The 228,897-nt window shown below is 56.5% G+C and carries 207 protein-coding genes, 14 pseudogenes and 3 riboswitches (2 of these 224 cut by a window edge); of the genes and pseudogenes, 109 read left to right on the forward strand and 112 right to left on the reverse strand.

What is annotated here, in order from left to right; genetic code table 11:
* From CWM58_RS03385 to CWM58_RS03400, 4 genes are all read right to left on the reverse strand, one after another.
* Window positions 1–46, reverse strand: partial view of an efflux RND transporter permease subunit gene (locus tag CWM58_RS03385; RefSeq protein ID WP_100680220.1) — the 5' portion only. It extends 3,029 nt beyond the left edge of the window; 46 of the gene's 3,075 nt are visible here — the first part of the coding sequence; its start codon is at window positions 44–46; its stop codon lies beyond the left edge, outside the window.
* Window positions 43–1,191 carry an efflux RND transporter periplasmic adaptor subunit gene (locus tag CWM58_RS03390; protein ID WP_100680221.1) on the reverse strand — a complete coding sequence of 383 codons (1,149 nt, stop codon included), beginning with the start codon at window positions 1,189–1,191 and terminating at the stop codon, window positions 43–45. Before CWM58_RS03390 ends, CWM58_RS03385 begins: the two co-directional genes overlap by 4 nt.
* A 78-nt stretch (window positions 1,192–1,269) precedes the next feature.
* Window positions 1,270–2,466, reverse strand: coding sequence for a sensor histidine kinase (locus CWM58_RS03395; protein WP_044649965.1), 1,197 nt, complete (start codon window positions 2,464–2,466; stop codon window positions 1,270–1,272).
* A complete protein-coding gene (locus CWM58_RS03400) occupies window positions 2,463–3,158 on the reverse strand; it encodes a response regulator (RefSeq protein ID WP_012968226.1) in 696 nt (231 codons plus the stop codon). The genes CWM58_RS03395 and CWM58_RS03400 overlap by 4 nt, the downstream gene beginning before the upstream one ends.
* A 124-nt stretch (window positions 3,159–3,282) precedes the next feature.
* Here CWM58_RS03400 and CWM58_RS03405 point away from each other — a divergent pair, with 124 nt between their 5' ends.
* From CWM58_RS03405 to gap, 3 genes are all read left to right on the forward strand, one after another.
* Window positions 3,283–4,068 carry a MipA/OmpV family protein gene (locus CWM58_RS03405; RefSeq protein ID WP_100680222.1) on the forward strand — a complete coding sequence of 262 codons (786 nt, stop codon included), beginning with the start codon at window positions 3,283–3,285 and terminating at the stop codon, window positions 4,066–4,068.
* Window positions 4,069–4,267: 199 nt separating this feature from the next.
* Window positions 4,268–5,248 carry a GlxA family transcriptional regulator gene (locus CWM58_RS03410; RefSeq protein WP_012541721.1) on the forward strand — a complete coding sequence of 327 codons (981 nt, stop codon included), beginning with the start codon at window positions 4,268–4,270 and terminating at the stop codon, window positions 5,246–5,248.
* A gap of 77 nt (window positions 5,249–5,325) precedes the next feature.
* Window positions 5,326–6,336 (forward strand): type I glyceraldehyde-3-phosphate dehydrogenase, encoded by a 1,011-nt coding sequence (gene gap / locus CWM58_RS03415; protein ID WP_046881457.1) that lies wholly within the window; start codon window positions 5,326–5,328, stop codon window positions 6,334–6,336.
* Between the two features lie 139 nt (window positions 6,337–6,475).
* Here the strand turns inward: gap and CWM58_RS03420 are convergent, their stop codons facing one another.
* From CWM58_RS03420 to CWM58_RS03430, 3 genes are all read right to left on the reverse strand, one after another.
* Window positions 6,476–7,684 (reverse strand): MFS transporter, encoded by a 1,209-nt coding sequence (locus tag CWM58_RS03420; protein WP_100680223.1) that lies wholly within the window; start codon window positions 7,682–7,684, stop codon window positions 6,476–6,478.
* A 142-nt stretch (window positions 7,685–7,826) separates the two neighbouring features.
* A complete protein-coding gene (locus tag CWM58_RS03425; RefSeq protein WP_227520697.1) occupies window positions 7,827–9,002 on the reverse strand; it encodes an NAD(P)-dependent alcohol dehydrogenase in 1,176 nt (391 codons plus the stop codon).
* 418 nt (window positions 9,003–9,420) lie between these two features.
* Window positions 9,421–10,578 carry an iron-containing alcohol dehydrogenase gene (locus tag CWM58_RS03430; RefSeq protein ID WP_100680225.1) on the reverse strand — a complete coding sequence of 386 codons (1,158 nt, stop codon included), beginning with the start codon at window positions 10,576–10,578 and terminating at the stop codon, window positions 9,421–9,423.
* A 185-nt stretch (window positions 10,579–10,763) separates the two neighbouring features.
* On the opposite strand from CWM58_RS03430, the gene CWM58_RS03435 reads away from it, so the two are divergent.
* Complete coding sequence (locus tag CWM58_RS03435; protein WP_100680226.1) at window positions 10,764–11,657, forward strand: LysR family transcriptional regulator; 894 nt, start codon at window positions 10,764–10,766, stop codon at window positions 11,655–11,657.
* 17 nt (window positions 11,658–11,674) lie between these two features.
* Here CWM58_RS03435 and CWM58_RS03440 read toward each other — a convergent pair whose 3' ends face one another.
* Window positions 11,675–12,589, reverse strand: a complete 915-nt coding sequence (locus tag CWM58_RS03440; protein ID WP_016161032.1) for an AraC family transcriptional regulator — start codon at window positions 12,587–12,589, stop codon at window positions 11,675–11,677.
* A 264-nt stretch (window positions 12,590–12,853) separates the two neighbouring features.
* Here CWM58_RS03440 and CWM58_RS03445 point away from each other — a divergent pair.
* A pseudogene (locus CWM58_RS03445) lies at window positions 12,854–13,861 on the forward strand (iron-containing alcohol dehydrogenase); the annotation flags it as partial.
* Here the strand turns inward: CWM58_RS03445 and CWM58_RS29135 are convergent.
* A pseudogene (locus CWM58_RS29135) lies at window positions 13,811–13,993 on the reverse strand (hypothetical protein); the annotation flags it as partial. The pseudogenes CWM58_RS03445 and CWM58_RS29135 overlap by 51 nt on opposite strands.
* Window positions 13,994–14,022: 29 nt before the next feature.
* Here CWM58_RS29135 and CWM58_RS03450 point away from each other — a divergent pair.
* From CWM58_RS03450 to CWM58_RS03465, 4 genes are all read left to right on the forward strand, one after another.
* Window positions 14,023–15,120 carry an alpha/beta hydrolase gene (locus tag CWM58_RS03450; RefSeq protein ID WP_032691186.1) on the forward strand — a complete coding sequence of 366 codons (1,098 nt, stop codon included), beginning with the start codon at window positions 14,023–14,025 and terminating at the stop codon, window positions 15,118–15,120.
* Between the two features lie 106 nt (window positions 15,121–15,226).
* Window positions 15,227–15,484 (forward strand): hypothetical protein, encoded by a 258-nt coding sequence (locus tag CWM58_RS03455; protein ID WP_100680228.1) that lies wholly within the window; start codon window positions 15,227–15,229, stop codon window positions 15,482–15,484.
* A 126-nt stretch (window positions 15,485–15,610) separates the two neighbouring features.
* A complete protein-coding gene (locus CWM58_RS03460; RefSeq protein WP_100680571.1) occupies window positions 15,611–15,982 on the forward strand; it encodes a DUF2255 family protein in 372 nt (123 codons plus the stop codon).
* 82 nt (window positions 15,983–16,064) lie between these two features.
* Window positions 16,065–16,667, forward strand: coding sequence for an NAD(P)H-dependent oxidoreductase (locus CWM58_RS03465; protein ID WP_100680229.1), 603 nt, complete (start codon window positions 16,065–16,067; stop codon window positions 16,665–16,667).
* 16 nt (window positions 16,668–16,683) lie between these two features.
* Here the strand turns inward: CWM58_RS03465 and CWM58_RS29140 are convergent.
* The 4 genes and pseudogenes from CWM58_RS29140 to CWM58_RS03485 all read right to left on the reverse strand — a co-directional run.
* Window positions 16,684–16,848, reverse strand: a pseudogene (locus CWM58_RS29140) (IS3 family transposase); the annotation flags it as partial.
* 177 nt (window positions 16,849–17,025) lie between these two features.
* Window positions 17,026–17,247 (reverse strand): annotated as a pseudogene (locus tag CWM58_RS03470) (alpha/beta hydrolase); the annotation flags it as partial.
* Window positions 17,248–17,741: 494 nt separating this feature from the next.
* Window positions 17,742–18,110: a winged helix-turn-helix transcriptional regulator gene (locus tag CWM58_RS03480; RefSeq protein ID WP_100680231.1), complete on the reverse strand. Its 369-nt coding sequence runs from the start codon at window positions 18,108–18,110 to the stop codon at window positions 17,742–17,744.
* Between the two features lie 85 nt (window positions 18,111–18,195).
* A complete protein-coding gene (locus tag CWM58_RS03485; protein WP_100680232.1) occupies window positions 18,196–20,157 on the reverse strand; it encodes an FUSC family protein in 1,962 nt (653 codons plus the stop codon).
* Between the two features lie 254 nt (window positions 20,158–20,411).
* On the opposite strand from CWM58_RS03485, the gene CWM58_RS03490 reads away from it, so the two are divergent.
* The 3 genes from CWM58_RS03490 (at window position 20,412) to CWM58_RS03500 (ending at window position 23,255) form a co-directional block, all read left to right on the forward strand.
* Entirely contained in the window at window positions 20,412–21,326 is a 915-nt protein-coding gene (locus CWM58_RS03490; RefSeq protein WP_100680233.1) for a LysR substrate-binding domain-containing protein, read from the forward strand.
* Between the two features lie 364 nt (window positions 21,327–21,690).
* The gene (locus CWM58_RS03495; RefSeq protein WP_100680234.1) at window positions 21,691–22,275 is read left to right on the forward strand and encodes an NAD(P)H-dependent oxidoreductase; all 585 of its coding nucleotides are present in this window, start codon (window positions 21,691–21,693) and stop codon (window positions 22,273–22,275) included.
* A gap of 233 nt (window positions 22,276–22,508) precedes the next feature.
* A complete protein-coding gene (locus tag CWM58_RS03500; protein WP_100680572.1) occupies window positions 22,509–23,255 on the forward strand; it encodes a glucose 1-dehydrogenase in 747 nt (248 codons plus the stop codon).
* Window positions 23,256–23,555: 300 nt separating this feature from the next.
* Here CWM58_RS03500 and CWM58_RS03505 read toward each other — a convergent pair.
* From CWM58_RS03505 to CWM58_RS29455, 3 pseudogenes are all read right to left on the reverse strand, one after another.
* Window positions 23,556–23,642 (reverse strand): annotated as a pseudogene (locus tag CWM58_RS03505) (DUF305 domain-containing protein); the annotation flags it as partial.
* Window positions 23,643–24,013: 371 nt separating this feature from the next.
* Window positions 24,014–24,193: pseudogene (locus tag CWM58_RS03510) on the reverse strand (hypothetical protein); the annotation flags it as partial.
* Window positions 24,190–25,723: pseudogene (locus CWM58_RS29455) on the reverse strand (tyrosine-type recombinase/integrase). The pseudogenes CWM58_RS03510 and CWM58_RS29455, both read right to left, overlap by 4 nt.
* Window positions 25,724–25,871: 148 nt before the next feature.
* Here CWM58_RS29455 and CWM58_RS29150 point away from each other — a divergent pair.
* The 4 genes and pseudogenes from CWM58_RS29150 to CWM58_RS03550 form a co-directional block, all read left to right on the forward strand.
* A pseudogene (locus CWM58_RS29150) lies at window positions 25,872–26,135 on the forward strand (ISNCY family transposase); the annotation flags it as partial.
* Window positions 26,136–26,529: 394 nt separating this feature from the next.
* Entirely contained in the window at window positions 26,530–26,985 is a 456-nt protein-coding gene (locus CWM58_RS03540; protein ID WP_008804876.1) for a MarR family winged helix-turn-helix transcriptional regulator, read from the forward strand.
* Window positions 26,986–27,000: 15 nt separating this feature from the next.
* Complete coding sequence (locus CWM58_RS03545) at window positions 27,001–28,179, forward strand: efflux RND transporter periplasmic adaptor subunit (protein WP_206056621.1); 1,179 nt, start codon at window positions 27,001–27,003, stop codon at window positions 28,177–28,179.
* 10 nt (window positions 28,180–28,189) lie between these two features.
* Entirely contained in the window at window positions 28,190–29,728 is a 1,539-nt protein-coding gene (locus tag CWM58_RS03550; protein ID WP_061154586.1) for a DHA2 family efflux MFS transporter permease subunit, read from the forward strand.
* A gap of 185 nt (window positions 29,729–29,913) precedes the next feature.
* On the opposite strand, the gene CWM58_RS03555 is transcribed toward CWM58_RS03550, so the two are convergent.
* The 6 genes from CWM58_RS03555 to CWM58_RS03580 form a co-directional block, all read right to left on the reverse strand.
* Window positions 29,914–31,587 carry a dipeptide ABC transporter ATP-binding protein gene (locus tag CWM58_RS03555; protein ID WP_100680238.1) on the reverse strand — a complete coding sequence of 558 codons (1,674 nt, stop codon included), beginning with the start codon at window positions 31,585–31,587 and terminating at the stop codon, window positions 29,914–29,916.
* Window positions 31,584–32,447, reverse strand: a complete 864-nt coding sequence (locus tag CWM58_RS03560; RefSeq protein WP_077264152.1) for an ABC transporter permease — start codon at window positions 32,445–32,447, stop codon at window positions 31,584–31,586. The genes CWM58_RS03555 and CWM58_RS03560 overlap by 4 nt, the downstream gene beginning before the upstream one ends.
* Window positions 32,440–33,402 (reverse strand): ABC transporter permease, encoded by a 963-nt coding sequence (locus tag CWM58_RS03565; protein WP_087731645.1) that lies wholly within the window; start codon window positions 33,400–33,402, stop codon window positions 32,440–32,442. Before CWM58_RS03565 ends, CWM58_RS03560 begins: the two co-directional genes overlap by 8 nt.
* On the reverse strand, window positions 33,380–34,990 hold the full coding sequence (locus tag CWM58_RS03570; RefSeq protein ID WP_100680239.1) for an ABC transporter substrate-binding protein: 1,611 nt from the start codon (window positions 34,988–34,990) through the stop codon (window positions 33,380–33,382). Before CWM58_RS03570 ends, CWM58_RS03565 begins: the two co-directional genes overlap by 23 nt.
* A 377-nt stretch (window positions 34,991–35,367) precedes the next feature.
* The gene (locus CWM58_RS03575) at window positions 35,368–36,012 is read right to left on the reverse strand and encodes a TenA family protein (RefSeq protein WP_100680240.1); all 645 of its coding nucleotides are present in this window, start codon (window positions 36,010–36,012) and stop codon (window positions 35,368–35,370) included.
* Window positions 36,012–36,857, reverse strand: coding sequence for a BtpA/SgcQ family protein (locus CWM58_RS03580; RefSeq protein ID WP_100680241.1), 846 nt, complete (start codon window positions 36,855–36,857; stop codon window positions 36,012–36,014). The genes CWM58_RS03575 and CWM58_RS03580 overlap by 1 nt, the downstream gene beginning before the upstream one ends.
* 26 nt (window positions 36,858–36,883) lie before the next feature.
* Between CWM58_RS03580 and CWM58_RS03585 the strand changes: the two genes are divergently transcribed.
* Window positions 36,884–37,756 (forward strand): PfkB family carbohydrate kinase, encoded by an 873-nt coding sequence (locus CWM58_RS03585; RefSeq protein ID WP_023297625.1) that lies wholly within the window; start codon window positions 36,884–36,886, stop codon window positions 37,754–37,756.
* Window position 37,757: 1 nt separating this feature from the next.
* Here the strand turns inward: CWM58_RS03585 and CWM58_RS03590 are convergent, their stop codons facing one another.
* On the reverse strand, window positions 37,758–38,711 hold the full coding sequence (locus tag CWM58_RS03590; RefSeq protein WP_100680242.1) for a substrate-binding domain-containing protein: 954 nt from the start codon (window positions 38,709–38,711) through the stop codon (window positions 37,758–37,760).
* Window positions 38,712–39,056: 345 nt separating this feature from the next.
* Here CWM58_RS03590 and CWM58_RS03595 point away from each other — a divergent pair, with 345 nt between their 5' ends.
* The 7 genes from CWM58_RS03595 to tolA all read left to right on the forward strand — a co-directional run bounded on the left by CWM58_RS03595 (window position 39,057) and on the right by tolA (window position 45,761).
* Entirely contained in the window at window positions 39,057–40,079 is a 1,023-nt protein-coding gene (locus CWM58_RS03595) for a LacI family DNA-binding transcriptional regulator (protein ID WP_004190069.1), read from the forward strand.
* A gap of 380 nt (window positions 40,080–40,459) precedes the next feature.
* Entirely contained in the window at window positions 40,460–41,206 is a 747-nt protein-coding gene (locus CWM58_RS03600; protein WP_004198552.1) for an ATP-binding cassette domain-containing protein, read from the forward strand.
* 18 nt (window positions 41,207–41,224) lie between these two features.
* The gene (locus CWM58_RS03605) at window positions 41,225–42,226 is read left to right on the forward strand and encodes an ABC transporter permease (protein WP_016161045.1); all 1,002 of its coding nucleotides are present in this window, start codon (window positions 41,225–41,227) and stop codon (window positions 42,224–42,226) included.
* A gap of 3 nt (window positions 42,227–42,229) precedes the next feature.
* Complete coding sequence (locus tag CWM58_RS03610) at window positions 42,230–43,309, forward strand: phosphotriesterase (RefSeq protein ID WP_100680243.1); 1,080 nt, start codon at window positions 42,230–42,232, stop codon at window positions 43,307–43,309.
* Between the two features lie 14 nt (window positions 43,310–43,323).
* A complete protein-coding gene (locus CWM58_RS03615; protein ID WP_100680244.1) occupies window positions 43,324–44,079 on the forward strand; it encodes a glutamine amidotransferase in 756 nt (251 codons plus the stop codon).
* Window positions 44,079–45,221 (forward strand): M20 family metallopeptidase, encoded by a 1,143-nt coding sequence (locus tag CWM58_RS03620; protein ID WP_100680245.1) that lies wholly within the window; start codon window positions 44,079–44,081, stop codon window positions 45,219–45,221. The genes CWM58_RS03615 and CWM58_RS03620 overlap by 1 nt, the downstream gene beginning before the upstream one ends.
* A 111-nt stretch (window positions 45,222–45,332) precedes the next feature.
* The gene (gene tolA, locus CWM58_RS03625) at window positions 45,333–45,761 is read left to right on the forward strand and encodes a cell envelope integrity protein TolA (protein ID WP_061154573.1); all 429 of its coding nucleotides are present in this window, start codon (window positions 45,333–45,335) and stop codon (window positions 45,759–45,761) included.
* 104 nt (window positions 45,762–45,865) lie between these two features.
* Here the strand turns inward: tolA and ahlK are convergent, their stop codons facing one another.
* Window positions 45,866–46,660, reverse strand: coding sequence for an N-acyl homoserine lactonase AhlK (ahlK, locus tag CWM58_RS03630; protein WP_165785710.1), 795 nt, complete (start codon window positions 46,658–46,660; stop codon window positions 45,866–45,868).
* A 159-nt stretch (window positions 46,661–46,819) separates the two neighbouring features.
* Here ahlK and CWM58_RS03635 point away from each other — a divergent pair, with 159 nt between their 5' ends.
* The gene (locus tag CWM58_RS03635) at window positions 46,820–47,707 is read left to right on the forward strand and encodes a LysR family transcriptional regulator (protein WP_100680246.1); all 888 of its coding nucleotides are present in this window, start codon (window positions 46,820–46,822) and stop codon (window positions 47,705–47,707) included.
* Between the two features lie 41 nt (window positions 47,708–47,748).
* Here the strand turns inward: CWM58_RS03635 and CWM58_RS03640 are convergent, their stop codons facing one another.
* Window positions 47,749–48,651 carry a LysR family transcriptional regulator gene (locus CWM58_RS03640; protein WP_100680247.1) on the reverse strand — a complete coding sequence of 301 codons (903 nt, stop codon included), beginning with the start codon at window positions 48,649–48,651 and terminating at the stop codon, window positions 47,749–47,751.
* 103 nt (window positions 48,652–48,754) lie between these two features.
* Between CWM58_RS03640 and CWM58_RS03645 the strand changes: the two genes are divergently transcribed.
* Window positions 48,755–49,963: an MFS transporter gene (locus CWM58_RS03645; protein WP_100680248.1), complete on the forward strand. Its 1,209-nt coding sequence runs from the start codon at window positions 48,755–48,757 to the stop codon at window positions 49,961–49,963.
* Window positions 49,964–50,025: 62 nt separating this feature from the next.
* Here CWM58_RS03645 and CWM58_RS03650 read toward each other — a convergent pair whose 3' ends face one another.
* From CWM58_RS03650 to CWM58_RS03665, 5 genes and pseudogenes are all read right to left on the reverse strand, one after another.
* Complete coding sequence (locus CWM58_RS03650; protein WP_061154568.1) at window positions 50,026–50,646, reverse strand: LysE family translocator; 621 nt, start codon at window positions 50,644–50,646, stop codon at window positions 50,026–50,028.
* A 185-nt stretch (window positions 50,647–50,831) separates the two neighbouring features.
* Window positions 50,832–51,023: pseudogene (locus CWM58_RS03655) on the reverse strand (PTS fructose transporter subunit IIC); the annotation flags it as partial.
* An 11-nt stretch (window positions 51,024–51,034) separates the two neighbouring features.
* Complete coding sequence (locus CWM58_RS28075; protein WP_129671014.1) at window positions 51,035–51,454, reverse strand: hypothetical protein; 420 nt, start codon at window positions 51,452–51,454, stop codon at window positions 51,035–51,037.
* A gap of 2 nt (window positions 51,455–51,456) precedes the next feature.
* On the reverse strand, window positions 51,457–52,623 hold the full coding sequence (locus CWM58_RS03660; protein ID WP_100680575.1) for a hypothetical protein: 1,167 nt from the start codon (window positions 52,621–52,623) through the stop codon (window positions 51,457–51,459).
* A 177-nt stretch (window positions 52,624–52,800) separates the two neighbouring features.
* Window positions 52,801–53,721 carry a LysR family transcriptional regulator gene (locus CWM58_RS03665; protein ID WP_100680249.1) on the reverse strand — a complete coding sequence of 307 codons (921 nt, stop codon included), beginning with the start codon at window positions 53,719–53,721 and terminating at the stop codon, window positions 52,801–52,803.
* A 104-nt stretch (window positions 53,722–53,825) separates the two neighbouring features.
* On the opposite strand from CWM58_RS03665, the gene CWM58_RS03670 reads away from it, so the two are divergent.
* Together CWM58_RS03670 and CWM58_RS03675 are read left to right on the forward strand one after the other, a co-directional pair.
* Window positions 53,826–54,491, forward strand: a complete 666-nt coding sequence (locus tag CWM58_RS03670) for an SDR family NAD(P)-dependent oxidoreductase (RefSeq protein WP_100680250.1) — start codon at window positions 53,826–53,828, stop codon at window positions 54,489–54,491.
* Between the two features lie 124 nt (window positions 54,492–54,615).
* A complete protein-coding gene (locus CWM58_RS03675) occupies window positions 54,616–55,254 on the forward strand; it encodes a hypothetical protein (RefSeq protein ID WP_100680251.1) in 639 nt (212 codons plus the stop codon).
* 42 nt (window positions 55,255–55,296) lie between these two features.
* Here the strand turns inward: CWM58_RS03675 and atzF are convergent, their stop codons facing one another.
* From atzF to CWM58_RS03710, 7 genes are all read right to left on the reverse strand, one after another.
* Window positions 55,297–57,093: an allophanate hydrolase gene (atzF, locus tag CWM58_RS03680; RefSeq protein ID WP_100680252.1), complete on the reverse strand. Its 1,797-nt coding sequence runs from the start codon at window positions 57,091–57,093 to the stop codon at window positions 55,297–55,299.
* A complete protein-coding gene (uca, locus tag CWM58_RS03685) occupies window positions 57,090–60,695 on the reverse strand; it encodes an urea carboxylase (RefSeq protein WP_100680253.1) in 3,606 nt (1,201 codons plus the stop codon). The genes atzF and uca overlap by 4 nt, the downstream gene beginning before the upstream one ends.
* Window positions 60,696–60,861: 166 nt before the next feature.
* Window positions 60,862–61,497 (reverse strand): urea amidolyase associated protein UAAP2, encoded by a 636-nt coding sequence (locus CWM58_RS03690; protein ID WP_100680254.1) that lies wholly within the window; start codon window positions 61,495–61,497, stop codon window positions 60,862–60,864.
* Window positions 61,498–61,507: 10 nt separating this feature from the next.
* Entirely contained in the window at window positions 61,508–62,236 is a 729-nt protein-coding gene (locus CWM58_RS03695; RefSeq protein WP_100680255.1) for an urea amidolyase associated protein UAAP1, read from the reverse strand.
* Window positions 62,237–62,240: 4 nt separating this feature from the next.
* Complete coding sequence (locus tag CWM58_RS03700) at window positions 62,241–63,017, reverse strand: ABC transporter ATP-binding protein (RefSeq protein WP_012541697.1); 777 nt, start codon at window positions 63,015–63,017, stop codon at window positions 62,241–62,243.
* Entirely contained in the window at window positions 63,014–63,829 is an 816-nt protein-coding gene (locus CWM58_RS03705; RefSeq protein ID WP_023297641.1) for an ABC transporter permease, read from the reverse strand. Before CWM58_RS03705 ends, CWM58_RS03700 begins: the two co-directional genes overlap by 4 nt.
* A 24-nt stretch (window positions 63,830–63,853) precedes the next feature.
* Window positions 63,854–64,912 carry a putative urea ABC transporter substrate-binding protein gene (locus CWM58_RS03710; protein ID WP_100680256.1) on the reverse strand — a complete coding sequence of 353 codons (1,059 nt, stop codon included), beginning with the start codon at window positions 64,910–64,912 and terminating at the stop codon, window positions 63,854–63,856.
* Between the two features lie 56 nt (window positions 64,913–64,968).
* A riboswitch (guanidine-I (ykkC/yxkD leader) is annotated at window positions 64,969–65,067 on the reverse strand.
* 488 nt (window positions 65,068–65,555) lie between these two features.
* Here CWM58_RS03710 and oxlT point away from each other — a divergent pair.
* Window positions 65,556–66,812, forward strand: coding sequence for an oxalate/formate MFS antiporter (gene oxlT / locus CWM58_RS03715; protein ID WP_100680257.1), 1,257 nt, complete (start codon window positions 65,556–65,558; stop codon window positions 66,810–66,812).
* Window positions 66,813–66,849: 37 nt separating this feature from the next.
* Here oxlT and CWM58_RS03720 read toward each other — a convergent pair.
* Window positions 66,850–66,930: pseudogene (locus CWM58_RS03720) on the reverse strand (N-acetyltransferase); the annotation flags it as partial.
* A 159-nt stretch (window positions 66,931–67,089) separates the two neighbouring features.
* Here CWM58_RS03720 and CWM58_RS03725 point away from each other — a divergent pair.
* The gene (locus CWM58_RS03725; protein WP_165785676.1) at window positions 67,090–69,345 is read left to right on the forward strand and encodes a M23 family peptidase; all 2,256 of its coding nucleotides are present in this window, start codon (window positions 67,090–67,092) and stop codon (window positions 69,343–69,345) included.
* Complete coding sequence (locus CWM58_RS03730) at window positions 69,342–70,013, forward strand: hypothetical protein (protein WP_227520700.1); 672 nt, start codon at window positions 69,342–69,344, stop codon at window positions 70,011–70,013. The genes CWM58_RS03725 and CWM58_RS03730 overlap by 4 nt, the downstream gene beginning before the upstream one ends.
* A gap of 16 nt (window positions 70,014–70,029) precedes the next feature.
* Here the strand turns inward: CWM58_RS03730 and CWM58_RS03735 are convergent, their stop codons facing one another.
* Both CWM58_RS03735 and CWM58_RS03740 read right to left on the reverse strand, forming a co-directional pair.
* The gene (locus CWM58_RS03735; RefSeq protein WP_165785677.1) at window positions 70,030–70,608 is read right to left on the reverse strand and encodes a GNAT family N-acetyltransferase; all 579 of its coding nucleotides are present in this window, start codon (window positions 70,606–70,608) and stop codon (window positions 70,030–70,032) included.
* 30 nt (window positions 70,609–70,638) lie between these two features.
* A complete protein-coding gene (locus CWM58_RS03740; protein ID WP_032735635.1) occupies window positions 70,639–71,241 on the reverse strand; it encodes an HAD-IB family hydrolase in 603 nt (200 codons plus the stop codon).
* 154 nt (window positions 71,242–71,395) lie between these two features.
* Between CWM58_RS03740 and CWM58_RS03745 the strand changes: the two genes are divergently transcribed.
* On the forward strand, window positions 71,396–71,974 hold the full coding sequence (locus CWM58_RS03745) for a TetR/AcrR family transcriptional regulator (RefSeq protein ID WP_100680260.1): 579 nt from the start codon (window positions 71,396–71,398) through the stop codon (window positions 71,972–71,974).
* Here the strand turns inward: CWM58_RS03745 and CWM58_RS03750 are convergent.
* The gene (locus CWM58_RS03750) at window positions 71,950–73,050 is read right to left on the reverse strand and encodes an iron-containing redox enzyme family protein (RefSeq protein ID WP_100680261.1); all 1,101 of its coding nucleotides are present in this window, start codon (window positions 73,048–73,050) and stop codon (window positions 71,950–71,952) included. The genes CWM58_RS03745 and CWM58_RS03750 overlap by 25 nt on opposite strands.
* Window positions 73,051–73,252: 202 nt before the next feature.
* Between CWM58_RS03750 and CWM58_RS03755 the strand changes: the two genes are divergently transcribed.
* Entirely contained in the window at window positions 73,253–74,167 is a 915-nt protein-coding gene (locus CWM58_RS03755; protein WP_061154550.1) for a DMT family transporter, read from the forward strand.
* A 40-nt stretch (window positions 74,168–74,207) separates the two neighbouring features.
* On the opposite strand, the gene CWM58_RS03760 is transcribed toward CWM58_RS03755, so the two are convergent.
* Window positions 74,208–75,440 (reverse strand): MFS transporter, encoded by a 1,233-nt coding sequence (locus CWM58_RS03760; RefSeq protein ID WP_074385820.1) that lies wholly within the window; start codon window positions 75,438–75,440, stop codon window positions 74,208–74,210.
* A gap of 276 nt (window positions 75,441–75,716) precedes the next feature.
* Here CWM58_RS03760 and CWM58_RS03765 point away from each other — a divergent pair, with 276 nt between their 5' ends.
* Both CWM58_RS03765 and CWM58_RS03770 read left to right on the forward strand, forming a co-directional pair.
* On the forward strand, window positions 75,717–77,324 hold the full coding sequence (locus tag CWM58_RS03765; protein ID WP_100680262.1) for an FAD-NAD(P)-binding protein: 1,608 nt from the start codon (window positions 75,717–75,719) through the stop codon (window positions 77,322–77,324).
* 107 nt (window positions 77,325–77,431) lie between these two features.
* Entirely contained in the window at window positions 77,432–78,532 is a 1,101-nt protein-coding gene (locus CWM58_RS03770; protein WP_100680263.1) for an NADH:flavin oxidoreductase/NADH oxidase, read from the forward strand.
* Between the two features lie 233 nt (window positions 78,533–78,765).
* Here CWM58_RS03770 and CWM58_RS03775 read toward each other — a convergent pair whose 3' ends face one another.
* Both CWM58_RS03775 and CWM58_RS03780 read right to left on the reverse strand, forming a co-directional pair.
* Window positions 78,766–79,254 (reverse strand): E3 ubiquitin--protein ligase, encoded by a 489-nt coding sequence (locus tag CWM58_RS03775; protein WP_165785678.1) that lies wholly within the window; start codon window positions 79,252–79,254, stop codon window positions 78,766–78,768.
* An 88-nt stretch (window positions 79,255–79,342) separates the two neighbouring features.
* Window positions 79,343–80,248 carry a LysR family transcriptional regulator gene (locus CWM58_RS03780; RefSeq protein ID WP_165784149.1) on the reverse strand — a complete coding sequence of 302 codons (906 nt, stop codon included), beginning with the start codon at window positions 80,246–80,248 and terminating at the stop codon, window positions 79,343–79,345.
* Between the two features lie 174 nt (window positions 80,249–80,422).
* Here CWM58_RS03780 and CWM58_RS03785 point away from each other — a divergent pair, with 174 nt between their 5' ends.
* Window positions 80,423–81,400, forward strand: coding sequence for an NAD(P)H-dependent flavin oxidoreductase (locus tag CWM58_RS03785; protein WP_100680265.1), 978 nt, complete (start codon window positions 80,423–80,425; stop codon window positions 81,398–81,400).
* 32 nt (window positions 81,401–81,432) lie between these two features.
* Here the strand turns inward: CWM58_RS03785 and hpxK are convergent, their stop codons facing one another.
* From hpxK to hpxU, 7 genes are all read right to left on the reverse strand, one after another.
* Window positions 81,433–82,692, reverse strand: coding sequence for an allantoate amidohydrolase (hpxK, locus tag CWM58_RS03790; RefSeq protein WP_100680266.1), 1,260 nt, complete (start codon window positions 82,690–82,692; stop codon window positions 81,433–81,435).
* Window positions 82,689–83,930, reverse strand: a complete 1,242-nt coding sequence (locus tag CWM58_RS03795; protein ID WP_100680267.1) for a pyridoxal-phosphate-dependent aminotransferase family protein — start codon at window positions 83,928–83,930, stop codon at window positions 82,689–82,691. Before CWM58_RS03795 ends, hpxK begins: the two co-directional genes overlap by 4 nt.
* Before the next feature lie 15 nt (window positions 83,931–83,945).
* The gene (locus CWM58_RS03800) at window positions 83,946–84,683 is read right to left on the reverse strand and encodes an amino acid ABC transporter ATP-binding protein (RefSeq protein ID WP_100680268.1); all 738 of its coding nucleotides are present in this window, start codon (window positions 84,681–84,683) and stop codon (window positions 83,946–83,948) included.
* A complete protein-coding gene (locus CWM58_RS03805) occupies window positions 84,664–85,320 on the reverse strand; it encodes an amino acid ABC transporter permease (protein WP_004179948.1) in 657 nt (218 codons plus the stop codon). The genes CWM58_RS03800 and CWM58_RS03805 overlap by 20 nt, the downstream gene beginning before the upstream one ends.
* Window positions 85,320–85,985 (reverse strand): amino acid ABC transporter permease, encoded by a 666-nt coding sequence (locus tag CWM58_RS03810; protein WP_100680269.1) that lies wholly within the window; start codon window positions 85,983–85,985, stop codon window positions 85,320–85,322. Before CWM58_RS03810 ends, CWM58_RS03805 begins: the two co-directional genes overlap by 1 nt.
* A gap of 9 nt (window positions 85,986–85,994) precedes the next feature.
* Window positions 85,995–86,780, reverse strand: coding sequence for a transporter substrate-binding domain-containing protein (locus CWM58_RS03815; protein WP_032754423.1), 786 nt, complete (start codon window positions 86,778–86,780; stop codon window positions 85,995–85,997).
* A 214-nt stretch (window positions 86,781–86,994) separates the two neighbouring features.
* Window positions 86,995–87,834 carry a MurR/RpiR family transcriptional regulator HpxU gene (hpxU, locus tag CWM58_RS03820; RefSeq protein ID WP_008804829.1) on the reverse strand — a complete coding sequence of 280 codons (840 nt, stop codon included), beginning with the start codon at window positions 87,832–87,834 and terminating at the stop codon, window positions 86,995–86,997.
* A gap of 179 nt (window positions 87,835–88,013) precedes the next feature.
* Between hpxU and hpxW the strand changes: the two genes are divergently transcribed.
* The 10 genes and pseudogenes from hpxW (at window position 88,014) to fabF (ending at window position 96,693) form a co-directional block, all read left to right on the forward strand.
* Complete coding sequence (gene hpxW / locus CWM58_RS03825) at window positions 88,014–89,600, forward strand: oxamate amidohydrolase (protein ID WP_100680270.1); 1,587 nt, start codon at window positions 88,014–88,016, stop codon at window positions 89,598–89,600.
* Between the two features lie 10 nt (window positions 89,601–89,610).
* Window positions 89,611–89,796, forward strand: a complete 186-nt coding sequence (gene hpxX, locus CWM58_RS03830) for an oxalurate catabolism protein HpxX (RefSeq protein WP_004179955.1) — start codon at window positions 89,611–89,613, stop codon at window positions 89,794–89,796.
* Window positions 89,793–91,190: an AtzE family amidohydrolase gene (locus CWM58_RS03835; RefSeq protein WP_100680271.1), complete on the forward strand. Its 1,398-nt coding sequence runs from the start codon at window positions 89,793–89,795 to the stop codon at window positions 91,188–91,190. Before hpxX ends, CWM58_RS03835 begins: the two co-directional genes overlap by 4 nt.
* Window positions 91,187–91,573 carry an oxalurate catabolism protein HpxZ gene (hpxZ, locus tag CWM58_RS03840; protein ID WP_002905421.1) on the forward strand — a complete coding sequence of 129 codons (387 nt, stop codon included), beginning with the start codon at window positions 91,187–91,189 and terminating at the stop codon, window positions 91,571–91,573. Before CWM58_RS03835 ends, hpxZ begins: the two co-directional genes overlap by 4 nt.
* Window positions 91,574–91,659: 86 nt before the next feature.
* Window positions 91,660–92,082 (forward strand): GNAT family N-acetyltransferase, encoded by a 423-nt coding sequence (locus tag CWM58_RS03845; protein WP_061154538.1) that lies wholly within the window; start codon window positions 91,660–91,662, stop codon window positions 92,080–92,082.
* Between the two features lie 78 nt (window positions 92,083–92,160).
* Window positions 92,161–92,259: pseudogene (locus CWM58_RS29160) on the forward strand (hypothetical protein); the annotation flags it as partial.
* Window positions 92,256–92,813 carry a winged helix-turn-helix transcriptional regulator gene (locus CWM58_RS03850; RefSeq protein ID WP_100680272.1) on the forward strand — a complete coding sequence of 186 codons (558 nt, stop codon included), beginning with the start codon at window positions 92,256–92,258 and terminating at the stop codon, window positions 92,811–92,813. The pseudogene CWM58_RS29160 and the gene CWM58_RS03850, both read left to right, overlap by 4 nt.
* Window positions 92,797–93,840, forward strand: coding sequence for an HlyD family secretion protein (locus tag CWM58_RS03855; RefSeq protein ID WP_100680273.1), 1,044 nt, complete (start codon window positions 92,797–92,799; stop codon window positions 93,838–93,840). Before CWM58_RS03850 ends, CWM58_RS03855 begins: the two co-directional genes overlap by 17 nt.
* A complete protein-coding gene (locus CWM58_RS03860; protein ID WP_100680274.1) occupies window positions 93,837–95,399 on the forward strand; it encodes a DHA2 family efflux MFS transporter permease subunit in 1,563 nt (520 codons plus the stop codon). The genes CWM58_RS03855 and CWM58_RS03860 overlap by 4 nt, the downstream gene beginning before the upstream one ends.
* A gap of 19 nt (window positions 95,400–95,418) precedes the next feature.
* Complete coding sequence (gene fabF, locus CWM58_RS03865; protein WP_100680275.1) at window positions 95,419–96,693, forward strand: beta-ketoacyl-ACP synthase II; 1,275 nt, start codon at window positions 95,419–95,421, stop codon at window positions 96,691–96,693.
* Window positions 96,694–96,756: 63 nt separating this feature from the next.
* Here fabF and CWM58_RS03870 read toward each other — a convergent pair whose 3' ends face one another.
* Both CWM58_RS03870 and CWM58_RS03875 read right to left on the reverse strand, forming a co-directional pair.
* Complete coding sequence (locus CWM58_RS03870) at window positions 96,757–97,065, reverse strand: YciI family protein (RefSeq protein ID WP_100680276.1); 309 nt, start codon at window positions 97,063–97,065, stop codon at window positions 96,757–96,759.
* Window positions 97,066–97,187: 122 nt separating this feature from the next.
* Complete coding sequence (locus tag CWM58_RS03875) at window positions 97,188–97,916, reverse strand: alpha/beta hydrolase (RefSeq protein WP_100680277.1); 729 nt, start codon at window positions 97,914–97,916, stop codon at window positions 97,188–97,190.
* 124 nt (window positions 97,917–98,040) lie between these two features.
* Between CWM58_RS03875 and CWM58_RS03880 the strand changes: the two genes are divergently transcribed.
* Both CWM58_RS03880 and CWM58_RS03885 read left to right on the forward strand, forming a co-directional pair.
* On the forward strand, window positions 98,041–99,141 hold the full coding sequence (locus tag CWM58_RS03880) for a GlxA family transcriptional regulator (protein WP_100680278.1): 1,101 nt from the start codon (window positions 98,041–98,043) through the stop codon (window positions 99,139–99,141).
* A gap of 101 nt (window positions 99,142–99,242) precedes the next feature.
* Complete coding sequence (locus tag CWM58_RS03885; protein ID WP_100680279.1) at window positions 99,243–99,557, forward strand: PTS sugar transporter subunit IIB; 315 nt, start codon at window positions 99,243–99,245, stop codon at window positions 99,555–99,557.
* Window positions 99,558–99,605: 48 nt separating this feature from the next.
* On the opposite strand, the gene gstA is transcribed toward CWM58_RS03885, so the two are convergent.
* On the reverse strand, window positions 99,606–100,220 hold the full coding sequence (gstA, locus tag CWM58_RS03890; RefSeq protein WP_100680280.1) for a glutathione transferase GstA: 615 nt from the start codon (window positions 100,218–100,220) through the stop codon (window positions 99,606–99,608).
* A gap of 129 nt (window positions 100,221–100,349) precedes the next feature.
* Here gstA and CWM58_RS03895 point away from each other — a divergent pair, with 129 nt between their 5' ends.
* The 4 genes from CWM58_RS03895 to CWM58_RS03910 all read left to right on the forward strand — a co-directional run bounded on the left by CWM58_RS03895 (window position 100,350) and on the right by CWM58_RS03910 (window position 103,547).
* The gene (locus CWM58_RS03895) at window positions 100,350–101,225 is read left to right on the forward strand and encodes a LysR family transcriptional regulator (protein WP_100680281.1); all 876 of its coding nucleotides are present in this window, start codon (window positions 100,350–100,352) and stop codon (window positions 101,223–101,225) included.
* A 264-nt stretch (window positions 101,226–101,489) separates the two neighbouring features.
* Entirely contained in the window at window positions 101,490–102,179 is a 690-nt protein-coding gene (locus tag CWM58_RS03900) for a helix-turn-helix transcriptional regulator (protein WP_100680282.1), read from the forward strand.
* Window positions 102,180–102,249: 70 nt separating this feature from the next.
* Window positions 102,250–102,996 carry an SDR family NAD(P)-dependent oxidoreductase gene (locus CWM58_RS03905; protein WP_021462587.1) on the forward strand — a complete coding sequence of 249 codons (747 nt, stop codon included), beginning with the start codon at window positions 102,250–102,252 and terminating at the stop codon, window positions 102,994–102,996.
* Between the two features lie 323 nt (window positions 102,997–103,319).
* Window positions 103,320–103,547, forward strand: a complete 228-nt coding sequence (locus CWM58_RS03910; RefSeq protein WP_012542191.1) for a DUF1737 domain-containing protein — start codon at window positions 103,320–103,322, stop codon at window positions 103,545–103,547.
* 446 nt (window positions 103,548–103,993) lie between these two features.
* Here CWM58_RS03910 and CWM58_RS03915 read toward each other — a convergent pair whose 3' ends face one another.
* The 3 genes from CWM58_RS03915 to CWM58_RS03925 form a co-directional block, all read right to left on the reverse strand.
* Window positions 103,994–105,757: an EAL domain-containing protein gene (locus CWM58_RS03915; protein ID WP_100680283.1), complete on the reverse strand. Its 1,764-nt coding sequence runs from the start codon at window positions 105,755–105,757 to the stop codon at window positions 103,994–103,996.
* Window positions 105,758–106,100: 343 nt separating this feature from the next.
* On the reverse strand, window positions 106,101–106,592 hold the full coding sequence (locus CWM58_RS03920; RefSeq protein WP_100680284.1) for a DMT family transporter: 492 nt from the start codon (window positions 106,590–106,592) through the stop codon (window positions 106,101–106,103).
* A gap of 9 nt (window positions 106,593–106,601) precedes the next feature.
* Window positions 106,602–107,036, reverse strand: coding sequence for a DMT family transporter (locus CWM58_RS03925; protein WP_061154525.1), 435 nt, complete (start codon window positions 107,034–107,036; stop codon window positions 106,602–106,604).
* A 99-nt stretch (window positions 107,037–107,135) separates the two neighbouring features.
* On the opposite strand from CWM58_RS03925, the gene CWM58_RS03930 reads away from it, so the two are divergent.
* The 5 genes from CWM58_RS03930 (at window position 107,136) to CWM58_RS03950 (ending at window position 112,787) form a co-directional block, all read left to right on the forward strand.
* The gene (locus CWM58_RS03930) at window positions 107,136–108,071 is read left to right on the forward strand and encodes a LysR family transcriptional regulator (RefSeq protein WP_061154524.1); all 936 of its coding nucleotides are present in this window, start codon (window positions 107,136–107,138) and stop codon (window positions 108,069–108,071) included.
* Window positions 108,072–108,626: 555 nt separating this feature from the next.
* Entirely contained in the window at window positions 108,627–109,652 is a 1,026-nt protein-coding gene (locus tag CWM58_RS03935) for an amino acid ABC transporter substrate-binding protein (RefSeq protein WP_100680285.1), read from the forward strand.
* A 70-nt stretch (window positions 109,653–109,722) separates the two neighbouring features.
* Window positions 109,723–110,901 carry an amino acid ABC transporter permease gene (locus tag CWM58_RS03940; RefSeq protein ID WP_100675557.1) on the forward strand — a complete coding sequence of 393 codons (1,179 nt, stop codon included), beginning with the start codon at window positions 109,723–109,725 and terminating at the stop codon, window positions 110,899–110,901.
* 15 nt (window positions 110,902–110,916) lie between these two features.
* Window positions 110,917–112,017: an amino acid ABC transporter permease gene (locus tag CWM58_RS03945; RefSeq protein WP_074385793.1), complete on the forward strand. Its 1,101-nt coding sequence runs from the start codon at window positions 110,917–110,919 to the stop codon at window positions 112,015–112,017.
* An 8-nt stretch (window positions 112,018–112,025) separates the two neighbouring features.
* Window positions 112,026–112,787 (forward strand): amino acid ABC transporter ATP-binding protein, encoded by a 762-nt coding sequence (locus tag CWM58_RS03950; RefSeq protein ID WP_061154520.1) that lies wholly within the window; start codon window positions 112,026–112,028, stop codon window positions 112,785–112,787.
* A gap of 60 nt (window positions 112,788–112,847) precedes the next feature.
* Here the strand turns inward: CWM58_RS03950 and CWM58_RS03955 are convergent, their stop codons facing one another.
* The 8 genes and pseudogenes from CWM58_RS03955 to CWM58_RS03990 form a co-directional block, all read right to left on the reverse strand.
* Window positions 112,848–113,729, reverse strand: a complete 882-nt coding sequence (locus CWM58_RS03955; protein ID WP_100680286.1) for a transglutaminase family protein — start codon at window positions 113,727–113,729, stop codon at window positions 112,848–112,850.
* The gene (locus CWM58_RS03960) at window positions 113,726–116,272 is read right to left on the reverse strand and encodes a circularly permuted type 2 ATP-grasp protein (protein WP_100680287.1); all 2,547 of its coding nucleotides are present in this window, start codon (window positions 116,270–116,272) and stop codon (window positions 113,726–113,728) included. The genes CWM58_RS03955 and CWM58_RS03960 overlap by 4 nt, the downstream gene beginning before the upstream one ends.
* A gap of 24 nt (window positions 116,273–116,296) precedes the next feature.
* Complete coding sequence (locus tag CWM58_RS03965) at window positions 116,297–119,641, reverse strand: DUF2126 domain-containing protein (protein WP_100680288.1); 3,345 nt, start codon at window positions 119,639–119,641, stop codon at window positions 116,297–116,299.
* Entirely contained in the window at window positions 119,638–120,582 is a 945-nt protein-coding gene (locus CWM58_RS03970) for an alpha-E domain-containing protein (protein ID WP_061156364.1), read from the reverse strand. Before CWM58_RS03970 ends, CWM58_RS03965 begins: the two co-directional genes overlap by 4 nt.
* 5 nt (window positions 120,583–120,587) lie before the next feature.
* Window positions 120,588–122,039, reverse strand: a complete 1,452-nt coding sequence (locus tag CWM58_RS03975; protein ID WP_061156363.1) for a circularly permuted type 2 ATP-grasp protein — start codon at window positions 122,037–122,039, stop codon at window positions 120,588–120,590.
* Between the two features lie 615 nt (window positions 122,040–122,654).
* A pseudogene (locus tag CWM58_RS29165) lies at window positions 122,655–122,768 on the reverse strand (TetR family transcriptional regulator); the annotation flags it as partial.
* A gap of 103 nt (window positions 122,769–122,871) precedes the next feature.
* Window positions 122,872–123,096, reverse strand: coding sequence for a hypothetical protein (locus tag CWM58_RS03985; protein WP_071839073.1), 225 nt, complete (start codon window positions 123,094–123,096; stop codon window positions 122,872–122,874).
* A 248-nt stretch (window positions 123,097–123,344) separates the two neighbouring features.
* Window positions 123,345–123,881, reverse strand: coding sequence for a dihydrofolate reductase family protein (locus tag CWM58_RS03990; RefSeq protein WP_100680290.1), 537 nt, complete (start codon window positions 123,879–123,881; stop codon window positions 123,345–123,347).
* 165 nt (window positions 123,882–124,046) lie between these two features.
* Here CWM58_RS03990 and CWM58_RS03995 point away from each other — a divergent pair, with 165 nt between their 5' ends.
* The 4 genes from CWM58_RS03995 to CWM58_RS04010 all read left to right on the forward strand — a co-directional run bounded on the left by CWM58_RS03995 (window position 124,047) and on the right by CWM58_RS04010 (window position 129,729).
* A complete protein-coding gene (locus CWM58_RS03995) occupies window positions 124,047–124,628 on the forward strand; it encodes a hypothetical protein (RefSeq protein ID WP_206056623.1) in 582 nt (193 codons plus the stop codon).
* Between the two features lie 614 nt (window positions 124,629–125,242).
* Window positions 125,243–126,304: a M15 family metallopeptidase gene (locus CWM58_RS04000; RefSeq protein WP_100680291.1), complete on the forward strand. Its 1,062-nt coding sequence runs from the start codon at window positions 125,243–125,245 to the stop codon at window positions 126,302–126,304.
* Between the two features lie 442 nt (window positions 126,305–126,746).
* Window positions 126,747–128,510: an alpha/beta hydrolase gene (locus CWM58_RS04005; protein WP_133122409.1), complete on the forward strand. Its 1,764-nt coding sequence runs from the start codon at window positions 126,747–126,749 to the stop codon at window positions 128,508–128,510.
* Between the two features lie 40 nt (window positions 128,511–128,550).
* A complete protein-coding gene (locus CWM58_RS04010) occupies window positions 128,551–129,729 on the forward strand; it encodes a hypothetical protein (RefSeq protein WP_100680293.1) in 1,179 nt (392 codons plus the stop codon).
* Between the two features lie 288 nt (window positions 129,730–130,017).
* Here CWM58_RS04010 and puuE read toward each other — a convergent pair whose 3' ends face one another.
* The 3 genes and pseudogenes from puuE to CWM58_RS04025 all read right to left on the reverse strand — a co-directional run bounded on the left by puuE (window position 130,018) and on the right by CWM58_RS04025 (window position 132,422).
* On the reverse strand, window positions 130,018–130,950 hold the full coding sequence (gene puuE, locus CWM58_RS04015) for an allantoinase PuuE (RefSeq protein ID WP_047666595.1): 933 nt from the start codon (window positions 130,948–130,950) through the stop codon (window positions 130,018–130,020).
* Window positions 130,838–131,706, reverse strand: a pseudogene (locus CWM58_RS04020) (aspartate/glutamate racemase family protein); the annotation flags it as partial. The gene puuE and the pseudogene CWM58_RS04020, both read right to left, overlap by 113 nt.
* Window positions 131,706–132,422: a GntR family transcriptional regulator gene (locus CWM58_RS04025; protein WP_002905523.1), complete on the reverse strand. Its 717-nt coding sequence runs from the start codon at window positions 132,420–132,422 to the stop codon at window positions 131,706–131,708. The gene CWM58_RS04025 and the pseudogene CWM58_RS04020, both read right to left, overlap by 1 nt.
* A 144-nt stretch (window positions 132,423–132,566) precedes the next feature.
* On the opposite strand from CWM58_RS04025, the gene CWM58_RS04030 reads away from it, so the two are divergent.
* Window positions 132,567–134,063 (forward strand): NCS1 family nucleobase:cation symporter-1, encoded by a 1,497-nt coding sequence (locus tag CWM58_RS04030; RefSeq protein ID WP_100680294.1) that lies wholly within the window; start codon window positions 132,567–132,569, stop codon window positions 134,061–134,063.
* 101 nt (window positions 134,064–134,164) lie between these two features.
* The gene (guaD, locus tag CWM58_RS04035) at window positions 134,165–135,475 is read left to right on the forward strand and encodes a guanine deaminase (protein ID WP_100680295.1); all 1,311 of its coding nucleotides are present in this window, start codon (window positions 134,165–134,167) and stop codon (window positions 135,473–135,475) included.
* A 108-nt stretch (window positions 135,476–135,583) separates the two neighbouring features.
* On the opposite strand, the gene CWM58_RS04040 is transcribed toward guaD, so the two are convergent.
* Both CWM58_RS04040 and CWM58_RS04045 read right to left on the reverse strand, forming a co-directional pair.
* The gene (locus CWM58_RS04040; protein ID WP_074385782.1) at window positions 135,584–136,525 is read right to left on the reverse strand and encodes a hypothetical protein; all 942 of its coding nucleotides are present in this window, start codon (window positions 136,523–136,525) and stop codon (window positions 135,584–135,586) included.
* Window positions 136,526–136,649: 124 nt separating this feature from the next.
* Window positions 136,650–137,906 (reverse strand): sensor domain-containing diguanylate cyclase, encoded by a 1,257-nt coding sequence (locus CWM58_RS04045; protein ID WP_100680296.1) that lies wholly within the window; start codon window positions 137,904–137,906, stop codon window positions 136,650–136,652.
* Between the two features lie 399 nt (window positions 137,907–138,305).
* Between CWM58_RS04045 and CWM58_RS04050 the strand changes: the two genes are divergently transcribed.
* From CWM58_RS04050 to CWM58_RS04060, 3 genes are all read left to right on the forward strand, one after another.
* Window positions 138,306–139,346, forward strand: a complete 1,041-nt coding sequence (locus CWM58_RS04050; protein WP_061154506.1) for a LacI family DNA-binding transcriptional regulator — start codon at window positions 138,306–138,308, stop codon at window positions 139,344–139,346.
* 191 nt (window positions 139,347–139,537) lie between these two features.
* A complete protein-coding gene (locus tag CWM58_RS04055; RefSeq protein WP_022065965.1) occupies window positions 139,538–140,461 on the forward strand; it encodes a TIM barrel protein in 924 nt (307 codons plus the stop codon).
* 13 nt (window positions 140,462–140,474) lie between these two features.
* Window positions 140,475–141,647, forward strand: a complete 1,173-nt coding sequence (locus CWM58_RS04060; protein WP_100680297.1) for a Gfo/Idh/MocA family protein — start codon at window positions 140,475–140,477, stop codon at window positions 141,645–141,647.
* 37 nt (window positions 141,648–141,684) lie between these two features.
* Here the strand turns inward: CWM58_RS04060 and CWM58_RS04065 are convergent, their stop codons facing one another.
* From CWM58_RS04065 to CWM58_RS04075, 3 genes and pseudogenes are all read right to left on the reverse strand, one after another.
* On the reverse strand, window positions 141,685–142,791 hold the full coding sequence (locus CWM58_RS04065) for a DUF4056 domain-containing protein (RefSeq protein WP_100680298.1): 1,107 nt from the start codon (window positions 142,789–142,791) through the stop codon (window positions 141,685–141,687).
* A 65-nt stretch (window positions 142,792–142,856) separates the two neighbouring features.
* Window positions 142,857–143,801 carry a hypothetical protein gene (locus CWM58_RS04070; protein WP_012541648.1) on the reverse strand — a complete coding sequence of 315 codons (945 nt, stop codon included), beginning with the start codon at window positions 143,799–143,801 and terminating at the stop codon, window positions 142,857–142,859.
* A gap of 18 nt (window positions 143,802–143,819) precedes the next feature.
* Window positions 143,820–144,089: pseudogene (locus CWM58_RS04075) on the reverse strand (glyceraldehyde-3-phosphate dehydrogenase); the annotation flags it as partial.
* 301 nt (window positions 144,090–144,390) lie between these two features.
* A riboswitch (TPP riboswitch) is annotated at window positions 144,391–144,492 on the forward strand.
* 68 nt (window positions 144,493–144,560) lie between these two features.
* Between CWM58_RS04075 and tenA the strand changes: the two are divergent.
* The 7 genes from tenA to CWM58_RS04110 all read left to right on the forward strand — a co-directional run bounded on the left by tenA (window position 144,561) and on the right by CWM58_RS04110 (window position 151,960).
* Window positions 144,561–145,256, forward strand: coding sequence for a thiaminase II (gene tenA, locus CWM58_RS04080; RefSeq protein ID WP_100680299.1), 696 nt, complete (start codon window positions 144,561–144,563; stop codon window positions 145,254–145,256).
* The gene (locus CWM58_RS04085; RefSeq protein WP_100680300.1) at window positions 145,253–145,981 is read left to right on the forward strand and encodes an ABC transporter ATP-binding protein; all 729 of its coding nucleotides are present in this window, start codon (window positions 145,253–145,255) and stop codon (window positions 145,979–145,981) included. The genes tenA and CWM58_RS04085 overlap by 4 nt, the downstream gene beginning before the upstream one ends.
* Entirely contained in the window at window positions 145,978–146,718 is a 741-nt protein-coding gene (locus CWM58_RS04090; RefSeq protein ID WP_100680301.1) for an ABC transporter permease, read from the forward strand. Before CWM58_RS04085 ends, CWM58_RS04090 begins: the two co-directional genes overlap by 4 nt.
* Before the next feature lie 24 nt (window positions 146,719–146,742).
* A complete protein-coding gene (locus CWM58_RS04095; RefSeq protein ID WP_100680302.1) occupies window positions 146,743–147,678 on the forward strand; it encodes an ABC transporter substrate-binding protein in 936 nt (311 codons plus the stop codon).
* A 306-nt stretch (window positions 147,679–147,984) separates the two neighbouring features.
* The gene (locus CWM58_RS04100) at window positions 147,985–149,370 is read left to right on the forward strand and encodes a diaminobutyrate--2-oxoglutarate transaminase (protein ID WP_008804788.1); all 1,386 of its coding nucleotides are present in this window, start codon (window positions 147,985–147,987) and stop codon (window positions 149,368–149,370) included.
* Between the two features lie 9 nt (window positions 149,371–149,379).
* Window positions 149,380–150,861: a pyridoxal phosphate-dependent decarboxylase family protein gene (locus CWM58_RS04105; RefSeq protein ID WP_162493254.1), complete on the forward strand. Its 1,482-nt coding sequence runs from the start codon at window positions 149,380–149,382 to the stop codon at window positions 150,859–150,861.
* Window positions 150,862–151,066: 205 nt separating this feature from the next.
* Window positions 151,067–151,960, forward strand: coding sequence for a LysR substrate-binding domain-containing protein (locus CWM58_RS04110; protein ID WP_100680303.1), 894 nt, complete (start codon window positions 151,067–151,069; stop codon window positions 151,958–151,960).
* A gap of 779 nt (window positions 151,961–152,739) precedes the next feature.
* On the opposite strand, the gene CWM58_RS04115 is transcribed toward CWM58_RS04110, so the two are convergent.
* The 4 genes from CWM58_RS04115 to CWM58_RS04130 form a co-directional block, all read right to left on the reverse strand.
* A complete protein-coding gene (locus CWM58_RS04115) occupies window positions 152,740–153,930 on the reverse strand; it encodes a cytochrome c biogenesis protein DipZ (protein ID WP_100680304.1) in 1,191 nt (396 codons plus the stop codon).
* 102 nt (window positions 153,931–154,032) lie between these two features.
* Window positions 154,033–155,376: a sensor histidine kinase gene (locus CWM58_RS04120; RefSeq protein ID WP_100680305.1), complete on the reverse strand. Its 1,344-nt coding sequence runs from the start codon at window positions 155,374–155,376 to the stop codon at window positions 154,033–154,035.
* The gene (locus tag CWM58_RS04125; RefSeq protein ID WP_064156624.1) at window positions 155,373–156,113 is read right to left on the reverse strand and encodes a response regulator; all 741 of its coding nucleotides are present in this window, start codon (window positions 156,111–156,113) and stop codon (window positions 155,373–155,375) included. Before CWM58_RS04125 ends, CWM58_RS04120 begins: the two co-directional genes overlap by 4 nt.
* An 86-nt stretch (window positions 156,114–156,199) precedes the next feature.
* Window positions 156,200–157,192, reverse strand: a complete 993-nt coding sequence (locus CWM58_RS04130; RefSeq protein WP_100680306.1) for an alpha/beta fold hydrolase — start codon at window positions 157,190–157,192, stop codon at window positions 156,200–156,202.
* Between the two features lie 244 nt (window positions 157,193–157,436).
* Between CWM58_RS04130 and CWM58_RS04135 the strand changes: the two genes are divergently transcribed.
* The 7 genes from CWM58_RS04135 (at window position 157,437) to pqqF (ending at window position 164,089) form a co-directional block, all read left to right on the forward strand.
* Entirely contained in the window at window positions 157,437–158,456 is a 1,020-nt protein-coding gene (locus CWM58_RS04135) for a dipeptidase (RefSeq protein ID WP_100680307.1), read from the forward strand.
* Between the two features lie 136 nt (window positions 158,457–158,592).
* Window positions 158,593–158,664: a pyrroloquinoline quinone precursor peptide PqqA gene (gene pqqA, locus CWM58_RS04140; protein WP_002905689.1), complete on the forward strand. Its 72-nt coding sequence runs from the start codon at window positions 158,593–158,595 to the stop codon at window positions 158,662–158,664.
* Window positions 158,665–158,718: 54 nt separating this feature from the next.
* Window positions 158,719–159,645 (forward strand): pyrroloquinoline quinone biosynthesis protein PqqB, encoded by a 927-nt coding sequence (gene pqqB / locus CWM58_RS04145; protein ID WP_100680308.1) that lies wholly within the window; start codon window positions 158,719–158,721, stop codon window positions 159,643–159,645.
* Window positions 159,639–160,394: a pyrroloquinoline-quinone synthase PqqC gene (gene pqqC / locus CWM58_RS04150; RefSeq protein ID WP_100680309.1), complete on the forward strand. Its 756-nt coding sequence runs from the start codon at window positions 159,639–159,641 to the stop codon at window positions 160,392–160,394. Before pqqB ends, pqqC begins: the two co-directional genes overlap by 7 nt.
* 2 nt (window positions 160,395–160,396) lie before the next feature.
* Window positions 160,397–160,675 carry a pyrroloquinoline quinone biosynthesis peptide chaperone PqqD gene (pqqD, locus tag CWM58_RS04155; RefSeq protein ID WP_008804779.1) on the forward strand — a complete coding sequence of 93 codons (279 nt, stop codon included), beginning with the start codon at window positions 160,397–160,399 and terminating at the stop codon, window positions 160,673–160,675.
* The gene (gene pqqE / locus CWM58_RS04160; protein WP_012968140.1) at window positions 160,662–161,804 is read left to right on the forward strand and encodes a pyrroloquinoline quinone biosynthesis protein PqqE; all 1,143 of its coding nucleotides are present in this window, start codon (window positions 160,662–160,664) and stop codon (window positions 161,802–161,804) included. Before pqqD ends, pqqE begins: the two co-directional genes overlap by 14 nt.
* The gene (gene pqqF, locus CWM58_RS29000) at window positions 161,804–164,089 is read left to right on the forward strand and encodes a pyrroloquinoline quinone biosynthesis protein PqqF (RefSeq protein ID WP_100680310.1); all 2,286 of its coding nucleotides are present in this window, start codon (window positions 161,804–161,806) and stop codon (window positions 164,087–164,089) included. Before pqqE ends, pqqF begins: the two co-directional genes overlap by 1 nt.
* Here the strand turns inward: pqqF and CWM58_RS04170 are convergent.
* From CWM58_RS04170 to CWM58_RS04180, 3 genes are all read right to left on the reverse strand, one after another.
* Window positions 164,073–164,822: a glutamine amidotransferase gene (locus CWM58_RS04170; protein ID WP_100680311.1), complete on the reverse strand. Its 750-nt coding sequence runs from the start codon at window positions 164,820–164,822 to the stop codon at window positions 164,073–164,075. The genes pqqF and CWM58_RS04170 overlap by 17 nt on opposite strands.
* A 111-nt stretch (window positions 164,823–164,933) precedes the next feature.
* Window positions 164,934–166,844: a penicillin-binding protein 2 gene (mrdA, locus tag CWM58_RS04175; RefSeq protein ID WP_165785679.1), complete on the reverse strand. Its 1,911-nt coding sequence runs from the start codon at window positions 166,842–166,844 to the stop codon at window positions 164,934–164,936.
* Window positions 166,845–167,065: 221 nt separating this feature from the next.
* Complete coding sequence (locus CWM58_RS04180; RefSeq protein ID WP_100680313.1) at window positions 167,066–167,698, reverse strand: LysE family translocator; 633 nt, start codon at window positions 167,696–167,698, stop codon at window positions 167,066–167,068.
* 17 nt (window positions 167,699–167,715) lie between these two features.
* A riboswitch (ZMP/ZTP riboswitch) is annotated at window positions 167,716–167,795 on the reverse strand.
* A 342-nt stretch (window positions 167,796–168,137) separates the two neighbouring features.
* Here CWM58_RS04180 and katG point away from each other — a divergent pair.
* Window positions 168,138–170,315 (forward strand): catalase/peroxidase HPI, encoded by a 2,178-nt coding sequence (gene katG, locus CWM58_RS04185; protein ID WP_100680314.1) that lies wholly within the window; start codon window positions 168,138–168,140, stop codon window positions 170,313–170,315.
* Window positions 170,316–170,350: 35 nt separating this feature from the next.
* Here katG and zapE read toward each other — a convergent pair whose 3' ends face one another.
* Window positions 170,351–171,412, reverse strand: coding sequence for a cell division protein ZapE (gene zapE / locus CWM58_RS04190; RefSeq protein WP_100680315.1), 1,062 nt, complete (start codon window positions 171,410–171,412; stop codon window positions 170,351–170,353).
* A gap of 262 nt (window positions 171,413–171,674) precedes the next feature.
* Between zapE and CWM58_RS04195 the strand changes: the two genes are divergently transcribed.
* On the forward strand, window positions 171,675–173,081 hold the full coding sequence (locus tag CWM58_RS04195) for an MFS transporter (protein ID WP_100680316.1): 1,407 nt from the start codon (window positions 171,675–171,677) through the stop codon (window positions 173,079–173,081).
* Between the two features lie 21 nt (window positions 173,082–173,102).
* On the opposite strand, the gene CWM58_RS04200 is transcribed toward CWM58_RS04195, so the two are convergent.
* The 4 genes from CWM58_RS04200 to CWM58_RS04215 form a co-directional block, all read right to left on the reverse strand.
* Window positions 173,103–173,984, reverse strand: a complete 882-nt coding sequence (locus CWM58_RS04200) for a LysR family transcriptional regulator (protein ID WP_061154484.1) — start codon at window positions 173,982–173,984, stop codon at window positions 173,103–173,105.
* Window positions 173,985–174,133: 149 nt separating this feature from the next.
* A complete protein-coding gene (locus tag CWM58_RS04205; protein ID WP_100680317.1) occupies window positions 174,134–176,434 on the reverse strand; it encodes an FdhF/YdeP family oxidoreductase in 2,301 nt (766 codons plus the stop codon).
* Window positions 176,435–176,755: 321 nt separating this feature from the next.
* Complete coding sequence (locus CWM58_RS04210; protein WP_008804769.1) at window positions 176,756–177,673, reverse strand: bestrophin family protein; 918 nt, start codon at window positions 177,671–177,673, stop codon at window positions 176,756–176,758.
* 243 nt (window positions 177,674–177,916) lie between these two features.
* Window positions 177,917–178,870, reverse strand: a complete 954-nt coding sequence (locus CWM58_RS04215) for a cation diffusion facilitator family transporter (protein WP_100680318.1) — start codon at window positions 178,868–178,870, stop codon at window positions 177,917–177,919.
* A gap of 220 nt (window positions 178,871–179,090) precedes the next feature.
* Here CWM58_RS04215 and CWM58_RS04225 point away from each other — a divergent pair, with 220 nt between their 5' ends.
* Window positions 179,091–179,777, forward strand: coding sequence for an ABC transporter substrate-binding protein (locus tag CWM58_RS04225; RefSeq protein ID WP_100680319.1), 687 nt, complete (start codon window positions 179,091–179,093; stop codon window positions 179,775–179,777).
* Between the two features lie 3 nt (window positions 179,778–179,780).
* Here CWM58_RS04225 and CWM58_RS04230 read toward each other — a convergent pair whose 3' ends face one another.
* From CWM58_RS04230 to CWM58_RS04240, 4 genes are all read right to left on the reverse strand, one after another.
* Window positions 179,781–180,650, reverse strand: a complete 870-nt coding sequence (locus tag CWM58_RS04230; RefSeq protein WP_012541625.1) for an oxygenase MpaB family protein — start codon at window positions 180,648–180,650, stop codon at window positions 179,781–179,783.
* Between the two features lie 103 nt (window positions 180,651–180,753).
* Window positions 180,754–181,185 (reverse strand): OsmC family protein, encoded by a 432-nt coding sequence (locus CWM58_RS04235; RefSeq protein ID WP_100680320.1) that lies wholly within the window; start codon window positions 181,183–181,185, stop codon window positions 180,754–180,756.
* Window positions 181,186–181,298: 113 nt separating this feature from the next.
* Entirely contained in the window at window positions 181,299–181,445 is a 147-nt protein-coding gene (locus tag CWM58_RS28350; RefSeq protein ID WP_165785680.1) for a hypothetical protein, read from the reverse strand.
* A gap of 15 nt (window positions 181,446–181,460) precedes the next feature.
* Window positions 181,461–181,865, reverse strand: a complete 405-nt coding sequence (locus CWM58_RS04240) for a YdeI family stress tolerance OB fold protein (protein WP_100680321.1) — start codon at window positions 181,863–181,865, stop codon at window positions 181,461–181,463.
* 145 nt (window positions 181,866–182,010) lie between these two features.
* Here CWM58_RS04240 and CWM58_RS04245 point away from each other — a divergent pair, with 145 nt between their 5' ends.
* From CWM58_RS04245 to CWM58_RS04255, 3 genes are all read left to right on the forward strand, one after another.
* Window positions 182,011–182,514, forward strand: coding sequence for a hypothetical protein (locus tag CWM58_RS04245; RefSeq protein ID WP_023297676.1), 504 nt, complete (start codon window positions 182,011–182,013; stop codon window positions 182,512–182,514).
* An 8-nt stretch (window positions 182,515–182,522) separates the two neighbouring features.
* On the forward strand, window positions 182,523–182,969 hold the full coding sequence (locus tag CWM58_RS04250; RefSeq protein WP_008804762.1) for a DUF421 domain-containing protein: 447 nt from the start codon (window positions 182,523–182,525) through the stop codon (window positions 182,967–182,969).
* A 314-nt stretch (window positions 182,970–183,283) separates the two neighbouring features.
* Window positions 183,284–184,279, forward strand: a complete 996-nt coding sequence (locus CWM58_RS04255) for an SDR family oxidoreductase (protein WP_012968128.1) — start codon at window positions 183,284–183,286, stop codon at window positions 184,277–184,279.
* Here the strand turns inward: CWM58_RS04255 and CWM58_RS04260 are convergent.
* From CWM58_RS04260 to CWM58_RS04280, 5 genes are all read right to left on the reverse strand, one after another.
* Window positions 184,276–185,901 carry an alpha-amylase family protein gene (locus CWM58_RS04260; RefSeq protein ID WP_100680322.1) on the reverse strand — a complete coding sequence of 542 codons (1,626 nt, stop codon included), beginning with the start codon at window positions 185,899–185,901 and terminating at the stop codon, window positions 184,276–184,278. The two genes, CWM58_RS04255 and CWM58_RS04260, sit on opposite strands and share 4 nt — an antisense overlap.
* Before the next feature lie 54 nt (window positions 185,902–185,955).
* Window positions 185,956–186,138, reverse strand: a complete 183-nt coding sequence (locus tag CWM58_RS29170) for a hypothetical protein (RefSeq protein WP_012968126.1) — start codon at window positions 186,136–186,138, stop codon at window positions 185,956–185,958.
* A 17-nt stretch (window positions 186,139–186,155) separates the two neighbouring features.
* Window positions 186,156–186,662 (reverse strand): ferritin-like domain-containing protein, encoded by a 507-nt coding sequence (locus CWM58_RS04270; protein WP_100680323.1) that lies wholly within the window; start codon window positions 186,660–186,662, stop codon window positions 186,156–186,158.
* 23 nt (window positions 186,663–186,685) lie between these two features.
* Entirely contained in the window at window positions 186,686–186,901 is a 216-nt protein-coding gene (locus CWM58_RS04275; RefSeq protein ID WP_100680324.1) for a hypothetical protein, read from the reverse strand.
* Between the two features lie 203 nt (window positions 186,902–187,104).
* The gene (locus CWM58_RS04280) at window positions 187,105–187,290 is read right to left on the reverse strand and encodes a general stress protein (protein WP_008804757.1); all 186 of its coding nucleotides are present in this window, start codon (window positions 187,288–187,290) and stop codon (window positions 187,105–187,107) included.
* 656 nt (window positions 187,291–187,946) lie between these two features.
* Between CWM58_RS04280 and CWM58_RS04285 the strand changes: the two genes are divergently transcribed.
* Window positions 187,947–188,861, forward strand: a complete 915-nt coding sequence (locus CWM58_RS04285) for an SDR family oxidoreductase (RefSeq protein WP_023289828.1) — start codon at window positions 187,947–187,949, stop codon at window positions 188,859–188,861.
* Window positions 188,862–189,027: 166 nt separating this feature from the next.
* Window positions 189,028–189,273 (forward strand): DUF2543 family protein, encoded by a 246-nt coding sequence (locus tag CWM58_RS04290; protein ID WP_100680325.1) that lies wholly within the window; start codon window positions 189,028–189,030, stop codon window positions 189,271–189,273.
* Window positions 189,274–189,339: 66 nt separating this feature from the next.
* On the opposite strand, the gene CWM58_RS04295 is transcribed toward CWM58_RS04290, so the two are convergent.
* On the reverse strand, window positions 189,340–190,233 hold the full coding sequence (locus tag CWM58_RS04295) for a LysR family transcriptional regulator (RefSeq protein ID WP_012968123.1): 894 nt from the start codon (window positions 190,231–190,233) through the stop codon (window positions 189,340–189,342).
* Window positions 190,234–190,347: 114 nt separating this feature from the next.
* Between CWM58_RS04295 and CWM58_RS04300 the strand changes: the two genes are divergently transcribed.
* Both CWM58_RS04300 and sra read left to right on the forward strand, forming a co-directional pair.
* Complete coding sequence (locus tag CWM58_RS04300; RefSeq protein ID WP_100680326.1) at window positions 190,348–191,199, forward strand: Vmh family MBL fold metallo-hydrolase; 852 nt, start codon at window positions 190,348–190,350, stop codon at window positions 191,197–191,199.
* A gap of 177 nt (window positions 191,200–191,376) precedes the next feature.
* Window positions 191,377–191,517, forward strand: a complete 141-nt coding sequence (gene sra, locus CWM58_RS04305; protein ID WP_012541615.1) for a stationary-phase-induced ribosome-associated protein — start codon at window positions 191,377–191,379, stop codon at window positions 191,515–191,517.
* Here sra and CWM58_RS28355 read toward each other — a convergent pair.
* Window positions 191,514–191,642 carry a hypothetical protein gene (locus tag CWM58_RS28355; protein WP_046619973.1) on the reverse strand — a complete coding sequence of 43 codons (129 nt, stop codon included), beginning with the start codon at window positions 191,640–191,642 and terminating at the stop codon, window positions 191,514–191,516. The two genes, sra and CWM58_RS28355, sit on opposite strands and share 4 nt — an antisense overlap.
* Before the next feature lie 55 nt (window positions 191,643–191,697).
* Between CWM58_RS28355 and CWM58_RS04310 the strand changes: the two genes are divergently transcribed.
* From CWM58_RS04310 to CWM58_RS04330, 5 genes are all read left to right on the forward strand, one after another.
* Entirely contained in the window at window positions 191,698–193,395 is a 1,698-nt protein-coding gene (locus CWM58_RS04310; protein ID WP_008804752.1) for an NAD-dependent malic enzyme, read from the forward strand.
* A gap of 183 nt (window positions 193,396–193,578) precedes the next feature.
* Window positions 193,579–194,286 (forward strand): glycosyl transferase, encoded by a 708-nt coding sequence (locus tag CWM58_RS04315; RefSeq protein WP_100680327.1) that lies wholly within the window; start codon window positions 193,579–193,581, stop codon window positions 194,284–194,286.
* Window positions 194,287–194,976: a hypothetical protein gene (locus tag CWM58_RS04320; protein ID WP_100680328.1), complete on the forward strand. Its 690-nt coding sequence runs from the start codon at window positions 194,287–194,289 to the stop codon at window positions 194,974–194,976. It abuts the gene before it with no gap.
* A gap of 56 nt (window positions 194,977–195,032) precedes the next feature.
* Window positions 195,033–195,728 (forward strand): hypothetical protein, encoded by a 696-nt coding sequence (locus tag CWM58_RS04325; protein ID WP_100680329.1) that lies wholly within the window; start codon window positions 195,033–195,035, stop codon window positions 195,726–195,728.
* A gap of 311 nt (window positions 195,729–196,039) precedes the next feature.
* Entirely contained in the window at window positions 196,040–197,758 is a 1,719-nt protein-coding gene (locus tag CWM58_RS04330; protein ID WP_100680330.1) for an ABC-F family ATP-binding cassette domain-containing protein, read from the forward strand.
* A 34-nt stretch (window positions 197,759–197,792) separates the two neighbouring features.
* On the opposite strand, the gene CWM58_RS29525 is transcribed toward CWM58_RS04330, so the two are convergent.
* Both CWM58_RS29525 and CWM58_RS04340 read right to left on the reverse strand, forming a co-directional pair.
* Complete coding sequence (locus tag CWM58_RS29525) at window positions 197,793–198,746, reverse strand: helix-turn-helix domain-containing GNAT family N-acetyltransferase (protein WP_100680331.1); 954 nt, start codon at window positions 198,744–198,746, stop codon at window positions 197,793–197,795.
* A gap of 167 nt (window positions 198,747–198,913) precedes the next feature.
* Window positions 198,914–199,513 (reverse strand): inorganic diphosphatase, encoded by a 600-nt coding sequence (locus CWM58_RS04340; RefSeq protein ID WP_012968118.1) that lies wholly within the window; start codon window positions 199,511–199,513, stop codon window positions 198,914–198,916.
* 253 nt (window positions 199,514–199,766) lie between these two features.
* Between CWM58_RS04340 and adhP the strand changes: the two genes are divergently transcribed.
* The 7 genes from adhP (at window position 199,767) to CWM58_RS04375 (ending at window position 208,057) form a co-directional block, all read left to right on the forward strand.
* Complete coding sequence (gene adhP / locus CWM58_RS04345) at window positions 199,767–200,777, forward strand: alcohol dehydrogenase AdhP (RefSeq protein WP_060875756.1); 1,011 nt, start codon at window positions 199,767–199,769, stop codon at window positions 200,775–200,777.
* Window positions 200,778–200,934: 157 nt separating this feature from the next.
* Complete coding sequence (locus CWM58_RS04350) at window positions 200,935–202,557, forward strand: TIGR04028 family ABC transporter substrate-binding protein (protein ID WP_100680332.1); 1,623 nt, start codon at window positions 200,935–200,937, stop codon at window positions 202,555–202,557.
* Between the two features lie 10 nt (window positions 202,558–202,567).
* Window positions 202,568–203,512, forward strand: a complete 945-nt coding sequence (locus CWM58_RS04355; RefSeq protein ID WP_008804745.1) for an ABC transporter permease — start codon at window positions 202,568–202,570, stop codon at window positions 203,510–203,512.
* Entirely contained in the window at window positions 203,509–204,357 is an 849-nt protein-coding gene (locus CWM58_RS04360) for an ABC transporter permease (protein ID WP_100680333.1), read from the forward strand. The genes CWM58_RS04355 and CWM58_RS04360 overlap by 4 nt, the downstream gene beginning before the upstream one ends.
* Complete coding sequence (locus CWM58_RS04365) at window positions 204,354–205,970, forward strand: dipeptide ABC transporter ATP-binding protein (RefSeq protein WP_100680334.1); 1,617 nt, start codon at window positions 204,354–204,356, stop codon at window positions 205,968–205,970. Before CWM58_RS04360 ends, CWM58_RS04365 begins: the two co-directional genes overlap by 4 nt.
* Window positions 205,970–206,956, forward strand: a complete 987-nt coding sequence (locus tag CWM58_RS04370; protein ID WP_004891666.1) for a putative FMN-dependent luciferase-like monooxygenase — start codon at window positions 205,970–205,972, stop codon at window positions 206,954–206,956. Before CWM58_RS04365 ends, CWM58_RS04370 begins: the two co-directional genes overlap by 1 nt.
* 9 nt (window positions 206,957–206,965) lie before the next feature.
* Entirely contained in the window at window positions 206,966–208,057 is a 1,092-nt protein-coding gene (locus tag CWM58_RS04375) for an alkylhydroperoxidase domain protein (RefSeq protein WP_100680335.1), read from the forward strand.
* Between the two features lie 6 nt (window positions 208,058–208,063).
* On the opposite strand, the gene araJ is transcribed toward CWM58_RS04375, so the two are convergent.
* On the reverse strand, window positions 208,064–209,218 hold the full coding sequence (araJ, locus tag CWM58_RS04380; protein WP_032730466.1) for an MFS transporter AraJ: 1,155 nt from the start codon (window positions 209,216–209,218) through the stop codon (window positions 208,064–208,066).
* A 278-nt stretch (window positions 209,219–209,496) separates the two neighbouring features.
* On the opposite strand from araJ, the gene CWM58_RS04385 reads away from it, so the two are divergent.
* The 4 genes from CWM58_RS04385 to CWM58_RS04400 all read left to right on the forward strand — a co-directional run bounded on the left by CWM58_RS04385 (window position 209,497) and on the right by CWM58_RS04400 (window position 211,529).
* A complete protein-coding gene (locus CWM58_RS04385; RefSeq protein ID WP_012968112.1) occupies window positions 209,497–209,934 on the forward strand; it encodes a VOC family protein in 438 nt (145 codons plus the stop codon).
* 86 nt (window positions 209,935–210,020) lie between these two features.
* Complete coding sequence (gene ppk2 / locus CWM58_RS04390; RefSeq protein WP_012541603.1) at window positions 210,021–210,839, forward strand: polyphosphate kinase 2; 819 nt, start codon at window positions 210,021–210,023, stop codon at window positions 210,837–210,839.
* Between the two features lie 178 nt (window positions 210,840–211,017).
* Complete coding sequence (locus CWM58_RS04395) at window positions 211,018–211,206, forward strand: hypothetical protein (RefSeq protein WP_100680336.1); 189 nt, start codon at window positions 211,018–211,020, stop codon at window positions 211,204–211,206.
* Window positions 211,206–211,529, forward strand: a complete 324-nt coding sequence (locus tag CWM58_RS04400) for a CcdB family protein (protein WP_100680337.1) — start codon at window positions 211,206–211,208, stop codon at window positions 211,527–211,529. The genes CWM58_RS04395 and CWM58_RS04400 overlap by 1 nt, the downstream gene beginning before the upstream one ends.
* Before the next feature lie 43 nt (window positions 211,530–211,572).
* On the opposite strand, the gene fdnI is transcribed toward CWM58_RS04400, so the two are convergent.
* The 3 genes from fdnI to fdnG are packed head-to-tail and all read right to left on the reverse strand — an operon-like array spanning window position 211,573 to window position 216,162.
* On the reverse strand, window positions 211,573–212,229 hold the full coding sequence (fdnI, locus tag CWM58_RS04405) for a formate dehydrogenase-N subunit gamma (protein ID WP_032740518.1): 657 nt from the start codon (window positions 212,227–212,229) through the stop codon (window positions 211,573–211,575).
* The gene (fdxH, locus tag CWM58_RS04410; protein ID WP_100680338.1) at window positions 212,222–213,103 is read right to left on the reverse strand and encodes a formate dehydrogenase subunit beta; all 882 of its coding nucleotides are present in this window, start codon (window positions 213,101–213,103) and stop codon (window positions 212,222–212,224) included. The genes fdnI and fdxH overlap by 8 nt, the downstream gene beginning before the upstream one ends.
* An 11-nt stretch (window positions 213,104–213,114) precedes the next feature.
* Window positions 213,115–216,162 (reverse strand): formate dehydrogenase-N subunit alpha, encoded by a 3,048-nt coding sequence (gene fdnG / locus CWM58_RS04415; RefSeq protein ID WP_100680339.1) that lies wholly within the window; start codon window positions 216,160–216,162, stop codon window positions 213,115–213,117.
* Window positions 216,163–216,387: 225 nt separating this feature from the next.
* On the opposite strand from fdnG, the gene yddG reads away from it, so the two are divergent.
* Window positions 216,388–217,266, forward strand: coding sequence for an aromatic amino acid DMT transporter YddG (yddG, locus tag CWM58_RS04420; protein ID WP_100680340.1), 879 nt, complete (start codon window positions 216,388–216,390; stop codon window positions 217,264–217,266).
* Here yddG and CWM58_RS04425 read toward each other — a convergent pair.
* The 7 genes from CWM58_RS04425 to CWM58_RS04455 all read right to left on the reverse strand — a co-directional run bounded on the left by CWM58_RS04425 (window position 217,263) and on the right by CWM58_RS04455 (window position 223,511).
* On the reverse strand, window positions 217,263–218,036 hold the full coding sequence (locus CWM58_RS04425) for a 1,6-dihydroxycyclohexa-2,4-diene-1-carboxylate dehydrogenase (RefSeq protein WP_100680341.1): 774 nt from the start codon (window positions 218,034–218,036) through the stop codon (window positions 217,263–217,265). The two genes, yddG and CWM58_RS04425, sit on opposite strands and share 4 nt — an antisense overlap.
* A gap of 9 nt (window positions 218,037–218,045) precedes the next feature.
* Complete coding sequence (benC, locus tag CWM58_RS04430) at window positions 218,046–219,062, reverse strand: benzoate 1,2-dioxygenase electron transfer component BenC (RefSeq protein WP_100680342.1); 1,017 nt, start codon at window positions 219,060–219,062, stop codon at window positions 218,046–218,048.
* A 9-nt stretch (window positions 219,063–219,071) separates the two neighbouring features.
* On the reverse strand, window positions 219,072–219,557 hold the full coding sequence (gene benB, locus CWM58_RS04435) for a benzoate 1,2-dioxygenase small subunit (RefSeq protein WP_061154458.1): 486 nt from the start codon (window positions 219,555–219,557) through the stop codon (window positions 219,072–219,074).
* The gene (locus CWM58_RS04440) at window positions 219,557–220,939 is read right to left on the reverse strand and encodes a Rieske 2Fe-2S domain-containing protein (protein ID WP_100680343.1); all 1,383 of its coding nucleotides are present in this window, start codon (window positions 220,937–220,939) and stop codon (window positions 219,557–219,559) included. Before CWM58_RS04440 ends, benB begins: the two co-directional genes overlap by 1 nt.
* Before the next feature lie 109 nt (window positions 220,940–221,048).
* Window positions 221,049–221,975 (reverse strand): catechol 1,2-dioxygenase, encoded by a 927-nt coding sequence (gene catA, locus CWM58_RS04445; protein ID WP_061154456.1) that lies wholly within the window; start codon window positions 221,973–221,975, stop codon window positions 221,049–221,051.
* Window positions 221,976–222,044: 69 nt separating this feature from the next.
* Complete coding sequence (catC, locus tag CWM58_RS04450; RefSeq protein ID WP_061154455.1) at window positions 222,045–222,335, reverse strand: muconolactone Delta-isomerase; 291 nt, start codon at window positions 222,333–222,335, stop codon at window positions 222,045–222,047.
* A 12-nt stretch (window positions 222,336–222,347) separates the two neighbouring features.
* On the reverse strand, window positions 222,348–223,511 hold the full coding sequence (locus tag CWM58_RS04455; RefSeq protein WP_162677453.1) for a muconate cycloisomerase family protein: 1,164 nt from the start codon (window positions 223,509–223,511) through the stop codon (window positions 222,348–222,350).
* Window positions 223,512–223,682: 171 nt separating this feature from the next.
* On the opposite strand from CWM58_RS04455, the gene CWM58_RS04460 reads away from it, so the two are divergent.
* Window positions 223,683–224,519 (forward strand): IclR family transcriptional regulator C-terminal domain-containing protein, encoded by an 837-nt coding sequence (locus CWM58_RS04460; protein WP_165785681.1) that lies wholly within the window; start codon window positions 223,683–223,685, stop codon window positions 224,517–224,519.
* On the opposite strand, the gene kmrA is transcribed toward CWM58_RS04460, so the two are convergent.
* On the reverse strand, window positions 224,514–226,013 hold the full coding sequence (gene kmrA / locus CWM58_RS04465) for an efflux MFS transporter KmrA (protein WP_100680345.1): 1,500 nt from the start codon (window positions 226,011–226,013) through the stop codon (window positions 224,514–224,516). The genes CWM58_RS04460 and kmrA overlap by 6 nt on opposite strands.
* 123 nt (window positions 226,014–226,136) lie before the next feature.
* Here kmrA and CWM58_RS04470 point away from each other — a divergent pair, with 123 nt between their 5' ends.
* Window positions 226,137–226,712: a TetR family transcriptional regulator gene (locus CWM58_RS04470; RefSeq protein WP_100680346.1), complete on the forward strand. Its 576-nt coding sequence runs from the start codon at window positions 226,137–226,139 to the stop codon at window positions 226,710–226,712.
* Between the two features lie 189 nt (window positions 226,713–226,901).
* Here CWM58_RS04470 and nhoA read toward each other — a convergent pair whose 3' ends face one another.
* Entirely contained in the window at window positions 226,902–227,747 is an 846-nt protein-coding gene (nhoA, locus tag CWM58_RS04475) for an N-hydroxyarylamine O-acetyltransferase (RefSeq protein ID WP_074385721.1), read from the reverse strand.
* Between the two features lie 76 nt (window positions 227,748–227,823).
* On the reverse strand, window positions 227,824–228,897 hold the 3' portion of the coding sequence (locus tag CWM58_RS04480) for an ABC transporter permease (protein WP_100680347.1). It continues 582 nt past the right edge of the window; the window shows 1,074 of its 1,656 coding nt (coding positions 583–1,656); its start codon lies off the right edge, out of view; the stop codon is at window positions 227,824–227,826.

Below are 228,897 nucleotides of genomic sequence, written 5' to 3' on the forward strand. Positions count from 1 at the left end.
GCGCCCAGGAGGACAGGTTAAATTTCTCATTCAATACGGGTTTCATGATTCGCACTCCCCGGCAATCACCGGCTCGCCGGAGCGTAATTTACTCACGCCGGCGGTAATCACCCGGTCGCCTGGTTCAAGGCCGCCGGAGATAATGACCGTGGTGGCGGTATAGTATGCTGGTACCACCACGCGAAGCTGCGCCTGCGACTGTGGGTTAATCACATAAACCGCCGGTTTGTCGTCGACGCGGCTCAGCGCTGAAGCGGGAAGGGCGTATCCATGCGGACCCGTTGCGGGTAACGTAACGGTGACGCTGGCGCCCAGCGCCATTGCCAGCGGTGGGTTTTGCAGGGTCGCCCTGACGCGCCATGTGCGGGTCTGAGGATCGGCCTGCGGGCTAATATCTCTTACCGCGGCGGACGCTTGCACCGACGGGTCGCTGAGGAGGGAAACTCGCAAGCCAGCCTGTTCCTGTGGCGGGATCGCCTCGGGTTTAGCGATATCAAACACCACATCGCGGGCTTCACCGGTCGCCAGCGTCAATACCGACTGACCACCATTGACCACCTGACCCGCAGAGGCGCTTACTTCGGTGATCACGCCGCTTCGCGGCGCAATCAGACGCGTCCAGCCAAGGCTTTCCCGGGCATTACGCAACGCGGACTCGCTGTTTTTTAAACGCGCGCGGGCGACAAGCCAGTCTGCGCGGGCGGTATCGAGCTGCGTGCGGGCAATCGCGCCTGTTGGCATAAGCTTTTGCATTCGGTTGACGTTAAGTGCAGCAACCTGAGCAGAGGCTTTGGCTCCTTCATAATCAGCCTGTGCGCCATCGAGCTGATTCTGACTGGTTGTATTTTCAAGCGTGGCCAGCAGTTGCCCTGCATTGACCCGATCGCCAATATCGACGCTACGCGTCACTATCCGGCCGCCGGTACGAAAGCTCAGAATCGTTTCATCGTGCGCATGGATCTCTCCGGTTCTTTCCTGCGCGGGAAGGGTTTGCGCTGAGCCAACAACAACGTAGCGCACCGTTCGCACAGGATCAGTCGTATTACCCTGGTTGTCCCCGCATCCGGGCAGCAGAAAAATCACTACCGAAAGAATGGTCAGGGGGAGAAAGTGCAGCCAGGAAAGGGTGCGCGCCACGTCGTACAAATGGTGCAGACTGTGGCGGAGGGAGAGTAAAAATTCATCTGACATAACGCCGCTCCATAAAGGTGATGGCGTTATTAAATGCGCGCTTAGTCGAGAAAGATTCGACGTTTCGTCAAGGTATTATCAAGAGCCGCTATTTTCCATCTCAGACGACGTCCAGGGTAACAAAAGGGTGACTGCGAGTCCGCCGGTTTCAGGTAACGACGCGCTGATACTGCCACCATGGGCCTGACAAATCGCGCGAGCGATCGACAAACCGAGACCGCTGCCGCCGGAGTGGCGGGCACGCGACTGCTCCTCCCGGCTAAAACGGTTGAACATTTCCGGCAGGAACTGGGAGGATACCCCCGGGCCGTCATCGCGAAATTCGAGGCAATATTGCCCGCTGGCGTAGTGCAGCGTGACATCAAGATGGCCGCCATCACGCCCGTAACGGAGGGCATTTTCCATAAGAATGGTGAAAACCTGGCCCATACGGAACGTATCGCCTTTGAAGGGACACGCCTGAGAATGATGAAGCCTGATTGTAAAACGATGTGCATCAGCCTGGGGCATGATCCATGTCGCCCGTTCCTTAAGCAGCTCATCCAGACGAAAGGGTTCGTTTTCCAGCACCAAATTCCCGGCATCAGACAGCGAGAGCAGATGAAGTTCATCGGTCAGGCGATTCAGGTGCTGAAGCTGTTTCATTACCATGGCCAGTTGTTCCGGGCTGGCATCAAACACGCCATCCAGCATGCCCTGCAAACGTCCGATAGCGGCAGTCAGGGGGGAGCGAAGTTCATGCGCCATGGCCACATGAGAGGTACGTAACTCTTTTTCATAGCGGGCCAGTTTTCCCGTCATGGCATTAAAGTCGCTGGCAAAGCTGACCATTTCAGCCGGCGCATTCCTGATGAGCTCAGCCTGGCGGCCAAATTGCCCTTCGGCGACGTCCTTTGCCGCATCACGCAGTCGGCTGAATTGCAGCGCCAGTGGCCTGGCATATCGCAATCCCATCACCACAATAAAAGGGATCATGACCAGGACCAGTAACGCCACGGTGACCCAGTCCGCCGAGGCGATGGATGGGGTTGAATAACTCAACCCCCACCAGGTATCGACGATTTGATGGAAGCGCGCCGGGTTCGCCTGCGGGTTCTGGCTGAGCGCAAGAAACTCTTGTCGGACCGATGCCGGCATTCTGCCTATGTTCCAGTAATTCTGCACCGCATAACGTAGCCACATACAGGTCGCAATGACAATTACGCTTCCGATGGCCAGCGCTAATATACGTGCGCAAATCCAGCGCCACAGGGAGGAGTAGCGGGTTTTTGTCATGGTTGTCTGAACCTGTAGCCTACGCCGCGAACGTTAACCAGCACGCCGGAAATACCCGCCGCCTCGAGTTTTTTACGCAGGTTATAAATATGGGTATCCACCACGCGCTCCAGGGCTTCACTTTCCGGCAAACAGTGCTCAAGTAAATGCTGGCGGGAAAAAGGACGTGAAGGAGAGCGCATAAGCGTGGTCAGTAGTGAAAATTCGGTTGGGGTCAGATCCAACGTGCGCGGTGTGGTGTCCCCGTCGACAATGCTCGCCACGATGGCCGTAACATTCACTTCAAGCGATTGCCAGCGAAGGATCTCTTCCTTTGTTTCTGTTTGATTGCTGCGGCGCAGTACCGCCTGCACCCGAGCCACAACTTCTCCCGGATGGTAAGGCTTAACAACATAATCATCAGCGCCATAGCGCAAGGCGCCAATACGATCGGGTGTATCTCCCATGGCGGTGACCATGATCACCGGAACATCATTTTTACGGCGCAGGCCAGCCAGGACTTCGGTGCCGTTAAGCCCCGGAAGCATCACATCCAGCAGGATCAGATCGGGTTTCCACCGGTGCGCCATATCCAGCCCGGAAAGACCGTCTCCGGTAATGACGACATCGTAATTTTCACGGCGTAAGTAGGCTTCGAGCACGCCAGCCGCATCGGCGTCATCTTCAATAATCAGCACTCTTCTGGACAACATCCATTCACCTTGACCGTTTCTTAACACTATCCCGACGATTCATTGATTTTGCCAAATCATACTGCGCCAACATTTTGTGGCGGCTCCTGCCTCAGGAGAAGCCGGCGTCTGTGAGGAGAACAGTATGATAGCGATAAAAAAAGCCCTGTATATGACCGTACCGCTTTTGACGGCCATGACATCCTGCGTACAAGCAAATGATGACACTTTCTCCGGCACCTTCACCATTGGGCTGGGAGGCCACTACACTCCGCGATATTCAGGTTCAGACAAGCAGGTATGGCAGGTGGTTCCTGTACTTCAGGGGCGTAACGGCGCATTTTTTATTGATACGCAGAAAGGGGTGGGATATGACCTGCAGAACGCCAGCGGCTGGTACTTCGAACATACGCTGGGATACGATCTGGGAAGGGCGGATAAAAACGCCAGCTGGCGGGCAGGGGCAAATAATCTGAAAGGGATGGGAGACATTGACGTCTCCCTGAACACGGCCCTTGCCGTCGGCTGGCAGGCGCTTTCGTGGCTCAGCGTTGAAGGTAAAGCGACGCTGCCTTTAACGGACAGCCAGGGGGTAAGCTACCGGGCATCCTTGACGTTGCTCCCTGTACAAACTGACCATGACACGGTCGCCTTTCAGACGGCGGCCCTGTTTGGCGACAACCGTTACCTGAATACCTGGTATGGGGTGGATCCGCAGCAGAGCCAGCGCTCAGGTTATAGCCGCTATTCAGCACCGGGGGGATTTTATGGCATAGACAACAGTCTGACCTGGAGTCACCAGTTTGATGCCCACTGGGGCACGCTCCTGAGCGCTGACTATACCTGGCTTGGGGAGCATGCAAATGAGAGCCCGATCGTGTTACGACGTAACGAGGCGGCACTGACAGCAGCTGTCATCTGGACATTTTAGGGCGGAGAAAGCGCGGCGTGCGGTTTGTCGGGAAAGGATCACATTGAGAGCGGCAGGTGATGGAAGGAGCCATATCCAAACCACTCTTTCCGAGCCTTCAGATTTTTACATCCATCAGAACCCAGTGCTTTCGACAGTAAAATTTATTCTTTGAGTTTGTCGTGTTGACTTATTCTGTAAAAAGATTACTTTTCATGACATGAAAAAGATACTTATTATTGTACCCGATGGCGGCATGCTGTTTGAATCCGCCGGTATTGCTGACATTTTGATGCAGGCCAACCGCCTGCACCCGGAAGGTGCCCGGGAAATCTGCTACCAGGTCAAGCTAGCGACAACTCAACCGCATCAGGTTATCCATGGTCAGTCCGGTTTAAATCTTCTGGCCGATCATCGCCTGCATGAGATTGACCCGCGTGAACCCCGCGATACCATCATGATTACCGGCAGAGGTCAAAACCCGCAGGAAGGGATGGCGGTGGTTGACTGGCTGCGCCTTGCCGCTCCCCATGCCCGCCGCATAGCCTCCATTTGCGGCGGTGCGATGCTGCTGGCGCAAACCGGACTGCTGGACGGCAGACGGGCCACTACCCACTGGAAACTGCTGGAAACCATGCAGGCGGAATTCCCGCAGGTCCGCGTCGAGGGCGGGCCGCTCTATATTCAGGACGAACATATCTGGACCTCTGGCGGGGTCAGTTCCGGCTTTGATCTTACGCTGGCGCTGGTTGAAGAAGATTACGGCTTCAGCCTGGCGCGCGATATTGCCCAGGACTTCGTCATGTATCTGCGTCGCCCCGGAGGCCAGCTACAGTTTAGCCGCTATAACCTGCAGCAGACCACCTCCCAGGGCCCGATTAACGATCTGCTGGCGTGGTTGCTCGAAAACCTCACCGCCGACCTCAGCGTAGATAAGCTGGCGGAAAAAGTCGCCATGAGTCCGCGAAATTTCACCCGCGTCTTTACCCGGGAAACCGGCGCTTCCCCGGCGCGCTACGTCGCGGAAGCCCGCCTGGCCGCCGCACGGCAGCGTTTGGAGCAGACTAACGAGACGCTGGATCGTATCGCCGAGCAAACGGGATTTGGCAGCAGCATTAACCTGCGACGATTGTTTGAAAAACAGCTTAACCTCACTCCAGGTGAATATCGTCAACGATTTCACTGCCGTAAAATGGCGTAAAGTGATCCTTTTTTGTCATTTACGCCACAACCTATCCGTCCTAATCTGACTCCAGAGATATAGATAAGGAGTCAATTATGGTAAAGGTCGGTATTAACGGTTTTGGCCGTATCGGACGCAATGTACTGCGCGCAGCACTGGATAATCCGGATATTCAAATTGTGGCAATCAACGATTTGACGGACAGCAAAACGCTGGCGCATCTGCTGAAATATGACTCGCTGCTCGGTAAGCTGGATGCAGAGGTCACCGCTGGTGAAGGGGGGCTTGTTGTTGATGGTAAACCCATTACCGTATTCAGTGAACGCAACCCGGCGAGTATTCCGTGGCGTCAGCGTGAAGTCGACATTGTTATTGAGGCTACAGGATTATTCACTGACCGTGAAAAGGCGGCTGTACATATCCACAGCGGTGGTGCGAAGCGCGTGATTATCTCTGCCCCTGGTAAAAACGATGATTTAACCATTGTGATGGGCGTTAATGAGAGTCTCTACTCCCCGGATAAACACTACGTGATAAGCAACGGAAGCTGCACCACCAATGGTCTTGCACCTGCTGCGCAGGTCCTGCACCAGCATTTCGGTATTAAACATGGTCTGATGAACACCACCCATGCCTACACCAACAGCCAGGCGCTGCACGATCAGCCGGAAAAAGATCTGCGCGGGGCTCGCGCCGCAGCATTGTCGATTGTTCCTTACTCCAGCGGCGCAGCGAAGGCTCTGGGTAAAGTTATTCCTGAGCTGGATGGCCGTTTAACGGGCTACTCGCTACGCGTCCCTGTGCCGGTGGTGTCCATTGTTGACCTGACCGTCACGCTTGAGCGAGATGTGACGGTCGAAGAGGTGAACAATGCTTTTCGCGAAGCTGCCGCAACGGGACCTTTGAAAGGGATCCTGGGTTATAGCGATGAACCGCTCGTCTCCAGCGATTACCAGGGAGACCCACGCTCGTCGATTATCGACGGCCTATCAACGCTGGTGATTGGCGGTAATATGGTCAAAATTCTGGCGTGGTACGACAATGAATGGGGATTCTCTAATCGTCTCGTTGACCTGGCATTGATGATGGCAAAGCGTGAAAGCTAATATTCATAGATTAAACATAACAAATCTATTTGACCGCGATATAAAAGCATAAATGCCCGAGAGAGCATTTATGCTTTCGGTGAAGAACGGAGTTGCGATATGTTGTGGCCAGGTGCTCCCTAGGAGGCTAAGCGACGATTCATACAGGTACTGTTCTTAGCTTTGAGGTCCACAGAGTCAATATCGCTGAGAAAATAAGTATTCCTGCACTCAACGCAAATGTACTTTGAAAACCAAACTGATCAAACAAAATCCCGCCCACTGTAGACCCCAGTGCGATTGAAAACTGAACTGTTGCTACCATAAGACCGCCCCCTGATTCTGTATCTGACGCAGTGGCACTGGCAACCCAGCTCCACCATCCTACCGGTGCAGCTGTTGATAACACGCCCCAAAGTCCCAACAAAACACAGACGGTAGGAATATTGTTACCCATAGGGATCAGGATTACAGCGACTGAAGCCATGACAAGTGGTATCCCAACCAGTGTCTGATAAAGGCGATTTTTGATCACAAACCCAATTGCTGTCGTTCCGGCAAGTCCAGCTACCCCAATCAGTAACAATATTAGCGTTACTGCATCAGAATTAACTTTCGTGACATTCTCCAGAAACGGTCGGATGTAGGTAAACAGAGTAAACTGCCCCATGAAAAAGATACCGGCGGCACACATACCAACCGCGACATTCTTTTTTCGTAAAAGCGAGGTAACAGATGACCCGGTTTTACCAGATTTGCCGGGCTCCATAGAAGGAAGGCTTATCCATTGCCATACAAACGTAATTATTGCGACAGGTACTAAACACAGAAAAGCTCCACGCCAGCTTATGGCAGCCGTAAGATAACTTCCAAGTGGGGCTGCCACTACGGTTGCCAGGGCGTTTCCTCCATTGAACACGGCCAGGGCACGCGGTACCTTACTAATGTGCACCAGTCTTACTGCTGTAGCGACTGACATTGACCAGAATCCTCCAATGACAACACCAATCATAGCTCTCCCCAGCATATAGATAAGATAATTGGGGGCGAGTGCGACTAACACGGCAGATAATCCCATCAGAGCTGTCAACGCCAGTAAAAGAAACTTTCTGTTCAGTGTTCCGGCTAGTCTGCGTATGCTAAGACTTGTAAATACGGCAAAAACACCTGAGATTGTCATTCCCTGACCAGCTGTACCTTCCGTTATCCCTAAATCATGGGCAAGTGGAGTTAACAGACTGACAGGCATGAACTCTGAAGCGATCAGAGCAAACACGCAGAGTGAAATAGCGAATACACCATTCCAGTTAGAATTATCTGAAGTATCATTCAAATATGTTTGTTCTATTTTTGAATGCTTTTTTGTCATCGTCAGTACCTTTAAAACGGGCATTGAAAAAAACGGGACCACCGGCCCCAAAAAGAGGGTTAAAATTAAAAAGAGAGGATTAATATGAACATCACAACGTCAATGGACTTATGAATCTGGAAAGTGTTACATATTCCTGATATCACATCGTCGACGCATCTATAACATAGCGATATCGGGCTTTCTTATTAAACACGTTATCCCATGCTTCATTAATTTGCTCTGCCTTGATTATCTGGATGGTGGGTAATATTTTATTTTCAGAACAGTAATTTACAACTTCCTGAGTTTCTTTCATGCCGCCAATCATTGACGCATTGAAATTAACTCTTGATGCTGCAAGACCAAGCGCATTGAGTGTAATCTGAAAACCTTCTGGCATGCCGACCTGGGTGAAAGTTCCGTATGGCTTCACAACTGATGCGTAGGCTGCGACGTCGAACTGATAAGGGATCGTGGAAATCATATAATCCAGACTTCCCTGATAAGCCTTCAATTTGTCAGAACTATCGACCACAATTACTTCTTTGGCCCCGAAGGAAAGAATATCGTCAACTTTCGATGGCGTAGTTGTGAATGCATATACCTCCGCTCCTTTAGACACGGTAAGCTTTATGGCCATATGGCCCAGACCACCAATTCCGGCCACTCCAACTTTCATTCCCTTGACGATACCAGCCTTCATGAGCGGTGAATAAGTGGTAATGCCTGCACAAAGCAAGGGTGCAGCTTCCTGGAAGGTAATGTTTTCAGGAATATGGACAGCAAAATGATCGCGCACCACGATGTTTGTGGAATAGCCTCCCTGTGAAATTCCCGTGGGAGAATCGCTTTCAGGGAAACCATAAGTGAAGACAGTAGCTGGACTGTATTGCTCCGTGTTCTCAAGCTGCATCAGCTCTGAGTCTGGAAGAGTGCTGTTGACCATACATCCAACGCCTGCTCGATCACCGATCTTGAACCGGGTGACATTCTTTCCAACCGCCGCCACAATGCCTACGATTTCATGTCCTGGAACCTGAGGATATTTTTGGACCCCCCAGTGTCCTTTCATCTGATGGATATCAGAGTGGCAAATACTTGCATATTTAGTCTCAATCAAAATATCGTTGTCACCAACTGCTCTGCGTTCAAAGGACCAGGGCGAGAGTTTTCCGGAAGTGTCAAACGCTGCATAACCGCGAGTTCTCACTCTGGAACCATTTACATCAGCGGCAAGTGAACCAATTGGACTGCTCAGCAACACACCGGCTCCTATGACAACCCCAGAACGAACAACAAATTCGCGACGAGTCAGATTTTTTTCTTCATCCATCATTACACTCCTGCTCATATTTTTGACCGGGTTTGCTTTCCGCTTCGGAAAGGAAGCCGAATGTATGCTAATAATGGTTAATCCCGGCAAGTTAAATTTTCCTGGAGGCCAGGAAAACGCCAGCGTACTTTCAGATAAATTCATCTGTTAAGTGAGCAGATAACAATTTACAGGCTTGAGGTAACATAAAATACACAAATACTTCAAATTACTTGCCTGATCCTCTGAGGATTGCATTGGTAGATCAAGTCTGTGGTGCGGTGACAATGAAGGTACAGTCTTTCGCTAATACGGAAATGAGTCGGGCATCTGACTCTACTTCTCTTCTCAATGCAGATAATAAATTGATTATTATGATACTGCGGTATTCCAGCTCACCACCGTCATAGATTTAGCCTGCGAAAATCGCAGGCTATACTTATTAAAGCGCCATCTTCAATAAGGCCTCAGCCTCTCTGGCCGTAATTTTTCCATGCTCACCCAAGGCAATGTGACCATGTTCTTTTAACTTACGAATAACTTCTGCAATGGCTTCATCCCCTAAATCATAATCAGAGAGTCTGGTTTTAACCCCCAGTTGTTCAAAAAAAGCGACCGTGGAATTGATAGCCTCATCGGCCATTTTTTCGGTATCAGATGCGGGAATATTCCAGACCCGAGCACCGTACTGAGCCAGCTTCTCAGATTTTTCATTTTTGCAGTAGCGCCACAGGGCAGGCATCACAATCGCCAGAGTGCGGGCGTGGTCAATGCCATACAAGGCTGTAATTTCCTGACCAATCAAGTGAGAAGCCCAGTCTGTCGGTACACCGGCACTTAACATCCCATTCAGGGCCATTGTAGCCGCCCACATGATATTCGCTCTGGCGTCGTAGTCTTGAGGATTTTTAAGGGCTGTCGGGCCTTCTTCTTTCAGCGTATTGAGCAATCCTTCCGCCAGGCGGTCCTGCACCTTCGCGTTTACCGGGTAAGTGATATATTGTTCAAGTATATGGACAAAGGCATCCACAACCCCGTTTGCGGTTTGTCTCTCAGGCAGAGTGTAGGTAATTTCCGGTTCAAGCACGGAGAACTGCGGCATAACGCACGGAGATGCAAAAAAAAGTTTATCCTGCGTGGTGGCACGATTAATCACAGCCGTGTTATTCATCTCGGACCCCGTCGCTGCAAGCGTCAGTACGCATCCAAAAGGCAAAGCCTGTTTCACTACGCTGCCATAGCTGGTGATAATTTCCCACGGATCATTTTCATAAAGAGCGGCCGCGGCGATGAATTTTGTACCATCGATGACTGAACCACCGCCAACGGCCAGGAGAAAATCAATTTTTTCCACTTTGACAATCTCGACCGCTTTCATCAGGGTTTCGTAATGTGGATTGGGTTCAACCCCACCAAATTCAAAAACAAGGGTGTTTTTAAGGGATCCTTTTACGCGTTGCAGAATGCCGTGTTTTATTACGCTGCCTCCGCCATAGACGATCATGACCTTTTTATCCTGCGGGACTTCCTGCGCAAGTGCAGGGATTTGGTCATGCCCAAACAGAATTTTTACCGGGTTGTGATAGATGAAATCTTGCATAACTGTTACCTCAGGATCAGAGCCACAAACGCGTTATCAGTGTGATGACACGCTCACTATTGATGATGTGAAGGTAACATTTGATATAAAATTTATTAATCAGCATTTATTTCACTTACTTGTGAAAAATATTTGATAATTAATCATTGGCTGGTACGCTGGCTTCTCCCTTGGAGGAGGCGAGTGTGGATGAACTGAAAGTTTTTTTAAGCGTGGCCAGACTCAAGAGCTTTACTAAAGCGGCAGCAGAGATCGGTGTGACGCCCTCAGCTGTCAGCCATACAGTAAAATCCCTGGAAGAAAGGCTTGGGATCAGGTTGCTGGCCAGAACCACCCGCAGTATCTCCACCACAGAAGCGGGTGAAAGGCTGAGCAACGAAATTGGCCCCTTGATGGAGCAGGTTGATGACGCAATTAGTCGGCTGAGTGAGCTTCGTGAAAAGCCCACTGGCATCATTCGCCTTACGGGTTCAGATGATGTTATCCAGTACCTGATCCGCCCGGTGCTGCCTGACTTCCTGAGCCGCTACCCTGACATTCAGATTGAAATCGGAATTGATTATGGATTTACCGACATCGTTGATCAGCGTTTTGACGCGGGGATCCGCCCCGGAGATGCGCTGAATAATGATATGATTGCCGTTAAAATCAGCCAGGACTGGCGGCAATTGATTGTTGCAGCACCGGATTATTTTCAACGCTATGGGAAGCCTAAAAAACCGCAGGATCTTTTGAATCACAACTGCATCAATGTCCGGTATTCCGACACGAGTGGTTTGTATGCCTGGGAATTCGAGAAGGAAGACCAGAAGTTCAGCCTGAAGGTGAAGGGGCAATATATTGCGAACAGCACGGTACATCAGCTTGATGCCGCTCTTGATGGCCTGGGCGTAGCCTGCCTTCCAGAATATGTTGCGGATGAATATATCAGAAACGGCAGGTTGATGGCGGTCCTGACCGAGTGGTGCCCCTGGTTTGAGGGCTACCACATCTTTTATCCTCACCGCCGACAGGATTCTCCCGCCTTTATGGCTTTCCTGCAAGTTTTGCGCAACCGGTACAATAACAGGATAAGGTAAAATACATGACGATAATACTAAAGCTTACCAGCTGACTTTCTCAGCACGGTTATATCCCTCTTGGGTGATTCCCCGAACATCCGCGTATATTCCCGGCTGAAATGGGACAGGCTTTCGTAACCGACAGCATAGGCTGCTGTGGTGACATCGTAATGTTCATTCAGCATCAGTCGCCTGGCTTCATTAAGGCGCAGCCATTTCTGATACCGTAGTGGGCTCATTCCCGCAAGCTGCCTGAAGTGTTGGTGGAAAGAGGGTGTGCTCATTTGCACCCGACTTGCCAGTTCTTCTACGCGTAAAGGTGATGCAATATTGGTCTTTAACCAGTCAATAGCTTTACCGATACGGTAGCCATGGCCGTCTACTGCTGCAATCTGTCTGAGATGATCTGACTGATCGCTCATCAAAAGCCGGTAATGTATCTCCCTTTGAATCAGCGGCCCGAGAACAGGAATGGCTTCAGGCTCGTCAAGCAAAGAAAGCAGACGGCAGAAAGGCTCCAGCAAAACATCAGTAATAGTTCCTATACCGACACCCGTTCCCGCGTCTCGTTTTTTAACCGGCGGCAGGCTTCCCTGTGCAATTAATTCCATCAGCACGCGCTGGTCAAGTTTATAGGCTACGCCCACGCAGGGACGGGATGTCGAAGCCTGTAATACTTCCGAGCTGGCTGGCAGGTCAAGAGAGGTGATCAGGAATTTTTCCGCATTGTATTCGTAAGGTTCACCACCAACCCACATGATCTTCGCGCCATCGGCTACCAGAACGATACTGGGAGGGACCAGGCAGCTTACCGGAGGAGCGGGTTCGTTTCGGCGGAACAATTCGAGACCTTCTACGGCTGTAGGGAAATCACCGGTACCGGGTGTGCGCTGAGCTATATCGACCGAAAGTTCACCCAGTAGTTTTTCAACCGACTTGTCAGAAATCATTCTGTAATGCCTCACATTTGTTACGTCTTTTGACGTTAACAACTTAGCAGCTATGAAAATTGAAATACACGCTTTGAGATCAGGTTCAGAGGATCAGGCAAATAATGCAGAGTATTTTAATAACACCTTTCATTAAAGACACTCAAAATAACAACACTGAAATGAGGCAGTGTCCTGTAAGTCAGGGTTCACCGCGAGCAAATTTAAACCGTTCAGGTTAAAGCCATTTTTAACTGCCAGACAGGTTATCCGGAGGAGACATACGTGAAAGAGTTTACTTTCTACAACCCAACCCGAATCGAATTCGGTTCCGGAAAAGAAGATACTATCGGTGCACACATTGCCAGTGCTGGCGCACGTAAAGTCCTGCTGTGTTACGGAAGCGAACGTATTAAACGAGAGGGCCTGTTCGCTACGGTCAGCCAGAATCTTGCCAATAACGGCATCGAGTATATAGAACTTGGCGGTATCGTAAGTAACCCGGTGATATCCAAAGTCCGTGAAGGGGTGGAACTGGCGAAACACCATAACGTGGACGCTATCCTGAGCGTTGGCGGCGGCTCCGTACTTGACAGTGCTAAGGCTATTGCGGCCGGTGCACATTATAATGGTGACGTCTGGGATTTATTCGCTGGTAAAGGCGAGCTTTCCTCTGCTTTACCTTTGTTTGCCATTCTGACCCTGGCCGCAACGGGAAGCGAAATGAACCCGTATGCCGTTGTCACCAATGAAGAAACACATGAAAAATTATCGATCGGTAACGACTACACGCGTCCGGTGGTATCCGTACTGAGTCCGGCACTGATGGCGGGCGTCTCCCGCGATTACCTCGTCTATTCTGCCGCTGATATCATTTCACACCTTATCGAAGTGTACTTCACCGCAACCGTTCAGCCTGCAATTCAGTCGCGACTGGTTGAAGCACTCCTAAATACGGTAATTGAAACCACACAAACGCTCATCGCCAGTCCGGATGATGAGGCTGCGCGTGGGGAATTTGCCTGGGCTGCAACCCTTGCTCAAAACGGTTTGATCCTGTCAGGCTGTGCCGGATTTAGTTATCCGAATCATGCAATCGAGCACTCTTTATCCGCACTTTTCAACGTTCCGCATGGGGCAGGGTTGTCCGTTGTTATGCCCGCCTGGATGAAATGGTACAAAAACCGAAATACACCGCAGTTTGAGCGTTTCGCAAAATATGTGTTCGGACTCAGTTCGGCAGACGACGGCATCGCAGCGCTTGAGAAGTGGTTTGAAGAAATTGGTACGCCAACACGTCTTGAACAGCTGAACATCAGGGAAGCAGATCTGCCCGCTATCGTTGAGAACGTCCAGATCAATGTCAAAGCGTTTGGTATCGCCAGTGATTACCCGCCGGAAGTTGTAACTGAAATACTCATGCATGCTGTCTGAAACATATCCCTCAATATCCAATGAAAGGTTTTAATATCATGACGCTAAAATCTTCAACGCGCTTTTTTAATGGCGCACTCCTTGCCGGGGCGATGGCTCTGATTTCAACAGAAGCTGCAGTCGCCCAGCCTGCACCAGGCACAGCAGATTCTTCAGTCCGTCTGGTTCAGACGTGGGATAAAACTTTCCCAAGGAGCGAAAAAGTGGATCATCAAAAAGTTACTTTTAAGAACCGTTACGGCATTACGCTGGCCGCTGATGTATATCTTCCTAAAGATCGCGGGAACAAGAAGCTTGCTGCGCTTGTGATTTCCGGGCCATTTGGCGCGGTAAAAGAGCAGGCTTCAGGTCTTTATGCTCAGACCCTGGCAGAGCGCGGATTCGTGACGCTGGCATTTGATCCGTCTTATACCGGTGAAAGCAGTGGTGAACCCCGCAATATTGCTTCACCTGATATCAATACCGAAGACTTTATGGCCGCAGTCGATTTCATTGGACTGCAACCTTATGTGGATCGTGAACGTATCGGTGTCATCGGTATCTGCGGCATGGGTGGGATTGCCCTGAACGCTGTTGCCGTGGATAAACGCGTAAAAGCGGTCGTTGCCAGCACCATGTATGATATGAGCCGCGTGATGTCGAAAGGATACAATGACAGCGTAACGCCGGAGCAACGCGAGCAGGCGCTGGAGAAGATGAGCCTCCAGCGCTGGGAAGATGCGGCAAACGGTAAACCTGCATACCAGCCAGCCTATAATAAACTGAAGGGCGGTGAAGCACAGTTCCTCGTGGACTATGCGGACTATTACATGACCAAACGCGGCTATCATCCCCGAGCCGTCAACTCTGGTAACTCATGGTCTGTGACAACGCCGATGGCCTTCATGAATTTCCCGCTCATGACCTATATTAAGGAAATTTCTCCGCGCCCGATCCTGTTCATCCATGGTGAAAAAGCGCATTCGCTTTACTTCTCCAAAACGGCTTATGAAGCTGCAAATCAACCAAAAGAGCTTCTGATTGTTAAAGATGCCACACATGTCGATTTATATGATCGTATGGATAAGATCCCATTCGATAACATCACTGCATTTTTCAACAAAAATCTTAATAAGTAAGCCATAGCACCGTCCGGTGTTTTCAGATGCAGTGTCTGTGCGACAAAGGACAGACACTGCTCTTTTAGCATGGGGTGTTGGGTATTCCCCCTAAAGAGCGTGCCGAATGGATACTAAACAAACGTTTTCACTTAGCTATGATGACCTGACCGGCGAATGCGTGAAGATGATAAAAGAACTTCAGATAAACGCAGACAGTCTTGATGGTATTGGTTTTGCGCTCGAACAGGCAAAAATACGGGCAGTGCTGGCACTCTGGAGTCGACTGGCAACCGCAGGAAAGGCATGCCAACTCAGTTTTATTATGGACCGCCAATATATTATTCAGTTGATAGCCGGTAATACCGTCGCTGAGATGCATTAATCCTAATTCAAATAACAGCCACTCTGCTGTTACTGGTGAAGCAGGCTCTAATTTCTCATGCAACATTAATTTATCGAGTTAATGGTGCAAGAGAAAAAAACAGCCGATATGAAAAAGGAGAGGTTTATGTTCTGGAACTCTGAAGTATTAACAAGAATAGATGCGGCCGATGACCTTAAAATCGCTCCGTATCATCCCGATATGAATACGACCGGTACGCCGACATGGATTTGGGAAGTGAAGGTGGGTAACCGACTTTTCGTCCGAGCCTATAGTGGTACCCGTTCAAAATGGTATCAGGCTGCATTGTCCCAGCAGGCGGGTAAGATACTGGCTATTGGACAGGAGTTCGACGTCCTGTTCGCAAAACCATCAGACCCTGAGCTTGAAAGTAAAATAGATCAGGCTTACCAGAAAAAGTACTCCGGCAGCAGCTATGTTTCCGCAATGACAGGGACACGCGCCAGAGCGGCCACGATTGAGATTTTACCTTCGTGATTTCCTGTCAAAGTGATACTGCGTGTTCTGTGAGGCAAGATCTGCCTGTTTAACTTTAATTTCCCTGAAACTGGAGGCAAGTATGAAACCACTCTTTCCAGGCCTGCCTGTTAAAATGCTGGCGCTTTTTCTGCTGGTCTTAGTGATCCCCTTAAAAGCTGCCATCAGTAAAGAGAAAAGCCATATAAGGACGCTTGTAATCGTTTCTCATCCGTATCCGGAGCGGTCCGTTATGATTAAAGGGCTACAGCAGGCGGCTGAGAGCGTAGATGGAGTCACTGTTCGTAACCTTGAAACGCTCTATGGTTTCGATACGCGCAAGATAAACGGTGATGAGGAGAGGCGTATCACACGCCAGAATGACAGGATAGTGTTTATCTTTCCCACTCACTGGTTCAATATCACCCCAATGATGAAAGCGTATATGAATGACACATGGGGTAGCGTTGGCCCGGATTTATGGAAGGGTAAGGAAATTCTTATTGTTACTACTGCTGCCGGTGATGACTCAACATACGGAAAAAATGGCAGAACAGGTACCGAGCTTGCCGATGTTTTCACCCCCATGAAAGCCAGTGCATTACATGCGGGCATGACATGGCTCCCGCCACTTGTTTTTCAGGGGGTGAGAACCAGCCAGCTGCCTGAATACCAGCGCCAGCTGATTGAACGCCTGACAAAGTAGGAATCCGCCTTCACAGAAGGCGGCTCTTATACTGGAGACTGGTATAGTGGCTGTCTTTGACGCTATGGAGCAACACTCCTGTTGGCTTACCCCGAAGCTCCCAGGCCATCTGCAACGCTTTGACCGTGAGTGCTGAGCCCGGCGACGTCGACATGGCCCAGCACACAGGTTTACGGGCGAACTATGTGAATCATTTGTAGGGGAGGGCATATGTACTCCCGATGCAAAGCGTCCATGCTCGCTCAGCGGAGTACTGAACCTCTATAAGGAAATGAGCGTGTTGAACAAGAAATTCCTTTCCCTGATACAGGATGTGGCCGGTTGCAACCATATGTCTCCTGCAGAGGCGGTAGATGGATTACAGGTTAGCTTTGAAAAAAGCTTCCAGTTTATCAAACGGGATTTTTTCCGGATTATCGTGCAGGTCAACATGTTCGGCATCAGGTACAATGAGCAGCTCTTTAGGATTACTGGCGGCTTCGTAAACGTCCTGAGAATTATAAAGCGAGTGCGCATTTTCACCTGCAACCAGCATGATCGGACGCGGGGTAATATCTAAGACCATGAAGTAAGTTAACAATCAACACGATTTAACTTATGTTGAGTAAAAACTTGGTTCATGGAAAATTCTGTGACTACTTTATTGTTTTGTCAAAAGTTTTAATTTTCTATGAGTAATTCACTTCATGAACTAAAACTATGTAGTTAGCTTTAGCTGACAGTAATCTTCCTTGTACGTTCATTTCTCAGTGTACTAAAGAACGATTTGGCCACCCTGTTATCCCAGCGGTTGCCACGCCGCCCCGTGCTCGGTGGCCTGGTTTTTGGCCCGGCACACTGCCATTTCTGCCGGAGCGGACCAGGCGCCTGGTGGGCTACGATAACGAAAGACGCGCTTCCCTGACGACGTCTATCAGTGTGTTCATTACGTAGATCGGCAAACCGCGCCAGTGCGCCAGACACATCGCTGGAAATGATGGGTTTCAGGCGGGCTTTAACCTAACCTGACATGATTAAATATTGTCACCTGCATAACTCCTCTGATGGTGGCATAGTAATTAAAAAATACTCTGTTCAGGATGAGCGAGTGCTGAAACTTTGTACCCATTCTGTTACCGATTTTAGAATAACCGCGAGCTCATTCCCCTCTGAAGACAAGCTGTAAAAAGCCTTATTACGTTCCGTTTCATTAAATTCTCTACAGATAAGTCCATCTTCTTCAAGCTCATGTAGCGTCTTTATCAACATCCGGTCCGTAATGTTGTGAAGATGCCTTTTTAACTGAGAAAACCGTAGTTCACCTTGCATGAGTACAATAATTGTTTTAACCCCCCATTTACTGGTGATATGGTTAAAAATAGTCTGGGCCTGGCATCCACTTAGTATTTCATTTTTACTGCTTAATGGCGACTTCCCTGCGGCTGTTTTGCCCGTTTCTTCCATAATCTTCCACCCAAACTATTTCATTAATGCTCTATCTACATATGCTTAGTTGTGACTTCCCGACGTAGGGATTCTTTCGGCTGCTTTATGATCCCGGCTTCACAAAAGCATGATGGTAGGTTTCTGTAAGATAAACGAGTCTGTCTACGCTTTCGGATACTTCCCGGGAAGCCTTAACCTTCACGAGCATTTGCTGATATGTACGAAGCCTCGCCAAATACATATTAAGCTTCTCTTTTCTTTTTTCATTATTACTGGCGTATTTCACCTCATCGGCTGCGCTTCGGAGCTCTCGATATGGCATATTTAGAGCGGGATTATCCGGGAGTTGTGCATTGGCAAGGTGATTGTGGCCGACAATCAACCCAAGCGACATTCTGAGCTTGTCTAAATCTCCCGGATGAAGAGACTGCAGCAGGCTCAAATGCTGATAAAGGGCAGGCAGGTGTGTTTTACTTTGCCTGCGGTTTGCAGGGTTTAGTGATGTGGTTATTGAATAAATCAATGTATTCATAATTTTTTGGGTGGTTCGGGACTGAGACCGATCGGGGATCAGCAGAATAACCGCGAACGCGAAGAGACTACCCACTATCTGTCCTAACACATTATCAGTGAATGTATTAATGTTGAAAACCATTGGATTCGCTATTGTTACCGCATTCAGAATGCCTGCAAAGGCTCCCATGGTTCCTAGCTGTCTGCGCTGAAGAAAAATTCCGCTTATGAAAGCAACCAGTCCAAGCATAATGCAAAGCAGAATCAGACTCTGCTGCGTCGAGGGGATAACGACCGTATAAAGTAGAAAAGATATTGGCGCGGCAACCGTCATGCCGTAGACAAAATCTTTGGCTACGGCAATGGGGTTAGGCGAACGCATTGCAAGCGCCGTCACGACCCCAAGTAAAATCATGCAACTGCTACCTGACGTCCAGCCGCTATACAGCCATAAAAATGCGGCTGTCCCCGTCGCAATGAAGGTTCGCAGACCGTTCACGCGGGCAGAATGTGATTCCAGAGAACGTTCCGGCGACGGTTGGACTGCTGAGAGGATTTTTTCTTCGATGGATGATGGTCTTAAATTGCCCTTAAAACACTTCAGCAGTAAAAAAAACTCTCCAGCATTTCTGCTCCATTCAGCCTGGGAGGATAATCGACTGTTAACCGAAAGCATGGCAAGCCTGTAGCGGAAATCTCGCAGGTAGCGCAAAGAGGATTCAACATCGCCAGGTGCGTCCTGAAGCAGTGAGTCAATATCTGTATTGATATTACCGGTGTTCATTTTGCGGGCCAGAAAAATATCCAGAGAAAGGGTGAGCAACGTCAGAGAACGTATGTGGATAGCGGTTAGACGCCGCGAGGCAAGTTCCCAATGCCCGGCTTCCATTTTCAGGTTAACCACCATTGACTTTAGGGCTGCAGATCTGCGAAGGATCTCGAGCATTTTTTTGTCGAGCGCTTTTTGATCCGTAGATGTTGCTGCAAGCGCCATAAGCTGGCACTGAAGCGTAATAAGGGTCTCAGCCTCGTGTTCAACAATATGTTTAATAGATTTAGGTGAAAAAATGACGTCAGCCAGAAGGGCACAGAAAATTCCCAGCACAATTTCACTGCATCTTTCAATTGCGTATACCGGAGCCAGTGTCATGTTATTACTGGCATAAACAGTGACGAGTACGGTTAGCGCTGTATAGCTTGCAGTGGCCATTGCGCTGGTATTTTCAATTCGCACCAGCGTGGACACCCAGACACAGAATCCGGCCCAGGCGCATGCCGTAAGCAAAAGCAGGGATGGTGTGCGGGCAAAAAGGATGATCAATATTAGCGCTGCACTGCTTCCTATAAAAGTGCCAATGATACGCAGAATTCCCCGGAGACGAAGGGCTCCGGCATAAGGATCCCCGCCAGCTGAAAACGCCGAGCCGCCGGCAACGATGCCGGCGGTCATGATCGCCCATCGAGGCATTTCGAGATTAAAATAAAAACCAATGACCAGCGCTGAAACCAATGCAAATGCCAGTTTCACGGGGAAACGTAGATATTCAAACATGCTTTTTCCTGGAAAGATAATGCACTCAGTACTTTACAACAATGACCAACATGGTGTTGACTTCATAGATGGCGTCTGCTCTTTTCTTGCAAGACGACTAACATCGAGAGCAAGCAGAAATGCACAGTGACTGTTCTTCCGCTAAGTTGTACAGAAAGTAATTTAGACATATAAATGAAGACATTAATAATAACCTGTGCAGTGAATGAGTCACACAGGGCTCCGCCTAATAGAGTTTTAAAAAAGAGTAAACAATGCAGACACTCCGAAGCATGATGATATTTGTACAGGTAGCCGAATCAGGTTCGTTTACAAAGGCCGCCCAACAGCTTGACCTTAGCGTGCCTTCAGTAAGTGTGGTTGTATCCAAACTGGAAGAGGAATTGCGTGTTAAGTTACTCAACAGGTCGACTCGCAGTCTCGCACTCACAGAAGCAGGGAAAGTGTTCTACCGGGGATGCTGTAGAACGCTTGATGAGGCAAGGCAGACTCATGAAAATATGTTTGCCTTCAATGAACGTCCCTCGGGAGTGCTGCGAATAGGGTGTTCACCCAGCATGGCACACTATGTCATTACGCACATCAGCGCTCAGTTACTGGAAAGGTTTCCCGGTCTTAGTGTAAACCTGGTAACAGCGAGCCCCGCGCCCGACCTTATTTCCCATGGGCTAGACCTGATACTCCGGTTTGGAGAAATAGAGGACTCAGGACTTTATACTCGCAAGGTTGGCAGTATGCCGATGGTTGTGTGCGCGGCCGTAAGTTATCTGAATAAAATGGGCAGACCTGTTCATCCAGATGATATTGAGAAGTTTGACTGGCTTGAGTATGACATCCAGCCGGATAATACCTGTAACCTGACTTCGCGGGATGGCAGTCAGATACGCATCCGTGCCAGAGGTCGCTACATAACAAATGATTCGCTGGCACTAATCGACTGGCTGCGCGCTGGTCGGGGAATCGCCTTCGTGCCGATGATCTGGGTCATAAAAGATATCGCTCAAGGTAACGTTGAGGTCCTGTTCAGCGATTTCAGGACAGAGAGTAGGTCAATTTTTGCACTCCACACATCACGCGACAATATGCCTCTTAAGGTGAAAGCCTGTATTGAGGAACTGACAGAGTTTTTAACTAAAAGCGCAGATGACTGTGCGCATTATCTCAGATAGTCAGTTTTATTCTTTCCGGGATATCAGGATGCAACGTTAACCATCCTGATAATGATTTTCTGGTAAGTACAAAATATCGACTACATTTTAGGCAAAGATATCATTTTGTGTTAGGGGGTATTATGTAAAACGAAATTTATTAATTATTAAAACTCTTTTAGCTTTTAATAAAGAATGTAATCCCGACTGTAATTAAGTATAAGTATGCGCCTAACTCCATGATAAATAAAGTTATTATACAGGTAGGCCTGTGAGTTAAGGTTAACAACCAAGGATTAGGTTATTCATTTTATGGCACGCGATGTTAAATAAAGATAAAAAAAAGAGGTAACATATCGTTTTTATATCAAATGAGAATAGTTCTATGTGTAACGTATTAATTATAGATGGTGGCAAGAGTTTTTCGCACTCAGGAGGGGAATTAAACCATTCCATGACTTCTCTCGCTAAGGAGCATCTCACGAAAATGGGCCACCATGTATCAGTCACACTGGCTGATAGTGAATATAACGTCGAAACCGAAATTGATAAATTTATCAGCAGCGACACTATCATTTGGCAAATGCCGGGATGGTGGATGGGTGCTCCGTGGACGGTAAAACGCTACATGGATGAGGTTTTTACAGGTGGTCATGGTGTGTTTTATGAAAACGACGGGCGAACACGTCATGACCTCTCTAAAAAATATGGCTCAGGTGGGTTGTTGAAGAATAAAAAATATATGCTCTCACTTACCTGGAATGCACCTCTGGAGGCTTTTAATGATCCAGAACAGTTCTTTGGTGGTGTTGGCGTAGATGGTGTTTATCTGCATTTTCATAAGGCGAATGAATTCATTGGTCTGCAAGCTATGCCAACATTTATTGCAAATGATGTTGTGAAAAGTCCTGATATCGAAAATGACATGATACGATTCAAAAAACATCTGACTGATTGCTTCGGGTCATGATAGAAACCCTCTGTCTGTCACAATAACCAAAAAGCAGTTTATTGCTGCGGATCGTTCATACTGAATCAGTCGAACTGGTGTTATTTAGCTGTGCCATATTGATTTTCAATAAGCACCAAATAACTAGCCGCCAGAGTATACAGGTTTTTGCAGAATCGGGGCGACGCGATTTTAGGCTCTTTGTGGCTGTCGTGCTCACCTCGATTCTCTTTCGAATTAGGAGAAAAATTAAAATGCCGAAACTAGCAAACAAAGTCGCCATCGTGACCGGCGCATCCAAAGGTATTGGCGCCGGTATCGCCAGGAAACTGGCTGAGGAAGGTGCTGCTGTAGTCGTCAATTACGTCTCGGATAAAGCTGGCGCCGAAGCCATCGTCAATCTCATCGTCGCCCATGGGGGTAAGGCCATTGCTGTACGTAGTGATGTCACCAGCTCTGATCAGTCCCGGGAACTTGTCGATGCGGCAATTACCGCATTCGGACGTCTCGACATCCTCGTTAACAACTCTGGAGTCTATGCTTTTGCCGCAATCGAGGACGTCACAGAGGAGCATTATCGCCGGCTCTTCGACGTTAACGTGCTGGGTACGCTATTATCGACGAATGCCGCTGTGCCACACCTTGGCGCTGGAGCAAGCATCATCAACATCTCATCAACGGCCACAGACGTACGCGGGCCAAACAGTGCTGTCTATACGGGTACAAAAGGTGCGGTGAACGCCATCACTGGCGTTCTGGCCAGAGAACTCGCTCCCCGGGGAATCAGGGTGAATGCTGTCAGCCCTGGCTACATAGTCACGGAGGGAACGTGCACGGCTGGGATCACTGGCTCTGAGATTGAATCGAGTTTTGTTGCTCAAACTCCACTTGGTCGTCCCGGTCAGCCCGATGATGTAGCTGAAGTCGTTGCCTTTTTGGCTTCTGAAGAAGCTCGATGGGTTACAGGGGAAGTTATTAGGGCGAGCGGCGGCATCTCCTGAGGTGAAGCTCATGTATGGTTATGAACCATAGCATTGGTTTCATAAGATCTAACGTCGGCGGAGCGTAACTGAGTAAAACTTTCGTTGCCCTTCACCGCTGCGGATATGGGGGGCTGATGCTGCTGGCCGCCCTCGATGCGAGACTTCCGGGACTGCTGGCGACACGGGAAATTGAGGGGGGGGCAGGAGGAGGGCGGTGACGTCCCGGGTGTAGGGGCGAATTTGAGTGCCTCCTGTCTGTGTATGAAAGCTGCGAGCTGGCTGCTTGCCACGGTAACTTAATGAGCTAACAGTAAAACTCCCCTCATCAAACGCGTCCTCAGCCATTGCGATTCCCCCTTCGAGGTATGCGACCATACCTTTCGCAAAGGCCTTGTCGGGATCGGATTAGTCATCTTATCCGCACAGAGTCAGAATCGGACATTGTTAAATAGGCTAAGTCGATCAATATGCTCGAGAGAAAGCTTGCTTCTATATGAGCCTGTCCCAAACCGAAGAGACAACCGTTCAATGCGACAGGGGAAAGTTCTTTTTCAAGTCGAGTCACCAGTGTCTCAATCAGAGACGTTGCTGCATCTGGAATATGAACAGAAACATAGCTTACAAAGCTGCTCAGGCTGTCATCGTTGACAGTAAGTGCGGTACTAATGGCCGCATGTGACGGTGTTTGCAATAAATGCGTATGACAGAGTTCAAAAAGCGTCTTTGAACGGAGTTGATGAAGTCCTTTTAGCTGACCATCCACTGGTGTGGAAACCAGAGACACACTTAAACCCCATCTTATTTTTGCCATTGCCACGTAACCAACCACTTCCATTGCTGCCGCAGACCCAGACAGGATCATCCCATGACTGCTCGAAGTCTGCTGCCAGATGCTGTTCAAACCAGCTTTGCTGCTCGGTGATAAAGGCGTAAAACTGCGCAAAATGTTTTTTCATCGCACACCGCCTTTTTCCTGATGAAAGCTGCAACGAGCAATCACGGATTGAATTTCAAATTGTGTGGTTTCATGGACGGAAATAAGTGGATTGCGGGCGTTACCAACACTGTCTGAAATGGAAATCAATTCATCGACTTCTTTTACTACACTCTCCAGCACCGCCTGATGGTCACCATCAGAAAAGGGGCGGAAATACAGGCAACCGTAGCAGCAGCGTACTTCACTGAACGGGCATTTGCCATCATCTCTGGAGCAACCACCAATCCCATCATGCAACTGATCACCGACTATGCCGACCACTCGCTGGTCTTGCCATTTCGTTGAAGAAGTCAGTTCACCAGTCAACATCATAGCCACCATGTTTTGCCATACAGGATTGATACCTAATGCTTTGGCTCGAATCAGTGCCAATGCAGGCGTCGCCAGAATGTAATACTTGGCAACAGTAAGGGAGCTATGCCCCAGAATATGCGCAATCTCCTCGGCGCTGACCCCTTGCATAGCCAGTGAATGCCCCACGTTGTGGCGCAAGTCGGTCGGGGTAATGGTTGGCAAAGCCGCTTCGCCACGTGCTACGGCTGCCTGATAATCTGGCGGACTGAAACAGAGGATGGCCTGGTTAATTGCCCTGGACACATTAAACGGTGCAGAGTGACTAAATTCAAATAGCTTGCCATCAGGTTTTAGTCGCGCTCGCTCGATATAGTGCCTAATTAACGCGCCGATTTCAGCTGGAATCGCCAAAAAAAGACGTTCAGTCGTTACGTGCCGCTGTTTGGCGTAAGGAAGGAGTAGCTATATCGTATTAACCCGGTTTCGGAGTTTCGGGTATCAATACGTAAATCTTTTACCGCCAGCTTAGCCAGTTGTACCGGTCGGGCACCGGTGACATACGTCAGTCCCAGAATTACTGCATCTCGAATGGTGTTCAGACTGTAGTTTTCGCCATACCGAATCGCCATAGCCATTTCAAACAAGCCTTTACTGATCATGTTTTTTCGAGGGGATCCAGAACATGATCAATTTCCTGATAGATTCCCCAGTCATGGGAGTGCGGGCGAGGGATGAATTCGAGATCTTCATAATCTTCGAGGGTAAAACCAGGGAATGCTTCGGTACAGAGGATTTTTAGGCCGAAAATGATAAAGTAGAAATATTGAGGTTTAATTTCCTGAGTTTCGAGGTAATCTTTCAACACCGTAAAAGTGAAAGCAGATTTGGTTATGCAATGATCAGTTGCCAGAGACCACGCATGGAGTACCCTAGGAACCTGAGCTGGACACTTGGCAGATGCATAATGGAAGCAAATATATTTGATTATTTGGTTGCTGATTTTATCCTGACAAAAGTGGGCATAGCAGCGGCTCCCTGAAAAATCGAATACCCAACTGTCACTTGTTGAGTTGATATATTTGCCATCAAAATTATCTGCCGATTTAAGATAAATACTGGCTGGTATATTAACTTTTAAAATACTCTCAAATAACGTTTTGCAAGAAGAAGATAGAGTGATAGGTAAATGTATGATTAATCGTATTCTGTGGGCGGTTATGAACTAAATGAACGACGGACTAAATTTAACATAATATACATTATGCGCACTCATATTGTGGTGGCTAAGTTGTAAGGTTTTCTCCTGAATAAGTTACTCGAAGATTCAGCATCGATAGATTCTGATGACGGCTCATGCGGCGGAGTTTTTTGCTTTGGATAAAGTTAATCGACTCAAAGTTATTAGGACGTTATCGATCGGCGTCTGACTACACTTGATGGCCACACAGCGCCTGAGCATATCGAACCGCCAGTGCCGATGCCTTCTGTCGCGTTACCGTGAATCTGGCCCGCTTGGTATGGCTAGCCGTCGTCGTTGAAAACCCAGCAATAACCAACTACCTGATGGTCTTGCCCGGTACGCACTCAATATTATCCGCTTGAGATATCTGACAGACACTGCCGACGGTTGTTGGAGCGCTATCGTGAACATGGGCCGCTTTCACTTGTTAACCGTCGTCTTGGCCAGCCCGGCAACCGGCAACTGTGCGTACTATCCGCGAACATTACGCTGATTTTGGTCCGACAGTACGCCAGCTGATGACGCAGACTGGTTTATGGATCCCTGGCAAGTTACGGCCGCGCGTACATCAACCACGCCTGCGTCGGGCCTGTACCACAGAGCGCATCCAGATTGATGCCTGCGGGCATCACGGGTTCGAGTGATCGTAATACGCTCATCGCCCTCCTCCATTTGTCAATATGTGTGCTTTCTGTTGACCTAATTTGACAATTGGTGACCAGGCAGTAATTATCATGTTAATTACTGACCAGGCAGCTATCATGAATACCCCAATCGACTCTTCCCATAAAAACCTGCATCTGGGTTTGCTGTTCCATCTGGCAAACCAGTTTAAGGACCTGCTTATCGGCCATTACTTTGCCGACAGCGGCATTACCGCGCCGCAATTTAAGGTATTGATTAATATCTTTAAAGGTAACACCAGCCCGGCAGAAATCTGCAAGAGCCTGCAGATGGATACCGGGGCAATGAGCCGTATGGTTGCACGTATGGTGAAGAACGACCTGGTCGAGCGCCGCCCGAATCCGCACGACAAGCGCCAGGTGATCCTGGCCCTGACGGCAAAAGGTCAGACGCTGTGCAATACGTTTCAGAATGAAGCACTGAATACCATCCTCGCGGACTTAACGGCGCGTCTGACGCCCGAAGAATCCCGGCAGCTCGCAGATATTCTTATCAAAATGCTGCCCGATGAATTCACGGCCCCCCATCGCTAATTAAGGTCACCGGTTATGTCTATGGAAAATAACGCGCCTCCCTCGGACAAGCGCCCAGGCAAGCGTACAAGAAACTTCGCCATTTTATTACTGATCCTGATCCTCGCGGCAGGAGGCTGTCTGGCCTGGTATCTGCTTTACGCCCGCTATTACGAGAGCACCGACGATGCTTACGTCAACGGAAATCAGGTCACCCTGACACCGCAAATCACCGGTACCGTGACTCAGGTGACCGTGGATGAAGGCGATTATGTCGAAAAAGGCCAGCCCCTGGTTCTGCTGGACCCAAGCGATACCGCCATCGCCCTGCAGCAGGCTGAAGCCAATCTCGCCAGCACAGTGCGTCAGGTGCGTGGTCTCTACAGCACTGCCGACAACTACCGTGCACAAGTTGCTGCCAAAAAAGTAGCCCTGCAAACAGCGAAAAGTGACTACGTGCGCCGGGAAAAAATTGTCAGTTCCGGCGCCATTGCGGTGGAAGATCTGGCGCACTACCGTGATGCCGTGACCAGCGCGCAAAGCGATTTACTGGCTGCCGAGCAAGCGCTCAAAACCAATCAGGCGATGGTTGATGACACCGTAGTGGATAACCATCCTGAAGTCAAAACCGCCATTGCGACGCTGCGCCAACGCTATCTCGATAACTCCCGCAGCACCATTGTTGCGCCCGTCAGTGGTTACGTCGCTAAACGTGCTGTGCAGCTCGGGATGCGTGTCACCTCCGGCACCACGCTGCTTGCCATCGTGCCGCTGAATGAAGTGTGGGTGGATGCCAACTTTAAAGAGAGCCAAATGCAGGACATGCGCATTGGGCAAAAGGTGGAGCTGAATGCGGATCTCTATGGCGATAACGTGAAATATCACGGCACCATCGAAAGTCTCGGCATTGGTACCGGTAGCGCATTCTCACTGTTGCCAGCCCAGAACGCCAGCGGCAACTGGATCAAAATCGTCCAACGCCTGCCGGTACGCATCACGCTTGATCCACATGACATGCAGAAGCATCCGCTGCGTGTGGGTCTGTCGATGAACGCTGAGGTGGATATCCGCAATCAGGGTGGTCATCTTCTGCCACAAAAAACCGTCGAACAGCCGCGATTCCGTACCGATGTGTATGAAACGCCAATGGAAGCAGCCGATAAACTGGTGGCGAAAATCCTTCATGACAACACCAGCACTGTAGCCCAGCGCTAAGAGAGAATCTATGTCAGAGCCGAAGGCAGCCTTTACGCCCCCCAGCCTGTTCCTGGCGACGCTTGCCCTGTCGCTGGCGACCTTTATGCAGGTACTGGACTCCACCATCGCCAACGTGGCGCTGCCGACTATCTCCGGCAACCTGGGCGTTAGCGCCGATCAGGGGACATGGGTTATCACCTCTTTTGCGGTGTGTAACGCTATTGCTCTACCGTTGACAGGCTGGTTTACCCGCCGATTCGGGCAGCTGCGGTTGTTTATCGCCTCGGTGATGTTCTTTACCCTGACGTCGTTTCTGTGCGGCTTCGCCCACAGCATGACGGAGCTCATCATCTTCCGTGCGCTGCAGGGTTTTTTCGCCGGGCCGATGTTCCCGATGTGTCAGACGCTGTTGCTGGTTATCTTCCCGCCGATGAAACGCAGCATGGCGCTGGCGCTGCTGTCGATGGTGACCGTGGTGGCGCCTATCGTGGGACCTATCACCGGCGGCTGGCTTACCGATAACTACTCCTGGCCGTGGATCTTCTACATCAACGTGCCGATTGGGATTTTCGCCTCCATCGTGGTCTGGTCGCAGCTGCGCATGCGTGAAGAAACAACGCAGTCATCGCCTGTCGACTATATTGGCATCGCGCTGTTGGTGCTTGGTGTGGGCCTGCTGCAGGTGGTGCTGGATAAGGGCAACGACGAAGACTGGTTCTCTTCTACGCCCATTATCGTGATGTCTATTGTCTCGGCGATCAGCCTGATTTGCTTTGTGATGTGGGAGCTGGACGAACGTCACCCGATTGTGAACCTGCGTCTGTTCAAAGACCGCAACTTCGCCATCGGCACGTTGGCGCTGATGCTGGGCTATGCCGCGTTCTTTGCCATCAATATTATTCTGCCGCAGTGGTTGCAGACCCAGATGGGCTACACGGCTATCTGGGCCGGTCTCGCCGCTGCGCCGATGGGCTTCTTACCACTGGTGCTGACGCCGGTCATCGGACGTTACGCCACCAAAGTGGATTTGCGAATTTTATGCTCAGTGTCATTCCTGACAATGGGGGCATCCTGTCTGATGCGCGCGCAGTTCAATACTGACGTGGATTTCCGCACCATCGCCAGCGTGCAGATGTTTATGGGGATTGGCGTGGCCTTCTTCTTCATGCCGCTGACCACCATTGTGCTGTCGAATCTGCACGGTAACGAAGTGGCGGAAGGTTCAGGACTGGCCACGTTCTTTCGCGTACTCGGCGGCTCCTTTGCCTCATCGTTAACCACATGGATCTGGCAGCGCCGTGAAGTTTTCCACCACGCGAATCTGACCGAGAGCGTGACACAGTACAACCCGGCGGCTATGGATTACGTCAATAAGATGGGTGGCCCGACGCAGCAGCATCTTGCGATGATTGACCAGGTGGTTACCCAGCAGGCCTACATGATGTCGACAATCGACTATTTTTGGGTGCTCGGCTGGGGCTTTATGGCGCTGATTATCATCATCTGGTTCACCCGCCCGCCGTTCGTGAAATCGGGTATGCCAGGCGCCCCCGCAACAGGTCACTAAACTGAAATTCACACAGGCAAACTTCGCTGAACGAGCACTGCGTACGGATGGCACTATCGAGCGCCGGGCCAGTGCCTCTTCCCTGCCCTTTATCACGTAAGACCGCCTGGAACGGGCTCTGGAGATGATAAGAGTGTTGAATAACATTGACCCCATTTCTGATAACGGTGTTTGACGTTTACTGCTCAGTTATTTCGCAGCGGCGTCTGCCCAACAGCTGATAACAATTGTCGAGTCCACGGGTGGCGTGGCGCTCGAAAAATTTGATCCACACTGCCGCTTTCGACTACCTCGCCATCTTTCATCACCGCAATACGATGACTCATATGCTGCACCACGCCCAGATCATGAGAGATAAACAGCATTGACAGATGCAAACGGCGTTGCAGCGCTACCAGCAAATCCAATACTTGCGCCTGGGTGGTGACATCCAGCGCCGACACCGGCTCGTCGCAAATCAGAATATCCGGCTCGCAGGCCAGGGCCTGGGCAATGGCGATACGTTGCAGCTGCCCACCGGAAAGCGTGGCCGGACGTCGTGTCAGCAGATCGGGACTTAAACCAACCAGCGCCAGCAACGCCTGCGCACGTGACAACCGGTCCGCGGCTGTGAGCGTCGTATGCAGGCGCAGAGGCTGTTGCAGCAATTGCGCCACGTTATATTGCGGATTAAATGAACCCAGCGGATCCTGCACAATCGTCTGGATTCGTGCCCGCAACGGCTGACGCTGACGTTCTGTCAGCCTGCTCCATGGTTGCCCTGCGAGAAGGATCTCTCCCTGTTGCGGTGCCTGCAGCGCCAGCGCCAGTTTGCCTAGCGTGGTCTTGCCGCTACCGGATTCGCCCACAATGCCCAGCGTTTCGCCCTGCGCGACCTCTAACGTCACCTGATTGACGGCCTGCAAGCGACGGCCATCCGGCAGAACATACGCCAGTGATACGTTATCGGCAGCCAGCACGGGTGTGGTGCTGTCGGTACTGATGTTCTCCCGCACTACCGTTTGACCCAACGGATCGTTTCCTGTTAACCACTTCCCACGCGTACCGGCAGAGGGAATGGCCGCCAGCAGACGGCGGGTATAAGGGTGTTGCGGCGCATGCAGCACCTGCCGCACGCTGCCGCTCTCCACCGCTTTGCCCTGCCGCATCACCACCACACGGTCGGCAATATCCGCCACTACCGACAAATCATGGGTGATCAGCAGCACGCCATGCCCGGCATCCGCCAGGGCCCTGAATACATTCAAAACTTGTTTTTGTACGGTGGCATCCAGTGCGGTAGTCGGTTCATCGGCAATGAGTAATCGCGGCCCCGCCGCCAGCGCCGATACGATGAGCGCACGTTGGCGCAGGCCACCGGAGAGTTCATGTGCGTACTGCGCCATCCGGTTATGCGGATCGGGGATGCCGGTTTGCGTTAACAGCTCCGCCACGCGTTCGCGAACTGCCGCCCCCCGTTCCAGGCGGTGCGTCAACAACGGCTCCGCGACTTCCTGACCAATCCGGCGCAGCGGGTCAAGCGAGGTCAGTGCATCCTGCAAAACAAAACCAATTTCGCGCCCGCGTAGTTGCTGCCAACGGCGGGCATCGCACGCCAGTAAATTCTGCGACAGGCCATCGTGCCCCTGCAATATCAGGGACTCGGCGCGAACAGCCGCTCCGGCCCCCGCCAGCCCGACTAATGTCCGGGCCGTGACGGATTTACCCGAACCGGACTCGCCCACCAAAGCCAGGACTTCACCGGCATGCACGTCAAACGATAAGGCGTTAACCGCCTCAATCACCCCCTGCGACGAGGGGAAGCTGACGCTCAGTTGCGCCACCTGTAACAGCGGTTGCTGGAAGGTCTCTGTAGTCATGCGATCCCGCCTTTGGCAATAAGGGTTTGAACACGTCGGCCCAGCAGCGTAATGGCAATCACCGACAGCGCGACAACGCTGGCGGGCAGCAGGCTGACCCACGGGGCGCTATCGAGAAAATTACGTCCCTCAGAGAGCAATGCGCCCCACTCCGCCGTCGGCGGAGTCACCCCAAGTCCAAGGAAACTGAGGGCCGAGGCGGATAATATGGAATAGCCTATCCCCACCGTTGCCAGTACCAGCAGCGGGCGCAGCGTATTGGGCACAATATGGCGCAAAATAATCACCATTGGCGGCTCACCCAGCGCCACCGCATGCTGCACATACCCCGATAACCTGACCTGCAACACTTGCGCGCGCACCAGCCTGGCATAGCCAGCAATGCCGGCCAGTCCGACCGCCAGCAGGGTATTCTCTGGCCCACGCCCCAACACCGTGATAGCCAGCAGCGCCAAGAGCAAATCGGGGAACGCCAGCATAATGTCCAGTAGCCGCACGAGTAACTGCCGTACCGCCCTGGGCGCAAGACCTGCCAGTGTCCCCAGCACAATACCGCCCGCACTGGCAATCAGGGTCGCGCCGACCCCAATGCTCAGCGACAGCGAGGTGCCATACACCACGCGGGTAAACACATCACGCCCCAACTGGTCAGTACCGAACCAGTGTCTGAGGTCTGGCGGTTGCAAAATCGCGCTGAAATCCATCTGTTCGGGGGTATACGGTGTGAATAGCGATGGAAAAAACACCGCCACCACGAGCAGTAGCACCAGTAACAACGGAATGCTGGTACCCGGCGCCAGCCACGGGTTACGATAGCGCCCCCTGTCGCGGCGGGCCACCCGCAGTAAAAGATCACTCATCAGCATGCCCTCGCAGACGTAGACGGGGATCGATCAGTAAATAAAGGGCATCAATCAGCAGGTTAATCACCACAAACAACAGCGCAGAGAACATCACCACCCCCAGCACCAGGGGCATGTCGCGGTTCTCAATCGCACCGAGAGTGATTTGTCCCAGTCCCGCCCGGCCAAACACCGTTTCGGTCAGAATTGAGCCGCCTAATACGCTGGCCAGCAGCGTCCCCGTCAGCGTCGACACCGCCAGCGAGGCATGGCGCAACGCATGCCGTAAGCGCAGCGCAGTTTCACTCACCCCTCGCGTACGCACGGTCATGGCGAACGGCTGCGAAAGCGCCTCCTCCAGCCCATCACGCAGCACCTGGCTGAGTGTCGCAGCCAGCGGCAGGCTGAGCGTCACCACCGGCAGCACAAGGGCGATCCAGCCATCGTTACCGGTCACCGGAAACCATTGCAGTTTGAAACTGAAGATGCTCAACAACACGATACCGATCCAGTACACCGGTGTGCTAAGCAGCATCAGCTCCAACCCGGCAAGCAGAGACCGCAGACGCGGATGACGTCCGGCTGTCAGTAATGCGTTAAATACCGCCAGTACCAGCGCCAGTGCCAGGGCGCTGACGGCCAGCGGCACCGTCTCTTTCAACGCTGCGCTAATCACCTGCACAACAGGCTGGCGATACTGGTAACTCACGCCAAGGTTGCCCGTCAGCGCCTCGCCACAGTAGCGCAAATATTGCCACCACAGTGGCTTATCCAGGCCGAACTGGCGGGTCAGCGTCTCGCGAAAACTATCATCCACAACGCTGTTGGCGCTGCCTATCAGAATCGCCACAGGATCGCCGGGGATCAGTTTTACCGCAACAAACGTCAGCGTTGCCGCGCCCCACAGCACGGCGAAAATGGTCAGCAGGCGCTTGCCTGCTGCCAGCAGCTTAGCGTTGGATCCAGACATCATAGAAATTCGGCTTCGCGTTCGTGGCCCAGCTAATGCCCTGCACCTGTTTGGCTTTCCCTAACTGATATGCCGGGATGTAAATTGGCACCGCCCAGGCCTGATCGATAATCTGCTGCTGGATGGCATAGTAGATGCGTTTACGCTCGGCTTCGCTGGCACCGACAGCGGTTTCCAGTTGGCTATCCAGCGCTTTAACGCGGCTGAAGTTGTTCCCCTTCGGCGGAATATAGTTGGAGTGGAAAACGGTACGCAGGATATCCGGCTCCGGGCGAACAAAATAGTTCGATATAATGTCGTACTGGTTAGCCGCCGTGCGGCTGCTGAGAATGCCTGAATCCACCGGATCGAGTTTCAGTTCAAAACCGGCTTGTTTTACCTGGTATTGAATTGCCTGGAACAGCGTCACGTCAGCGGCTTCGACATCGTTTGAAGAGTAGGTAAATTGCACAGTAAGGCGTTTACCCTCCTTTACCCGGTAGCCTTCGCTATCGGTTTGTTGCCAGCCGGCTTCATCCAGAAGACGGCGGGCTTTTTGCAGATCAAACCCCCACTGGCTGGCAATGGCCGGATCGTAATCCAGCGTAGCGGGTCCAAGAATATTGTCGGCAGGTTTCAGGATGCCAAAGAACGCGGCTTTAACGGCAGTGGTGCGATCGATGGCGCTCTGGAAGGCCTGCCGCACTTTCAGGTCGCTGAAGATCCCTGTGTCGCTATTCAAATAAAGGACGCGTGGAACGCCGGGGTTTTCCCTGGTGATCACATCCAGCTTCGGGTTATTTTTTACCTGCGCATAATTCACTGGCGGAATGGCATCGATCACCTGTACCTGCCCGCTATTCAGCGCGCCAAGCCGCACCGCTGACTCCGGCAGGTACTTAAATTCGATCTTATCCAGCCATGCCGGACCTTTGTGGGTGGCATAGCCCGGGCCCCAGTTGTAATCGGCGCGCTTGCTGAGTTTACTCCCGCTGCCTTTGACAAACGATTCGAGGATATAGGGACCGGAACCGACCACGGTATTGCTGGTATTCGCCGTTTTCTGCAGATAAGTCGGTGACTGAATACCGAGATACGGCAAGCTCAGCCCCTGCAACAGCGGTGCGAAAGGCGTTTTATAGCGGATCACCACGGTGTACTCATCTGGCGTAGTGATCGCGTCAATCGGCCCCAACAACGATTTGGAGTAACTGGAGGTGGTTTTCGGATCGAGTATGCGTTCAAAGTTATATTTTACCGCCGCAGCATCCAGTTTCGTGCCATCACTAAAAGTCACATCCTTACGAAGATGGAAGGTGTATTCGCGGTTATTGTTTTTAATTTCCCAGCGTTCCGCCAGCCATGGAGTAAAGCTGTTATCTTCCGCCTGGCCGACCAGAGAATCCACCACGTTACGCGTAACCAGAGCGGTGACGGAATAAGCGGTAATAGAGGGGTCAATAATCGGGGTATCGCTGCCCAGAGCGACCGTCAGCACACCCCCCGCGACAGGTTTATCCTGCGCGAGAGCGGTGAAGCTGGCAGTAAGCGTTAGCGCGGAAAGCAGACTGATGCGCAATAAACTGTTCTGTGAATAAATGCTTCGTTTCATCCCTTATCCTTGGCCTGGTTTTTGTTAAATATCTTGCAATTAAAGTCCATTGTAGGGGGAGAGCCGCCGTCGAGTAACGATGGATAATTTATATCTATTTCTGAAAATAGCTTTTGCTTCAGGGGGAAGAAAAGAAAAAAGAGAACCCCGAGCTACAGGCTCCCAATAAAATAATGGAAACTCTCTTCCGCCATTATTTATCTCAAAAGAGTCAGAAGGCAGCTAAATTAACCCTCCGACTTTATTAAGATAAAAATGTGAAATAAGAATAGGCATTAACAGTGATGGTCAGTTTCGCCAACAAGACGCAGAACGTCGAGATATAACCCGTGTTCAGGAGGCGCCGCTTCCGGCGCCCCCTGTGATTCACCTCGCGGCTACTCCTCGTACGCCGCGTGATGGAAATCAATTTCCCACTGCAGCACCTCGCCGTAAAGCGCCGATAACGCCTGCTTTTCGTCTTCACTCAGCGCCATGGCGCAGCGGTCGAGTTCGTTCTTTAGCCAGAGAGCCTGCTGATAAAATTCGTCCTCCGCGTGCATTTCCACCCAGCGTCGTAAATCAGCATCGCTCTGATGATGTTCGCTCGCCCGTCGGCACCAGCAAGAGTACATCCACTCCGCACCGAACATCAGGGTCACGATCTGCTCATAGCTGCCCTCGCGGGCGGTCCGCAGCATACCGTCGCGAAAGCGCCGTACCCCGGGCAAATCATCCGGGTACTCAGCGGGTTCGATCTGCCGCGCTGACAACACCTGTTCAAACCACGCGATCTGTATATCAACCAGGGCATTCAGCACGCCAATCAGCCAGCGCTGCTGATGAATACCCGGCGCTTTGCTGACCCCGAGGGCAAATATCGCGATTGCCGTCGCGACAAAGTTGCCCTCAAACACCAGATAGCGGTTGAAGACGGCTGTCGGCAGACGATCCTGTTCGATATCAGTCACAAACGGGTGCTGCTGCATCGCCTGCCACGCCGGTTGATGTTCGCGCAGCAGGCGTTCGCTAAACGTTTTCATTAAGCTTCCTCCAGCGCGGCCTGCGCGACCGACATAAAATGCTTCACCCGGGCCAGCTCAACATCGTTCCACCAGACGCCATCGACCTTCATTGTACTGGCCACAATGACCCCCTGAGTCCGCCCGAGGATCTGCTTCACGTTAGCCGGCGTCAGCCCGGAACCCACCAGGAGTGGTAGCTCCGTCGCCGCGCGTATCTCGTCAATTTCCCCCATCGTGGCGCTATCGCCCGTACGCTGACCGGTGGCGATCACCGCGTCAGCCTCGAAGAAATCGACATCGCGCGTCAGCTCCTGAATCGAACGATCGGCGACAATGGCATGGCTACCGTGCTTAACGTGGCTATCGGCAAAAACGCGAATATGTTCAGCGCGCAGCATACTGCGGTAGCGCAGCGCCTTAGCGGCCGCCCCTTCAATAAATCCTTCGTTGGCGATATAGGCGTTGGCCCACTGGTTTACGCGGACGAAATCGGCGCCTCCCGCCAGGGCGATCGCCATTGCCGGGATCGCCGCGTTAGCGAGGACGTTAATACCCAGCGGCACAGCAAAACGCTCACGAACTTTCTCGGTAATGACCGCCATCAGCGCTGAGGTTTCATGGCCGATGTCCTCAGGTTTAGAGAAAGGAATATCGCCATGGTTTTCAATAATCAGACCATGAACACCACCTGAAATATAATTTTCAGCATCGCGAAGTGCACGTTCAACAATATCAGAGACTGATTTTCCTCGATATTTTGGCGCGCCAGGGAATGGGTCACAATGAATAACGCCAATAACAGCCTTGCTTCGTGAAAAAATAGCTTGTATTGCATTCGTTTTTTCTGCTGAGATAGCAACCATCTTATCCATCCTGTTAAGGGAACACTATGCGTGTTTACGTTACTGGTAATATTACCGTAGATGAAACCTGGTCCATTCCGGATATACCGAAAAAAGGGGCTTCCATTCACGGCGTTAAAGTTTCGCAGGATATCGGCGGTAAAGGCGCGAACCAGGCGATTATATTATCCCGCTGCGGAATAGAGACGCGTTTAATTGCCGCCACGGGAAATGACAGCAACGGCGCGTGGATCCGCCAACAGATAAAAAATGAACCACTGACGCTACTACCCGACGGCCATTTCAATCAACATAGCGATACCTCGATTATTTTAAATAGCGCTGATGGCGACAACGCCATTATTACCACTACGGCGGCTGCCGATACATTCAGCCTGGATGAAATTATTCCGCATATGGCGGATGCCGTCGCTGGCGATATTCTGCTACAGCAGGGCAATTTCTCCCTCGATAAAACGCGGGCGCTGTTCCAGTACGCCAGAAGCCGCGGCATGACGACGGTATTCAACCCCTCACCTGTCAATCCTGACTTTTGCCATCTGTGGCCGCTCATCGACATCGCGGTGGTCAATGAATCCGAGGCCGAGCTGCTCCAGCCATACGGGGTGAAAACCTTAGTGATTACCCAGGGCGCCGCAGGCGCCTGGCTGGTCCAGGAGGGCCAGCGTCAGTTTTGTCCCGCCGTGCCCGCCGAGGCGCTTGACACTACCGGCGCGGGCGACACGTTCCTCGCCGTCATGCTGGCCTCCGCCCTGCTGCGCGGCGTCGCGCCGGATGCGCTGGCGCTGGCGCACGCCAGTCGCGCTGCCGCCATTACCGTTAGCCGCCGGGGGACGCTCAGCGCGTTTCCCGGCAGCCGTGAGCTCGCCGCCCTGTTAACCACGGACGGGGCGCGCTGACCTACTTAAACAGCGGACGGTATGAATCGACGTTCGCTTTGGTCACCACCGTCGCCGGAACCAGAATGGTTTTCTGCACGGTTTTACCCGACGTGATGCTGTTCAGCGCATTCAGGGCTTCGGCGCCCATCTTTTCCGGGTCCTGCTGCAGTACGGCGGTGACGTAGCCGCCGTCAATACCGGAAATCGCCTTCGCCGTCAGATCCCAGCCAAAGACTTTAATATCCTTCTGCCGTCCCTGGTTTTCTACGGCGGCGATAGCGCCGAGCAGCGCGGGTTCGCCGGTGGCATAAATCGCTGTCAGATCCGGGTTACCGGTGATCAGGTTTTCCGCCGCGGTCATCGCTTTATCCTGCACGTTCTGCCCGTCGACCACGTTAGCGATAGTAATCTTCGGATTGCTTTTCAGCGTCTCTTCGAACCCTTTCTGCCGCTGGTTCTGAATGGCCGAATTCAGCGCACCGACAATACCCAGTCGCGCCTGGCCGCCCATCTCTTTCTGCACGTAGTCCACGAAGTATTGACCAATAATTCTGCCGCCTTCAATATTATCAACGCCGACCTGAGCTGCCTGTGGCCCGGCCGGTAATACGGCATCAATCGCAATCACCGGAATGTTTGCGGCGGCAGCTTCTTTAACCGCTGGCATGATCCCGTTAACGTCGATAGCAGCAACCAGAATGCCTTTAACGCCTTGCTGAATATAGTTTTCTATCGCGTCGTTTTGCGCCACGGGATTATCGTTAGAGTTAAAAATAACTAAATCCTTGCCACTGGCTTTGGCCGCATCCTGTGCGCCTTTATTCATCAGATTAAAGAACAGCGCCTGTTGGTTGATTTGTACCAGCGCATAAGTCGGACCGGCAGCGCTGGCGGCAGAAATAAAACTCATTGATGCCAGCATGGTCGTGGCGACAGCAAGTAAACGCAGTTTTCCGGTGTGAAATAACATCATCAGTATCCTCGTCGGGAATAGTTGATAGCCAGCAGAGTTCCGCGCCGCATGCGAACGCAGAAGGATTATTTTTTTGGCGGGCAAATATCGTCTATATCGCCAGAACAATCATTGAACGTTCGGCGGATACCTGCTTAATGTCATCCCGGCAACCGGTCCGTGTCGGTGCGCGACTGGAATAACTTAAACGGGGTTGGGAATGACTTCCCGGATGATGCGGTAAACTGCCTATACAATTCTCTTCTGATTAAAATTTGTCAAGCATTTATTTTTGGTGATTGTTCGCAGAGAAATTGCTGTATCCACCGCGCTTAACTATGTTACAGATAGCCGATTCTGGCAGAAATGGCGCAGGAAATGAGTATAAAACGCGTATTGTTATCCGATGTGGCAAAGCTGGCCGGGCTGTCGAAGGCGACCCTGTCGCGCTATATGAACAACAGTATTGTGCTGCCACAGGACACCATCGACCGCATCGAAACCGCCATTCGCGAACTGGACTATCGCGGCAATAGCCTGGCACGCCGTCTTAGCAAAGGCGGCAGCGAAACGCTTGGCCTGGTGCTTCCCGATATTACCAACCCCTTCTTTGCCGAACTGGCCGACGCTGCCGAAGAGGCCGCTTCTGCCAGCGGCTACAGCCTGGTGCTGTGTATCACCCGCAACAACCCGGAAAAAGAGTGCCAGTTCATTCGCTGGCTGGATACCTGCCAGGTCGACGGTCTGCTGTTCACCACCAACCGCCCCGATAATGGCCTGCTGCGTAAGGAGGTCCAGCGACACGAACGCATTGTCCTGCTGGATGAAGATATTCCCGGCAGTAAGGTACCGAAAGTGTTTGCCGATAACGTCCAGGGCGGGCGGATCGCCACCGAAAAACTGATCGCCGCCGGGCATCGCCATATCGCTTTCGTCGGTGGCCCGGACAAGCTGATGAGCGTCCGCGAGCGCTATCAGGGCTTTTGCACCGCGATGGAGCAAGCGGGCCTGAGCTGGCCGCCCGAATGGGTGATGTATGGCGACTACCAGCGCGAGTTTGGCCAGCAGGCGCTGCGGTACCTGTTCAGCCAACCGGTTCGCCCTACCGCCGTCTTCGCCGCCAGCGACTATCTGGTGCTCGGTCTGCTCGACGGCTTGCGCGCCAGCGGGCTCCAGGCGCCGGAAGCGCTTTCGTTAGTCGGCTTCGATGACGCCAATTACGCCGATTTTACCCAGCCGCGGATCTCCACTATCCGTCAGCCTGCCCGCGAACTGGGCCGCACCGCGGTGAACATCATGATGCGCCTGCTAAACGACGATCCGGATATCCCTGCGGAAACCCGCCTGCCGGTTGAATGGATTGGCCGCGACTCGATCAAGATCTGTTAAGCCCGTCCCAAAATGGCGCAAAAGCGCCCGCTTTTGGCGCAAAAAACGATCAATTAACAATTTATTCACTATAATCAGTAAACCGGTTTACCGGATTGTATTCAATTAAGTGTATTGAATACATAAGGTTAAGTTACAGGGCTGCTGTGTGGTTCCTGCCCTGGCACGGATGCTGCAATGTTCTTACTGGCGAACAAATATCTTACATAGCGTTTGTCCTGACTGCACTGGCGAGTGCTCTATTCCGCAGGTAAACCGGTTTACTAGATTGTAAACCGTGTCGGGTAGAGTCCCTCCCGCAGGATGGCGAACATTTTCCCGGCCACAGCGATGGGAGTTATCAGATGCAGCAGCCACAAACTACCCCGCCAAGGGTGGAGATGATCAATATCACCAAGACCTACGGGTCGATACGCTCATTGCGCGGAGTCAACCTTGAGCTGGCCCCGGGCGAAGTGCTGGGCTTAGTGGGCGATAACGGCGCGGGGAAATCCACCCTGACCAAAGTGCTCTCTGGCGCGGTGATCCCCTCCAGCGGCACGATTCGTATCGACGGTGAACAGCAGCAGTTTACTAATCCGGCCGATTCGCGCCGTTGCCATATCGAGATGGTCTACCAGGATCTGTCGCTCTGCGACACGGTCGATGTCGCGGGCAATCTGTTTATGGGCCGTGAGCCAATGAAATCGGTCCTCGGCATCCCCTTTCTCGACGAGGCCAAAATGCACGCCGATGCCAGAGAGATGCTTAAAGGGCTCGGGATCTCCATTCCGGATACTCGCCTGCTGGTGCGAAATCTCTCCGGCGGCCAGCGCCAGGCTATTGCCATCGCCCGCGCCGCGGCCTTTGACCCGAAAGTGCTGATTATGGATGAACCCACCGCCGCACTGGCCGTCGCGGAAGTTGAAGCGGTTCTTGAGCTCATTCGCCGCGTTTCCGCTCGTGGGGTGAGCGTGATTCTGATTACCCACCGCCTGCAGGACCTGTTCCTGGTCTGTGACCGGATCATGGTGATGTATGAAGGTACTAACGTCGCCGACAGACGGGTGTCCGACACCAGCCTGAGCGATATCGTTAACCTGATTGTGGGCGAAAAATTCACCGCCCGCTCTGCGGCAGCACATTGAGGTAACAGGATGAGTATCATGAACTTAAGCAGCTCACGCATGATCCAGCATTCGCTGCCGCGCCGCCTGCTGCATAACCACTCAGGCGTGGTCAGCATCGCGCTCTTTTTCGTCTTCTGCTGCGTGGTGTTTTCGCTGATCACCAGCAACTTTCTCACCGGCACCAACTGGCTCAACATTATCCGTCAGAGCGCCCCGCTGCTGATCGTCGCAACGGCAATGACCCTGGTCATTACCACCGGCGGTATCGATCTGTCGGTGGGCTCCACCCTGGCGCTGGTCGGCGCACTCTCCGCTATCGCGCTGAATAACTGGGGGCTGCCGTGGCCGGTGGTCCTGCTTGGCGGCCTGCTGCTCGGCGGATTCGTTGGCGCCATCAACGGCTTCTTTATTGCCTATGAAGGCATTCCGGCGTTTATCGTCACGCTCGCCACCCTGGCCGTGGTTCGCGGCATCGCGCTGCTGGTCACCCAGGGCTACTCGATTCCGGTGCCGGCTGACAGCCTGTTTACCTTTATCGGACGCGCGTGGGTAGTTGGTATCCCTATGCCCGCGCTGATCGGCATGATGATTCTGGTGATCGGGCATATCGTTCTCAACCATATGCGCTTTGGCCGCTACGTGACCGCTATCGGCGCCAACGCCGAAGGCGCGCGACGCAGCGGTATTAACACCAAAGCGGTGACCATGAAGGTCTATATCATCAGCGGAATGGCCGCCGCGCTGGCGGGGATGATCATTACCGCACGCCTCGGCAGCGGCTCCTCCAACCAGGGCGAAGGCTTTGAACTGCAGGTCATTGCTGCCGTTGTGCTTGGCAGCACCAGTCTGTTTGGCGGCTTCGGGACTATTATTGGCACGCTGCTGGGCGCGCTGTCGATTGCGGTCATTCAGAACGGGCTGATCCTGTCGCATATTTCGCCGTTTTACACCCAGATAGCCACCGGCACCATTATCCTCCTGGCTATCTGGCTGAACACCCGCATTCTCAACCCGACGCGCTCCGCGGCAAAAGGATAGCAGATGAAAGGATCAATTTTTCGCCATCCCTCCCCGCTGCCGCTCGGCGTCAGCAGCGGTTACGTGATGACTGTGCTTGGCCCGCTGCCGATTAACGAAATGGGCGTTACCCTGATGCATGAGCATATTCTGCTGGATGCCTCCGGCAAATGGGTACCGCCCTGCTGCTGCAGCGATCGCCATCTTGCCGAAATGCCGGTGAAAATGGAAAACCTTGGCGAACTGTCGCTCAACCCGCTGATGAGCCGCGATAACTGTCAGCTGTTTGATGTTGACGTTGCGATTGACGAGCTGACTAAATATCGCGCCCTTGGCGGAGAAACGGTGGTCGACCCGACCAATATCGGCATTGGCCGCGATCCGAAAGCGCTAGCACGCATTGCGCGTCTGACCGGTCTGAACATCATTATGGGTACCGGACTCTATCTGGAGCCTTCGCACCCCGAGTGGGTAAAAATCAGCAGCGTCGAACAACTGACCGAGCAGCTGATTTACGATCTTGGCGGTGCGGAGGAGAAACCGGAGGTGCTCGCCGGACTTATCGGCGAAATCGGTATCTCCAGCCGCTTTACGCCGGATGAGGAGAAATCCCTGCGCGCTGCGGGTCGGGCCAGCGCCGCGACCGGCGTGCCGATCGAGGTCCATCTGCCTGGCTGGGAGCGGCTGGGTCATCGGGTGCTGGATATTCTCGAGCAGGAAGGCGCCGATTTACGCCATACCGTGCTGTGCCATATGAATCCCAGCTTTGCCGATAAGCGCTACCAGCGCGAACTGGCGCAGCGCGGGGCGTTTCTTGAGTACGACATGATCGGCATGAGCTATTACTACGCCGACGAATCGGCGCAGTCGCCCTCCGACGAGGAGAATGCCCGCGCGATCCGCGAGCTGATTGACGACGGCTATATCCAGCAAATTCTGCTGTCGCAGGACGTCTTCCTGAAAACCATGCTTACCCGCTACGGCGGCCACGGTTACGGCTACATACTCAAGCATTTTGTTCCGCGTCTGCGGCGCCACGGCATCAGCGGCGAACAACTTGAAACCTTAATGATTGGAAACCCCCAGCGGGTCTTTGGCGGATAAAAGGAAACGTCATCATGCAGAAAAAAATCTTACTGGTCGGTGAGTCCTGGACCAGCACGTCAACGCACGTTAAAGGCTTCGACCAGTTTGCCACCGCCACCTGGCACACCGGCGCAACGGACTTTCTGGCCGCGCTCGCCGACAGTCCCTATGCCATTACCTATATGACCGCCCACGCGGCGGCGACCGACTTTCCGCTGACGCTGGACGCGCTGCAGGAGTGGGATGCGATTATTCTTTCGGACATTGGCGCCAATACGCTGCTGCTGCATCCGGACACCTGGCTGAAGAGCCGCCGAACCGCCAACCGTTTAACGCTCCTGCATGATTACGTGGCTGACGGGGGAGCGCTGATGATGATCGGCGGCTATTACAGCTTCCAGGGAATCAACGGTGGTGCGCGCTACCGCCATACCGCGGTGGAGAAAGTGCTGCCGGTACGCTGCCTGGCCTGGGACGATCGCATTGAAACCCCGGAAGGCTGCTATGCCGAAGTGACGGAGTCTCACCCCCTGTTTAACGATATTCCGGGCGAATGGCCGTGGCTGCTGGGCTATAACGAAGTTGAAATGCACCCGGAAGGCAAACTGCTGGCGACCGTGGCCGGTACCGGTCATCCGCTGCTGGCTGTTCGCGAATATCAGCAGGGTCGCTCGCTGGTGTGGACCAGCGACATGTCAGCGCACTGGCTGCCGGAAGAGTTTGCCAAATGGCCCGGCTATCGCCAGCTGTGGATTAACTGCCTCGACTGGCTGACGGAACGCCGCTGATGACCGCGACCCTTGAGCTCGCCCGGCAGCTGCTGGGCTTTAACACCATCAACCCGCCGGGCAGCGAAGCCGATTGCATGCGGTTCTTCGCCGACTGGCTTGACGATAGCGGTTTTGAGGTTTCGCTGTCGTCGTTCGGCGAGGGACGCAGCAACCTTATCGCCAGCCTGCCCGGGGCGAAGACCGGCAAACTGTTGGCCTTTACCGGCCATCTGGATACCGTCCCGCTGGGAAATGCCCGCTGGCAGTACGATCCTTTTGGCTCGCAGATGGAAGATGGGCGTCTTTATGGCCGCGGATCCAGCGATATGAAAGCGGCGATAGCGGCGTTTGCCGTCGCCTGCGTTCATCAGCGGGAAGCGATCCTCGCCGGACGCGGCGCGGTATTGCTGATAACTGGCGGAGAAGAGACCGGTTGCGACGGCGCGCGGGCGCTGATCGCCTCCGCGACATTGCCGGAGGTGGGCGCGCTGATCGTCGGTGAGCCCACCGCCAACTATCCGGTTATCGGCCATAAAGGCGCGCTCTGGCTGCGCTGCGAAACGCGGGGGAAAACCGCCCACGGCGCGATGCCGGAGCTGGGGATCAATGCTATCTATCTTGCGGCGGATGCGCTGGGTAAGATTCAGCATTTTTCGCCAGGCGAGCCGCATCCGCTAATGAAGCAACCCACCCTCAACGTCGGACGCATAGAAGGCGGACTCAATATTAATTCCGTACCGGACCGCACGCGTTTTGATGTCGATATCCGCAGCGCGCCCAATTTACAGCACGCAACTATCCGGGAGCGCTTGACGACGCTGCTTGGCGAAAGCGTCACCGTCTCCACGCTGGTCGACCTGCCCGCCGTCCTGAGCCGGGAGGATCACGCGTGGATAAAGCAGGTTTACCAACGCTGTCAGCCGCTGCACGCTAAGCCGATTGCGCCGCGCGTGGTGCCCTACTTTACCGACGCCTCGCTGCTGCTGCCTGCATTGGGCGATCCGCCCTGTATTATTCTCGGCCCCGGCGAGCCGTCGATGGCGCATCAAACCGACGAGTACTGCCTGCTCAGCCGACTGGCGGAGGCCGAACAACTATACGGTGACATTATTCGCGACTGGATGGCATCACCACCCGCGACGAAAGTAAAAAATGAGTGACACTGTCACTGAAAACGTGTGCCATGCAATCAGCGTTTGAATAATATCGCGGAATAACAGAGGATAACCGCCTCGTACACGACGGTACTACCACCAGCAAGGAGGCTTACCATGACCGTGAAGATCAACGCGGTGCTCGTTTGCACCCTCTCTTTACTCCTTTCCGCCTGCTCGGGTCGTGCTTCTGCGCCGGACAGCGCCGAAGACGCTAAAATATCGGCGGAAGTGGATAAGATGCTTCGCGATTATCAAACGGGTTCCGATACTTCACCCCAGGCCAATGCCTCACGCTATCTGGCGCGGATCCAGGCGGCTATCTTCGCTAACATAGACCAGCCGGCCTCCTGGCAAGGGCAAAAATGCTCGGTGCGCTTTACGCTACAGCGTGACGGGACAGTGCAGGATCCAACGGTCGAGAGCGGCGATCGGCCATTCTGCGCGCAGGTGATGTCCGCGCTGAAAAAAGCCAACATCCCGCCCGCGCCGGACGAAAAAACCTATCAAACATTCAGTCATGTCGTGCTGGACGTGAAGCCCTGAGCTTGCCCGCAGAAATGGCCCCGGCCATCACCAGGGCCATTTCGAACAAGATAAGCTGACAGCCCTGCTTAACAGACGCTTTTTGGCGATCAGCGTGGAATGATTCAATAGTAACAGGCTGGAGCAAGCCTGTTTTTTTTCCATTCTTCAGGATCGTGGCCGGGTATGAATACTGCATGATATCGCTCGGTAAGCTGACGCAGCTTTCGCACTGACTGAGCGACATCAGTAGCTGACGTCATTAGCCCCGGGAGCGCCTTTTCATGGTAATGATCTAGGGTATAAGCCGCATCAATCGCTAGCGTAAAATTTGTACCACCGGGTAAGCGGATAAGAAAAGATTGATGGCCCGGTGAATGCCCTGGGGTGAAAATACACTGCAGCGTGCCATCACCGTAAAGGTCATAGTGATCATCGGACAACCCGTTAAGAAAAAGCCAGTTAAGTTGGGGACGATCGAAATCACGTCGGCAATAGGCTCCCGAAGTAAACCAGTCAGGAGCAAAGGCATATTCATACTCTTGCTTCTGAACAACATGCGTAGCATGGGGGAAGCGACCAATTGCTCCCGTATGATCAGAGTGCAAATGGGACAGGACCACATAGCGGATATCCTCAGGGGCAATGCCAATCCTCTTAAGTTGTTCCAAGCAACCCTGTTCTTCTGACATCACCGGTTTAAACTGCTCTACAGCACTTCCCCAATAACCACTGGGATCTTTCAATCCTTCGACAGCCAGACCGCCGTCAATCAGCGTAAAACCATCCGGATGGGTCAGCAGAAACCAGGGGACAGGGATCTCATAATGCTCTCCCACACCTTGATTCATCCGGATATGCTGATATCGACAATGCTGTGTTCCTGACTGGAACATAAAAAGCTTTATCTCTGACATGATTATTTTCCACCAATAAATCAATAAAATAGATTGAAATTTAGCCTGACTCAGCCTTGAGTCTGGATTTTTCATCATTTCGCAGGAAAGCAGTAGATGCCTGCTCCCACTTACATTTATCGGTAAAGCCAATATAATTGGTGAATGGATCTCTTCTCAGCAATGCGCATATTTATCAGGGTGGTTGAACGGGGCAGCATGTCGGCTGCAGCCCGCGATCTCGGCATTGGCCAGCCCGCCGTGAGTGAAAGAATAGAAAAACTGGAAGCACATCTTGGGACACGTTTGCTTAGGCGCAACACGCGTAACATGTCTCTAACGCACAGCGGTAACGTGTTTTATGAGCGAAGCAAAACGGCCATTCAGGCGGCAGAGCATGCTCTTTCTGTGAATGAGGAAAATCAGGGGCTGCAAGGCAAAATCCGTATTGCCGCGCCCTATTCCGCTGGAGAAAGCCTGCTGATGCCTGCATTGTTGCAGCTTCAGAACGAGCATCCGGAGCTGCAGGTCGATGTTATTTTTAACGACCGCGTCATCGATCCCGTCACCGAGGGGGTCGATTTATCACTGAGGTTAGGTGATGTCTCCGAAGGCTTTTTTGTCGCACGTCCGCTTGGCACCGTGCGCAGAGTGTTACTGGCCTCTCCCGCTCTGCTGGCGAAAATGGGTCATCCTGACACGCCGGATGCGCTGACAGATTATCCATTTGCTGCTGTTTCTGGCGTATTCGCCAGTAATCGCATTCAATTGATCGCTTCCGAAGATCAACTCATTAATGTTCCCGTCAATATTCAATTTCAGTCCACGCACTGGCGCAGTGTCCTCACCTGGTTATTAGCGGGACATGCCATTGGTGTTTTGCAAAGTCCGGTTTGCAGAAAAGAAATGGAACACGGCGCGCTCATCCCCCTCTTAAGCCACTATCCTATCCCGCCTTTTAGTGCCTGGTTGCTCCATCCACCGGCTGGGATGATGTCGTATGAAACGCGTATTTGTGCCCCTCTGCTGGAGGGGTATCTCAAAGGTTTGTTGCTTGAGCCGGCCGGCTGAATGGAACAGCGCCTCCCTGGCGCGCTGAAGATGGCCTCTTGTTAACGATTCAATCTCTGATGCATGAAATCAATAAGCGCTCTTGTTTTTGCCGGCAAGTAACGCCGATCTGAATACAGGGCGAACAATTGCAAGGGGGCTGCCGATTGTTCAAATTCAATCTCGATTAACCGCCCATCATCAATATAGGGTTGGCAGGCTTGTTTCGATAGGATGGCAAAACCGACACCTGAGATGGCCGCTCGCCCTGCCATCTCTCCGCTGTTGACCCGATAACGACCGTTAACCTTGATCGTCTCGAATCCGCCCTTTTTATTCACAAACTGCCAGGGAGCACCTTTAAGCGCATTCACCGTTGTAATACAGGGTAATTCTTCAAATTGCTGTATACGAGAAGGCGTGCCATAACGCTGGATGACGGAGGGGGCCGCAACGATGGTGCAAGGGATCGTCACCAGATGACGGGCGATGTAGTCACTGTCATCCATCTGACCACGGCTAACAATGACAGCTAAATCCAGATCATCTCGCAGGGATTCATAACCCGACAAATTTGTGACGCAACTTATCTCCAGGTCCGGATGCTGACAGGCGAAATCAGCAACAACAGAGCCCAGCAATACAGGTCCGATTTCATTGGGAATACAGATACGTAATGGCCCCTTCAATTGCATTTGTCGCAACGTTAATTCGGTTTCAGTTTGCTCAAGTGCTTCCAGTAATGGCTTCGCCCGGGTATAGAGTAGATGCCCCGCCTGTGTGAGTTTCATATGTCGGGTGCTGCGTTCAATGAGCTGAAGATTCAGTTTGTCTTCTAACTGAGAAATGCAACGGCTCACATTTGATGTCGGCATTTCCAGGGCTTTCGATGCCCCCACAAAACTGTCTCTTTCCACCACAGCAATGAAGATTTTCAGCGCATTAAAGTCCAGGACTGGCCGCATCAACTATCCCACATATGATAATAATGAGTGCCATTTTTACCATCTAATCGACAAGTTTGATAGCAGTTAAGCTAGGATATCTTTCATCCACAGGTCGCTTGCTATGCCACTGGTCACCACAACATTTAATCAAAAGACGCTCATTCGGATTGCTATGGTAATCGCTTTTGTCCAGTTTATTAATGCGCTGGAATATATGATGTTCAGCCCTGTTTTTACATTTATGGCTGCTGATTTCGCTGTTCCCGTCACCTTCTCAGGCTATGTATCCGGTATGTACACATCTGGAGCCGTCCTGTCAGGAATTATCGCCTTTTACTGGGTTGATCGTTGCAATAAGAAGCATTTTTTAATCGCTAATATGGTACTGCTAGCCATGGCGACACTGTTGACGACATTGACCACCCGTTTTCCTCTTCTTCTTACATTGCGCTTCTTAGCAGGACTGGTTGGAGGTACGACAATGGCTGTGGGGATCACTATTTTGATAAACCACACACCGGCTGACTTGCGCGGAAAAATGTTGGCGACGGTGATTGCGTCATTTTCGATGGTCAGCATTGTGGGGATGCCCGCTGTACTATTTTTGTGTACTCATTACGGTTGGCATGTCGCGTTGTGGTTAATCTGCACACTGTGTTGGTTGGCATTGCCACTGATCGTCTTCATCATTCCTCAGGATCCCGTCACTTTCGACACATCCCACGCGCTGCCCCTCGATGTAGATACTTTACTGTTTGCTTCCGGTAATGCGCTGGTACAGTTTAGTCCAATGCTGATCATTCCTGTCCTGGCGCCATTAATGACGCAGCTGTTGGGGGCTTCTCAAGGTCTGCTGCCCTGGTTGTTCTTCGGCGGGGGTCTGGCAGGGTATCTGTCTACCAGAATGACAGGTGCATTAACCTCTCGTTTTTCTGCTTTGAGTTTGGCGACCGGGTCAACCCTCGTTTTTATCCTGAGCTTGCTGATCCCCCTGCTGGGCTATCCGCATCCGGCGCTATTTATTACGTTATTTCTCGGCGCAGCTTACAGTCGTCTGGTGTCATCGTCGGCGGTGACGATTCAGTTTCCTGATAACAACCAACGAGCGGGATTCTCTTCATTACAGACATCCATGATGTATCTGATGACGACTGCCGCATTTTTCCTGTCTGCTTTTCTGTTACCTGACCATCGTATGGCGCTACAAAATATGGACACGCTGTTGGCGGTATGTGCAATTACCGCATCAGGAACCCCAGTTATTGTCATCGTTTTGCAAAAGAAACTGGCTAAGCGTACGTTCGTGCGCGATCGTTTCATCACTAAGTAGTATACCCTCCGCGGGTTGCTCATTTTTAAACGAAAAAAACAGGGGCATACGCCCCTGCGTGGCTACCGCCGGCTCAGGGCCAGCTTCGCGGCAAACAACAGAAACAGGCAGCCGGTTGTCCGGTCCATCCATTTCACCACGGCTGGTTTTTTCAGGATGCCGGCGGCATAGCGAGTGGCAGTAATCAGCGTTAATGACCACAGCGTCCCAATCAATACATGGATGGTGACAAGGAGAAAGGTCCAGCTGATGGGTGAATGCCCGGCGGGGATAAACTGGGGCAAAAACGAAACGTAGAAGACACCCATTTTGGGATTAAGCGCATTCCCCAACATCCCACGCAGGAACCAGTTACTTGTGGAATTGGATTCGGCCGGGTGGGTGTTAAATTGCTGGCGTGGGCGCAGGAGCAACTGGATGCCCAGCCAACAAAGGTATCCTGCTCCGCACCATTTCAATAAGGTATAAGCCAATTCAGAAACCGCCAGTAGCGCACCTAAACCAAAGGCCACCAGCGCGCCCCAGATAAAGCATCCAAGATCAATGCCTAACGCGGCATGCAAGGCTTTGCGTCCACCTTCAGCGGTCGCCGTGCGGAGAATAAGAGCAGTATCAAGACCTGGCGTCAGGGTAAGCAGTGTGGCAGCGAGGGTGTAAGCAAGAAGTGAATCAGTGACGAGCATTTCCTGTCTCCGAAAGAGACAAGGCTACTGAAGCGTTCACATTTTTGCAACAACAATGTTCACCCTGCTCCACTTTTACCCAGGCGTCTACCTGACGCAACTCAGCCCATAACTGAGGACCACTCGGTTATGGGCTGAGTTGCAGGACTAGCTCAACGCCATTGATAAAATAATACAGGGGTAAGTTAGCTCACTTTAATATCATCAAGGTCGATATCCTCTTCTTCGTGATCATGAGTAACCATCACATCACGCGGAATATCTTTTTTGATGACAGCATAAACCGTGGCGGTAACAACAATATTCACCAGCAGGGCCATAATGCCAGCCATCGGGTGTGACATGGTGGGGATCATCAGTACCCCACTAAAATAAACTGCTCTCTTCATCAGGGCTTAACCACGTTCAGCAGATAGCCTTTACTGAAATAGCTTGCTGGAGCTATCATGCTTCCATACATTCCACCATTAATAGTTATTTTTATGGGGCCAGGTTTGGTTGCGACACCATAGACTTCAACACAATTATGATCTGTAGTATCCGTTGTGGCCTTTGTAATTACCGATTCAGGCAATTTACAATTACGTAAAGAAATACCTGCATCATCGGGAACAACACTCCCTACTTTTCTTTGCGGCCCACCAATAACGCGCCCGCCCAGAATCTTAATTTTAAAAAAATACGGCTTCCCTACTAGTGCTTCTGTTAATGCCTCATTACCTGGGATATACTCAGCGTTTGGGCTTAATAACTTGCAGCCAGAAATAGACAGAAGAAATAAGATTAGCAAAGAACGTATGCATATCATAACTATACCAGTGGTTTAAAAACCACCCCCCCAAAGAATCGACGAATGAAGAAAGATAAATCTTTTCGAGACTTAATTTGTTGTGACACATCTCCCCATGAGAAAAGATTTAATCCTACAAAACCGTCATTCCCTTGGGTCACAGGTCCATTCCAGACAATCCAGTGGGTGGGATAGGTTGTATGCTCGAACATACTATCTCTTAATAAACTATCGTTGATAAGGGTAACAACTTTATAACCTTTATTAATATATTCATTTAAGTCACGAATCCCTTGAATACCTGCTTGTGTGATTCCTACATTACTGAACACCCTTTCATAACCTGCTTTTTCAAACCATGTCGTCAGAGTTGGCCACATGGTGATCCCTGCTACTGGAGAATCGAGAGTATCGAAGCTCAGCACTGCATTCTCTGAATCCCTCAGACCAGCCAGCGTCATCCAGTCAAGGCCAGAGATATTGTCATAAAAATGACCCGAGGGATGGCGACATCCCTCACCTGGCTCTATCTCAAGTTCACCGATTTTGGTTTTCCCATATCGCCACAGTTCCCTGGCGGCCTGGGCATATACATCAGGACGGTCTTGTTGCAGACAGTAAAAGAATGCAGCAGGACCGCACACGCTCGCTCCTGATTGAGAAGGATATGAGAGACTGTAGAATCTGTCCTGAATTTCTGCTTCTATCTTCTTTTTTTCAAACGGATCTTGTGGTGAACCTATGGGATACTCTTGTGCAATAAATGGACGTTCCGGGATAGTGATTCTTATCTCCTTTGTTTCCCCACCCTCGCTTGCAGGTTTCATTGTTCCTTTTGTCTCAAAATAACAGAGGTTCTCTCGCTTTACCGGAGACCAGGCGTTACCTGATGCAAAGGCTTCAAGTGTGTACATTTTGGTGAATGGAACGGGGGTCACACAGACCGTATGCAACATGGTTTTGCGGTAAAGATTCATTTCCATAATATAAATTGTCGAGAGTGACTCATCTATATTTCCGGTCATATGAGTTTGTGTTTCATAAGTTCCAGGAAACGGCTGCTGTTTCACATCTACCAGGAGATATTTATTCCTGTGAGAGTCCATACGATAAATACAGAGGTCATAAAGCAAAGAATCAGTCGGGACATTAGAGTTTATTCGGGTACTAAGCTGGTAAACCGTCATCATTAATCCCTCAATGTTTAAGTGGCTATCCTTGCCGGCATCATACAACAATCACACCTAACCCACATCACCCGTTATTGATCACTCTGTTCAACACTTGAAGGCGCGGGAGTGATGATGTCAATCTGCAAAGGATCTTTATCTGACAGCGTCTGCCATGAGGTGTCCTCCCCCCGTTTATCGCTTCAACTCGTCCTGCCACAGCGGGGATGACGCCAGCTGCTGGCATACCGCGTCGATAAATACTCGGGTCTTGGCGGGAACCAGCGTGCCGGGAGGCATCAGGGCATAAACGCTAACCCGCGCCGCGCTGCGCCAGTCGGGCAGCACGCGGACCAGTTCCCCGCACTGCACCGCCTGATTAACCATCCATCCCGGCAGCAGTGCGATCCCGGTTGCGCGAATGACCGCCGTCAGCAACGCTTCACTGATATTGGTGGTGAGGGGGCCAGCTGGCGTCACCTGGATATGCTCCCGACCATTCTCGAGGATCCAGTAGGGCCAGTCCGGATGGTGGGTAAAGCCGAGACACCGATGGACTGCCAGTTGCTCAGGATGAGTTGGTTCACCGTAGCATTGCAGATAGGCCGGCGAAGCAATCAGCTGGCTGCGAAATGCCCCCAGCTCGCGCCCGGTTAAGGTACTGTCCCGCACGTTTCCCAGGCGGATCACCGCATCAAACCCCTCCGCGACAATATCGACCCGTCGATCGAGAAAATGGGCATCAAGGCGAATATCCGGATACGCCTGCAGGAAATCAGGAAACATCGGGGCAATCAGCTCCCGGCCAAAGGTCACCGGCAGCGAGACCCGCAACGTTCCCTGCGGGGTGGCAGCAAAATCCCCGACTTCCCGGCTGGCGGCGCTGAGCTCATCCAGCGCCGTGCGGGCGCGCTGCAAAAACCAGGTTCCGGCTTCAGTCAGCGTTACGCTGCGGGTGGTACGCACCAACAACCGGACGCCCAGTTTTTTTTCAAGGTGGCTGACCCGGCGGGAAATCACCGATGCATCCCGCTCCAGCCTGAGGCTGGCCCCGATAAAACTCCCTGCCTCAGCCACACAGACAAACGCCATCAGCTCATCAAATTCATCGAACATGATTCCTGCACCCTGCACATTAATCATTTGCAAAGAAGGATGATTATCAGCGATCTGTTCGGCTATTAACATAGCGGCTCTTCAACTTACAGTGAGAGAAGCCTATGAAAACGTTTTTGAGTATTGGGTCCGGTCCTGGGATGGGAATGGCGACGGCCTCACGGTTTGCCGGTGAGGGATTCAGGGTGATGCTGTCCTCTCGCAATAAAAGCAATGTGGCTGCGCAGGCCGACCAGCTGAGAGCGGCAGGATTTGCCGCGGAAGGCCGCGTGGCGGACGCCAGCGATATCACCAGTATCGTGGATCTCATTCGCGAGGTAGAGGTGGAAACCGGCGGCGTGGATGTGCTGCATTTCAACGCCGCGGCCATGCATGACGGTAATCTGGAGACCCAGTCGGTGGCAGGCTTCATCGAGGATCTCACCACCAATATTGGCGCGGTATATGCCGCCATCAAAGCGGTCTCTCCGCGGATGGCCGCGCGTGGAGAAGGCGCGATCCTGCTGACTGGCGGGATGTTTGCCACTCAGCCCCACCCGGAGTATCTGACGCTGAGCGTCGGCAAAGCCGGGCTGCTTAATCTGACGCATGGCCTTTTCCCGGTATTGAAAACGCAAAATATTCATCTTTCCATCGTGACGGTGGGGGCCTACGTCACGCCGGGCTCCGCCGAAGCCCGGGAGATTGCCGATCTGTTCTGGCAGCAATACCGCCAGCCATCAGCGCAATGGACAGCGGAAGCGTTTTATCCCGCCCCACACCATCAGTAACCTTCCCCGGCCGTCGCCCGGCGTCCGGGAGCCATCGCCCGGACGTGCGGAAAAAACGTCATCCATCGCTTGCTTTCCCTGTCACCTCGGATCAGGATACGACGATATTCATGGAGGCTATGTGATGAAATATTTTATCGGTATGGCGGTGACGTTATTGTTGAGCACGCCGGTGCTGGCGGCGGGCGAGCTTGAGATTAACCAGTCTCCCCTGACGCTGGTGCTGAGCGACCAGAATCAGGCACGGGTCTCTTCCTGTGCCGATTTCATTGCGCTGCGTAAAGCGGGAGAGACCGTCGATGCGCTGCCCGGGCTTTCCGACCCGGATGGCCGCGCGGCGGAAGCGGCGTTATTCTCCTGCTGGCTACAGGCCTACACCATCGATCACACGTTATTCCCCACTGCCGCGCCGAAACCAACCCTGGCTGACGTGGTTCAGCACTTTCCTGCCAGCGCGGCGTTTATCGTCAGCGATGACGAAAAGCAGGACGTTGCCAAAAACTTTGTAGGGAAAACCATCGCCGACTATACCCCGGACCTGAAAGCCAGGGACGATCGTCTGGAATCAGCGGCCAGCGCCAGCGGTTATGTGCTGGATGAGTATTATGCGTTTACCGATAAGCAAGGGCATCAGCTCAACATTGTCGCTCTGGTGGGCTACGCCATCGGCGGCACGGCGAGCGTAAAAAGCTACTATCGCATCGATGACACGCACGCCCGCGTCTGGAGCGTCACCCAGCTCGATGAGAACAGCCCGCTGTAAGCAAGGGTTCCCTCTGCGGCGATACCGCAGAGGATTTTCCGTTTACCTGGCCAGCCACTGACGCCAGCCGCCCCAGGCGGTGATCTCCGTGGCATCTCCCAGCCCGGCGGCTTCGCAGATAAAACCCGTCACCCAGCGGCCATCGGCCAGCTCAACCTGTCCCAGCCCCAGCGGCGCGGGAATAGCGGCCAGCAGTGACCCCACCTCGGCGCTGGGTATCTCCCACACTTCCACCGCTATCGCGGCCCCGTCGCGCTCGTCACGCACCATCGCCGGGCGCTTGCCATCCGCGAGGGCGTACAAACGATAGCGTGGCGCGCTGTGGGTCGCCTGCAGCAACCGGCCGCCCCGCGTCAGCAATTGACCGTTTAACGGCAGACCGGCCAGATGCGCCCCGCATACCGCCAGGGCCATCCGATCATGGCCCGCGGGGTGCGCAGGCGGCGGGCTCTCCAGCCGCGCGCCGCCAGCCAGAGGCAGCCGCTCCGCGCGCTGGAAGGCGTCGGCCAGGCTCAGCAAATACTGATCGGTAAACGCCCGGCCAAACAGCGTGACGCCGGAGGGCAATCCGTCAGGCATAAACCCGCACGGCACACTCACCGCCGCATAGTCCAGCAGGTTCATAAAGTTGGTGTAGTAGCCCAGATCGGCGTTGCGGGCGATGGGCTCCGCCGCCAGCTCGTCGAGCGTCACCGGGCGCGGAAAGGTTGGCGTCAGCACGCAGTCCAGCGTATCAAGGATGGCATCGCACTGCGCTTTATAACCCTGCAGCTGATACATCGCCTTAAAGGTCGCCGTCGCGTCGATATCAGGCGCTTTCGCCAGCACGTCGCGAATCACCGGCAGGACGGCATCCGGCTGCTGTTCAATCAGCGGCCCTGCCACCGCATAGCGTTCAGCAACCCACGGTCCGTCATACAGCAGGCGGGCGGCGGCCAGAAGTGGCGCGAAATCGATCGCTACCGGCACGCCGCCGAGCGCCGTCAGCCGCTGCACGGCCTGGGCGAACAGCGCTTCGCTGGCGCGGCAACCGAGGAAGTTCAGCGCCTGCGGGACGCCAAAGCGAAACCCGGCGGACGGCCTGCCAAAGGCCTGCCGGCTGTTCCACTGAGGATTGCGGCGGCTGTAGCTATCCTGCGGATCGGTCCGGGCAACCAGCGCCAACAGCTGGCTGGCCTCGTCGGCGGTAGCGCTGAAAAAGGTCACACAGTCCAGCGTGCGACAGGCAGGGACGACCCCGGCGGTGGAGATCAACCCTTTCGTCGCTTTCAGCCCCACCAGGTTATTCAGCCCGGCCGGAACGCGACCGCTGCCAGCGGTGTCGGTCCCCAGCGCGAAGCTGGCGACACCCAGGGCTACCGCCAGCGCGGAGCCGGCGCTGGAGCCACCGGAGGGGTAATCCGGGTGATACGCGTTGCGGCAACGTCCGTACGGCGAACGGGTTCCGTTCAGGCCGGTGGCAAACTGATCGAGATTGGTTTTGCCCACCGGCACCGCTCCCAGCGCAATCAGCTGCGCGACAATGGTCGCGCTTTGCGTCGGTCGGTATGCAAACGCCGGGCAGGCAGCGGTCGTGAGGATCTCCGCAAGGTCAATATTATCTTTGATCGCGAACGGCACGCCATACAGCGGGAGCGTCTCTGGCGAATGGCCTTCCAGCGCCGTGAGAAACGGCGCCTGCTCCGCTTCGCTCAGGAGATGGATAAACAGATTAAATTCGGGATTCAGCGCTTCCGCCCGCTGGCGGATCGCCGCCAACAGCGCCCGCGGGGTGGTGTTGCCGTTACGATAGTTCGCCGCCAGGGTCGCCAGGCGTAAATCAAACGTCTGCTGCATCATGCCTTCTCCTCAATAATCACTGCCACCCGTTGCCCGGCACGCACCGCGCTGCCTGGCTGCACATTGACCTGCTGAACCCTGCCATCGCACGGCGCCAGCAGCGGGATCTCCATTTTCATCGACTCAAGCACCACCAGCACATCACCGGCGCGCACCAGACGACCGGCCTCGGTCTGTACCTGCCACAAATTACCGGATACCGGGCTTTCCACCCCCTGCTCGCCCGGCTGCAGCGGCGCATCGCCCGCTTCTTCTGCCGCGCTCTCCTGACTGTCGAAATGGGCCTGGCCGCTGGCGATCCAGCGATCGCGTTCGGCGTTAAACGCCCGCTGCTGATGGTCGCGAAATGCGTCAATGCTCTGCGCCTCGCGAGCGAGAAACTGCTGGTATTCCGCCAGCCGCAGCGTGCTGTGTTCGATGCGCAGCGGATAGCGACCGAGCGGGAAATCGCGGCGAATCTCCAGCAGTTCTTCCGCCGAAACCGGATAGAAACGCAGCTGGTCGAAAAAGCGCAGCAGCCAAGGCTTGCCGGCAAAATCGGCCACCTCGTGATAGCGATTCCACATCTGCAGAGTGCGGCCGACAAACTGATAGCCGCCCGGGCCTTCCATGCCGTAGACGCACAGATACGCCCCGCCGATGCCCACCGAGTTTTCCGCCGTCCAGGTTCGCGCCGGGTTGTACTTGGTGGTGACCAGCCGATGGCGCGGATCAAGAGGCGTGGCCACCGGCGCGCCGAGATAGACATCGCCGAGGCCCATCACCAGATAGCTGGCGTCAAACACCGTGTTCCATACGGCCTGCTCATCCGGCAGATCGTTTATCCGGCGAATAAACTCGAGGTTGCTTGGGCACCACGGGGCGTCCGGGCGGACGGTGGTCATATATTTGTCGATCGCCTTGCGGCAGGCCGGATCGTCCCAGGAAAGCGGGAGATGCACGACCCGCGTTGGAACCTGCAGATCGTCGCTGATGCAGACCGTGGTCCACTCCCCGCTGACCCACGCCAGCAGGGTCTCCAGCGCCAGCGTTTCCGGCTGGAAATGCAGCTGCAGCGAGCGGATCCCCGGCGTGATATCGATGATCCCTTCCCGGGCTTGCCCTTCAAGGGCCTGCATCAGGGCATGGATGCGAAAACGCAGCACCAGATCCAGCTCCGCCTCACCGGCCTCCAGCAGCAGATGGGTATCGCCGGAGAGGCGCGCCACCAGACGTTTGTCGGCGTCACCGCAGGTCATCACCACCGGCGAGGTGAGCGGCACAGGCTGCCAGGCAACGTCCTGCGCCTGCAGGGTCGCCAGCTCCGCGCGACGACCTGCCGCCAGCCGCCGGGCGGTGGGGACGTCCACCGCCACAAAGCGCACTTTATCCCCCGCCTTAAGCTGGCCCAGTTGCCAGAGATCGGCTTCGATAACCGTGACCGGGCAGACGAAGCCTCCGAGGCTTGGGCCGTCCGGCCCGAGGATCACCGGCATATCGCCGGTAAAATCCACGGCCCCCACGGCATAGGGGTTGTCATGAATATTCGACGGATGCAGCCCGGCTTCGCCGCCGCTGTCACGGGTCCAGACCGGCTTAGGCCCGATCAGGCGCACGCCGGTGCGGCTGGAGTTAAAATGCACTTCCCAGTCGGTGGCAAAAAAGGTCGCCATATACGCCGGGGCAAAGAACTCCGGTGCGCCGTGGGGACCATAAATCACCCGCAGCGTACGGACGTCCGTCAGCGCGGTGCGCAGCCCTGCGGGAAGCGCTGCGCCTTCCCCTGTCTCAGCCAAAGGCGCAAGATGCAGTACGTCGCCAGCGCGTAGCGCCCGTCCGCCGTGGCCGCCAAACTGACCGAGGGTAAAGGTGCTTTTACTGCCCAGGTACTCCGGCACCTGAATACCGCCGCGCAGGCAGAGATAGCTTCTGACGCCTGGTCCGTTTATTGCCCCCAGCCTGAGGGTCGCCCCCGCCGGAATAGTGAATACGCAGTTCATGTCCTGCCCGGCGCCATCGAGCGTGACGGCCAGCGGCGCGCCGCAGACCGCCGCCTGTACGGCGGTATTAAATTTCAGGGTGGGTCCGCTAAGGGTGATCTCCAGCGCGGCGTCGCCTTCGGCATTGCCCAGCAGACGGTTGCCCAGGCGCAGCGCCCGGTCATCCATCGGGCCCGAGGGCGGTACACCCACCGCCCAGTACCCCAGACGTCCCGGATAGTCCTGGACGCTGGTCTGGGTGCCAGCGCTCAGAACCTCCACGGTATCCGCCCGGTAGCGCAACTGCTCCAGGCAGCGGGTCCAGGGTTCTCCGGCGGTAAACGGCGCAAAGCCGAGGATCTGCTGCAGGTACAGGCGGTTGGTTTCGACGCCATACAGGCGGGTCTCCGCCAGGGCCTGCGCCAGGCCGGCGATCGCCTCATCGCGGCTGGGGCGCCAGACGATAGCTTTCGCCAGCAGCGGGTCGAAAAACGGCGGCACTTCACAGCCGGCTTCCACCCAGCGGTCGATGCGCAGGGTGGCGCCGTCCGCTGGCGGAAACCAGACGTCGGTTAACAGTCCAGGCGAAGGCTGAAACTGGCGGCCAGGATCTTCGGCGTAAATTCGCGCCTGAATAGCATGGCCCCGGGGCTGTAGCCCGGCGGCCAGCTCGCTCAGCGGCGGTAAATCCCCTGCGGCCAGGGCGATCATCCAGCGCACCAGGTCCACGCCCCACACCTGCTCCGTAACGCCGTGCTCCACCTGCAGGCGGGTATTGACCTCAAGGAAATAGAAGCGCTGCGCCGCACTGTCGTAGACAAACTCCACCGTCCCGGCGCTACGGTAGTTCACCGCTTTCCCGAGGGCAATGGCCGCGCTACACAGCGCCTGCGCCATCCCTTCCGGCAGATTCGGCGCCGGGGTCTCTTCAATCACTTTCTGGTTACGCCGCTGCAGCGAGCAGTCGCGCACGCCGAGGGCGATAACCTCCCCCTCACCGTCGCCGAAGATCTGCACCTCCAGGTGACGGGCGCGTTCGATATATTTTTCGAGAAACACCCCGGCGTCGCTGAAGTTGTTTTGCCCCAGCCGCTGCACCGTGGCAAAGGCCTCGCTCAGTTCGCGGGCGTCGCGGCAGACGCGCATGCCAATCCCCCCGCCGCCCGCCGTGCTCTTGAGCATCACCGGGTAGCCCACCGCCTCAGCCGCCTGGCAGGCTTCCTCGCTGTCGGCCAGCAGTTCACTGCCCTCCAGCAGCGGCACGCCCTCCGCCTTCGCCAGCCCGCGAGCGGTATGTTTCAGGCCGAAGGTACGCAGCTGTTGCGGGGTCGGGCCAACAAACGCCAGTCCCGCCGCCTCACAGGCTTCGGCGAAGGCGGCGTTTTCCGACAGAAAGCCGTAGCCGGGATGGATGGCGCGGGCGCCGCTCCGCAGCGCGGCGGCAATGATCTTCTCTACCACCAGATAAGTTTGCGCTGCCGGGCCCTCGCCAAGGCTGAGCGCTTCATCCGCTTCGCGGACGTGCAGACTGCTCAGGTCGGCTTCGGCGTAAACGGCAACCCCCTTCACCTGCATGGCGCGCAGGGTACGTAAAATGCGGCAGGCTATCGCCCCGCGGTTGGCAATCAGTAAGGTATCAAACATAAGCGGAACTCACAGCGTAGCGGGTCGTCCCGCAACAATTCGTCTTTCCCTGAGGTCGTCCCCGGGGGAACCGGCGCTTAAACGTGGCGCATCGGTGTGTGATTCAGGCGGTCGGCGCGAACGGCGAACAGCCGAAAGGCCAGCAAACGCCAGCGCTGCCAGCGGGTCAGTTCCATACCAGCACCTCGGCGGGGGTCGGGTTCCAGCCGTTGCAGGGATTGTTGAGCTGCGGACAGTTGGAGATCAGCACCATGGCGTTACACTCCGCGCGCAGTTCAACGTATTTTCCCGCCGCCGAGATGCCATCCGCGAAGGTCAGACCGCCCTCCGGCGTCACCGGCACGTTCATAAAGAAGTTAATGTTGGCGCCGATATCGCGCTTATGCAGGCGGCCATCGTGCTGACAGGCGCAGAGAAAATTGTCCCGGCAGCTGTGCATATAGCGCTTGTCGAGGGCGTAGCGCACAGTGTTGCTCTCCTGGGCGCAGGCGCCGCCGAGGGTATCGTGCCGCCCGCAGGTATCAGCCACGATGGTCATCAGCGGATGACCAAGGTTGGAATAGAGCACGCTGCCGGCGGTCAGGTAGGCGTTCCCCTGGCGGCGCAGCGTGCGCTGCGCATCGTAGCGCTCGCGCGGGTTGTCGGCGTTGTAAAACAGGGTATCAATCGCCTGATTACCTTCGAGATCGAGCAGGCGCAGGGTCTGCCCTTTTTTAACCTCAAACAGCCAGGGTTCCCCGGCCGGGATCACATGGCGATAGACGGCCTCTTCCGGGCGTCGGGTACTGATGATAACGGTCATGAACGCCTCCTTACAGGGCAAAAAGTTGGGTGTTGCGGAACGCGCGCTGATTCTCATCGCGGGTCAGGAGCGCCTGGGTGGCCGCGTCCTCATCGTCGGCCTGATACCAGCTCAGCTGCACCGGACGGGGCGCATATTCTGTGGCCGGATCCTGGGGATGCGGCAGCGCGGTGAGCACCAGCAGGACGTCCATCGGGGCAAACAGCTCAACGTAATCCCCGGCGCGACTGTTGCCGGCAACAAACTGGAAACGGCCCTCGTCATCGACGGTGACTTTGCTGAAGAAGTTGACCACCATCAGCAGATCTTCCAGGCCGAGATCCCATTTGCCCATCTCCACCAGCAGGTTATCGACGCCGTTGCGGTAGAAGCCATTACGTAATTCCTGGTAGCGTCCGGCGCCATATTTGTCGTGTGTCTCTTCGGCGTTAAGGACCCCGCCGAACGGATCGTGCCAGCCGCAGCTGTCGGCGACGATCCCGGCCAGCACCCGGCCCATATCGGAGTAGAAACAGTGTCCAGCGGTCAGGCGCGCGGTATGCTGGCCCTTGAGGGTATCCGGCAGGTTCAGACGCTCACTTTTCTCATGGGGGTTGAGCATCATCATGCTGACGTTCGCCCCGCCGTCGATATCGGTCAGGCGCAGGATCTGCCCTTTGCGCAAAATCAGCGAGGTGTGCGCCCCGCCGGGAAGCCGCTCTTCGCGCAGGCTGGGAGTGGCGTGAAAAAGTACGGTCATCAATTTATCTCCTTAATGCGTAAACGTTGGTGTCGCTACCGGTGGCCAGCTGCGCCATCCGCGCCTCATTGAGCGGGATATCGTAGGTAATGCGCGCTCCCCAGGCGTTAGGCGCCTGCGGATCGATGCGCACTTTGTCGAACACCAGCAGCCGGGTGCCCAGGTTGAAGCCTTCGGCCAGGTCGTGGGTGACCATAAACACCGTCATGCGCGTTTCGCTCCACAGCTGGAGCAGCAGCGCATGCATATCTTTGCGAATGCCGGGATCCAGCGCGCCGAAGGGCTCATCGAGCAGCAGCACCCGCGGCTGCATCACGAACGCCTGGGCGATGGCCAGCCGCTGTTGCATCCCCCCGGACAACTGCGCCGGATATTTATCCAGAGCGTGCCCCAGCCCCACTTTCTCCAGCATGTGCTGGGCCTGTTGCCGGGCCTCGCGTTTTCTGCCGCCAAACAGGCGCCCCAGCAGCGGGGACGCCGGCAGCTCCAGGCCGATGGCGACGTTATCCAGCACGTTGAGATGCGGAAACACCGAATAGCGCTGGAAGACCACGCCGCGGCTGCGATCCGGCTCTGCCGCCAGCGGCTGGCCATCGAGCAGGATGTCGCCACGGGTCGGTTTTTCCTGACCGAGCAGCAGGCGTAAAAAGGTCGATTTACCACAACCGGACGCGCCGACCATCGAGCAAAACTCGCCCTCTTTCACCTGCAGATTGATGCGCTCCAGCACCACGTGGTCGCCGTACTCCTGCCAGATGTTTTTGATGTCGATAAAACTCATCCCCGGCCTCCTTCCGCCCACGGGAAACAGGCTTTGTGCAGCTGGCGCAGCGCCAGATCCATCAGCCATGCCAGCAACGTGATCCAGATGACATAGGGAATAATCACGTCCATCGCCATATAGCGCCGCACCAGGAAAATGCGGTACCCCAGCCCGGCGGTAGCGGAGATGGCCTCGGCGGAGATCAAGAACAGCCATGCTGAGCCCAGCAGCAGGCGCAGAGAGGTGATCAGCCGCGACAGCAGCTGGGGAAGCACCACCCGCAGCACCAGGGTCCAGCTATTAGCGCCGAGGGTCTGCGCCTTAATAAACAGCTCCGCCGGGATCTCCTTCGCCCGCTGCTCCAGGTCGCGCGCCAGCATTGGCGTAATGCCGATGACGATCAGCATCACTTTCGACAGCTCATCCAGGCCGAAGACGATAAACAGCACCGGCAGGATCGCCAGCGGCGGGATCATTGACACCACCGTCAGCAGTGGCGACAGCGCCGCACGGTACATCGGGAAGACGCCGGCGGCGATGCCGATACCGAGGCCGATCAGCGACGAGACGGCCAGGCCCGTCAACAGACGGCTCAGGCTGATCAGCGTATCGGCCCACAGCAGATACTCACCGCTGCGTTTGTCCGGGGTGAACGCCATCCGGTCAATGGCTGCCACCATCTGCGACAGGCCTGGCAGCAACTTGTCCTGCGGATTGGCTTCCAGCCGCACCGCCGATCCAATAAACCAGGCGGCGATCAGCACGACAAAAGGCAGCAGCATCAGCGTCAGGCGCATCCCCTTTTGGGGATAACGGTTAATGTGGCGCATGGCGTGGTCTCCCGGCAGTAATCATTACAGTTGGCCCGCGGCGGCCAGCTTCAGGTAGCTGTCGTCAAAGCGCAGTTTGCGGTTGGCGGCATCGCCGAGAGTGACATTTCCCGGGAAGGTCATGCCGATAAAGTCCGCGCTCTGCGCCCCTTCACCCAGCAGGCCTTTATCGAACGAGAACTGCGCCACTCGCTGCATCGTTTTCGCCAGTTCCGGCGAGGAGATAAACGCCAGGGTGTCGGCAGGCGTCCAGAACAGATGGGTTGTTTTCAGCTGTGCCTGGTAGCCGGCAAGATCGGTGCCGGAGTCGGCGGCCATGGCGCTCAACGCCTGGGTATCCCCGGCCTTCATTTTGGCCATCATTTCAAACCAGGCGCCGGTCAGGGCTTTGCCCAGCGCGGGGTTATCTTTCAGGGTCTGGGTATTCACCACCATCATGTCGATAAGCTCGCCGGGCACCTGCGAGGAGCTAAACACTTCGCTGGTTTGCGGGGTCTTTTTGATAACTGACAGCTGTGGATTCCAGGCCACCGCCGCCCGCACGCCGCTGGTGCCGAAGGCCGAGACGATATCGGCATCGGAGGTATTCACCACCTTGACGTCTTTTTCCTGCAGCCCGGCTTTTTCCAGGCCGCGCACCAGCAGATAGTGGGATACCGACAGCTCCGGGAGATACACCGACATCCCTTTCAGGTCGCTGAGCTTTTTATCCGTCCCCTTCAGGACCACCCCGTCGTTACCGTCGGAGTAGCTGCCGGTGATCAGCGCCGTGCTGTCGACACCGCCCGCCGCCGGGATCGTCAACGCGTCCATGTTGGTCATCGTGCAGCCGTCAAACTGCCCGGCGGTGTACTGGTTGATGGATTCGATGTAATCGTTGAGCTGGACGATATTGATCTTGATGCCGTATTTGCTGGCCCATTTATCAATGATCTTTTCGTTACTGATGGTTCCCCAGGGCATCCAGCCGGCGTAGATGGTCCAGCAGACGTTGAACTCTTTTTTGACGGCGGCAAACGACGGGACGCTGGTCAGCAGCGTCAGCGACAGGACAAGTGAGCGGAGGAGCGGCGATGTTTTCATGGTGGACCTCTGGTTAGCACGAGAAACGGAGCAGCGCGACACCCAACGGTGCTGCTGTCTCCCGGGCTTTTATCCCGCCGTGTAACCTCGCCGAGGTCGCCAGCTCTCGGACCAGACGTTCACCGCGGTGAACCGGAACCCTAGCCAGCTATTGTGTGATCTGAATTGTCTGTTGCGCTGCTTTCTGCCGATGTTCTTGCAAGCACCATGCCAGAAGCCAGAGGCCGCTCACAGCCGCGTTTCGCCGCCAGCGGACGCATCGATTCCCAAAAATGGGGAGTGATGTTGGGGCATTGCATGGCTTTGGTGCAGGAAAACGCAGAGCGCATGCGCCGACATTCTGCGGATTTGCCACGAGCGTTTCCCACGCACCGCGATGACCCATTTGCACCGCCTCAGTGCCGCCCATTCACCACGTTGCATCCCGTCAGTTACCACCTCATCACATTAACTTGCTGAATATAAATGATTATTTGATGTGGCACGTTTAATGCTCTGCGCTTGTATACCGCGATGTGGACAAGATCGTATGCCGTATGGCCACAACACGTCGTCACTCTGCGGTCGCCACCTTCCCCTTTCCGTGAGGCATCCAGGGTGGATGCGTTTCACGGAAACCTGCTAACTGAAAACGGAGAACAACATGACGACACTCAGTGAACCGTTGGTTACCCCGAAATATGGCAAATGGCGCCAGCTGGTGCTGGGCTTGATCTGTATGGCCGCCATTTCCAGTCCGCAATATGTCTGGACGCTGTTGACAAAACCCCTGGCCGCCAAGCTTGGCGTGGGTCTGCCAGAATTGCAGGTCACCTTCTCCCTGCTGATCATCCTGCAGACCTTCTTTTCCCCGTTTCAGGGGCGGTTAGTGGAAAAATTTGGTCCACGGCGGCTGATCGCTATTGGCACGGTGATGGCGGGAATGAGCTGGGTGCTTTCCGCGCAGGTGAACGGCCTGGCAACGCTCTGGCTGGTTTATGGCTGCATGGGCGGGCTCGGGACCGGGATCGTCTACATCGGCGTTGTCGGCCTGATGGTCAAATGGTTCCCACAGCAGCGGGGGTTTGCCGCCGGCGCGGTGGCGGCGGGCTACGGGATGGGGGCCATCATAACCACCTTCCCCATCTCCCTGTCGCTGACCACTAACGGCCTCGAACACACGATGACGACTTTCGGGATCCTTTTCGCCCTCGTCGGCTTCCTCGCCAGTCAGGGGCTGAAGCTGCCGCCGCCCGCTGTCTCCCAACCCATCAGTCAGACGGTGGCGCAGAGCAGCAGATCGTTTACTTCCCGGGAAATGCTGCGCCAGCCGCTGTTCTGGCTGATGTTCGCCATGATGGCGATGATGTCGACTTCCGGGCTGATGGTCACTTCGCAGATGGCGGTGTTCGCCGAGGATTTCGGCATTAGCCAGGCGGTGGTATTTGGCATGGCGGCGCTGCCGCTGGCGTTAACGATAGACCGCTTCACCAACGGCTTAACCCGGCCGCTGTTTGGTTTTATTTCCGACCGCTTCGGCCGCGAGCAAACCATGTTTATCGCCTTTGCGCTGGAAGGCGTGGCGATGATGCTCTGGCTGGCGTGCCGGGAAGATCCGCTGCTGTTTGTCCTGCTCTCCGGGGTGGTGTTCTTTGGCTGGGGGGAGATCTTCTCCCTCTTCCCGTCGACACTCACCGATACGTTCGGCAGCGAGCATGCCGCCACCAACTATGGCTGGTTGTATATTTCTCAGGGCATCGGGTCAATCTTCGGCGGCCCGCTGGCGGCACTGCTCTATCAGTACACCCACGGCTGGCATGTCGTCTTCAGCTGCGCGATTGGCCTTGATTTTGTCACCGCCGCCCTCGCGCTGTGGGTGCTAAAACCGTGGCGCGCGCGCTTTATCCGCCAGCATAGCTAACTGCAGCGCTGACAGAAGTGACGGCTCGCCCGTCACTTCACTGATATTCGCTGCGCAGCAGCGCGTACAGATACTCATCGCCCCACTCGCCTTTAAAAAAGATATTCTGCCGGTAATATTATTTCCGTTCTCAGGTAATGAAAATCATAGAGTTGATAACGTCAGCTAATAAATTCATTCAAGTGAATTTTTTATTTAACAACGCACAGTACTTAATTAAATAAAATTGCGCTATTCTGTACTTTTATAGCCTCAACAAAGCAGACAGGGAGTCAGCATGATAATAAGCCCGCCATTTATACGTCCCCGGAATGAAGGAGAATGTGATGCATCATGGGTGGAAAGAATGATGCCCACTGATTTAAACCGGGGTTTTCCTGTAAACAGATCCGCGTCATGGCATGGCGGTGTACATGTTCTCCACACCGACAATCCTGATGAAGGTTATAATCGCATCGAATTTGTACGCGCGATTGCAGATGGAGAAGTTGTCTCTTTCAGGGCGCCATCAAACACAGAAAGACGGGATGCATTTCCGCTGAATATTAATGGCAGAACTGATGATGGGTATGTTCTGTTAAAGCATAAAACCGAGATCGGGGAAAGTTGTAGCGTCTTGTATTACTCCCTGTATATGCACCTCAGAGACCGACTGAATCCCGCAATAAGGGAGGGAGGCAGAGTCTGGCGCAAGGATCGCATAGGACAGAATGGGATGGTGGATGAAAATAATGCCTTTCACTTTCAGATTTTCTGTGACAATGAAAACATGTTGAAACTAACCGGACGCATGCTACCCGAACTGGATGTCACCCGCGATGGCAGAACCGATACGGTTTATGGTGATATTCATTTTTATCTGCCTGCTGGGACTCGGTTTTACGAATCTGTAGCTGACGCAGCCTCAGCAGATACCGACCGCCTAAATCTCGTTCATACCAGTGCCGAACCACTGTTTGTCAGTATGACCTTCGAAAAAGGTGACTGTTCGATGATTACTCGCAGGCAGAATACCACCATCGGGGCACACTTCGATACGGTGGGAGAGCCTCTAGTAAACATAGATGCTAACCAAATTGACGACATAAGAAGATTAGGTCTGAAATATGAATACAATCTATACTGGACAGCCAAACGTCTGTACCCGCAGAATCCTTCTGCGGGCTTTGAACTACTCCGCTTTGGTCGGATCATTAGTACTGAATATGAAACTCTCATCCCTGCCATCGCCCCGTTGTGGCGTACTGTCAATTTCCCCGGAGGCTCAGGGTTTGTAAATCTGGCCTCTTCTGACATCAAAAAATTCAGTGATGCCGACTTCCCGCACTGGAAGGGCTGGCGAATGGTGGACGATGACATGGACAATAACAGCCAGTGTAATTCCGACTTTATCACGGGATTACAGGAGAGTGGGAACCTTAGCGATCTGAGCAGCCGTCTGGTTTGTCATTTTCCACTCGAATGGAACGCCGACACTTTTGATGAGCGTTATTCCTGGCTAAAAAACAAAAACGACGATACTCAGGCTATGTCTGATGATGACTATGAGCGGTTGAAAAGTCATGTTTCAGCACTGTGCTTTGATACGGGCACGCTTGGCGCAGATCGACTATGGCATTTTCATCCAGTGGCCTTCATTACCCATTTTCGCAGGTGCTGCTGGCTTAGCAAATCAGAATTGAAGCAAATTGTTCCGCGCAATCTGTTAAGAATGGCTGGACAGAATGATTATCGATGGGAAGCCATCATCTACCGGGATGGCGTCGGAAGCCTTGCGGATAATATCCGCACGCACATTAACAGAGCAATGCAGAAACACCTGATAACCACCCCACTCCGACTCGCTTGCTTTCTGGGAAACGGGATTCAGGAGACGGGGTGGCTGGGAACAATGGAGGAAGGTTATCGCTATACGGAAAGGGATCCACGCACGCATCAGGTCGTTCGTCGCTATAATATTTGGTACTACCCGTGGTATGGCCGAGGCCTGTTACAGCTAACCAGCCCACTAAATTATTTCGAATATTTTAGCTTCAGAGGACGAGTATATCCTGTAAACATCAAAGATACTCTGATAAATGAATATAATCGTCTTTATTCACACCGGGGCATTCGCTACACCGACAATCACCTATCTGATACAGAAAACAACATTCCTGAGAACATTATTAGCTGGAGGAATAATGTCAGCAGCGATAACCATGAGGCGACTAGCAGTGCAGGATTTTACTGGGCGTCAAGAAATATGGCATATTACGCTGATAACGAACATATACTCGAGCGATGTAGCGTCAATACCAGAAGAAACGGGGTAAAAATTTACTATCGTAGTCAGGCCTTCTGGCAAGCCAGTGCTGCCGTTAATTTACCCGCACAAATTGATAATGAACAATATCAAGGATTAAATGGTTTTAATGAACGCTGCTGCGCATACGGTAGTGCGATAGCCGTACTTACTGAGCAAAAATTCCCGGACAGCAATAATTTGTTGGTTAATGAAGAACCCGAATCAGAACAGTTGAGGAGAGGATGATGAGGGGAGTTATAATTTTACTAATATTGATATTTTTATCACAAAAAGCCGTAAGCTCCATCACACCGGCAATACATGTACCCTCTGACTTCAATAAAAACAGGTTTGTTAATTATAATAACGCCATATCTAATGGTAGCGGGAATAACACATGTGATAAAGTTTCATTTAAAAACTATTATCCGAGTGAATACACATCATTAAAAATAAAGAATCCACCGTTTTACACTTGGTTTTGTTGGTTTTCTGTCGATGTCATCCATGATGGATACGGCCCAAACAGGTTGCTTCCTGAAAAAGTCTTCTTTGATGAAAAAACAGGAATATGGAAAAAGAAAAAATACACTTTGAGTAAAGAAAGTATCCAGCGCTCTAAGGATGTCTATGGCATTGTTAACCTTAGCGAGTTGCAGCCTGTACATCTGTATAATATTCAGACAATTAATGCCCATGGATATGCAGTCATTGATAACAACATTTCCTTACAAGAAAAAAAGAAGGGAGTGAAGAAAAAATTGTCATTCTGCCTTATACGTGACGAAGCTGCATTCTGTGGTTCAGGGTCGATGATCAATCTTATCGATGGAGAACAAGTCGACTTTACCTCCTATATGCTCATATCCCTTGAGACAGTCGAATTGGGTGTTGTAGAGCATAGACAGAAGTGACGGCTCGCCCGTCACTTCACTGATATTCGCTGCGCAGCAGCGCGTACAGATACTCATCGCCCCACTCGCTTTTAAAAAAGATATTCTGCCGGTAATGCGCCTCGCGACGAAAGCCCAGCCCTTCCAAGAGTTTGATCGCGCCGGAATTGCGGGTATCAACCACCGCCATCAGCCGGTGATGGGCTAACTGTTCAAAGAGTAAGGCCATCACCGCATGAATGGCTTCCCGGGCATACCCCTGATGTTGATACGCCGGGGAAAAGGTCATCCCCAGCTCGGCCTGTCTGCCCTGATCGAAAAAGTGGATCCCCACATCCCCCGCCAGCGCACCGTTGGCCTGGATCTCTACGGCAAGCTGGAACCAGCTCTCCTCTTCAGCAAAGGCCAGCGAACGCTGTTGTTCATAGAAGGCTGTCGCCTCTGTCATGCCATAGTGGGTCCAGCTCTGGAAGCGGGCCACCTCCGGCAGGTTGCGATAATGGCTGAAAGACGGCAGATCTTCCGTTCTGAACCGGCGCAGCAGCAGCCGGGGCGTGGTCAGGGGTAATATCATCTCTTCTCTTCTTCTTAATGAGACGGGCAATGGCGGGGCCATCTTAACCTGCGCAGCCTGACGCTGCCAGGCTCATGGTGGAGCCTCATCCCAGCGATAGATTTTAGTGGTGGCCAGCGCCAGCATGGCGAAATCTTCCGGCGTATCGCCGTAGGCGAAGATCTCCTCGTAATCGGCCAGGGGGTAGCTCGCCAGGATGCGCGCCTTTTTCGCCAGGCCGCTGCAGTCTCCGCCCTGATACTTTCCGGTCGCTGCCCCGTTTTGAAATTCAACTTCGCTGCACAGCAGTTCGAGATGGTGCTGCTGGCACCACGGACGAAGATAGACATCCAGCGAGGCTGAGACCACCACCACGGTGTCTCCTCGCGCCTGATGCCAGGCTATACGCTGCATCGCGTTCTCCCGCAGCGTGCGGGGAATAAACACCTGGCTATGATCGTTGCCACGTTGCAGGATCTCAGGCTGCGATTTTCCAGCAAAAGCATAATGAAAGACTTTTTGCCGGATAGCAGAGGCTGAGAGCCAACCCATTTTCCAGGCGAGAATATGCGGTAACAGACGCAGCTTGCCCCGACGAACGGCTTTCGCATCGAGGGACTGATAAATGAAAGGGGTAAAAGTATCTTCGTGGGTTATCGTGCCATCGAAGTCAAAAAAGGCAATGTTCTTCTTCATCCTTGTAACCTTATTCAAAAACACCGACGCCGCATAAACCGCGGCTGATTTACTTTTTGCCCGTCTGGCGGCAAGATCCGGCATAATGCACCGCTGTCGCAGGACGGCCGTGTCACCGGCAGTCGTGACAGCGAACCATTCGACAGGAAAACGCATGAAGCCAAAACAAGCGGACATTCTCCGCCACGCCAGCGCGCTGTTTAATCGCGAAGGATATCAGTCGCCCAGCATCGAGCGGATTGCTGAACATGCCGGCATCTCCAAAATGACCTTCTACCGCTATTACACCGATAAAGAGGCGCTCATTCTGGCTATCCTCAAGCAGAAAGAGAGCGAATTTATGCAGGATTTGGCGCAGATCACGGCGGATAAAGCCAGCGCGCGGGAGAAGCTGTTTGCCGTGTTCGACTACTACCATCGCTGGTTTACCTGCGACACGTTCCACGGCTGCATGTTTACCCGCGCACTGTTTGAATATGGCGCGTCATCGCCAGCGATCCGGGAGCAGTGCTCCCGGTTCAAGTCGCTCCTCTGGCAGTTCTTCCGCGATATCCTCCTGCAGGTGTTAAAACCGGAACCTGCCGAGCGGGTGGCCATGATGATGGTGATGCTCATCGATGGCGCCATCGCCGCCCAGCAGGCCGAGTCCGCCGAATGCCGGGAGATCCCACCGGGGATCACCGCCTGGAGCGCGGCCAAAGCGCTTATTTACTCAGAAGGCGGTACCTTGTGAGATGATGCGCGGCCGTCCAGCGACTGCAGGGCCGCCAGCAGGCAATCATAGTAATCGTTGCAGGTTTGCAGGCGCAGCGCGGCGCCAAAGTAGACCTCCTCCATCGCCGCCGGATGTTTTTTGCCAATCGGCACAATCACATTGTTCAGCCAGCCATCCGCATGACCGATATCGACGGTGATATGTTCGGCATAGTAATGCACATCGCGATCGGAAAGCCCAATCCGACGACAGCCCGCCACCAGTTTTTCATACTGCGGTGGGTCGAGCAGCTCGGTCATCGCCATGACCCCCAGCGATTTGTAATAATGCTGACGGTTTACGCCGCCCAGCATAAAGGCGTTATACCCGGCCAGGCCCTGCCAGTCGTACAGGTGGGCAAAATGATTGTCCGGCAACGCGATATTCCGCCGCTTCAGTAAATCCTTATACAGATTGACGTGGGTGATCTCAGTGCTGCCCTGACCTATCTCATCCCACAGATTTTGCGCAATCTCCGCGCGGGTTTCTGGCAGCGAACCCACCAACCCCATCGCCACAAGATCGAAGAACAGCAGATTCAGCGCGCTGTCGCTTTTGAAGAAATAGTCGATTTGCGCCGCGGAGGCTGAGGTGGCAAGGAAATCGAACAGCGGATGATGAGACGCCGGGTGCTGCTGGCATAAGGCGCGCAGTTCGTCGACGATATTGCCGGCATTAAGCACCGGTCTCTGGCGATGGAAACGTTTGCTTTCCGCCCGCAGCCACTCAGACTCAATGTAATTTCTGATCCCGGAGAGCAGCGGATGAAACTGATTGGCTGCCGCTGGCGAGAGCGGGTCGGCAAGCCAGGACTGATAGAGGATGAACAGCGCATGATGAGCGCGCTTTTGGGCCTGTGGATCGTCAGCGGAGAAGGCGCGGATGCAGGTATTCTCAGTCAGATGCCAGGCTCTGTCGGCCACCAGCGGGTTGGCCGTCAGCTTCAGCGACAGCGCGTTGCTGTGCAGAAGCTGGTCAATTAACTCATCCAGTGCCAGCCTGGCCATCACCGCGGTTTGGTCACTACCAATGACCCCATTTTCTGTGTTACGCATGAATTTGTCCCTGTGAAATGCATGGCGACTATACGGTATAGTACCGTTAACAACGCGGCAACGAAAATTTATGGATAACGAATATCACATTGTAAAATATACTTTTTTAATAAATAACAAAAAGACCACTATAAAAATATTGATATTATAAAATTATTAAAGTTACCATCTGGTACAGTGATAAGCGACGCAAGGAATCAGCATGCCCTATTTATTACTGACGCTGGCCGCCCTGTTCTGGGGGGGAAATTACGTGGTCGGTCACGTGCTGGTCCAGGGCGTGGATCCGATCCTGATGACAGAAGCGCGATGGGCGTTGACGGCGCTGTTACTGGGCCTGCTCTACCACCGGCAAATTGCCGCCAGCCGCCACCTGCTACGGGATAACGCGCCGGCGGTACTGGTGTTAACCCTCTGTGGCCAGGTCAGCTTCCCGCTTACGCTCTATATTGGCCTGCAAACCACCTCCGCCCTCAATGCCGCCATCTATATGTCCGCCACGCCGAGCATGGTGCTGCTGATTAACCGGCTGATTTTTCGTGACCCGGTATCGGCCCGCAACTGGCTGGGGGTCATTTTCAGCACCCTTGGCGTGATGATCCTGTTATTCCAGGGGAACCCACTGCATGCCACCTCGCTGCATACCTTTTCCGTCGGCGATCTGTGGGCCATGGGGTCGGCGCTGAGCTGGGCGCTCTACTGCTCGCTATTACGTCTGAAGGACCGCCGGATCCCGGCGAATGGCTTTGTCGCCGTCAGCTCGCTGCTCGGCGCCCTGATCCTGCTGCCCATCGTCATCTTCTGGCTGATGCGCCACCCGGCGCAGGACTGGGCCGCCTGGCGCGAGCCGTTTTTCCTCAGCGGCCTGGCGTATCTGGTGATTTTCCCGTCGTGGCTGGCCTATCTGTTCTGGAACAAAGGTATCGCCGCGATTGGCGCCACCCGGGGAGAAATTTACACCCATATCATCCCGCTCTCCGGCGGGGTGTTGAGCATCCTCTTCCTGCATACCCAGCCGCATGCCTGGCATCTGTTCAGCGCCCTGTTTATCATGGTGGGGATTGGGATCTGCTCGCTGGAGAAACGCCAGGCGGCGGCAATTCGTCTGCGCGGCTAACGTACGCTACCGGGCGCCTGACGACACCCGGTAGCAGAAGTTAACGGCTGGTGGAGAGCGGCTGACGATGCCCCGCTCCTGCGGGCTGAGTCACCCGTCCCTCGCGACCAAAGAAGGTCAGGACGGTAATGACAATCGCCACCGTACCGGCCACCAGGGCCATCGCCAGACCGTAGTTATGCCCATGATGCTGGGCGATTGACGCCTGGAGAGTGGCATTCACCGAAGCCAGCAGATTACCCAGCTGATAGACGAAGCCAGGCAGCACCGCCCGGGTGTTGGCCGGGACCAGTTCATTAAGCCATGTGGGGATCACCCCCCAGGCTCCCTGCACCATAAACTGCATCAGAAACGCCCCCGCCCCCAGCGCCAGCGAGCCGCTGGCGAAAGCCCACAGTGGAATGACCGGCAGCGCCAGCAGGGCAGCGATCATAATCGCTTTGCGTCGGCCAATCTTCTCCGACAGCGAACCGAAGAACACCCCACCCATAATCGAGGCGATGTTGTAGCAGACCGCGATAATGCTGACCGTTTTAGGCTCGAAGCCGTGCTGAACCTTCAAAAAGACCGGGTAGAGATCCTGGGTCCCGTGGGAGAAAAAGTTAAAGGCCGCCATCAGTACCACCAGGTACAGGCACAGCTTCCAGTGGCTACGTAGCACCGGCAGCAGCGCCGTACTCGCTTTACTTTGCCGGGCCGCCAGCCAAACCGGGGACTCCTCGACGCAGAAATAGATAAACGGCAGCAGCAGCACCGGCGCGGCGCCAATCACAAACATCCCGCGCCAGCCGAGATGTTCAAACAGCAGGCCGTAGGCGACGGCCGCCAGCAAATAGCCGAAGGGATATCCCGCCTGGAACAGGCCGGACATCAGACCGCGCGAGCGGTCGGGGATCGTCTCCATCGCCAGCGAAGAGGCCACGCCCCAGATCCCGCCCATCGCCACGCCATACAGCACCCGCAGCAGAAAAAACAGCAGCAACGACGGCGCGGCGGCGGAGAGCAGCTCAAAGGCGGAGAAGAAGACGATATTCAGCATCAGGATTGGTTTGCGGCCATACTTTTCCGCCGCCCTGCCGAAAATCAGCGCACCTATCGGCCGCACGGCCAGGGTGAGCAGAATCGCCAGGGTGACCTCTTCAAGGTCGACGTGAAACGAGTGGGCGATATCGCTCAGTAAAAAGACCAACAGAAAGAAATCGAAAGCATCGAGCGTCCAGCTTAAAAAACTGGCAATCGCCGCGTTGCGCTGTCGTGAAGTCCAGCCATGCATCTTGTCATCCCTATCCCGACGGCGTTGCCGGGAGCTTGCGCGGCGTCCGGCAGAGCAAGCTGGTGTCACCGCTTATGTAAATTGTTTGTATAGAAAGTTGCTCTTTTGTTAATTACACCCTTTTTTCGGCCGTCGGCAAGTTTATTAGCCTGCTAATTTGTTTCAAATTGCGTGTAACGGCCCACCGGATCGGCAATTTTCGACCAGAATTAAAGACAGGCTGGCGTCAATGAACCGCTGTCCATGCCGCATCCGCCCACAGGAAGGGAGAGAATCATGAAGAGAGTTGCCATCGTCGGCGTGGGGCCGACGGGGATTTACACATTCTATGAACTGGTGAAGCGTGGTGAGCCGCTGGCGATCACCCTGTTTGAAAAAGAGGCGCAGGCCGGGGTGGGTATGCCCTACAGCGATGATAATACGGCGGCACAAATGCTGGCCAACATCGCCAGCATTGAGATCCCCCCCATCGACGTGACCTATCTACAATGGCTCCAGCAGCACAGCGACGCCTGGCTGGCGGCGCGCGGCCTCGAGCGGCACACGCTGCATGAGCGCCAGTTTCTGCCGCGGGTGATCCTCGGCGAGTACTATCGCGACCGTTTTCTGTATCTCACTGAGCGGGCCCGGGACGCCGGCTCCATTGTTAGCGTTTGTGAATCCTGTGAAGTGACGGATATTGCCGTCCAGCCCGCCGGGATCGCTATCCATACCGATAGCGCGGCAGAACCGGTTATTGTCGACCTGGTGGCGATAGCCACCGGCCATCTGTGGCCTGAGGAAGAGCGCGCCAGTCGACAGTACTTCCCCAGTCCGTGGACCGGGCTGATGGACGCCCGGATCGCGCCCTGTCGGGTCGGGATCCTCGGGACCTCTTTAAGCGCGATTGATGCCGCCATCGCCGTGGTGGCCCAGCATGGTGCTTTCCATACTGAGAACGACAAAACAACCCAGTTTACCCTCCATCCTGGCAGCGAGGCACTGGAGATAACGCTGATGTCGCGCAGCGGAGTGCTCCCGGAAGCCGATTTTTACTGTCCGATCCCATGGGAGCCGCTGGAGATCGCCACCCCTGCCGCCCTTGAGGCGGCTGTCGCCCGGGGCAGCGATGGGCTGCTGGATCGGGTATTCGAGCTGGTCGTCCAGGAGCTGGAATATGCCGCCCCGGCCTGGTGCGAGGCGACGGGGCTGCGCCAGCTAACGCCTGACAGCATCTCCGAGGCCTGGTTTGCCGACCGTCTCACCCATGATCCTTTCCACTGGGCGCAACGCAATCTGCAGGAGGTGGAGCGCAATAAGCGCGAACACCACACGGTGCCCTGGCGCTATGCCATTCTCCGCCTGCACGAGGCGATTGAAAGCGTGGTGCCAGAGCTCAACGACGAGGACAACCGCCGATTCCGGCGCGGGCTCGCCCGGGTGTTTATCGATAACTATGCCGCCATCCCGCCGGAATCCATTCGCCGGCTGCTGGCCCTGCACCAGGCCGGTATTTTGCGTATTGTGGCGCTCGGCGAGGATTATGATCTGCAGCGCGAGTCTCACCGAACGCTGATTGTTCATCATCATCAGTGCTGTGAATTCGATGTGTTTATCGATGCCCGCGGGCAACAAGCATTGAAAACCCGGGATCTACCCTTCCCATCGCTGCGCCAGCAGCTGCTGGCCTGCGGCGACGACATTCCGGACGTCGGCGATGACTATACGCTGCAGGCGCCCGAGACGCTGCGCGGACGGGTCGCTTTCGGCGCCCTTCCCTGGCTGATGCACGATCGTCCCTTTGTGCAGGGCCTGACGGCCAGCGCCGAGATTGGCAGCGCGATGGCCCGCGCCGTGTCGCAGCAGGCGACGGGCCGCCGGCGCCGCCTGTGGTTTATCGAATAGCGGGCTGCTTAAACGCAATATCCGAATAAAGGAGGGCAAACAGGCGTGCTATAAACAGTGACTGTTCGCCCCCATGCAAGACCCTGTCTAACTTTTACGAGGTACTCATGAGCCATCTTTTTAGCGCGACGCGTATTGGTCAGCTGGCGCTGGATAACCGCATCGTTATTGCCCCCATGTGTCAGTACTCTGCCGACGAGGGTAAAGCCACCTCCTGGCACCGGATCCATCTTGGTCAGCTGGCTTTCTCCGGCGCCGGCCTGTTAATTCTCGAAGCCACGGCGGTAGAGCCGGCGGGACGTATCTCACCGGGGGATCTGGGTTTGTGGGATGATGAAACCGAAAACGCGCTGCGCGCGGTGGTAGAGGATATTCGGGCCTGGTCGCCGATCCGCCTGGGGATCCAGCTGGGGCACGCCGGACGCAAAGCCTCCTGCGCGGCCCCGTGGCAGGGTGGTCATCAGCTGGCCCTCAACGAGGGGGGCTGGCAAACCGTTGCCCCCTCCGCCGTGGCATTTCACGATGGCGACCGCGCCCCCGCCGAGCTGAGCCTTGCCGATATGGCGCGCATCAAAGCGGCGTTTGTCGCCAGCGCGTTGCGCGCCCAGCGTCTGGGCTTTGAGCTGATTGAACTGCACGCCGCCCACGGCTATTTGCTGCACCAGTTTCTCTCACCGCTCAGCAATCAGCGCCGTGATGAGTACGGTGGTTCGCTGGAAAACCGTCTGCGCTATCCGCTGGAAGTGTTTAACGCGATCCGCGAGGCGGTAGGCAACACCATGGCGGTGGGCGTCAGGCTGTCGGCGACCGACTGGGTCGAAGGCGGCTGGGACGTGGAGCAGTCCATTCAGTTCAGCCAGCAGCTGGAAGCGCTGGGCAGCGACTACATTCACGTCTCCAGCGGCGGCTTGTCGCCGCAGCAGTCGATCACCATCGGACCGGGTTATCAGTTGCCATTCGCCCACGACATTCGCCAGCAGGTTGCCATCCCGGTGATTGGCGTGGGGCTGATCACCGACCCGCAGCAGGCGGAAGCGGCGCTGGAGGATGGCGATGCCGACCTGATCGCCCTCGCCCGTGCGGTACTCTACGATCCGCACTGGCCGTGGCACGCCGCGGCCAGCCTCGGCGCCCAGGTTCGCGTCCCTTCGCAGTACCTGCGCTCGGAGCCGCACGGCCTGAAAGGCACCCTGCAGCCAAACCGTTGAACCCGCGGCGGGCATAAAAAAGGGGTATCGTAAGATACCCCTGAGCAGGATGTCATTGCGGTCCACGTGCCGGGCGGCGGCGACGCCTTGCCCGGCCTACACAAGGGTGATACCCGGTCATTGCGCAGCCAACCCGCTCCCTGCGTAGGCCCGCGCAAGCGCAGCGCCGCCGGGCAATCTATCAGGCTCCGCTCCCTATATTTCCGGGCGGCGGATCAGGCAAACACCGTGAGTTACTGCTGGGCGGGCGGTGGCGTGGTGTTCTGTTTGTCCGCCGCGATACTGTCCTGGATGGCTTTGGTTTTGCTCGCCGCTTCCGCCGAGAGCTGATTGGCGTCGCCGATGGCGTTGTCTTTGATTTGACCCGCCTCTTTGACTATGCGGTCACTTTCCTGCTTAGCGTTCTGCTTCACGGCATCGGCTTTGGCTTTCGCCTGCTGGGCGATGGCATCCGCTTTCTTGTCCGCCTCCGCCTTGATGGCGCTGGCCTGATCCTTCAGGCGATCGGCCTCGGCGTCGGCCTGGCTTTTCAGCGTATCGATTTGCTTATCCGCATCCTGTTTAATCGCCTGCGCTTTGTCCGCCGCGGCATCCTTCATCTGCTCCGCATTATCTTTGGCCTTATCCAGTTTGTTATCCACTTTCGACGCATCGTCGCAGCCAAACAGGGTCAGACACAGGGCGGAAGCAAGCAGTGTTTTATTCCAGAGTTTCATCAGCATTCCCTTACAGGTTAAGTCGTTATCCAGCTTTGTGATTCATTGCCTTAATAGCATTCACATTTTATATATAATCGCTCAGTCGGCAGAGTCAAGCCGACACCGATCGATCCAGCGTTGCCACCAGCCCCTGCAGCCAGTCGGCAAAGACCCGCACCTTATGCGACAGATGCCGGTGCGGATAGAGCAGCGACAACGGTCGACGCGGCGCCGGGAAGTCCGGCAAAATTTCCACCAGTTGCCCGTTGTCGATATAGGGTTGCAAAAAGAAACGCATCCCCTGCAGCATCCCCAGCCCCGCCAGCCCGGCGGCAGTAAAGACTTCCGAGTTGTCCAGCACCAGTTTACCGGGAATGGCGATCTGCCTGATGCCCTCCGGGGTCTGGAATCGCCAGGGCATAATCTGCCGGCTGCTGCTGTTCACCCAGTTCACCGCCAGATGCGACTGCAGGTCCTCCAGCGTCGCGGGCGCCCCATAGCGCGCCAGATAGCCCGGACTGGCGCAGGTGGTTAACGCCACCTCCCCCAGCGAACGCGCCACATAGTCGCCATCCTCAAGATCCCCCACCCGCAGCAGACAATCCAGACCATCGCGCAGCATATCCCGGCGTACGTCGGAGCTGCTGAGGACAATTTCCACCTCCGGATGGGCCTGATAAAAATCCGGCAGATGCGGGATCACCAGCAGCCGGGCAAAGGCGATTGGCATATCAACGCGCAGCTGACCGCGGATCGGCCGGTCCGGCGCGAACGACTCCAGCAGATCGTCGGCCTGGGAGAGCAACGGTTTGCTGCGGCGATAAAACTCTTCCCCCTCCGGCGTGAGATACAGACGCCGGGTGGTGCGCTGCAGCAGCCGGACCCCGCTCTCCTGCTCCAGCTGCTGCAGCGCCTTGGTCACCGCCGGTCGGTGGACCTGCAAATTTTCCGCCGCCTGGGCAAAGCTGCCGGCATCGACGATTTCAATAAATATTTTAATATTTTCAAACAGATTCATTTGCATAACGGCCTGTCTCCCGCCTCATCGCCTGCCCACATTATTACTAATTTAATAACAGTGATGAAAGTTTTTGCTCATTTTTTAAAACAATAAAGACGCCTACACTGCCCTCATTGCCGCATCGCTGGGGCGAAGAAATTTATAACTTATTAACATACAAGCAAAAATATCATGCAATCCAACCGCGTCGCCCGTATTCTGGGTATTGAAAAACCGGTGGTCCAGGGGCCGCTCTCCTGGCTGACCGATGCTCGTCTGGTGGCGGCCGTCGGCAACGCCGGTGGGCTTGGCGTGCTGGGCCCGAACGCCGGACTGACGGCGGCAACCGCCGTCTCCACCCCGGAGGCCACCGCCGAGAAAATGCGCGAAGAGATCCGCAAAACCAAACAGCTGACCGAGAAACCCTTTGGCGTCAACCTGATCCCGACGGCGGAAAACGACATCTGGACGCCGGCGATCCTGCCGGTGATCAAAGAGGAAGGGGTTAAGGTGGTGGTCTACACCGGCTACGGCGACGGTTCATTAAAACCGGCGCTGTTCGACGAACTGAAAGCCGCCGGGATCACCATTATCTATCGTGACATCAACCCGACGCCGGAGAACAGCCGCCGCGCGGAGCAGGCCGGAGCGGATATTATTGTCGCCACCGGCTTTGACGAAGGCGGCACGCTGCCGGGTACCGCCCTCGGGACCTTCACCATCGTCCCGCTGATCGTTGACGCGGTACAGCGGGTTCCAGTCATGGCCGCCGGAGGGATCACCGACGCCCGGGGCGCGCGCGCCGTTCATGCCCTCGGTGCGGAAGGCGTCTTCGCCGGTTCGGTATTCATCAGCACCATCGAAAGTCGGGTTCCCGACTCGGTGAAAGCGAAAATTCTCGCCGCCAACGGTCTGGATCTGCGCCTGTTCCGTACCCTGCCGGACTACTACCGCGCGCTGCCCGGCAAACTGAGCGACACACTGGTGGCCATGGATCGTGCCGGCGCCTCAAAGGCCGAGCTGGCCCAGGCAATGGGCGGTCTGCGCGGGATGCGGCTGGGCATGCTGGAGGGGAATACTGATGAGGGGTATATCTCGGTGGGCGCGGGGATCGGCAACATCCATGCCATCACCTCCGTTGCCGAGGTGGTCAACCAGCTGGCGGTGTGAAGCCGCCAGCCGGGGCACGGCAACTGGCGCAATCAGGCGTCGGCCACCTTCTCTACCGCCCGGGAGAAAGCGTCGATAGCCAGTCCGACGTCGGCGGCAGTGACCGACTCCGCCGGGTGATGGCTGACGCCCCCCAGGCAACGTACAAACAGCATGGCCGATGGCCAGCGCTCGGCGATAGCGATGGCGTCATGCCCTGCGCCGCTCGGCAGCGTCAGCGAACGCCCCTGCACGGCCACCACCGCCTCGCTCAGCACCGCCTGCAGGTGACTGTCGCAGGCGGTGGCGGCGATGCGATAATACTCCTCGGCGGCGAAACTCAGCTGGCGACGCCCGGCAATGGCCTGCGCCTCCCCCAGCAGCTCATCCAGCAGCGCCGTCAGCGGCGCATCCTGCGGGCCGCGAATATCCAGCGTCAACTGCACCTCGCCCGGTATCACGTTCACCGCGCCCGGCGCACAGCGCAGGGTGCCGACCGTCGCCACCAGGTTACCGCCGCGCTGCCGGGTCAGGTTTTCCACCTGCACCATCCATTCTGCCGCCGCGGCGAGGGCGTCCTTGCGATGGAGCATCGGCACCGTGCCGGCATGGCCAGCTTCGCCGGTAAAACGGCAGTTCAGCCGTCGGGCGCCGTTAATCGCCTCCACCACGCCGAGCGCCAGCCCCGCCTGCTCCAGGCACGGTCCCTGCTCGATATGCAGTTCCAGATAGGCGGCGATGTCCTGCGGATGACGGGCCGCGTGGCCGATCCGCGCCGGATCGAGTCCGGCATTCACCAGCGCCTGGGCGACGCTCACGCCGTCGGTATCGCACTGTGACAGCCAGCTTTCAGGCCAGGTGCCGGTGACGCCGCGACTGCCGAGCAGGGTGATGCCAAAGCGGGTGCCCTCTTCATCGCCAAAGCCGACGATCTCGATAGCCTTTGTCAGCCGTCGCCCCTGCTGGTGCAGACGCTGGACCACCTCAATCGCCGCCAGCACGCCGAGCATGCCGTCGTAGCGCCCGGCGTTGCGCACGGTGTCAAGATGAGAGCCCAGCAGCACCGCCGGCGCCCCCTCCTGTTGTCCTTCATAACGTCCGCAGATGTTGCCGACGCTGTCCTGCCACACCATCATGCCGGCAGCCTGCATCCACTGGCCCACCAGCTGGTTGGCCTGCAGATGTTCGGGTGACAGATAGACCCGGGTCAGGGCATCGGCGGTTTCGCTGAGGGTGGCCAGCCGATCGGCGCGGGCCATCACCCGGCTGGCAGCCGCTTCTCTCTCCGCCAGCTGGCGGGCGGTATCACTCATAGGGTGGCCTCGGTGCGGTAGTGATCCCAGGCCGCCTGCATCGCCGCGCCCTGAGTGGTGGTGAACTTGAGGTAGTTCAGGACCGCTTCCAGCGCGCTGAGCGTCTGCATCACGCAGTCTTTACGCGCGTTATAGCCCATGGTGCCAATGCGCCAGACTTTACCGTGCAGCGGGCCAAACGAGGTGCCAATTTCAATGCCGAAATCTTCCAGCATCAGCTTGCGTACCTGATCGCCGTTGACCCCGTTGGGGATCACCACCCCCAGCACGTTATTCATTTTGTGCCGCAGATCGCCAAAGGTCTCGAGCCCCATCGCCTGGACGCCCTTCAGCAGCGCATCGCCGTGCAATTTGTGGCGGGCGATGCCGTTGTCGAGTCCCTCCTGCAGGATCAGGCGCGCGCACTCCCGGGCGGCGAACAGCGCCGAGGTCGCTTCCGTATGGTGGTTAAGCCGCTCCGGCCCCCAGTAATCCATCACCATGCCGAGATCGAAATAGTTGGAGTAGATCATCTCGTCGACGCCATCGTGGTGGGCGTCGGTGCGGATCCCCTGCTCAATGCAACGACGGCGGCGGATGACCTCTTCCATCCGCGGGCTGAGGGTGATGGGCGAGGTGCCGGAAGGACCGCCCAGGCACTTCTGCATCCCGGCGGACACCGCGTCCAGCTGCCAGGCGTCGGTTTCCAGCGGGTTGCCGCCGAGCGACGCGGTGGCGTCGGTATAGAACAGCACATCGTGACGACGGCAAATCTCCCCCAGCTCCGCCAGCGGCTGCAGCATGGTGGTGGAAGTATCGCCCTGCACGGTGAGCAGCAGGCGCGGGCGCACGCGCTTGATCGCGTCCTCAACCTGATCCGGGGTAAAGACCTCGCCCCACGGCACCTCGATGGTGTGCACCTCTGCCCGACAGCGACGCGCGATCTCGCACAGCAGATGACCAAACCGGCCGAACACCGGCACCAGCACTTTGTCACCCGGACGGATCGCCGACACCAGAATCGCTTCGATCCCGGCGCGCGAGGTGCCGTCGACCAGCATCGTCCAGCGATTTTCGGTGCGAAACACACCGCGGTAGAGCGCCATGACTTCATTCATGTAGTGGGTCATCGCCGGATCGTACTGGCCAACCAGCTGGCTCGACATGGCGCGCAGCACGCGCGGGTCGGCATTGATCGGCCCCGGCCCCATCAGCAGGCGCTGCGGCGGGTTAATTTGCGAAAACTGAGTGATATCCATCTGCCATTCCTTACGTTAGTTAAGACCGCGCACCGAGGAGATAAACTGTTTCAGTTCGCTGGTCTGCGGGCTGGCGAACAGCGTTTTGCTGTCGCCCTGCTCCCAGACGCGTCCCTGATGCATAAACACCACGCGGTCGCCCACTTCGCGGGCAAAATTCATTTCATGGGTGACGAGGATCAGCGTCATACCTTCCGCCGCCAGTTGCTCCAGCACCTTCAGCACTTCACCCACCAGTTCCGGGTCGAGTGCCGAGGTGATTTCGTCACAGAGTAAAACTTTCGGCGACATGGCCAGCGCCCGGGCAATGGCCACGCGCTGCTGCTGGCCGCCGGAGAGATTGGCCGGATAGTAATCCAGACGGTCGCCAAGACCGACCTTCTCCAGCATCCGCTGCGCCAGCTCCCGGCATTCGGTCTGGGACTTCTTCAGCACCCGCCGCGGGGCCAGCATGACGTTCTCCAGCGCCGTCATGTGCGGGAACAGGTTAAAATTCTGGAACACCATGCCGATGGAGCGGCTGATCTCCCGGGCCTGTGAATCGCGGTCGGTGATGGTCATGCCCCCGAGCTTGATACTGCCCTCCTGGTAGCCCTCCAGACCATTGATACAGCGCAGCAGCGTGCTTTTACCCGAGCCGCTGCGGCCGATGATCGAGATCACTTCCCCCATGTCGATATCCAGATCGACGCCCTTCAGCACATGGTTGTCGCCGTAGTACTTCTGCATCTGATTAATGGTGATGAGAGGCATTGAATTTGTTCTCCAGATAGCGGCTGTAGCGGGACAGCGGATAACACAGAATGAAATAGCCCAGCGCCACCAGGGCAAACACTTTAAACGGCTGGTAAGTGACGTTGGTCAGCATCGTCCCGGCCTTGGTCAGTTCCACAAAGCCGATAATCGATGCCAGCGCCGTGCCTTTGATCACCTGTACGGCAAAGCCCACCGTCGGCGCGATGGCAATGCGCAGTGCCTGCGGCGCCACCACGCGGTACAGGGTCTGGCCGAAGCTCAGCCCGAGACACCGCGAGGCTTCCCACTGGCCTTTGGGCAGCGCGCGAATGCTGCCGAACCAGATATCCAGCAAAAAGGCGCTGGTGTAGAGCGTCAGAGCGACCGAGGCGGCGGTCCACGCCGAGACGTCAATGCCGAACAGCGCCACGCCAAAGAATGCCAGAAACAGCTGCATCAGCAGCGGCGTCCCCTGAAACAGCTCGATGTAGCCGCGGATCAGCCGTTTCACCTGGCGTCCGCCGGTGAGACGCAGCAGCAGTAACGGTAAGGTCACCAGCGCCCCGCCGGTGAACGCGACCAGCGACAGCAGCACCGTCCAGCGACCGGCCAGCAGCAGGTTGCGGATAATGTCCCAGTCAGTAAAAGTGGTCATCAGGCCTGTACCCCCAGCCATTTACGCCCCGCCGCCATCAGCAGCTGGCGCATCGCTATCGATAACGCTAAGTAGATCCCGGTGGTCACCAGATAGACCTCAAAGCTCAAAAATGTCCGCGACTGGATCAGGTTGGCGGCGAAGGTCAGCTCCTCATAGGAGACCTGCGACACCACTGACGAGCCGAGCATCACGATGATGCACTGGCTGACCAGCGCCGGGTAAATCCGCTGCAGCGCCGGGGGCAGTACGATGCGAACGAAGGTTTGCGTCCGGCTAAGCCCGAGCACGCGACCGGCTTCCCACTGGCCCTTCGGCGTCACCTGAATACCGGCGCGGACGATCTCGGTGCTATAGGCGCCGAGGTTAACCACCATCGCCAGCAGCGCCGCTTCACCGGCGGTCATCTTCAGTCCAAGGTTCGGTAAACCAAAGACGATAAAAAAGAGTTGCACCACAAACGGCGTGTTACGGATGATTTCCACATATCCGCCCCACACCCGGCTGAGCATTCCCGGGTGCCCGCTGCGGATCGCCGCCCCGAGGATGCCGATCGCCAGTCCGCCGATCGTCGCCAGCACCGTTAACTGCACCGTCACCCACAGGCCGGCCAGCAGCTCCGGCCAGTGCGGCCAGAGCTCAGAGAAATGAAGTTGCTCCGTCATCCCCAGACCTTACGCGCCGAGGCTGGCAGGCAGTGGCGCTTTCAGCCACTTCTCAGACAGGCCGTTGAGGGTGCCGTCCTTAATGCCCTGCTCGATGAGGGTATCCACTTTCGCCTTCAGCGCCGGTTCGTTCTTTTTCAGACCGATAAAGCACGGCGAGTCCTTCAGCATAAAGCTCGGGACCGGCGCTTTGTCGGCGTTCTGCCGGGAGATGGCCGCCACCACCAGGTTTCCGGTCGCGACATACTCCACCTGACCGGACAGGTAAGCCGACAGCGTGGTGTTATTGTCCTCGTAGCGCTTAATCTGCGCTGCCTGCGGCGCCACGCTGGTCAGCACCATATCTTCCACCGCCCCACGGGTCACCCCGATGCTTTTACCGCTCAGCGCGGCCGCGTCCTTCAGCTCCGCCCCTTTCGGGCCAAACACGCCGAGGAAGAATGGCGCGTAGGCGCGGCTGAAGTCGATCACCTTCTCGCGCTCGGCGTTCTTGCCGAGGCTGGAGATCACCAGGTCCACCTTATCCGTCTGCAGATACGGCACGCGGTTGGCGCTGGTCACCGGGACCAGCTGCAGCTTGAGCTTCATCGATTTCGCCAGATAGCGCGCCATATCGATGTCATACCCCTGCGGTTGCAGGTCGGTACCCACCGAGCCGAACGGCGGAAAATCCTGGGGTACGGCAATGCGGATGACGCCGCGTTTTTCAATATCCTGGAGCTGGTCAGCCTGCGCGGCAGAAACAGACGAAAGGAGACAAGCGGCCCCGGCCAGTGCAATCAACAGTTTCTTCATGATGTTTACCCGTTACGTTAGCATGAAACAAAAGATTCTTTGAATCTGATTTTGCAACTAATGTGCCAGATACAGACGAGGCGAGGGTTGGCGAGGAATTAAAACAAAAAGTGAGAAAGGACAAGCGTTAACGGGAAGGTGTTCAGAGAGCGGCGGCGCCATCACGTGGTTTTTACTGCACCATAATGATGCGCAGCACCACGCTGGCGCCCCATCAGCGTTGTTCCAGCTCGTCCAGTTGCTGATAAAGCGTGGCGATGTCGTGGATGCGCGGACGACCGCTGTCGAGCGTTTCATGCAGAAAGGCATTGGCCAGCAGATTGATCAGGCTGTTGACCGAGGCATAGCTGTCGTAGGCCGAGACGCTGTCCAGCGGCGCGCAGAGCTGCCAGCGGGAGAGCGGAAACAGGCTATGGGCCTGCGGCTCGCACATTAACAGGACCGGCACCCCGTCGCGCTGCAGCTGCTGCAGCAATGGGCGTACTATTCGCGGCCGGCGGCGAAAGGCCATCATCACCACCAGATCATCGGCAGTCAGATCGACCAGCTCTTCGCTGAGACTCTGACCCGGCTGGGGCAGCACCAGCACCTGGCCGCGGGCCTGCAGCAGCTGCTGGCGCAGATGCAGCGCCGCCGGATAGGCATTACGCATCCCCACCACCACGATGCGGCGGGCGGCCACCATCGCCGTCAGCGCCTCGGCGAACTGGCGGGCGTCGAGCGCGTTGACCCATTGGGTGAGGTTCGCCATCTCCTGCTTATAATGGCGCGCCAGCAGCGTGTTACCCTGCACCGCGTCGCGCTGGTCGGTCAGCGGCATACCGCTCTGGCGCAGGGTGCGCAGTTCATCGCGCATATCCTTATATTTGTCATAACCGAGGCGCTTGAACAGCCGGCTGACAGTGGCTTTCGACACGCCGCTCAGCTGCGCCAGCTCGGCGCTGTTGTAGCTTATCAGGTCGTCAAAGTGGTCAAAGATGAAATCCGCCACCCGCTGCTCCTGCGGCGACAGCGAGGCGTATTGCCCTTTCAGTCGTTCATCGAGTTGTTGCATAGCGCCCCTGTAACTTTCGTTTCATCATCCATCCCTCATCATACTGTATCTGCTATGCCTTACACATAGCGTGCCAGTGGGAAAATTCTGGTCATTGTTTTTATCAATGAAACGAAACGTTCAGAGATGGAACAGCTTTTGCAGTGTTCTGCGGGTGATTCGTTCAGAAAGGATAATTTATGCACAGTAGCAACGTTTCGACCCACGGCATGGCGGTGGCCCCCCATCACCTCGCCAGTCAGAGCGCGCTGGCGATCCTGCGCGAGGGCGGCAGCGCCATTGAAGCGATGGTGGCTGCCGCCGCGGCCATCGCCGTCGTCTATCCCCATATGAATGGCCTCGGCGGCGATGGCTTCTGGCTGATCGTACCGCCTGAGGGAGACCCCATCGCCATTGACGCCAGCGGGGCGGCCGGATCGCTGGCGACCCTCGAGGCCTACGCCGGACAGCAGCATATTCCCCACCGGGGACCGCAGGCCGCGCTGACCGTCGCCGGCACCGTCAGCGGCTGGGACGAGGCGCTGCGTATTTCACGGGACTTAACCGGCCGCGCGCTGCCGGTGGCCCGCCTGCTGGCCGATGCGATCGGGTATGCCGAAGACGGCATTCCGGTCACCGCCTCGCAAGCCCACGCCACCGCCAGCAAACTGGAAGAGTTGCGCCATCAGCCGGGCTTCAGCGAAACCTGGCTGGTATCGGGCGAGGCCCCGCGGCCCGGCAGCCGCTTTCGCCAGCCCGCCCTCGCCGGTACCCTGCGCATGCTGGCCAGCGACGGTCTCGACAGCTTTTATCGCGGGCCGCTGGCCGAACGTCTCGCGCAGGGCATGGCCGCGCTGGGGATGCCGGTCACCCTCGGCGACCTGCAGGCCCACCGCGCCCGGCGTCCGGCGCCGCTGATGCTCCAGCACCAGCAGGGCACGCTGTGGAATCTTGCGCCGCCGACCCAGGGGCTGGTGTCGCTGGCGATCCTTGGCATCACCGATCGTCTGAACATGGCCGATGCCGATGACGCGCAAACGGTGCACCGTATCGTCGAAGCCACCAAGCGGGCATTTGCCCTGCGCGATACGCATATCACCGATCCACGCCATCTGGATGTGGATGTACAGGCGTTGCTCACCCCGGAAGCCCTGCAGCCGCTGGCCGACAGCATCGACGACGCCAGCGCTTCCCCCTGGGGCCGCGGCAAAGGCCCGGGCGATACCGTCTGGATGGGCGTCGTGGATAACAGCGGACTGGCAGTGTCGTTTATTCAGAGTATTTATCACGAGTTCGGCAGCGGCGTGGTGCTCCCGGACACCGGGATCGTCTGGCAAAACCGCGGGGCCGCCTTCAGCCTCGATCCGCAGCATCTCCTGGCGCTGGCCCCTGGCAAACAGCCATTCCATACCCTCAACCCTGCCGCCGCCCGCCTGAACGATGGCCGGGTGATGGTCTATGGCTCGATGGGCGGCGATGGTCAGCCGCAAACTCAGGCGGCGCTGTTTACTCGCTATATCCTGCAGGGGGTGCCGTTGCAGGAGAGCATCTCCCGTCCGCGCTGGCTGCTGGGCCGCACCTGGGGCCAGTCCTCCGATTCACTGAAACTGGAGGGACGCTTTGCCCCCGCCTGTATCGCGCGCCTGCGCGAGCTGGGGCACGAAGTGGAAGTGCTGGCTGATTTCAGCGAAGCGATGGGCCACGCCGGCGCCATTGTCCGCCATCCCAACGGCCTGCTTGAAGGGGCGACCGATCCACGCAGCAACGGCGCCGCCGCCGGATACTAAGGAGCAGACTATGACCACACAGCCTGACTGGAGCGAGTATCTGACGCAGATGACTCACCTGTTGGATATGGAGCTGGATGCGCCGCGTCGTGAAGAGCTGGAGCGCCAGTTTGCCCGTATCGCCGCCATGGCGCAGCCGCTGATGGACTATCCCCTCGGGCCGCGCGAGGAGATTGCGGGGGTGTATAAAGCATGACTCTTCATCACTTCACCATTGCCGAGCTCCAGCGTGCGCTGCACGATGGCGAACTCAGCGCCCGGGATATCGCCCGCCAGACGCTGGACGATATCGCCCGCGTGAATCCGCAGATCAACGCCTGGACCGAGGTCACCGCCCAGCGCATGCTGGCGGAGGCCGACAGCATCGACGCCCTGCGCCGGGAAAAGCGCCCTCTGCCGCCGCTGGCAGGCATTCCCTATGCGGTAAAGAATCTGTTTGATGTCGCCGGGCATACCACCCTCGCCGGGGCGGAACTGCTGAGCGACCGGCCGCCAGCGACCAGCGACAGCTGGGCGGTGCGCCAGCTGCACAGCGCCGGCGCCCTGCTCAGCGGGATGCTCAATATGGACGCCTACGCCTACGGCTTTACCACTGAAAACAGCCACTATGGCGCGACGCGCAATCCGCACGATCTGTCGCGGATCGCCGGCGGATCGTCCGGCGGTTCGGCCGCGGCGGTGGCGGCCGGGCTGGTTCATTTCAGCCTTGGCAGCGACACCAACGGCTCGATCCGCGTCCCCGCGTCGCTGTGCGGGATCTTTGGCCTGAAACCCACTTTCGGCCGCCTTTCGCGCTCCGGCAGCCATCCGTTTGTCGCCAGTCTGGATCATATTGGTCCCTTTGCCCGCCGGGTGGCCGACCTCGCCGCGGTGTATGACGCCTTGCAGGGGCGCGACCCGGCCGATGACTTTCAGGCTGATAAAGCCAGCGAGCGCACCGGAAATCTGCTGGAGCGCGGGCTGGAGGGGCTGCGCTGCGCGCGGCTGGGCGGCTATTTCACCACCTGGTGCGATGACGACGCCCGGGCGGCCGTGGATCGGGTCGCCCACGCGCTGGGCGCCGACAGCGAGCTGCAGTTCGCGGATGCCGCGCTGGCCCGCTCGGCGGCCTTTATCATCAGCGCCAGCGAAGGCGGCAATCAGTACCTGGCGGATCTTCGTCACTCGCCAGAGCGTTTTGAACCCCACTCCCGCGAGCGGCTGCTGGCCGGGGCGATGATCCCCTCCGCATGGTATCTGCAGGCGCAGCGTTTCCGCCGTCATGCTCGCCAGGCGATGAAATCCCTGTTCAGCCAGGCCGACGTGCTGATCGCCCCCGCGACCCCATGCAGCGCCACGCCGATAGGCGCGGCGGAGATGGTGATTAACGGCCAGCCGCTGCCGGTGCGCGCCAGCATGGGAATGCTAACGCAGCCGATCTCCTTCCTCGGTCTGCCGGTGGTGACCGTGCCCCTGCGTACCGCCAGCGGTAAGCCGATTGGCCTGCAGCTGATTGCCGCGCCGTTTAACGAACAAGCCTGTCTTCGCGCCGCGCGGGCGCTGGAAGCGATGGGCATTACCGATGCCCGAGTGGCGGAGAGTGCAGCATGATCAATCTGGATAATGTAGACCGCCCGGCGATCCTCGCCGAGGTGACGGCGGCGTTTTATCAGTATGAAGAGGCGCTGGTCAGCAATAACATCGAGGCGCTGGATGCGCTGTTCTGGCACGACCCGCGCACCGTACGGCTGGGAGCCGGCGAAAATCTGTATGGCATCGAGGCGATCCGCGCCTTTCGCGCCGCCCGCCCCGCCGCCGGTCTGGCCCGCGATCTGCGCCATACCACCATTACCACCTTTGGGGCGGATATGGCGGTGTGCAGCACCGAGTTCACCCGCGAAGGCAGCGCGCGCCTTGGCCGCCAGCAGCAGACCTGGGTACGCTTCCCCTACGGCTGGCGGATTGTCGCCGCGCAGGTCAGTCTGATGGACTGAGTGGCGTATACGGGAGCGGGCCGGGGGAATAAGGTATCCACCGGCCCGCTCCCGGTCCGGTAATACTCTATTTGGAGTCGAAGATCATGGTGTTCATCAGAGCGGCTGAATCAAAAGATATCCCCTCGCTGAAAACGCTATTTCTGCAGCTGGGCTATCAGACGGAGACGGCGATCTTAGAACAACGCATCACTGCCCCGCAGAATATGATGAGTGCGCTGGTGGCGGAAACAGAAAACACCGTGTGTGGCGTAATCGTTATCAATTTTATTTTACCGGTACATGAAAACCGTTTATGGGCATTAATTTCCGCGCTGGTCATCGAGGAATCGTCACGTGGTTCAGGGATAGGCCAGCAACTTCTCCATGCCGCAGAGCGCCTCGCCCGCGATAAACAATGCACTCAGATCGAGCTTTCAAGCAGTGAAAAAAGAATCAGAGCGCATCAATTTTATGAAAATAACGGCTACAAGGAGGTCCGCAAGCGCTTCGTTAAACATTTGTCTTAACCGTCAGCGAGCGAGTGCTTTCCCCGGATAACCGTAACTCATTTATTTGACCTTAAAAAGTTATGAGAATGTTAGGGAGCGGCTTCTCCCCTGGGTACCATGAAGAGTAACTTGCATTTTGATAGTGACTATGTCAATTTGCTGGCAAAAGCCACCTGGTTACTGGACAGCCCATGAAAAATGAACCGCTTTGCCACGCTCCCTGCCCCATTGCCCGCAGCCTTGGCCGCATCGGCGACAGCTGGAGCATCATGATCCTGCGCGATGCCTTCGCGGGCTTTACCCGCTTTGACGAGTTCCAGAAAAGCAGCAACGTCGCGCCCAATATTCTGTCGCGCCGCCTGAAGGCGCTGGTCGACGACGGGCTGCTGGAGAAGGTTTGCTACAGCAGCACCCCGCCGCGCTACGAATACCATCTCACGCAAAGCGGCCGCGATTTTCGCATGGTATTGCTGGCGCTGGCGGAATGGGGTAATCGCCACTTCGCTCCCGAAGGCCGTCAGATGCAGCTGGTGGAAACGGCAACCCAGCGGCGGGTAGATCCGATCATGGTCGATAAAGCAACCGGGGAAGAGATTATCCCGGGTAAATACACCATGGTACCGGGGCCAGCAGCCTCGCCGATGATGAAATACCGTCATGAATATCTGCTGCGCAAACGCGAAGGCGATAGCGGGCAAAAATTCCAGCCTGAACCCTACAGAGATGCCAGCAATGAATCCGGCCAGTAAGAAAAGCGTCCTCGTCCTGGCGGCACTCGGCGTCGCCGCCCTGGCGGCAGCGAGCTACGGCGCTTACTGGTGGCATACCGGGCGCTTTATGCAGACCACCGATGACGCCTATGTTGGTGGCGACATTAGCGCCATTTCCAGCAAAGTCTCTGGCTATATCCAGCAGCTGGCGGTGCAGGACAACATGGCGGTGAAAAAAGGCGACCTGTTGATCCGCATTGACGACCGCGATTATCGCGCCGCCCTCGCTAAAGCCGCCGGAGAAGTGGCGGCGCAGCAGGCCGCGCTGGCCGATATCCTGGCCACCCGCCAGCTACAGCAGGCTACGATTGTCGGCTCTGCGGCCTCGTTACTCGCCGCCACGGCGGCAACCGAAAAACTGGCTAACGACAACCGACGCTATAACGCCCTGGCCGCGTCGAGCGCGATTTCCGCACAGATCCGCGATAACGCCTCCGCCGATTATCGCCGGGCGCATGCCGAGCAGGAGAAGGCCAAAGCGGATAAAACCGTGGCCGAACGTCAGCTGGCGGTGCTGGATGCTCGCCAGCAGCAAATCCTGGCTGCCCTGGCGCAGGCCCAGGCTAACCTCGAGATGGCCAGGCTGAACCTCAGCTATACCGACATTCGCGCACCGTTCGATGGGGTGATTGGCAACCGCCGCGCGTGGTCCGGCTCCTTCGTCAGCAGCGGTACGCAGCTGCTCTCCCTGGTACCCGCGCACGGCCTGTGGATTGACGCCAACTTCAAGGAAAACCAGCTGGCGCATATGCGTGCCGGTCAGCCGGTGACCATCGTCGCCGATGTGCTGCCGAACCATACCTTTAAGGGTCATGTCGCCAGCCTGGCGCCGGCGACCGGCTCACGCTTCAGCATTCTGCCGGCGGAGAACGCGACCGGGAATTTCACTAAAATCGTGCAGCGGGTGCCGGTCCGCATTGCGCTGGAAGGTGACGGGGCAAAGCTTGACGTCCTGCGCCCGGGACTGTCGGTGATCGTCACCGTGAACGAAAAGAGCCCTCGATGAGCACCGTTCAGGCGCTGTCCGCCCCGCAGGGACTGTCGATGCCGACGGCAAAGAAGATCTTCGCCTTCGCCAGCATGTGCGTGGGGATGTTTATCGCGCTTATCGACATCCAGATCGTCTCCGCCTCGCTGCGGGATATCGGCGGCGGCCTGTCGGCGGGCGACGATGAAACCGTCTGGGTACAAACCAGCTACCTGATCGCCGAGATCATTATTATCCCGCTTTCCGGCTGGCTGGCCCGGGTCATGTCGACCCGCTGGCTGTTCGCCGCTTCCGCGGCGGGCTTCACGCTGATGAGTCTGCTGTGCGGCTGGGCGTGGAACATCCAGAGTATGATCGCCTTCCGCGCCCTGCAGGGACTGGCGGGCGGGTCGATGATCCCTCTGGTGTTCACCACCGCCTTTGCCTTTTTTCAGGGCAAACAGCGGGTCATCGCCGCGGCGACGATCGGCGGCCTGGCCTCCCTCGCCCCCACGCTGGGTCCGACGGTGGGCGGCTGGATCACCGAAAACTACAACTGGCACTGGCTGTTCTTCATCAACGTTGTTCCGGGAATTTACATCGCGGTAGCGGTACCGCTGCTGGTGAAAGTGGACAGCGCCGACCCCTCGCTGCTGCGCGGCGCCGACTATCTCAGTATTCTGCTGCTGGCCTTGTCCCTCGGCTGCCTGGAATATACCCTTGAAGAAGGTCCGCGCTGGGGCTGGTTTGATGACGCGACCCTGACGACCACCGCCTGGGTCGCCCTGCTCTGCGGCGTGGCCTTTGTGATCCGCACCCTGCGCCATCCGCAGCCGGTGATGGATCTCCGGGCCCTGCAGGACCGAACCTTTAGCCTCGGCTGCTATTTCTCGTTTATGGCCGGCGTCGGCATCTTCGCCACCATCTATTTAACCCCGCTGTATCTCGGTAGCGTGCGAGGTTTCAGCGCGCTGGAGATCGGCCTGGCGGTATTTTCCACCGGCCTGTTCCAGGTCATGTCTATTCCGTTTTATTCGTGGCTCGCCAACCGCGTCGACCTGCGCTGGCTGTTGATGGCCGGGCTGATCGGCTTTGCGGTGTCGATGTATAGCTTTGTCCCGATCACCCACGACTGGGGGGCGGACCAGTTGCTGATCCCACAGGCGTTTCGCGGACTGGCGCAGCAGTTTGCCGTCGCGCCAACGGTGACCCTGACGCTGGGCAGCCTCCCGCCCGCGCGCCTGAAGCTAGCCTCCGGGCTGTTTAATCTGATGCGCAACCTCGGGGGGGCCATCGGCATCGCCCTGTGCGGCACGGTGCTCAACGACAGAACCAATTTGCACTACAGCCGCCTGGCGGACCATCTGAATAACGCCAACCTGGCGATGAGCGATTTTGTTCAGCGCAGCGCGGCAAACTTCGCCGTCCAGGGGATCTCGCCGGATGCCGCGCAGACGGCGGCACTGAAAAATCTTTCCACACTGACGCTGCGGGAGGCGCGAACTCAGGCATTTTCCGATGCTTTCTACCTCATCATGATGGGTTTTTTGCTTGCCGCGCTGCTGGTTCCCTTGATGAAAAAGCCGCCGGCACACTGATACTACAGGAGAGTTAACTATGGGCGTTTCCGTTAAACGCATTGTCGTCACCGGGATGGGGATTGTTAGCCCGCTGGGCTGCGGCGTACAGCACGTCTGGCAGTCGCTGCTGGCAGGAAAGTCAGGGATCACCCGGCTCAGCGAGCAGCTGGTCGCGGATATTCCCTGCAAAGTGGCCGGCCAGGTGCCGTCCATTGACAGCGATCCGCTGCACGGCTTCGACCCGCTGGCGACCATCCCGGCGAAAGAGCGCAAAAAGATGGATCGCTTTATTGAGTTTGCGCTGGTCGCCGCCCGCGAAGCGCTGGCCCAGGCCGGTTGGTCGCCAGCATCCGAGGCCGAACAGGAACGCACCGCCACAGTGATCGCCACCGGGATCGGCGGGTTCAGCGAGATCGCCAATGCGGTACATACCACCGATGAACGCGGGCCGCGTCGCCTCTCGCCGTTCACCATCCCCTCTTTTCTGGCCAACCTGGCCGCCGGGCATGTGTCTATCGCCCACGGCTTCCGGGGCCCCATCGGCGCGCCGGTCACCGCCTGCGCGGCAGGCGCCCAGGCCATTGGCGACGCGGCGCGGATGATCCGCAGCGGCGAGGCGGATATCGCCCTCTGCGGCGGCGCGGAAGCGGCAATTCATCGCGTTAGTCTGGCCGGGTTTGCCGCAGCGCGGGCGCTGTCCAGCGCCTCCAGCGACCAGCCGGAAGCCGCTTCCCGCCCCTTTGACCGTGACCGCGATGGTTTTGTGATGGGAGAAGGCGCGGGGCTTATCGTGATCGAGTCACTGGAGCACGCACTGGCGCGCGGCGCCACGCCGCTGGCCGAGCTGGTGGGCTACGGCACCAGCGCAGATGCTTATCACCTGACCGCAGGCCCGGAAGACGGTAACGGCGCGCGTCGGGCCATGGAAACCGCCCTTCGCCAGGCCGGGGTGACCGTCGACGAGATTGATCATATCAACGCCCACGCCACCTCAACGCAGGTCGGTGATAAAGGTGAACTGGCGGCGATTAAAACGCTGTTTGGCGCGCATCCGGTCGCTATTACCTCGACGAAATCCGCCACCGGCCATCTGTTAGGCGCGGCCGGCGGGATTGAGGCCATCTTCACCATTCAGGCGCTGCGTGACCAGGTGGTGCCGCCGACGCTGAACCTGCATCACCCCGATGAAGACGCGGCAGGCCTGAACCTGGTGGCGCTGCAGGCCCGCCCGCAGAAAATGCGTTATGCGCTGTCGAACGGTTTTGGCTTTGGCGGCGTTAACGCCAGCCTGCTGCTGAAACGCTGGGAATAATCGTCAGCTCCCCCGCCGGCACTGGCCAGCGGGGGTAATCAGAATACGGACGCGCCACATGGATTAAATAAATTTAGCCTTATCTGCCCATGCAACAGGCACGCCCTGAGCGCATAACAGGGGTTCAAAACTGAGCAGCACCGCATCAGCAATGTTGTGCTCAATAAAAGGATCTTCCTGCAGAAAAGCGTGAATCAAGGGCTTATCGTTTCCGCGCATAAGAATGAACCCACCGGCATGATTATCAACAGGGCCGGCAAACAGAATTTTTCCTTCTTTAATTCCTCTCACAAGCCATTGCTTGTGTGCCTCAAGATGGACTGAGATTTCCTCTTCCGAACTCAGGTATGTCAATGTTATCGCGTGCATCATGGCCTACACCTCATTAGCAAATCGTCGTTGTTGTTCTGAGAAACTGATCTCAATGTCTGACTTATTTCTTTTAACTGCACATGTCTGAATAACGGGTTTCATGACTCCAGCTAACGCTGAATTTATTTTATGCTGAGCGCAGCCTGATTAATCAGTTCAGCAACCTGAGCGGGATGGGAAATCATGGACAGGTGACCGGAATGAATCCGCGAAATGTGGGCGCCCATCTCGTGGGCAAAACGCGCCTGGACCGACGTATTCAGCGCATGGTCATTTTCGGTGATCAGGTACCATGATGGCCTGCTATGCCAGGCGGCGGTCTCTATCTTTTCGCTGAAGGCGCCCGCGGCGATGGGCTGCTGCTGCGCCGCCAGAAGGCGTGCCTGTGATGCAGAAAGGTCATTCGCCATGATCTGATGAAAAGCATTCGCATCATCCAGCCAGATCAAGCCGTTTTTATCCGCCTCCATCCCCTCCATCGGCGCATTAAGCCGTGTCAGCGCATCGGCGACAGATTCTCCTGAGTCCGGCGCCAGGGCAGAAAGGTAGACCAGTCCCTTCACGTTTGGTGCATTACCTGCCTGGGTAATAACCGCGCCAGCCCATGAATGCCCCACCAGAAGAACGCCGCCCTTCTGACGCTCGAGGACGCGTTCCGTCGCCGTCACGTCATCATGCAATGAGGTCAAGGGATTCTGCACGGCGGTGACGTGATAACCGTCAGCCTGAAGCAACGGGATAACGGCAGACCAGCTGGAGCCATCCGCAAACGCCCCGTGGACCAGAACAATGTTTTTAATATCCGTCGCCTCTGCCCGGAGAGGCGAGGCGAATGAGGTCATCAAAGACATAACGAATGCTCCCAGACGAATGTTTTTCTTAAGAAAATGGTTCATCGACTCTCACTCTACCGTTGACGTTAAAAGAACGTCGCTCACTTTAACGCGCCAGGCTGAAACCTATAAAGTGTCTTAAATGACAGTTATGATGCTAAATCAGACAAAATTTTTACCAGGACTCACCATGCGAATTGCGTTACTGGCTATACCGGGCAGCATGAGATCGGCACTTGCCGGCATAGCCGACATGTTCTGGCTCGCCAATCAGATCATCGTCCAAAATCCGCAAGTCAACGCGGATATTGCACGGAAGTCACCGTTTTTTGAGGTCATGGTGGTCACCTCCGATGGTCTGCCAGTCATGGACGTACAGGGGAGAAAAATCGTTAGCGATGGCTCGTTCAATGATGCCGAACCTGTTGATCTGGTTATTGCCAGCGGTATGCAGCTTGACGAGCAGAAGCTTCCCCTCGCGCAAGAGGCCGTTACCGCTGCCGCAGAATGGGTGAAAGAAAAATATCTTCAGGGCAGCTGCATTGCAGGGGCCTGCGCCGGCGGATTTATTCTGGGTGAAGCCGGGTTACTCAACGGACGCGCCTGTACCACGACCTGGTGGCTGTATCATACCTTGCGATCGCGATACCCACTGGCGAAGCCCGTCTGGGGGAAAGTCATGGCTGAACAGGACAACATCATTACCACAGGAGGCCCGTTTTCGTGGATTGACCTGGTTATCTATATTGTTCGCAAATATGCGGGCAATGAGATTGCCAAACTGACGGCTGATATGGCCGTTGCGGATAGCCAGCCATTATCACAGCAGCTTTATGCGCCTGCCGGATTTCTTAATTCAAGGCATCCTCTTCTGATGAAGGCTGAACAGCTGGTGCGTTATCAAAACCCCGGCATCACGGTAGATCAGCTGGCTGAGGCCTTGAACCTGACACCCCGTACCCTCAATCGCAAAATGATGGCGCTGATCCAGGAGAATCCGAAAAACTTTATCACGCGGGTTCGTATTGAAACGGCGACGCTTATGCTGGATATTCCTGGCAAAACGATTTCTCAGGTCGCCAACGCCTGCGGATATAGTGATGAGACCGCATTCAGGCGGGCTTTCAGTCGTGTCATGGGCATGTCTCCTGGGAATTACAAAGAGCGGATCAAAAATCAGACCCCATCGTCTTCATTATCCGCAAACAACCTCTCTCAGGTGGTCAGCAGGCATGATGCTTAGAAATCATCATCATGATGAATTCTTCACGCAATTATGAGGTGGCGCTCATTTTATGTGCATGGCGAGTCATATCCTGTGACTAATTCTCAGGAGGTAAAACCATGAAAAAGCTTCTGATATGTTGTTTGTTTGGCAACACCGCCAATTCTCTCGCCAAAAAGATACAGTTACTGGCGGAAAAAAAGGGCCATCCTCTCATTGTCAGCGCAGTGGGCCTGGAAAATTTTGCCAGCGTGGCGCCCGCTTTCGACGGATTTCTCGTTGCGCCGCATATTCAGTATAAGGTCGCGGAGATAAGAGGGATCGTTGGCGACGCTCGTCCTATTGCGGTGATTGAAAGTCTGCCCTATGCCTCACTCGACGCGGAAAAAGTTTTCGCGTTTGTGATGGCGCAGATGCCTGAACTGGCAGTCTGACACCGAAGGCCGCCTCTCTTGTGCGGCCTTCTCTACGCATGTCGCCTTCTACCTGCCCTGTTGAGACGCTTCAGCCAGTAATGCCGCCTGTACAGCAGGACGGACATTTATTATTTCCATGTACGACGATAGCGCTGGCCAGCGATCCAGTGGGATCGCGAAGAATTTGCACCATCCCAGCACCGTGAAGAGGTAGGCATCCGCCACGCTAAAGGACGGGCCAGTTAGATAGTTTTTTTCGCTGAGCGTCGTCTGGAGAAAATCGAACCGTCGGAATAGCTTGTCCCGGAACATCGTTCTGACGTCTTCCGGCAGCGCGGGATTAAACAGCGGTGCCGAACCCGCGTGTATTTCACTGGTGATAAAGTTAAGCCATTCCTGCAGGCGCACCCTTTCCCAGCTGCCCGCGCGCGGCGCCAGGCCGTATTCGGGTTTACGATCGGCGAGGTACTGCACCATCGCCGGCCCCTCGGTGAGTATCTGCCCATCATCCAGCTCAAGCGCAGCAACATACCCTTTCGGGTTAATGGTGAGGAAGTCGCGACCATCAGCGGTGATCTTGCTTCTGTTGTTGACTCTCACCAGTTCAAACTCAAGGTTCAGCTCGCGCAGCACGATGTGCGGTGATAATGAACAGGTATCTGGCGCGTAATAGAGTTTCATCTTGTCTCCGTTAATGTGTAAAGCCGTCCGACAACGTCCTGAACGATCCTCAGCACACTGTATTTAACACCGATCGCACTGTAAAATTAATGATACAGAAAATAACTATTAGCTGAGCTACTGATAATCATGATGAATCTTTTACACTGGCGCCTGCTGGTGGCCGTGGCGGATGCTGGCAATATCTCACGCGCTGCCGAAGAGATAGGTATGACCCAGTCCGGCGCCAGCCAGGCCATTGCCCAGCTGGAGGCTTCCCTGGGCTTTCCGGTATTTACCCGTGAGCGACGATACATCGGGATTACCGCCCTGGGTGAGCAGGTGGTGGAACATGCCAGAAACATGCTTTCGCAGCTGAACGCCATCCGCGAACTGGCTGATCGGGGCCGGAACGTCACCCACGGTCGCATTCGGCTGGCCAGTTTTCCCTCCGTGACGTCTACCTTGTTGCCCGGGCTGCTGCGCGACGTTAAGCGCCTGCATCCGGGTATTGACGTTGTCGTGCTGGAAGGCTCTGACGAAGAAGTCGAAGCGTGGCTTGCCGCAGACACCGTTGAGCTTGGGGTAGTCATGAATCCCGTTCCCGGACGTGCAGAGATGGTATTAGGACAGGATGCATGGGTCGCGGTCCTGCCCGCCAGCCATCGGCTGGCACAGCATGCGAGAGCTGATGGCATAACGTTAAAGGCGCTGGCGGACCAGCCCTTTGTTCTGGCGACGGGCGGCTGTGTCGTGAATGGCAAAAGCCTGATGGAAAAGGCCGGGTTGCAACTCTCTGATATCCGCGTGACGGTTCGCGACTGGATAAGCGCCTGTAAACTGGTCGGTGAAGAGATGGGCGTCGCGCTGGTACCGGAATCCGCCCTGCCGGAGACCTTGCGCAACCTGTGCGTGGCGCCAGTGACGCCGGCTATTCATCGTGAATTTGGGCTGGTTTGTTCGCCATCCGGAACGTCTTCTGATGCCACACAGGCGCTGCTTAATGCGCTGCGTAAACGAAGATGAGCGCTCAAGAATGAATCATCTCATCGGCATGTTAAACGGCTATTTCTGACAAAGCGTGGCCCCTCTGAAGCGCCGTGAGGTCAGCTTTGAGCGAACTGCGGACCTTTACACTCATGATCACCGCTTATGTATGCATTACGAACATAGCGCTGTAGTAATCATCAGTAGCTGTTCAACTTAGTCCGGTACACTCGCTCTGTACTAAAATGCTTATCTAATAGATGATTTAAGAAATCGTCACAAGATCAAGATGGATTTATCAACATGACTAGAACAGAAAGACTTCTCGAACTACTACAGATATTAAGGGCACAAAGATATCCGATCACTGCATCCACCCTCTCAGAAAGACTGGGAATAAGTGTGCGATCCCTTTACAGAGATATAAAAACGCTGCAGTATCAAGGAGTAAGCATTGAAGGTGGTGCTGGAATTGGTTACATCGTTAAGTCTGACTTTCATTTGCCACCCTTAAACCTTTCTCATGAAGAAATCAATGCCATTACACTTGGGTTAAATTGGGTATCTCATAATACTGACCGTGATTTCAAAATTACCGCAAAGAGTGCACTTGCCAAAATACACGCCGTCATTCCTGATGAATTAAAAAACCTTATTGAGAGTCAATCCTATCTGATCGGTCCTTCAGAAAATAATGAGATATATTTTGAAGGTGTTCGCAATGCTATTCAAAAGCGCATGAGAATAAAACTAAAGTATTGTGATAAGAAGGATTGTTACTCTTCTCGAATCATATGGCCAATCGGATTGGTATACATGGAGTCATGCTGGCTTTTGGTTGCATGGTGTGAAATGAGAAATGATTTTCGTCATTTTAGAACGGACAGAATTCAAGATATTGTGCAACTGGATTCTACATATAGTGAAAGCAGAGAAGTTTTATTGAAAAAATGGAGGCTTAAAGAAGGGATCTGCGAGGAGAAAGAGTACTGACAAAAACTGTCACAGCTAATTTGTATACTAACCCAGCTGAAAGACTCAATTCTACTTCATAGGGGGGGTTATGAATTTCAAGAATAAAGTTGCTGTCATAACAGGAAGCACTACAGGTATAGGTGAGGCAGTCGCAGACCAATTACATAAGCATGGATCTAAGGTCGTTATTGTATCCCGTTCGTCAGAACAGGCTAAACAAAAAGCGAAACAATTATCTTCACAGGGACAACAAGCCGTGGGGATCGGATGTGATGTGTCACAGCCTGAACAAGTACGGCAAATGATAGATGATGTTATCAAACATTTCGGCAGACTTGATTATGCAGTAAATAATGCAGGCTTAACAGGTGAACATGGTATAAATATAACTGAGCAGACAATTGAAAACTGGGATAAGGTTATTGCAACTTCATTGAGCGGTGTTTTTTACTGCCTAAAATATGAAATACCTCAGATGATGAAATCTGGTGGCTCTATAGTTAATTTATCTGCAGTAAATGGACTGGTTGGCATTCCTGGGTTAGCACCTTACACCGTGGCTAAACATGGCATAATCGGTTTAACCCAAACCGCAGCGCTAGAGTTTGCATGTGAAGGCATTCGAATCAATGCAGTAGCTCCGGGCTATGTCCAAACCCCACGAATGAGTGAGTTCCCAGAAAATATCGTACGTAGTTTCGCAAATAGCCACCCTATGAAAAGGATGGCAAAAATGCAAGAAGTAGCAGACTTCATACTGTTTTTACTGTCAGATAATTCAGCATTCTGTACCGGAGGAGTTTATCCAATCGATGGCGGTTATTTAGCTGAGTAAAATTTCCCTAAAGCCCTTTTAAACTTTAAGAATTGCCTCGCCAAAGTCGTAGGCTAGCTGGGGTGTATAGTTAACGCTTCCATTATCAGGCCTGTGATGAAAATATTTTAAGTATGGGTTAATATTGGGATTGATGATCGGCACTCCATTTGTTCATACATCATGCCATTAACAACGTCCTCTTCTGGCACTCATGGGACGTCCAGGGCCCGGGAGTACTCCCCTGGACGCATGGTCCAGATTGATCATTATGATTTTTTATGGTTTTGTGAAGATAAGAATAACGAGAGCCAAAAAGGCTAAAATTGAAGAGGAGCACTACCATGAGCAATCCAGAAATAAAAAATAAGGGCCATGAACCTCCGGATGGTCTTCCTCGTTATCGTCTCCTGACAGGTAAGGATGACGCTAAATTTTGTCATCGGGTTTCAGAAGCACTGGCGCTTGGTTATCAACTGTATGGCTCCCCCGCCGCGACGTTTAATGGGCAGGATGTGATTGTTGCGCAGGCTATCATATGGCCTGAGGTACAGCAGAATCAGGCTTCGTAGGAATGAGTGGGCTCGCAGCGTCCGGAATCTGCCCGGTGCTGTAAATCACCGCAAGGTCTGTCATAAGGTAATTGCATCACGCATCGCGACACCTTTTTTCTTTACGCAGGCCTTCTCTTTCACTGTTTGTCAGAACTGTGGACCGCAGTAATCTCCACCCCGTGCTTTAATCAATGAGAGTGATGTCGGGTGCAAATTAAACTACCTTTCTCAACAGCAAAGGCGGGATAACCCTACCTTCGCAGGGTTTCTACGCCTGGTAATATGCCCATGACAGTCTCTAAGACCGCTTAGAGCGAGAAGCGTAAGTGAGAGTTTGTAATGATTACCAGGATGCAGAACTAAAATCGGCCGCTGATAATTAATGAAGAGCAGGTCAGGGTGACCAGCCCCCTTCCGTTTATATATTTCGGGCAGGCGAGCATACGTTTTTACTTAATACTCGTTCACTTTAAGGCTTCGTCTCTGCCGTGATACCAGGTTTCAAAAGCATCAGGGGTCATCGGTTTGGCAAAAAAATAGCCCTGAACTTCATCGCAGCCCAGCCTTCTTAAAATATCAACGGTCCTGGCATCCTCGACTCCTTCGGCCAGAACGATATAGTCGAGCTGCTTGAGGAGTGTGATAACGTTGCGAACAATGATGCGGCTGGCATTGTCGTCAGCAACCTTACTCACAATAGAGCGGTCAAGCTTGATGATGTCCATCGGGATTTGTCGCAGGTAATTAATGTTGCTGTATCCGGAACCAAAATCATCCAGAGATATTTTAAATCCGCGTTGTTTGAGCATGTCCAGGCCGATAAGTGCAGCGGGACTTTCCAGCATCTTCTCGGTTTCCAGACACTCCACCCCCAGCAGGGCGGGATCCAGACGCGCGTCCAGCATTTTCTGTTCCAGATCATCGCAGAAATCTGGTCTTGAAAAATCACTGGCAGCCAGATTAATCGACACAGGTAAAGAAAGTCCACGGCTTTGCCAGGCACTCAGTTGCACAATAGTGTGATCGATAACCCATGCTGTGAGTTCACGCATCAGGCTGGTCTTTTCGACCAGAGGAATAAACACACCCGGCAACACTTCGCCGTTTTTAGGATGTTGCCATCTAAGCAAAGCTTCGGCTCCCGTCACACGCCCTGTCACCAGTGAGATTTTCGGCTGATAAACCAGATATAAGCCCTGGTTTTCTTGTAGCGCTTGTCTAACTTCAGTAAGAAGGCTGAAATCAGTCTTCTTACTGCTATCCAGTGCGTCATCATAAACTGTAAACCGGCGCCCCTGACTAATCCCTTCATGCAATGCGCTGACTGCACGGCGCAGTATTTCATTCGATGTCAGAGATTTATCGCAAAGCCCGGAGTCACCCATGTGAATATCCAGATCAAGGGGAACTTCAGGGGTAAGCCTGGCCTGGATCCCCTGAAGGCTTTGAGAGATATCTTCTAATGTCCGAGTTTTTTCCTTATGGGTAAAAAAGGCAAATCGTCCAACTGCAACGGCGTAGAGCGGCCCTTCTAAAGGCAGGCGTACCTGCAGCTCTGCGACCATATTACGAAGTAGATTTTCTACGGCAGTCATACCGAGTGATCGAGCCATTTCGTAGGCTAATGGCATATCAATACAATCAATAATGACGAGCCTGAATGCGCCTTCAGTTGAAACCTCTATATCCTTCAGCAGTCGCTGCCGGTTTGGTAATAGCGTGACTATATCGAGGTAGCCGACGGAGTGCCACGAGGCCAGAAAATCCGATATAAGTTCTGCAATCTTTTCAAAAAGATCGAGCTGCTCGTCTGAAAGTTCCCTGGGCTGAGTATCGAGGATACACAAGGTACCTATGGATACTCCATCCTGGGTTTTAAGTGGGCAGCCTGCATAAAAGCGAATGAATGGAGCCTCTTTCACCGCGTGATAGTCACGAAAGGTAGGGTGCAGATGAGTGTCATGACAAATGAATGTCTTACTCTGTTCCTGGGTCTGTACGCAAAATGCCTCGCTCAGGCTGATTTCCGTGACGGCAACATTTTGGGCTGATTTGATGTATTGCTTTTCTTCATCGAGAACAGAAACAAAGCCCATCGGCATGTTCAGCAATTGGCATATTAGATGAGTATATTTTTTTAACGCATCATCCCGGCCCTTGTCAGGATTTTTCAACAAGTCGATTACCGCAAGTCTTTTACTTTCATCTCTGCTGAGATCGGTCAACATGGCAAGACATCCTCCGGCGCAATAGGCTTCTGGTTATTCCACACTCAAAGGTAGCATGCATCATTCTTCCAATGGCATATGGTAATATATACGCTGTGACCTGCATAAACTGTCACATTAAAATGTTTCCAGTTGATTGTCTCCCGGAAATGTCGCCCCCGGCTGCCCGGTAATCCATTTGCTGGTTGTGTTTGTGTCAGTAATGTCCGCTCCTGGCACAGAGCAGACAAGCTAACTGAGCCAAAGATCAGCCATGAGCGAGGTGCGGAAATTTGAGTGTTGCCCGCCCCGGACATCTGAACTTAGCTTTGGCATTGCAGTGTAACATCTGAACTGCCTGGGCTTATGTGTTAGCGTTTTCCTGCTGCTTGGGGGTTTTCGCCGTTGCGGCTTTTGACCTGCTGCTGGAGTAAATGAAGAACAGCGCGATACCCAGGCAGACAATGGCGCCGAGACGGCTCATCGAGAATGGAATCGACGCATTGCCCAGCCAGCCGAAGTTATCGATCAACATGCTCATGGTTAACTGGCCAAAAATGACAGCTACCGTAGCAACTGCCGCGCCAATACGCTGGACGGCCAGTACCATAATGACGATATACGGTACGCCAAACATTGCGCCCAGCAGTTGCCATTTAGGTACGTCCATCAACGTCAGGGTGTGTTTGGGTTCGAAGAAAAAGATCAGCAGCCCCGTCACCAGTGCGCCGACAGAAAATGTCAGGAACGCGCTTTTGAATACCCCGACCTTGCTGCCCAGTTGACTATTGATAGCCGCCTGGATACTCAGCATGGCGCCACCGGCGACGGCAAGAAGAATCATAATAATAGTCATAAAGTTAATTTACCCCTGTGCAACCATAACCAGCGCTGCAATGATGAAAATCAGCGCAATAATACGTTTACTGTCAATTTTCCTGTGCGACGTACCGAGCAGGCCGAAGTGATCAATAATCAGGCTCTTGAACACCTGGCCTGCCAGGATGCCAATCATAGTCATGGCGATGCCGATTGCCGGCGTTACCACGGTCAGTATGATGACGTAAATCGGCCCAAGCACGCCGCCAAGTAGCTGCCACGCTGGTTGCGCAAAGAATGACGGGCTGTTACGCGGGCTGAAAAAAAGCATCAGCAGGAAGGTCAGCGCCGCGCCCACCCCAAATATGCTGAAGGTAGCCCAGAGGTCCCCGACCTCCCCACCCAGTGGCCCGAGCAATCCTGCCTCTATGGACAGTCCCATGCCTCCGGCAATGACGATAAAAATCAACATTAGTTGCATAGCAATCAATCTCCAGTAGTCCAGGCGGAGAAGATTACGACTTAACATGGATGTGAAAAATGCCATAATGAGATAAACACCTGTGCAGGATATGCATTAATGAATGAGCTTGGGAACATCAGTATTCGCGCCCTGCTGATTTTTATAGACGTTTATGAAACGCAGAATTTCTCGGTGGTGGCACGGCGGGAAGGGATATCTGCCTCTCAGGTTTCGCGCGTCATCCATCAGATGGAGGATGTGCTCGGGCAGCAGCTTTTTTACCGCAATACCCGGGCGATAATCCCGACGGAAAGCGGCCATCTTTTTATCCGCTATGCGCGAGCGATGACGGGCAGCATGGAGGAGGCGCGGCGGGAGCTCAACGAGAGAATGCTTGAGCCTTCCGGAATGGTCCGCATAAACGCACCGGTATTCTTTGGACAACGCCATGTTGCACCCGCGTTACCCGGCCTGACGGAGCGATATCCGAAGCTCAGTATTGAGCTTACGCTGACGGATGATTACATCGATCCGCACCGGGAGCCGGCTGACGTGATTTTCCGGATTGGCGTGCTGACGGATTCCGCCTTTCATGCGCGCGTGTTTGGTCAGCAGTTCTATCATCTTGCCGCGTCACCGGATTACATCCGCCGGCACGGCATGCTGGGATCACCCGAAGAGCTCGCGCGGCATAAATGCCTGGTCTATCGCGGTTCGTCAGGACCAAACCAATGGCTGCTGCGCAGGCGCGGAGAGGAATGGGTGCACTATCCCGTCTCGCCCCTGATGTCATCGAATAATGCTGAAACCCTGCTGATTGCCGCACTTGGGGGGATGGGGATTGTGCTGTTTCCTGACTGGCTAATTGGAGACCGGCTGAAGAGCGGCGAGCTTGTCGGACTGCTGCCGGAACTGGATAGGTCCATAAAAACGGAGCCACAGCACATCGCGGCAATCTATCCGAATGCCCGCCACCCTCCGCTGAACGTTCGGGCGATTATCGATTACTACCTGGACGCGTTCGGTTCACCGCTTTACTGGCAGTCTCAATAAGTTCTGCAACTTTATTGCTCGTCTTGAATTTTGCATCCTGCTTATGACAGAAGTTAGTTAGGCCTTAAACCTGGTATGGCTGTATCAATGGCAAATCAGCAATAAGTGATGAAACATTTAGCTTCCAGAGAGAAACAATAGTTGCAGGTAAAATAGTTCGATTTTGCCTGCAAATTTTCCTCTACTGTCAACGATATTGCCCAACGTCTCCCCTTTCCCCCCTTAAGAATCCACTTTCTATGCCCGTAAGCCGCTTCGTCATTAAATTCCATTGCCATCTACGGGTCCCTTTTTCGGCTCACGCTGCTTTCTTTCGTGAAACTTTTGCACTGTTTTTGCTCACGAGGATTCACATTGTCTCCTTTTAGTGCTCAAGAGTGATTGTATCTTACTTGCAGATTCAGATTATGCGCAAATCTTCCTGTAAATTCAGTGACATGAAGGCATGGCATCAAATTTGCTTAAGCCAAAATGGCAGACCGCCACATGAAAAATGCACGGTACAGTGCCCAACACAACCACATAACACCACGACTTATCCACACAGGATGATTTATGAAAAAAATAATGTTCTCCACTCTGGTCGCCGCGGCTTCTCTGTTCGCTGTCGCGCAGCAAGCGCATGCGGGTACCACGCTGGATGCAATTAAGAAAAAAGGGTTTGTTCAGTGCGGTATCAGTGATGGTTTACCGGGCTTCTCTTATGCAGATGCGAGCGGCAAATTCACCGGTATTGATGTCGATATCTGCCGTGCTTCGGCAGCGGCAGTATTTGGCGATGCCAGCAAGGTCAAATATACCCCGCTGACGGCCAAAGAGCGTTTTACCGCCCTGCAATCAGGTGAAGTGGATATTCTGTCGCGTAATACAACCTGGACTTCTTCGCGCGATGGCGGGATGGGGTTCTTGTTCGCGGGGGTTAACTACTATGACGGCATTGGCTTCCTGACCCATAAAAAAGCGGGTCTTAAAAGCGCTAAAGAATTGGATGGCGCCACCGTATGTATTCAGGCCGGTACGGATACTGAACTGAACGTGGCTGATTACTTCAAAGCCAACAAAATGCAATACACACCAGTGACCTTTGATCGCTCTGACGAGTCCGCGAAAGCCCTCGACAGCGGTCGTTGCGATACGCTGGCTTCCGACCAGTCTCAACTGTATGCGCTGCGTATTAAACTGGGCAAACCGGATGAATTTGTTGTTCTGCCGGAAGTGATTTCAAAAGAGCCGCTGGGTCCAGTGGTTCGCCGTGGAGATGACGACTGGTTCACCATCGTTAAATGGTCTCTGTACGCCATGCTGAACGCAGAAGAGATGGGGATCACGTCGAAAAACGTTGAGCAGATGGCGGCAAAACCGTCTAACCCTGACATTGCTCACCTCCTGGGGGCTGAAGGTGACTTTGGCAAAGATCTGAAGCTCGACAACAAGTGGGCGTTCAACATTATTAAACAGGTGGGTAACTACCAGGAAAGTTTTGACCGCAACGTCGGTAAAGATAGTGCTCTGAAAATCGCGCGTGGACAGAATGCGCTCTGGAACCAGGGCGGCATCCAGTACGCACCGCCGGTACGTTAATTCTGCCTTCCAGACGGCTACCGCCCCTCGCGGGGGGTAGCCGATGCGCTTTTTTTAATGAGGTTTCAACATGTCTCAACGCCCAACCGTGAAAAGGGATTTTTCGTTCGGTAACCCCACGGTTCGCGCCTGGCTTTACCAGATGGCCGCCATCATAGCCGTGCTTGCTATTGTGGGATATCTGATCCACAACACGGTGATCAACCTTGCCAATCGCGGTATTACCTCCGGTTTTGGTTTTCTTGAGCGAAGCGCCGGTTTCGGTATCGTCCAGCATCTGATTGATTATACGGAAGGCGATACCTATGCTCGCGTCTTTCTCGTGGGGTTAACCAACACCCTGCTGGTTTCCGCGCTGTGCATTGTGTTCGCTTCTGTTCTTGGGTTCTTCATCGGCCTCGCACGGCTATCGGATAACTGGTTGCTGCGAAGGCTATCGACCATCTACATCGAAACATTCCGTAATATTCCGCCATTGTTGCAAATTTTCTTCTGGTACTTCGCCGTGCTGCGTAATTTACCTGGTCCGCGAGAAGCATTGAGCGCATTCGACCTGGCATTTGTCAGCAACCGCGGTCTCTACATCCCCTGGCCTACCTACGCACCTGGCAGCTGGCCGTTCGTTATTGCGCTGGTTTTGGCGATCGCTGGTAGCGTCGGTTTACGGCATTACAACCGTCAACATCAGTTGAAAACCGGCCAGTTACGGCGAACATGGCCGATTGCGGCGGCAATGATCGTTCTCTTCCCGCTGATTGCCCATATTCTGTTTGGCGCCGCCACTCACTGGGATATCCCACAGCTACGCGGGTTTAACTTCCGTGGCGGATTCGTCATGATACCGGAGCTGGCGTCGTTGACGTTGGCGCTGTCGATCTACACCTCTTCATTTATTGCCGAAGTCATCCGCTCCGGTATCCAGTCTGTTCCACATGGACAGAATGAAGCGGCCCGTTCACTGGGTTTGCCGAATCCCGTAACGATGCGGCAGGTGATTATCCCGCAGGCGATGCGGGTCATCATTCCCCCGCTGACCAGTCAGTACCTCAACATTGTAAAAAACTCCTCACTGGCGGCTGCGATCGGCTACCCGGATATGGTCTCGCTGTTTGCCGGTACGGTACTGAATCAGACAGGTCAGGCTATCGAGACGATTGCCATCACCATGGCAGTGTACCTGCTTATCAGTCTGATGATTTCGCTGCTGATGAACCTCTACAACCGCAAAATTGCGCTGGTTGAGCGTTAAGAGAACGGAATGACTATGTTTGCTACCACACATGAAACACCGCCAGTCCCCACCAGCCCGGTGCGTAAAGCCTGGCGCTGGGCACGTAAAAATCTGTTCTCCAGCGGGTTCAATACGCTGCTGACACTGTTGTGCCTGTGGATTATCTGCAACATTATACCGCCAGCGCTAAACTGGCTGGTATTTCAGGCTAACTGGATGGGCACCACCCGTGCCGACTGTACCAAAGAAGGCGCCTGCTGGGTGTTCATCCATGCACGCTTTGGCCAGTTTATGTATGGGCTGTATCCGCATGAACTGCGCTGGCGCATTAATCTCGCTCTGATAATCGGCGTGCTGTCGATTATCCCGATGTTTATCAAGTCGATGCCGCGCCGGGGCCGTTATATCGCCTGTTGGGCCGTGATCTATCCTCTTATGGTCTGGTTCCTGATGTACGGGGGGTTTTTCGGCCTCGAACGTGTTGAAACCCGCCAGTGGGGGGGGCTGACGCTGACATTAATTATCGCCTCTGTCGGGATTGCCGGCGCGTTGCCATTGGGGATTTTACTGGCGCTGGGACGGCGGTCAACGATGCCGGTGGTTCGTACCTTGTCGGTCATCTTTATTGAATTCTGGCGAGGCGTGCCGCTGATTACCGTGCTGTTTATGTCATCGGTGATGCTGCCGCTGTTTATGGCCGAAGGGAGCACTATCGATAAGCTGGTGCGCGCTCTGGTCGGGGTGATTCTGTTCCAGTCGGCCTACATTGCCGAAGTCGTGCGTGGGGGGCTACAGGCGCTTCCCAAAGGACAGTATGAAGCGGCGGAATCGCTGGCGCTGGGCTACTGGAAAACGCAGGTTCTGGTTATTCTCCCCCAGGCGCTCAAGCTCACCATCCCGGGGCTGGTAAACACGATTATCGCGCTATTTAAAGACACCAGTCTGGTGATCATCATTGGATTGTTCGATCTGTTCAGTAGCGTACAGCAGGCAACGGTAGATCCTGCCTGGCTGGGTATGTCGACAGAGGGGTATGTTTTCGCAGCCCTCGTCTATTGGATTTTCTGTTTTAGCATGTCGCGCTACAGCCAGTATCTGGAAAAGCGCTTTCACACCGGGCGCAAATCGCACTGAGGTTTTACATGACACATACTATGATTAATTCTGCTGACGCCATGATGATTACGCTCGAAAATGTGAATAAATGGTACGGTCAGTTTCACGTTTTGAAAGATATTAACCTGCAGGTGAAACCTCGTGAACGCATTGTTCTTTGCGGGCCTTCAGGATCGGGTAAGTCGACCACGATTCGTTGCATCAACCACCTGGAAGAACACCAGCAAGGGCGGATCGTCGTTGATGGCATTCATCTGAACGATGATGTCCGCAACATAGAACGCGTACGCACTGAAGTTGGCATGGTATTTCAACACTTTAATCTGTTCCCCCACCTGACCGTTTTGCAGAACTGTACCCTGGCGCCGACCTGGGTACGGAAGATGCCGGCGAAAGAAGCGGAAGCGCTGGCAATGCACTATCTGCAACGTGTCCGTATTGCGGAACATGCGCATAAATTTCCCGGGCAGCTGTCGGGTGGTCAACAGCAACGCGTGGCGATCGCCCGTTCTTTGTGCATGAAACCCAAAATCATGTTGTTCGATGAGCCTACCTCAGCACTTGATCCGGAGATGGTCAAAGAAGTGCTCGATACAATGATTGGCCTGGCGGAAGATGGTATGACTATGTTGTGCGTCACGCATGAAATGGGTTTTGCCCGTACGGTGGCCGATCGGGTGATCTTCATGGACCGCGGTGAGATTGTCGAACAGGCGCCGCCACAGGAATTTTTCTCCCATCCAAAATCAGAACGTACCCGTACGTTTTTGTCGCAGGTTATACACTAAACGCCCAGGGACACTCCCAATTTTCCCCCTCAGCTCTTGCTGAGGGGGAAATATTAGTGCTCAGCCGCGCTGTACATCGACCGCAACTTCGAGGGCCAGCGTGACTCCGCCATCGAAAATAACCCCCTGCAATGGGGCAACATCGGCGTAATCCCTGCCCCACGCCGTCACAATATGTTGTCCCTGAGGCATGAGATCGTTAGTCGGATCAAACTCCAGCCAGCCTGCATCCGGGATAAAAATGGCAAACCACGCATGCGACGCATCGGTCCCAACTAATTTTTCCTGCCCCTCGGGCGGTAACGTTTCAATATAGCCGCTGATATAGCGAGCGGGTAAGCCGACGGAACGCAGGCAGGCGATCGCCAGATGGGCAAAATCCTGACAGACGCCCCGCTTTTCCTGTAAGACCTGCTCTGGCGGGGTGCTGACACTGGTCGCAATCGGATCGAAAGTAAACTCCTCAAAAATACGATGGGTCAATGCCGCCGCCGCCTGAATGACCGGGGCATCATCATGAAAAATATCCGCCACGTAGGAAGCCAGTTGCTGAGAACGGCGAATTAAACTGGAATCGAGCAAATACTCTTTCGCCATCCGCAGCTCCGGCGTACCGGACTCATGTAATCGCTGCCGATACTCTCCACAGGTCAGAGAGTGGCTATTCAGCAGGTCCGCGTGGTTGATTTCGTCAATATCAAGCTCACTTTCCATCTCAATGGTCAGGGTGTCGTGCGGGACCTGGATCGAAAAATAAAACGTCAAATTACCGAAATAATCACACCCTTCGTTCTGATAAACCGGCATCGGCGTTACGATGATCCGCCGTTGCAGGCAGTGCTGATTCGCGGTATTTCGCGGCAACAGGTGCGTCATGTTGTAGCATAACGTCACCGGAGAATTGTACTGGTACTTTGTAAGATGTCGTACCCGGTATTTCATAAGTCGGTCTTCCACTGGGTATTAATCAATTGCTGCGGTCCATTGGCATGGTCGAAATATTTGTCGCTCAGCAAGGTCGTGAATTGCTCCAGCTGGCTGATTATCTGCGTCATTATCGTATCCAGTTGTCCCCGCAGTCCGGTTTGTTCATCAACCTGTGCCAGTAGATCAAGATCGGCGAGTTGAATATCCGTGAGTGATTTCATCACCGGTCGCATATCAGATGTCAGGCTGGAGGTTTGTCCCTCCAGGCGCGGCAAATCGAGGAGATATTTACGCAACCGATCAACCTGATAAATCAATGAACGCGGGTTCGTCCCATCCAGCATCAATAAATCCAGACCGGAAATGATATTCATCTGCCCCCGGTAACGTCGTCGAAAGGAAATTAACGCCTCGACGCTCATCAGTACCGATTCTAAAATTTGCTGTTGCTGCAAACCAGGAACGGCGCGGGTTAAGGTATGTTTCAGCAGAATGGCGGTCAGACGCGCCCGTTCAGCGCGGCGACCAATTTCCTGGAACCGCCAGTCCATGCCCCGCAGCATGCTCTCATGACTCAGTCCGGACAGGGCCAGTAAAGAGGTGACCAGATTATCCAGCGACTCCTCCGGCAACTCCGGCAGTCCGTCTTGATAGGCGACTTCCACCGTCCGAATATAATCACGTAATTCATTGATGATTATGCGAGTATCGGCCGATAGCATCTCTTTCACCTGCTCACCGCAGGCCAGCATGTTGAGGATATTAAATTTTATCGATCCCGCACGTTGGCCATCGCAAACCAGTGAAGACAGTTCATGATTCTGGTCGCCGACAGCGTCGCTTTCAGGAAATGTCCCGGTGAGCGCTGATAATGCTCCCAGCAGAATTTCGCGACTTTCAGGCATAAATTGCTCAACGCCGTTAAGCTGTTTGAACAGAATACGTATCAGGCGCAGGCTCATTTCCGCGCGTTCCGCATAGCGGCCGAACCAGAACAGGTTTTCTATCACCCGGCTTGGCAAATTTCCCTCATCGCGGGGAATCGAGTCTGTCAGAAGTGGCTGCGCGGTATCGAAGCTTTCACCAAGTATCCACGTATCTTTACTCCGTGCGCCGGATAAGTCGCTGACAATAAAATCATCTGCAGACTCTGCTACCCGCGACAACGTTCCTGGCATGACGCAGTATCCTTCCGGTGCGGCAACGGTGAAAGCACGGAAAATCGTGGGGCGATACTCAATTTGCTGATTATCCCACACCGGAACACGTGAACCCGGAATATAGGCCTGAGCCACGTAGCTGTGCGGACTAGCAGTAATTTGCTGAAGAATTAGCTTGCGGCCTGCGTCATCCAGACTATGGCCATAGATACTTTTGCTATCAAAACTCCGATAAGACGGTTTGATGATCAGTTGATCAACGTGGTGGATCACAAAGTCGCGGTCCTCCGCCCTGCCACACCACCAGGTCTTCACCGTGGGGATCAACAGCGGTTCACCCAGCAAAAACTGACTCATTTCAGGGATAAACGCCAGCAACGCCGGAGCTTCAAGGACCCCTGAGCCCAGGGGATTAGCCAGCACGACGTTACCGTTGCGCACCACTTCAAGCAGTCCTGGTACCCCCAGGCGAGAGTCGGAACGGAGTTCTGTCTGATCGCAGTAGGTATCATCCATCCGGCGCAAAATCACATCCACTTCCGACAAGCCATTCAGGGATTTCAACCATACTCTGCCGTTACGCACGGTCAGGTCGCCTCCCTGCACCAGCTGAAAGCCGAGATAGTTTGCCAGATAAGCGTGCTCAAAATAGGTACTGCTGTAGGCGCCGGGAGTGAGGACGACGATCCGCGGGGTATCGGTTTTGTGGCTGGCAAGGCTGGCCAGCGTATGCCGCAGAGCATGAAAGAAACCGGAAAGTCGCCGGACATGACTGTTACGAAACAACGATGGCAGTACGCGGGAAACAGCGATTCGGTTTTCCAGAACATAGCCAGTACCACTCGGGGCCTGAGTGCGATCGCCTATCGCCACAAACTGTCCATTCCCACCGCGAACCAAATCGACAGCATGGAAGATCAGATTGTGAGCCCCAGGCAAACGAATACCGTGGCATTGACGCAGAAAACCTGGGTGAGAGAAGACAATCTCTGACGGGATGATCCCCTCTTTCAGCAGGCGCTGTTCACCATAGAGGTCTTTAAGCATCAGGTCGAATAGCAGCGAACGCTGAGCCAGCCCACGTTCCACGGTTGCCCATTCCCCCTCCGCCAACAGAGTGGGAATGATATCCAGCGACCAGACGTTTGGCGAAAGCGGATCACCATTAAGGTTATAGGTGGCGCCATCATCACGCAAAATACGCTGTGCCTGGCGAAGACGGTTTTCCATCCCTTCCACACCCATCTCACTGACGCTGTTCATCACCTCCGTCCAGTGTGGACGGAGGATGTTCGTCAGATCGCAGGCCTCGTTATAAATTGCTGTCGACGCGTTCTCGACAGAGAAAGAAGCCGGCTCACAGGCCGGCGCGATTGATTCAGAAAAAGAAGCAGTCATGTATTCTGATTACCCGGCTCAAAACTAAATCCTAGTATACTTCCTGCGAAGGTCCAGAGTATGTGGGTATTCATCACCAGGTTCCTCTGCAGGTGGAGCCATCGGGCGTGGTACCTGCTCATGCTCATAGAAGGTCCTTAGCGCGCTGAATGCCGGTGGGGGGATCAATGTACCTTGGGTAAAACCATGATCCCAGAAGCGATTGACACGCCTGGCTTCGGCTTCGTTGCTGTTAACCGGACGCGTCTCATAGTTACGTCCGCCAGGGTGGCTGACGCGATAGGTGCAGCCGCCGATGGAAAGACCATTCCAGGTATCAATCAAATCAAACACTAACGGGGTATTTACCCCAATCGTCGGATGCAGCGCTGACGGTGGCGCCCACGCCCGATAACGTACCGCCCCCACCATCTCTCCTTGTCTTCCGGTAGCCCGCAGCGGCACGCGGCGACCGTTACACGCCAGCACGTAGCGCCCTTCGGTTAAACCCGACAGGCGCACCTGTATACGTTCGACGGAGGAGTCTACATAGCGCGACGTCCCGGACAGCGTCACTTCCTCACCCAGAACATGCCACGGTTCGATGGCCCAGCGCAGCTCCAGCTCAATATCATCGATTTGCTGACGGCCATAGTGTGGGAAACGGAACTCTTCAAACGGCAACAGCCACGCCAGTTTGAAGGGATAACCATGACGTTGCAGGTCATCCACCACCTCTTTCACATCCTGCCAGACAAAATGCGGCAACATAAATTTATCGTGCAGCTGTGTCCCCCAGCGGACCAGCGGCTGGTGATACGGTTCTTTCCAGAAACGCGCCACCAGACACCGGAGGAGCAGTAATTGCACCAGCGACATGCGAGCGTGAGGGGGCATTTCGAAACCGCGGAACTCCAGCAGCCCCAGGCGACCACTACTACTGCCTGCCGCATAGAGTTTGTCAATGCAGAATTCTGAACGGTGGGTATTGCCGGTGACATCCACCAGCAGATTGCGCATCAGTCTGTCCACCAGCCATGGCGTATCAACCAGCCCTTCCGGCATATTCTGGAAGGCAATTTCCATTTCATAGAGGGCTTCATCGCGCCCTTCATCCGGGCGCGGAGCCTGACTGGTTGGTCCAATAAACATACCGGAGAATAAGTAGGAAAGACCGGGGTGATGTTGCCAGTAGGTCACCAGGCTACGCAGGAGATCGGGACGTCGAAGTACCGGACTGTCGGCTGGCGTACTCCCGCCCAAAGTGACATGGTTTCCCCCTCCGGTACCGGTGTGCCGACCATCAAGCATAAACTTCTCGGCCCCCAGCCTTGCCTGGTGCGCCTGCTCGTAGAGTGTTTCAATATTATGCACCAACTCATCCCAGTGGCTGGCCGGGTGAATATTGACCTCGATAACCCCCGGATCGGGGGTCAGTAACAGCTTTTGCAAGCGAGGATCTTTTGGCGGCTCATAACCTTCAATCACCACCGGAAGCTGCAGTTCACTGGCCGCCTCCTCGATGGCATGCACCAGAGCCACATAATTCTCGAGGTGGGTAACCGGGGGCAGGAACAGATGCAGCTTGCCCTCTCGCGGTTCGAAGCACAGTGCGGTACGGACCACGCTTTTAGTGCCGTTGGCGACCTTTTTTTGTTGCTGTAAGGTCTGCCGGGCACGAACAGGGGCCGTCTCTCCCCCCATAGCAAAGACCGGAAGGGGTTCGCGAGGTTCAAAAGGATCTCGTTCGACGACGATCTCATCGTCGGCTAATGGCGGCAGCGAATTGAGCGGCAGACGGTAGCCCATCGCACTATCACCGGGGATCAGTGTAATCAGCCCGGCACGCATTGGCCAGGGGCTACTTTGCCAGCATGCGCCATCGAATTCGACAGGCAGGATGTAGCCCGTGGGGTTTTCCATCCCGCGGCTAAGCAAACTCGCCAGTCTCCGCCGTTCAAGGTCATGATTCAGATCCGCGGTCCTCGGATCGACCCCCTCAGGGAGAGAACGCTCCAGCCACAGATAGTAGAGCGAATCTTCATAAGCGGGTTGTAAATAGCGGGCGGCAACCCCTAACTGCCGGCATAGAGCCTCACCAAATCGTTCTGCGTCGCTAAGGGTGTGGCCATAATCCCGATCGACACGGGCCAGGAGCGCCTGGTCGTGCCACAACGCCTCGCCATCGGTACGCCAGAAGCATCCAAGCGCCCAACGCGGAACCTCTTCGCCGGGATACCATTTTCCCTGACCATAATGCAGCAATCCGCCGCGACTAAACTGCGTTTTTAAGCGCAGTAACAGATCTTTCGCGAGGCGTAATTTATCTTTACCCAGCGCATCGGTATTCCACTGTGCGGAATCCATATCGTCAATGGAGATAAACGTCGGTTCGCCTCCCATTGTCAGTCGCACATCGTTAGATTGCAGTTCGGCATCAACAGCGCGCCCCAGTGCGTTGATGTTAAGCCACTCGTCTTCGCTATAAGGCCGTGTGACCCGCGGATCTTCATGGATGCGGGTCACAATATTGGAATAGCTAAACTCGCATTCGCACGGGTCGGTTGCGCCGGTAATCGGCGCCGCAGACTGCGGGTCAGCCGTACAGGCTAAAGGAATATGCCCTTCGCCTGCGAACAGACCGCTGGTCGGGTCGAGCCCCACCCACCCGGCGCCGGGTAAATAGACCTCGCACCAGGCGTGCAGATCGGTGAAATCCTGTTCCGGGCCTGAGGGGCCATCCAACGCTTTCACATCGGCGGTGAGCTGCACCAGATAACCAGAGGCAAAGCGCGCGGCCAGCCCCAGATTACGCAGTATCTGTACCAGCAACCATGAGGTATCCCGGCACGAGCCTTTTTTTAATGTCAGCGTCTCCTGACAACTCTGCACGCCGGGTTCAAGGCGAATACCGTAGTCAATTTCGTTGGCCAGTCGGCTATTGAGCTGCACGAGGAAGGTTACGATAGGCACCATTTCCTCACAATCAACGCTTGCCAGCCACGCCTCCAGCTCAGGACACTGTTCGGTGACCTTGAGATAAGGCGCGAGTTCTTCTTGCATCAAGGCATCATAGGCAAAGGGGAAATTCTCGGCATACTCTTCGATAAAGAAATCAAACGGGTTGATCACGGTCATATCCGCAATCACCTCCACCGCAAACTCCAGGCGCTTCACTTTTTCAGGAAACACCAGACGTGCCTGATAGTTACCGAAGGGATCCTGCTGCCAGTTAATAAAATGGTCCTCTGGCGTCACTTTCAGGGAGTAGCCATGGATATGCGTACGTGAATGTGGCGCAGGCCGCAGACGCAAAATATGTGGCGCCACGTTGATCAAACGATCGAAGTCATAGGTCGTTTTATGTTGAATCGCTACCCGGATGGTCATACGGCATCTCCTTGCAGGAAATGAAACCAGTTGTCGGTAATCAGATGATGAAGCGCAATCAGGCTGAGCTGGATTTCATTAAGATAGAGGCTGAACTCTCGGTTCAGATCGTGAGAGTGTTCAACGCCCCGGGTCGCAAGCAGCAGGCTGTCGATGTGCACAGAAACGGCTGATGCCCGCGGCAGCTCAGCGGCGGCCAGTTTGATCTGCTCCAGACAAAAGCGCTGCGAACGGGGGAAATGCCTGTCCGTAAGGAGCAAAGTGACCACCAGCGAGCCTTTAATAGAGCAGCGCATCACCCGGCGAAAGCTGAGATAGGCGCTTTGTGATTTCAGTACCTTCGACCACACGACCTGGCCTAACTTAATGCTCTCTTCCTCGCGCGCCTGCATCATCAGGGAATTCGCGGCGTCAAGAATGCGTGTATTCATATCGGCGCGCTCGAGATAGCGCCCCATGTTCAGAAAATACCAGCCGGCATCACGACTCATCGAACCGGTCAGTAAACCAACAATTTTCTGACATCCTTCTATGATGGTATTAAGGTAGGTATGCCGTTCAGAACGGTTGATACCGAGGCGGATATTCTGGCGGGCATAGAGATCCAGCTCATTAATCAGCTCCCACATTTCGCCCGGCACCACATCGCGGCTGGTCCGGATATTTTCACGGACCATTTTTAATGACGACAGCAGTGAATCTGGGTTGCTCTCGTCAGCCAGCAGAAATTTCAGAACATTACGTTCGTCTTTAATCTTATAGCGCTGGTTAAACAAGACGACACCGCTGTTAATTTCAATCAGGTTATACCAGGAAACCGCAATATCGCGTGGCAGATCGTAAAGCAGATCGTCATACACGCTGACTAACCGTGCGATATTCTCCACACGTTCCAGATAACGCGCGCTCCAGTACAGGCGTGCCGCAACTCTTGATAGCATATTCATTATCGTTTGCTCTCCACGATCCAGGTATCCTTACTGCCACCGCCCTGCGATGAGTTCACCACTAACGAACCTTTTTTCATCGCCACCCGCGTCAGGCCGCCGGTCGTCACGTAAGTCTCTTTGCTTTGCAAAATAAATGGACGTAAATCAAGGTGGCGCGGCTCGAGATAATCTTTGGCGATGAGCGCCGGTGCGGTGGAGAGCTTCAGCGTCGGCTGAGCAATATAATTACGGGGATTTTCCTGGATCAGTTTGGCAAATATCTGCTGCTCTTTTTTGGTTGAATGCGGCCCGACCAACATACCGTAACCACCTGATTCATTAGCCGGTTTCACCACCAGCTTATTCAGATTCTGCAGTACGTATTCGCGGTCGTCATCGTTCTGGCAAAGGAAGGTTTCGACATTCGGGAGAATGGGTTCTTCGTCAAGATAGTAGCGAATCAGGTCCGGAACATATGCATAGACCACCTTGTCGTCCGCCACTCCGGCACCCGGCGCATTAGCCAGCGCGACATTTCCGGCTTTCCAGGCCCGCATCAGGCCAGGCACGCCAAGAACCGACTCAGGCTGGAAGACTTCCGGATCGAGGAACATATCGTCAATGCGCCGGTAAATGACGTCCACCCGCTCCGCGCCATAGATCGTTTTGGTGTAGACGCAGTCGTCGTCGCCGACAAACAGATCGGCGCCCTCGACAAGTTCCACCCCCATTTGCTGAGCCAGGAAGGCATGCTCGAAATAGGCGGAGTTATAAATACCCGGTGTCAGCACCACGATCTCCGGGCGTTCAATCTGCCGCGGCGACAGGGCCGTCAGGGTTTCCAGCAGCTGTGCCGGATAAGCATCAATCGGTTTGATCTCGTCACTTTCAAACAGTTCTGGCAGGACGCGCTTGGTAATGGCGCGGTTTTCCAGCATATAGGAGACGCCAGAAGGCACTCGCAGGTTATCTTCCAGGACGTAGAATTGCCCGGTTTCATCCCGGACTAAATCGGTACCGCAAATATGCGCCCATACGCCATACGGCGGCTTCATGCCAACACACTCAGGACGGAAATTTTTAGATTCCTTAATAATATATTCAGGAATAATGCCATCTTTGATGCAGTTTTGTTCATTATACAGGTCATCGATAAAGCGGTTCAAAGCGGTCAGACGTTGCTTCAGACCTGTTTCCGCTATTGCCCAGTCTCTGGCATCAATAATGCGTGGAATAATATCGAATGGCCAAATCCTGTCGATATTTCCTTTATCGGTATATACCGTAAAGCTAATCCCCATTTCCTGAATTGTCGCCTCTGCCGTCAGACGACGTTTCTCCAGTTCATCCGGCGGGAGAGAATCAAGGCATTGAATCAGACGTTGTGCGGAAAAACGTGGATTGCCCTCATGGTCGATCAGCTCATCGAAAAAGATGTCGGCTTCGTAATTTTTTATGAGTTTATGCATCAGCATTGTATCCTTGTTAAATCGCCGACCTGGGCAGTATAGACTTTACTTTCACAGAACAAAGCTTCAAAGCTTTCGTTTCTCAAAACATAGGAGTTATTATTTGCAACACAGAGTCATTTTATAAAAAATCTCTGCATGAATTTTTGATTTAGTATTGATGGTTATATTGTGTACAGTCACCTCCCCTTGGCCATCATCGTCAATGTGAACGTTTAATCGGTTGCGAGTTAAATTATGATCGCATTGAAAATCATTTTTGGCCCATCGCATCGGTACCGACAATGCAAGCTACAGGTTATTATCACTTGTTCATGGATTTAAATTTTTAAGCTTTCACATTAATTTAAGCACAAAGTGTGCCATTAATTTATTCATTTATTATCAATAAGATAACATGATGCGTAATGGTAATTTACTATGGAGCATGGATCATCATGATGCAGGAGAGATACCGTAAAGCACCAAAATGAGGCGTGGCATTTCTTTTATTCAACGAAGCTTCAGATTAACCCTGCACCATACGATAGGTTACTTTCGGTGCAAGACGTTTACTCTCTGGTTATTGCTTAACTTATCCTCCTTCATTGATGAGAGCTGCATTCTTTCTCCCTGGAGCGCACCACGGGTCAGCTTCGCTTGCGCGGTGAAGTCATCCATCGAGGTGTCGGCGTAGCCATGCTCGGTAAAGACCCGGCGGGCAGTCGCCAGCAGCGTGGCGCGGAGCACATCTTCATCGGCGGCAGAAGTTTCTGCGCGCCGCCACAGAAAAATTCACTTGCGTTATTCTGCTCACCAGGATGTTCTGTCCAGTCGTACCTGGCTGTAGAATCTATCTCAGTAAAACCTGAATCAGCTGCACGAAGATATACACTCCCGCTACCACTTGTATGATCCGGAACGCCCATCTGAAATAGCGCCATTGATGGCGTTCTCTGGCATCAGCGGCTTCAATAGCGGGATCAAAACGTTTTCTTTTCCTGGTCCTGAATACATCGATTACCCACAGAATGAGAATAAAGCTAACGATAGTTTTCAGAATAATGGGATTATCCACAAAGCATGACTCCGGCCTGGTCGTTAATACAGGCAGAATAGACGAACCACCTGTAGGTAGCCATCACTAAATGTAGGGGTAACATTCGTTTTCATTCCGGGGGATGTCGCGGTGAATCTGTCTATAGCAGGTTGCTCTCCTGCTAAAGCCCACCAGAAATGAAGTGAATGCCCTATATAATAGAGTACCGCTGGCGGCAGGACGGTACTCTCGCTTTTGCGTAGGACACCACTATGTTTATATACAGTTTATGACGTCACCCGATAGTGCGACTGCACCAGACCCGAAGGGAAGCTGCGGCTTGATAACAGAGTCAAATCGATGTCCCTGGTCAGGGATCCGAACAACGGTTTTCCCGAGCCAAGCAGGACAGGAATGGTCGTGATAACGATATCGGCGACCAGCCCCTCGCGCAGGAACGACTGTATGACCTGCCCGCCATCTAAATAGACGCGACGCGCGTTCTCTACCGTCAGGTCAGCAAGCACCTCCCTTGGCGTGCGGCATGAGATTTGCACTTTGTCCTTCAACGCTTTGGGCACGGAGGTATCGGTTAGCTGTCGGGAGAGAACCAGTACGGGTCGATCATAAGGCCATTCGTCAAAGGTCAGCGCCTTCTCATAGGTACCTCGCCCCATAACGATCCAATCTTTGTCCGCGATGAATGCTGCATAGCCATGATCTTCTGTCGGGTCATCGCGCTGCAACAGCCAGTCAATATCGCCATCCTGTCGGGCGATGTATCCATCAAGACTGACCGCGATAAAAACATGTGTGGTGACCATCAAGTGCTCCGTATTCAGCTTGTATATATGCCGTTGAATTAAGTGATGTTAACTGCTCCCCATAAAGTAACCTATCACAGTGTCATCACCGGATCCTGTGCGGTTCTTGTTTGCCGTGAAGCATCTGTTACTCTGGTTGGGCTTGAAGGATAATAAGGAAATAACATGCTGAACCCGGGATTCGTTACCAGTAGAGCACTTGCTCAATGGCAGGATATACCCGTTTTCTTGCCACATTTTCAGTTCCATGAAAAACACCAGACTATCATCAGGACGCACTCGCCTGAAAAAATCCTGCCGTTAATAGCGACATTCGATATTCAGCAGGACGCCGTTATCCGGTTATTGATGTCTGTACGACAATTTCCGCAAAAAATTCGGCGCAATAAATACCCCCTGCCGGTTAGCCGCTTTGGCCTGGACAGTTTTATCCTTCTGGAAAAGTCAGCATCCGAGCTCTGCTACGGGTTGCGCGGACAATTCTGGCGTGCGGACTTCGGCCTGGAAAACGTGCCGAATACTGAAGCTTATCTGGCGCCTTTGATGCCGGGCAGCGCGAAGCTCTTACTGCGCTACCGAGTAAAAACAGTGAATGAAGGGCAACATGAGCTGCAAACTGAAACGTTTATTTACTGTCCGGATAGCGCGACTCTGCTGAAAATGACGGCTTACTGGCTGGCAATACGGGCAGGCAGTGGATGGATTCGAAAAAGGACCCTTATGGCTGTTAAGTCCGTTATTCGATAACAAAGACAGTCGCAAGGAATAGTCTGCGTAGAGTGACGACAACCCATTACTTCAGGCAAAGGTTTTCCTCTTCAAGCTTAAGCATGTGCTTCAGTTCTGAAGGAGAAGCTCCGCCGTCCTTTTGCGCAAGGTGAAAACATGGCGTCGGAGATGCTCAGCTTGTGGCAGAATTCCGGCACAAACGTACTCAGCTCAGACTGTTTGTGGGAAAAGACAATCAGCATTTCGGTAAGTCATAGCTTTTTCACTGGCGCAATCTCTGTTCAGGTGAGTATTTATCATGCCGGAGTTCTATTTCTGCATGGAACAGGATTTCGGATAATAGTCACAAGGCACTGCATTCTTGACCCGTAAATGATCGTCATATAATTGAAATTACTAATAATGAACACCCAAACCACCTTTAATTGTAACCATACTAATGATTAGCAGATGGTTTTAATTCCTATCTAAAAGAATTATTATATCGAACTTATGCAGTACAACTTGCTCGCCTTGCACCTATAGATTACACTGATTTTACCATTCAAAAGAATGTTTCATAAAAAGACACGTTCCAGCATGGTATAGCTTGATTTCATCTTATTAACATCCCAACATAACAGGAGTGAATCATGCCTCTTAGCAGTTTTATTCATCCATTGTTTGGTGAAGTTACATTCCGAACAGCCAGTCCTGAATGGAAACGTGGGGATGCTATTTTCTTTATTAGTGGCTTTAACATTAACGATGTTACACCTATTACAATTCCGCAGCTTAAAGGTATTCCAGGTTCAAATGATGGAGAATTACATTTTCATAGACTTGCCCATCAACAAATACTCGCGGTTTTTAAAGCAATTGAAGAGCAAGGCTATCTTCACCTTGTTAAATCATGTGCTGGAACACTGAATCCACGCTTACGAAAACCCACCAGTGGCGCCTTAAGCAAGCTTCCTTCGAATCATGCTTTTGGAATCGCGATCGACTTAAATGAAGATGATCCTGGATTTGGCGACTCGGTTGCTCCCTTCGCTCCTATTTTTCAGTCTTTTGGATTTACTTGGGGAAAGTCTTTTAATGACCCTATGCATTTCGAGGTTAATCAGTTTTTTCAGACAGAAGCATTGAAGAAGCCGATTGAAAAAAAATTTATCTCAACCAAGCAACATGTTTCAAACCGAGGTGTACCGACGAATGATTTCTTGGAACAGTTAATTGATTGGGGAAAAAATGCTCCCGATGAAATATTTGCACCAAACTCTGAAAGTGATATCTACTCAAGCATTAAAAATATACTAGGCCCATGGCGTGATATTAACCATCGCCGCGCAGTAATGCTCGAAGTCATGCGCGTACTCGCTGGTTTTGAATCGTCGTGGGATTGGAATGCAGGGCGAGACAAAAATAATCCGACATCAGTAACACCAGAAACTATTGAGGCTGGAGCTTGGCAGGTAAGTGCAAACTCAATGCATTTTGGACAGGAACTTAAGGATTTGGTATTAAGAGATGTTGGGACATTTGATGGTAATATTTTTCAAAAAGCGATGAAAGAGAATCACCCCCTTGCGATGGAATATGTGTCACGACTGCTGCGTCGCACCATTCACCATCATGGACCAGTATCAAGACACGAAATTGATCCATGGTTGCGTCGCGATGCGGTCAGAGAGTTTGAAACAATGTTGTTGTAAGAGTTGTGGTTTAATGCATTCTTATAAGTTATAAGCTCATATTTTGTGTTAAGTTCATAAGATGAATTAATTTACTCATTGAAATTTTGCATGGAAAGTTAATACCCCTACCCTTCACTCTTAATAATCAATTACGATGAATTGGTGGGCGAGGATATACTATCTTCCTAAATTTAAATCAATCTGTATACATTAATTTTGACTTGCAATATATAAAAATCGAAGCATGGAGAAAGTCTTAAAATTAATTTTACTTGAACGAGTGGGGAATATAACCATGCCAAGTCATCTACATTGAGATTGAGTGGATTTATGATACAACTGCAGACTGGCTTAGCTTATTTTATTCTTAAGCCCTCAAGCAAATATATTAACCAATAGATATGGCCTTGAAAGAGTAATGGCCATAGGTAGTTTCATGATTGGGTCGTCCGGAGGGGGTATGACAGAAAAAAAATTTACACATGACGGCAAAGGAATTCTAGTAGTTGTATTCCACGCCTATGCCAACAATGCCACTTCTTTATCTTCAGTTATTGATGCAGTTAAAAAACAATGGCCTAATGCCCAGATGTATTGCCCTGACCTTCCACTGTCATGGTTTTCAACGGCAAACCCAAATGAGATAGTTAACCTTCATTTAAATCAGTTAGATACTATCATACAGCAATCAGAAAATGGTACAAATCCAATTACAAATATTATATTAATAGGTCACAGCTTTGGTGCACTGCTTGCCCGTAAACTCTATATCGTCGCTTGTGGTGAGACGCGTAAAGCACCGTTCGAAGCTTGCTACTTCAGATCTGAATCATCATTAGATAATGGTAGGCTTGCAGCTAGATATTGGGCGAAACGTGTCTCTCGTCTGATTCTGATGGCAGGTATGAACCGAGGCTGGAGTATTAGTCATCATATGAGTATTACGAAGGCACCGCTTTGGACATTAGGTGTGATTTTGGGTCATTTACTGTATGCATTCAAACATCGACCACCAGCAATTCTCACAATTCGCCGAGGTGCAGAATTTATCACTCAGTTACGTGTTCAGTGGTTATACATGCGTCGAGAGTATGCTTCCGATTCCAAAGCAGGCGGAAATGCTATTACCATCCAGTTGTTAGGCTCGCGCGATGATATTGTATCTCCCGATGATAACATAGACCTTATTTCTGGAGGGGATTTTATCTATCTAGATGTGCCGTACTCAGGACATAAGTCCATTATCGAACTCTATGATTCAGACTACGGTCAGAGCCGTTTCTCTGTCTTTATAAAAGCTCTGATACTATCTCCCTCTGAACTGGCTTCCGATAATATTCTTCCTGCTGACGAACGAGTCACAAAAGCAGATGAATCGGTCACTCAAGTAGCTTTTGTCATACACGGTATTAGAGATGCCGGTTATTGGACACACAAGCTTGCACGGCGTATTCAAGTGCCAGATAATGAAAAATGGGCAACAGAAACATCGAGCTATGGCTACTTCCCGATGCTGCCTTTTCTCTTCCCCTTATATCGCCGTAAGAAAGTCGAGTGGTTAATGGATCAGTATACGGAAGCACTCGCAAAATACCCCAAAGCCAGTTTTTCTTACGTTGGACATAGCAACGGTACCTATCTACTAGCAAGAGCGCTCGAACTTTATCCATGCTGCACGTTCAAAAATGTTGTTTTCGCTGGCAGCGTTGTACGGCAGGACTTTAACTGGCACAAGTATCTGAACAGTTCCCCGCCGCGAGTTAATGCAGTACTGAATTTCGTAGCAACAACAGACTGGGTGGTAGCTTTCTTTTCAAAATTATTCCAATTTGCTCACTGGCAAGACTTAGGTAGCGCAGGTCATGACGGTTTTATCCTGAGTAACCCACATCCTAGAATTCATCAACTGACCTATATCAAGGGTGGTCACGGGGCAGCAATAGAAGAACCACTGTGGGATCATATCGCCAGTTTTATTCGTAACGGCAAACTCCCGTCCAAAAATAACATTCCACTTAGCCTGTCAAGAACAAAATGGATTGCCATTACAAGCCATTTCCCGCCTATCGCCTGGATACTTGTTGGAGCAATTACATGGGGGGTGTGGTTAGCTATTAAATATTTAATCCAACTGTTAACTCCGCTCCAGTCTCAGGATTACGCCACAGGTTTTTCCCTTGCTATATATATACTTATATTGTGGCTACTGCTTACTAAAATTTAATCTAGAGTCATGAGCGCAGAGCTCATTATCGAGGTGTTACATGATTATCCAGCCTCTTATTCTTTCTTTAAAAACTTGGTTTAGCTCAGTGCTAGTATACGAACACTCCTCTCTTAAACCAGGGAGAGATGATTTATTGATTGTGAATTCTGCGATATTCCCGCTGATGACTCTGGGGGTTGTTTCAGTTATTATCATAAGTTTCAAAATAGAACTCGGCTATCTTCTGTTATGGGTAATGGCTTGCCTGTCGGTTGGTGCGGGGATTGGTTTTTTGTTTGGCATCCCGAGAGCTGGAAATAAGGATCAAGCCAATAAGATAACACCCAACAACAAGCAAATACAGACATATACTGCGACAAGCGATATCTATCAAGGACGGCCAAATACAAATCTGGAAGAGGTTTCCGATTGGCTTACTAAAATCATTATTGGTTTAACTTTGGTGAATTTAAAGACACTAGGGAACCATCTAATAGTTATTAGTAATTACGTTGCTGCTTCGATGAGCGACAAACCTAATGAGAGCATGAAATCTTTGTCAATTGCTTTAATTTTGGGGTTTTCGACGATCGGTTTTCTGTGTGGCTATTTATATACGCGTCTTTTTTTACAAGGTGCATTCCAACGTTCTGATAGTCAATTTTACAAAACTCTGGATGATGTCTTAAAAGCAGATGCTGATGAGTTTTTCAAAGAAGGAACACCTGTTGTACCCACGCCAACCGATGTGGCTATAGCAAAAAAGATAAAAGATACACTTCCAGGTAATAATCCTGACGCTATAAAACCCAGCTTGCATAGTCTCGTAAACAACTATGAACAAGCACGGATTTCAATGCCCTCGGGAGACAAGCGTACGCTCCTTATGTCTTCTATTACTGCCGGAATGCGACGTCTTGGCTTTGCAGCGAAATATTTTCTTCCACAACTAACAGTGAGTAACTCCCCTGGTGAGCGACTGGCTGCAGTATGTATCCTACAAATGGAATTTGATCCTAACTATATTACCTGGCTCGCAAACCGATTATTTGAAGAACCAGCCTTTTGTGGATATCAGGCTGCCAGTGTACTTAGCGCACGCATGGCATTAGTAGGAAGTCAAGAAAAAACAGACATTAGAAATGCCGTAAAAAATGCGAGACAAATTATGACTGCTAGAAATACGGCGCCAGATGCCGGTCGAGATGCCCTAATCGACAAAATCATAGCATCCTAATTGATTAATGGAATATGGATGTAATCTGCTATGAGTGAAAAAACATTCCAGATGCCGGAAGGGATGATAAATAATCGAATATGGCTTTGGTGATATTCACGCCAACAAAAGTATATTCCATCATGTTCATATCTCCCGACCTTGCAGGATTCGGGCTGGCCTAAAGCTATCCTAGTGGCTGCTCGGGTTTAAAGGAAAAATGATGCAGTTGATGATAGTTTACCCGCCTGACGGCGGATAAACTGTAATGACTTTATACATACAAGAGCCAGGTTCAGTGGCAGCAAGCTACCCGCGATACGGATGGGTTTCGCGCCAGTGGTCGGCGATCTGCTGCCGGGTGCAGACCCACACCTTGTCGTGCTGCTGGATATAGTCAAGGAAACGCTGCAGCGCGCGGAAACGGCCCGGGCGGCCCAGCAGCCGGCAGTGCATCCCCACGGACATCATCTTCGGCGCGGTTTCACCCTCGGCGTACAGCACGTCAAAGCTGTCTTTCAGATAGGTATAAAACTGCTCCGCGGTGTTGAATCCCTGGGCGGTGGCGAAGCGCATGTCGTTGGCGTCGAGGGTATAAGGCACGATCAGGTGTGGCCGCTGGCTGCCGTCGCTGCAGGCCACTTCGCTCCAGAAAGGTAAATCATCGCCATAATAATCGCTGTCGTAGTCAAAGCCGCCGTGCTCCACCACCAGCTGGCGGGTGTTAGGGCTGTCGCGGCCGGTATACCAGCCGGTGGGCGGTTTGCCGAACAGGTCGGTCAGCACCTGCACCGCTTTATGCAGATGCTCGCGCTCCTCGGCAATATCCATGTGCTGATAGTGGATCCAGCGCCAGCCGTGGCTGACCACATCGTAATCCGCGGCCTTGATCGCCGCCACAATCTCCGGGTGCCGCGCCAGCGCCATCGCCACGCCGAAAACGGTCAATGGCAGCCCGCGCTGGCTGAACTCACGATGGATGCGCCAGAACCCTGCCCGGCTGCCGTACTCATAGAGTGAATCCATCGACATATGGCGTGCCGGGTAGCTGGCGGCGCCAATAATATCGGACAGGAACTGTTCCGAACCCGCATCGCCATGCAGGACGTGATTCTCAGCGCCTTCCTCGTAGTTGAGGACGAACTGCACCGCGATCCGCGCCCCGCCCGGCCAGCGCGCGTGCGGCGGCTCCCCTGCATAACCTCGCAGATCGCGAGGATAGTGTTCCTGGTTCTCTCCCATCTCCTGCCCCTTTTAAAATGGATTTAACGACTGAAACTGTCCGCTTAACGCTTTTTTCTCCGGGAACGCTAAGTCCCCGTGCTTGCTGGTCGCCAGGCCCAGCGCGACCAGTGACTCCACCATCTTCACCGCCGCGCTGACGCCATCGATCACTGGCACCCGCAGCTCGCGGGTCAGCTCCTGCGCCAGGGTTGCCATCCCGCCGCAGCCAAGGACAATCGCCCCGCTACCATCCTCTTTCAGCGCGCGAATGCAGCGCTCACGCACTTTCTCCTGCGCCAGGCCGCTGCCGTCTTCCAGTGCCAGCACCGGCAAATCAATGGCGTGCAGCGCCGCGCAGTGTTGATGAAATCCGTACTGGTGCAGTAAATGACGGGCGATGATCAGCGTGCGCGGCAGCGTTGTCACAATGGAGAAACGGGTGGCGACCATCGTTGCCATATGCATCGCGGCTTCCGCAATGCCGATCACCGGCCCCTGGGCCAGCTCCCGCGCCGCCAGCAGCCCCGGGTCACCGAAGCAGGCGATCACATGCCCATCCACCCCCTGCTCGCGTCCGGCCTTAATCTGCTCCAGCACGCCGACCGCCGCGATGGCCTCGTCAAAGTGGCCTTCAATTGACGGCACCCCGGCGTGGGGACAGACCGCAAGGATCTCGGTACCCGGCGCGGCGACCGCACGCGCGGCGGCGCCTATCGTTTCGGTCATCGCCAGGCTGGTATTGGGGTTGATCACTTGTATACATATGGCAGACATCACGACTCCTTGTGGCCGGCGAACAACCGGGAAAAATCGGGCAGGCTGACGCCATCGCGCTCGAAGCACAGGCTGGCGACAATATGATCAAAATGGTGCATCAGCGCCTCGCTAAGTGGCTGCAGGGCTTTATCCCGCAGCAAACCCACCAGCTGCTGGTGATCGTCGCAACGGCAGCCCTGTCGCCAGGGGGCACCCCAGGCGGCAATCACTAAAGAGGAGCGCTGGCTGAGGCGGGTCACCATCTCGGTGAGCACCGGGTTACCGGAGATGGCCTGCAACTGAATATGAAAGTCAGCGGAGTGGCGGATCGCCGCCGGGCCGTCGTGCGCCTCATGGGCCTGCTGTTCACGCTGAATAATGTTCTCCAGCGCCGCCAGATGCGGCGGCTGACAGCGCGCGATCACATCGGGCAAATTGGCGACCTCAAGCAGCGCCCGGGTGCGAAAGATCGCCTGGGACTCTTCCACGCTGGGGCTGGTGACATGTGCACCACGTTTGGGCGTCAACGTGACCAGTTGCACAGCGGCGAGTCGTTGCAGCACCTTTCTGATGCCGGTGCGGCTCACGGCGAACACCTCCGCCAGCGCCTCTTCCGGCAGTTTGCTGCCCGGCGGCAACTGATGTTCGACGATGGCCGTCATCAGCGCCTGGTAAATGCTTTCGTCCTTGTCCTGCAGCGCTGGCGCGGCCTGGAGACGATGTTCATTATTCATTAACCCACTCCGGTTTCACTTATCGATAGCAGATCGTATACATAAAATTTATTTTTTGTATACAAGATTCATCATTCTGGCCTGGATCCTGCAATAGCCTCAGCAATCCATATCAAAGGGTTTTCATTCAGAGGAGCAGGTTTCATGCCACATTCATCCCACACGCAGCAGAAGAAGACTCACGAGGCGGCCGCCAGCTACAGTCCGCGGCTATGTAATGAGGATCTGGCGCCCACCCGCGACCAGAACTGGAGCTGGTACAATATTTTTTCATTCTGGATGTCGGACGTGCACAGCATGGGCGGCTACGTCGTAGCGGCGAGCTTCTTTACGCTTGGACTGGCCAGCTGGCAGGTTCTGCTCTGCCTGCTGGTCGGCATCTGTATTGTGCAGCTGTGCGCTAACCTGGTGGCGAAGCCGAGCCAGATGGCCGGGGTGCCATACGCCGTTATCTGCCGTCAGGCGTTTGGCGTCTTCGGCGCCAATATCCCGGCGGTGATCCGCGGGCTGATCGCGTTCGCCTGGTACGGTATTCAGACCTATCTGGCGGCTAACGCCCTGATGCTGGTCCTGCTCAAGTTCTGGCCCTCCCTTGCCTCGCTGACCAGCAGCAGCTTTCTCGGGCTGTCGACGCTCGGCTGGCTGTGCTTCGCCACCATGTGGCTGCTGCAGGCGATGGTGTTCTGGCATGGCATGAACGCCATCAAACGCTTTATCGATATCGCCGGTCCGGCGGTTTATGTGGTGATGCTGGCGCTGGCCGGCTGGATTGTATACAAGACCGGTCTGGACGGGATCTCCTTTACCCTCGCCAGCAAATCCCTGAGCGCCGGCGAGCAGACCTGGCAGATGATCACCGCCACGGCGCTGGTGGTCTCCTACTTCTCCGGACCGCTGCTCAACTTCGGTGACTTTTCCCGCTACGGCAAAAGCATGGGCGAGATCCGCCGCGGTAACCGCTGGGGGCTGCCGTTTAACTTCCTGCTGTTCTCGGTGGTGACCGTGGTGATTGTCTCCGGCACCCAGTCGCTGTTCGGCAAAATGATCACTGACCCGATCGAAACCGTCAGCCGCGTGGGTAACGATCTGGCGGTGGCCATCGGCCTGCTGACCATGATTACCGCCACCATCGGCATTAATATCGTGGCTAACTTCGTCTCTCCGGCCTTCGATTTTTCCAACTGCGCGCCACAGAAAATCAGCTTCCGTACCGGCGGGATGATTGCCGCGGTGGGCTCGATACTCCTGACGCCGTGGAACCTGTTTAACTCTCCGGAACTGATCCACTATACCCTCGACGTACTGGGCGCCTTTATTGGCCCGCTGTTTGGCATCCTGATCGCCGACTTCTACCTCATCAAACGCGGCCGGGTGTCGGTGGACGATCTGTTTAACGATACGCCGAAGGGTAAATACTGGTACCGCAACGGCTTTAACCCGAAAGCGATTACCGCCCTGCTGCCGACAGTGGCCCTGGGGCTAATCATCAGCTTTATTCCGGCCCTGCATGAAGTGGCGAACTTCAGCTGGTTTATTGGGGTCTTCCTCGGTGGCACCCTCTACCGCTGGCTGGCCCGCGACGAGCGTGAAGTGCAGGCGACAGCAGCCTTCCGTTCCGGCGCGGTAGCGCAAAAAGAGTAACCCTCACCACCTGCCGCGGCGTCTGGCCGCGGCAGTCTGCAAACTGGCACCAATCTTGCTATTTATCACTATTCCCGGAGCGTTAAGAGAAGGCAGGTTCGATGATGGATTACCAGACCGCGGTGCGCGGTGCATTTTTTGATATCGCCGGCGTAGCAGAGACCCCGGATGAGGTGGCCGCCCAGGCCCGCTATCTCGATGATGGCCTGTTGTTCTTGCAGGATGGGAAAATTATCGCGCTACTGCCATGGCAGGAGGGAGAAGCCTTTCTGCAGCCGTTGAAGGGCTATCTCGACCAGCGAGGCAAGCTGCTGTTGCCCGGGTTTGTCGATACCCACATTCACTATCCGCAGACTGAGATGATCGGCGCCTTTGGCGAACAGCTGCTGGAGTGGCTCACCACCTACACCTTCCCGGTGGAGAGCCAGTTTGCCGATGCGGATTATGCGCAGGAGATAGCGCAGTTTTTTGTTAACCAGCTGATTAGCCATGGCACCACCACCGCGCTGGTGTTTTGTACCTTGCACCCGGCTTCGGCCGAGGCGCTGTTCAGCGAGGCGCTGCGTCTGAATATGCGGCTGATCGCCGGAAAAGTGATGATGGATCGCCATGTGCCGGATTATCTGTGCGAAACCGCCGGGGAGAGCTACGAGCAGACCCGTGAGTTGATCCTCCGCTGGCATCAGCGCGGGAGGCTGGGCTATGCCATCACCCCGCGCTTTGCCCCTACCTCGACACCGGCGTTGCTGGAGGCCGTGCAGCGCCTGCGGACTGAGTTTCCCGACACCTGGCTGCAGACACATCTCAGTGAAAACCGCGAGGAGATCGCCTGGGTTAAACAGCTGTGGCCTGAGCATGAGCACTATCTGGATGTCTATCATCACTATCAACTCACCGGCGAACGCAGCGTTTTTGCTCACGGGATCCATCTCGATGATGCCGAGTGGCAGTGCCTGCATGACACCGGGTCCGCCGTCGCCTTCTGTCCGACCTCGAATCTGTTTCTCGGCAGCGGACTGTTCCGCCTGCCCGCTTGCTGGCAGCACCAGGTGCGGATGGGCATTGGCAGCGACGTCGGGGCTGGCACCACCTTCAGCATGCTGCGGACGCTGGGCGAGGCCTACAAGGTAGGGCAACTGCAGAGCTATCGCCTGCGCGCCAGCGAGGCCTTCTATCACGCCACCCTCGGCGGGGCGCGCGCCCTGCGGCTGGAGGAGAAAATTGGCAATTTTCAGCCGGGCAAAGAGGCAGATTTTGTGGTGATTGACCCGGCGGTCACCCCGCTGCAGCGTCTGCGCACAGGCCGCTGCCATGACATTTATGAGCAGTTGTTCGTGCTGATGACCCTGGGAGATGAACGCAATATCAGCGAGACGTGGGTGAATGGCGAGCGGGTGTGGTGTCAGGATTGACCCTCACCCTGGCCCTCTCCCAAAGGGAGAGGGAATCGTCCGATAATCGTTGCGACTCAGGCCCTCTCCCTGAGAGCAGGGAACTGTCCGGCACCAGATTTGAGGTCATCAAAAACTCATTGCCAGGCCTACGCCATAGCCTGTGGTGTTATTGCCGAACATATAGCGCGCCACCAGCCGGGTGCGGGTGATAAAGACCGGGTATTTACTGCTGTCCAGCTCGAGGCCAATCCCCAGGGAGGTCAAACCGGTAAAGCCCAGCGCCCCTCGCTGGTCGCCGAGAAATTCGGTATGCGCCCCCTCCAGAACGTATCGCAGCGGGTTACCCAACAGCGTCCAGTCCGCTATCGGCGCGCGGCGGCGAAGATACAGGCCGAGATTCTCCGCGCTGGCCTCTCCCTGCACCACCTCAGCGCTACTGCCGAAACTTTGCAGATGCATATAGGAGTAACGCAGTTCGGCATCAATATCCTGGGTGGCGGAAAAGCGTTCGTAATCCAGCATCAACGCCCCGCCGAGCCCCCATGCATTGAACCGACCGCCGTCGAGGAATTGCAGATCGGCGTTGGTTTTTCGCTCAATTGCCCAGCTGCCGAGGCGCGCATCGCTGGCCAGGGTACCGAGCATCACATTGACGATCGGCCGCAATACCAGGTTGCCTCCGAGGCTGTCCCGGTGCAGCGAAAAATCCCAGCCGACACCGCCGGTGGTGGTCAGACTGTTCCATTTGGTCGGCACATTCCGCGTCTGTTCGCCATTGCTGACCACAAAGCGCGGGTCGTAACGGCTGTAACCCATCGTACCTTCAAGATACAGCGGGAACGACTCGCTGAGGGTTGCCCCGCCGCCAAACTGGGTGATGGCCAGGTTATGCTTGTCGTTGCTGCCGGAACCAATGTTGAGATCGCTGGCGGTCACGTCAGGGACGACGGTATAGCTCATCAGGGTCAATACGGCATCGGCACGCTGTTTGATGGCGTGGCCGTTCGCCGCCAGCGTCGCTGGCGCAGAAAGCGAAAGTACCGACAGGAGAACGAGAAGACGCACCATATGTCGTTTGCCACCTCAGCGACAGGCTAACAATATTGCCACCCAAATCAGCAGGCTGGCGTTCACTCAGTATAGTCGGTGCGTCAGCCTGCGCGTCCGGCGGGGAGAAAAAGCATTGGGCTGGTCAGGCCGCGCCTCCGCGGCTGTGCAGCAGTTCCACATTTTCAAACGGCATGCGCGAGACCCGGTTGCGCCCATCATTTTTGGCCACATACAGCGCTTTATCGACGCGGGAAAAAAGCTGATCAATCGCTTCCCCGTCATGGTGTTCGGCCACGCCGATGCTCACCGTCACCGACAGCGTCTGATACTCGCTGACCGCCTGGCGGATCCCTTCCGCCAGTATCAGGGCGCGCGCTATCGGCGAATGGGGTAAAAAGAGCAGAAACTCTTCTCCCCCCCAGCGATAAATTTTATCTTCACGATCAACCGACGTTTCCAGAATGCGCGAGATCACCAGCAGGACTTCATCCCCTTTTTGATGACCGTGAATATCATTAATGCTCTTGAAATGATCGATGTCGATTAACAGCAGACAAAAGCCTTGCGCGATAAATGACGGTGCCTCGACGAGGCGATAAAATTCGCGGCGATTAAGCAATCCGGTGAGGGGATCGTGGGCGGCAGAAAATTCCAGCTCTTTTTTCAGATGCACTTCCTCGGTGATATCGTGAATAATACACAACATCAGTCGAATATTATAAAGCACTACGGGCCCGGCGTAGGTTTGGACATGGCGCAGCGTACCGTCGGCTAAAATATGCGTAAAATTAAGCGGTTTATGCCCGCCTGGCATATTGGCAATATTATTCATGATGGGGATCACGTCCCGACCAAGGGTATTAATTTGCCATGTATGTTTATTGCGCATTTCCTCATCGGAATAATGATAAAAACGCAGCGCCGCAATATTGGCATCGACAATTCGGCCATCCTTATTGGGATCGATCAATAGCATCGGCGCGGTATTGGTCATAAAAAAGCGGGCAAAAAAGCCATTGTTGCGCCGCTGGTAGCGGCGGGAGCCGGTGTGAATGGATTGATTTTGCGCCAGCAGCTTCACGGCTTCAAACAGCAGTAAGGTACCGCTGTCGTCAGTCTCAACCAGGGTGGTTTTACAATACACCGACTGCAGGCCCTTCTCAGTCTGTAGCGTCCAGACTTCAAATATCTCGGTCATCGTATCGAGATAGCGAAGATAATGTTGTAACTGTGTTTCAGGACAGGTCGAATAGATACCGTTACGCATCTCCTTCAGCGACATATCGCCGCTCAACGTCCGGGAAACCTGATTGGCATAGACCACACTTTCATTAAAAGGATGGACTACCCATATCGGGGTACTTAATACATCAAAAACAGCCAGTTCTTTTAATAACATACAGGCCCCAAACCGACCAATTCCCGGCGCCGGAGCGACGCACAACGATGAGCGGCCCTGACGCTGGTATAAAGTGATAGCAAAAAGAAACCGAAAACCTTAATGACGCGCGTGCGCGGCAAGTATAGTCGGTTCTGCACGCAGCAACGCCCACCCGAGGCGACTTTGCGCGTGGTTTAACCGACTGGATGCGAAAATGTCTTTTTTATTAATTCTATTTCAACAGCATAGCAGCAATACCAGAACTGGTAGTCGCTTTTGATCACAGAGTGTGTATATCGGTCTTACCCCCCAGTTGGCTGCGTATTGGCTTTGTCCAGGACGCCCGCGTTGCGGCTTTTATGCCCAGACTAATCGTGATAGTTTCTATCATAACTCTCATCACAAACGGCCATCACAGTGAAAAAAAACGCTACCAAAATCACACTTGCCGATATCGCTCGTGAAGCCAAAGTCGGTATTGCCACCGTCGACCGGGTGCTGAACAAGCGTGCGGCGGTGAAGGAGTCCACGGCATTCAGCGTACTGGAGGCGGCACGACGGCTGGGGTTTACCCTCGAGCAACCCCACTATCGTCTGGCGGCGGGTAAAGCGCCGGTCACGGTCAGAATGGGTTTTATCCTGCTGCAAGAGACCCACTCCTTCTACCTGCCGCTGGCCCGAGCGCTGACGCGCGAGGCCGCCCCATGGCTACCGGCAGGCCAGGCGCCGGTGATACTGCATTTTGCCATCGATGCGGTGGAAGCGATGGCTCAGGCCATTCACCGGCTAAGTGACGAGGTGGACGTGTTAGGCCTGGTGGCGCTGGATCACCCGCTGATTCGCCACGCAGTCGCCCGGGCCGCCGCCCGCGGCGTTCGCGTGTTCACCCTGCTTTCGGATCTGTCGGTCCCCCAGCGCAGCGGATATATCGGCCTCGATAATCAAAAAGCCGGGCGCACCGCCGCCTGGTTTATCGAGCGCTTATGCCGCGGGGATGGTGAAATAGGTATTATCATTGGCGACAATCGTTTTACCTGTCAGGAAAGCTGTGAGATCAGCTTCCGCTCCTGCCTGCGTGAACAAGGCATGGGGCAGCAGATCCTGGAGCCGGTTCGCAGCCATGAACGGGCGGATATCGCCAGGACCGTGACGGAGCAGATGCTGAGTCAGTACCCGGCCCTGCAGGCGATCTATGCCCCCTGCGGCGGCGTCGAAGGCATTGTCGAGGCGCTGCGCGACAGCGGCCGTCAGCAGGCGATCACCCTGGTCTGCCACGGCCCGCTAAACGACAGTGAACTGGCGCTGATCGATGGCACCATCGACATCATGCTTAACCACCGGCTGGAGGCGTTTGCCGCTGCCACGCTACGCACCATAACGGACGCGGTTTCTCGCTCGCACAGCGAGGTGATTTCTCTCCCTCAGCCTTTCGATATCATCACCAAAGAAAATATGTAAATTCCCGGCCCCGCCGCCGCCGGGGCCAGTTAACGGGCAGACCGCGCCCGCCCTCAATTTGATAAAAAACTATCAAAAACAACATCAATTCAAAGCATGATGCCCATCAAAAAATCATCATTCCATCATTGTTGAGAATGAAATATTTATTCAATACTCAGCGGCACCCCCTGTGTAAAAAGGAAGCCAACATGACACTCTCTATCGCCAATGCCCCCTGCAGCTGGGGCGTGGATGACCCAAAAAACCCTGACCTTCCCGCCTGGGCTACCGTGTTGAAGGAGGCGGCGCAGGCCGGCTATCGCAGCATTGAGCTTGGGCCCTGGGGCTACCTGCCCACCGACCCGGCCAGCCTGCGCGCGGCGCTGGAGCAGCATCAGTTGTCGCTGGTAGCCGGTACGATCTTTGACGATCTGGTCAGCGAGGCCCATTTCCCCACCCTGGTGGCGCTGACGCATCAGATCTGCCGCAATCTGTCGCAGGTTCCGGCCGCCGAACCCACGCCAGGGCATCCTGTTCAGCCGCCTTACCTGGTGATTATTGATTTCGGCAACCCTGAGCGAGCGCGCTTTGCCGGGCGTAGCGCGCTCGCTCCGCGACTCGATGACAAAGACTGGCAGCGCATGATGGCGCACATTACCGCCCTCAGTACCCTCGCCTGGCAGGAGTATGGCGTCCGGGCGGTTATCCATCCCCATGCCGGGGGCTGCATCGAATTTGCAGATGAAATCGAGCGGCTGGCGAACGATATTCCGCACGACGTCGCGGGATTGTGTCTGGACACCGGGCATCTCTACTACGCCGGTATGGATCCGCTCGACTGGCTGGATCGCTATTACGCGCGACTCGACTACCTGCACTTCAAGGATGTGGATCCGCAGGTTTACCAGCGCGCCCTCGCCGAGGGCATCGACTTTTTCACCGCCTGCGCCGAAGGGGTAATGTGCCCGCTCGGCAGCGGCGCCATTGACTATCCGGCCATCAAAGACTTTCTCGCCCGTCGGGGGTATCAGGGCTGGATAACCATTGAACAAGAGCGTGATCCGCGCCATGCCGCAGGCAGCCTGCAGGCGGTCACGGAAAGTCTGCGCTATCTGCGCGACGTGGGATTCTGACAGGAGACGCAACATGATTAACGGTTTAAAACCTCTCGACCGCACCCTGCGCTGGGGCATGGTCGGCGGCGGCGGCAGCAGCCAGATCGGCTATATTCACCGCTCAGCGGCGCTGCGTGATAATACCTTTACGCTGCTGGCCGGCGCCTTTGATATTGATGCCGAGCGCGGACGCCAGTTCGGCCAACAGCTGGGGGTGGATCCCGAACGTTGTTACGCCGACTACCAGAGCCTGTTCCGCGGTGAAGCGGAGCGTCCGGACGGCATTCAGGCGGTGTCGATTGCTACACCAAATAACACCCATTATGCCATCTGCCGGGCGGCGCTGGAGGCCGGGCTGCACGTGGTGTGCGAAAAGCCGCTGTGCTTCAGCAGCGAGGAAGCTGACGAACTGGTGGCGCTCAGCCAGCGGCAGCACAAGATCATCGGGGTGACCTACGGCTATGCCGGCCACCAGTTGATCCTGCAGGCCCGGCAGATGATCGCCGACGGGCTGCTGGGCGACATCCGTATCGTCAATATGCAGTTTGCCCACGGTTTTCACGCCCAGCCGGTGGAACTGGAAAACGCCAGTACCCGCTGGCGGGTCGATCCTCGCTTTGTCGGCCCCAGCTATGTTCTGGGCGACCTGGCCACTCATCCGCTGTTTCTGGTTGAAACCATGGCCCCGCAGCTGAACATCACCCGGCTGATGTGCGCCAGACAAAGCTTCATCAAAAGCCGCGCGCCGCTGGAAGATAACGCCCATGTGCTGATGGAGTATGACAACGGCGCCGTTGGCTCGCTGTGGAGCTCCGCCGTTAACTGCGGCTCCATGCACGGGCAAAAGGTGCGTATCGTCGGTGAAAAAGCCAGTCTCGAATGGTGGGATGAACAGCCCAACCAGCTGCGCTATGAAATCCAGGGAGAGCCGGTGCGCATCCTCGAGCGCGGCATGGACTACCTCGATCCGCTGGCGCGTCAGGATGACCGCATCGGCGGCGGTCATCCGGAGGGGCTGTTTGAGGCATGGTCGAATCTCTATCGCCGTTTCGCCATCGCCATGGATGCCGCCGACCGTCGCGACGAAGCGCTGCTGGCCGACTTCTGGTATCCGGACGCTCGCGCCGGCGCGTTCGGCGTGCGCTGGGTGGAAAACTGCGTACGGTCTGCCGACAACGGCGCCTGCTGGGTCGACTTCCGCTAACTCACTGGCTCAGGGCGCTCGCCCTGAGCCTTTACGGCTATTTTTCAATTCGTGACAGCTGGGTCTTGTCCGCCTCACGTGCGCTATCCGCCAGCGCCTGGAACGCTCCGGCGCCATAGTATTGCGCGGGAACCGGCAGCGCCTGCATATCGTGCCCTGGGTAGATCTGCAGTTCGCCGAGGTCGCGTAAGCGGAACCCCCCAACCTGCTCAGGCATGGTCAGGCGATACGGCGGCAGGGTTTCGAAAGGGACCGGCGTCGGCAGCCGATTTTCCTGCAGATCGTAGTTACGTTTCAGCACCAGAAACTTATCCGGCACCCGCCGGTGACTGTTCCACCAGTCGCCGTCGATCCGCTGAAACATCGCTTCCGTCTCCCCTCGCGTCGCCACCATCAGTCGGGTCAGCGCCTGTTTCAGCGCCGCATCCATGGCCTGGTTATAGTCTTCCAGCGAACCACCGTGGCCGCTGAGGATCACGTTAATCGCCAGCCTGGCGCCGAGTAAATTGGAGTAGAGATCCTCTGGCGAAAAAGCGGAGATCTCCTCAGAAAACCCGGGGACCGACTGGAAGCCATACCACTGGGCAATCTCATGCCATTGGGCAATTTCGAAGGCCAGATGACCCGCCAGCCAGGCGGCCAGCTGATAGCGCTGCCTGACGCCCACCGGCGGCGTAAAGGCATTCAGCTGAACCCGACGCACGCCCAGCTCTTCACTGTAGAAGATCCGCCCCGCCTGGCCCAGCGTCGGCGCAATACGATTGAACAGATAGAAGGTGTAGTCCGCCGTATCGCGCACATGGGCGATATCAATAAACCCGCCGCGACGGGTATAGATGAGCCCGTTCTGCTCCTCGCTGAGCCCCAGCAGGTTTTTCACCGCCCCGAACGCGCTGTCGTTGTAATGGTGCTTGCCCAGCGTATCCAGGGTCAGCACATTGCCAATCTGGTATACCGGGATCGGGATGCCCACCGCGCGCACGTGCAGGTCGTAACCAAAAGCGCAGCACGGTCGCAGCGACTCCGGCGGCGGCAGCTCACCCAGGGTGGGCACCGGATGGATCGCCGTCACAGCGTGCAGCACCGGATCCTGCGCCAGCGCCGGCAGCGACAGTGTAAACAGCAGCCATAAGGCTTTACGCATCAACAGCCTCTCCACAACAACAAAAGAGCGCGCATCTTACCGGCAGATGGCGCCAGCAGTTTTAGTTAAAAACGGTATTCACCGGAGACAAAGAAGCTATTGCGCTCGTTAAAACCAAATTCAGTCAGCACGTTAAAGTTTTTGGTGACTTCATACTGGGCGCCAATCAGCATATTCCAGGGCGAGGTCAGCTTCTGCTTGACGTCGAATTTCCCCTCGCCGTCTTTATTGACCGCGGCAATCAGGGGCTGAAGCTCTGGCGGCATATGCAGGTCGGCCAGATCGCCTTTAAACTCCTGCTGCACGTCCTGATACATGCTCCCGACCCACAGGCTGAGGTGGGACGGTCCGTCGATCCCCTGAAAACTGAAGCGGTAACCGACGCGCGGCGAGACAGTGACCGCCGAGATGCTGCCGTCGAGAATATCGAAATCGGTACGGGTGTAGTTAGTGTCTACTAACCCGAACCAGTTGCCGTATCCCCCGGCGAGCGTAAAGCCGGTTCCCCAGGTGGTTCCTTTGAAATCAAGCGTAAAATCAATATCCTGCAGTTTTCCGCTCTGATAAAGCTGGTGAACCGCGCCGGCGATCACCCGATCCAGACCGCGAAACTGCGAAGGATCCGAATCCACGGAGACCTGGGAGACCGACGACCCGCGGGTATGCCCCACCAGCCCGTAAACGTTGAGAAACGGAAAGACCCACATATCGAGGCGCAGGTTTTCGGTTTTGCTCTTCTCGCGGGTGTGCCCGGCATCGATGGCGAACATATCGCTGGGAATGGGATGGTTGCCCAGCTTAAGCCCGGAAAAGGTAATACTGTCGACCATGATATCCTGACGGATATTCATATAGCTCAGGTTGACGCCGTAGGGTAACGGGATCGAATACCCCCGGGCGCGAGCCTCATCGCCCCATATCGGAAAATAGCTGTCGCTCTCGCTCTGCTCCGCGGCCGACGCGCCACAGGCCGCCAACAGCAGCGTTAACACCGTTCCGGATGCTCTCATTGTTATTCTCATGTGTAGTTATAAACCCGAACCGACATTGAAATAGACCGCCTGCTCATGCTCACTGAACGCCACGTCAATCCCGGTACGCAAACCGTACTGCCGTGCAATCAGGTAACGAAAACCGGCCCCCCATGCCACCTCTGACTGTTCCCCTAGCGCGCCCGCCGTGTCAGCGACGCTCCCCGCGCCAACGAATCCCTGCAGGATCCAGCGCGGGGTGAACGCCCAGGCCTGCTGGGTTTGCGCCGTGACCACGTCGTCACCCTGATAGCGGTAACGCGAAATAGGGACATCAAAGGGTTTTCATGGTGGATGAATGATTGATTAATGGCCCGCGACCGCCAGTGCGGACAACAGGAATTTCATGCTCACTCCGGGGCTTTGGGGCGCGCACAACACGCGTGGCGAACAGGATTATCACAACGGGATAATGAAAATATAACGTAAGAGAATAATGCTCACCAACGCGCAGCCGCCTGTTTTTTGGTTATTTTTATACGAAAAAGTGCTGGCTATCACAGAAAAATGCCATCGCAATACAGGACAGCGCGGTGATTGTATTCAAAAGGTGAATGTCGTATAACATAGCGCTACCGAGGGGTGTCCCGTGAGGGCTGAGATGGCGCAAGCCGAACCCTTTGAACCTGATCTGGGTCATGCCAGCGAAGGGACGGGTCGGCAATTTTGCCTGCATTACCGCCATTGCCTGTTCACACCCCTGCACGCCCGGATCTCCCCTGAATGACTGGAGGTCCTGTGATTGTTCCCGCGTTTAGCCATGGTCTTTACGGCCGTTTACGCCAGCTGGCCACCGCTGACTGGCAGCACTATGTGGCGCATCCTTTCGTCCAGCAGCTTGCCGAGGGCACCCTGGCGGAAAGCGCGTTTCGTCGCTACCTGACCCAGGATTATCTGTTTCTGATCCACTTTGCCCGCAGCTACGCGCTGCTGGTGAGTAAACTGCGCACGCTGCCGGAGATGCGGGCCGCGGCCGCCTCAATGAACGCCATCCTCAACGAACTGCCGCTGCACGTCGGTTACTGCGCCCGGTGGGGCATTAGCGAGCAGGAGATGGCTACCCAGCCTGAAGCGCCGGAAACCATTAACTATACTCGCTACGTGCTGGATATTGGCCACTCGGGTGACGCGCTGGATCTGCTGGTCGCGCTGATGCCCTGCGTGGCCGGTTATGCGGAAATCGGTCTCGGCCTGCTGCAGCATCCCGCCACCCGACTGGACGATAACCCCTACGCCTCGTGGATCCGCAACTATGGCGATGAAGGCTATCTGCACGGCGTCAACGCCGCGCTGGCGCTGCTGGAAACGGTGTGGCAGCAGCGCGGGAGCGAGGCCCGGATCACTGAGCTGAGCGAGATTTTCACCACCGCCACCCGCCTTGAGGCGCAGTTCTGGCAGATGGGCCTCAACGCGACGGCGGAGACCCGGGCGTGACGGCGCCGGGTATTGAGGTCCGTGGCCTGAGCCTGCATTTCGGCGACCGTCGGCTGTTCGACAACCTGTCGTTTACGGTCCCCGGCGGGCAGTGGGTGTCGCTGCTCGGCGCCAGCGGGGCTGGCAAAACCAGCCTGCTGAGGGTAATGGCCGGTCTGGCGCCCGCCACCCGTGGAGCGGTGGTCGCCAGCGATGGGCAGCCGATTCAGGGCCGTCTGGCGTGGATGGGGCAGAAAGATCTGCTCTACCCCTGGCTGAGCGTCCGGGACAACGTCGCCCTCGGCGCGCGGCTGCGCGGTGAAAAAGTCGATCGCGCCCGGGTCGCCGCCCTGCTTGAGCAGGTGGAGCTCTCGTCCTGCGCCGACGCCCGGCCGGCAACCCTCTCCGGCGGCATGCGTCAGCGCGCCGCGCTGGCCCGCACCCTGTATGAGGACCGACCCATCGTGCTGATGGATGAGCCTTTCTCGGCGCTGGATACCCTCACCCGCACGCGCATTCAAACCCTGGCAGCCACCCTGCTGGCTGGTCGCACGGTGGTGCTGATCACCCACGATCCGCAGGAGGCCTGCCGGCTGAGCCACCGCCTGCTGGTCCTCTCGGCGGCCGACGGCGACATCGATGACAGCCATCACCTCGTCGGCACACCTCCGCGCGCGCCGGACGCGCCCGATCTCTTGAACAGCCAGGCCGCCCTGCTGCAGCAACTGATGAGGGCTCATCCATGACCGGACGTCTCTGGCGGGGCAGCATGGTGTTCTGCGGGTTGATGATCCTCTGGGGTCTGGCCAGCCGCAGCGGTATTCCTCACTTTCTTTTACCCTCCCCGATGGCGGTCGCCGAGGCGCTGTGGGTCAATCGCGCCTATCTCGGCTGGCATACGCTTATCACGCTCAGTGAGATCCTGAGCGGCCTGGCGCTGGGCGTAACGCTCGGCGTCACCCTGGCGCTGGGCATGATCCTCTCTCCGCACCTGCAGCGCTGGCTGATGCCGCTGGTGCTCACCAGTCAGGCGATTCCGGTCTTTGCCCTCGCCCCGCTGCTGGTGCTCTGGCTGGGCTTTGGCATGAGCGCCAAAGTGGCAATGGCCGTGCTGGTGATTTTCTTTCCGGTGACTTCCGCCTTCTTTGATGGCTTGCGACGGGTCAACCAGGAATATCTCGATCTGGCGCGCAGCATGAACGCCTCCTTTGGCGCTCAGCTGCGGCATGTCCGCCTGATGGCAGCCCTGCCCGCGCTGGGCTCGGGCCTGCGGATGGCGGCGGCGGTGGCGCCCATCGGCGCGATTATTGGCGAATGGGTCGGCTCCGCTGAGGGGCTGGGCTACGTCATGCTCAATGCCAATGCGCGGCTGCAAACCGATATCTGCTTCGCCGCGCTGTTTATTTTAGTGCTACTGACCCTCCTGCTGTGGCTGGCGGTAGATACCCTGCTGCACCGGCTGATCGACTGGTCACCGGAATAAAGATGAAGTAATAAAGGAAAACAGATGAAAAAGTCGCTTTTCGCCGGGGCAACCCTGACGGCCCTGTTCAGCGGCCACGCGCTGGCCAATGAACCGCTGACGCTGGTGCTGGACTGGTACATTAACCCCGACCATGCGCCGATTATGGTGGCCGAGCAGATCGGCGCCTTTAAGGCTCAGGGGCTGGACGTCAAGATTGTCCCTCCCTCCGATCCTGCGTTGCCTCCCCGCATGGTGGCCGCCCGTCAGGCGGATCTGGCCATCACCTACCAGCCGCAGGTGCACTTCTTCGCTGACGAAGGGTTACCGTTGGTGCGCGTCGGAACCCTGATTAACTCGCCGTTGAACACAGTGATCGCCCTGGATAAGCACATCAAAACTCCGGCAGACCTGCAAGGCAAGAAGGTGGGCTACTCGGTCAGCGGCATTGAGCAGGCCACCCTGTCGACCATGGCGCAACACGCGGGTATCGATCCGGCCAGCATCAAACTGGTTAACGTCAATTTCCAGCTGACCAGCGCCTTGCTGGCGGGCCAGGTGGACGCGGTCATCGGCGGCTATCGTAATATAGAAGCGCAGGAGCTGAAGCTGCAGGGCAAAACGCCGGTGGTGATGAACGTCGAAGATTATGGCGTACCGACCTATGACGAGCTGGTGATTGTCGCCCATCGCGACGCGATTCATGAGTCCAGGATCCGTAAATTCCTCACCGCCCTGCAGGCCGGGGTGAGCTATCTGCGCGCCCACCCGCAGGAGAGCTGGGAGGCGTTTGCCGCCGCCCACCCGGAGCTGAAAACCGAGCTCAACCACCAGGCGTGGCTGCAAACCGTGCCGCTGTTCGCCACCGATCCGGCGGCACTGGATAAACCGCGCTACGAAGCTTATGAACAGTTTTTATATAACAATAAGTTGGTGAAAAAAGTCACACCTTTAACAAATTATGCGGTTGAACTGCATTGAGTCTTGCTATCGCTGACGGAAGGCATTCCGTCAGCGCTTTAACGCAGCGGCAATAAAAATATAGAGACTTTCTCACTAATAATTACACTTTAAAGGGTTATCGTGACACGCAGTTGTTCTATTATAATTCAGCAGGTTACGTTAATTATTACCCCGGTAAGAATAACGTCAAAATAGCGCAATCAATAAAACGTTGAATGCGGATTTAAAAAGCCATATATTGTGCGCGCTTTATGAATGCCAATTCAATTCCTTAGACCAATTATTCAACCAGCGTTCAACCGCAATGCTGGTTGTGGGAGTGATATGATGACGGATAAAGTCCGTATTGATACTTTACGTGCCGATTTATTAGACGCAAACAACGAAACCTTTTTGGCCCGTCAGGCCGAATTCGAATCGAATGTCAGGAGTTACCCGCGTAAGTTACCGCTGGCTATCACTAAAGCTGAAGGCGTGTGGCTGACGGATGCGGATAACAAACAGTACCTGGACTGCCTCGCGGGCGCCGGTACTCTCGCTCTGGGCCACAACCACCCTGATGTATTGCAGAGCATCCAAAGTGTCATTACCAGCGGCTTGCCGTTACATACCCTCGATCTGACTACCCCGTTAAAAGATCGTTTCTCCGAATACCTGCTCTCTTGCCTGCCGGGCGAAGGGAAAGAGTATTGCCTGCAGTTCACCGGTCCTTCCGGCGCTGACGCCGTGGAAGCTGCGCTGAAACTGGCGAAAAAATACACTGGCCGTACGGCGGTGATCAGCTTCTCCGGCGGCTATCACGGGATGACCCATGGCGCGCTGTCCGTCACTGGCAACCTGTCGCCGAAAGCAGCGGTTAACGGCATGATGCCGGAAGTCCAGTTCATGCCTTACCCGCACCTGTATCGTTGCCCGCTGGGCATCGGCGGCGAAGCCGGCGTGAAAGCCCTGACCTACTACTTCGAAAACCTGATCAACGACGTGGAGAGCGGCGTCCGTAAACCGGCGGCGGTGATCCTCGAAGCCGTGCAGGGTGAAGGCGGCGTGAACCCGGCGCCGGTCGAGTGGCTGCAGCGCATCCGCAAAGTGACCGAAGAGCATGGCATTCTGCTGATCGTCGATGAAGTGCAGGCTGGCTTTGCCCGTACCGGTAAATTCTTCGCCTTCGAGCACGCCGGTATCCAGCCGGACATCATCGTGATGTCGAAAGCGGTCGGTGGCGGTCTGCCGCTGGCGGTGCTGGGCATTAAAAAACAGTTCGACGCCTGGGAACCGGGTCACCACACCGGCACCTTCCGCGGCAACCAGCTGGCGATGGCTACCGGTCTGACCACCCTGCGTCACCTGCGCGACAACAAGATCGCCGACAAAGTCGCTGCCCAGGGCGAGTGGCTGAAAGGCAAACTGGCCGAGCTGCAGAAACGCTACCCGGTCATTGGCCACGTACGTGGTCTTGGTCTGATGATCGGTATCGAAATCGTCAAGCCGAACGAAGCTCAGGATCACATGGGCTGCTACCCGGCTGACGGCGAACTCTCTGCCCTGCTGCAGAAGAAATGCTTCGAAGCGGGCCTGATCCTCGAGCGCGGTGGTCGTCACGGCTGCGTGCTGCGTCTGCTGCCGTCCCTGCTGATCAGCAACGCGGAACTGGATGTGTTCCTTGACAAATTTGAACAGGCCCTGCTGGCCGCCGGCGTAAAGCCGGTCTGAGTGGAGTCAGTGACCACCATGTCCACATTGAATCCGATTCTTGCTGGTTCAGCGCAGAGCGTTGAGGCCTATCAGCAGGTTATCGAGCAGACCAGCCAGGCCGTTGTGCAGTGGCTGAAGCAACCTGAGATGTATCAGGGGAAAAGCGTTGACGAGCTGCGTGAGCGTATCTCCCTTGAATTTAACGAACAGGGTTTGGGTAACCAGGCGGCGATTGATCGTGCGATCGAGTACTTCCTGAAAGACAGCCTGTCGGTGCATCACCCGCAGTGCGTGGCGCACCTGCACTGCCCGAGCCTGGTGATTAGCCAGGCGGCGGAAGTGTTGATCAACGCCACCAACCAGAGCATGGATTCCTGGGACCAGAGCCCGTCGGCAACCATCATTGAGATGAAGCTGATTGAATGGCTGCGCGCCCGGGTCGGTTATCCGGCTGGCGACGCCGGCGTCTTCACCAGCGGCGGCACCCAGAGCAACCTGATGGGCCTGATGCTGGCGCGCGACGCCTTCTTCGCCCGTCAGGGGCACTCTATCCAGCAGGATGGGCTGCCGGGGGATATCCGCAAGTACAAAGTATTGTGCTCGGAAAACGCCCACTTCTCGGTGCAGAAGAACATGGCGCTGATGGGCCTCGGCTACCGCTCGGTCACGCTGGTGAAAACCGACGAATTCGCGCGGATGGACGTGTCCGATCTGAAGGCGAAGATTGCGCAAGCGCAGGCTAACGGCGAGCAGATCATGGCGATCGTCGCCACCGCCGGCACCACCGACGCTGGGGCTATCGACCCGCTGCGCGACATCGCCGGTATCGCCGCGGAACATCAGATCTGGCTGCACGTTGACGCAGCCTGGGGCGGCGCGCTGCTGCTGTCTGAGCAGTATCGCGACTACCTTGACGGTCTGGAGCTGGTGGATTCCGTTACCCTGGACTTCCACAAGCAGTTCTTCCAGACCATCAGCTGCGGCGCCTTCCTGCTGAAGGACGCGCGCCATTACGAGCTGATGCGTTATCAGGCGGCCTATCTGAACTCCGAGTTCGATGAAGAACACGGCGTACCGAACCTGGTGTCTAAGTCGCTGCAGACCACCCGTCGCTTCGATGCGCTGAAGCTGTGGATGGGTCTCGAAGCGCTGGGCCAGAAACAGTATGCGGCGATCATCGATCACGGCGTCACGATGGCGAAAAACGTGGCGGAGTACGTGAAGTCGCAGCCGACGCTGGAGCTGGTGATGCAGCCGCAGTTGGCGAGCGTGCTGTTCCGTTCCCGTCCGGCGCAGATGGCGCAGAGCGACGCGGCGGCTATCGCCCTGCTCAACCAGCGTGTCGGCGATGCTCTGCTGGCTTCCGGCCGCGCTAACGTTGGCGTGACCGAGCACAACGGTGTCACCTGCCTGAAGCTGACCCTGCTGAACCCGGTGGTGACGCTGGATGACGTGAAGGTGCTGCTGAACCTGGTGGAACGCACCGCTCAGGAGCTGCTGGCGCAATAACCTGCCTTAGCGAGGCGGCGCCTGCCGTCCCGCTGTCAGCCTTGCCTGCAATAAGCCGATAATGTCCTTATCGGCTTTTTTATTTTTTTCCGCGCCACTGACGTTCTCTGCTCCCTGGCTGGTCGCAGGGCCCGTTGACGCCTGCCTTTCGCGATGCCACAGTACTATCCCGAGAATAACAACGTTCAGGATAAACATCCTGAAAATGAGGATGATGATGGAGAAACGCTTACCGGGGCTGGATCTCGACGCCCTGCGCAGCTTTGTGACCGGCATGGAGTGCGGCAGCTTCGCCCAGGCAGCGCAGCGCCTGTCGCGTTCCACTTCCGCCGTCAGCGCCCAGCTTAAAAAGCTGGAGAGCCAGTGCGGTGCGGCGCTGGTGGCCAAACAGGGGCGGCATCTGGTGCTCACCGCGGAAGGCGAAAAGCTGATGAGCTACGCCAGACGACTGCTGGCGCTCAATGATGAAACCCTGCGCGCGCTGCAGGGCGAGCGGCTCACTGGCGAGATCCACCTTGGTATGCAGGAAGATTTTGGCGAATCGCTGATGCCGGGGATCCTTGGGCAGTTTAAACGGCACCATCCGCAGGTGCGGATAGTCGCCAGGGTGGATCGCAATGGTCCGCTGCGCCAGGCGCTGGCGGAGGATACGCTGGATCTGGCGCTGCTGTGGCAAACCGAAGATCAGGGCCCCGGGCTGGGTCGCTGCCCGCTGGCGTGGATTGCGCATCCTGACCTGGATATTCGTGCTCTGCTGGCGTCCGGCGAGCCGCTGCCGCTGGTGATGTTCGATAGCCCGTGCCTGATGCGCTCTCGCGCTATTGCCTGTCTCGATGCCGCGGGGATCCCCTGGCAGGTGGTGTTCGTCAGCCACAGCCTGAACGGCATCTGGGCGGCGGTACAGGCTGGCCTGGGGCTGACGATACGCACCCGCATCGGCATGCCCGGCAACCTGCGCACCGTCGCCGGGCTGCTGCCATCGCCAGGGAGCCTGGCCGTTAACCTGCAACAAACCCCGCGAGAGGGACAGCATTCCGCCGCCGTGGCGCTGCTCGGCGAACTGATGGCCGAGGCCCTGCAGGGGTGGGTCGAGATGTGACGGTGTCACGCTACTTCCATTCACCCTCACCCTAACCCTCTCCCTGAAGGGAGAGGGAACCGTCCGGCAGTCACCGGCAATAGGCATCCAGCGCCTCTCCCGCTTCAATGCCCGGTGGCGGCTGCGCCTTACCGGGCCTACATTCTTCCTGCGCGCTCCTGTAGGCCGGGCAAGCGCAGCGCAGCGCCGCCCGGCAATGGGCATCCAGCGCCTCTCCCGCTTCGATGCCCGGTGGCGGACCGGGCCTACATTCTCCCTGCGCACTCCTGTAGGCCGGGCAAGCGTAGCGCCGCCCGGCAATGGGCATTCTGCGCCGTTCCCGCTTCAATGCCCGGTGGCGGCTGCGCCTTACCGGGCCTACATTCTTCCTGCGCACTCCTGTAGGCCGGGCAAGCGCAGCGCCGCCCGGTAATGGGCATCCAGCGCCTCTCCCGCTTCGATGCCCGGTGGCGGACCGGGCCTACATTCTCCCTGCGCGCTCCTGTAGGCCGGGCAAGCGTAGCGCCGCCCGGCAATGGGCATTCTGCGCCGTTCCCGCTTCAATGCCCGGTGGCGGACCGGGCCCACATTCTCCCTGCGCGCTCATGTAGGCCGGGCAAGCGCAGCGCCGCCCGGCAATGGGCATCCAGCGCCGTTCCCGCTTCAATGCCCGGTGGCGGCTGCGCCTTACCGGGCCTACATTCTTCCTGCGCGCTCCTGTAGGCCGGGCAAGCGCAGCGCCGCCCGGCATCAGGTATAGGGGTTCGAGGGATCCGTCCGCCAGTCACCTGCGCCGAGGGTCAGGCTTTGCTCTCCTGCAGTAGCTGCTGGATCACCTGCTCCTGGCGGGCATAATCCCCTTCGCCGAAGGCGGTATAACGCAGCTGTCCGCGAGCGTCGAAAATGTAATGCGCCGGCCAGTACTGATTGCCGAAGGCGTTCCAGATGGCGTACTCATTATCTGCCACCACCGGGTAGGTTATCCGCCAGTCCTTCACCGCCTGGCGCAGCAGAGGCAGCGAACGCTCCCAGGGATATTCCGGGGTATGGACGCCAATCACCACCAGCCCGGCCGCGCGGTATTTGTTCGCCCAGTCGCGTACGTAAGGCAGGGTATGCTGACAGTTGATGCACTCTCGGGTCCAGAAATCCACCAGCACCACTTTGCCCTTCAGACGCTCCGGGGTTAACGCCGGGCTGTTGAGCCACGCGCTGCCTCCCGCCAGGGAGGGCATCGCGCTGCTGGGCTGCGGCGCGGCGATGGGCTGGAGGATGGTCTTTTGCTCCGGCTGCGGCAGACGGGCGGCCAGCCGCTGCTCCAGCGCCTGACTCCATCCTTCCGCGCTTTGCAGATAGCGATCGCCGCCGCTGGCGATCAGCGCCACCGAGGCCAGCATCGCCATCCCCGCCAGCCGGCGCAGCCGTTCGCCGAACGCCAGCCCGCGACGCAGTCGGGCGATCAATGCTGCACCACACCACCCCAGCAGGAATAACATCAGCGCCCCGCCGCTGCCGTAGGCCAGCAGCAAGCCGCCAGTGGTCGCCTGGCCCGGATGCACAAAGCCCAGGCTGAGTATCGCCCCCAATACCGGCCCGGCGCACGGGGCCCACAGCAGGCCCACCGCCAGCCCGGCCAGCAGCGATCCGATCCAGCCGCGCTGGCGTGAGCTGGCGTTGTTAAGCTGATTTCCCAGCGCCACCAGGGGTGAGGTCAGCCGCTGCGCGACGCGCTGCGAAAGCAGGCTCAGCCCGACAAGGGCGAAGAACGCCAGCGCCAGGCCGCGGCCAGCCAGAGTCAAATTCACCACCCAGCCGCTGGCGACCGTCACCAGCCACGAAACCGCGCCGAACATCAGCGCCATTCCAGCCAGCATAATCGCCAGCTGCCCCCGGCGGCCCCGGACGCTGGCGAACAGCAGCGGGATCACCGGCAGCGTACAGGGGCTCAGCAGGGTTAACATTCCGCCCAAAAATGCAATTAATATCGACATCGCCTTCTCCTCATTATGCCGTCGCTGCCGAGAGTGGCAGCCACGACATTACAGCAAGGCCATGTAAGGCGAATGTGTCGGGATAGCGGGAGAATTGTCGGCTTAGTTATCCGTCTGCGCCGGAGATACAGCAGGATACAATCCCGCCGCGGCAAGGTGAACGCTGGCGTCCAGGCCGCCCTGCGGGCGGTTGGTCAGACGCAGCGTGCCGTTCATCTGGCTGACCAGCTGCGCAGCAATCGCCAGCCCCAGACCGGTTCCGCCGGTATCGCGATTGCGCGAGTCCTCCAGGCGATAAAACGGCTGCAACACCGCCTGTAGCGAGGCCTCCGGGATCCCCGGCCCCTCATCCAGCACATGGAGAGTGATATCCCCGGCGGCGTCACGTGTCAGGGTTACCGTGACCGTCGTACCGAATTTCAGCCCGTTATCGATAAGGTTAGTCATCACCCGGCGCAGGGCCTGCGGTGGGATCCACACCACCCCGGCGGTCTCCTCGGGGCAAAAGCGCACCGGCCGGCCGACATCGGCATAATCGCAGACGATGGTGTCGAGAAAGGCGTCAAGGTTCAGCCGCTGGCGCGCCTCCGCCAGCGGTTGCGAGGTGCGGGCGAAGGCGATGCCCTCCCGCACCAGACGGGTCATATTGTCGAGATCCTGCAGCAGCTTATCGCGCAGTTCCGGCTGGTCGGCCATCTCCACCCGCAGCTTCATTCGGGTGATCGGGGTTTGCAGATCGTGGGAGATGGCGGCGAGGATCCGCGCCCGCTCCTGCAGGTGGTCGTGGATGCGCGCCTGCATCGCGTTAAACGCGCGAGCGGCGCGGCGGACCTCTTCCGGCCCCTGCTCGGCCATGGTTCCCGCCGTGTCGCTGGCCGGTTCAAGGGCATCCACCGCGCGGGTAAAGCGGGTGATGGGCAGCAACACCTGGCGAACGGCATACCAGGCGCAGGCCAGCAGGAGAACAAACTGAGCAATCAGCACCACCGGCAGCCAGCGGGCGATGGCCGGTAGCTTCGGCCACAGATCGAGAGTCAACGGGGCGCCGTCGTGGAGGGTAATATGGGCCTGAATATGCTGTCGGGGGCCGGGGATCGTCACAATACTGACCGGATACTGCGCGCTCAGCGCCTCCTGCAGGGAGCGGGCCGCGTCCCGGGCGCGCCAGCTGTCCGGGTAGTCGCCGCGCTCTCCGGCGCCCAGCAGATAGCGATAGTTGCCGCGCGCCAGCTTCGGCAGCCATTGCGGGCGCTCAGCGGCCGGCAGACGGTCGAGGATCGCCACGCTGGTCGCGACATCGGAGGCCAGATTGCCCAGCATCACGCTGCGGGCGCTGCTCATACGCTCATAAAACAGCAGCGACAGGGTTAAAGTATTCGCCAGCAGCAGGGCCAGAAACAGCAGCGCCATCAGCCTCGACTGCAGCGAGGCGGGCCAGAACCTCATTCATGCCTCTCGCGGATGGAGACCGGCACCGACAGCACATAGCCTTCGCTGCGCACCGTTTTAATGTAGGCCGGCTCGCGGGCATCCTCCCGTAGCCGCTGGCGCAGTCGGCTCACCAGCAGGTCAATTGACCGCTCAAACAGTTCCGCGTCGCGTCCCTGAGTCAGATTCAGCAGCTGGTCGCGGTTCAGCACCCGCTGGGGGTGATCGAGAAACACCCGCAGCAGCCGATACTCCGCCCCGCTGAGGGCGACGATGGCGCCGCTGTCGTCCAGCAGGTGGCGGGCGGCAGTGTCAAGCAGCCAGTCGCCAAAGGCGATCAGCCTGCCCGCCTCGGTGATCTGCAGATTGGGCGGCAGCGCCCGGGTGCGGCGTAAAATGGCTTTGATGCGCGCCAGCAGTTCGCGGGCCACAAAGGGTTTAATCAGATAATCGTCAGCCCCCATTTCCAGGCCGAGGATCCGGTCGCTGTCATCGGTGCGGGCGGTGAGCATCAGCACCGGGATATCCTGCTGCGGGTTGGCGCGCAGCTGACGACAGAGCGTTAAGCCGTCATCGCCCGGCATCATAATATCCAGCACAATCAGGTCAATTTGATGATTTTTGAGCACCGACCACATGGCTTTGCCGTTCGCCGCGCCGCTGGCGCGATATCCCGATTTTTCCAGATAGTCGACAATCAGTTCCCGAATATCGCGGTCGTCATCGACGACCAGGATGTGGTCAATACGCTCCAAAGGCTGCTCCTGCGGCAAAATAAACTCTTCACAAGCATAAGCCGTGTTGCCGGAAGCGCAACGTCGCGCCGCCGGCAAGGCGCGGATTACAAACGATCGGCGTCCACCACCGCCTGGACAAAGTCTGCCGGGTCCTCCTGCGGCGGATTATGGCCCACCGCCCCCTGCAGATCCCGGTGTTCATATTTCCCGGTAAATTTAGCCCGGTAGCTGGCGGGAGCCGGATGCGGCGCGCCGTTATTCGCCCCTTCAAGGGTGATGGTGGGCACGGTTATCGGCGGCAGCGCCGCCAGCCGTTGTTCATAGCCGGCATACTTCGCTTCCCCCTTCTCCAGTCCCAGGCGCCAGCGGTAGTTGCTGATGGTGATCGCCACGTGGTCCGGGTTATCCAGCGCCCGGGCGGTTTTGGCAAAGGTCGCGTCGCTGAATTGCCACTGCGGCGACGCCTGATGCCAGATAAATTTCGCAAAGTCGTGGGTGTTCTGCCGGTAGCCGGCCTCCCCGCGCGGGGTGGCAAAATAGAATTGATACCACCACGACAGCTCAGCCTGCGGCGGCAGCGGTTTTTCGCCAATCTGCTGACTGCTGATCAGATACCCGCTCACCGAGACCAGGGATTTCACCCGCTGCGGCCACAGCGCGGCGACGATATCCGCCGTGCGCGCCCCCCAGTCAAAGCCGGCCAGATCCGCCTGCCTGATGTTCAGGGCGTCCATCAGATGGACAATATCGGCCGCCATCGCCGACGGCTGACCGTTACGCGGCGTGCTGGCGGAGAGGAAACGGGTCGTACCGTATCCGCGCAGATACGGCACAATGACCCGGTAACCCTTCTGCGCTAAAGCCGGCGCCACCTGGGCATAGCTCTGAATATCGTAGGGCCAGCCGTGCAGCAGGATCACCGGCTGGCCGTCGCGCGGGCCGATATCCACGTAGCCCATATTCAGATCGCCGGCGCAGATCTGGTGGATTTTGTCGAACGCCCCCGCGTCTTCAGCGGCGCAAACGGCGGCGGACCACAGGGTGGATAACCCCAGCGCCGCGGCGCTGGTATAGCGGATCAGGGATAATCTGTTCATCACTTTCTCACCTTTTTATCGTCATCAAGAGAGTACGTGACCAGTTAAGCGGAAATTTGTATCCGCCATGTGCCCGACCGGGGCCGTTTTTATCTCTTAATGTCAGCGCTGCGCCGCGGGATACAGTGTGATACAGAGTCGAGGTTGGCAATTGTTGCGGGCATGTGAATTTCTGCTTGCCCCGGGGCATAAATCCGTTACCGTGGCAGGCATTTTTCACCACTTAAGAACACAGGAACCCGCTATGGCGATTTTTGATGGCCACAATGACCTGCTGCTGAATCTCTGGCTTCACCATCGCGAGGATCCGGTGAGCGCCTTCTTTGCCGGGATAGAAAACGGCCATCTCGACTATCCGCGTATCCGCCAGGGCGGGCTGGCCGGCGGCTTGTTCGCCCTCTTTGTGCCGCCGCAGGAGTATATCGCCCGCGTGGCGCCGCAGTACGCCAGCCAGGCGTTGGATCCGCTGACGATCCTCTGGCAGCAGCTGGCTATCCTCAAGGCGATTTGCGCCCATGACGCCAGCCGCGCGCGGCTGTGTCTGAGCGCGGCGGATATCGAACGCTGTCGGCAGGATAACGCGCTGGCGATGGTGGCGCACATCGAAGGCGCCGGCGGGTTCGACGCGCAAGGCGAAGATCTGCAGGCCTTTTATCGCGCCGGGGTGCGCAGCATCGGTCCGTTCTGGAACATCGCCAATCGCTTCGGCTGCGGGGTCACCGGCGCCTTTCCCGGCAGTCCGGACAGCGGGCCGGGTCTTACCCGCGAGGGCATTGCGCTCATCGCTCAGGCCAACGGCCTGAAGATGCAGATCGATGTTTCGCACATGAATGAACAGGCCTTTTGGGATACCGCCCGCCACTCCACCGCCCCGCTGGTGGCGACCCACTCCAATGCCCACGCCCTGTGCCCGCAGCCGCGCAATCTGACCGACCGGCAACTGCGGGCGATCCGCGACAGCGGCGGCGTAGTGGGCGTCAATTTCGGCAATGCTTTCCTGCGCGCCGACGGACGGCGCGACAGCGACACGCCCTTAACCACCATTGTCCGGCATATCGACTATCTTATTAACATAATGGGTGAGGATCATGTGGCTCTCGGCTCGGATTTTGACGGCATCACCCTGCCGGACGAGCTGGGCGATGTGGCCGGCTTACCGCGGCTTATCAATGCCTTGCGGGACAATGGCTATGATCAATTGGTGCTGGATAAGCTGTTGTGGAACAACTGGCTGCGGGTATTAAAAAATGTTTGGCAACAATAGGTTATATTGTAAACATAAAGTTAATTCCTTACATATTCCGGGTTGATCTCTCTCCCGGTGAAGCGCAATATGCGGCGGCCGTCACAGATCCAGCATTATCCGTGAGGCCTGTCGTCATTTTTAAGAGGAACACAACATGTGGAAGAAACCTGCTTTTATCGATTTACGTCTTGGTCTGGAAGTGACGCTGTACATTTCTAACCGCTAGTCGCCCCGCCCGCCGTTCGCGCGGGCATCTTCATTCATTACCCGGTCCGTCTTCATGTTAATTAAAGTCCTCGGCTCCGCCGCCGGCGGCGGTTTCCCGCAATGGAACTGCAACTGCGCCAACTGTCAGGGCCTGCGCAACGGCACCATTCAGGCCAGCGCCCGCACCCAGTCGTCGATCATCGTCAGCGATAACGGCAAAGAGTGGGTGCTGTGCAATGCCTCGCCGGATATCAGCCAGCAGATTGCCCATACCCCCGAGTTAAATAAACCCGGCGTACTGCGCGGGACGTCTATCGGCGGCATTATTCTCACCGACAGCCAGATCGACCACACCACCGGGTTGCTGAGCCTGCGCGAAGGCTGCCCGCACCAGGTGTGGTGCACGCCGGAGGTTCATGAGGATCTCTCCACCGGCTTCCCGGTGTTTACCATGCTGCGACACTGGAACGGCGGCCTGGTGCATCATCCCATTGCGCCGCAGCAGCCTTTTACCGTTGACGCCTGCCCTGATTTGCAGTTTACCGCCGTGCCTATCGCCAGCAACGCGCCGCCCTATTCGCCGTATCGCGACCGGCCGCTGCCGGGCCATAACGTGGCGCTGTTTATCGAAAACCGCCGCAACGGGCAGACGCTGTTCTATGCCCCGGGGCTGGGTGAGCCGGATGAAGCCCTTCTGCCGTGGCTGCAAAAAGCGGACTGTCTGCTGATCGATGGCACCGTCTGGCAGGATGACGAGCTGCAGGCCGCCGGCGTCGGGCGCAATACCGGTCGCGATATGGGACACCTGGCGCTCAGCGATGAGCACGGGATGATGGCCTTGCTGGCCTCCCTGCCGGCAAAACGCAAAATTCTCATTCATATTAATAACACCAACCCGATCCTTAACGAACAGTCTCCCCAGCGCCAGGCGCTAACGCAACAGGGGATTGAAGTGAGCTGGGACGGGATGGCAATCACCCTTCAGGATACCGCATGCTGATCACCGACACGCTGTCGCCGCTGGCCTTTGAAGAGGCTCTGCGGGCCAAAGGCGCCTTCTACCATATTCACCACCCTTACCATATCGCCATGCATAACGGCGAAGCGACCCGCGAGCAAATTCAGGGCTGGGTGGCGAACCGGTTTTATTACCAGACCACCATTCCGCTGAAAGACGCGGCGATTATGGCCAACTGCCCGGATGCGCAGACCCGGCGCAAATGGGTGCAGCGGATCCTCGACCACGACGGCAGCCACGGCGAAGATGGCGGGATCGAAGCCTGGCTGCGGCTGGGGGAAGCGGTCGGTCTGAGCCGCGACGACCTGCTCAGCGAGCGTCACGTGCTGCCCGGCGTGCGCTTCGCGGTGGATGCCTATCTCAACTTCGCCCGTCGCGCCTGCTGGCAGGAGGCGGCCTGCAGCTCCCTGACCGAGCTGTTCGCCCCGCAGATCCATCAGTCGCGCCTCGACAGCTGGCCGCAGCACTATCCGTGGATCAAAGAGGAAGGCTATTTTTACTTCCGCAGTCGTCTGAGCCAGGCTAACCGCGACGTTGAGCATGGTCTGGCACTGGCGAAGACCTACTGCGACAGCGCTGAAAAACAGAACCGGATGCTGGAGATCCTGCAGTTTAAGCTCGACATCCTGTGGTCGATGCTCGATGCCATGACCATGGCCTATGCCCTGCAGCGCCCGCCCTACCACACGGTCACCGACAAGGCGGCCTGGCACACGACCCGACTGGTGTAATCATGCAAAAAACGTCCATCGTTGCCTTTCGTCGCGGCTACCGACTGCAGTGGGAAGCCGCCCAGGAGAGCCATGTGATCCTCTATCCGGAGGGAATGGCGAAACTCAATGAGACCGCCGCGGCGATCCTCGAGCTGGTCGATGGCCGGCGCGACGTCGCGGCGATTATCGCCATGCTTAACGAACGTTTCCCGGAAGCCGGCGGCGTCGATGACGACGTCGTCGAGTTCCTGCAGATCGCCTGTCAACAGAAGTGGATCACCTGCCGTGAGCCAGAATAAACCCGCCGTCAATCCGCCGCTGTGGCTGCTGGCGGAGCTAACCTACCGCTGCCCGCTGCAGTGTCCCTACTGTTCCAATCCGCTGGACTTCGCCCGGCAGGAAAAGGAGCTGACCACCGAACAATGGATCGAGGTCTTTCGCCAGGCGCGAGCGATGGGTAGCGTACAACTGGGCTTTTCCGGCGGCGAGCCGCTGACCCGTAAAGATCTGCCGGAGCTGATCCGCGCCGCGCGCGACCTCGGGTTCTATACCAACCTGATCACCTCGGGAATTGGGCTAACCGAGAGCAAACTCGACGCCTTCAGCGAGGCCGGACTGGACCATATCCAGATTAGCTTCCAGGCCAGCGATGAGGTGCTCAACGCCGCTCTTGCCGGCAATAAAAAAGCCTTCCAGCAGAAGCTGGCGATGGCCAGAGCGGTAAAAGCGCGCGACTACCCGATGGTGCTGAACTTCGTCCTCCACCGGCATAACATCGACCAGCTCGATAAAATTATCGAGCTGTGCATTGAGCTGGAGGCCGATGACGTCGAGCTCGCCACCTGCCAGTTTTACGGCTGGGCGTTTCTTAATCGCGAAGGGCTGCTGCCGACCCGGGAACAGATCGCTCGCGCCGAGCAGGTGGTCGCCGATTACCGGCAGAAAATGGCCGCCAGCGGCAACCTCACCAACCTGCTGTTCGTCACCCCGGACTATTACGAGGAACGCCCGAAAGGCTGTATGGGCGGCTGGGGATCGATTTTCCTCAGCGTCACTCCGGAAGGCACTGCGTTGCCGTGCCACAGCGCGCGCCAGCTGCCGGTGGCGTTCCCGTCCGTGCTGGAGCAGAGTCTGGAATCGATCTGGTATGACTCGTTCGGCTTCAACCGTTATCGCGGGTATGACTGGATGCCGGAGCCGTGCCGCTCCTGTGATGAAAAAGAGAAAGACTTCGGCGGCTGCCGCTGTCAGGCCTTTATGCTGACCGGCAGCGCCGATAACGCCGACCCGGTGTGCAGCAAATCCCCACATCATCACAAAATCCTTGAGGCCCGGCGTGAAGCGGCCTGCAGCGACATCAAAGTCAACCAGCTGCAGTTCCGCAACCGTACCCGCTCGCAGCTGATCTACAAAACCCGGGAACTGTAATGACGCTGGCGACCCGCACTGTCACTCTGCCGGGCGGCCTGCAGGCTACCCTGGTTCATCAGCCGCAGGCCGATCGCGCGGCGGCCCTGGTGCGAGTTACCGCCGGCAGTCACCACGAACCGTCGCACTTCCCCGGTCTGGCGCACCTGCTGGAACACCTGCTGTTTTACGGCGGTGAGCGCTACCGCAATGATGAACGACTGATGGGCTGGGTGCAGCGCCAGGCAGGGAATGTGAATGCCACCACCCTGGCCCGCCACAGCGCTTTCTTTTTCGAGGTCGCCGCCGAGGGCTTGGCTGACGGCGTCGCGCGCCTGCAGGAGATGCTGCAGGCGCCGCTGCTGCTCAGGGACGATATTCAACGCGAAGTCGCGGTTATCGACGCCGAAAACCGCCTGATCCAACAGCATGAGTTGTCGCGACGGGAAGCCGCCGTGCGTCACGCCGCCATCGCGCCCGCGGCGTTTCGCCGCTTTCAGGTCGGCGACGCCGGGTCGCTGGGGGAGGATTTCCTCGCGCTACAGGCGGCCTTACGTGACTTTCACTATAGCCACTACGTCGCCCGCCGGATGCAACTCTGGCTGCAGGGACCGCAGTCGCTGGAGGTGCTCGGCGAACTGGCGACCAGTTTCGCCACCGGGCTTGCCCCGGGCGAGGCACCGCCGCCAGCGCCGCCGCTCAGTCTGGGCGAGCCCCCTGAACTGCAGCTGGCCGTCTCCAGCCAGCCCGCGCTGTGGCGCTGCCCGCTGATCGCCTTAAGTGACAACGTCACGTTAATGCGTGAGTTTTTGCTGGATGAAGCCCCCGGTAGCCTGATGGCCGCCCTGCGCCAGCGCGGGCTGGCCGGGGACGTGGCGCTGAACTGGTTGTATCAGGATCAGCACTTCGGCTGGCTGGCGCTGATTTTCGCCAGCGACCGGCCGGAACAGGTCGACCGGCAGATAACCCACTGGTTGCAGGCGCTACAGCAAACGACGCCTGAGCAGCAGCAACACTACTATCAGCTGTCCCGGCGCCGTTTTCAGGGGCTGTCGCCCCTCGATCAGCTGCGCCAGCGGGCATTCGGCTTTGCCCCCGGGGCGCCGCCCATCGGGTTCGCCGATTTTTGCGCCGCCCTGCTGGCCGCCCCCACGGTCAGCCTGGCCTGCCAGACGCTGCCCCCCGGAGCAACGGTAGCCACCCAGGGCTTTAGCCTGCCGCTCAGCCGATGGTCGCCACGTCCGGTCTCTGACCCGGCGCTGGCGTTCGCTTTTTATCCGCAGACCGCTGGCGACCTCGAGGCCGAAAGCCCGGCGGAAGCCGCGCCACTGCGTCACCTCCCGTCACCGGGAGAGCCGGCGACGCTCCTGCTGCGACCGCCCTTCTACTGCTCGCCCACGCCGGCCGAAGGGCTGGCTCGCGGGGAACAGCTGCGCCCACTGCTTGCCGCACTGCGCCATGCCGGGGGACACGGCGAGTGGCATCTGTTCGACGGCAGCTGGCAGCTGAGCCTGCAGTTGCCGACGTCCGGCCAACGGCCGGAGGCAATTCTGCAGGCCATTGTGGGGCAGCTCGTGCTGCCGGTCGCCCCGCTGACCCCACCGCCGGAGAGTATTGCGATCCGTCATCTCATGGCCCAGCTACCCGAACGGCTGGGTACGTCAGCGCACCAGGAAGGTTGGCTGGCGGCCCTGACCGGCGGCAGCGCGGAAGATGCGCAGTGGGTAGCGCGTCAGCTGAGCCGGCTTATCGTCCCGGTTAATCCGCCGATGCCCGCTCCGGCCCCCTGCCGCGGCGGCGTCGAGCGGCTGGCTTATCCCCGGGGCGACACGGCGCTGCTGGTCTTTATTCCGCTGCCGGAAGGCGCTTCGCTGGCGGCCCTGCGGGTGCTGGCGCAGCTCTGCGAGCCGCCGTTTTTCCAGCGCCTGCGGGTGGAGCAGCAGATTGGCTATGTGGTGAGCTGCCGCTATCAACGGGTTGCCGATCGCGATGGGCTGCTGCTGGCGCTCCAGTCCCCGGAACGCCGTCCCGGAGAACTCCTCCGCTGCTGTAAAACCTTTCTGCGCCAGCTGGCCCCCATGGATGAGGCGACCTTCAGGTTGTTACAGCTGCGGCTGGCCGCTCAGGCCCGCACCCGGGTACAACCGAAAGTGCGCGCCCTGGACGCGCTGCGCCAGGAGTATAACTTGCCGGGGGTGACGCCGCAGGCGGCTGACGCGCTGCGCATTGAAGAGGTGATCGCCCTGTGGCGTGAAATGACCCGCCGGCGTCGCCGCTGGCGGGTGCTGTTCACGACAGGGAATTAATGGCCGGGGTATCCGGGGTCAGAAAGTCGCTGACGAAGCGCGTGAGGATCGCCGCGGCCTGCGGGCTCTCCTGCACCTCGTCGTGTAACTGTTGCGGGTCGATGCCCTCCGCCTGCAGCACCGCCTCACGGTAGCGGATCAGCGAGCGGGCAATCGGCGCGGTGAATTCCGGGTGAAATTGCGTGGAGACCGCCTGCGGCCCGTAGCGCACAATCTGGTGGGGATCGTGGGAGGATGCGGCCAGCACGGTTGCCCCCTCCGGCAAACGGGTCACGGTTTGCAAATGGCTCAAATGCGCGGGAAATGTCGCTGGCAGGCCGCTCAGCAGCGGGTCATCGACACCCCACGGCGAAAGCGCAATCGTTTTGCTGCCGCTTTCCCGCCCGGCAGGATGGTAAGCCACCTCACCGCCCAGCGCATGGGCCATCAGTTGATGACCATAGCAGACGCCGAACAGCGGCATGCCGATAGCCACCGCCTGACGGATCCAGTCGGCGGTCCGTTCGCTCCATGCCAGGCGATCGGACACCATTGCCCACGAACCGGTGAGAACCGCCACGGTCTGGCGATCCGGCGCCGGCAGCGGTTCATCTTCAAACACCCGCACCGCGGTCAGCTGCGCCTGCCACGGCGCCAGCAGCGTACGGAACCAGTGCGGCAGATCGCCATGCTCCTCGCGGATGGCTGCCGGTGGCGTGCCGGTCTGAACCAGCAATAATCGGTTACCTGTCACCCTTCCTCCTCGCTCCGGGTCATATTCCTGCCATCACTATGCCGCCGGGAAAGCCGCGGGACAAATAACCAATATCTATGAACGATGCGTGTCAGGAATAAGTCCTGTCGCTTACTGGGCATCGGCGCTGTCACGCTGTGGCACGTCAGCCGCCGCGGATGACGCCTGCTGCGGAACAAAGATGTGGTCCAGAATGGCGCGCGCCGTCGGTCCGGCCACTACGCCATCCCCGCCGCCGTTCTCCAGAATCAGCGCCATCGCCACCTTCGGATGCTGGTAAGGGGCAAACAGGGTATAGAAAATGTGGTCGCGCAGACGCACCGGGATCATTTTGGCGTTATAGGTCTGGTTTTGCTTCAGACTGAACACCTGCGAGGTGCCGGATTTCGCCGCGATCTGGTACGGTGCGGTATGGAACAGCTTGTAGCCGGTGCCGTTGGGCAGATTCGCCATCCCATACATGCCGTTGCGCACAATGCCCCAGTACGGCGATTTCGGATCGCCCACCTGCGGCAGGTTCGCCGGCTGCTGATAACGTTCCACATGATTGCCCTGCTTCATCGAATAGAGCAGATGCGGATCCTGCACCTTGCCATTGTTCAGCAGGGTGGTAAGCGCCTTCACCATCTGGATCGGGGTCGCGATCCAGTACCCCTGGCCGATGCCGACCGAGATGGTGTCCCCCTGGTACCAGGGCTTTTTATGCACCCGCTGTTTCCACGCCCGGCTGGGCAGTACCCCGGCATACTCCTCATTAAGGTCGATGCCGGTGGACTGGCCGTAGCCGAACTTGCTCAGCCACTCATGGATCCGGTCAATGCCCATCTCGAAGGCGACCTGGTAGAAAAAGGTATCAGCCGACTCTTCGATGGCTTTGGTCACGTTGAGCATCCCGTGGCCGGTTTTCAGCCAGTCGCGGTAGCGGCGTTCCGTGCCCGGCAGCGTCCACGTCGGTGCCCCGAAGAAGGTGGTGTTCGGGGTGATCACCCCTGCGGACAGTGCCGACAGCGCCATATAGGGCTTCACCGTCGAGGCCGGCGGGTAAAGACCCTGAGTGACACGGTTGATCAGCGGCCGATCCGGATTATCGAGCAGCGATTTATAAGCCTGATAGCCGATGCCTTTGACGAACGGATTAGGGTCGTAGCTGGGGCTGGAGACCATCGCCAGCACACCGCCATCCCGGGGATCGACCACCACCACCGCCGCACGCTGCCCCTTCAGCACCGACTCAATATACTGCTGCAGGTGCAGGTCGAGGGTCAGGTAGAGGTTTTTCCCGGCCACCGGCGGTACCTCTTTCAGCAGACGCACCACCCGGCCGTGGTTATCCACCTCCACTTCCTGATAGCCAGTGGTACCGTGGAGCGCTTTTTCGTAATAGCCCTCGATCCCCTGCTTGCCGATATTGTGGTCGGCAGCATAGTTCTCCTCTTCACCGTCTTTCGCCAGCCGCTGCAGGTCGTTGTCGTTAATTTTCGACACATAGCCCACCACGTGCGCCAGCTCGGCGCCGTACGGGTATTCGCGCTGCTGATAGCTCTCCACCGTCACGCCGGGGAAACGGAATTCGTTAACCGCGAAGCGCGCCACCTCCACGTCGCTGAGGTCGGACTTCAGCGTCACCGCTTTATAGCGGCTGTTGTGGTGCATATCGTCGCGGAAGCTGGCGATGTCATCCGGCGTCAGGTCGACGATCGGGGTCAGGGTTTGCAGCAGCGCGGTCATATCGGGAATTTTGCTCGGGATCACCTGCAGGCGATACAGGGTAATGTTCTGCACCAGCGGAATGCCGTTGCGATCGAATATCAGCCCGCGGCTGGGGGCGATGGGCAGCATCTTAATGTCGTTCTGGTTCGATCGGGTCTGGTAGAAATCATGCTGCTCCACCTGCAGATGGTAGAGGTTGACGATCAGCACGCCAAAGCAGACCACCACCAGCAGAAAAGCAATTGCGGCCCGGCGGATAAACAGCATCTCTTCCGCGGAGTGGTCGCGAATTTCATCTCTCAAAAGGGGCATTAGCGGTACATCACCTGAATCACAAGAAAAACCAACAGCGTAACGGCCGGGAAGCATAGCCTTATCGCGGCGCCAGCCCTACTGAAAGGTTGCTAATGATCTGGCAGAAATGTTTCAGCATGTTAGAGCGTGGGAAGCCTTTCTGTGTGGAAGAAAGGCTTCAGGGGGCGAGGTTAGCCAGCAACCGGTATTGTTGGCATCGGTTTACACGGTCAACCCGCTTATTTTCTGGCCTCAAAAGCGATCTTTACCGCCATCCCGGCCAGTACCGTCGCCATCAGCCAGCGTTGAAATTGTTGCCAGCCCGGCCGCCGACCAAGAAATAGCGCCACCTGCCCGGCCAGCAAGATAATAACGCCGTTCACCGCCACGCTGATGATCGCCTGGGTACAGCCTAATATTAACGACTGACTGAGCACGCTGCCGAGTCCGGGGGTGATAAACTGCGGCAGCAGGGACAAATACATGATGGCAACTTTGGGGTTCGCCAGGCTGGTGATAAATCCCATCAGAAACAGCTTACGCCCACTGTCCGCGGGTAAATCGCGCACCGCGAATATCGGCCGCCCTCCCGGTTTAATCGCCTGCCACGCCAGATAGAGCAAATAAGCGACCCCGCATAAACGCAAGGCATCGTAGGCGTAAGGGACCGCGAAAACCAATGCGGTGATGCCGAACGCGGCACACAACATATAGAAGAAAAACCCCACAGCCACACCGGCAAGGGAGATAAAGCCAGCGCGTTTTCCCTGGCAAATCGAACGCGAAGTGAGATACATCATGTTGGGGCCTGGGGTTAACACCAACCCCAGCGCCACCGCGGCAAAGGCCATTAATGAAGCGAATTCAGGCATAACTTATCTCCAGATATCGGTAATGCCCAGGCGCGCGGCGACGGCGACCATGCTCCCCAACAGTATTCTGTCTTTAGCGCCAGTCACATGGTGCCTAAGTATTAGCTTATTCTGTGTCAGGCAACAACCCCTGCACCGGACATTCGCAACGGTTGCTCAACAGACAACCCTCATCTTTTTCTCGCAGGAAAATTGTCATATCTCAAACAATTAGCATTCCGATTGCCAGAATGCTGCAGATCGTTTCCTTTGCCGTCTCGTTACGTCTATGGTTAATGGTGAGGTTTATTTTACACCCTGGATCCGCCAGGTCCCATGAGAGGGTATTTCGCCCTTCGTTGAACGGAATTAGCTATTAAATCCGTAGACTCATTCAAATATCGCTTATTGGTAGCAGTGTATATCGTAATGGCATTCACAAAAGCAAACGGAGCCTGATATGAGCACGTCAAACGACCCATCCAACAACGCATCCGCCGGAAAGTGCCCTTTCCACGCCGAGACGCCAAAACAGAGCGCCGGCAGCGGCACCGGCAACCGCGACTGGTGGCCTAACCAGCTGCGTGTCGATCTGCTGAACCAGCACTCCAGTCGTTCCAACCCGTTGGGTGAGGATTTTAACTACAGGGAAGAGTTTAAAAAGCTCGACTACTCCGCGCTGAAAGCTGACCTCAGAGCGTTGCTGACCGACTCGCAAGAGTGGTGGCCGGCAGACTGGGGTAGCTATATTGGCTTGTTTATTCGCATGGCCTGGCACGGCGCCGGCACCTACCGCACCGTTGACGGTCGCGGCGGCGCAGGCCGTGGGCAGCAGCGCTTTGCGCCGCTGAACTCCTGGCCAGACAACGTCAGTCTCGATAAAGCCCGTCGTCTGCTGTGGCCGGTAAAACAGAAATATGGCCAGAAAATCTCCTGGGCCGACCTTTACATGCTGGCGGGTAACGTCGCTCTGGAAAACGCCGGCTTCCGCACCTTTGGCTTTGGCGCCGGTCGTGAAGATGTCTGGGAACCGGATCTGGACGTCGACTGGGGCGATGAGAAAGAGTGGCTGGCCCACCGTCACCCTGAAAGCCTGGCGAAACAGGCCATCGGCGCCACCGAAATGGGGCTGATCTACGTCAACCCGGAAGGACCGAACGCCAGCGGCGAGCCGCTGTCCGCCGCGGCAGCCATTCGCGCCACCTTCGGCAATATGGCGATGGACGATGAAGAGATTGTCGCCCTGATCGCTGGCGGCCACACGCTGGGCAAAACCCACGGCGCCGCCGAAACCAGCCACGTCGGCGCCGAGCCGGAAGCCGCCCCACTGGAAGCGCAGGGTCTGGGCTGGCACTCCAGCTACGGCAGCGGCGCAGGTGCGGATGCCATCACCTCCGGTCTGGAAGTGGTCTGGACGCAGACGCCCACCCAGTGGAGCAACTACTTCTTCGAGAACCTGTTTAAATATGAATGGGTGCAGACCCGCAGCCCGGCTGGCGCTATCCAGTTCGAAGCCAAAGACGCGCCGGAAATTATCCCGGATCCGTTTAATCCGGGGAAAAAGCGCAAACCGACCATGCTGGTCACCGACCTGACCCTGCGCTTCGACCCGGAGTTTGAAAAGATCTCCCGCCGCTTCCTCAACGATCCGCAGGCCTTTAACGAGGCGTTTGCCCGGGCGTGGTTCAAGCTGACCCACCGTGATATGGGGCCAAAATCCCGTTACCTCGGTCCGGAAGTGCCGAAAGAAGATCTGATTTGGCAGGATCCGCTGCCGGCAGCGACTCATCAGCCGAACGCTGAGGATATCGCCAGCCTGAAAACCGCCATCGCCGGCGCCGGCCTGTCGGTTAGTGAGCTGGTCTCGGTCGCCTGGGCGTCCGCCTCCACCTTCCGCGGCGGCGATAAGCGTGGCGGCGCCAACGGTGCACGCCTGGCCCTCGCCCCGCAGAAAGACTGGCCGGTCAATGCTATCGCCAGCCGGGTGCTGCCGACTCTGCAGGCGATCCAGCGCGCCTCCGGCAAAGCGTCGTTAGCCGATATCATCGTGCTGGCTGGCGTGGTCGGCGTTGAGCAAGCTGCTGCCGCGGCAGGCGTTAGCGTTAACGTGCCGTTTACCCCAGGCCGTGTCGACGCCCTGCCTGAGCAAACCGACGTCGAGTCGTTTGACCTGCTGCAACCGCTGGCGGATGGCTTCCGCAACTATCGCCGTATCGAAGGCGGTGTATCGACGGAAACCCTGCTGATCGATAAAGCCCAGCAGCTGACGCTAACCGCCCCGGAAATGACCGTGCTGGTCGGTGGCTTGCGTGTACTGGGCGCGAACTACGACGGCAGCAAACACGGGGTATTTACCGACCGCGTCGGCGTGCTCAGCAATGACTTCTTCGTCAACCTGCTGGATATGGCCACCGTCTGGAAAGCGGCCGATGACCACGCGGAGCTGTTTACCGGTAGCGACCGTAAAACCGGTGAAGCGAAGTACAGCGCCACCCGCGTGGATCTGGTGTTTGGCTCCAACTCTGTACTGCGCGCGCTGGCGGAAGTGTATGCCTGCGCCGACGGGCAGCAGAAGGTCGTCCATGACTTCGTCGCCGCCTGGACCAAGGTGATGAACCTCGACCGTTTCGATCTGTAATCCCCCCGCCCCGGCATCCCGCCGGGGCGTTTTTCTCACACCGCCCGCGGCAACTGTTGCAGGCGACTCCGCGTACGCTGAATATCCTCCAGCTCCACCCCGGCCACCAGCGTCTCCAGATCACAGCAGGTCACCAGCAGCAGGCGGATCTGCTTTTCATACAGCACATCAATCACGTTAATAAAGCGCTGCTGGGCCGCCGGCCCCACCGTAGCCAGCGGCGGCACCTCGTCCAGTAACCAGACGGTATAGCTTTCGCTGAGTGACAGGTAGTCCATCACCGCCGTGGCGGCCTGACAGAGCTGGGCAAAGGTGAAGTGGAGCAGAGTGGGTGACGCCGCGGCCGCCAGCAGGGTGCGATAACCTACCGCCAGCGAAACCGGTTCGGCAGGCAGCGACGGCAGATCGTACAGCTGACGCTGTTGTGCATTCGGATTAACCCACATCCGCCCGCTGCAGAAGGCATTATCGACGCTCAGATGACGCTGGCGATAATCCTCCTCGCCGTTCAGCGCGACGACCGCCAGGTGGGCGCGGATCAGCGCGATCGACGGTAAAAAGCGATCGTGATACAGCGGATTGGGCAGCAGCATCTCCGGTGGATAGTTTGACGTCGCCGACAGCACAATGCCGCGCTGAAAGAGATGCTCCAGTAAGACCTTGATCAGCATCGCGTCGGCGGGGTCGTGAAGATGAAATTCGTCGAAGCACAGCAGGCGACAGCCAGAGGTCATCTGCCTCATCACCGCCTGCAGATCGGGCGCTCCGGGGGCATTCAGCCGCTGATGTAGCTCGCGGAAGAAGTGATGAAAATGGACCCGACGCCGGGCGGCGAGCGGCAGGCTGGCAAAAAAGTGGTCGAGGATAAAACTTTTCCCCCGCCCGGTCCGCCCCCAGACGTACAGCCCCTGCGGCGTACCCGCCGCGGACAACAGCTGCTGCCCCAGAGCATCCAGGCGAGCGATCAGCGACAGCTGATCGTCATCGAGCGTCAGACGCGCCCGCGCCGCCTGCTCGGCCATCACACGGGTAAAGCGAAACTCAGCCGTCGTCTCTGTCTGCTCAGAATTCGACGCCATACGTCCATTGTTTAACATTCTTTTAACCTCCTGCGAGGAGGCCATTCTAGCCGCTTTCCCGCGGGTTGGCGAATCGCACAACGGGAAATACCGTCCGCGGTGATTTACTTCAATTCTTCGCCTGGCATGCGGCGAAAACCAGCATGAATCGCATTTTTCACGTTGTACCGCGCGATCTTGCGCTAAAGATTGCGGCTAACGCGTAGGATTAAAAATTTAAAACTATTAACAATCAATTAACATTAGCAGGCAAACCATTCATCCTGAGGAATACAACACCATGTCTACCACCCAGGTTCTCGGCGGCGCGCCTTATGCCTCGCCAGGACAACCGCACGCCAGTTTAACCGGACGCATTGATGCGCTGCCCGCCTCCTTCGGTTTATGGTCGTTTATCACCCTGCTCTCCCTCGGTGGCTTCTTCGAGCTCTACGACCTGTTCCAGACCGGGTATATCAGCGCAGGGCTGCTGGCCGACGGGATTTTCCACACCGGGCAGGCGGGGATATTCGGGATTGCCGATCAGGCGGCTTTTGCCTCCGCCACCTTTATGGGGCTGTTTATTGGCGCCAGTCTGTTGGCGCCGCTGGCGGACAGGCTGGGGCGACGTCTGACGTTTATGGTGGCGCTCGCCTGGTACGGCCTCTTTTCGCTGCTGATGGCGATGCAGAGCAGCGCGGAAGGGGTGATCTTTTTCCGCTTTCTGGTGGGGATCGGCCTCGGTATTGAGCTGGTGACTATTGATACCTATCTCAGCGAATGGATGCCAACCCATCTGCGCAATAAAGCGTTTGCTTTCGCTTTCTTCATCCAGTTCCTGTCGGTTCCGGCGGTGGCGCTGATGTCCTGGATGCTGGTGCCAACCACCCTCTTCGGCCTCAGCGGCTGGCGCTGGGTGATCATCTTTGGCGCGCTGTTCTCGCTGGCGATCTGGTTTATCCGCAAAAAGCTGCCGGAGTCAGCGCGCTGGCTGGAAAGCAAAGGGCGGCATGATGACGCGCATGCGGTGATGAGTGAGATGGAAGCGCGCTGTGGCCTGACGCCGTCGCCGAAGCATGCGCATGCGGCACAGAGCGTCGTCAAACGCGGCACCTTTCGCGAGATCTGGGCGCCGCAGTACCGGCAGCGCACCCTGATGCTGATGGTGATGAACTTCTTCCAGGCGATCGGCTTCTTCGGCTTTGGCAACTGGCTGCCGGCGCTGCTCTCCGGTCAGGGGGCCAGCATCACCCACAGTCTGCTGTACGCCTTCTTTATCACCCTCGCTTATCCGCTGGGCTGCCTGTTCTGCACCCGCTTCGTGCATCGTTTTGAGAACAAGTGGCAGATTGTCCTCTCCGCGCTGATGACCGTCATCTTCGGGACCCTGTTCGCCCTGCAAAACAGCCCGATCCTGCTGGTGATCTGCGGGTTTATGATCACCTGGTCCAACGCCTGGCTGACCATCAGCTACCACGCCTATCAGGCCGAGATCTTCCCGACTCATATTCGCGCCCGCGCCGTCGGCTTCTGCTACTCGTTCAGCCGACTCTCCACCGCGGTGACCAGCATCCTGATCGGCATTATTCTGCAATACGCCGGCACGCCGGGGGTGATTAGCTTTATCGTCGTCAGTATGCTGATGGTGATGCTGTCGGTAGGGATCTTCGGCCCCAAAACGCGGGGTATTCGTCTGGAGAATATTTGACGGCGGTCGCAGGGGCTGGCCTCAGCCAAAAATCCCCTGTGCCTCGGCGAAGCATTTTTCCGCCAGGGTTGATACCGGCTCCTGCTGGCGCATAATCAGCGCCAGCTGTGAATCGACCTGGGTTTCGGCGATCGGCAGAATGTCAAGATTATCGCTGAGCGCTTCGAGGCCGTTGTTAAGCGGCATAATCGCGCAGCAGATCCCCGCCTGCACCGCCTGGATTATCTGGAACGTCGAATCGCTTTCAAAGACATATTTCGGCGTTAACCCTTTGGCCTTAAAGCTGATTTCTATGGATTCCCGGTAGTGCATCCCCTTGGTCAGAAAGCCGAGGGGCAACGTCGACAGCGCCTCCCACCCCGGCGTTCCACCGCTGAAGTCGAAATGGCGTTTATCATGCAGGAGCCCCATCCGGGTTTGCGGCAACCGGGCGACCTTAAACAGGCGCTGGTCCAGATGCTGGAGATAGCAAATGCCCAGATCCAACTGGTTACGGCTGACGCCATCGATAATCTGCTCCGAGGTCATCGACAGCAGGCTGAACTGCAGCGCCGGGTATTTCTCCGCGAGAGGTTTAATTAGCTGCATCGGGTTGAGGCTCGCCAGCGGCACCATGCCGACCCGCAGCTGACCGACCATCTGCCCGCGGCAGATCGCCGCCTCTGCCGCCAGACCATCATGGGCGGCCAGCACCGCCCGCGCCCAGGCCAGGATCCGCTCTCCCTCCGGGGTAAAACCTTCAAAGCGTTGGCCGCGCTGGATCAGCGTCAGGTTCAGCTCCTCTTCCAGGTTACGAATGCGCATGGAGAGGGTCGGCTGAGTAATATGGCATGCCGCCGCCGCCTGGCCAAAATGGCGCGTCTGATCGAGCGCGATCAAATACTTGAGTTGCTTAATATCCATTCTCTTTCCCGTTTGAACCCCGCCGTTCACCCCCGGGGCCGCGCACAGGTTACCAGAATGTTAGTTTCACTAGCGATAAATTCAAGCGAGGACATCACGAGGGGCTGCGGGGCGCAGGACGGCGCGATGCTGTCCTGCGCCCTGCTTTTTTAGCGTACGCCGGCCAGCGGACGGATCTCTTTCGAGCGCAGCGTCAGACGAACGGGAACCGACTTATATGAAGGGGTGCCGCTCTCTTCATCCAGATAGTTCAGCGGCACCAGCACGTTGGCTTCCGGATAATAGGCGCCAACGGTGCCGGGCGCGATGCCGTAGGCTACCACCGTGATATCTTCCAGCGTCAGCTCGCTGTCTGGCAGCGCGGTATGAATATCTACCCGATCGCCATGTTCCAGCCCCTGGGCAGCCATGTCCTGTTCATTCATAAACAGTACGTCGCGGCGGCCAAAAACGCCGCGGTAGCGGTCATCCATCGCGTAGATGGTGGTGTTGTACTGATCGTGACTGCGCAGCGTCACCAGGCGCATCACGTCCTCGCCCTCCACCACCACGTTCTCATGCACCCCTTTGAAGACCGAGAACATCGCTTTACCGGTGGCCGTTGGCCAGATGCGCTCGGTCGGCGGTAGCGGCATGCGGAAGCCCCCGGGATGACGAATACGCTGGTTATACTCCTCGAACCCCGGAATGGTCTGTTCGATCAGATCGCGAATGCGGTCGTAATCTTCCACCAGATACAGCCAGTCCACTTTGCTGGCCGGCAGAGTGGCCTTCGCCAGACCGGCGACAATCGCCGGCTCCGAGCGCAGCGTCGGCGAGGCGGGCTTAAGCTTGCCTGAGGAAGCATGCACCATCGACATCGAATCCTCAACGGTGATCGACTGCCGGCCGCTGGCCTGCAGGTCAAGCTCGGTGCGGCCCAGACACGGCAGAATAAAGGTCTCTTTCGCCGTCAGCAGGTGCGAGCGGTTGAGCTTGGTGCCGACGTGAACGCTAAGCTCAAGGCCGCGCATCGCCGGGAAGGCGCGTTCGTGGTCCGGCATCGCCACGGCGAAGTTCCCCCCGAGGCAGATCAGAGCTTTGGCGTCGCCGGCGATCATGGCCTCCAGGGCCTTCACCGCATCGTGACCATGATGCCGCGGCGGCGTAATCCCCATCACCCGCTGCAGGCTGTCGAGGAAGGCCGCGGAGGGTTTTTCACTGATCCCGACGGTGCGGTTTCCCTGCACGTTTGAGTGGCCGCGCAGCGGACAGATGCCAGCGCCCGGCTTGCCGATGTTGCCGCGCATCAGCAGCAGGTCGGCAATCAGACGGACGTTGGAGGTGCCTTTGTTATGCTGGGTGATACCCATGCCGTAGGTGACGATGGTGGCCCTGGATTTGGCGTAAGCCACGGCGACCTGGGTCAGGGATCCACGCGTCAGGCCGGACTCCTGTTCGATATCCTGCCAGCGGGTGGCATGCAGATCCTCGGCGAAGGCGGAGAACCCCTGGGTATGCTGGGCAATAAACGCGTTGTCGAGCACATTGCCCTGCTCCTCCTCCAGCTGCAGCAGCGCTTTGGCGATCCCTTTGAGCGCCGCCGCGTCGCCGCCGGCCCGTACCTGGTAGTAGGTCGAGGCGATCGGCGTCGAGCGCCGGGTCGCCATCTCCATCACGTTCTGCGGGTCGGCAAAACGCTCCAGCGCCCGCTCACGCAGCGGGTTAAAAACGATAATCGGCACGCCGCGGCGGGAGAGCTCATGCAGGGTGCCCATCATCCGCGGGTGGTTGGTTCCCGGATTATGGCCGATGGAAATCACCAGTTCGGTCTGGTCAAAATCGTCGAGGGAGACGGTGCCTTTGCCAATCCCGATCGACTGCGGCAGGCCCACGCTGGTGGATTCATGGCACATGTTGGAGCAGTCGGGGAAGTTGTTGGTGCCATACTCGCGGGCATACAGCTGGAACAGCCATGCCGCCTCATTGGACGCCCGGCCAGAGGTATAGAACTCGACCTCATCAGGCTGCAGGCCGCGAAGGATCTCGCCGATGCGGGCGAAGGCCTGCTCCCACTCCACCGGACGCAGAGTATCGCTGGCGCGGTCGTAGACTAAAGGATGCGTTAAGCGGCCATAGCCCTCCAGTTCGAAATCGCTCTTCGCCAGCAGGGAGGTCACGGTGTTGGCCGCGAGGAACGCTGGCGTCACCCGTTTGGTGGTCGCCTCCCAGGTCACGGCTTTGGCGCCATTTTCGCAAAACTGAAAAGTGGATTTATGCTCTTTATCCGGCCAGGCGCAGCCCGGGCAGTCAAACCCATCCGGCTGGTTAGTTCGCAGCAGCGTGGCGGGCGCCTCGAAGGCATCCATCTGGGTACGCACAGCGATGGCCGTGGCCTTCAGCGCGCCCCACCCGCCTGCCGGGCCATCATAGGGGTGAACACCGGGCACCGCGCGTCTTTTGTTGGTCATCTTTTAACTCCTGCTGCTCTGTTCTGGCCGCCGCAGCCCGAAAAAAGGCGTACGACGGCCCCGGGCGACGTGGCGTGATATGCGCGGCGTCACCTGATTAGGATGCGGTTTCTCAAGGATAGTACGATGGGAAAGCGTAGGTACTGCGTTTGTTAACTGAATAATAACATACACCACAAATCTGTATAATTGATGTTATCTATCAGGTGTTAAATTTAACTTATTTGCAAATTTTCGCGGTTATCGTCGCTGTGCGCTGACGGATAAAAGACCCACGGGAAAGCGATGACCGGGCAGCGGAAACCGCCCGGTGGGTCTGATTCAGGTCAGATTGAAGTAACGGTCCGGACGCAGCGTCTCCGGCAGCGGATGCTGACCGGTCATGTCGAGCAGATTGCGCTCAATGGTATTGCACATGGCGTTCAGCGGCAGATCATTGGCGGCGGTACCGAAAGGATCTTCCAGCTCTTCCGCCAGCGAATCCCACGACAAAAAGGTGTAGGAGATAAACACCGAGACAAACGGCGTCATGTAGTGCAGATCGCCGACCAGCGCGAACGGCAGCAGCGTGCAGAACAGGTACACGGTGCGCTGCAGGATCAGGGTATAGGCGAATGGCACCGGAGTGGTCGCCAGCCTTTCACAACCGCCCAGCACGTGCGCCAGCTCATCGAGTTTGTTGTCCATCAGCCCGTAGGTGATGTCGCTGAGCTTGCCCGCCTCCCGCAGCTGGCCAATTTCGTTGCCGACCAGCAGCAGGATCCGGTTGGTGGGCATTGAGCTGGCGAGGATCTCCGCCACCTTGTCCTCCGGCAACAACCGCCGCAGGTCAGCCGTCGGATCGGTTTTGCGCAGCTGGTGCTTCAGGCTCCAGCTAAAGGCCACCAGATAGCTGACGATGCGGCGATGGACATCGTGTTCGGCCGGCAGGATATTGCGCAACTGGCGTACCAGCGTACGTTCGGCGATAAGCACCGTCCCCCACAGATTGCGCGCTTCGACGAACCGGCTGTAGCTGGCGCTGTTGCGAAAGCCGAGAAAAATCGCAATCGCAATCCCCAGCAGGCTGAACGGCGCCACCGTTAAGTGGATCCCCAGCTGCTCGTACCATTGATAGCTGATAATGGCGATGATGGACATCAGCACATTAAGCAGCAGACGAAAGATGATTTTCGACAGCACGGAGCCGTGCCAGTCAAATAAGCGAAGAAACCAGTGTTGTTCTGGCCGAATGATCATTGTCTGACTTCCTGAATTACCGCTCTGGTCATTATCTCTGAATAAAGAATAGAGATTATCTATGAACCGATTGGTTTATTTTATCGTTAACTGCGATGGGCAGATCTTCGCCATTATTTAGCGATGGTAATGGCGTTTTTAGTATGGGCCTTTTTTATATTTCAGGCAATCGATGCGCGGGCGCGTTACGTCAGAAATTAAGGCTCAGGAAAAAATAGCCGCTGAGCCAATAAAATTGTCGTCTTACGGCGCCGGGTGCGCCAGGCCGCTTTCACCGGCCCCGCATAGCGCGCTGGGCGCTTCGCTGGGATCAAGATGCACCATTACGTTAAGCACCGGATGCTGCGCCAGGACCCGCTCCCGCGCCTGACGGGCGATCTGGTGTCCCTCGGCTACCGACATCTCTCCCGCCACCTCGAGATGGACATCCACCAGCACCAGATCCCCCGCCTTACGGGTTTTCAAATCGTGCAGACCCGCCACGCCCGGCGTGGCCTGCAGCGTGCCGGCGATCGCCTGCTGCGTCTCTTCATCGACCGCGCGGTCCATTAAATCGTGCAGCGCCGTGGCGGCGAAACGATAGCCCATGCGGGTGATTAGCAGTCCCACCGCCAGCGCGGCAAGCGGATCGAACCAGGCGAACCCGGCCAGGTTACCGATAATCCCCAGCGCCACCACCAGAGATGACGCGGCATCGGAGCGGGCATGCCAGGCGTTGGCGATGAGCAGCGATGAATTCAGCCGCGTGGCGACCGCCAGCATATAGCGAAACAGCCCCTCCTTAACGGCCAGCGCCACCAGCGCCATCCACAGCGCCACGCTGTGCACCGCCGGAATCGTCTGCGGCTGCGCCAGGTGACCTGCCGCGGACCACAGCATGCCGACCCCGACCAGCACCAGGATCGCGCCGAGGATCAGCGAGGCGCCATTCTCGTAGCGCCAGTGTCCATAGTGGTGATCGTGGTCTGAGGGTCGACGGCTCTTTTTATTCGCCACCAGCACCACCCCATCGGCGACCAGATCGGAAAAAGAGTGCATCCCATCAGCAATCAACCCCTGGGAGCCAGAGAATATTCCCACCACAACCTGAAACACGGAAAGGAAAATATTGACCACCACGCTAATAAGGGTACTCTTTCGCGCCTGCACCGAACGCTCATGATATTTATTATCATTTTCAAAATTATGTTGTGTCATTATTTCTCTCCCTTTGTGAGCGGGAAGAATAAACTGACAAGCTGAGTTTATGCTTAACAATATAAAAGCCATTGCCTTTCCGTTTAACGATATCGGCGCTGTCGATTATTAATATATTCTGAAAGGGTGGCAGGACAGGTACAACCGCGCGCGGATGGGCTATCTTATGACTGGCCCGGCAGGTCGGGCCACTTTCTCTTCACCACCACAGGAGTCAGCGATGTCAGAGAACACCTCATCCCGGCTGCGTTTTGCCATTAACCTGGGCAACGCGGTCCTGGCCCATCTCGGGGAGACGGGGGAGCCCGCAGGTCTCACGGTCGAGCTTAGCCATCGGCTGGCGACGCGCTGGGGCGTCACCGCCGAGTTCGTCCCCTATCCTGCCGCCGGAAAAGTGGTGGCTGACGCCGGCGGTGATCACTGGGACATTGCGTTTCTGGCCATCGACCCGGCCCGGGAAGCGACCCTGCGTTTTACGCCTCCCTACATCACCATCCAGGGGACCGCGCTGGTGAGAGCCGGTTCGCCCTGCCAGAGCGTGGCCGACATGGATCGCCCGGCAACCACCATTAACGTCGGGCAAAACGCCGCTTACGATCTGTGGTTAACCCGTCATCTGCAGCACGCCAGCCTGAATCGCCTTCCCTCCTCGCAGGAGGCCATCGACGCCTTCCTCGCCGGTGAAGGGGATATGGTCGCCGGTATCCGTCAGCCGCTGGAGGCGACAGCCCGTCAGCACGCTGGGGTGCGGGTACTGGCGGATAATTTTACCGAGATCCAGCAGGCCATCTGCGTCGCCCGGGAGGATGTCGCTGGCTTCAACGCGGTGAATGACGCGCTGAGCGAGTGGCGGGCGGATGGCAGCCTGGAGGCACTGATTACCCGACAGCTGGGCAAGGCGGAGTGACCTTCACTCCACTTGCATCCGGCGCATGGCGCAATGCCAGGCGCCGTTGCGTACCGAGGCACGGAGCACGCGGGCCACGCCATGCACCAGCAGGCGCGTCGTGCGCCGCTGCAGCGGCGTGAGCGACAGCCCCAGCATCTCCTGCGCCCATTCCGGCAGCAGATCGATCCCGGCGCGCATCATGACCTGACCCACCGGCTGGCTCAGTCTACCCGGCAGACGAGTAGAGAGCAGCACCTCGGCTACCTCCCGGGTACGTTCGTCACAGCGCAACTGCGGGCGCATCGCCTCGAGATAGTCCGCCACTTCCTGAGGCGTCTGAGGGATGTCCTGGGCCCCCAGCCGACGGGCGATTTCCGCCGACTCGCGGAAATAGTCCTCCTGGCGCTCGGCGCTGACCACCGTCCGCTTGTAGCGCAGGTGGGAGGCCATAAAGCGACTGCACTCGGCGACGTGCACCCAGGTCAACAGCGCCGGGTCGCTGGCCTGATAAGGCGTTCCGTCCTTATCCACCCCGCCGATCCGCTGATGGATCCCCTGCACTTTGGCGATGAGCCGCTCGGCGTCGGGGGTAGTGGCAAAGGTGGTGGCGGAAATAAACTGGCTGGTGCGGCGCAGGCGGCCAAAGATGTCCTCACGGAAACGGGAGTGATCCCAGACGCCGGCCAGCGCCAGGGGATGCAGCATCTGCAGCAGCAGCGCGCTGATGCCGCCGCAGAGCATCGAGGTAAAATCGCCGTGTACCTGCCAGATGGCCGACTGCGGACCAAAAAGCCCCGGCTCCCCTTTAGGCTGTTCAAAATCGATCTCTTTTAGCGCCATGCCGGTCAGGCCGAGCACCTGCGCCTCGATCATCCCGCGAATGCCGATCATGATGATGTCCCTTACGTGCAACTAGAGGACAAAAGATACCACTATTGGGCAGCGCAGGGAGAGATATCGGGAAAGGGTGCCCGCTACGCGCGGGCACGACAGCTTACGGATTCAGCTGGTAGTCGAGAGTGATATTGGCTTTCAGCACCTGCGATACCGGACAGCCGGCCTTCGCTTTCTGAATGATCTCATCGAACGCCGCCGGCGCAACGTCCGGCAGAACAATCTGACTTTGCAGCGCGATGTCGGTTATCGCAAAGCCGCCTTCGGTTTTATTGAGGGTGACTACCGCCGTCGTGTCGATAGACGTTGCGGTATAGCCCTCTTCGCTGAGCATCAGCGACAGGGCCATTGAGAAACAGGCGGCATGCGCGGCGCCAATCAGCTCCTCAGGGTTAGTGCCTTTCACCCCTTCAAAACGGGTGTTAAAGCCGTAGGGCTGCTGGCTCAGCGCCCCGCTCTCTGTCGACACGGTGCCTTTGCCATGTTTCAGATCGCCTTCCCAGTGCGCCAGCCCTTTCTTATGAATCGCCATGTGACTCCTCCTGTGATGATGTCGAACAAAAAGTATAGTGCGTGATGCCGAACCTGCGCCTTTTCTGCGGCCTGGGCATCACTGTGCCCTTAAGGATCTCGTGGTCAGCCTCGCTAACGACCATCGTGTGGCTGATAAGGATCGGTTTTGTCGTCCTTGCTGTCGTCCCGTTTACGCGGCACTTCGCCATGCTCGGCAGGCGCCTCGCGCGCAGGATGCTTTCCGCCCTGCTCACCTTGCGGCTGAGATGTGTGACTCATATCGGCGTTCTCCGCTTACTTAGGCGACTGCTTGAGCAGACGATCGACACGCACCACCGGCGGCGTCATTTTGCGATCGAGGCTACCGTTGATGCTGACCAGATCGTCAGGCTCTACGTGCTGTTCGTTAAACGCGGCGGCCGGAATGATGGCAGTGATGGTGCCGCTTTTATCGCGAAACTGATAACGGTCATTGTCCTGGCGGGTGAGCACATTACCGCGCATTGAAATAGTCGCGCCATCGTGCATGGTTTTCGCCTGCTCAACGGTCATGATCCGGCCATCCTCGACGCCGCGATAGCCGTCATCGAGTTTGTGCGGCGGCGGCGGTGCGGCATCCTGACTAAAACCGCCCTTATCGTCCGCCTGTGCAATACCCACGGCGAGTACACAGGCCATAGCGAGCGCTAATTTTTTCATCATCCCTCCGTCATTTTACCGATGATTAGAATAAAGCCTGGCTGAGGCGATTCACTTTTACAAAGTCAATTGTTCTGATATCGACTAATATAAGAATGTCCTTATCGTTACGCTGTTGCCGAAACGAAACGCGGGGAAAATAATAATGATTAAGAATCAACAGGATTGTCCCATCGTTGACGAGAATGAACGAGCACTACGCTTCGAATATCGATTCCGGCGCTATGGGATAATTGTTCTGAGTCTCATCATTCTTACCGCGCTAAGCGGTCTGTGGTCCTCCGGTTATTTCAGTGAAGCGCACCGGGAAAGTGCCAAAGGTGAATTAAGCGTCGATTATCAGCGGTATGCCAGACTGATGAGTGAAACCGAAGTGAATATTCAGATTAAACCCGATGGAGGTAGTGAAAAAATTATCAGCTTCACCGCCCCGTTTTTATCGCGCTACCAGGTCGGTGATATCCGCCCGCAGCCGGATAAAATGTACAGTGCCGAGGGGAAATTATACCTCGTGTATCAGCAAGCAGCCAACCGCTCGCCGATGTCCGTGTGGTTATCCATTACCCCAAAAACAGCCGGCAATATTTCCCTGCAGGCGGCAGTGAACGATCGCGCGCCTGTCACCTGGAACCAGTTTGTCTATCCCTAGGAGTGGCTATGGAAATGGTCCTCAGAGCCGCAGCAATCTATTTTATCCTGTTGATTATTTTTAAGATTGCTGGCAGAAGAACGCTGATGCAGTTAACCAACTTTGATCTAATATTGCTGCTGATAATTAGCGAAGCCACCCAACAGGCGATGCTCAGCACAGACTATTCCGTCACCGGTTCGATGCTCACCATCGTCACTCTGGTGGGTGTTGATATTTTATTCGGCTATATTAAGAAACGCTTCTCGCAGGCGGAAAATTTCATTGATGGCAGCCCGGTTATTGTGGTGGAAAATGGTGCTGTCATCGACGAAAAGATAAAGCTCGTCAATATCTCTGTCGATGATATCCTGCTGGCAGCCAGGCAGCACCATGGGATCTATGAGCTCAAAGCGATCAAATTCGCTATCCTCGAGCGTAACGGCCAGATATCCATTATTCCTGAAAAGGAATAGTCTCAATTTTATTTATCGCGCTCCGGTTGTTTATCACCTGATTCGGGGGCGCGGGTGGCGTCATCCTCTTCTTTTTCAACGCTAAGCATGTTTAATGTCACCATTTTTCCTCCTCGCGGGTTGACAGGGTTCTAACAGATTATAGAACGTCCTCGCCGATGCAGGCACGATCCAGCCAGCATCATCCGGATATGTCGTCTGATTCACACTGCGGTTATTCCAGGATATTTCCCACCTCGTCATTGTCATTTGTGAGGAATAATTAACCGATCTGTGCAGTTAATATTGCGCTAGCCAAAAAAAATGAGGTCTCTATGTCTGTGATGGTAATTACCGGGGGAACCGCGGGGGCGGGCAAAGCCACCGCGCTGCGTTTCGCTCGCGCAGGATACCACGTGGCGCTGATTGCCCGAGATGAGACGGGTCTGCAGGAAGCCCAGCAGGCCTGCGAACGGTTTGGCATTAAAACGCTGGCCATTAGCGCCGACGTCGCCGATGCCGGGGCGCTGCAGCGCGCCGCCGCCGAGGTGGAAGCCACACTTGGCGCGATAGACGTTTGGATCAACAACGCCATGACCACCGTGCTGGCCCCCTTTCGTCAGATGAGCGAGGAGGAATTTCGCCGGGTGACGGAGGTGACCTATCTCGGCTATGTCAATGGCACCCGCGCGGCGCTGGAGGTGATGGCGCCCCGGGATCGGGGAGTGATTATTCAGGCCGGCTCGGCGCTGGCCTGGCGGTCGATTCCCCTGCAATCGGCCTACTGTGGAGCCAAGGCGGCGATCCGCGGCTTTACCGATGCCGTGCGTACCGAACTGATGCACGAGAAAAGCCACATCCAGTTGACCATGGTCCAGCTGCCGGGGATGAACACCGCCCAGTTTGGCTGGGCGCGGAATAAAATGGATCAGGCCATGCAGCCGGTGCCGCCGGTCTATCAGCCGGAAGTGGCCGCCGAAGCTATCTACAGCGTCATCCAGCGTCCGGTCAACGAGCTGTGGGTCGGGAAAAGCACCATCCAGTCGATCCTCGGTCAGGTCTTCTTTCCTCGCCTGCTCGATCGGCTGATGGTGAAAAAGGCGTGGGAGGGACAGTTTACCGGCCAGCCGAAGCCGGCAGAGCATCAGGACGACCTGTTCACGCCGGTACGCGGCAATCACCCCGGACACGGCCCCTTTAACGATGGAGCACGGCGTAAAGCGGTGACCATTAGCGCCGATCTCCCGGGAAAAGTGGCTGCCGGCGTCGGGGTAGCGGTGGCGACGATGGCTCTGCGGGCGTTGTTCCGTCGTTCCGGGAAACGGCGTTAATCCAGGCTCCGGCTGAACCAGCGGTACCCATACCCGGAAAGCGCCAGCCGCGCATCTTTCCCGCCGTGTAGCCCATCCTGATAGAGCTTATCTTCCAGAATTGGGCTCCAGTAGCCCTCGGCCAGCGGCGGGAGCAGGACCTCTACCGCCTGCTGGCTGCAATTCGCCAGCATCAGCACTTCCCGCGATTCGCTGCGATAGCACAGGCCCAGTACCGCAGCAGGCTTCACCGCGAGGATGGCGAAAGGAATGGAGCCCGGCTCGGTATATTCCGCCCGCGCCAGCACCATATTGCGCACCCGGTTCAGCAGCGATCGGGGGTGGCGCAGCGCTGCTTCGACATTGATCCGCTGGTAACGCCACCGCCCGCTGGCTATCGGTTTTACCGGCAGATCGTCCCGCGCCGCCCGGGAAAAGCCGCCGTTGGGCGCCGCCGACCACTGCATCGGCGTTCTGACCGCGTAGCGCTCCGGTAAGCTCAGATCGTCTCCCATGCCAATCTCGTCGCCATAGCGCATCACCGGCACGCCGGGCAGCGCCAGCAGGATCGCATGGGCCAGCGCCATGCGCCGGGTATCGCCATCCAGCATCGGCGCCAGTCGCCGGCGTACGCCACGCTGGTAAACGGACATGGATTTATCAGGGGCAAAGGTGCGGATAACCTGGCGTTTATTGCGTTCGCCGATCCCCTCGAGATCCAGTTCATCATGGTTACGCAGCCAGTTGACGAAGCAGCACCCGTCCGGCGGGGTCACCATCGCCTGCAGGGCTTTTACCACCGGGGCGGCGCGCTGCTGCGCCAGACTGAGGTAGAGATATTTGTTAAGCCAGAAATTGAGCACCATCTGCAGCCGATCGCCGTGACCGAAGTAATGGCGGTAATCTTCTACCGCAACGTCCACTTCACCCAGCAGTATCGCCTCGGGATTGAGGCGCTGAACGACCTGCCGGAGATGGTTCAGCAGCGGGTAGCCGCGCGCCTCGTCGCCCTTCCCGGCCTGTTTCACCAGATGTGACGCGGCATCGAGGCGAAAACCTGACACCCCCGCCTGCAGCCAGAAGGTGATGATGTTTTCGATTTCAGCGATCACCGGCGGATGAGCAAGATTCAGATCCGGCTCATGACGATAAAACATGTGGCGATAGTATTGCCCGGCCTGTTCGTCCCAGCGCCAGACGCTCTCCTCGACGCCGGGAAACATGGGGGGATCGTCCTTCTCCGGCGGCCTGTCGGCCCAAAGATAGTATGGCCGCCACGGCGACCGGGGATCGTGCCTGGCCGCCTGAAACCACGGGTGCTGCGCGGAGGTATGCTGGATCACCAGCTCGACGATGACCCGCAGTCCCAGCTCCCGGGCGCGGGCAATCAGCTCAATCACATCGGCGATGGTGCCAAATCGCGGGTCAGGCTGCAGATGATCGCTGATATCATAGCCATCATCCTGCAGAGGGGTGAGATAGAAAGGCGTCAGCCAGAGCACCGTCGCCCCGAGGCTGCGAATGTAATGTAGCTTTTGGCGAATACCGGCGAGATCGCCGTAGCCGTCACCGTTAGCGTCATAAAACAGTGAACTATCAACCTGATAAATGACCGCTCTGTGAAACCACTGTTCCCGTTGCATCACTATCACCTTGCTTATTCACCCTGACGGGTGGCCCGTCACTCGCCAGCAGATTCAGCGCGGTTTACGCCCGCCCCTCGCCGTCGGCCGGGGTTTGGCGACAGGCGATACGGTAGCGTGTTCCGCTGAAGGCGCCCTATTCGCCACCGCGTCCACCAGAGCCTGCTGTCTGGCGGTTAATTTCAGAGGAACCTGTTCCTCGACAGCATGGAGCGCGATCGTGTGGCGTTTAACCATAGTTTTTCTCCGGCGGCTTATTTTCCGGCCTCAACGCCAGGCAGTTCAGCACGATGCAGAAATTGCCCGACGAACGTCGGCTGATGATGAAGCAGCCAGTCAGCCATGCCTCGCTCCTCCGCCAGCATCGCCTCAAGGGCGTGGATGGCATGGTGGTCGCCCACCCGTTTCGCCGCAGTCAATAAGGCGGTATAGCAGGCGACCTCGAATTGCGCAAAAACATAGGCCGTAATAATGACTTTAATGACCTCATCGCCGGGCAGCATCATCCCAATGGACTGGCCCAACGCGGCAACCCGGCTCATCGCATCCTGCAGCGCGGAGCGGGAAATATGATTACGGGCAATGATATCCTGCAGAGACGATAATTGCCGGCGGGTTTCATAGAGATGTTGTTCAAGACGCGTGCGCAGTGGCGGATAGTTTTCACTCCTTCTGGTTGCCGCGATTAATATTACTTCGGCCTGTTTTTCCATCGCATGTGCATCGCGCAGCCAGTTATGGTAATTTTCAATATCCGTCATAAATACCTCTGATAACCAATCCTTTATTTGGATGTGGGATCTTCATTCTCTTCCGCCGCCTGGTCAGCCCGCGCTGCGCTATATCCGGACAAATGCCCAACGATATTGGCATAAATACTAATGAGAATGACCCACAGGACGCTGTTTTTCCACCAGATTAACGAGGGTATCGCCAATATTACCCACATCACGGCGGCCACAAGATGGCAGCATTTAATCAATGCCGGTGTCAGTTTCATTTTTATTACCTGCTATATTATAAATACTTAACCATTGACCAGCATATTGTTAAATCATTTACCCTTCGCGTTTACAGATAAATAAATATGGATTAGCCGACACGATTTATTATTACCAGCCCATATAAACAGAAACCTGCGGACCGGCAGGCCCACAGGTTTTTGTTCCGGCGCCCATTTTAACGCGCCTCAGGCTTCAGCCATTAACTGTCACCGGCTTTGCGACCACCGCCATGACTGTTCTTACCACCCTTTTTACCGGCTTCGGATGCACGTTCAGGATCATTTTTAAAGTTCCCGCCGCTGTGCTGTCCGCCTTTACGCCCGGCTTCGGATGCTTTTTCACGATCTTCTGCAAAGTTACCTGAACCGCCTCTGTGCTCTGCCATAATTTCACCTTTTAGGTTTACTCGATCTCGGTTGGTAAATGGAAAATGACCCTGTTACAAATCATCGCCCTCGATATCTAACACTAGAGGAATGCTCGCAGGAGTCAAATTAACGCCAGGCTTTTATCCACGCCAAATGGCAAATAAAAAATAAATAACGAAGCGGCAGTAAAAATAAATCCAGTGTAACTCACTTATTCGCCTTAGATTATCTCCATTCACTATCATGAAATTTTTTCGCCCCGGCGCTTTTGTAAAAAAATGAAAATGATGGGCGATTTTTTTATTTTTCCATCAGCCAGGTACTTCAGTCATAGAAAATACTCATAATGAGGTGGTTCATCAACCATCTATAGGTGCGAAAAACTATTTTTTTCACAATGCACACCCTTCGCCTTTAAAAAAGCATACCGTCATTCAGCCCGCCCGGTAAAATAGCTCCGCCCCGCAAATTAGGGATGGAATAATCCTAATTTAACACCACAAATAATAACGCAGCGACATACAACGAAATTCGCCAAGGATCAGCCGGTTAAAGTCAAATAAGGCCCCTATTTTGCCTGTTAAACAAGATAGATGATCCTCTCGCGTTGCCAGGCCTGGGGTGAAGCTGGCCTATCCTTAGGTCTGGCCCGTTCTGTCTGAAGGAGATGACTATGCAAGATGAAAAACCGCCAATGAAAAAATTACCCACCTCCATGTTGCCAGAAGAGACGGCTCCACGTCCGGAGTTCCCGGAGCAAGAACAAAACCCACCGGGTCTGGATGCGGAGATGGAGCCGTCACCGGACCACGGGGAAACCAGCTACACCGGCACCGGGAGGCTGGCGGGTAAGAAAGCGTTAATTACCGGCGGCGACTCCGGCATTGGCCGCGCGGTGGCGATCGCCTTTGCCCGCGAAGGGGCCGATGTCGCCATTAGCTATCTGCCGGAGGAGCAAGAGGATGCCGATGAAGTCATCGCGCTGATCAAAGCCGAAGGCCGCACCGCGGTGGCCCTGCCGGGGGATATCCGCTCCGAGTCCTTCTGTCAGTCGCTGGTGGCCGACGCGGTGGAACAACTGGGAGGACTGAGCATCCTGGTCAATAACGCCGGACGTCAGCAATACTGCGAGACCCTCGAGGAGCTCACCACCGAAGACTTTGACGCCACCTTTAAAACCAATGTCTACGCGCCGTTCTGGATCACTCGCGCGGCGCTGCCCCATCTCCAGGCCGGGAGCGCAATCATCAATACCACCTCGGTGCAGGCCTATAAACCCAGCCCGATCCTGCTCGATTATGCCCAGACCAAAGCCTGCCTGGCGATCTTCACCAAATCGTTGGCCAAGCAGGTGGCGAAGCGAGGCATTCGCGTCAACGCCGTGGCGCCAGGCCCTTACTGGACGGTGCTGCAATCCAGCGGCGGCCAGCCGGACGAGAAAGTGAAACAGTTCGGGAAAGACACACCGATGGGCCGCCCGGGGCAGCCGGTCGAGATCGCCCCGCTGTATGTCACCCTGGCATCGGATGCCTGCTCGTATACCTCCGGTCAGGTATGGTGTTCTGACGGCGGGGACGGCGTGGTCTAAATCCCTCGCCTCCGGAACGATAACCGGGCCGGCGTTATGCCGGTCCCTCCCCAGCACGATCGCCGCGCAGCCCCTGCGTGGCGATTTTTCCTCTCCCGCAGCGTGTTTAGCCGGCTGCATGCTATGATATCCGCCCGCCGCTGTGCGCTGACCCTGAGGACAACTGATGAGTAATGAGATCCCCATGAAATTTTATGACATCGTGGACGAGTACGAGACCGAAGCGGCCTCCCCGGTTAAAGAGACGGAACGCGATGCGCTGGCGCGCTATTTTCAACTGCTGATTGAGCGGCTGATGAATAACGAAGAGATCGATGAAGAGGCGCAGCAGGAGATGGCCCGCGAAGCGGCCATTGATGAACGCCGAATTGACGATATCGCCAACTTCCTTAATCAATGGGGCAACGAGTAAGTCTCATCGTCTGCTCACCGGCAGGGCCACCGCCCGCCGGTGTTGCCGCTGAACGCAACGCCATGTTCATGCCCCGGCGGCAATCTCCCCCAGACGTCGCTGCAGCGCATCCAGAAACAGCGGTAGCCCATCGGGCTGATAGTCGCGGGAAAGATAGATGCCATAGACGCTCAGCGCCTTCGGCGTCCAGTCAGGGAGCACCACCTCCAGCGCCCCGCTGGCCAACGCGCTCCGCGCCTCCAGTTCGGGGAGCATCGCAATGCCGCACCCGGCGACCGCCGCCTCCAGCAGCAGAGAAGAGATCCCCGCGCTCAGATTGCCGCTCACCGCCACCGACGCCTCCTGCCCCTGCGCATCGCTGAACTGCCAGCGCTGGCCGGCAAAGTGGCTGTATAACAGACAGTTATGCTGTTGCAGATCGTCAAGCGTCGCCAGCGGGCCATGCTGCTGGAGCCAGCGCGGTGCGGCACAGAGGAGCGAACGACACAGCCCGAGGCGGCGAGCGATCGCCCCGGGCTCGGGGTTGTCGGTAATGCGAATAGCCACATCGATGCGCTCGCCGATCAGGCTGACCGGATGGTTATTGATATCCAGCTCCAGGCGCAACTGCGGATAGCGAGCGAGGAAGTCCGGCAGCAGCGGAGAGATCAGCTGCATTGCCGTGAAGTGCGCGCAGGCGACGCGCAGCGTGCCGCTGGGGTCGGCCCGCTGGCGCTCGCCGGCGATTTCATCGGCGATCCGCGTCAACCCGCGGGTCTTAAGCAACACTTTTTCCCCCGCCGGCGTCAGGGTCAGCCGGCGGGTGGAACGATGGATCAGCCGGGCGCCAGCCCAGTTCTCCATCTGCTCCAGATAGCGACTGACCATCGGACGCGACATCCCCAGCGCCCGCGCCGCGGCGCTGAGACTTCCCAGCTCGCAGATGCGCAGGTATACCTGAGCAGCAATCACCCTGTCCATCATGCCCCCTTCATCTGCACGATTTATGAAACTCAGCATCTCTTATTTCAGGAATTCTATCAAATAGCGAAATCCGTACAATGGAACGCATTCACCTGTTACTGAGAACACATCATGAAATTATCTGCTCTTGCTGTTGCCACCGCCCTGTTCAGCGGTTCGATCTTCGCGGCGCCTCTGACGCTGCAAACCTACAATCCGCAGGAAAAGGGCATCTTTGCCGTTAACTCCACTCTCGTTTCCGGCCCGCACGAAGCAGTGCTGTTTGACGCGCAGTTCAGCGTCAAAGACGGCGAAAAGCTGGTAGACATGATCAAGAAAAACGGCAAGCCGCTCACGCGGATTGTGATCACCTCTGGCGATCCGGATTTCTATTTTGGTCTTGAACCGCTGATGAAAGCCTTCCCGCAGGCGGAAGTGGTCGCCACGCCGGAGGTCGTCAAACATATTGAAGCCACCAAAGCGGCCAAACTGGCGTACTGGGGCCCGCAAATGAAAGATGGCGCACCGGCGCAGGTGTACGTTCCGCAGGCGCTGAAGGCCAACAGCTTTACCATCGACGGTGAGAAAGTAACGATTATGCAGCCGCATGACTACGCGGCGTTCGTCTGGATCCGGGCGAACAAAACGATCCTCGGCGGCACCGGCGTGGCGTGGGGCATGCATCTCTGGACCGCCGACACCCAGACGCCGGCCAGTCGCCAGCAGTGGCGCAGTACACTGGACCAGATGATCGCCCTGCACCCGCAGCGGGTGATCCCTGGTCATTACCTCGGCACACCGCCGGAGGGAGACAGCGCGGTGCGCTTCACAAAAACGTATCTCCAGCAGTTTGAGCAGGCGCTGAAGACGCATCAGGATTCGGCCGGGGTGATCAAGGCCATGGAGACGCAGTGGCCGGGCCTGGCTGAGACCAGTTCGCTGGAGTTAAGCGCCAAAGTTAACACCGGTGAGATGAAGTGGTGATCCCGGCGGTGCGTGAGGGAGACTGTTCTTAATCTGGCGCGCGAAGGTTGCTATTGCCCTGAAAATGGACCACCCTAGCTGAGGTCGCACAAAAAACGTGCGGCCGACTTTGGGTTACATTTCATCCGGTCACCACCGGGTTTGCCCTTGAAACCAGAACAGGATAAAGGAGTCAGAATGAAATCGAACCATCAGGCACGTCATCTTCTCGGTCTGAACTATAAGCTTTCCCAGCAGAAAAAAGTGGTGCTGGAAGGCGATGAAGAAACCACCCTCAACCACATCCATGCTACCGGCCGCAAACGCCGCGGTGGTTAATTTTCAGTCTGAGTGATGATAAACAACACCGTCCTGTTGCCAGGATGGTGTTTTTTTATGGCAATTGATTGCTTGTTTACCCGCTTGACGACCATCTGCTCTATACTCTGCCCGCTGCTTTCCACCCGCCCTCGCTTATCGCCGCGCCGGGACTGTGGTCATGATCAAGGAGTTAGTGCGATGCAATTTACTCATAAGAAAAACCGTTCCCTGTACATCCCTTACGCGGGTCCCGTTCTGCTTGAATTCCCCCTGCTCAACAAGGGCAGCGCCTTCAGTCTGGAAGAGCGCAGCAATTTCAACCTTCTTGGTCTGCTGCCGGAAGTGGTTGAAACCATCGAAGAGCAAGCGGAACGCGCCTGGATCCAGTATCAGGGATTCAAAACTGAAATCGACAAACACATCTACCTGCGTAACATCCAGGACACCAACGAAACCCTGTTTTATCGCCTGATCGGCAACCATCTCGAAGAGATGATGCCGGTTATCTATACCCCGACAGTGGGCGCCGCCTGCGAACGTTTCTCCGAGATTTACCGTCGCGCCCGCGGCGTCTTCATCTCCTACCAGAATCGCCATAACCTTGACGACATCCTGCAGAACGTCCCGAACCATAACGTGAAAGTGATTGTGGTCACCGATGGCGAGCGTATTCTCGGCCTCGGCGACCAGGGGATCGGCGGGATGGGGATCCCGATCGGCAAGCTGTCGCTGTACACCACCTGCGGCGGCATCAGCCCGGCTTATACCCTGCCCATCGTGCTGGACGTCGGAACAAACAACCAGCAGCTGCTGGACGATCCGCTGTATATGGGCTGGCGCCATCCGCGCATTACCGACGACGAGTATTATCAGTTCGTTGACGACGTGATCCAGGCGATTAAGGCCCGCTGGCCGGACGTCCTGCTGCAGTTTGAAGACTTTGCGCAGAAGAACGCCATGCCGCTGCTCAACCGCTATCGCAATGAAATCTGTTCATTTAATGACGATATTCAGGGCACCGCGGCGGTCACCGTCGGGACGCTGATCGCCGCCAGCCGCGGCGCCGGTAGCCAGCTCAGCGAGCAGAAAATCGTCTTCCTCGGCGCGGGTTCCGCCGGCTGCGGCATCGCCGAGCAGATTATCGCCCAGATCGTCCGCGAAGGCGTTAGCGAAGAAGAGGCCCGCCAGCGCGTGTTCATGGTTGACCGCTTCGGCCTGTTAACCGACGGCATGCCTAATCTGCTGCCGTTCCAGAACAAGCTGGTGCAGAAGCGTGAGCATCTGCAGGGCTGGGATACCACTAACGATGTGCTGTCCCTGCTGGACGTAGTGCGTAACGTGAAGCCGAACATTCTGATTGGCGTCTCGGGTCAGCCGGGGCTGTTCACGGAAGAGATTATCCGCGAGATGCACAAGCACTGCCCGCGGCCAATCGTGATGCCGCTCTCTAACCCGACCTCACGGGTGGAAGCGACGCCGCAGAATATCCTGAGCTGGACCGACGGCGAGGCGCTGGTCGCCACCGGCAGCCCGTTTGCCCCGGTCACCCTGAAAGGCAAGCAGTACGCTATCGCGCAATGCAATAACTCCTATATCTTCCCGGGTATTGGTCTGGGGGTAATTGCTTCCGGCGCGTCGCGGGTCACCGACGAGATGCTGATGGCCGCCAGTGAAACCCTGGCGAAACACTCGCCGCTGGTGAACAACGGCGAAGGTCCGGTGCTGCCGGAGTTGAAGGATATCCAGACCGTCTCACGGGCAATTGCCTTCGCGGTCGGCAAGGTGGCGCAGGAGCAAGGCGTGGCGGTAAAAACCTCCGCTGAAGCGCTGCTGCAGGCCATTAGCGATAATTTCTGGCTGCCGGAATATCGCAATTATCGCCGCACCTCGATTTAATCACGCTCACCGGGTCGACATATCGGCCCGGTTTTTAATAACGTCAGAATAATATCTCCCGCCACAGAAACGCCTTTTTCGCCCATATTCATTCATCGTAAAAATATAAAACGGATAGCATTTGCCGTATGTCCTCTACTGTGCAAAATAGTCTCCTCTCAACTCTTCACAACGGAATGTGAAATGCAAAAATTAACCCCTGGCGCGAATAAAGCGAATGCTATTCTGATCCGGATTGTCTTGTTTCTTATCGGCGGTATCGCCATCATCACCGGAATGTGCCTCTTCAGCGGCGATATGTGGATGCTCACCCCGCGCGCTGACCAGTATCAGCCCGCCACCGGCGATCTGGTGGATGTCGTCATCTATGAACCGAGTAAATTTTTCTTCGCCCTGCTCTACGTGTTTATTATTACCCTGGTCTGGCTGTTGGCGGTATGTAAAACCCCCTGGCGGCCAATACAGCATCCTATATTACCGCTGATGGTACTGATTGCCGCCGGGATATTTATTTTCCTCCATCCGGAGGTCACCCCGGGTCGGGATGCCAGTATTCAGTACGGTAAACACAACATTTCTTACACTGCCATTTTCTGGAGCAAAACGAATTCAGATCGACATGTCACTCAACCCTCTAAATATGAAATTTTTGTTGAAGCGAAAGATCCCCGCTGGCTTATCGACAGAAACAATCTTGGCCGCGCCTGGCGCTGTGAAGTCAAGCGGCATACCCAGTTTTACACCCTGTCATTCAATGAGGGCTGGTTTCCGGACGCCGATCCGCAGGTCATGGCCCGCCAGTGTACTCAGGTAAGCGATCTGAATGCGCTCAGTGAAACGGCAATCATGATTGCCCGCCCGATCGCCACCGTCCCTGTGGAGGCACCGTAAATGAGCCAGCAAAAAATCGTTCTGCAACCGATATTACGCCTCTGGCTGGGGCTGTTTAGCGGATTGTTGTTGGTGAGCGCCTTCAGCGCCTTTCACGGTGAGCACTGGTATTTCGGCGATAAGCAGGCGTTTTACGCGGCGAAAGCCGGCGAGGTTTCGGTGCATGAACTCTATACGCCGGCAAAAATCCTCTTTCCTTTTATCGTCAGCACGATCCCGCCGCTGCTGTGGCTGCTGCTGGTTAACCGCCAGGCGCCGCGGCTGCTGACCCACATTCTCCCACCGGTGTTACTCCTGCTGGCGGGACTGGTGTTTTTCTTCCTGAGACCCGACGTGATTCCCGGCGGAGAGACCCCTGTCTATCGCTACGGCGAGCGGGAGCGCTACTACCAGACGGTCCGCTGGCAGAAACCGGAGCCGGGCGCGTGGCGGGGTACCCGCTCTGAGTACAAAGTGTATATCGAATATCGCGATCCCAAGGGATATCGCGAAGCCGACAATATTAAAAACGCCTATAGCTGTGAAACCCACCGGGAGTCTCGCTTTTTGACCTTAACGACCGAAGAGGATTGGTATCCGGATGCGTATCCGAATATTCTCGACGCCCCCTGCCAGGCGATAAAGGATCCCCAGGCGATGACGGAATATACCCGCGACCACGCCCGCTGGTTTCCCATTATATTTAAATAAATCAATGATAATACTTTCAATGATTCTCACTACTGAGACGAAGAAGGAACGTTAATATGCCCCACCAGGTTGCGACAAAAAACATGACGAATAGGATGATCATTTTATATTTAGCACTTACAGGAATAACAGGGTTAGTCTATGGCTTATGTTCACTAAGTGGTGAAACACTGCATTCCCCCTTTGAAATCAGTTCATATGATGCCGTTGCTGGCGATCTTATCGAACATAGTCTGTACACCTTCTATAAACCGTTTGTCGCTACGCTCTGCTCACTCGTTATACCGTTGATTTGGCTGTTATCAACGAGAAAATCAACGCATCGTAAACTGCGTCACCCGGCTATTCCAGTTATGCTTTCTTTGCTGATTTTCATCTTTTTTGGATTGTTCCCCGGCGTTATTCCCGGTGGAGAGACAACCCGTTATCGTTACTTCCTTCATGAGAAGCATTATCTCAGTATTGTCTGGGCAAGCATGGATCCAGATAATTATTTTGAATCCAGATCCCGCTATGAAACTTACATAGAATACAGAGATCCATATGGATTCCGAGGAATTGATAACATTAAAAATGCTTATCACTGTGAGCAAACACGTGAAACTGTTTTCCTGACGCTTTACATTTCTCAACGCTGGTTCCCGAAGGATAAACCTGATGTCCTCGAAGCCCAGTGCCAAAAAATAACTGACGCTAATACACTGACCGAAGCGGTACTGGCAAAAGCGTATTGGTTTCCCTTTGTACGCTAAACTCTGAGCGCGCGCCGCGCGCACCCCCTGCCAGTTTTGTCACTGGCGTCGCTAGCCTTTCCCCACTACACTGCCACCACCCATCCACTGACTAAATAAAAAAGGAGGCCCCCCATGCTGTATTGTGAAATGTTTATTGTTTCACATGCATTAGGCAATTGCGCCAGCTCAAGCGTTATCGGTATCGTGCTGCGATAACTATGGCTTGAGCGAAGACACTTCACGCAATCCCTTCTCTCCGGCTTACCGGGTTATCGTCAGCGAGTTTTGACGAGGCATTTGCATGCCTGTAACTCTTGAGTAAGTTGACTATGAGTACATTACTAACTGCCCATGCGCTCCACGTGGAGACTGCCTTTGGGCCGCTGTTTAACACCCTCTCATTCACCCTGAAGAAAGGCGACCGTATCGGTCTCATCGGCCATAATGGTTGCGGCAAAAGCACCCTGTTGCAGGTGCTGGACGGCACCCTCGCGCCCACCTCGGGCAGCGTCTCACTCGCTGGTCAGTGTCTGATGGCCCGCGTTGAACAGCATCTGCCGGAGGCGCTGCGTTCGCAGTCGCTGTTGCAGGCAGTACTGGCCCCGTTACCCGCTGATGTACGGGAAGCGCAGCGCTGGCTGGCCGAACGCCTGCTGGCGCAGATGGGCTTTACCCCGGCGGTGATGGAGCAGCAAACCACTACCCTGAGCGGCGGCCAGCACACGCGCCTGCTGCTGGCCCGGGCGCTGATCCGCCAGCCTGATCTGCTGCTGTTGGATGAGCCCGGCAACCACCTCGATCTGCCGACCCTGCTGTGGCTGGAAAGCTTCCTGCAAACCTGGCAGGGGAGCTTCGTGCTGGTGTCACACGACAACACCTTATTGGATGCTGTAACTAATGCCAGCTGGATCCTCCGCGACCAGACGCTGCACAGCTTCGCCTTGCCCTGCAGCGCTGCCCGTCAGGCACTGCAGGAGCAGGATGAAAGCGCCGCGCTGCGCCATAAGGCCGAGCAAAAAGAGATCGACCGGGTCAGCGCCAGCGCCCGGCGGTTGGCCACCTGGGGTCGGGTCTATGACAACGAAGACCTCGCCCGCAAAGCCAAACAGATGGAGAAGCAGGTCGCCCGCCTGAAAGACGAGCAAACCGAGCTCAGCATCGGCCCGCCGTGGCGTCTGTCATTGCAGGGGGACGCCCTGCCGGCTGACCGCCTGCTGGAGATGGACACCCTTCCCGTCGCGCCCGCGCCGGGCCTGCCATCCCTCTTCACCACCGGCGTGGCGCGCCTGCGCAGCGGCGATCGCGTGGCCATCATGGGGCGCAATGGCGGCGGTAAATCGTCCCTGCTGCGCCTGCTGTGGCAGCAGATGAACGACGCATCGCCACTCCCGGGGCTGCGCCTGCATCCCCGGCTGCACCCCGGCTACTATGACCAGACGCTGGAGCAGTTACCGGACGATGCCAGCCTGCTCGACGCGCTGACGCCGTTCGCCCCGTCGGCCGACACCCGTAAACGGGCGCTGATCGCCGCCGGGTTTGGCTGGGCGAGACATAGCCAGAAGGTCAGCACTCTCAGCGGCGGCGAGCGGTCGCGGCTACTGTTTGTTGGCCTCTCGCTGGCGCGCTACAGTCTGCTGCTGCTGGATGAACCCACCAACCATCTTGATATGGAGGGTAAAGCGGCGCTGGCGCAGACGCTGCGCGATTACCCCGGCGGCGTGCTGCTGGTCAGTCATGACCGCCAGCTGATTAGCGAAAGCTGTAACCGCTTCTGGCTGATCGACAACGCCGGGTTAACGGAATGGCACAGCCTGGAGGAGGCCTATGCCCGTCTGCAGGCCGTGGCGCCCGCCCCGGACAGTCGACTCGCTTTGCAGAGTACGCCCGCCAGGGCTGACAATGATGAGGAGGAGGCGCTGCTGGCGCGGCTGATTGACCTGGAGCAATGGCTGGCTGACGATATGGCCCGCAAGCCAAAACATCAAAAGCCGTCGCTTCAGGCGCAGTGGCGAGAGGAGATTAACCGCCTGCTTAACCAGCTGGCGTAATCTCCTGTACCCCCACCGGCTAAGCGCAACGTGCTTAGCCGGTGTTTCCGGACCGGGTAAATTGCTGCTCGGTCATTACCTTTCCCCACTGCTCCCCCTGCCATTCGCAGGTTAACGTGAAGCCAAAGGATTCATACAGTTTGCGGGCCGCGTCCAGCCCTTTAAAGGTCCACAGCTGCACCGCGCTAAACTGGCGACTATCGCAGAAAGTCATCGCCTCGCTGAGCAGACGCCTGCCAATGCCGCTTCCCCGGCAGCTGTCGTCGAGAATAAACCAGCGCAGATGCGCCTCCTGCTGGCCGAGGTCCTCGCCATCGATAGCCAGCGAGCCGACGATTTTCCCTTCGCGGATCGCCAGCCAGATCTGGTTGGCCGGGGAGGAAAGCCGGGTGGCAAATTCCGCTACGCCGCTGGCGACCTTGCCTTCAAAAAAAGCGCCAAAGTCATGATGACGGGCGTAATACTCCCCGTGCATCTGGGCAATCCGGCCGATCATCCCCGGCTGATAGCCGGTCATCAGCGAAATTTGCGGAGCCGTATCCGCGAGCGCGCTATCCCGACACTGCGCCAGCGCCCGGGCATAGGCCGCCAGTCCAGTGACGACAGTTTGCTGCTGCGTCTCATCCAGATGGTCTAACGCCTCCACCACCTGGCGGGTACCCCAGGCGTTAATTTTCGCTACCGTATCGTGCCCCTTTGCCGTCAGGGCGAGTGATTTCGCGCGTGCATCCTCCGCGCAAGGACGCTCCTCCAGCTCACCGGCCGCCAGCAGACGAGAGACCATCCGGCTGACGCTTGATTTTTCCAGTCCCAGCAACGTGACCAGCTGCGCGGCCGTCATCTCCCCCCTCATCGATACCTCAAGCAGGGTGTGCACCGCCGAAGGTGAATAATGGGTGGCGGCCAGCGTGGTGCTCATAAAGCCCAGCTCGCGCACCATTAACCGCGAGGCGGTACGAATCTGTTGGATTAAGGGGGTATCAGGCATGGCAGCGGGTCCGAAACATGAAATGGTTGTACAATACAACCATCATCTTCATCCTGCGTCAAGATGCAATATGGTGAGATAAGCGTTGCCGTGTGACCTGTGATTTCGCCGCCACTGGGGTCGTGAGAGCGAATACCGCGGGCGCCGGACAGCGCCCGCGATGAATATTATTGCGGGTTCTTCGCTTTCCAGGCCTCCCAGGCCGATTTGATCTCCTGCTTCGCAGCGGCGGCATCATTAAAACCGGCCAGCTCAACCTTTTTACGCCCCTCTGGCAGTTCTTTATAGACCCGGAAGAAGGCCTCCAGCCGCTGCTGCTCGATTTTCGGCAGATCGGTAATGGTCTTGATGTCGTCATAGGTCGGATCAATTTTGCTGGCCGGCACGGCGATGATTTTGTCGTCTTTCTCACCGCCGTCTATCATCTTTAGGACACCGATCGGCCGCAGCTTAATCAGTGTGCCCGGCGCCATCGGCGCGCGAGTGTAAAACACCACGTCCAGCGGGTCGCCATCTCCGGCCAGCGACTGGGTCAGCGAGCCGTAGTTCGCCGGGTAAGCCACCGGCATCGACTGAAAGCGGTCGGCGATAATAAACCCCGTTTTGGCGTCGGTTTCATACTTAATAATGCCACCTGCCGGGATCTCGGTGACGGCGTAAAATTCTTCCGGGTTGTTTTCCGGCTGGGGGAATTCCAGCACGTTCTGCGCCTGCGCGGCGGCGGACAGAAACAGACCGGCAGTGAGGATGGTTTTTACCAGATGCATTGTTGTATCACTCTGTTGTTATAAGAAATTGATGCGCAAAACGATAGAGTTGGGTGATGAAGAAAACATGACCATTCAGTGACGCTATTATTACCTACCAAAATTAGAGGCATTGTCTGAATTTTGTGCTACCGCTGTAGCAAAAAACCACATCCTGTACTAAAGCGCCTTGTATTTTTCTCCATAGCGTCTAATCCTTATTGGGTACTATTGCATTAATAAAATTAAACAATCCCCTCACAAGGAGACAGGCATGAAGGCTGCTGTTGTTACCCACGACCATCAGGTTAACGTCACGGAAAAAACGCTGCGCCCGCTGGAATACGGTGAAGCGTTGTTGAAAATGGAATGCTGCGGCGTGTGTCATACGGACCTGCACGTGAAAAACGGCGATTTTGGCGATAAAACCGGCGTCATTCTCGGCCATGAAGGGATCGGGGTGGTGCAAAAAGTCGGACCGGGCGTGACCTCCCTGAAGCCAGGCGATCGCGCCAGCGTGGCGTGGTTCTTTGAAGGCTGCGGCCACTGCGATTACTGTAACAGCGGCAATGAGACGCTGTGTCGCTCGGTAAAAAACGCCGGCTATTCCGTCGACGGCGGCATGGCTGAAGAGTGCATCGTCACCGCCAACTACTCAGTTAAAGTGCCGGACGGCCTCGACTCTGCCGCCGCCAGCAGTATCACCTGCGCGGGCGTCACTACCTACAAAGCGGTCAAGGTCTCCCACATCAAACCGGGTCAGTGGATCGCTATCTACGGTCTCGGCGGGCTGGGTAACCTGGCGCTGCAGTATGCGAAGAATGTCTTTAACGCCAAAGTGATCGCTATCGACGTCAACGACGGGCAGCTGGAACTGGCAGCCTCGATGGGCGCCGATCTGACCATCAACTCCCGTAATGAAGATGCGGCGAAAGTGATTCAGGAAAAAACCGGCGGCGCGCATGCTGCCGTGGTGACCGCGGTAGCTAAGGCGGCCTTTAACTCAGCGGTGGATGCCGTTCGTGCCGGTGGCCGCGTGGTCGCGGTGGGCCTGCCGCCGGAGGCGATGAGCCTCGATATTCCACGTCTGGTGCTCGACGGCATCGAGGTGGTCGGTTCGCTGGTCGGTACTCGTCAGGACCTGGTGGAAGCCTTCCAGTTTGCCGCCGAAGGCAAAGTGGTGCCGAAAGTTACCCTGCGCCCGCTTGAAGATATCAACGCCATCTTTAAAGAGATGGAACAAGGTCAGATCCGCGGCCGTATGGTTATCGATCTGCGCAGCTAATCACCGACGCCTCTCCCGCCCGGGAGAGGCGCTTGCCCCACGCTTCCCACTCGCGAAGTAAATCCAATTTCCGCAAATGCTTAGCGCAATTCCTTGGTTCCTTTGTTTTTAGCCGCGCCCGATGATGGCAACACAATAGATAACAAAGGAATTCACCATGCATCGTCATTTTCGCCTGCCTGCGCTGGCCGCCCTGTTTCTCTCCGGCGCCTTTTCCGTCTGGGCCGCCGACACGCCGGTTAAAGGCGGCACCTTAATTTATCTGGAGCAGCAACCGCACACCAATCTCTATCCGCCCGCCGGCGGCTTTTATCCGAATGGCGGTATTCTCAATCAGATAACCGACAAGCTCACCTGGCAGAACCCGAAAACGCTGGAGATTGAGCCGTGGATTGCCGAGAGCTGGACCAGCAATGCCGATAAAACCGAGTACACTTTCCACCTGCGCAAAGGGGTCACCTTCTCGGACGGCACGCCGCTTGACGCCGCCGCCGTGGCCAAAAACTTCGACACCTATGGTCTGGGAGATAAAGCCCATCGCCTGCCCGTCTCGGAGGTCATCAATAACTACCAGCGCAGCGAAGTGATCGACCCGCTGACGGTGAAATTTTACTTCAACAAACCGTCGCCGGGCTTCCTGCAGGGAACCGCTACCATCGGCTCCGGTCTGGTGTCACTCAGCACCCTGCAGCGCAATTTTGAAGAGCTGGGCGATGCCCGGCATATTATCGGCTCCGGGCCCTTTGTGGTGCAGGATGAAAAGCCAGGCCGCGAGCTGACGCTGGTGGCACGCAAGGATTATCAGTGGGGGCCGAAAAACATTGCCCAGCAGGGGCCCGCTAACCTCGATGGCATCACCTATATTGTGACCCCGGAAGACAGTGTGCGCATCGGCGCGCTGCTGGCGGGTCAGGCGGGCTTTATTCGCCAGGTGCAGGCCTACGATGAAAAGCAGGCGACCGATCAGGGATTTAAGGTCTACGCCGCCCCTACCCGCGGGGTCAACGACAGCCTGAGCTTCCGCCCGGATAACTCGCTGGTCGCCGACCTGCGGGTGCGCCAGGCCCTGCTCCATGCCACCAACGCCAAACAGGTGGTGAAGACGCTGTTCTCCGCTAACTACCCGCAAGCGACCTCCGTACTGGCCAGCTCCGCCGCCGGCTATGTCAATCTGAGCGATAAACTGACCTTCGATCAGGCCAAAGCCCGACAGTTGCTGGACGACGCCGGCTGGAAGCCCGACGCCGACGGTATTCGCAGTAAAGACGGCCAGCGGCTGGCGCTGACGGTGTATGAATCGCTGCCGCAGCCGCAGAATAAGGAAGTGCTGCAGCTGATCGCCCAGCAGTGGCGCCAGGTGGGTGTGGCGTTGACCGTCAAAGCCGGGGATGCCGGTAGCCGTACGCTGGACAACCTCGACCCGCAGAAAACCCCGCTCACTGTCTCAGAAGTGGGCCGCGCCGACCCGGATGTGGTGAAAAGTATGTTCTTCCCCAACAATCGCGATGCGCTGCTGCAGAAAGGTGGCTCCAGCGATAAAGTGCAGCACTTCCGCGATGATAAGCTCAATGACCTGCTGACCGGCATCTCCGCGGCGGTAGAGCCGCAGCAGCGCTTGCAGTTAACCGGTGACGCCCAGCGCTATCTGATCGATAACGCCTATGTGATCCCCATTTTCGAAGAGCCGCAGGTGTTCGCCGGCGCGCCGTGGGTCAAAGGCGTCAGCTTCGAGGCCGTCGGTCGTCCGTCGTTCTACGGCGCGTGGCTGGACAAGCACTAAGAGGCCGGATATGAGCGCTTATCTTCTGCGACGGTTCGGCCAGGGACTGCTGGTCCTGTGGGCGGCATTTACCCTCACCTTTTTCCTGCTGCAGGTGCTGCCGGGAGATGCAGTGCTGATCAAGTTTCAGAACCCGGACCTCGGCCTGAGCCCGGCGCAAATCGCTGACATGCGGCTGGCCTACGGCGCCGATAGCCCGCTGTGGCGCCAGTACCTGCACACGCTGCTGGCGATGCTGCACGGCGACTTCGGCTATTCCCTGCAGGCGGGTCTGGCGGTCAGTAGTCTGATTGCCAGCAACCTGCCGGATACCTTAAGCCTCGCGCTGCCGGCCTTCCTGCTGGCTGTAGCGCTGGCGTTCGCCCTCGCCTTCGCCTCCCGTCTGCCGGGGCTGCGCTGGCTGAGCAACCTCCTGCAGTCGCTGCCGGTGCTGTTTATCTCTCTGCCTACCTTTTGGCTGGGTATCGCCCTGATCCAGCTCTTCTCGTTTCAGTTGCGCTGGATCCCGGTGATCAACCCCGGGCCACTGGAAGGGCTGATTTTACCGGTTATCGCCGTCGCGCTGCCCATTTCGGCCCCGCTGGCGCAGATCCTGATGCGCAGCATGGATCAGGTGGCGGTTCAGCCCTTCGTCGCGGTCGCCCGCGCCAAGGGAATGAGCGAGACCGGCGTCCTCTGGCACCATGTGATGGGTAATGCCCTGCTGCCGGCGCTGAATATTGCCGGGCTGCTGCTGGGCGAGCTGATTGCCGGGGCGCTGATCACTGAGACCGTCTTCGGCCGCAGCGGCCTCGGCCAGCTGACCCAGCAGGCGGTCAATAACCAGGATATCGCCGTGCTGCAGGCAGTGGTGATGATCTCCGCCCTCGGCTTCGTCCTGATAAACCTGCTTGTCGACCTGGTCATGCCGCGACTGGATCCCCGACTCCATTTACAGACCGGAGGTGCGAAATGAGCCTGGTCGATTATGCCATCGCGGTTCGCCGCCGCCCGGAATGGCGCAGGGTGCGTCTGCAGCCTGGCCTGTGGCTGGCGTGGGCGGTGATGATCACCGCGTTGTTAATGGCCCTCGCCCCGCAGTGGTTTACCGCCGCTAACCCGCTGGAAGGGATCCCCGGCGCTCAGCGCCTGGCGCCGCAAGCGCACTACTGGCTGGGTACCGACCAGCTGGGGCGCGACCTGTGGACGCGGGTGGTTTACGGCGCGGTACATTCCCTGTCGGCGGCGCTGATCGCCGTCGCCATCGGCCTGGTGGTGGGTACCGCCCTTGGTACGCTCGCCGGGGCGCTGACCGGACGCGTTGAATCCACGATCATGCGCCTGGTCGATGTCCTGCTGGCTATCCCCTCCCTGCTGCTGCAGCTCACGGTAATTATTCTGCTCGGTTTCGGTACGGTGAATGCGGCGGTGGCGGTCGGCGTGGCGGCTATCGCCAGCTTCGCACGCCTGGCGCGGGCGGAGGTCGTGCGCGTGCGCCACAGCGATTACGTCGAGGCGGCCCGGGGCAGCGGCGGCACCTTTTTCGCCGTCTTCTGGCGCCATATTCTGCCCAACTCGCTCACTGCGGTGCTTGCTTTCGCGACGCTGCAGTTCGGACAGGCGATGTTGGCCCTGGCCACCCTCAGCTTCCTCGGCTACGGCACCCCGCCGCCGATCCCGGAGTGGGGATTATTGATCGCCGAAGGTCGCAACTACCTGTCGACCGCCTGGTGGCTAACCACCTTCCCCGGCCTCGCCGTGGTCGCCGTGGTCCTTGCCGCCAATCGTCTTAGCCGCCAGTGGAGTGGAGTACGCCCATGAACGTTCTGTCCGTTGAAGATCTGCGCATCAGCTACCGCTCGCGGGGCGAATGGCGCGAAGTGGTGCATAACGTGAGTTTTTCCATCCAGCGTGGCGAAATGCTGGCCTTCGTCGGAGAATCCGGCTCGGGGAAAACCACCACCGCGCAGGCCATAATCGGTCTGCTGGCGGATAATGCCCGCCGGGATGGCGGGCGGATTGTCCTCAATGGCGAAGTGATTAGCGACTGGTCGGCAAAACGCCTTAACCGCCTGCGTGGGGTGAGCATTAGTCTGGTCCCGCAGGATCCCGGCAATTCGCTTAACCCGGTAAAAACCATTGGTCAGCAGGTGGAAGAGATCCTGCGGCTGCATCAGTCCCTCTCCGCCGCTGAGCGCCGACAGCAGGTCCTTAACCTGCTCACTAAAGTCGGGCTCAGCCACCCGGAACAGCGCCTTGACCAGTATCCGCATCAGCTGTCTGGCGGGATGAAACAGCGGGTGCTGATTGCCATCGCCATTGCCCTGCAGCCGGATCTGATTATTGCTGACGAGCCCACCAGCGCTCTCGACGTCACGGTGCAGAAGCGCATTCTCGACCTGCTTGATATCCTGCGCCGCGAGTCGGGTACCGCCGTGCTGTTTGTCACCCACGATCTGGCGCTGGCCGCTGAACGCGCCGACCGGATCATGGTGTTTCGCCAGGGAGAGATTCAGGAACAGGGCCCCACCGAGGTGATTGTCCAGCGTCCGCAACACCCTTACACCCGCCAGCTGCTCCACGACCTGCAGGATGCGCCGTTGGGGCTGACGGCGTCTCGTCACCGGCCGCTGGCAACACCGGCCATTCGCGTGGAGGGGATCAGTAAACGCTTCTCGCTGGGCAAACAGGCGCTGCAGGCGCTCGACAGCGTCAGTTTTGAGGTCAGACGCGGCACCACCCATGCGCTGGTGGGCGAATCCGGTTCCGGAAAAACCACCCTGGCGCGGATCCTGCTGGGCTTTGAGCGCGCCGATGCCGGACAGGTGACCATCGACGGTATCGACGCCGGGCATCTCAGCCGCGAGGCGCAGCGTCAGCTGCGGCGGAAAATCCAGTTTGTCTACCAGAACCCCTTCGCCTCGCTCGACCCGCGCCAGACGCTGTTTGCGATTATCGAAGAGCCGTTAAAAAACTTTGAGCGCCTCAGCGCGTCGGCACGTCGCCTGCGCGTGGAGACCGTCGCCGCGCGGGTGGCGCTGGCCCCGGAGCTGCTATCGCGTACGCCGCGGGAGCTCTCCGGCGGCCAGCGGCAGCGGGTGGCGATTGCCCGGGCGCTGATCCTCGAGCCGGCGATACTGGTCCTTGACGAAGCGACCTCGGCGCTCGACGTCACCGTTCAGGCGCAGATCCTCGCCCTGCTGCAGCAGTTACAGCAGCAGCTGGGTCTCAGCTACCTGTTCATTACCCACGATCTGGCGACGGTCAGGCGGATTGCCGACAGCGTCACGGTACTGCGCGCCGGCCAGGTGGTGGAGCATGGCGACGTTGGCCGCCTGTTCGCTACCCCGCAGCAGGCCTACACTCGCGAACTGATCGCCGCCATTCCTCAGGTTTCACCCCGCATAGCACAGGCCCACACGGAGAACGCATAATGCCTAAACGCCTCGGCTTTTTTACCCGTCTGCTCGATCAGGGCTCCGCGCAAACGCGCTACCGGCTGGCGGCCGAACAGATCCGCCACGCGGAGCGTTTGGGCTTCGACAGCGCATGGATTGCCCAGCACCATTTTCATGAACAGGAAGGCGGCCTGCCTTCGCCGCTGGTGTTTCTCGCCCACGTGGCGGCACAGACCGACCGGATCCGTCTCGGCACGGCGATTATCACTCTGCCGATGGAAAATCCGCTGCGCGTCGCCGAAGACGCGGCGGTACTGGATTTACTCACCGACGGGCGTCTGGAGGTGGGGTTTGGCTCCGGCGGCACGCCAACGTCGTTTCTGCCCTTCGGCCTGACCAGCGAGCAGCGCGGGGCGGTGTTTGCCGACCATCTGCACCTGATCCATAGTGCCTGGCGCGGCGATACCCTGAGCCACCCGGACAACCGTCTCTATCCGCCCGCGCCGCAGCTGGCGGAACGTATCTGGATCGCCACCTTCTCGGCGGAGGGCGCCATCCGTGCCGGTCAGGCGGGACACGGGCTGATGCTGTCGCGCACTCAGCCACGTCCACCCGGAGAGCCACGCCTGCCGCTGGACGCCATTCAGAACCCGATCATCGACGCCTACCTGGCGGCGCTGCCGGACGGCGTTGCACCGCGGATCCTCGCCTCGCGCACCGCCTTCGTCGCCGACAGTCACGCCCACGCCCTGCAGGTCGCCGAGCCCGGTCTGCGCAAGCAGGCGACACAGCACCGGGCGGCGGGTCATACGATAGAAGGTGACAGTGTCACCGACTATCTACAACAGCTGGATGCCCACGTTGGCGACCCAGAGCATGTTATTGCCTCCCTGGCGCAGGACAGCGTGCTGGCCCGCGCCACCGATATTTCGTTTCAGGTGCACTCGGTGGAGCCTTCGCACCGGGATACGCTGCGTTCCATTGAGCTGATCGCTCAGCATATTGCCCCCCACATCAGATAAGGAGTCACCATGACGCTGAGTCAGGATATTCTGGCCGAACTGGCGGAGATTGCCCCCGGTTCCCCGCTCGACCAGGCGCGCGCCGTACGCGATGCCGCCACCCGTCACGCCCAGGGAAGTTATGAAGTGCTGTTCAGCCAGCAGGACGCTGACTTTCCTCTTGATGAACGCTTCGCGGTGGCCGCGAAGGTGGCGAAACTGCACCAGGCGGACGCGCTGGCGGCGCACTATGCCGGTTTCGGGCTCGCCGATCCAACCACCGATCGTCTGGTCCCGGCGCTGGCCTTTGCCCGCCTGCTCACCTTCACCCCCGTCGAAGCCACCCCCGGCGCGCTGCACACCTTAACCGGCGCGGGCTGGAGCCTGCGGGGCATCGTCACTCTGGCGCAACTGGTGGCCTTTGTCAGCTTCCAGAGCCGACTGCTGCTGGGCCTGCGGACGCTGAACCATAAGCCCATTGTCAGCGCCGATACGCCGCTGGTCGCCGGATACTGGCATACCACACCCCACACCCAGAGCGGCAAAGCGGCCCCGGTTCGCTTCACCCGCGACGAGCTGCACTGGGAACCCTGGCTGGCCGATAAACCGCTGGCGGAATTCAACGCTGAAGAACAGGCGATTCTGGCCAAATATGGCCATAGCGACTCCCCCTACTTTCGCCTGCTGGCGCGCAACCAGCCGGTGCTGGAGCAGCGGACGCTGACCGATAAAGGCATTTTCTATACCCCCGGAGGATTGCCGCGCGCCGAACGCGAACTGGCGGCCACGGTGACCAGCAAAATCAACGGCTGTATTTACTGCGCCTCGGTGCATGCCCGCAAAGCGGCGCAGCTGGCAAAGGACGAGACCGCCGTCGACACGCTGCTGGCGGTGACGCCGGGGGAGAATTTGAGTGACGGCCAGTCGCCGCGCTGGCAGGCGGAAATCGACGCCGCCGCTGCGCTGTCGGTGACGCCGCCCGGGCTGAATGCCCGCCATCTGGCGGCGCTTGATGAGCAGGGTTTAGATACCCTGGCCCAGCTGGATCTGCTGCAGTCGGCGGCCTTTTTCGCCTGGGCCAACCGGCTGATGCTGACCCTTGGCGAACCCTGGCGTGAGTAAGCGTCGTTAGCAAGCTTGTCGGCGCTGATGGCAGCCATAGATGAGCAAGGCGCTCATCGCCAGAAACGACAGCGTGGCGGCAGGAAGCGCCACGCTGTTCCAGCCAAAGCCCTGGGCAATCATCATCCCGCCGCAGAAGGCGCCGATGGCGCTGCCGAGGTTGAAGGCAATCTGCCCTCCTGCCGCCCCCAGCATCTCGCCGCCTTTGGCGTTCTGCAGCAGCAGGATCTGCAGCGGTGCCGACAGAGCGAACAGTCCCGCGCAGCAGATAAACGCCAGGGTCAGCGAAGCGACTTTATGTTCACCGAAGGCAAAGATCAGCAGCAGCGTCACGGCAATGACCCCGTCGGTCATGGCCGCAATACGCAGCGGGCTGAAGCGTCCGGAAATTTTGCCGCTGAACAGATTACCGACCACCATTCCCAGCCCCGCCAGCATCATAATCAGCATCATCCTGCTTTCGGCAAAGCCGGAGACATTGAGCATAAAGGGCTTAATATAGCTGAACCAGGCAAACACGCCGGCGTTGCCAAACATGGTGGCGGCAAAAATCAGCCACGGCGCCGGGGAGGCCAGAAAACGGAACTGCTCGCGCAGCCGGGTGCTGGTGCGATCATAGAGGGTGGGCACCCAGCAGAAAATAGTCATCAACACGGCGACGTTAAACACCGCGATAAGGGCAAAGGTATAGCGCCAGCTGAAGTGATGCCCAAGCCAGGTGCCGCCGGGGACCCCCACCAGGTTAGCCACCGTCATCCCGCCGATCATCCCCGCCACCGCGGCGGTCACCTTCCCCGGCGGCGCGATTTTCGACAGGATTATCGCCCCGACGCCAAAGAACGCCCCGTGGGGAAAACCGGAAACCAGGCGGCCAAGCGCCAGCATGGCGTAGCTACTGGAGAGGGTAAACAGGGTATTGCCTAGAATACACAGGGCAGCGAGAAACAGCATCACCGATTTCAACGAAAACCGGCTGGAGAGCAGCGCCATGATCGGCGCGCCGATCACCACGCCGAAGGCATACCAGGCAATCATATTGCCGGCGGCGGGGATCGAAATCCCGACATCGTGCGCCATATCCGGCAGCACGCCCATAATGCCAAATTCCGCCATACCGAGTCCGAAGGTGCCCAGCGCCAGTGAAAAAATCGTTTTTTTCATACATCTTATAGGGGTATTGAGAGACGGCCGGCATTATTGACTATCCCGCCCCGACACACCAGCTAAAAACGCCCGACGGCAGCTTCCTCCATACAACGGCCTGATTCGTTCATGCTCGCCGCCCGCGCGGCAGGCCGTCATCGAGCCGGCGACGGCGTGGCTTAGCAATGACCCTCCCCTATTAAAATCAGTGGGCTCAAAGCGATAAACGCCCAATTGATCTCAACTTAACTTGAGGTTGTAAAGTCTCCCCATCATTCACCTCTGGAGAATCATCGATGCAAACTGTTGATGTCGGTTTTACCCATGTCGCCTTTACCGTCCGCTGTCTGGCCAGCAGTATTGATTTTTACACCCGCTATACCGCGATGACTGTCATTCACCAGCGCGAGCCCGGCTTGCCCTCAGCACGTAAGGTGGCGTGGCTCAGCGATCGCACCCGGCCCTTCGCTCTGGTGCTGGTGCAGAGTGACGATCCGGCCGACACGCCGCTGGGCCCGTTCGGCCATCTCGGCGTCGCCTGCGCCACCCAGGCGGAGATCGATGAGAAGGTCGCTCAGGCGCGGCGGGAAGGCGTTTTGCGGCGGGAACCGGAACAGCTGGGCGATCCGGTGGGTTATTTCGCCTTCTTTGCCGACCCGGACGGTAACACCCTGGAGCTGTCATGGGGGCAGCGGGTGGGGCTGGAAGTCATTGCGGCGGGGAACGCCAGCTAGCCCGTCCCCTGCGCGAATATTTTCCACCGCCTCGCCGGCGAAGGATTACACTTCAAAGGGATACCTCGGCAACACGGAGCATGGCGATGGGTAATAAGAAAAACGGTAATCCGGTCGACGCGGCGGTGAAGACCGCTCCGCTCGACAATAAAGCGTATGAGAAGGCGTTGCGCAAACTCCATGTTGAGCTGGTGAAACTGCAGCGCTGGGTGGTGCATAAAGGGCTGAAGGTGTGCATCGTCTTTGAAGGCCGGGACGGCGCCGGCAAAGGCGGCACCATTAAGGCGATCACCGAGCGCGTCAGCCCGCGTATCTTCCGGGTCGTCGCCTTGCCCTCACCCACCGAGCGTGAGAAAAGCCAGCTCTATTTTCAGCGCTATATCAAGCACCTTCCGGCGGCTGGCGAGATTGTGATTTTCGATCGCAGCTGGTACAACCGCGCCGGCGTCGAACGGGTGATGGGCTTTTGCACGCCGGAGGAGGTGCAGAAGTTTCTCGACGGCGCGCCGATGGTGGAGCGCGGCATGGTCGAATCGGGCATTATTCTGCTCAAGTACTGGCTGGAGGTCTCTCCACAGGAGCAGGAGCGCCGCCTGCGGGATCGTATCGATGACGGCCGTAAAATCTGGAAGCTCTCGCCGATGGACATTAAGTCTTTCAACCGCTGGGATGAATATACCGCCGCCCGCGACGCCATGTTCGCCGCCACCGATACCGCCTGGGCGCCGTGGTTCGTCGCCCGCTCGGAGGATAAAAAGCGCGTACGTCTGAATATCATCACCCATCTACTGTCGCAGATCCCCTATGAAGCTTTACCGGTGGAGCATGTGACGCTGCCGAAGCGCAAAATTGGCAAAATGAAACAGACCAATTTCCCCTTCCGCTTTATTCCGGAGAAGTTCTGATTATTCCCCGCCGCGCTGGTTAATACCAGCGCCGGGTTTATTACAATGACCATGAGTATTTCATGCGATTACTTTCCTCTGGAAGCAGCCTCGCAAAATAAAAAACAAAGCTGAACCAGGTATTTCTTTTCATCTCATACCGCGTGATAATCAGCTCGCCAACAACAAGGAGCGGAAAATGAAACAGAATACCGTTAACAAGCCAGGGACTCGCGATCGTGCAACAACGGTTAACCCGCGCAACCAGGCACTGACCATCGTCGACGCGGACAAACGCCGAAAAGACCAGGAATTCATTAAGGCACTGAATGAATTCACCGCCCGTGCAGGGTTGCTGTCAGAGGATCCTTTTTTCGGGGGGATTTAATGGCAGCACAATTTTATATCTTTCGTAACCCATCATCGAGAACCAATGCGTTTCAACCTTATTTAATGGTAATCCAACATGATTATTTTAATGACCTTGGCACACGTTTAATTGTGCCGCTGAGCTATCATTCTCATTTGACCGGCCATTATCATGCTGCCGCCCCGGTTATTAATATGGAGTTTGAGAAACTGTTCATCAACACGCCGGCAATCACCAGCGTGGCTAAGCAAAGGCTGGATAAAAAATATTTTATCTGCAATTTAGCGAAAGAAAGAACTACCGTGATATCAGCGATGGACGCATTAATCACTAACACATAAACCCGCTCCAGCAAAACTGGAGCGGGTCTCCTGACCAGACGGCTTACTTCATCCCTTCGCGACTCTCTTTCATCGCTTCCAGGCGTTCGACATCGCGATACCAGCGCGGGTGATGTTTCTTCGCCCAACGGCGGCTCACCTTGCCTTCGATCATGCCTTTAATCGACCCTTTCACCCAGAATGCCATATACATATGGATGAGGATCGCGTGGATCAGGATAATCGCCGACGTCGCATGAATCAGCAGGCTATAGCGAATCACCTGAATCGGGAAATATGCCGCGAAATACGGCCGCCAGATAATCACCCCGGTCACCAGCAGCACGAAAATCATGCTCATAATGGTCCAGAACATCATCTTCTGCCCGGCGTTATATTTACCGACGCGCGCGACCTTATGTTCGTTGCCTTTCAGCACCTCCACGATGCCTTTCAGCCAGGGGATATCCTGTTTATCAGGAATATTGTGGTGGACAAAACGCACAAACATAAACATCAGCGCGACAAAAATCAGCACCCCAAAGAACGGGTGCAGGATACGCCCCATCTGCGGCGTGCCGAAGGTTTCCGTTAGCCACTGCAGCGTCGGGAAGAAAAACGATATTCCCGACAGTGCCACGAGGAAGAAACAGATAACCACCGTCCAGTGACAGGCGCGATCGATAAACGTCGTGCGCACAATCATCTTCGATTTACTCATCATGTTCCTCCTCGTCGTCAATTTCCTTGTTCGGCCCGATACCGATGTAGTGGTAGATAAGCCCGGCGAAGGTAGCGATAAAGCCCGCCGCCGCCAGCGGTTTCAGCGCCCCCTTCCACAGACTGATACTGGTATCGATCTGCGGTTCCTTCGGCAGCTTGTGATACAGCTCCGGCTGGTCGGCATGATGCAGAACGTACATCACGTGGGTGCCGCCGACGCCCGGCGGGTTGTAAATCCCGGCGTTGGCATAACCGCGTTTTTTCAGCTTATCCACCCGCTCCTCAGCCACCTCCAGCATCTCTTTCTTCGTACCGAAGTGGATCGCGCCGGTAGGACAGGTTTTCACGCAGGCCGGTTCCTGACCGACGCTGACCCTATCCACGCACAGCGTGCATTTATAGACCCGGTTATCCTCTTTATTGAGGCGCGGGATATTAAACGGACACCCGGCAATGCAGTAGCCGCAGCCGATGCAGTTTTCCTGCTGGAAATCGACGATGCCGTTGGCGTACTGAATGATCGCCCCGGCGGACGGGCAGGCCTTCAGGCAACCCGGCTCTTCGCAGTGCATACAGCCATCCTTGCGGATAAGCCACTCCAGCTTGCCGTTCTGTTCAGTCTCGCTAAAGCGCATGACCGTCCAGGATTTGGCGCTGAGATCCGCCGGATTGTCGTACACACCGACGCAGTGCCCCACTTCATCGCGGATGTCATTCCACTCGGAACAGGCTACCTGGCAGGCTTTACAGCCCACGCAGGAGGAGACATCGATAAGCTTGGCGACTTCCGCCTTATAGTCCCGCGCGCGCGGCGCGGGCGTGATCGGGTTGGTCGCGGAGCGTTTAATAATGTCTTGTGTTTCCATCGCCATTTAATCGCTCCTTACGCTTTCTCGATGTTGACCAGAAACGCCTTATACTCCGGCGTTTGCGAGTTGGAATCGCCGACGTTAGGCGTCAGGGTGTTGGCGATATAACCCTTGCGGGCCACGCCTTCAAAGCCCCAGTGCAGCGGGATACCGACGGTTTCGACCTGCTGGCCGTTGACGTTCAGCGTGCGCAGGCGCCGGGTCACCACGGCAACCGCGCGAATAAACCCGCGCTTGCTGCTGACTTTCACCCAATCGCCGTTGGCGATACCTTTGCTTTTCGCCAGTCCTTCACTGATTTCGACAAACTGTTCCGGCTGCGCGATGGAATTGAGCAGCGCATGCTTGGTCCAGGTGTGGAAATGCTCGGTCAGACGATAGGTGGTGCCGACATACGGGAACTTATCCTTCTTACCCAGGCGGATGGCGTCCTCTTCATACAGACGCACCACCGGGCTGGAGACCACATTCGGGTGCAGCGGGTTGGTGCCAAGCGGGGTTTCCATCGGCTCGTAGTGTTCCGGGAACGGCCCTTCCGCCAGTTTATCCAGCGCAAACAGGCGACCCAGCCCCTCCTGCTGCATGATAAACGGCCCGGTGTTACTCCCCGGCGGCGCAGTATTGAAGTCCGGAATATCATTCCCGACCCACTTGCTGCCGTTCCACTGGATCAGCATCCGCTTCGCATCCCACGGCTTGCCGTTGATATCAGCCGAGGCGCGGTTATACAGCACCCGACGATTGAGCGGCCACGCCCAGGCCCATCCCAGCGTATTGCCCAGGCCCGAAGGATCGGCGTTATCACGATTCGCCATCTGATTGCCCTGCTCGGTCCAGCTGCCGGTGTAGATCCAGCACGACGACGCGGTGCTGCCGTCATCGCGCAGCAGCGCGAAGCTATTCAGCAACTGGCCTTTTTTCGCCAGCAAAGTGCCATTTTGATCGTAGAGATCCGCCAGCGCGTAGCCGTTGTTCTCTTTAGCCACTTCTGCCGATTCCGGATGGTCTGGCTGCTTATAGTTCCAGCTCATTTTCAGCAGCGGTTCCGCGCCCTTCCCGCCTTCGCGACGGTACAGCTCGCGCAGACGATGATAGATCCCAGCCAGGATTTCGCCATCGTTGCGCGCTTCCCCCGGTGCGTCCTGGCCTTTCCAGTGCCACTGCAGCCAGCGACCGGAGTTGGCGATCGAACCATCCTCTTCGGCAAAGCAGGTCGACGGCAGACGGAAGACTTCGGTCTGAATCGCCGACGGGTCGACATCATTAGACTCGCCGTGGTTCTGCCAGAAGGTCGAGGTTTCGGTCACCAGCGGATCGATAACCACCAGATACCTCAGCTTGCTGAGGCTACGCACCACTTTGTTTTTGTCCGGGAAGGACGCTACCGGGTTGAAGCCCTGACAGATATAGCCAGTGACGTTGCCGTTATCCATCATATTGAAGTACTTGATAACGTCGTAAGCCTGATCCCATTTCGGCAACCAGTTGAAGCCCCAGTCGTTCTCTTTCTGCGCCGCCTCGCCGTATAACGATTTCATCAGGCTGACAAAGAATTTCGGGTAGTTGCTCCAGTAGTTCACCTGCCCGGGCAGCGTCGCTTTCGGCGTGTTGGCGCTAAGATAACTTTGCAGATTGCTCTGTTTATCCGATGGCAGCGTCAAATAACCCGGCAGACTGGTCGACAGCAGTCCCAAATCGGTCAGCCCCTGAATATTGGAGTGGCCGCGCAGCGCGTTGACGCCGCCGCCGGCCATGCCCATGTTGCCGAGCAGCAGTTGGATCATCGCCATAGTGCGGATGTTCTGCGCGCCGACGGTGTGCTGCGTCCAGCCCAGGGCATACAGGAAGGTGGTGGTGCGGTCCGCGGCACTGGTTGAAGCCAGTACCTCACACACTTTCAGGAAGTCCGCTTTCGGCGTACCGCAGATATTCTCCACCACTTCCGGCGTGTAGCGGGAAACATGCTGCCTGAGCAGGTTCCACACGCAGCGCGGATGGCTGAGCGTTTCATCGCGTTTGGCGTAGCCGTTTTCATCGAACTGGTAGTTCCAGGACGATTTATCGTACTGACGTGTTTCGGCATCGTAGCCGCTGAACAGGCCCTCTTCGAAGGCAAAATCATCCCGCACCAGCAGGCTGGCATTGGTGTAATGCTTCACGTACTCGGCATTGATCTTATTATTTTCGATCAGGTACAGCAGCACGCCCGACAGGAAGGTAATGTCGGTACCGGAACGAATCGGCGCATAGATATCGGCCACCGACGCGGTACGCGTAAAGCGTGGGTCGACGACGATCAACGTGGCATCGTTATTGTTCTTCGCTTCCATCGCCCAGCGGAACCCCACCGGATGCGCTTCCGCGGCGTTGCCGCCCATCACTACCACGACGTTAGCGTTTTTGATATCAACCCAGTGGTTGGTCATCGCACCGCGACCAAATGTTGGAGCAAGACTTGCTACCGTTGGTCCGTGTCAGACGCGCGCCTGGTTGTCTACCGCCAGCATACCGAGCGAACGCACAAACTTTTGCGTCAGCATGCCGGTCTCATTACTCGCCGCCGAGGCGCACAGCATGCCGGTGGAAAGCCAGCGGTTAACCGTCACGCCCTGCTCATTCTTTTCAATAAAGTTGGCGTCGCGGTCGGCCTTCATCAGTCTGGCGATGCGGTTAAAAGCGTCATCCCAGGAGATGCGCTGCCATTTATCCGAGCCCGGGGCGCGGTATTGCGGATAACGCAGGCGGTTTTCACTGTGGACATAGTCCAGCAGGCCTGCGCCTTTCGGGCACAGCGCGCCGCGGCTCACCGGATGGTCCGGGTCCCCTTCAATATGGTAAATCGCTTCTTTGGCGTTTTTCGCGCCGTCGCCGAGGCTATACATTAATAGCCCGCAGCCCACGGAGCAGTATGTGCAGGTGTTGCGGATCTCTTTCGCACGCAGCAATTTGAAATTGCGTGCCTGAGCCAGCGCCATTTTAGGGGCAAAGCCCAGGGCGGCGGCTGTGGTTCCGGCCATACCGCCTGCGCAGATCTTAAAGAACTTTCTGCGGCTGACGTCCATTGCATTCCTCCATGCAGGATGTTGATTCATCGCGCGGAGGAAACTAACAGCAATACCTTTGTTTTATTTGCGTCAAATCAAGGTCGAAAACGCTCGCCCCCTTAATAGTCAGCGGCGGCGAGTTTGACTAATACCAAAGAGTTAACGCCGGCGGGAAATATAGACCATCGACCGGCAAAAGGTGTTATAAATTCCGGCTGCGTTTGCGTCACTATCAGGTTAAATATGCAAAAAAAGAGAGCGACATCAATAGGCTTCGCCGCCATTATCTTATGGAGCACGATGGTCGGATTGATTCGCGGCGTTAGCGAAGGGCTTGGCCCGGTTGGCGGCGCGGCGATGATTTATAGCCTCAGCGGCCTGCTGCTCATTTTTACCGTTGGCTTTCCCAACCTGCGCCAGATCCCGCGCCGCTATCTGCTGGCCGGCAGCGTGCTGTTTGTCAGCTATGAAATCTGCCTCGCCCTGTCGCTGGGGTTCGCCGCCACTCGCCAGCAGGCCATTGAAGTGGGGATGGTCAATTACCTGTGGCCCAGCCTGACGATTTTGTTCGCCATTCTCTTTAATGGCCAGAAAAGCAGTTGGCTGGTGATCCCCGGTTTAGTGCTGGCGCTGTTCGGCGTGAGCTGGGTACTTGGCGGCGAGCACGGACTCGACCCCGAGGAAATCATCAATAACGTGGTGTCCAGCCCACTAAGCTACATTCTGGCGTTTGTCGGCGCGTTTATCTGGGCGGCGTACTGCACGGTGACCGCGAAGTACGCCAAAGGTAAAAATGGCATTACCCTCTTTGTCCTGTTAACCGCCCTGACGCTATGGCTGAAATTTCTCGCCAGCGACCAGCCGCCGATGCTGTTTAGCTGGCCGGTAGTCATTAAGCTGATGACGGTCTCCGTGGCGCTGGGGCTGGCCTACGCGGCGTGGAACGTCGGGATCCTGCACGGCAACGTCAGCCTGCTGGCGGCGGCGTCGTACTTCACGCCGGTGCTCTCTTCCGCGCTGGCGGCTGTCCTGCTCAGCGCCACGCTATCGTGGTCCTTCTGGCAGGGCGCCGGGATGGTGTGTCTCGGCTCCCTGCTCTGCTGGCACGCCACCCGCCGCTAACCGAGATCGCCCCCCGCCACCGGTATCGTCACACCCGTGATATAGCTGGCTTCATCGCTGGCGAGAAACAGGATCGCGTTCGCCTGTTCCGCCAGCGTGCCGTACCGGCGCATCAGACTGCTCGCCACCGTCTGATCGACGACCTGCTGATACCACGCCTTTTCCTGCTCGCTCGGCTGCTCATCGTTGCGCGGCGTCAGACGCGGCGGCGCCTCCGTGCCACCCGGCGCGACGGCATTAATCCGAATACCGCTGCCGCTGTACTCCATGGCAATCGAGCGAGTCAGCGCATTCACGCCGCCTTTCGCCGCCGAGTAAGGCACCCGGTTCACCCCCGCCGTTGCCACCGACGAGATATTGACGATGCTGCCTTTCCCCTGCTTCAACATCCAGGGCAGCGCCGCACGGCAGCCCCACAGCGTGGGGAACAGCGAGCGGCGGATCTCTTTCTCGATCTGCTCCGGTTGGTATTCGGCAAACGGCCGCGCCCAGATAGTCCCCCCGACGTTATTGATGAGCACATCGAGGCGGCCAAAATGGGCAACGCCCGAGGCAAACGCCTGCTCGGTGCTCGACCACTGTTCCAGATCGGCCTCCAACGCCAGCACCTGACTTCCGGACTGGGCTAGTACGGCAGCCAGTTCGTGTACGTAAGGCGAGCGGTCAATCAGCAACAGGGCAGCGCCTTCGGCTGCCGCCTGCTCCGCGGTCTGGCGGCCAATCCCCTGCGCCGCGCCGGTAATGGCAACGACCTTATCGGTAAAACGCATACTGCCTCCTTATGCCGCCGCGCTCTGGCTGGCGATAAATTTCTCATACCAGAAACCTGCCGGGGAAATTCCTCTGTCGCGCAGCGTCGTGGCGACCGCGTTGACCATCGGGGGCGGCCCGCAAAGATAGATATCGACGTCGCCGTTATTGAGCATGGCGTCGTCAAGATGGCCGGTGACAAAACCGCGCTGCGGGCAGGTACTGTTTGCATCCGCCACCACCGGCAGCCAGCGATATCCCGTCAGTTGTTGGTTAAACGCATCCAGCGCGTCGGTTTTCACCAGATCGCAATCGCGGGTCACGCCGTACAGTAGCGTTACCGGGCGCTGACTGCCCTGTGTTTGCAGGGTGTGCAGCATGGACAGCAGCGGCGCCAGCCCGGTGCCGCCGGCCAGCATCAGCAGCGGGCGTTCGCCGCTGCGCAAATAGAAGCTGCCCATGGGGCCGCTGAGGGTCAAGCGATCGCCGGGCCGCGCCTGCTGGGTTAACCACTGGCTCATCATGCCGCCAGGCACGTTACGGATCAGAAAGCGCCCTTCGAGAGAACCCGGCAGCGAACTAAATGAGTAGGCGCGCACATGAGGCGTGCCCGGTACCTGAATGTTGATATATTGTCCCGGCAGAAAAGCCAGCGGCTCATCCAGGGCGACCACCAGTTCGATGGCGGTATCGGACAGACAATTCACCTGCCGCACCTGCGCCCCGGTGTTGGTCAGCGCGGTTTTACACTGCGCGGCGGCCACCGGCACATCGATCACACAGTCGCTGGTCGGGACCATCTGGCAGGTCAGCACCTGACGGGCCTGCGCTTCGTCGTCGCTTAACGCCTCGTCGAGATAATCTTCGCCCAGGTCGTACTCACCGCTGGCGCAGTGGCATTTGCAGGTACCGCAAACGCCGTCCGAGCAGTCCATCGGCAGATTCACCTTCTGGCGATAAGCCGCATCCAGCACCTTCTCCCCGGCATTGCATTGAATAAAGCGGGTAATGCCGTCCTCAAAATTAAGAGCAATATTGAAGGTCATAAGCGCCTCTTAAATGTGGTAAACGTCAATCACCTGACGGATATAGTCGTTATTCAGGCGCACGGTTTTACGGATGATTTGCGGTCTGCCGTCCTGTTCGATTAGCGTGCAACAGGTAGAGCCGAAATAAGCGTCAGTGTGCTGATAGCGATGGCTCCAGGTGACCCAGTTGTAGCGCACCGCCAGTCCCTCGTCGCTTTCGCCCATCAGCTCAACATTGCTGATGATGTGCGTGGTACGCGGCTCCGGCGTGCTGGCGCCGGAACGTTCGGTTTTAATGCGATAGACGCGATCTTCCAGGCCTTCACGGTTGGGGTAGTAGATAAGGGAAATCTCTTTTTGCGGGTCGCGCGTCAGCTGGTCATCGTCGCCCCACGCCGGCATCCAGTAGACCACCTGCGGGCTGTAACAGCTCAGCCATTCGTCCCACTGACGGTCATCCAGCAGGCGGGCTTCGTAATAGAGAAACTGGCGAACGTGTTCGAGCGTCAGCATCAGGCCACCTCCACACGCTGGGTAATCGACTGGTCGTAACGCTGCTGTTCCTGTTCCAGCGCCGCCAGCATCACCGTTTGCCAGTGATGGTGATGGGCAATGTACAGCGCTTCATCTTCCGATTTCACCCCGCTGAGTCGTGGCGTGAAACCGGCATGTTTGGCGTGCTCATCCGGGCCATCGACCCAGCGCAGCGCGCCGCGGCTCAGATCGCTCCATGGCAGATTTTCGCCAAGATAGCCACGCTGACAGGCGCTGAACTCTTCCAGATCGTCCGGCGTCCCCATTCCGCTGACGTTAAAGAAATCTTCGTACTGGCGGATGCGTAGCGCCCGCGCCTGGTCAGATTCGCCTTTTGGCGCAAAGCACCAGATGGTGACTTCGGTTTTATCCACCGCAATCGGGCGGATCACGCGGATCTGGGTAGAAAACTGATCCATCAGATAGACGTTGGGATAAAGGCACAGGTTGCGGGTTTCGTTGACTATCTGGTCGGCGCGTTGTTCGCCAAATTCCGCCTGCAGACGCTCGCGGTGGGCATACACCGGGCGCACTTCCGGGTTCAGCGCCCGGGTCCACAGCAGCATGTGGCCATTGTCGAAACCGTAGCCGCCGCCGACACTCTTTGACCAGCCGTTGGCGTCAACCGCATGCGTCCCTTCCGCTTCATAGTTGCGGCGTGACATGGTTGAGGCGTAGTTCCAGTGCACCACGCTGACGTGATAGCCATCGGCGCCGTTCTCCGCGCCCAGCTTCCAGTTGCCTTCGTATACATAGCTCGACGAGCCCTTCAGCACTTCCAGCCCGTCCGGCGCCTGATCGACAATCAGATCGATGATTTTGCGGGTTTCGCCGAGATACTCCTCCAGCGGCTGCACGTCCGCATTGAGGCTACCGAATAAGAAACCGCGGTAAGACTGAAAGCGCGGCAACTTTTGCAGATCGTGAGATCCTTCCTGTTTGAAGGTTTCAGGATAACCGCCGGTGCTCTCATCTTTGGCTTTTAATAATTTGCCATTATTGCTGAAGGTCCAGCCATGGAACGGACAGGTAAATGAATTTTTATTTCCGGTTTTGCGTCGGCATAACATCGCGCCGCGGTGGGCGCAGCTATTAATTAACGCATGCAGTTCATTCTTTTTATCGCGGGTAATAATAACCGGCTGGCGCCCCAGCGTGAGGGTATAATAGTCACCCGGCTCTGGAATTTGACTTTCATGGGCGAGAAAAGCCCAATTCCCTTCAAATATATTTTTCATTTCGAAATCAAATAACTGCTGGTCGGTAAATATAGAGCGGTGGCAACGGTAAATATGATTTTCACGGTCGACAATTAACGCGTTGTTAATTTTGTCTTTAAGCGCTGATAGCGTTTTTTGCATGAGTCAGTCCCTCCTGCAGGATTCAGGATGAAAGAAACAGGGTGAATTTGTCGTTTTCGGGTGCAATGTCTGGCCCGGGCAGCAGCGTGCCCGTGGCCAGTAAAACCAATTACTCTTTGGCGCGCAGACGCGAACCGCGGTGCTCTTCGTCGGCGCTCAGGGCTTTACACAGGGTGAAATCAAAACAGACCTCGGTGTGCTCTCCCTCAAGATCGCGCTGCGCGATGGTCTCGCGGTCGGTCACTTTTACCGGGTCGGCAATCAGACCGTCGCGGGTGGCAAAGGCAAAATCATCCCACAGATATTTATCGCCGCTGAGGTTGATCTGGCTGGTCAGATGTTTATGCCCCGGCGCGGAGACGAAGAAGTGAATGTGCGCCGGACGGTTACCGTGGCGGCCTAACTGGTCCAGTAGTTTCTGCGTCGGGCCATCCGGCGGACAGCCGTAGCCGGATGGCATGATGCTGCGCACGCTGTAGCGGCCATCGGCGCCGGTGCGGATCCGCCGGCGCAGGTTGTAGTCGCTCTGGCTCTGATCGAAGAACGAATAATTGCCGAGGGTATTGGCGTGCCAGATATCAACGATGGCATTGGCTACCGGCTGGCCCTGATTATCTTTAACCTGACCGTGCAGCCACATCACTTCCCCGGCATCAGTGCCATCATCCATCCGGGCGTGGCTGTCGGCCAGCGGCGCATTGGCCACATACAGCGGCCCTTCGATGGTGCGTGGGGTACCGGTTTCCCGCCGCGCCGCCGCGTCAATGGCGTCCTGACGCAGGTCGAGGAAATGCTCCAGTCCCAGCCCCGCCGCCAGCAGCGCCGCTTCCTGACGGCCACCCAGTTCGTGCAAGTAGTTCACCGCATGCCAGAACTCTTCTTCTGTGACGTTATAGTCGTCGATCAGCGTGCAGATATTCTCCAGCAAACGGTGGACAATGGCTTTAAAACGTTCATTACCGCCAGGGACATTTAACCCCGCGCCTTCACGTAATAATTTCTGCACGGCTTCTTGTTGTACGAAAGCATTACTCATAATTATTCTCTCTTATCGTTGTAGGATATTTGCCGGGTGTTCCCGGCATGAGGTCAGATGTTATTATTATTAGCTATCGTCTTCACGAACAGACGAGGGATGACGGCATAGCGCCTCGACGCGAATATCCATAAAAGGATACAGCGGCAATCCCATTAAAATTTGATGTAACTCTTCGGCATCTTGAACATCGAAAATACTGACATTGGCGTAAAGACCTGCAACGCGCCAGATATGTCGCCATTTGCCTTCACGCTGTAATTGTTGCGAATAGGCTTTTTCGCGTTGTTTAATTTCATCCGCTTCGGCGGCAGGAAAACCGAGCGGAATATTAACGGTCATCTCCACTTTAAATAGCATGATTTACTCCTGTTATGCTTTACGGGAATAGAAGCGTAGCTTGTCTTCATCCAGCTCCACGCCGAGCCCTGGCGTCTGCGGGAGCGCTACCTGTCCATCGGCAAAGGTGAGTGGCACGCTGACGATATCGTCTTTGAGGAGCAGCGGGCCGAACATCTCGGTGCCCCACTGCAGCGGCAGCGTCGACCAGGCGTGCAGCGAGGCGACGGTACCGACGGTCCCTTCCAGCATGGTGCCGCCATACAGGCCAATCCCCGCCGCCTGCGCGACGCGGGCCAGTGCCAGCACGCTATTCGGACCGCCGGCTTTGGCGATTTTCAGGGCATAAGCGCCGGTAAAGCCCTGCCGCGCCAGCTGATAACCATCGTAGGCGGTCGCGACCGCTTCATCTGCAAGGATCGCGGTTTCAATTTGCTGGCTCAGGCGCACCAGTGCGGCATTATCGTGGGCGCTGACCGGCTGTTCGATGAGGTCGACGCCCATCGCCGCCAGTTCGCGGCAGCCTTTCGCGCCGGTTGCGGCGTCCCAGGCCTGGTTGACGTCGACGCGGATGCTGGCGCGATCGCCTAACGCTTCCACAATGGCCCGGGTATGACGCAGGTCGGTGGCTAATTCCCGCGCGCCAATTTTCAGTTTGAACGCCTGATGGCGGCGCTCGGCTAACAGTTTTTCCCCTTCGGCAATATCTTTCGCGGTATCGCCGCTGGCTAAGGTCCACAGCACCGGCAACGCCGTTTGCAGCGCCCCGCCGAGCAGCGCCGACACCGGCAGCCCTAAGGCTTTGCCCTGGGCATCCAGCAGCGCGGTTTCAATGGCGGACTTCGCAAAGGTGTTGCCTTTAATGGCGCTGTTCATGCGGGCCGTCAGCGCATTCAGATTATCGGCCGGCTGCCCTTTCAACAGCGGCGTCAGATAATGGGTTATCGCCGACGAGATGGCCTCCGGGCTCTCGACGCCATAGCTCAAGCCGCCAATGGTGGTGGCTTCGCCGATGCCGCAGATGCCGTCAGAGCGGGTAAGGCGGACGATCACCAGCGTCTGGCAGCCCATGGTGGTCATCGATAACTTGTGTGGCCGGATGGTCGGGACATCCACTATCCAGCTCTCAATACGTTCTACGGTGGCGGTCATTTTCGGTTCCTGGTGAGATGTATAACTTTTCGTACCCACATCCATAACGGGGAGGTGTGTGCCATTGACAATAGGGTTCAGCCTGGCCGATGGTCAACGGCGATAATCGAAATGTTGTGCGATTATCGGCACGTTTGTTAAAAGGCAGTTAATAATGTGATCGCGGTGGTAAAACCGGCACAATTCAGGACGGTGCGGTTTGCGCACGGTATAGTGATGCCCCGTGAGCTTTGCATTGCAACGGAGAGGGAATCAATGCGTGACCATACCCCCACCACCTTGAGCGCCAGGCAGGCCGAGCACGATCCCAATTTTATGCTGTCTCTGGCCCGCGGGCTGGAGGTCCTTAACGCTTTTACCCCCCAGCGCCAGCGGCTGACCATTTCCCAGTTGAGCCAGAAAACCCAAATCTCCCGCGCGGCGGTACGCCGCTGCCTGTATACCCTCGCCGCGTTGGGCATGGTACACAGCCCGGATGGCCGCAGCTATGAACTGCTGCCCCGGGTGCTGGCCGTCGGCCACGCCTATCTGGCCGGCACGCCGCTGGCGAAAGTCGCGCAGACGGCGCTGGATAGCCTCGGCAAAGCGCTCGGCGAATCCTGCTCAGCGGCGACGCTGGACGGCGACAACGTGCTCTATATCGCCCGCGCGGCGGTCAATAATTTACTGAGCGTCGACCTGGGGCGCGGCAGTCGCCTGCCGGCGTGGGCGACCTCTATGGGACGGGTGTTGCTGAGCGCGCTGCCGGAGGAACAGCTTGAAGTGACACTGTCACGAGCAGCGTTAATCCGCTACACCCCGCATACCCTGTGCGATATGCCCGGGCTACGCGCGGAGATTGCCCGGGTGCGCATGCAGGGCTATGCCCTCGCCGACCGGCAGATAGAGGTGGGGTTGTGTTCGCTGGCGGTGCCCGTGCTGTCGCGCCATGGCCAGGTGGCGGCGGCGCTGAATGTCGGAGTCCCCGCCGCGACGATCAGCGCCGCGGCGTTAAAAGAGAAGGCCCTCGCCCCACTTCGACGCGCGGCGATGGACCTGTCGCTACAGCTATAGCGTTGACTGCGGTTTCGCCACGCTCGCCAGGCTGCGCCAGATGCCGGCGGCCAGCAGCAGAAGCAGTACGCCCGCCGTCGCCAGCACCAGGCTGTGAGCCTGGGTAAAGGCCGCCTTCGCCGCCGCCATCAGCGCTTCGGCCACCCCGGCGGGCAGCGCCTCGGTCAGACTGACCGCCTCGCCAATCGACGACGACGCCTGCTGCGCCATGGCATCGTTCAGGCCAGGCGGCAGCACAATGGTGGCGCTGTAGCTGCGGGTCAGGATCAGGCCGAACAGCGCAATGCCGAGACCAGCGCCAAGTTCATAGGCCATGGTTTCGATCGCCCCTGCCGCCGCCGCTTTCTCCTTTGGCGCCGCCGCCATAATCGCGGAGCTGGAGGCCAGCAGCGCGCTGGCGACGCTGAAGCCCAGCAATGTCATCAGCCCCCACGCCTGCCACGGCTGAGTGCTGAAATCCGTAAGCGCGAGGCCAAGAAAGCTGAAGGCGCTGAGCAACATTCCGCCCGTCGCGACCTGCCGCAGTCCCAGTTTCGACACCAGTATTCCGGCGATCGGGCCGCTGAAGCCGCTGGCGACCATCACCGGCAGCATAAACATCCCCGCCTCGAACGGCGTTTTCTGAAGCACAAACTGCAGCTCCTGAGCCATCAGCAGTTCAAAACCGACCAGAGTAATCAGGGCCGTCATCGCCATCATCACCCCGCTTAAAATAATACGATGGGTGAACAGCCGCATATCCACCATCGGGCGGGCCGCCGACAGCTGCTTGCGGATAAACCAGGTCAACATCGCCGCCCCGCCGATCGCCACCACTGCGGTGAGCCACAGCGCCAGCTGGCCCTTCAGCGCCGATTTCGCGCTAAACACCAGCATCAGGATCGAGGCAATTAAAATGAGCGCCTGCAGCAGATTGAGCGGTTGTTCGCGGCGTGCAGGCTGGCGCGGCACCACCTTCGCATTAATGGCGATAACCACCAGCACGATCGGCACGTTGATCAGGAATACCGACCCCCAGTAGAAATGCTCCAGCAGCATGCCGCCCACCAGTGGGCCAAAGGCCGCGCCGCCGGAGCCCACCGCCGCCCACAGACCCAGCGCCATATTGCGCTGGCTGGCCGCGGCAAAGGTGCTGCGGATCCCGGCCAGCGTCGCCGGGACGATCATCGCCGCCCCCACCGCCAGCAAAGCGCGTGAGGCAATCAGCGTCAGGGCCGTCGGCGACAGCGCGGCACACAGCGAGGCGACGCCAAAAATGGCGCTGCCGAGCAGCAGCAGGCGCTTGAAGCCAATTTTATCGCCGAGGGCGCCCATCGGCAGCACCATACCGGCCATGACTAAGGAGTAGATATCAATGATCCACAGCAGTTCATTGCCGCTGCTACCCAGCGCGACGCTGAGCGTCGGCGCGGCCACATGCAATACCGTGGCGTCAATCGCCACCGGAATATAAACCAGTAAAATCGCCATCAGCGTCATCCATTGCCGTGACATAGCTTGTACCTCAATCAATGTTGGAAATTGGACACACGTCCAGGATGGCGATCCTGCCGGATTGTTGAACGCATGTCCAACTTTTTGTTACACTCGGCCAAAACCAGATGACAGCGGGGTTCTATGCACTATTTACAGCGGGATGCGCGACGGGAAGGGATTATGCAGGCCGCCATGCGGCTGGCGCTGCGCGGGGGCTTTGCCGCCATGACCGTGCGACAGATCGCCCGCGAAGCCGAGGTGGCCGCCGGGCAGTTGCACCACCACTTCGCCTCCATCGGCGAGCTGAAATCGCAGGTTTTCATCCGTCTGATCCGCGAGATGCTCGATATGCCGCTGGTGGCCGAAGACGCCACCTGGCGCGAGCGATTATTCTCGATGATCGGCAGCGAAGATGGCCGGCTGGAGCCCTATATCCGCCTGTGGCGCGAAGGCCAGGTGCTGGCCGACAGCGACCCGGACATCAAAGCGGCCTACCTGCTGACCATGAACATGTGGCATGAAGAGAGCGTCGCCATCATCGAGCAGGGCCTCGCCTGCGGCGAATTTCGATCGTCTGAACCACCGGCGGATATCGCCTGGCGTTTTATCGCCATGGTGTGCGGCCTCGACGGGATTTATGCCCTCGGCACCCAGACCCTGGACGATGCGGCGTTTAGCCGTTATTTGAATAAGATGATTACCATGGAATTGTTTTAGCGGACGCTGCCAGGGCGTGGCATGGATCCATCGCGGGCACTGACTGCTGGCGGAGGCCATTGACCCCGTTGCGCCGTTAGTTTGCCGGATGGCGGCTACGCCTTATCCGGCCGACATAAACGCTTCTATCTTCATTCGATAGCTTTCCCCCAGGCCCGGTCAGCGCAGCGCCACCGGGCATGAGGAAATTTACTTCCCGGCTTCCGGATGGGTATCGAACGCCGCCATTACCGCCGCCAGCGCCGCTTCGCTAAAGCCATGTTTAGGATCGTCCACGCCCAGGCCGAAGCGGGTCTGCAGCGCTTCATACAGCGCGGAGACATCGGCAAAATCGACCTTCTCCACCACGTGGTTATTCTCCCAGTGGGTAAAGTGGAAATTGGTGAGGGTCATTTTGCCACCGTCCGGCAGATGACGGCACATCAGCAGATGGTGACGGAAGTGGGACTGCGGCCAGTGCGCCGACCAGAAGTTGCCCATCACATAATCAGACGCATACTGCCGACCTAAATCGAAATGGTACATCGACTGCCAGTGTTCGTGATGGTTGAACTGCAGCGTCCACTCATCGCCTTCATGCACCAGACGATAGCTACCGTGCGGCGTTTGCTGCGGGATATCGGCCAGCAGTTTGATCGGCGCGGTCAGCGTCTGGCCGCCGAAGCCGACGTCGGCGATCCAGCGCTCGCCCGCCACTTCCACCAGCAATAAACGGTGAGTACGCGGCGGCATCTGCGGCGGATTGGCCAGCACCACGCGGCCCAGCAGACTGCGGACATTGAAACCTATCTCGCGCAGCGCGCGCTCCAGCAGACCATTCTGTTCAAAACAATACCCTCCGCGGCGGGCGGCGATCAGCTTCTCTTCCAGCGCCCGATCGTCAAGATGGATCTCACGCGGCAGCAGGACGTCGAGGTTTTCAAAGGGGATGGCGCTGTTATGCTGCAGATGCAGTTCCCGCAGGGTATCAATGGATACTTCAGGCTCACCCGTCCAGCCCAGACGGGAAAAATAGGCGCGTAAAAAGGGACTCATCAAGGCCTCCAGCTGTAGGTGTCCGACATTTATAGCCTATTTTTTCGCGCCGACCGTCTTTTTTGTGCGCTTGTCGTTAACCGCGCGTGCTGCGCTGCATCAGCGCCAGCGCCGTCAGCATCAGGACCAGACCGGTCAACAGCGTCAGGCTGGCCATCGCCATGCCCTGACCGACGGAACCCTGTTCGAACTGGCGCCAGATAAACACCGCCACGGTTTGCGTACCGGCTGGAGAGAGCAGCAGCGAGGTCACCAGCTCCCGGGAGGCCACCGCGAACACCATCAGCATCGCCGCCAGCAGCGCCGGAAAGACCAGCGGCAGGACAATCAACCGCAGCGCCTGCAGTGGCGAGGCCCCGTGCACCCGGGCGGCGGGCTCAAGATTGGGGCCCAGCTGGCGCAGCGCGCTGCCGACATAGCGCACCGGCCAGGGCAACAGCAGGCAGCAATAGGAGAGCAGCAACATCCACAGCGTGTTATAGGGCGAGCGCGGCCAGAAGGGCTGATTCCACAGCAGGATCAAACCGACCCCTACCACCACGCCCGGCAGCGCCGCTGGCATCAGCGACAGCGCGTCCACCATCCCGCGCCCTTTAATCTTCTGCACCATCACCAGCCAAGCGGCCAGCAGGCCCAGCGCGCCGACGATCAGCGCCGAGCCCAGGGCCAGCGACAGGCTGGTGCCGAGGGCCGACAGGGCATCCCCCTGCTGCTCAAACAGCGCCGCGAAGTGACGCAGCGTGACATTCTCAACACTCACGCCCCCTGAGAGCGTGCCCATCACGCTGGTGAGCATCATCGAGGCGGCGGGGACGCCGACCGCCAGGCCGCCGACGGCCGCCATTATCAGCACGGCGGGCAGCGTCATCACGCCCAGCGATGCCCCGCGGTTTTCTCCCGGCTTGCCGGTGACGCTGGTGACCTCTTTCTCTCCCACCAGCCGCCTTTGCAGCCACCAGGCGAACATCGCCACCGCCATCAGCAGCAGCGACAGCAGCGCGGCGCCAGTAAGGTCCACCGGCCAGTCGGCCAGCTTTTTCTCAATACCGACCGTCAGCATCACCACTCCCGCCCGGCTGCCCAGCGCCGCCGGTACACCAAACTCCTCGATGGCGAGGGTAAACGCCAGCAGCGTGCCCGCCGCCAGCGC

The organism is Klebsiella sp. H-Nf2 (assembly GCF_002806645.1).
GTDB classification, from domain to species: domain Bacteria; phylum Pseudomonadota; class Gammaproteobacteria; order Enterobacterales; family Enterobacteriaceae; genus Klebsiella; species Klebsiella variicola.

Excerpts from the sequence above, each read along its gene's own strand:
- CWM58_RS03390 (WP_100680221.1), bottom strand. The coding sequence starts at position 1,191 with ATGTCAGATGAATTTTTACTCTCCCTCCGCCACAGTCTGCACCATTTG.
- CWM58_RS04060 (WP_100680297.1), top strand. The coding sequence starts at position 140,475 with ATGATTAACGGTTTAAAACCTCTCGACCGCACCCTGCGCTGGGGCATG.
- CWM58_RS03495 (WP_100680234.1), top strand. The coding sequence starts at position 21,691 with ATGTGTAACGTATTAATTATAGATGGTGGCAAGAGTTTTTCGCACTCA.
- CWM58_RS03615 (WP_100680244.1), top strand. The coding sequence starts at position 43,324 with ATGCAGAAAAAAATCTTACTGGTCGGTGAGTCCTGGACCAGCACGTCA.
- CWM58_RS03460 (WP_100680571.1), top strand. The coding sequence starts at position 15,611 with ATGTTCTGGAACTCTGAAGTATTAACAAGAATAGATGCGGCCGATGAC.
- CWM58_RS04240 (WP_100680321.1), bottom strand. The coding sequence starts at position 181,865 with ATGAAAAAATTAGCGCTCGCTATGGCCTGTGTACTCGCCGTGGGTATT.
- CWM58_RS04315 (WP_100680327.1), top strand. The coding sequence starts at position 193,579 with ATGCAAAAATTAACCCCTGGCGCGAATAAAGCGAATGCTATTCTGATC.
- pqqD (WP_008804779.1), top strand. The coding sequence starts at position 160,397 with ATGCAAAAAACGTCCATCGTTGCCTTTCGTCGCGGCTACCGACTGCAG.
- katG (WP_100680314.1), top strand. The coding sequence starts at position 168,138 with ATGAGCACGTCAAACGACCCATCCAACAACGCATCCGCCGGAAAGTGC.
- CWM58_RS04090 (WP_100680301.1), top strand. The coding sequence starts at position 145,978 with ATGACCGGACGTCTCTGGCGGGGCAGCATGGTGTTCTGCGGGTTGATG.
- CWM58_RS04275 (WP_100680324.1), bottom strand. The coding sequence starts at position 186,901 with ATGAAACTGACACCGGCATTGATTAAATGCTGCCATCTTGTGGCCGCC.
- CWM58_RS03975 (WP_061156363.1), bottom strand. The coding sequence starts at position 122,039 with ATGCATAAACTCATAAAAAATTACGAAGCCGACATCTTTTTCGATGAG.
- CWM58_RS04200 (WP_061154484.1), bottom strand. The coding sequence starts at position 173,984 with ATGGATATTAAGCAACTCAAGTATTTGATCGCGCTCGATCAGACGCGC.
- CWM58_RS03860 (WP_100680274.1), top strand. The coding sequence starts at position 93,837 with ATGAGCACCGTTCAGGCGCTGTCCGCCCCGCAGGGACTGTCGATGCCG.
- CWM58_RS03480 (WP_100680231.1), bottom strand. The coding sequence starts at position 18,110 with ATGGAAGAAACGGGCAAAACAGCCGCAGGGAAGTCGCCATTAAGCAGT.
- CWM58_RS03575 (WP_100680240.1), bottom strand. The coding sequence starts at position 36,012 with ATGAAAACGTTTAGCGAACGCCTGCTGCGCGAACATCAACCGGCGTGG.
- CWM58_RS03770 (WP_100680263.1), top strand. The coding sequence starts at position 77,432 with ATGAGCCATCTTTTTAGCGCGACGCGTATTGGTCAGCTGGCGCTGGAT.
- CWM58_RS03915 (WP_100680283.1), bottom strand. The coding sequence starts at position 105,757 with ATGTTGACCGATCTCAGCAGAGATGAAAGTAAAAGACTTGCGGTAATC.
- pqqF (WP_100680310.1), top strand. The coding sequence starts at position 161,804 with ATGACGCTGGCGACCCGCACTGTCACTCTGCCGGGCGGCCTGCAGGCT.
- CWM58_RS03750 (WP_100680261.1), bottom strand. The coding sequence starts at position 73,050 with ATGCGTAACACAGAAAATGGGGTCATTGGTAGTGACCAAACCGCGGTG.
- catC (WP_061154455.1), bottom strand. The coding sequence starts at position 222,335 with ATGCTATTTAAAGTGGAGATGACCGTTAATATTCCGCTCGGTTTTCCT.
- CWM58_RS03500 (WP_100680572.1), top strand. The coding sequence starts at position 22,509 with ATGCCGAAACTAGCAAACAAAGTCGCCATCGTGACCGGCGCATCCAAA.
- CWM58_RS04210 (WP_008804769.1), bottom strand. The coding sequence starts at position 177,673 with ATGATCATTCGGCCAGAACAACACTGGTTTCTTCGCTTATTTGACTGG.
- CWM58_RS04395 (WP_100680336.1), top strand. The coding sequence starts at position 211,018 with ATGAAACAGAATACCGTTAACAAGCCAGGGACTCGCGATCGTGCAACA.
- CWM58_RS03695 (WP_100680255.1), bottom strand. The coding sequence starts at position 62,236 with ATGACCGTACTTTTTCACGCCACTCCCAGCCTGCGCGAAGAGCGGCTT.
- CWM58_RS04010 (WP_100680293.1), top strand. The coding sequence starts at position 128,551 with ATGATTATCCAGCCTCTTATTCTTTCTTTAAAAACTTGGTTTAGCTCA.
- CWM58_RS04095 (WP_100680302.1), top strand. The coding sequence starts at position 146,743 with ATGAAAAAGTCGCTTTTCGCCGGGGCAACCCTGACGGCCCTGTTCAGC.
- CWM58_RS03810 (WP_100680269.1), bottom strand. The coding sequence starts at position 85,985 with ATGACGGAGCAACTTCATTTCTCTGAGCTCTGGCCGCACTGGCCGGAG.
- CWM58_RS03895 (WP_100680281.1), top strand. The coding sequence starts at position 100,350 with ATGATGAATCTTTTACACTGGCGCCTGCTGGTGGCCGTGGCGGATGCT.
- adhP (WP_060875756.1), top strand. The coding sequence starts at position 199,767 with ATGAAGGCTGCTGTTGTTACCCACGACCATCAGGTTAACGTCACGGAA.
- CWM58_RS03795 (WP_100680267.1), bottom strand. The coding sequence starts at position 83,930 with ATGGATATCACTCAGTTTTCGCAAATTAACCCGCCGCAGCGCCTGCTG.
- mrdA (WP_165785679.1), bottom strand. The coding sequence starts at position 166,844 with ATGCCCCTTTTGAGAGATGAAATTCGCGACCACTCCGCGGAAGAGATG.
- CWM58_RS03595 (WP_004190069.1), top strand. The coding sequence starts at position 39,057 with ATGGCGCAGGAAATGAGTATAAAACGCGTATTGTTATCCGATGTGGCA.
- CWM58_RS03665 (WP_100680249.1), bottom strand. The coding sequence starts at position 53,721 with ATGTTCGATGAATTTGATGAGCTGATGGCGTTTGTCTGTGTGGCTGAG.
- CWM58_RS03405 (WP_100680222.1), top strand. The coding sequence starts at position 3,283 with ATGATAGCGATAAAAAAAGCCCTGTATATGACCGTACCGCTTTTGACG.
- CWM58_RS03850 (WP_100680272.1), top strand. The coding sequence starts at position 92,256 with ATGAAAAATGAACCGCTTTGCCACGCTCCCTGCCCCATTGCCCGCAGC.
- CWM58_RS03735 (WP_165785677.1), bottom strand. The coding sequence starts at position 70,608 with ATGGCCCCGCCATTGCCCGTCTCATTAAGAAGAAGAGAAGAGATGATA.
- CWM58_RS03955 (WP_100680286.1), bottom strand. The coding sequence starts at position 113,729 with ATGAAATACCGGGTACGACATCTTACAAAGTACCAGTACAATTCTCCG.
- CWM58_RS28075 (WP_129671014.1), bottom strand. The coding sequence starts at position 51,454 with ATGATATGCATACGTTCTTTGCTAATCTTATTTCTTCTGTCTATTTCT.
- CWM58_RS04025 (WP_002905523.1), bottom strand. The coding sequence starts at position 132,422 with ATGAATAATGAACATCGTCTCCAGGCCGCGCCAGCGCTGCAGGACAAG.
- fdnI (WP_032740518.1), bottom strand. The coding sequence starts at position 212,229 with ATGAGTAAATCGAAGATGATTGTGCGCACGACGTTTATCGATCGCGCC.
- puuE (WP_047666595.1), bottom strand. The coding sequence starts at position 130,950 with ATGGGAGAGAACCAGGAACACTATCCTCGCGATCTGCGAGGTTATGCA.
- CWM58_RS03425 (WP_227520697.1), bottom strand. The coding sequence starts at position 9,002 with ATGATGGATGAAGAAAAAAATCTGACTCGTCGCGAATTTGTTGTTCGT.
- CWM58_RS04425 (WP_100680341.1), bottom strand. The coding sequence starts at position 218,036 with ATGCGTTTTACCGATAAGGTCGTTGCCATTACCGGCGCGGCGCAGGGG.
- CWM58_RS04180 (WP_100680313.1), bottom strand. The coding sequence starts at position 167,698 with ATGCCTGAATTCGCTTCATTAATGGCCTTTGCCGCGGTGGCGCTGGGG.
- gstA (WP_100680280.1), bottom strand. The coding sequence starts at position 100,220 with ATGAAACTCTATTACGCGCCAGATACCTGTTCATTATCACCGCACATC.
- CWM58_RS04030 (WP_100680294.1), top strand. The coding sequence starts at position 132,567 with ATGCCACATTCATCCCACACGCAGCAGAAGAAGACTCACGAGGCGGCC.
- catA (WP_061154456.1), bottom strand. The coding sequence starts at position 221,975 with ATGAGTAATGCTTTCGTACAACAAGAAGCCGTGCAGAAATTATTACGT.
- CWM58_RS04215 (WP_100680318.1), bottom strand. The coding sequence starts at position 178,870 with ATGACACAACATAATTTTGAAAATGATAATAAATATCATGAGCGTTCG.
- CWM58_RS03970 (WP_061156364.1), bottom strand. The coding sequence starts at position 120,582 with ATGCTATCAAGAGTTGCGGCACGCCTGTACTGGAGCGCGCGTTATCTG.
- CWM58_RS04400 (WP_100680337.1), top strand. The coding sequence starts at position 211,206 with ATGGCAGCACAATTTTATATCTTTCGTAACCCATCATCGAGAACCAAT.
- CWM58_RS04235 (WP_100680320.1), bottom strand. The coding sequence starts at position 181,185 with ATGGCGATTCATAAGAAAGGGCTGGCGCACTGGGAAGGCGATCTGAAA.
- CWM58_RS03910 (WP_012542191.1), top strand. The coding sequence starts at position 103,320 with ATGAGCAATCCAGAAATAAAAAATAAGGGCCATGAACCTCCGGATGGT.
- CWM58_RS03450 (WP_032691186.1), top strand. The coding sequence starts at position 14,023 with ATGAAAGGTTTTAATATCATGACGCTAAAATCTTCAACGCGCTTTTTT.
- CWM58_RS03545 (WP_206056621.1), top strand. The coding sequence starts at position 27,001 with ATGTCTATGGAAAATAACGCGCCTCCCTCGGACAAGCGCCCAGGCAAG.
- CWM58_RS03870 (WP_100680276.1), bottom strand. The coding sequence starts at position 97,065 with ATGATGCACGCGATAACATTGACATACCTGAGTTCGGAAGAGGAAATC.
- hpxK (WP_100680266.1), bottom strand. The coding sequence starts at position 82,692 with ATGAGTGATACCGCCCGCCAGCTGGCGGAGAGAGAAGCGGCTGCCAGC.
- CWM58_RS03935 (WP_100680285.1), top strand. The coding sequence starts at position 108,627 with ATGAAAAAAATAATGTTCTCCACTCTGGTCGCCGCGGCTTCTCTGTTC.
- CWM58_RS03565 (WP_087731645.1), bottom strand. The coding sequence starts at position 33,402 with ATGATGTCTGGATCCAACGCTAAGCTGCTGGCAGCAGGCAAGCGCCTG.
- CWM58_RS03835 (WP_100680271.1), top strand. The coding sequence starts at position 89,793 with ATGACTCTTCATCACTTCACCATTGCCGAGCTCCAGCGTGCGCTGCAC.
- CWM58_RS03440 (WP_016161032.1), bottom strand. The coding sequence starts at position 12,589 with ATGATTTCTGACAAGTCGGTTGAAAAACTACTGGGTGAACTTTCGGTC.
- hpxU (WP_008804829.1), bottom strand. The coding sequence starts at position 87,834 with ATGCAACAACTCGATGAACGACTGAAAGGGCAATACGCCTCGCTGTCG.
- CWM58_RS04250 (WP_008804762.1), top strand. The coding sequence starts at position 182,523 with ATGGAAATGGTCCTCAGAGCCGCAGCAATCTATTTTATCCTGTTGATT.
- CWM58_RS03745 (WP_100680260.1), top strand. The coding sequence starts at position 71,396 with ATGAAGCCAAAACAAGCGGACATTCTCCGCCACGCCAGCGCGCTGTTT.
- CWM58_RS04205 (WP_100680317.1), bottom strand. The coding sequence starts at position 176,434 with ATGACCAACAAAAGACGCGCGGTGCCCGGTGTTCACCCCTATGATGGC.
- CWM58_RS03455 (WP_100680228.1), top strand. The coding sequence starts at position 15,227 with ATGGATACTAAACAAACGTTTTCACTTAGCTATGATGACCTGACCGGC.
- CWM58_RS03730 (WP_227520700.1), top strand. The coding sequence starts at position 69,342 with ATGATGAGGGGAGTTATAATTTTACTAATATTGATATTTTTATCACAA.
- CWM58_RS03990 (WP_100680290.1), bottom strand. The coding sequence starts at position 123,881 with ATGGTCACCACACATGTTTTTATCGCGGTCAGTCTTGATGGATACATC.
- CWM58_RS04285 (WP_023289828.1), top strand. The coding sequence starts at position 187,947 with ATGCAAGATGAAAAACCGCCAATGAAAAAATTACCCACCTCCATGTTG.
- CWM58_RS03725 (WP_165785676.1), top strand. The coding sequence starts at position 67,090 with ATGATAATAAGCCCGCCATTTATACGTCCCCGGAATGAAGGAGAATGT.
- CWM58_RS03950 (WP_061154520.1), top strand. The coding sequence starts at position 112,026 with ATGACACATACTATGATTAATTCTGCTGACGCCATGATGATTACGCTC.
- CWM58_RS04000 (WP_100680291.1), top strand. The coding sequence starts at position 125,243 with ATGCCTCTTAGCAGTTTTATTCATCCATTGTTTGGTGAAGTTACATTC.
- CWM58_RS03660 (WP_100680575.1), bottom strand. The coding sequence starts at position 52,623 with ATGACGGTTTACCAGCTTAGTACCCGAATAAACTCTAATGTCCCGACT.
- CWM58_RS03420 (WP_100680223.1), bottom strand. The coding sequence starts at position 7,684 with ATGACAAAAAAGCATTCAAAAATAGAACAAACATATTTGAATGATACT.
- CWM58_RS03590 (WP_100680242.1), bottom strand. The coding sequence starts at position 38,711 with ATGATGTTATTTCACACCGGAAAACTGCGTTTACTTGCTGTCGCCACG.
- atzF (WP_100680252.1), bottom strand. The coding sequence starts at position 57,093 with ATGATGCAGCAGACGTTTGATTTACGCCTGGCGACCCTGGCGGCGAAC.
- CWM58_RS04115 (WP_100680304.1), bottom strand. The coding sequence starts at position 153,930 with ATGTCGATATTAATTGCATTTTTGGGCGGAATGTTAACCCTGCTGAGC.
- CWM58_RS04440 (WP_100680343.1), bottom strand. The coding sequence starts at position 220,939 with ATGCAAAAAACGCTATCAGCGCTTAAAGACAAAATTAACAACGCGTTA.
- CWM58_RS04470 (WP_100680346.1), top strand. The coding sequence starts at position 226,137 with ATGCACTATTTACAGCGGGATGCGCGACGGGAAGGGATTATGCAGGCC.
- CWM58_RS03605 (WP_016161045.1), top strand. The coding sequence starts at position 41,225 with ATGAACTTAAGCAGCTCACGCATGATCCAGCATTCGCTGCCGCGCCGC.
- CWM58_RS04330 (WP_100680330.1), top strand. The coding sequence starts at position 196,040 with ATGAGTACATTACTAACTGCCCATGCGCTCCACGTGGAGACTGCCTTT.
- CWM58_RS03555 (WP_100680238.1), bottom strand. The coding sequence starts at position 31,587 with ATGACTACAGAGACCTTCCAGCAACCGCTGTTACAGGTGGCGCAACTG.
- CWM58_RS03960 (WP_100680287.1), bottom strand. The coding sequence starts at position 116,272 with ATGACTGCTTCTTTTTCTGAATCAATCGCGCCGGCCTGTGAGCCGGCT.
- gap (WP_046881457.1), top strand. The coding sequence starts at position 5,326 with ATGGTAAAGGTCGGTATTAACGGTTTTGGCCGTATCGGACGCAATGTA.
- CWM58_RS04230 (WP_012541625.1), bottom strand. The coding sequence starts at position 180,650 with ATGATCGGCATTCGCGGGATGATCGAGGCGCAGGTGCTCGGCCTGACC.
- CWM58_RS03740 (WP_032735635.1), bottom strand. The coding sequence starts at position 71,241 with ATGAAGAAGAACATTGCCTTTTTTGACTTCGATGGCACGATAACCCAC.
- CWM58_RS04255 (WP_012968128.1), top strand. The coding sequence starts at position 183,284 with ATGTCTGTGATGGTAATTACCGGGGGAACCGCGGGGGCGGGCAAAGCC.
- CWM58_RS03920 (WP_100680284.1), bottom strand. The coding sequence starts at position 106,592 with ATGACTATTATTATGATTCTTCTTGCCGTCGCCGGTGGCGCCATGCTG.
- pqqC (WP_100680309.1), top strand. The coding sequence starts at position 159,639 with ATGCTGATCACCGACACGCTGTCGCCGCTGGCCTTTGAAGAGGCTCTG.
- CWM58_RS03775 (WP_165785678.1), bottom strand. The coding sequence starts at position 79,254 with ATGCTGATGAAACTCTGGAATAAAACACTGCTTGCTTCCGCCCTGTGT.
- CWM58_RS03700 (WP_012541697.1), bottom strand. The coding sequence starts at position 63,017 with ATGAGTTTTATCGACATCAAAAACATCTGGCAGGAGTACGGCGACCAC.
- CWM58_RS04065 (WP_100680298.1), bottom strand. The coding sequence starts at position 142,791 with ATGCGTAAAGCCTTATGGCTGCTGTTTACACTGTCGCTGCCGGCGCTG.
- CWM58_RS03400 (WP_012968226.1), bottom strand. The coding sequence starts at position 3,158 with ATGTTGTCCAGAAGAGTGCTGATTATTGAAGATGACGCCGATGCGGCT.
- hpxX (WP_004179955.1), top strand. The coding sequence starts at position 89,611 with ATGACCACACAGCCTGACTGGAGCGAGTATCTGACGCAGATGACTCAC.
- CWM58_RS03875 (WP_100680277.1), bottom strand. The coding sequence starts at position 97,916 with ATGTCTTTGATGACCTCATTCGCCTCGCCTCTCCGGGCAGAGGCGACG.
- benC (WP_100680342.1), bottom strand. The coding sequence starts at position 219,062 with ATGACCTTCAATATTGCTCTTAATTTTGAGGACGGCATTACCCGCTTT.
- CWM58_RS04340 (WP_012968118.1), bottom strand. The coding sequence starts at position 199,513 with ATGCATCTGGTAAAAACCATCCTCACTGCCGGTCTGTTTCTGTCCGCC.
- CWM58_RS04195 (WP_100680316.1), top strand. The coding sequence starts at position 171,675 with ATGTCTACCACCCAGGTTCTCGGCGGCGCGCCTTATGCCTCGCCAGGA.
- CWM58_RS03780 (WP_165784149.1), bottom strand. The coding sequence starts at position 80,248 with ATGAATCTGTTTGAAAATATTAAAATATTTATTGAAATCGTCGATGCC.
- CWM58_RS03880 (WP_100680278.1), top strand. The coding sequence starts at position 98,041 with ATGACAGTTATGATGCTAAATCAGACAAAATTTTTACCAGGACTCACC.
- CWM58_RS03965 (WP_100680288.1), bottom strand. The coding sequence starts at position 119,641 with ATGACCATCCGGGTAGCGATTCAACATAAAACGACCTATGACTTCGAT.
- CWM58_RS04135 (WP_100680307.1), top strand. The coding sequence starts at position 157,437 with ATGGCGATTTTTGATGGCCACAATGACCTGCTGCTGAATCTCTGGCTT.
- yddG (WP_100680340.1), top strand. The coding sequence starts at position 216,388 with ATGCAAAAAAAGAGAGCGACATCAATAGGCTTCGCCGCCATTATCTTA.
- CWM58_RS03585 (WP_023297625.1), top strand. The coding sequence starts at position 36,884 with ATGCGTGTTTACGTTACTGGTAATATTACCGTAGATGAAACCTGGTCC.
- CWM58_RS04360 (WP_100680333.1), top strand. The coding sequence starts at position 203,509 with ATGAGCCTGGTCGATTATGCCATCGCGGTTCGCCGCCGCCCGGAATGG.
- CWM58_RS03640 (WP_100680247.1), bottom strand. The coding sequence starts at position 48,651 with ATGCGGCCAGTCCTGGACTTTAATGCGCTGAAAATCTTCATTGCTGTG.
- oxlT (WP_100680257.1), top strand. The coding sequence starts at position 65,556 with ATGACGACACTCAGTGAACCGTTGGTTACCCCGAAATATGGCAAATGG.
- CWM58_RS03905 (WP_021462587.1), top strand. The coding sequence starts at position 102,250 with ATGAATTTCAAGAATAAAGTTGCTGTCATAACAGGAAGCACTACAGGT.
- CWM58_RS03710 (WP_100680256.1), bottom strand. The coding sequence starts at position 64,912 with ATGAAAACATCGCCGCTCCTCCGCTCACTTGTCCTGTCGCTGACGCTG.
- CWM58_RS04245 (WP_023297676.1), top strand. The coding sequence starts at position 182,011 with ATGATTAAGAATCAACAGGATTGTCCCATCGTTGACGAGAATGAACGA.
- CWM58_RS04120 (WP_100680305.1), bottom strand. The coding sequence starts at position 155,376 with ATGAGGTTCTGGCCCGCCTCGCTGCAGTCGAGGCTGATGGCGCTGCTG.
- CWM58_RS03940 (WP_100675557.1), top strand. The coding sequence starts at position 109,723 with ATGTCTCAACGCCCAACCGTGAAAAGGGATTTTTCGTTCGGTAACCCC.
- CWM58_RS04270 (WP_100680323.1), bottom strand. The coding sequence starts at position 186,662 with ATGACGGATATTGAAAATTACCATAACTGGCTGCGCGATGCACATGCG.
- CWM58_RS03995 (WP_206056623.1), top strand. The coding sequence starts at position 124,047 with ATGCTGAACCCGGGATTCGTTACCAGTAGAGCACTTGCTCAATGGCAG.
- CWM58_RS03650 (WP_061154568.1), bottom strand. The coding sequence starts at position 50,646 with ATGCTCGTCACTGATTCACTTCTTGCTTACACCCTCGCTGCCACACTG.
- CWM58_RS03490 (WP_100680233.1), top strand. The coding sequence starts at position 20,412 with ATGCAGACACTCCGAAGCATGATGATATTTGTACAGGTAGCCGAATCA.
- tolA (WP_061154573.1), top strand. The coding sequence starts at position 45,333 with ATGACCGTGAAGATCAACGCGGTGCTCGTTTGCACCCTCTCTTTACTC.
- CWM58_RS04290 (WP_100680325.1), top strand. The coding sequence starts at position 189,028 with ATGAGTAATGAGATCCCCATGAAATTTTATGACATCGTGGACGAGTAC.
- CWM58_RS03600 (WP_004198552.1), top strand. The coding sequence starts at position 40,460 with ATGATCAATATCACCAAGACCTACGGGTCGATACGCTCATTGCGCGGA.
- CWM58_RS03485 (WP_100680232.1), bottom strand. The coding sequence starts at position 20,157 with ATGTTTGAATATCTACGTTTCCCCGTGAAACTGGCATTTGCATTGGTT.
- nhoA (WP_074385721.1), bottom strand. The coding sequence starts at position 227,747 with ATGAGTCCCTTTTTACGCGCCTATTTTTCCCGTCTGGGCTGGACGGGT.
- CWM58_RS03465 (WP_100680229.1), top strand. The coding sequence starts at position 16,065 with ATGAAACCACTCTTTCCAGGCCTGCCTGTTAAAATGCTGGCGCTTTTT.
- fabF (WP_100680275.1), top strand. The coding sequence starts at position 95,419 with ATGGGCGTTTCCGTTAAACGCATTGTCGTCACCGGGATGGGGATTGTT.
- CWM58_RS03580 (WP_100680241.1), bottom strand. The coding sequence starts at position 36,857 with ATGGTTGCTATCTCAGCAGAAAAAACGAATGCAATACAAGCTATTTTT.
- CWM58_RS03885 (WP_100680279.1), top strand. The coding sequence starts at position 99,243 with ATGAAAAAGCTTCTGATATGTTGTTTGTTTGGCAACACCGCCAATTCT.
- CWM58_RS04375 (WP_100680335.1), top strand. The coding sequence starts at position 206,966 with ATGACGCTGAGTCAGGATATTCTGGCCGAACTGGCGGAGATTGCCCCC.
- CWM58_RS04295 (WP_012968123.1), bottom strand. The coding sequence starts at position 190,233 with ATGGACAGGGTGATTGCTGCTCAGGTATACCTGCGCATCTGCGAGCTG.
- CWM58_RS04260 (WP_100680322.1), bottom strand. The coding sequence starts at position 185,901 with ATGCAACGGGAACAGTGGTTTCACAGAGCGGTCATTTATCAGGTTGAT.
- CWM58_RS03620 (WP_100680245.1), top strand. The coding sequence starts at position 44,079 with ATGACCGCGACCCTTGAGCTCGCCCGGCAGCTGCTGGGCTTTAACACC.
- CWM58_RS29170 (WP_012968126.1), bottom strand. The coding sequence starts at position 186,138 with ATGGTTAAACGCCACACGATCGCGCTCCATGCTGTCGAGGAACAGGTT.
- CWM58_RS03675 (WP_100680251.1), top strand. The coding sequence starts at position 54,616 with ATGAAATATTTTATCGGTATGGCGGTGACGTTATTGTTGAGCACGCCG.
- hpxW (WP_100680270.1), top strand. The coding sequence starts at position 88,014 with ATGCACAGTAGCAACGTTTCGACCCACGGCATGGCGGTGGCCCCCCAT.
- araJ (WP_032730466.1), bottom strand. The coding sequence starts at position 209,218 with ATGAAAAAAACGATTTTTTCACTGGCGCTGGGCACCTTCGGACTCGGT.
- CWM58_RS03645 (WP_100680248.1), top strand. The coding sequence starts at position 48,755 with ATGCCACTGGTCACCACAACATTTAATCAAAAGACGCTCATTCGGATT.
- CWM58_RS03690 (WP_100680254.1), bottom strand. The coding sequence starts at position 61,497 with ATGACCGTTATCATCAGTACCCGACGCCCGGAAGAGGCCGTCTATCGC.
- pqqB (WP_100680308.1), top strand. The coding sequence starts at position 158,719 with ATGTTAATTAAAGTCCTCGGCTCCGCCGCCGGCGGCGGTTTCCCGCAA.
- CWM58_RS04040 (WP_074385782.1), bottom strand. The coding sequence starts at position 136,525 with ATGGTGCGTCTTCTCGTTCTCCTGTCGGTACTTTCGCTTTCTGCGCCA.
- CWM58_RS04325 (WP_100680329.1), top strand. The coding sequence starts at position 195,033 with ATGCCCCACCAGGTTGCGACAAAAAACATGACGAATAGGATGATCATT.
- CWM58_RS03395 (WP_044649965.1), bottom strand. The coding sequence starts at position 2,466 with ATGACAAAAACCCGCTACTCCTCCCTGTGGCGCTGGATTTGCGCACGT.
- CWM58_RS04070 (WP_012541648.1), bottom strand. The coding sequence starts at position 143,801 with ATGAGAGCATCCGGAACGGTGTTAACGCTGCTGTTGGCGGCCTGTGGC.
- CWM58_RS04370 (WP_004891666.1), top strand. The coding sequence starts at position 205,970 with ATGCCTAAACGCCTCGGCTTTTTTACCCGTCTGCTCGATCAGGGCTCC.
- CWM58_RS04455 (WP_162677453.1), bottom strand. The coding sequence starts at position 223,511 with ATGGATGTGGGTACGAAAAGTTATACATCTCACCAGGAACCGAAAATG.
- CWM58_RS03800 (WP_100680268.1), bottom strand. The coding sequence starts at position 84,683 with ATGCCTCTCATCACCATTAATCAGATGCAGAAGTACTACGGCGACAAC.
- CWM58_RS03670 (WP_100680250.1), top strand. The coding sequence starts at position 53,826 with ATGAAAACGTTTTTGAGTATTGGGTCCGGTCCTGGGATGGGAATGGCG.
- CWM58_RS03560 (WP_077264152.1), bottom strand. The coding sequence starts at position 32,447 with ATGAGTGATCTTTTACTGCGGGTGGCCCGCCGCGACAGGGGGCGCTAT.
- CWM58_RS03855 (WP_100680273.1), top strand. The coding sequence starts at position 92,797 with ATGAATCCGGCCAGTAAGAAAAGCGTCCTCGTCCTGGCGGCACTCGGC.
- CWM58_RS04055 (WP_022065965.1), top strand. The coding sequence starts at position 139,538 with ATGACACTCTCTATCGCCAATGCCCCCTGCAGCTGGGGCGTGGATGAC.
- CWM58_RS03900 (WP_100680282.1), top strand. The coding sequence starts at position 101,490 with ATGACTAGAACAGAAAGACTTCTCGAACTACTACAGATATTAAGGGCA.
- CWM58_RS03550 (WP_061154586.1), top strand. The coding sequence starts at position 28,190 with ATGTCAGAGCCGAAGGCAGCCTTTACGCCCCCCAGCCTGTTCCTGGCG.
- CWM58_RS04310 (WP_008804752.1), top strand. The coding sequence starts at position 191,698 with ATGCAATTTACTCATAAGAAAAACCGTTCCCTGTACATCCCTTACGCG.
- CWM58_RS04110 (WP_100680303.1), top strand. The coding sequence starts at position 151,067 with ATGAGGATGATGATGGAGAAACGCTTACCGGGGCTGGATCTCGACGCC.
- ppk2 (WP_012541603.1), top strand. The coding sequence starts at position 210,021 with ATGGGTAATAAGAAAAACGGTAATCCGGTCGACGCGGCGGTGAAGACC.
- CWM58_RS03805 (WP_004179948.1), bottom strand. The coding sequence starts at position 85,320 with ATGACCACTTTTACTGACTGGGACATTATCCGCAACCTGCTGCTGGCC.
- CWM58_RS03930 (WP_061154524.1), top strand. The coding sequence starts at position 107,136 with ATGAATGAGCTTGGGAACATCAGTATTCGCGCCCTGCTGATTTTTATA.
- CWM58_RS04365 (WP_100680334.1), top strand. The coding sequence starts at position 204,354 with ATGAACGTTCTGTCCGTTGAAGATCTGCGCATCAGCTACCGCTCGCGG.
- CWM58_RS04225 (WP_100680319.1), top strand. The coding sequence starts at position 179,091 with ATGTCAGAGAACACCTCATCCCGGCTGCGTTTTGCCATTAACCTGGGC.
- CWM58_RS04045 (WP_100680296.1), bottom strand. The coding sequence starts at position 137,906 with ATGTTATTAAAAGAACTGGCTGTTTTTGATGTATTAAGTACCCCGATA.
- uca (WP_100680253.1), bottom strand. The coding sequence starts at position 60,695 with ATGTTTGATACCTTACTGATTGCCAACCGCGGGGCGATAGCCTGCCGC.
- CWM58_RS03760 (WP_074385820.1), bottom strand. The coding sequence starts at position 75,440 with ATGCATGGCTGGACTTCACGACAGCGCAACGCGGCGATTGCCAGTTTT.
- CWM58_RS04280 (WP_008804757.1), bottom strand. The coding sequence starts at position 187,290 with ATGGCAGAGCACAGAGGCGGTTCAGGTAACTTTGCAGAAGATCGTGAA.
- CWM58_RS29525 (WP_100680331.1), bottom strand. The coding sequence starts at position 198,746 with ATGCCTGATACCCCCTTAATCCAACAGATTCGTACCGCCTCGCGGTTA.
- CWM58_RS04130 (WP_100680306.1), bottom strand. The coding sequence starts at position 157,192 with ATGAACAGATTATCCCTGATCCGCTATACCAGCGCCGCGGCGCTGGGG.
- CWM58_RS03815 (WP_032754423.1), bottom strand. The coding sequence starts at position 86,780 with ATGAAGAAACTGTTGATTGCACTGGCCGGGGCCGCTTGTCTCCTTTCG.
- CWM58_RS28350 (WP_165785680.1), bottom strand. The coding sequence starts at position 181,445 with ATGAGTCACACATCTCAGCCGCAAGGTGAGCAGGGCGGAAAGCATCCT.
- zapE (WP_100680315.1), bottom strand. The coding sequence starts at position 171,412 with ATGTTAAACAATGGACGTATGGCGTCGAATTCTGAGCAGACAGAGACG.
- CWM58_RS03570 (WP_100680239.1), bottom strand. The coding sequence starts at position 34,990 with ATGAAACGAAGCATTTATTCACAGAACAGTTTATTGCGCATCAGTCTG.
- benB (WP_061154458.1), bottom strand. The coding sequence starts at position 219,557 with ATGCTGACGCTCGAACACGTTCGCCAGTTTCTCTATTACGAAGCCCGC.
- hpxZ (WP_002905421.1), top strand. The coding sequence starts at position 91,187 with ATGATCAATCTGGATAATGTAGACCGCCCGGCGATCCTCGCCGAGGTG.
- CWM58_RS03610 (WP_100680243.1), top strand. The coding sequence starts at position 42,230 with ATGAAAGGATCAATTTTTCGCCATCCCTCCCCGCTGCCGCTCGGCGTC.
- kmrA (WP_100680345.1), bottom strand. The coding sequence starts at position 226,013 with ATGTCACGGCAATGGATGACGCTGATGGCGATTTTACTGGTTTATATT.
- CWM58_RS04320 (WP_100680328.1), top strand. The coding sequence starts at position 194,287 with ATGAGCCAGCAAAAAATCGTTCTGCAACCGATATTACGCCTCTGGCTG.
- CWM58_RS03635 (WP_100680246.1), top strand. The coding sequence starts at position 46,820 with ATGCGCATATTTATCAGGGTGGTTGAACGGGGCAGCATGTCGGCTGCA.
- CWM58_RS04355 (WP_008804745.1), top strand. The coding sequence starts at position 202,568 with ATGAGCGCTTATCTTCTGCGACGGTTCGGCCAGGGACTGCTGGTCCTG.
- CWM58_RS04300 (WP_100680326.1), top strand. The coding sequence starts at position 190,348 with ATGAAATTATCTGCTCTTGCTGTTGCCACCGCCCTGTTCAGCGGTTCG.
- CWM58_RS04460 (WP_165785681.1), top strand. The coding sequence starts at position 223,683 with ATGCCCCGTGAGCTTTGCATTGCAACGGAGAGGGAATCAATGCGTGAC.
- CWM58_RS04350 (WP_100680332.1), top strand. The coding sequence starts at position 200,935 with ATGCATCGTCATTTTCGCCTGCCTGCGCTGGCCGCCCTGTTTCTCTCC.
- CWM58_RS03845 (WP_061154538.1), top strand. The coding sequence starts at position 91,660 with ATGGTGTTCATCAGAGCGGCTGAATCAAAAGATATCCCCTCGCTGAAA.
- CWM58_RS03755 (WP_061154550.1), top strand. The coding sequence starts at position 73,253 with ATGCCCTATTTATTACTGACGCTGGCCGCCCTGTTCTGGGGGGGAAAT.
- CWM58_RS03705 (WP_023297641.1), bottom strand. The coding sequence starts at position 63,829 with ATGCGCCACATTAACCGTTATCCCCAAAAGGGGATGCGCCTGACGCTG.
- CWM58_RS03540 (WP_008804876.1), top strand. The coding sequence starts at position 26,530 with ATGAATACCCCAATCGACTCTTCCCATAAAAACCTGCATCTGGGTTTG.
- CWM58_RS04385 (WP_012968112.1), top strand. The coding sequence starts at position 209,497 with ATGCAAACTGTTGATGTCGGTTTTACCCATGTCGCCTTTACCGTCCGC.
- guaD (WP_100680295.1), top strand. The coding sequence starts at position 134,165 with ATGATGGATTACCAGACCGCGGTGCGCGGTGCATTTTTTGATATCGCC.
- CWM58_RS03925 (WP_061154525.1), bottom strand. The coding sequence starts at position 107,036 with ATGCAACTAATGTTGATTTTTATCGTCATTGCCGGAGGCATGGGACTG.
- fdxH (WP_100680338.1), bottom strand. The coding sequence starts at position 213,103 with ATGGCGATGGAAACACAAGACATTATTAAACGCTCCGCGACCAACCCG.
- CWM58_RS03785 (WP_100680265.1), top strand. The coding sequence starts at position 80,423 with ATGCAATCCAACCGCGTCGCCCGTATTCTGGGTATTGAAAAACCGGTG.
- CWM58_RS03410 (WP_012541721.1), top strand. The coding sequence starts at position 4,268 with ATGAAAAAGATACTTATTATTGTACCCGATGGCGGCATGCTGTTTGAA.
- CWM58_RS04005 (WP_133122409.1), top strand. The coding sequence starts at position 126,747 with ATGACAGAAAAAAAATTTACACATGACGGCAAAGGAATTCTAGTAGTT.
- CWM58_RS03765 (WP_100680262.1), top strand. The coding sequence starts at position 75,717 with ATGAAGAGAGTTGCCATCGTCGGCGTGGGGCCGACGGGGATTTACACA.
- sra (WP_012541615.1), top strand. The coding sequence starts at position 191,377 with ATGAAATCGAACCATCAGGCACGTCATCTTCTCGGTCTGAACTATAAG.
- CWM58_RS04100 (WP_008804788.1), top strand. The coding sequence starts at position 147,985 with ATGATGACGGATAAAGTCCGTATTGATACTTTACGTGCCGATTTATTA.
- CWM58_RS03945 (WP_074385793.1), top strand. The coding sequence starts at position 110,917 with ATGTTTGCTACCACACATGAAACACCGCCAGTCCCCACCAGCCCGGTG.
- CWM58_RS03430 (WP_100680225.1), bottom strand. The coding sequence starts at position 10,578 with ATGCAAGATTTCATCTATCACAACCCGGTAAAAATTCTGTTTGGGCAT.